Origin of the sequence: Acinetobacter sp. YH12094 (assembly GCF_013419295.1) — a bacterium.
In the GTDB taxonomy this organism is placed as follows: Bacteria; Pseudomonadota; Gammaproteobacteria; order Pseudomonadales; family Moraxellaceae; genus Acinetobacter; species Acinetobacter amyesii.
Map to the genome: position 1 here is coordinate 115,343 of NZ_VPAK01000003.1, position 230,686 is coordinate 346,028.

222 protein-coding genes, 5 tRNA genes and 2 pseudogenes (2 of these 229 cut by a window edge) are annotated in these 230,686 nt (G+C 40.0%); 141 read left to right on the forward strand and 88 right to left on the reverse strand.

The features are described from left to right. Positions 1-294, reverse strand: the 5' portion of a protein-coding gene (ruvC, locus tag FTU34_RS02890; RefSeq protein WP_078189034.1) for a crossover junction endodeoxyribonuclease RuvC. 252 nt of this gene lie to the left of the window's left edge; only the first 294 of its 546 coding nucleotides appear in the window; the start codon lies at positions 292-294; the stop codon falls past the left edge of the window. 132 nt (positions 295-426) lie between these two features. Between ruvC and FTU34_RS02895 the strand changes: the two genes are divergently transcribed. Both FTU34_RS02895 and FTU34_RS02900 read left to right on the forward strand, forming a co-directional pair. Further along, entirely contained in the window at positions 427-999 is a 573-nt protein-coding gene (locus FTU34_RS02895) for an FxsA family protein (RefSeq protein WP_078192890.1), read from the forward strand. Positions 1,000-1,144: 145 nt separating this feature from the next. Next, on the forward strand, positions 1,145-1,792 hold the full coding sequence (locus tag FTU34_RS02900; protein WP_180003124.1) for a LysE family transporter: 648 nt from the start codon (positions 1,145-1,147) through the stop codon (positions 1,790-1,792). A gap of 69 nt (positions 1,793-1,861) precedes the next feature. Here FTU34_RS02900 and FTU34_RS02905 read toward each other — a convergent pair whose 3' ends face one another. From FTU34_RS02905 to ahpF, 3 genes are all read right to left on the reverse strand, one after another. Beyond that, positions 1,862-2,056, reverse strand: a complete 195-nt coding sequence (locus FTU34_RS02905) for a hypothetical protein (protein ID WP_180003122.1) — start codon at positions 2,054-2,056, stop codon at positions 1,862-1,864. A gap of 235 nt (positions 2,057-2,291) precedes the next feature. Beyond that, complete coding sequence (locus FTU34_RS02910; RefSeq protein ID WP_078192893.1) at positions 2,292-2,534, reverse strand: hypothetical protein; 243 nt, start codon at positions 2,532-2,534, stop codon at positions 2,292-2,294. 267 nt (positions 2,535-2,801) lie between these two features. Beyond that, entirely contained in the window at positions 2,802-4,367 is a 1,566-nt protein-coding gene (gene ahpF, locus FTU34_RS02915; RefSeq protein ID WP_180034672.1) for an alkyl hydroperoxide reductase subunit F, read from the reverse strand. Positions 4,368-4,651: 284 nt separating this feature from the next. On the opposite strand from ahpF, the gene FTU34_RS02920 reads away from it, so the two are divergent. Both FTU34_RS02920 and FTU34_RS02925 read left to right on the forward strand, forming a co-directional pair. Continuing rightward, the gene (locus FTU34_RS02920; RefSeq protein ID WP_078189028.1) at positions 4,652-4,870 is read left to right on the forward strand and encodes a DUF1653 domain-containing protein; all 219 of its coding nucleotides are present in this window, start codon (positions 4,652-4,654) and stop codon (positions 4,868-4,870) included. A gap of 57 nt (positions 4,871-4,927) precedes the next feature. Then, the gene (locus FTU34_RS02925; protein WP_180034673.1) at positions 4,928-5,521 is read left to right on the forward strand and encodes an O-methyltransferase; all 594 of its coding nucleotides are present in this window, start codon (positions 4,928-4,930) and stop codon (positions 5,519-5,521) included. A gap of 84 nt (positions 5,522-5,605) precedes the next feature. Here FTU34_RS02925 and FTU34_RS02930 read toward each other — a convergent pair whose 3' ends face one another. From FTU34_RS02930 to ahpC, 3 genes are all read right to left on the reverse strand, one after another. Next, positions 5,606-5,812, reverse strand: coding sequence for a KTSC domain-containing protein (locus FTU34_RS02930; protein WP_078189026.1), 207 nt, complete (start codon positions 5,810-5,812; stop codon positions 5,606-5,608). Between the two features lie 218 nt (positions 5,813-6,030). Continuing rightward, the gene (locus FTU34_RS02935; protein WP_180034674.1) at positions 6,031-6,507 is read right to left on the reverse strand and encodes a hypothetical protein; all 477 of its coding nucleotides are present in this window, start codon (positions 6,505-6,507) and stop codon (positions 6,031-6,033) included. A 291-nt stretch (positions 6,508-6,798) separates the two neighbouring features. Further along, a complete protein-coding gene (gene ahpC, locus FTU34_RS02940) occupies positions 6,799-7,362 on the reverse strand; it encodes an alkyl hydroperoxide reductase subunit C (protein WP_078193727.1) in 564 nt (187 codons plus the stop codon). Positions 7,363-8,696: 1,334 nt separating this feature from the next. Between ahpC and hrpA the strand changes: the two genes are divergently transcribed. The 9 genes from hrpA to FTU34_RS02985 all read left to right on the forward strand — a co-directional run bounded on the left by hrpA (position 8,697) and on the right by FTU34_RS02985 (position 22,782). Beyond that, positions 8,697-12,584 (forward strand): ATP-dependent RNA helicase HrpA, encoded by a 3,888-nt coding sequence (hrpA, locus tag FTU34_RS02945; RefSeq protein ID WP_218950037.1) that lies wholly within the window; start codon positions 8,697-8,699, stop codon positions 12,582-12,584. 30 nt (positions 12,585-12,614) lie between these two features. After that, a complete protein-coding gene (locus FTU34_RS02950) occupies positions 12,615-13,730 on the forward strand; it encodes a beta-ketoacyl-ACP synthase III (RefSeq protein ID WP_111885081.1) in 1,116 nt (371 codons plus the stop codon). Positions 13,731-13,741: 11 nt separating this feature from the next. After that, the gene (locus FTU34_RS02955; RefSeq protein WP_180034676.1) at positions 13,742-14,509 is read left to right on the forward strand and encodes a 1-acyl-sn-glycerol-3-phosphate acyltransferase; all 768 of its coding nucleotides are present in this window, start codon (positions 13,742-13,744) and stop codon (positions 14,507-14,509) included. 213 nt (positions 14,510-14,722) lie between these two features. Continuing rightward, the gene (locus FTU34_RS02960) at positions 14,723-16,390 is read left to right on the forward strand and encodes a hypothetical protein (RefSeq protein WP_257226207.1); all 1,668 of its coding nucleotides are present in this window, start codon (positions 14,723-14,725) and stop codon (positions 16,388-16,390) included. A gap of 444 nt (positions 16,391-16,834) precedes the next feature. Next, positions 16,835-18,550, forward strand: a complete 1,716-nt coding sequence (locus FTU34_RS02965) for an AAA family ATPase (RefSeq protein ID WP_180003112.1) — start codon at positions 16,835-16,837, stop codon at positions 18,548-18,550. A 244-nt stretch (positions 18,551-18,794) separates the two neighbouring features. Further along, positions 18,795-19,715 carry a LysR family transcriptional regulator gene (locus tag FTU34_RS02970; RefSeq protein ID WP_078189020.1) on the forward strand — a complete coding sequence of 307 codons (921 nt, stop codon included), beginning with the start codon at positions 18,795-18,797 and terminating at the stop codon, positions 19,713-19,715. Between the two features lie 67 nt (positions 19,716-19,782). Further along, positions 19,783-20,049, forward strand: a complete 267-nt coding sequence (locus FTU34_RS02975) for a gamma-glutamylcyclotransferase family protein (protein WP_373686470.1) — start codon at positions 19,783-19,785, stop codon at positions 20,047-20,049. 253 nt (positions 20,050-20,302) lie between these two features. Next, positions 20,303-21,313, forward strand: a complete 1,011-nt coding sequence (locus tag FTU34_RS02980; protein WP_180034677.1) for a sensor domain-containing diguanylate cyclase — start codon at positions 20,303-20,305, stop codon at positions 21,311-21,313. Between the two features lie 293 nt (positions 21,314-21,606). After that, on the forward strand, positions 21,607-22,782 hold the full coding sequence (locus FTU34_RS02985; protein WP_180034678.1) for a CynX/NimT family MFS transporter: 1,176 nt from the start codon (positions 21,607-21,609) through the stop codon (positions 22,780-22,782). 32 nt (positions 22,783-22,814) lie between these two features. Here FTU34_RS02985 and FTU34_RS02990 read toward each other — a convergent pair whose 3' ends face one another. Next, a complete protein-coding gene (locus tag FTU34_RS02990) occupies positions 22,815-23,270 on the reverse strand; it encodes a DUF441 domain-containing protein (RefSeq protein ID WP_111885075.1) in 456 nt (151 codons plus the stop codon). A 151-nt stretch (positions 23,271-23,421) separates the two neighbouring features. On the opposite strand from FTU34_RS02990, the gene FTU34_RS02995 reads away from it, so the two are divergent. Continuing rightward, positions 23,422-24,141 carry a pseudouridine synthase gene (locus FTU34_RS02995; RefSeq protein WP_180034679.1) on the forward strand — a complete coding sequence of 240 codons (720 nt, stop codon included), beginning with the start codon at positions 23,422-23,424 and terminating at the stop codon, positions 24,139-24,141. Positions 24,142-24,280: 139 nt separating this feature from the next. On the opposite strand, the gene FTU34_RS03000 is transcribed toward FTU34_RS02995, so the two are convergent. The 3 genes from FTU34_RS03000 to FTU34_RS03010 all read right to left on the reverse strand — a co-directional run bounded on the left by FTU34_RS03000 (position 24,281) and on the right by FTU34_RS03010 (position 26,187). Further along, entirely contained in the window at positions 24,281-24,724 is a 444-nt protein-coding gene (locus tag FTU34_RS03000) for a GNAT family N-acetyltransferase (RefSeq protein WP_078193684.1), read from the reverse strand. A 97-nt stretch (positions 24,725-24,821) separates the two neighbouring features. Further along, positions 24,822-25,169, reverse strand: coding sequence for a type II toxin-antitoxin system RelB/DinJ family antitoxin (locus FTU34_RS03005; protein ID WP_078193683.1), 348 nt, complete (start codon positions 25,167-25,169; stop codon positions 24,822-24,824). 112 nt (positions 25,170-25,281) lie between these two features. Next, positions 25,282-26,187: a pseudouridine synthase gene (locus FTU34_RS03010; RefSeq protein ID WP_180034680.1), complete on the reverse strand. Its 906-nt coding sequence runs from the start codon at positions 26,185-26,187 to the stop codon at positions 25,282-25,284. A gap of 135 nt (positions 26,188-26,322) precedes the next feature. Between FTU34_RS03010 and tsaE the strand changes: the two genes are divergently transcribed. From tsaE to hfq, 4 genes are all read left to right on the forward strand, one after another. Next, on the forward strand, positions 26,323-26,802 hold the full coding sequence (gene tsaE / locus FTU34_RS03015; protein ID WP_111885072.1) for a tRNA (adenosine(37)-N6)-threonylcarbamoyltransferase complex ATPase subunit type 1 TsaE: 480 nt from the start codon (positions 26,323-26,325) through the stop codon (positions 26,800-26,802). Then, on the forward strand, positions 26,792-28,804 hold the full coding sequence (gene mutL, locus FTU34_RS03020) for a DNA mismatch repair endonuclease MutL (protein WP_180034681.1): 2,013 nt from the start codon (positions 26,792-26,794) through the stop codon (positions 28,802-28,804). The genes tsaE and mutL overlap by 11 nt, the downstream gene beginning before the upstream one ends. 6 nt (positions 28,805-28,810) lie before the next feature. Continuing rightward, a complete protein-coding gene (gene miaA, locus FTU34_RS03025; protein ID WP_180034682.1) occupies positions 28,811-29,755 on the forward strand; it encodes a tRNA (adenosine(37)-N6)-dimethylallyltransferase MiaA in 945 nt (314 codons plus the stop codon). A gap of 92 nt (positions 29,756-29,847) precedes the next feature. Beyond that, complete coding sequence (gene hfq / locus FTU34_RS03030) at positions 29,848-30,357, forward strand: RNA chaperone Hfq (protein WP_180034683.1); 510 nt, start codon at positions 29,848-29,850, stop codon at positions 30,355-30,357. Positions 30,358-30,511: 154 nt separating this feature from the next. Here hfq and FTU34_RS03035 read toward each other — a convergent pair whose 3' ends face one another. Together FTU34_RS03035 and FTU34_RS03040 are read right to left on the reverse strand one after the other, a co-directional pair. Beyond that, entirely contained in the window at positions 30,512-31,819 is a 1,308-nt protein-coding gene (locus FTU34_RS03035; RefSeq protein ID WP_180034684.1) for a peptidylprolyl isomerase, read from the reverse strand. After that, positions 31,819-34,299 carry an LPS-assembly protein LptD gene (locus FTU34_RS03040; RefSeq protein ID WP_180034685.1) on the reverse strand — a complete coding sequence of 827 codons (2,481 nt, stop codon included), beginning with the start codon at positions 34,297-34,299 and terminating at the stop codon, positions 31,819-31,821. The genes FTU34_RS03035 and FTU34_RS03040 overlap by 1 nt, the downstream gene beginning before the upstream one ends. A gap of 120 nt (positions 34,300-34,419) precedes the next feature. Here FTU34_RS03040 and FTU34_RS03045 point away from each other — a divergent pair, with 120 nt between their 5' ends. From FTU34_RS03045 to pyrF, 28 genes are all read left to right on the forward strand, one after another. Continuing rightward, on the forward strand, positions 34,420-35,433 hold the full coding sequence (locus tag FTU34_RS03045; RefSeq protein ID WP_180034686.1) for an aminoglycoside phosphotransferase family protein: 1,014 nt from the start codon (positions 34,420-34,422) through the stop codon (positions 35,431-35,433). Beyond that, positions 35,433-36,122, forward strand: a complete 690-nt coding sequence (murU, locus tag FTU34_RS03050; protein WP_180023918.1) for an N-acetylmuramate alpha-1-phosphate uridylyltransferase MurU — start codon at positions 35,433-35,435, stop codon at positions 36,120-36,122. Before FTU34_RS03045 ends, murU begins: the two co-directional genes overlap by 1 nt. Before the next feature lie 84 nt (positions 36,123-36,206). Further along, positions 36,207-36,839, forward strand: a complete 633-nt coding sequence (gene rsmG / locus FTU34_RS03055) for a 16S rRNA (guanine(527)-N(7))-methyltransferase RsmG (RefSeq protein ID WP_180034687.1) — start codon at positions 36,207-36,209, stop codon at positions 36,837-36,839. A 24-nt stretch (positions 36,840-36,863) separates the two neighbouring features. Then, the gene (locus tag FTU34_RS03060; protein ID WP_180034688.1) at positions 36,864-37,646 is read left to right on the forward strand and encodes a ParA family protein; all 783 of its coding nucleotides are present in this window, start codon (positions 36,864-36,866) and stop codon (positions 37,644-37,646) included. Further along, positions 37,643-38,530 carry a ParB/RepB/Spo0J family partition protein gene (locus FTU34_RS03065; protein ID WP_111885065.1) on the forward strand — a complete coding sequence of 296 codons (888 nt, stop codon included), beginning with the start codon at positions 37,643-37,645 and terminating at the stop codon, positions 38,528-38,530. The genes FTU34_RS03060 and FTU34_RS03065 overlap by 4 nt, the downstream gene beginning before the upstream one ends. A 31-nt stretch (positions 38,531-38,561) precedes the next feature. Further along, positions 38,562-39,203, forward strand: a complete 642-nt coding sequence (locus tag FTU34_RS03070; RefSeq protein WP_180034689.1) for a MotA/TolQ/ExbB proton channel family protein — start codon at positions 38,562-38,564, stop codon at positions 39,201-39,203. Between the two features lie 13 nt (positions 39,204-39,216). Further along, positions 39,217-39,639: a biopolymer transporter ExbD gene (locus FTU34_RS03075; protein WP_078193671.1), complete on the forward strand. Its 423-nt coding sequence runs from the start codon at positions 39,217-39,219 to the stop codon at positions 39,637-39,639. Beyond that, entirely contained in the window at positions 39,639-41,366 is a 1,728-nt protein-coding gene (gene msbA / locus FTU34_RS03080) for a lipid A export permease/ATP-binding protein MsbA (RefSeq protein WP_180007340.1), read from the forward strand. The genes FTU34_RS03075 and msbA overlap by 1 nt, the downstream gene beginning before the upstream one ends. Positions 41,367-41,369: 3 nt before the next feature. Then, the gene (gene lpxK, locus FTU34_RS03085) at positions 41,370-42,383 is read left to right on the forward strand and encodes a tetraacyldisaccharide 4'-kinase (protein ID WP_180034690.1); all 1,014 of its coding nucleotides are present in this window, start codon (positions 41,370-41,372) and stop codon (positions 42,381-42,383) included. Positions 42,384-42,386: 3 nt separating this feature from the next. Further along, positions 42,387-43,148: a 3-deoxy-manno-octulosonate cytidylyltransferase gene (kdsB, locus tag FTU34_RS03090; protein ID WP_180034691.1), complete on the forward strand. Its 762-nt coding sequence runs from the start codon at positions 42,387-42,389 to the stop codon at positions 43,146-43,148. A 13-nt stretch (positions 43,149-43,161) separates the two neighbouring features. After that, complete coding sequence (locus FTU34_RS03095) at positions 43,162-44,145, forward strand: DNA polymerase III subunit delta' (RefSeq protein WP_180034692.1); 984 nt, start codon at positions 43,162-43,164, stop codon at positions 44,143-44,145. Between the two features lie 15 nt (positions 44,146-44,160). Then, on the forward strand, positions 44,161-44,502 hold the full coding sequence (locus tag FTU34_RS03100) for a PilZ domain-containing protein (protein WP_180034693.1): 342 nt from the start codon (positions 44,161-44,163) through the stop codon (positions 44,500-44,502). A gap of 31 nt (positions 44,503-44,533) precedes the next feature. After that, positions 44,534-45,307 carry a TatD family hydrolase gene (locus FTU34_RS03105; RefSeq protein ID WP_168378895.1) on the forward strand — a complete coding sequence of 258 codons (774 nt, stop codon included), beginning with the start codon at positions 44,534-44,536 and terminating at the stop codon, positions 45,305-45,307. A 42-nt stretch (positions 45,308-45,349) separates the two neighbouring features. After that, positions 45,350-45,964 carry a TetR/AcrR family transcriptional regulator gene (locus FTU34_RS03110; protein WP_078193665.1) on the forward strand — a complete coding sequence of 205 codons (615 nt, stop codon included), beginning with the start codon at positions 45,350-45,352 and terminating at the stop codon, positions 45,962-45,964. A gap of 9 nt (positions 45,965-45,973) precedes the next feature. Then, positions 45,974-46,531: a type II secretion system protein gene (locus FTU34_RS03115; RefSeq protein WP_180034694.1), complete on the forward strand. Its 558-nt coding sequence runs from the start codon at positions 45,974-45,976 to the stop codon at positions 46,529-46,531. Continuing rightward, on the forward strand, positions 46,521-46,913 hold the full coding sequence (gene gspI, locus FTU34_RS03120) for a type II secretion system minor pseudopilin GspI (protein ID WP_078188947.1): 393 nt from the start codon (positions 46,521-46,523) through the stop codon (positions 46,911-46,913). The genes FTU34_RS03115 and gspI overlap by 11 nt, the downstream gene beginning before the upstream one ends. A gap of 46 nt (positions 46,914-46,959) precedes the next feature. Next, positions 46,960-47,589 carry a type II secretion system minor pseudopilin GspJ gene (gene gspJ, locus FTU34_RS03125; RefSeq protein WP_180034842.1) on the forward strand — a complete coding sequence of 210 codons (630 nt, stop codon included), beginning with the start codon at positions 46,960-46,962 and terminating at the stop codon, positions 47,587-47,589. 39 nt (positions 47,590-47,628) lie between these two features. Further along, positions 47,629-48,576: a type II secretion system minor pseudopilin GspK gene (gene gspK, locus FTU34_RS03130; protein ID WP_180034695.1), complete on the forward strand. Its 948-nt coding sequence runs from the start codon at positions 47,629-47,631 to the stop codon at positions 48,574-48,576. A 130-nt stretch (positions 48,577-48,706) separates the two neighbouring features. Beyond that, the gene (locus FTU34_RS03135) at positions 48,707-49,303 is read left to right on the forward strand and encodes a 6-carboxytetrahydropterin synthase (protein ID WP_180034696.1); all 597 of its coding nucleotides are present in this window, start codon (positions 48,707-48,709) and stop codon (positions 49,301-49,303) included. A 36-nt stretch (positions 49,304-49,339) separates the two neighbouring features. Continuing rightward, on the forward strand, positions 49,340-50,053 hold the full coding sequence (gene ung / locus FTU34_RS03140) for a uracil-DNA glycosylase (RefSeq protein ID WP_111885056.1): 714 nt from the start codon (positions 49,340-49,342) through the stop codon (positions 50,051-50,053). Beyond that, a complete protein-coding gene (locus FTU34_RS03145; RefSeq protein ID WP_180010307.1) occupies positions 50,050-51,171 on the forward strand; it encodes an enoyl-CoA hydratase/isomerase family protein in 1,122 nt (373 codons plus the stop codon). Before ung ends, FTU34_RS03145 begins: the two co-directional genes overlap by 4 nt. Before the next feature lie 7 nt (positions 51,172-51,178). Then, positions 51,179-51,730 carry a tRNA adenosine(34) deaminase TadA gene (tadA, locus tag FTU34_RS03150; protein WP_111885055.1) on the forward strand — a complete coding sequence of 184 codons (552 nt, stop codon included), beginning with the start codon at positions 51,179-51,181 and terminating at the stop codon, positions 51,728-51,730. A 26-nt stretch (positions 51,731-51,756) separates the two neighbouring features. After that, positions 51,757-52,188 (forward strand): SRPBCC family protein, encoded by a 432-nt coding sequence (locus FTU34_RS03155; protein WP_078188937.1) that lies wholly within the window; start codon positions 51,757-51,759, stop codon positions 52,186-52,188. 17 nt (positions 52,189-52,205) lie between these two features. Further along, positions 52,206-52,889 carry a (d)CMP kinase gene (cmk, locus tag FTU34_RS03160; RefSeq protein WP_078193656.1) on the forward strand — a complete coding sequence of 228 codons (684 nt, stop codon included), beginning with the start codon at positions 52,206-52,208 and terminating at the stop codon, positions 52,887-52,889. A gap of 107 nt (positions 52,890-52,996) precedes the next feature. Beyond that, positions 52,997-54,676: a 30S ribosomal protein S1 gene (gene rpsA, locus FTU34_RS03165; RefSeq protein ID WP_078193655.1), complete on the forward strand. Its 1,680-nt coding sequence runs from the start codon at positions 52,997-52,999 to the stop codon at positions 54,674-54,676. 162 nt (positions 54,677-54,838) lie between these two features. Then, positions 54,839-55,141 carry an integration host factor subunit beta gene (locus FTU34_RS03170; protein WP_067767464.1) on the forward strand — a complete coding sequence of 101 codons (303 nt, stop codon included), beginning with the start codon at positions 54,839-54,841 and terminating at the stop codon, positions 55,139-55,141. Between the two features lie 24 nt (positions 55,142-55,165). Continuing rightward, the gene (locus tag FTU34_RS03175) at positions 55,166-55,531 is read left to right on the forward strand and encodes a lipopolysaccharide assembly protein LapA domain-containing protein (RefSeq protein WP_078188931.1); all 366 of its coding nucleotides are present in this window, start codon (positions 55,166-55,168) and stop codon (positions 55,529-55,531) included. Positions 55,532-55,771: 240 nt separating this feature from the next. Continuing rightward, positions 55,772-56,452 carry an orotidine-5'-phosphate decarboxylase gene (pyrF, locus tag FTU34_RS03180; RefSeq protein WP_078193653.1) on the forward strand — a complete coding sequence of 227 codons (681 nt, stop codon included), beginning with the start codon at positions 55,772-55,774 and terminating at the stop codon, positions 56,450-56,452. Between the two features lie 77 nt (positions 56,453-56,529). Here the strand turns inward: pyrF and FTU34_RS03185 are convergent, their stop codons facing one another. Both FTU34_RS03185 and FTU34_RS03190 read right to left on the reverse strand, forming a co-directional pair. Beyond that, positions 56,530-57,438, reverse strand: a complete 909-nt coding sequence (locus FTU34_RS03185; RefSeq protein ID WP_180034697.1) for a lysine exporter LysO family protein — start codon at positions 57,436-57,438, stop codon at positions 56,530-56,532. A gap of 49 nt (positions 57,439-57,487) precedes the next feature. Continuing rightward, entirely contained in the window at positions 57,488-59,017 is a 1,530-nt protein-coding gene (locus tag FTU34_RS03190) for an NAD(P)/FAD-dependent oxidoreductase (RefSeq protein ID WP_180034843.1), read from the reverse strand. A 157-nt stretch (positions 59,018-59,174) separates the two neighbouring features. On the opposite strand from FTU34_RS03190, the gene FTU34_RS03195 reads away from it, so the two are divergent. The 5 genes from FTU34_RS03195 (at position 59,175) to FTU34_RS03215 (ending at position 66,225) form a co-directional block, all read left to right on the forward strand. Beyond that, positions 59,175-60,182, forward strand: a complete 1,008-nt coding sequence (locus FTU34_RS03195; RefSeq protein ID WP_111885051.1) for an AraC family transcriptional regulator — start codon at positions 59,175-59,177, stop codon at positions 60,180-60,182. Between the two features lie 84 nt (positions 60,183-60,266). Then, entirely contained in the window at positions 60,267-61,418 is a 1,152-nt protein-coding gene (zapE, locus tag FTU34_RS03200) for a cell division protein ZapE (protein WP_111885050.1), read from the forward strand. A 525-nt stretch (positions 61,419-61,943) separates the two neighbouring features. Continuing rightward, positions 61,944-64,106 carry a malate synthase G gene (locus FTU34_RS03205; protein ID WP_180034698.1) on the forward strand — a complete coding sequence of 721 codons (2,163 nt, stop codon included), beginning with the start codon at positions 61,944-61,946 and terminating at the stop codon, positions 64,104-64,106. Between the two features lie 88 nt (positions 64,107-64,194). After that, positions 64,195-64,671, forward strand: a complete 477-nt coding sequence (locus FTU34_RS03210) for a hypothetical protein (protein WP_180034699.1) — start codon at positions 64,195-64,197, stop codon at positions 64,669-64,671. A 111-nt stretch (positions 64,672-64,782) separates the two neighbouring features. Beyond that, positions 64,783-66,225 carry an aldehyde dehydrogenase family protein gene (locus FTU34_RS03215; protein ID WP_180034700.1) on the forward strand — a complete coding sequence of 481 codons (1,443 nt, stop codon included), beginning with the start codon at positions 64,783-64,785 and terminating at the stop codon, positions 66,223-66,225. A 76-nt stretch (positions 66,226-66,301) separates the two neighbouring features. Here FTU34_RS03215 and FTU34_RS03220 read toward each other — a convergent pair whose 3' ends face one another. Beyond that, positions 66,302-67,342 (reverse strand): hypothetical protein, encoded by a 1,041-nt coding sequence (locus FTU34_RS03220; RefSeq protein ID WP_180034701.1) that lies wholly within the window; start codon positions 67,340-67,342, stop codon positions 66,302-66,304. Here FTU34_RS03220 and FTU34_RS03225 point away from each other — a divergent pair. Beyond that, positions 67,326-67,985, forward strand: coding sequence for an SOS response-associated peptidase family protein (locus FTU34_RS03225; RefSeq protein WP_180003049.1), 660 nt, complete (start codon positions 67,326-67,328; stop codon positions 67,983-67,985). The two genes, FTU34_RS03220 and FTU34_RS03225, sit on opposite strands and share 17 nt — an antisense overlap. Positions 67,986-68,005: 20 nt before the next feature. Here the strand turns inward: FTU34_RS03225 and FTU34_RS03230 are convergent, their stop codons facing one another. After that, a complete protein-coding gene (locus tag FTU34_RS03230) occupies positions 68,006-68,470 on the reverse strand; it encodes a MarR family winged helix-turn-helix transcriptional regulator (protein WP_078193646.1) in 465 nt (154 codons plus the stop codon). A gap of 616 nt (positions 68,471-69,086) precedes the next feature. Here FTU34_RS03230 and FTU34_RS03235 point away from each other — a divergent pair. The 3 genes from FTU34_RS03235 to FTU34_RS03245 all read left to right on the forward strand — a co-directional run bounded on the left by FTU34_RS03235 (position 69,087) and on the right by FTU34_RS03245 (position 72,286). Further along, complete coding sequence (locus FTU34_RS03235) at positions 69,087-70,607, forward strand: transporter associated domain-containing protein (RefSeq protein ID WP_180034702.1); 1,521 nt, start codon at positions 69,087-69,089, stop codon at positions 70,605-70,607. A gap of 379 nt (positions 70,608-70,986) precedes the next feature. After that, positions 70,987-71,715, forward strand: a complete 729-nt coding sequence (locus FTU34_RS03240) for a hypothetical protein (protein ID WP_180034703.1) — start codon at positions 70,987-70,989, stop codon at positions 71,713-71,715. Positions 71,716-71,734: 19 nt separating this feature from the next. Further along, positions 71,735-72,286 carry a DUF3828 domain-containing protein gene (locus FTU34_RS03245; protein WP_180034704.1) on the forward strand — a complete coding sequence of 184 codons (552 nt, stop codon included), beginning with the start codon at positions 71,735-71,737 and terminating at the stop codon, positions 72,284-72,286. A gap of 97 nt (positions 72,287-72,383) precedes the next feature. Here FTU34_RS03245 and thiM read toward each other — a convergent pair whose 3' ends face one another. The 3 genes from thiM to FTU34_RS03260 form a co-directional block, all read right to left on the reverse strand. After that, positions 72,384-73,253 (reverse strand): hydroxyethylthiazole kinase, encoded by an 870-nt coding sequence (gene thiM, locus FTU34_RS03250; protein ID WP_180034705.1) that lies wholly within the window; start codon positions 73,251-73,253, stop codon positions 72,384-72,386. 11 nt (positions 73,254-73,264) lie between these two features. Continuing rightward, positions 73,265-74,422, reverse strand: a complete 1,158-nt coding sequence (locus FTU34_RS03255) for a hypothetical protein (protein WP_180034706.1) — start codon at positions 74,420-74,422, stop codon at positions 73,265-73,267. A 148-nt stretch (positions 74,423-74,570) separates the two neighbouring features. After that, positions 74,571-74,834, reverse strand: a complete 264-nt coding sequence (locus FTU34_RS03260) for a hypothetical protein (protein WP_180034707.1) — start codon at positions 74,832-74,834, stop codon at positions 74,571-74,573. A gap of 494 nt (positions 74,835-75,328) precedes the next feature. On the opposite strand from FTU34_RS03260, the gene FTU34_RS03265 reads away from it, so the two are divergent. From FTU34_RS03265 to FTU34_RS03295, 6 genes and pseudogenes are all read left to right on the forward strand, one after another. Continuing rightward, entirely contained in the window at positions 75,329-75,604 is a 276-nt protein-coding gene (locus FTU34_RS03265) for a hypothetical protein (RefSeq protein ID WP_078193640.1), read from the forward strand. A gap of 353 nt (positions 75,605-75,957) precedes the next feature. After that, entirely contained in the window at positions 75,958-78,567 is a 2,610-nt protein-coding gene (gene pepN, locus FTU34_RS03270; RefSeq protein WP_180034708.1) for an aminopeptidase N, read from the forward strand. Between the two features lie 332 nt (positions 78,568-78,899). Then, positions 78,900-79,112, forward strand: a complete 213-nt coding sequence (locus FTU34_RS03275) for a hypothetical protein (protein ID WP_180034709.1) — start codon at positions 78,900-78,902, stop codon at positions 79,110-79,112. A 225-nt stretch (positions 79,113-79,337) separates the two neighbouring features. Continuing rightward, the gene (locus FTU34_RS03280; protein WP_180034710.1) at positions 79,338-80,114 is read left to right on the forward strand and encodes a Rossmann-like and DUF2520 domain-containing protein; all 777 of its coding nucleotides are present in this window, start codon (positions 79,338-79,340) and stop codon (positions 80,112-80,114) included. A gap of 62 nt (positions 80,115-80,176) precedes the next feature. Further along, positions 80,177-80,860: a class I SAM-dependent methyltransferase gene (locus FTU34_RS03285; RefSeq protein ID WP_180034711.1), complete on the forward strand. Its 684-nt coding sequence runs from the start codon at positions 80,177-80,179 to the stop codon at positions 80,858-80,860. A gap of 225 nt (positions 80,861-81,085) precedes the next feature. Next, a pseudogene (locus FTU34_RS03295) lies at positions 81,086-82,691 on the forward strand (GMC family oxidoreductase). Between the two features lie 105 nt (positions 82,692-82,796). On the opposite strand, the gene trmB reads toward FTU34_RS03295, so the two are convergent. The 3 genes from trmB to FTU34_RS03310 form a co-directional block, all read right to left on the reverse strand. After that, positions 82,797-83,513: a tRNA (guanosine(46)-N7)-methyltransferase TrmB gene (gene trmB, locus FTU34_RS03300; RefSeq protein WP_078188891.1), complete on the reverse strand. Its 717-nt coding sequence runs from the start codon at positions 83,511-83,513 to the stop codon at positions 82,797-82,799. Between the two features lie 174 nt (positions 83,514-83,687). Continuing rightward, entirely contained in the window at positions 83,688-85,628 is a 1,941-nt protein-coding gene (locus FTU34_RS03305) for an ATP-binding protein (protein WP_180034713.1), read from the reverse strand. A 282-nt stretch (positions 85,629-85,910) separates the two neighbouring features. Continuing rightward, on the reverse strand, positions 85,911-87,353 hold the full coding sequence (locus tag FTU34_RS03310; RefSeq protein ID WP_180034714.1) for a SulP family inorganic anion transporter: 1,443 nt from the start codon (positions 87,351-87,353) through the stop codon (positions 85,911-85,913). A 215-nt stretch (positions 87,354-87,568) separates the two neighbouring features. Between FTU34_RS03310 and FTU34_RS03315 the strand changes: the two genes are divergently transcribed. Next, the gene (locus FTU34_RS03315; protein WP_078188886.1) at positions 87,569-88,180 is read left to right on the forward strand and encodes a glutathione binding-like protein; all 612 of its coding nucleotides are present in this window, start codon (positions 87,569-87,571) and stop codon (positions 88,178-88,180) included. A gap of 77 nt (positions 88,181-88,257) precedes the next feature. Here the strand turns inward: FTU34_RS03315 and FTU34_RS03320 are convergent, their stop codons facing one another. The 6 genes from FTU34_RS03320 to FTU34_RS03345 all read right to left on the reverse strand — a co-directional run bounded on the left by FTU34_RS03320 (position 88,258) and on the right by FTU34_RS03345 (position 91,806). Then, positions 88,258-88,830, reverse strand: coding sequence for a hypothetical protein (locus FTU34_RS03320; RefSeq protein ID WP_180034715.1), 573 nt, complete (start codon positions 88,828-88,830; stop codon positions 88,258-88,260). Positions 88,831-89,011: 181 nt separating this feature from the next. Continuing rightward, positions 89,012-89,797, reverse strand: coding sequence for a thiazole synthase (locus tag FTU34_RS03325; protein WP_180034716.1), 786 nt, complete (start codon positions 89,795-89,797; stop codon positions 89,012-89,014). Positions 89,798-89,809: 12 nt separating this feature from the next. Further along, positions 89,810-90,007, reverse strand: coding sequence for a sulfur carrier protein ThiS (thiS, locus tag FTU34_RS03330; RefSeq protein ID WP_111885686.1), 198 nt, complete (start codon positions 90,005-90,007; stop codon positions 89,810-89,812). Positions 90,008-90,064: 57 nt separating this feature from the next. Next, complete coding sequence (locus FTU34_RS03335) at positions 90,065-90,430, reverse strand: DUF423 domain-containing protein (RefSeq protein ID WP_111885687.1); 366 nt, start codon at positions 90,428-90,430, stop codon at positions 90,065-90,067. Between the two features lie 169 nt (positions 90,431-90,599). Next, the gene (rpoH, locus tag FTU34_RS03340) at positions 90,600-91,469 is read right to left on the reverse strand and encodes an RNA polymerase sigma factor RpoH (RefSeq protein WP_180034717.1); all 870 of its coding nucleotides are present in this window, start codon (positions 91,467-91,469) and stop codon (positions 90,600-90,602) included. Between the two features lie 142 nt (positions 91,470-91,611). Beyond that, positions 91,612-91,806 (reverse strand): sulfurtransferase TusA family protein, encoded by a 195-nt coding sequence (locus FTU34_RS03345; RefSeq protein ID WP_078189214.1) that lies wholly within the window; start codon positions 91,804-91,806, stop codon positions 91,612-91,614. A 415-nt stretch (positions 91,807-92,221) separates the two neighbouring features. On the opposite strand from FTU34_RS03345, the gene FTU34_RS03350 reads away from it, so the two are divergent. Both FTU34_RS03350 and rhlB read left to right on the forward strand, forming a co-directional pair. After that, entirely contained in the window at positions 92,222-92,434 is a 213-nt protein-coding gene (locus FTU34_RS03350) for a cold-shock protein (RefSeq protein WP_005014923.1), read from the forward strand. A 99-nt stretch (positions 92,435-92,533) separates the two neighbouring features. Continuing rightward, positions 92,534-93,685 carry an ATP-dependent RNA helicase RhlB gene (rhlB, locus tag FTU34_RS03355; RefSeq protein ID WP_180003018.1) on the forward strand — a complete coding sequence of 384 codons (1,152 nt, stop codon included), beginning with the start codon at positions 92,534-92,536 and terminating at the stop codon, positions 93,683-93,685. A gap of 98 nt (positions 93,686-93,783) precedes the next feature. Here rhlB and FTU34_RS03360 read toward each other — a convergent pair whose 3' ends face one another. Beyond that, entirely contained in the window at positions 93,784-94,173 is a 390-nt protein-coding gene (locus FTU34_RS03360; protein ID WP_180034719.1) for a hypothetical protein, read from the reverse strand. Between the two features lie 212 nt (positions 94,174-94,385). Between FTU34_RS03360 and FTU34_RS03365 the strand changes: the two genes are divergently transcribed. From FTU34_RS03365 to FTU34_RS03430, 14 genes are all read left to right on the forward strand, one after another. Then, positions 94,386-94,976: a nitroreductase family protein gene (locus tag FTU34_RS03365; protein WP_171525909.1), complete on the forward strand. Its 591-nt coding sequence runs from the start codon at positions 94,386-94,388 to the stop codon at positions 94,974-94,976. Positions 94,977-95,037: 61 nt separating this feature from the next. Next, positions 95,038-96,111, forward strand: coding sequence for an NAD(P)H-dependent glycerol-3-phosphate dehydrogenase (locus tag FTU34_RS03370; protein WP_180034720.1), 1,074 nt, complete (start codon positions 95,038-95,040; stop codon positions 96,109-96,111). Between the two features lie 79 nt (positions 96,112-96,190). After that, a complete protein-coding gene (locus FTU34_RS03375) occupies positions 96,191-96,646 on the forward strand; it encodes a histidine phosphatase family protein (RefSeq protein WP_078193626.1) in 456 nt (151 codons plus the stop codon). 27 nt (positions 96,647-96,673) lie between these two features. Next, positions 96,674-97,813 (forward strand): type II secretion system protein GspL, encoded by a 1,140-nt coding sequence (gene gspL / locus FTU34_RS03380; RefSeq protein ID WP_180034721.1) that lies wholly within the window; start codon positions 96,674-96,676, stop codon positions 97,811-97,813. Next, entirely contained in the window at positions 97,813-98,292 is a 480-nt protein-coding gene (gspM, locus tag FTU34_RS03385; RefSeq protein WP_168378926.1) for a type II secretion system protein GspM, read from the forward strand. Before gspL ends, gspM begins: the two co-directional genes overlap by 1 nt. Positions 98,293-98,382: 90 nt before the next feature. Next, a complete protein-coding gene (locus tag FTU34_RS03390) occupies positions 98,383-99,384 on the forward strand; it encodes a quinone-dependent dihydroorotate dehydrogenase (protein WP_078188867.1) in 1,002 nt (333 codons plus the stop codon). Positions 99,385-99,389: 5 nt separating this feature from the next. Continuing rightward, positions 99,390-99,977 (forward strand): CvpA family protein, encoded by a 588-nt coding sequence (locus FTU34_RS03395; RefSeq protein ID WP_078188866.1) that lies wholly within the window; start codon positions 99,390-99,392, stop codon positions 99,975-99,977. Between the two features lie 24 nt (positions 99,978-100,001). After that, the gene (purF, locus tag FTU34_RS03400) at positions 100,002-101,540 is read left to right on the forward strand and encodes an amidophosphoribosyltransferase (protein ID WP_078193623.1); all 1,539 of its coding nucleotides are present in this window, start codon (positions 100,002-100,004) and stop codon (positions 101,538-101,540) included. Positions 101,541-101,631: 91 nt separating this feature from the next. Beyond that, positions 101,632-103,521: a M48 family metalloprotease gene (locus FTU34_RS03405; protein WP_180007308.1), complete on the forward strand. Its 1,890-nt coding sequence runs from the start codon at positions 101,632-101,634 to the stop codon at positions 103,519-103,521. Between the two features lie 172 nt (positions 103,522-103,693). Then, a complete protein-coding gene (locus FTU34_RS03410) occupies positions 103,694-104,341 on the forward strand; it encodes a hypothetical protein (protein ID WP_180034722.1) in 648 nt (215 codons plus the stop codon). 20 nt (positions 104,342-104,361) lie between these two features. Next, positions 104,362-105,333 carry a D-glycerate dehydrogenase gene (locus FTU34_RS03415; protein ID WP_180034723.1) on the forward strand — a complete coding sequence of 324 codons (972 nt, stop codon included), beginning with the start codon at positions 104,362-104,364 and terminating at the stop codon, positions 105,331-105,333. An 85-nt stretch (positions 105,334-105,418) separates the two neighbouring features. Beyond that, positions 105,419-106,858, forward strand: coding sequence for a M48 family metalloprotease (locus tag FTU34_RS03420; RefSeq protein WP_078188859.1), 1,440 nt, complete (start codon positions 105,419-105,421; stop codon positions 106,856-106,858). 121 nt (positions 106,859-106,979) lie between these two features. Beyond that, entirely contained in the window at positions 106,980-107,339 is a 360-nt protein-coding gene (locus FTU34_RS03425; protein WP_111885700.1) for a hypothetical protein, read from the forward strand. A gap of 47 nt (positions 107,340-107,386) precedes the next feature. After that, positions 107,387-107,944: a GNAT family N-acetyltransferase gene (locus FTU34_RS03430; RefSeq protein WP_180034724.1), complete on the forward strand. Its 558-nt coding sequence runs from the start codon at positions 107,387-107,389 to the stop codon at positions 107,942-107,944. A 114-nt stretch (positions 107,945-108,058) separates the two neighbouring features. Here the strand turns inward: FTU34_RS03430 and FTU34_RS03435 are convergent, their stop codons facing one another. Continuing rightward, the gene (locus FTU34_RS03435) at positions 108,059-108,505 is read right to left on the reverse strand and encodes a GatB/YqeY domain-containing protein (RefSeq protein ID WP_078193617.1); all 447 of its coding nucleotides are present in this window, start codon (positions 108,503-108,505) and stop codon (positions 108,059-108,061) included. Between the two features lie 39 nt (positions 108,506-108,544). Next, complete coding sequence (gene rpsU, locus FTU34_RS03440) at positions 108,545-108,760, reverse strand: 30S ribosomal protein S21 (RefSeq protein ID WP_001136722.1); 216 nt, start codon at positions 108,758-108,760, stop codon at positions 108,545-108,547. 146 nt (positions 108,761-108,906) lie between these two features. Between rpsU and tsaD the strand changes: the two genes are divergently transcribed. Further along, positions 108,907-109,923 carry a tRNA (adenosine(37)-N6)-threonylcarbamoyltransferase complex transferase subunit TsaD gene (gene tsaD, locus FTU34_RS03445; RefSeq protein WP_078193616.1) on the forward strand — a complete coding sequence of 339 codons (1,017 nt, stop codon included), beginning with the start codon at positions 108,907-108,909 and terminating at the stop codon, positions 109,921-109,923. 38 nt (positions 109,924-109,961) lie between these two features. Here tsaD and FTU34_RS03450 read toward each other — a convergent pair whose 3' ends face one another. Then, positions 109,962-110,930 (reverse strand): Lrp/AsnC family transcriptional regulator, encoded by a 969-nt coding sequence (locus tag FTU34_RS03450; protein ID WP_180034725.1) that lies wholly within the window; start codon positions 110,928-110,930, stop codon positions 109,962-109,964. Between the two features lie 112 nt (positions 110,931-111,042). Here FTU34_RS03450 and FTU34_RS03455 point away from each other — a divergent pair, with 112 nt between their 5' ends. Both FTU34_RS03455 and FTU34_RS03460 read left to right on the forward strand, forming a co-directional pair. After that, positions 111,043-112,323: an MFS transporter gene (locus FTU34_RS03455; RefSeq protein WP_257226208.1), complete on the forward strand. Its 1,281-nt coding sequence runs from the start codon at positions 111,043-111,045 to the stop codon at positions 112,321-112,323. Continuing rightward, the gene (locus FTU34_RS03460) at positions 112,320-113,663 is read left to right on the forward strand and encodes an amidase (protein ID WP_180034727.1); all 1,344 of its coding nucleotides are present in this window, start codon (positions 112,320-112,322) and stop codon (positions 113,661-113,663) included. The genes FTU34_RS03455 and FTU34_RS03460 overlap by 4 nt, the downstream gene beginning before the upstream one ends. Positions 113,664-113,732: 69 nt before the next feature. Here the strand turns inward: FTU34_RS03460 and FTU34_RS03465 are convergent, their stop codons facing one another. Next, on the reverse strand, positions 113,733-114,605 hold the full coding sequence (locus FTU34_RS03465; protein ID WP_180034728.1) for an ATP-binding protein: 873 nt from the start codon (positions 114,603-114,605) through the stop codon (positions 113,733-113,735). 189 nt (positions 114,606-114,794) lie between these two features. Between FTU34_RS03465 and FTU34_RS03470 the strand changes: the two genes are divergently transcribed. The 6 genes from FTU34_RS03470 (at position 114,795) to FTU34_RS03495 (ending at position 117,692) form a co-directional block, all read left to right on the forward strand. After that, positions 114,795-116,306: a DUF3336 domain-containing protein gene (locus FTU34_RS03470; RefSeq protein WP_180034729.1), complete on the forward strand. Its 1,512-nt coding sequence runs from the start codon at positions 114,795-114,797 to the stop codon at positions 116,304-116,306. Next, positions 116,284-117,108: a protein kinase gene (locus FTU34_RS03475; protein WP_180034730.1), complete on the forward strand. Its 825-nt coding sequence runs from the start codon at positions 116,284-116,286 to the stop codon at positions 117,106-117,108. The genes FTU34_RS03470 and FTU34_RS03475 overlap by 23 nt, the downstream gene beginning before the upstream one ends. A 107-nt stretch (positions 117,109-117,215) precedes the next feature. After that, positions 117,216-117,300 (forward strand) — tRNA-Leu (locus FTU34_RS03480). Between the two features lie 37 nt (positions 117,301-117,337). Next, positions 117,338-117,411 (forward strand) — tRNA-Trp (locus FTU34_RS03485). Positions 117,412-117,449: 38 nt separating this feature from the next. Next, positions 117,450-117,534, forward strand: a tRNA-Leu gene (locus FTU34_RS03490). 73 nt (positions 117,535-117,607) lie between these two features. Continuing rightward, positions 117,608-117,692: transfer RNA gene (locus FTU34_RS03495), tRNA-Leu, on the forward strand. A 306-nt stretch (positions 117,693-117,998) separates the two neighbouring features. On the opposite strand, the gene FTU34_RS03500 is transcribed toward FTU34_RS03495, so the two are convergent. Continuing rightward, complete coding sequence (locus FTU34_RS03500; RefSeq protein WP_078188846.1) at positions 117,999-118,202, reverse strand: hypothetical protein; 204 nt, start codon at positions 118,200-118,202, stop codon at positions 117,999-118,001. 441 nt (positions 118,203-118,643) lie between these two features. On the opposite strand from FTU34_RS03500, the gene FTU34_RS03505 reads away from it, so the two are divergent. Further along, positions 118,644-118,910, forward strand: coding sequence for a hypothetical protein (locus FTU34_RS03505; RefSeq protein ID WP_249748755.1), 267 nt, complete (start codon positions 118,644-118,646; stop codon positions 118,908-118,910). A gap of 92 nt (positions 118,911-119,002) precedes the next feature. On the opposite strand, the gene gloB is transcribed toward FTU34_RS03505, so the two are convergent. Beyond that, a complete protein-coding gene (gene gloB, locus FTU34_RS03510) occupies positions 119,003-119,734 on the reverse strand; it encodes a hydroxyacylglutathione hydrolase (protein WP_180034731.1) in 732 nt (243 codons plus the stop codon). Between the two features lie 109 nt (positions 119,735-119,843). Continuing rightward, positions 119,844-120,452 (reverse strand): flavin reductase family protein, encoded by a 609-nt coding sequence (locus FTU34_RS03515; RefSeq protein ID WP_180034732.1) that lies wholly within the window; start codon positions 120,450-120,452, stop codon positions 119,844-119,846. A 104-nt stretch (positions 120,453-120,556) separates the two neighbouring features. Between FTU34_RS03515 and FTU34_RS03520 the strand changes: the two genes are divergently transcribed. After that, positions 120,557-121,378, forward strand: coding sequence for a PhzF family phenazine biosynthesis protein (locus FTU34_RS03520; RefSeq protein WP_180034733.1), 822 nt, complete (start codon positions 120,557-120,559; stop codon positions 121,376-121,378). Positions 121,379-121,527: 149 nt separating this feature from the next. Further along, the gene (locus tag FTU34_RS03525) at positions 121,528-124,296 is read left to right on the forward strand and encodes a pitrilysin family protein (protein WP_180034734.1); all 2,769 of its coding nucleotides are present in this window, start codon (positions 121,528-121,530) and stop codon (positions 124,294-124,296) included. An 81-nt stretch (positions 124,297-124,377) separates the two neighbouring features. On the opposite strand, the gene FTU34_RS03530 is transcribed toward FTU34_RS03525, so the two are convergent. Together FTU34_RS03530 and FTU34_RS03535 are read right to left on the reverse strand one after the other, a co-directional pair. Further along, positions 124,378-125,442: an amidohydrolase gene (locus FTU34_RS03530; RefSeq protein ID WP_180034735.1), complete on the reverse strand. Its 1,065-nt coding sequence runs from the start codon at positions 125,440-125,442 to the stop codon at positions 124,378-124,380. Between the two features lie 172 nt (positions 125,443-125,614). Beyond that, complete coding sequence (locus FTU34_RS03535) at positions 125,615-126,016, reverse strand: DUF3144 domain-containing protein (RefSeq protein WP_078188837.1); 402 nt, start codon at positions 126,014-126,016, stop codon at positions 125,615-125,617. 108 nt (positions 126,017-126,124) lie between these two features. On the opposite strand from FTU34_RS03535, the gene FTU34_RS03540 reads away from it, so the two are divergent. Next, positions 126,125-126,757: a hypothetical protein gene (locus tag FTU34_RS03540; RefSeq protein WP_180034736.1), complete on the forward strand. Its 633-nt coding sequence runs from the start codon at positions 126,125-126,127 to the stop codon at positions 126,755-126,757. Between the two features lie 35 nt (positions 126,758-126,792). Here the strand turns inward: FTU34_RS03540 and FTU34_RS03545 are convergent, their stop codons facing one another. Next, positions 126,793-128,043 carry an MFS transporter gene (locus FTU34_RS03545; protein WP_180034737.1) on the reverse strand — a complete coding sequence of 417 codons (1,251 nt, stop codon included), beginning with the start codon at positions 128,041-128,043 and terminating at the stop codon, positions 126,793-126,795. Between the two features lie 117 nt (positions 128,044-128,160). Between FTU34_RS03545 and FTU34_RS03550 the strand changes: the two genes are divergently transcribed. Further along, a complete protein-coding gene (locus tag FTU34_RS03550; protein WP_257226209.1) occupies positions 128,161-128,850 on the forward strand; it encodes a TetR/AcrR family transcriptional regulator in 690 nt (229 codons plus the stop codon). A 67-nt stretch (positions 128,851-128,917) separates the two neighbouring features. On the opposite strand, the gene FTU34_RS03555 is transcribed toward FTU34_RS03550, so the two are convergent. Both FTU34_RS03555 and FTU34_RS03560 read right to left on the reverse strand, forming a co-directional pair. Continuing rightward, positions 128,918-129,349, reverse strand: a complete 432-nt coding sequence (locus FTU34_RS03555; protein ID WP_180034738.1) for a hypothetical protein — start codon at positions 129,347-129,349, stop codon at positions 128,918-128,920. A gap of 222 nt (positions 129,350-129,571) precedes the next feature. After that, positions 129,572-131,032, reverse strand: coding sequence for an inorganic triphosphatase (locus FTU34_RS03560; protein ID WP_180034847.1), 1,461 nt, complete (start codon positions 131,030-131,032; stop codon positions 129,572-129,574). Positions 131,033-131,353: 321 nt separating this feature from the next. On the opposite strand from FTU34_RS03560, the gene FTU34_RS03565 reads away from it, so the two are divergent. The 4 genes from FTU34_RS03565 (at position 131,354) to FTU34_RS03580 (ending at position 134,797) form a co-directional block, all read left to right on the forward strand. Next, entirely contained in the window at positions 131,354-131,737 is a 384-nt protein-coding gene (locus tag FTU34_RS03565) for a DUF962 domain-containing protein (RefSeq protein WP_180034739.1), read from the forward strand. Between the two features lie 592 nt (positions 131,738-132,329). Then, on the forward strand, positions 132,330-132,950 hold the full coding sequence (gene thiE, locus FTU34_RS03570) for a thiamine phosphate synthase (RefSeq protein ID WP_078188828.1): 621 nt from the start codon (positions 132,330-132,332) through the stop codon (positions 132,948-132,950). 35 nt (positions 132,951-132,985) lie between these two features. Then, the gene (hemL, locus tag FTU34_RS03575) at positions 132,986-134,284 is read left to right on the forward strand and encodes a glutamate-1-semialdehyde 2,1-aminomutase (protein WP_180034740.1); all 1,299 of its coding nucleotides are present in this window, start codon (positions 132,986-132,988) and stop codon (positions 134,282-134,284) included. A 102-nt stretch (positions 134,285-134,386) separates the two neighbouring features. Then, positions 134,387-134,797 (forward strand): heme-binding protein, encoded by a 411-nt coding sequence (locus tag FTU34_RS03580; RefSeq protein WP_180034741.1) that lies wholly within the window; start codon positions 134,387-134,389, stop codon positions 134,795-134,797. Positions 134,798-134,912: 115 nt separating this feature from the next. Here the strand turns inward: FTU34_RS03580 and FTU34_RS03585 are convergent, their stop codons facing one another. After that, positions 134,913-135,827, reverse strand: coding sequence for a LysR family transcriptional regulator (locus tag FTU34_RS03585; protein ID WP_180034742.1), 915 nt, complete (start codon positions 135,825-135,827; stop codon positions 134,913-134,915). A gap of 156 nt (positions 135,828-135,983) precedes the next feature. On the opposite strand from FTU34_RS03585, the gene FTU34_RS03590 reads away from it, so the two are divergent. The 5 genes from FTU34_RS03590 to rapA all read left to right on the forward strand — a co-directional run bounded on the left by FTU34_RS03590 (position 135,984) and on the right by rapA (position 142,105). Next, positions 135,984-136,766 (forward strand): hypothetical protein, encoded by a 783-nt coding sequence (locus FTU34_RS03590; RefSeq protein WP_180034743.1) that lies wholly within the window; start codon positions 135,984-135,986, stop codon positions 136,764-136,766. 383 nt (positions 136,767-137,149) lie between these two features. After that, positions 137,150-137,482, forward strand: a complete 333-nt coding sequence (locus FTU34_RS03595; RefSeq protein WP_180012333.1) for a hypothetical protein — start codon at positions 137,150-137,152, stop codon at positions 137,480-137,482. A gap of 161 nt (positions 137,483-137,643) precedes the next feature. After that, positions 137,644-138,348 carry a phosphopantetheine-binding protein gene (locus FTU34_RS03600; RefSeq protein WP_180034744.1) on the forward strand — a complete coding sequence of 235 codons (705 nt, stop codon included), beginning with the start codon at positions 137,644-137,646 and terminating at the stop codon, positions 138,346-138,348. 133 nt (positions 138,349-138,481) lie between these two features. Further along, positions 138,482-139,126, forward strand: a complete 645-nt coding sequence (locus FTU34_RS03605) for an RluA family pseudouridine synthase (protein ID WP_180034745.1) — start codon at positions 138,482-138,484, stop codon at positions 139,124-139,126. Between the two features lie 141 nt (positions 139,127-139,267). Then, positions 139,268-142,105, forward strand: a complete 2,838-nt coding sequence (gene rapA / locus FTU34_RS03610; protein WP_180023849.1) for an RNA polymerase-associated protein RapA — start codon at positions 139,268-139,270, stop codon at positions 142,103-142,105. Positions 142,106-142,217: 112 nt separating this feature from the next. On the opposite strand, the gene FTU34_RS03615 is transcribed toward rapA, so the two are convergent. Next, positions 142,218-142,655 (reverse strand): hypothetical protein, encoded by a 438-nt coding sequence (locus FTU34_RS03615; protein ID WP_180034746.1) that lies wholly within the window; start codon positions 142,653-142,655, stop codon positions 142,218-142,220. A 512-nt stretch (positions 142,656-143,167) separates the two neighbouring features. Here FTU34_RS03615 and FTU34_RS03620 point away from each other — a divergent pair. Further along, entirely contained in the window at positions 143,168-143,431 is a 264-nt protein-coding gene (locus FTU34_RS03620) for a PAAR domain-containing protein (RefSeq protein ID WP_078193592.1), read from the forward strand. A gap of 106 nt (positions 143,432-143,537) precedes the next feature. Beyond that, on the forward strand, positions 143,538-144,335 hold the full coding sequence (locus FTU34_RS03625) for an alpha/beta fold hydrolase (protein WP_180034747.1): 798 nt from the start codon (positions 143,538-143,540) through the stop codon (positions 144,333-144,335). A gap of 62 nt (positions 144,336-144,397) precedes the next feature. On the opposite strand, the gene fabR is transcribed toward FTU34_RS03625, so the two are convergent. Beyond that, on the reverse strand, positions 144,398-145,072 hold the full coding sequence (gene fabR / locus FTU34_RS03630; RefSeq protein ID WP_372491111.1) for an HTH-type transcriptional repressor FabR: 675 nt from the start codon (positions 145,070-145,072) through the stop codon (positions 144,398-144,400). 168 nt (positions 145,073-145,240) lie between these two features. On the opposite strand from fabR, the gene FTU34_RS03635 reads away from it, so the two are divergent. Both FTU34_RS03635 and FTU34_RS03640 read left to right on the forward strand, forming a co-directional pair. Further along, on the forward strand, positions 145,241-146,308 hold the full coding sequence (locus tag FTU34_RS03635) for a ferredoxin reductase (RefSeq protein ID WP_180034748.1): 1,068 nt from the start codon (positions 145,241-145,243) through the stop codon (positions 146,306-146,308). An 11-nt stretch (positions 146,309-146,319) separates the two neighbouring features. After that, positions 146,320-147,414 (forward strand): acyl-CoA desaturase, encoded by a 1,095-nt coding sequence (locus FTU34_RS03640; protein ID WP_078193588.1) that lies wholly within the window; start codon positions 146,320-146,322, stop codon positions 147,412-147,414. An 83-nt stretch (positions 147,415-147,497) separates the two neighbouring features. Here the strand turns inward: FTU34_RS03640 and FTU34_RS03645 are convergent, their stop codons facing one another. From FTU34_RS03645 to FTU34_RS03655, 3 genes are all read right to left on the reverse strand, one after another. Beyond that, complete coding sequence (locus FTU34_RS03645; RefSeq protein ID WP_180003812.1) at positions 147,498-147,701, reverse strand: hypothetical protein; 204 nt, start codon at positions 147,699-147,701, stop codon at positions 147,498-147,500. 176 nt (positions 147,702-147,877) lie between these two features. Beyond that, complete coding sequence (locus tag FTU34_RS03650) at positions 147,878-148,507, reverse strand: HAD-IB family hydrolase (RefSeq protein WP_180034749.1); 630 nt, start codon at positions 148,505-148,507, stop codon at positions 147,878-147,880. Further along, the gene (locus FTU34_RS03655) at positions 148,474-149,679 is read right to left on the reverse strand and encodes a DUF1615 domain-containing protein (protein ID WP_078193585.1); all 1,206 of its coding nucleotides are present in this window, start codon (positions 149,677-149,679) and stop codon (positions 148,474-148,476) included. Before FTU34_RS03655 ends, FTU34_RS03650 begins: the two co-directional genes overlap by 34 nt. A gap of 276 nt (positions 149,680-149,955) precedes the next feature. Between FTU34_RS03655 and FTU34_RS03660 the strand changes: the two genes are divergently transcribed. Both FTU34_RS03660 and FTU34_RS03665 read left to right on the forward strand, forming a co-directional pair. Further along, positions 149,956-150,138 carry a hypothetical protein gene (locus tag FTU34_RS03660; protein ID WP_078193584.1) on the forward strand — a complete coding sequence of 61 codons (183 nt, stop codon included), beginning with the start codon at positions 149,956-149,958 and terminating at the stop codon, positions 150,136-150,138. Between the two features lie 115 nt (positions 150,139-150,253). Further along, positions 150,254-150,469, forward strand: a complete 216-nt coding sequence (locus FTU34_RS03665; RefSeq protein ID WP_249748744.1) for an acyl-CoA thioesterase — start codon at positions 150,254-150,256, stop codon at positions 150,467-150,469. A gap of 92 nt (positions 150,470-150,561) precedes the next feature. Here the strand turns inward: FTU34_RS03665 and FTU34_RS03670 are convergent, their stop codons facing one another. Together FTU34_RS03670 and FTU34_RS03675 are read right to left on the reverse strand one after the other, a co-directional pair. Next, positions 150,562-150,732 (reverse strand): hypothetical protein, encoded by a 171-nt coding sequence (locus FTU34_RS03670; protein ID WP_180034750.1) that lies wholly within the window; start codon positions 150,730-150,732, stop codon positions 150,562-150,564. Positions 150,733-151,049: 317 nt separating this feature from the next. Further along, positions 151,050-151,424 (reverse strand): hypothetical protein, encoded by a 375-nt coding sequence (locus FTU34_RS03675; RefSeq protein ID WP_180034751.1) that lies wholly within the window; start codon positions 151,422-151,424, stop codon positions 151,050-151,052. 474 nt (positions 151,425-151,898) lie between these two features. Between FTU34_RS03675 and dusB the strand changes: the two genes are divergently transcribed. Further along, complete coding sequence (gene dusB / locus FTU34_RS03680; RefSeq protein WP_373686472.1) at positions 151,899-152,903, forward strand: tRNA dihydrouridine synthase DusB; 1,005 nt, start codon at positions 151,899-151,901, stop codon at positions 152,901-152,903. A 155-nt stretch (positions 152,904-153,058) separates the two neighbouring features. Here the strand turns inward: dusB and FTU34_RS03685 are convergent, their stop codons facing one another. Continuing rightward, positions 153,059-154,102 carry a nitronate monooxygenase family protein gene (locus tag FTU34_RS03685; protein ID WP_180003826.1) on the reverse strand — a complete coding sequence of 348 codons (1,044 nt, stop codon included), beginning with the start codon at positions 154,100-154,102 and terminating at the stop codon, positions 153,059-153,061. A gap of 214 nt (positions 154,103-154,316) precedes the next feature. On the opposite strand from FTU34_RS03685, the gene FTU34_RS03690 reads away from it, so the two are divergent. From FTU34_RS03690 to FTU34_RS03700, 3 genes are all read left to right on the forward strand, one after another. Beyond that, on the forward strand, positions 154,317-155,576 hold the full coding sequence (locus tag FTU34_RS03690; RefSeq protein ID WP_180034753.1) for a putative DNA modification/repair radical SAM protein: 1,260 nt from the start codon (positions 154,317-154,319) through the stop codon (positions 155,574-155,576). A 9-nt stretch (positions 155,577-155,585) separates the two neighbouring features. Further along, complete coding sequence (locus FTU34_RS03695) at positions 155,586-156,365, forward strand: TIGR03915 family putative DNA repair protein (protein WP_180034754.1); 780 nt, start codon at positions 155,586-155,588, stop codon at positions 156,363-156,365. A gap of 65 nt (positions 156,366-156,430) precedes the next feature. Continuing rightward, positions 156,431-156,952, forward strand: coding sequence for a hypothetical protein (locus FTU34_RS03700; RefSeq protein ID WP_180034755.1), 522 nt, complete (start codon positions 156,431-156,433; stop codon positions 156,950-156,952). A 37-nt stretch (positions 156,953-156,989) separates the two neighbouring features. Here the strand turns inward: FTU34_RS03700 and FTU34_RS03705 are convergent, their stop codons facing one another. From FTU34_RS03705 to metK, 5 genes are all read right to left on the reverse strand, one after another. Further along, positions 156,990-158,201 (reverse strand): YeeE/YedE family protein, encoded by a 1,212-nt coding sequence (locus tag FTU34_RS03705; RefSeq protein ID WP_180034756.1) that lies wholly within the window; start codon positions 158,199-158,201, stop codon positions 156,990-156,992. A gap of 136 nt (positions 158,202-158,337) precedes the next feature. Then, positions 158,338-159,039: a VIT family protein gene (locus FTU34_RS03710; RefSeq protein WP_180034757.1), complete on the reverse strand. Its 702-nt coding sequence runs from the start codon at positions 159,037-159,039 to the stop codon at positions 158,338-158,340. A gap of 145 nt (positions 159,040-159,184) precedes the next feature. Beyond that, positions 159,185-159,529: a hypothetical protein gene (locus FTU34_RS03715; RefSeq protein WP_180034758.1), complete on the reverse strand. Its 345-nt coding sequence runs from the start codon at positions 159,527-159,529 to the stop codon at positions 159,185-159,187. A 151-nt stretch (positions 159,530-159,680) separates the two neighbouring features. Then, positions 159,681-160,121: an SMI1/KNR4 family protein gene (locus FTU34_RS03720; protein ID WP_180034759.1), complete on the reverse strand. Its 441-nt coding sequence runs from the start codon at positions 160,119-160,121 to the stop codon at positions 159,681-159,683. A 169-nt stretch (positions 160,122-160,290) separates the two neighbouring features. Then, positions 160,291-161,457, reverse strand: coding sequence for a methionine adenosyltransferase (metK, locus tag FTU34_RS03725; RefSeq protein WP_078188779.1), 1,167 nt, complete (start codon positions 161,455-161,457; stop codon positions 160,291-160,293). A 445-nt stretch (positions 161,458-161,902) separates the two neighbouring features. Here metK and FTU34_RS03730 point away from each other — a divergent pair, with 445 nt between their 5' ends. The 4 genes from FTU34_RS03730 (at position 161,903) to FTU34_RS03745 (ending at position 165,807) form a co-directional block, all read left to right on the forward strand. Beyond that, positions 161,903-162,328 carry a pilin gene (locus FTU34_RS03730; protein WP_180034760.1) on the forward strand — a complete coding sequence of 142 codons (426 nt, stop codon included), beginning with the start codon at positions 161,903-161,905 and terminating at the stop codon, positions 162,326-162,328. A gap of 461 nt (positions 162,329-162,789) precedes the next feature. Next, positions 162,790-164,778 (forward strand): transketolase, encoded by a 1,989-nt coding sequence (gene tkt / locus FTU34_RS03735; protein ID WP_180034761.1) that lies wholly within the window; start codon positions 162,790-162,792, stop codon positions 164,776-164,778. A gap of 182 nt (positions 164,779-164,960) precedes the next feature. Continuing rightward, positions 164,961-165,176 (forward strand): hypothetical protein, encoded by a 216-nt coding sequence (locus FTU34_RS03740; RefSeq protein ID WP_078188774.1) that lies wholly within the window; start codon positions 164,961-164,963, stop codon positions 165,174-165,176. Positions 165,177-165,363: 187 nt separating this feature from the next. Continuing rightward, positions 165,364-165,807, forward strand: coding sequence for a GNAT family N-acetyltransferase (locus FTU34_RS03745; RefSeq protein ID WP_373686466.1), 444 nt, complete (start codon positions 165,364-165,366; stop codon positions 165,805-165,807). 63 nt (positions 165,808-165,870) lie between these two features. Here the strand turns inward: FTU34_RS03745 and FTU34_RS17830 are convergent, their stop codons facing one another. Continuing rightward, the gene (locus FTU34_RS17830) at positions 165,871-166,386 is read right to left on the reverse strand and encodes a nuclear transport factor 2 family protein (protein ID WP_249679944.1); all 516 of its coding nucleotides are present in this window, start codon (positions 166,384-166,386) and stop codon (positions 165,871-165,873) included. Between the two features lie 293 nt (positions 166,387-166,679). On the opposite strand from FTU34_RS17830, the gene FTU34_RS03755 reads away from it, so the two are divergent. Then, a complete protein-coding gene (locus FTU34_RS03755) occupies positions 166,680-167,276 on the forward strand; it encodes a YceI family protein (RefSeq protein ID WP_078188771.1) in 597 nt (198 codons plus the stop codon). Between the two features lie 81 nt (positions 167,277-167,357). On the opposite strand, the gene FTU34_RS03760 is transcribed toward FTU34_RS03755, so the two are convergent. Both FTU34_RS03760 and FTU34_RS03765 read right to left on the reverse strand, forming a co-directional pair. Then, positions 167,358-167,987: a LysE family transporter gene (locus tag FTU34_RS03760; protein ID WP_180034763.1), complete on the reverse strand. Its 630-nt coding sequence runs from the start codon at positions 167,985-167,987 to the stop codon at positions 167,358-167,360. Positions 167,988-168,052: 65 nt separating this feature from the next. Continuing rightward, positions 168,053-168,760, reverse strand: a complete 708-nt coding sequence (locus FTU34_RS03765; protein WP_180034764.1) for a glutamine amidotransferase — start codon at positions 168,758-168,760, stop codon at positions 168,053-168,055. Between the two features lie 418 nt (positions 168,761-169,178). Here FTU34_RS03765 and FTU34_RS03770 point away from each other — a divergent pair, with 418 nt between their 5' ends. Beyond that, positions 169,179-169,454, forward strand: a complete 276-nt coding sequence (locus FTU34_RS03770) for a hypothetical protein (protein WP_078193570.1) — start codon at positions 169,179-169,181, stop codon at positions 169,452-169,454. Between the two features lie 87 nt (positions 169,455-169,541). Here the strand turns inward: FTU34_RS03770 and FTU34_RS03775 are convergent, their stop codons facing one another. From FTU34_RS03775 to cysS, 3 genes are all read right to left on the reverse strand, one after another. Next, positions 169,542-171,641 carry a TonB-dependent siderophore receptor gene (locus tag FTU34_RS03775; protein WP_180034765.1) on the reverse strand — a complete coding sequence of 700 codons (2,100 nt, stop codon included), beginning with the start codon at positions 171,639-171,641 and terminating at the stop codon, positions 169,542-169,544. Positions 171,642-172,267: 626 nt separating this feature from the next. After that, a tRNA-Gly gene (locus tag FTU34_RS03780) sits at positions 172,268-172,343 on the reverse strand. A 62-nt stretch (positions 172,344-172,405) separates the two neighbouring features. Then, positions 172,406-173,827 carry a cysteine--tRNA ligase gene (cysS, locus tag FTU34_RS03785; RefSeq protein WP_180034766.1) on the reverse strand — a complete coding sequence of 474 codons (1,422 nt, stop codon included), beginning with the start codon at positions 173,825-173,827 and terminating at the stop codon, positions 172,406-172,408. 357 nt (positions 173,828-174,184) lie between these two features. Between cysS and FTU34_RS03790 the strand changes: the two genes are divergently transcribed. From FTU34_RS03790 to FTU34_RS03840, 11 genes are all read left to right on the forward strand, one after another. Continuing rightward, positions 174,185-175,162, forward strand: coding sequence for an SIS domain-containing protein (locus FTU34_RS03790; RefSeq protein ID WP_078193567.1), 978 nt, complete (start codon positions 174,185-174,187; stop codon positions 175,160-175,162). Between the two features lie 4 nt (positions 175,163-175,166). Beyond that, positions 175,167-175,706 carry an HAD family hydrolase gene (locus FTU34_RS03795; protein WP_078188762.1) on the forward strand — a complete coding sequence of 180 codons (540 nt, stop codon included), beginning with the start codon at positions 175,167-175,169 and terminating at the stop codon, positions 175,704-175,706. 35 nt (positions 175,707-175,741) lie between these two features. Continuing rightward, positions 175,742-176,284, forward strand: a complete 543-nt coding sequence (lptC, locus tag FTU34_RS03800) for an LPS export ABC transporter periplasmic protein LptC (protein WP_180034767.1) — start codon at positions 175,742-175,744, stop codon at positions 176,282-176,284. Further along, positions 176,274-176,840: a lipopolysaccharide transport periplasmic protein LptA gene (lptA, locus tag FTU34_RS03805; protein WP_111883783.1), complete on the forward strand. Its 567-nt coding sequence runs from the start codon at positions 176,274-176,276 to the stop codon at positions 176,838-176,840. The genes lptC and lptA overlap by 11 nt, the downstream gene beginning before the upstream one ends. Continuing rightward, positions 176,840-177,583, forward strand: a complete 744-nt coding sequence (gene lptB, locus FTU34_RS03810; RefSeq protein ID WP_078188759.1) for an LPS export ABC transporter ATP-binding protein — start codon at positions 176,840-176,842, stop codon at positions 177,581-177,583. The genes lptA and lptB overlap by 1 nt, the downstream gene beginning before the upstream one ends. Before the next feature lie 166 nt (positions 177,584-177,749). Beyond that, positions 177,750-179,273: a TolC family protein gene (locus FTU34_RS03815; protein WP_180034848.1), complete on the forward strand. Its 1,524-nt coding sequence runs from the start codon at positions 177,750-177,752 to the stop codon at positions 179,271-179,273. Continuing rightward, positions 179,270-181,396, forward strand: a complete 2,127-nt coding sequence (locus tag FTU34_RS03820; RefSeq protein ID WP_180034768.1) for a type I secretion system permease/ATPase — start codon at positions 179,270-179,272, stop codon at positions 181,394-181,396. Before FTU34_RS03815 ends, FTU34_RS03820 begins: the two co-directional genes overlap by 4 nt. A 3-nt stretch (positions 181,397-181,399) precedes the next feature. After that, positions 181,400-182,590, forward strand: a complete 1,191-nt coding sequence (locus FTU34_RS03825; RefSeq protein WP_078193562.1) for an HlyD family type I secretion periplasmic adaptor subunit — start codon at positions 181,400-181,402, stop codon at positions 182,588-182,590. Between the two features lie 102 nt (positions 182,591-182,692). Then, positions 182,693-183,292, forward strand: a complete 600-nt coding sequence (locus FTU34_RS03830) for a YigZ family protein (protein WP_180034769.1) — start codon at positions 182,693-182,695, stop codon at positions 183,290-183,292. After that, positions 183,285-183,902, forward strand: a complete 618-nt coding sequence (locus FTU34_RS03835) for a DapH/DapD/GlmU-related protein (protein ID WP_180034770.1) — start codon at positions 183,285-183,287, stop codon at positions 183,900-183,902. The genes FTU34_RS03830 and FTU34_RS03835 overlap by 8 nt, the downstream gene beginning before the upstream one ends. A gap of 130 nt (positions 183,903-184,032) precedes the next feature. Continuing rightward, positions 184,033-184,875 carry a universal stress protein gene (locus FTU34_RS03840; RefSeq protein WP_078193559.1) on the forward strand — a complete coding sequence of 281 codons (843 nt, stop codon included), beginning with the start codon at positions 184,033-184,035 and terminating at the stop codon, positions 184,873-184,875. A 211-nt stretch (positions 184,876-185,086) separates the two neighbouring features. On the opposite strand, the gene FTU34_RS03845 is transcribed toward FTU34_RS03840, so the two are convergent. The 15 genes and pseudogenes from FTU34_RS03845 to FTU34_RS03910 form a co-directional block, all read right to left on the reverse strand. Beyond that, positions 185,087-185,752, reverse strand: coding sequence for an O-methyltransferase (locus FTU34_RS03845; protein ID WP_180034771.1), 666 nt, complete (start codon positions 185,750-185,752; stop codon positions 185,087-185,089). Positions 185,753-185,883: 131 nt separating this feature from the next. Continuing rightward, positions 185,884-186,606 (reverse strand): D-Ala-D-Ala carboxypeptidase family metallohydrolase, encoded by a 723-nt coding sequence (locus FTU34_RS03850; RefSeq protein ID WP_111883778.1) that lies wholly within the window; start codon positions 186,604-186,606, stop codon positions 185,884-185,886. A 138-nt stretch (positions 186,607-186,744) separates the two neighbouring features. Continuing rightward, positions 186,745-187,068, reverse strand: a complete 324-nt coding sequence (fdxA, locus tag FTU34_RS03855; protein ID WP_004651686.1) for a ferredoxin FdxA — start codon at positions 187,066-187,068, stop codon at positions 186,745-186,747. Between the two features lie 384 nt (positions 187,069-187,452). Then, positions 187,453-190,083, reverse strand: a complete 2,631-nt coding sequence (gene mutS, locus FTU34_RS03860; protein ID WP_180034772.1) for a DNA mismatch repair protein MutS — start codon at positions 190,081-190,083, stop codon at positions 187,453-187,455. A 518-nt stretch (positions 190,084-190,601) separates the two neighbouring features. After that, a pseudogene (locus FTU34_RS17835) lies at positions 190,602-190,745 on the reverse strand (diguanylate cyclase domain-containing protein); the annotation flags it as partial. 145 nt (positions 190,746-190,890) lie between these two features. Further along, positions 190,891-191,106 (reverse strand): hypothetical protein, encoded by a 216-nt coding sequence (locus FTU34_RS17840; RefSeq protein ID WP_257226210.1) that lies wholly within the window; start codon positions 191,104-191,106, stop codon positions 190,891-190,893. Positions 191,107-191,621: 515 nt separating this feature from the next. Then, the gene (locus tag FTU34_RS03870; protein ID WP_180034849.1) at positions 191,622-193,628 is read right to left on the reverse strand and encodes a triacylglycerol lipase; all 2,007 of its coding nucleotides are present in this window, start codon (positions 193,626-193,628) and stop codon (positions 191,622-191,624) included. A gap of 128 nt (positions 193,629-193,756) precedes the next feature. Further along, positions 193,757-194,671 (reverse strand): ABUW_2363 family tetratricopeptide repeat lipoprotein, encoded by a 915-nt coding sequence (locus tag FTU34_RS03875; RefSeq protein ID WP_078193555.1) that lies wholly within the window; start codon positions 194,669-194,671, stop codon positions 193,757-193,759. A 105-nt stretch (positions 194,672-194,776) separates the two neighbouring features. Further along, the gene (gene cysE, locus FTU34_RS03880) at positions 194,777-195,586 is read right to left on the reverse strand and encodes a serine O-acetyltransferase (protein WP_078193554.1); all 810 of its coding nucleotides are present in this window, start codon (positions 195,584-195,586) and stop codon (positions 194,777-194,779) included. Then, on the reverse strand, positions 195,579-196,421 hold the full coding sequence (locus FTU34_RS03885; protein ID WP_180023821.1) for an RNA methyltransferase: 843 nt from the start codon (positions 196,419-196,421) through the stop codon (positions 195,579-195,581). Before FTU34_RS03885 ends, cysE begins: the two co-directional genes overlap by 8 nt. 51 nt (positions 196,422-196,472) lie before the next feature. Beyond that, complete coding sequence (dnaE, locus tag FTU34_RS03890) at positions 196,473-200,045, reverse strand: DNA polymerase III subunit alpha (protein WP_180034773.1); 3,573 nt, start codon at positions 200,043-200,045, stop codon at positions 196,473-196,475. Positions 200,046-200,174: 129 nt separating this feature from the next. Then, complete coding sequence (locus FTU34_RS03895; RefSeq protein ID WP_218950034.1) at positions 200,175-200,768, reverse strand: hypothetical protein; 594 nt, start codon at positions 200,766-200,768, stop codon at positions 200,175-200,177. A 283-nt stretch (positions 200,769-201,051) separates the two neighbouring features. After that, entirely contained in the window at positions 201,052-201,747 is a 696-nt protein-coding gene (locus FTU34_RS03900) for a methionine ABC transporter permease (RefSeq protein WP_078188742.1), read from the reverse strand. Next, positions 201,744-202,769, reverse strand: a complete 1,026-nt coding sequence (locus FTU34_RS03905) for a methionine ABC transporter ATP-binding protein (RefSeq protein WP_180034774.1) — start codon at positions 202,767-202,769, stop codon at positions 201,744-201,746. Before FTU34_RS03905 ends, FTU34_RS03900 begins: the two co-directional genes overlap by 4 nt. Positions 202,770-202,843: 74 nt before the next feature. Then, positions 202,844-203,716: a MetQ/NlpA family ABC transporter substrate-binding protein gene (locus FTU34_RS03910; RefSeq protein WP_180023817.1), complete on the reverse strand. Its 873-nt coding sequence runs from the start codon at positions 203,714-203,716 to the stop codon at positions 202,844-202,846. 852 nt (positions 203,717-204,568) lie between these two features. On the opposite strand from FTU34_RS03910, the gene FTU34_RS18100 reads away from it, so the two are divergent. Then, a complete protein-coding gene (locus FTU34_RS18100; RefSeq protein ID WP_373686467.1) occupies positions 204,569-204,694 on the forward strand; it encodes a pyrimidine/purine nucleoside phosphorylase in 126 nt (41 codons plus the stop codon). Between the two features lie 240 nt (positions 204,695-204,934). Here FTU34_RS18100 and FTU34_RS03920 read toward each other — a convergent pair whose 3' ends face one another. Then, positions 204,935-205,492 (reverse strand): GNAT family N-acetyltransferase, encoded by a 558-nt coding sequence (locus FTU34_RS03920; protein WP_180034775.1) that lies wholly within the window; start codon positions 205,490-205,492, stop codon positions 204,935-204,937. A gap of 171 nt (positions 205,493-205,663) precedes the next feature. Here FTU34_RS03920 and FTU34_RS03925 point away from each other — a divergent pair, with 171 nt between their 5' ends. Next, positions 205,664-206,830 carry a hypothetical protein gene (locus FTU34_RS03925; RefSeq protein ID WP_180010138.1) on the forward strand — a complete coding sequence of 389 codons (1,167 nt, stop codon included), beginning with the start codon at positions 205,664-205,666 and terminating at the stop codon, positions 206,828-206,830. Positions 206,831-206,936: 106 nt separating this feature from the next. Here FTU34_RS03925 and purD read toward each other — a convergent pair whose 3' ends face one another. The 8 genes from purD to FTU34_RS03965 all read right to left on the reverse strand — a co-directional run bounded on the left by purD (position 206,937) and on the right by FTU34_RS03965 (position 214,956). Further along, positions 206,937-208,220, reverse strand: coding sequence for a phosphoribosylamine--glycine ligase (gene purD / locus FTU34_RS03930; RefSeq protein WP_180034776.1), 1,284 nt, complete (start codon positions 208,218-208,220; stop codon positions 206,937-206,939). Positions 208,221-208,352: 132 nt separating this feature from the next. After that, positions 208,353-209,927, reverse strand: a complete 1,575-nt coding sequence (gene purH / locus FTU34_RS03935; RefSeq protein WP_180034777.1) for a bifunctional phosphoribosylaminoimidazolecarboxamide formyltransferase/IMP cyclohydrolase — start codon at positions 209,925-209,927, stop codon at positions 208,353-208,355. A 95-nt stretch (positions 209,928-210,022) separates the two neighbouring features. After that, the gene (gene fis / locus FTU34_RS03940) at positions 210,023-210,292 is read right to left on the reverse strand and encodes a DNA-binding transcriptional regulator Fis (RefSeq protein WP_001086304.1); all 270 of its coding nucleotides are present in this window, start codon (positions 210,290-210,292) and stop codon (positions 210,023-210,025) included. 392 nt (positions 210,293-210,684) lie between these two features. Next, the gene (locus FTU34_RS03945) at positions 210,685-211,569 is read right to left on the reverse strand and encodes a DUF3426 domain-containing protein (protein ID WP_180007762.1); all 885 of its coding nucleotides are present in this window, start codon (positions 211,567-211,569) and stop codon (positions 210,685-210,687) included. Positions 211,570-211,587: 18 nt separating this feature from the next. Continuing rightward, complete coding sequence (gene prmA, locus FTU34_RS03950; RefSeq protein ID WP_180021694.1) at positions 211,588-212,490, reverse strand: 50S ribosomal protein L11 methyltransferase; 903 nt, start codon at positions 212,488-212,490, stop codon at positions 211,588-211,590. 126 nt (positions 212,491-212,616) lie between these two features. Beyond that, the gene (locus FTU34_RS03955; RefSeq protein ID WP_180034778.1) at positions 212,617-213,504 is read right to left on the reverse strand and encodes a bile acid:sodium symporter family protein; all 888 of its coding nucleotides are present in this window, start codon (positions 213,502-213,504) and stop codon (positions 212,617-212,619) included. A gap of 74 nt (positions 213,505-213,578) precedes the next feature. Further along, positions 213,579-214,457, reverse strand: a complete 879-nt coding sequence (locus FTU34_RS03960) for a bile acid:sodium symporter family protein (RefSeq protein WP_180034779.1) — start codon at positions 214,455-214,457, stop codon at positions 213,579-213,581. 148 nt (positions 214,458-214,605) lie between these two features. Beyond that, positions 214,606-214,956, reverse strand: a complete 351-nt coding sequence (locus FTU34_RS03965; RefSeq protein ID WP_078188731.1) for a hypothetical protein — start codon at positions 214,954-214,956, stop codon at positions 214,606-214,608. A gap of 253 nt (positions 214,957-215,209) precedes the next feature. Here FTU34_RS03965 and mnmG point away from each other — a divergent pair, with 253 nt between their 5' ends. The 3 genes from mnmG to FTU34_RS03980 all read left to right on the forward strand — a co-directional run bounded on the left by mnmG (position 215,210) and on the right by FTU34_RS03980 (position 219,075). Continuing rightward, entirely contained in the window at positions 215,210-217,090 is a 1,881-nt protein-coding gene (gene mnmG, locus FTU34_RS03970) for a tRNA uridine-5-carboxymethylaminomethyl(34) synthesis enzyme MnmG (RefSeq protein WP_180034780.1), read from the forward strand. Between the two features lie 338 nt (positions 217,091-217,428). Then, a complete protein-coding gene (mhpT, locus tag FTU34_RS03975; RefSeq protein WP_180034781.1) occupies positions 217,429-218,634 on the forward strand; it encodes a 3-(3-hydroxy-phenyl)propionate transporter MhpT in 1,206 nt (401 codons plus the stop codon). A gap of 114 nt (positions 218,635-218,748) precedes the next feature. Then, positions 218,749-219,075 (forward strand): hypothetical protein, encoded by a 327-nt coding sequence (locus FTU34_RS03980; RefSeq protein ID WP_078193710.1) that lies wholly within the window; start codon positions 218,749-218,751, stop codon positions 219,073-219,075. 70 nt (positions 219,076-219,145) lie between these two features. Here FTU34_RS03980 and glnG read toward each other — a convergent pair whose 3' ends face one another. Both glnG and glnL read right to left on the reverse strand, forming a co-directional pair. Next, entirely contained in the window at positions 219,146-220,621 is a 1,476-nt protein-coding gene (gene glnG / locus FTU34_RS03985) for a nitrogen regulation protein NR(I) (protein ID WP_168377613.1), read from the reverse strand. After that, on the reverse strand, positions 220,611-221,717 hold the full coding sequence (glnL, locus tag FTU34_RS03990) for a nitrogen regulation protein NR(II) (protein WP_078188727.1): 1,107 nt from the start codon (positions 221,715-221,717) through the stop codon (positions 220,611-220,613). The genes glnG and glnL overlap by 11 nt, the downstream gene beginning before the upstream one ends. A gap of 352 nt (positions 221,718-222,069) precedes the next feature. Between glnL and rimO the strand changes: the two genes are divergently transcribed. The 8 genes from rimO to bamA form a co-directional block, all read left to right on the forward strand. Then, the gene (gene rimO, locus FTU34_RS03995) at positions 222,070-223,413 is read left to right on the forward strand and encodes a 30S ribosomal protein S12 methylthiotransferase RimO (protein WP_111883759.1); all 1,344 of its coding nucleotides are present in this window, start codon (positions 222,070-222,072) and stop codon (positions 223,411-223,413) included. A 45-nt stretch (positions 223,414-223,458) separates the two neighbouring features. Continuing rightward, entirely contained in the window at positions 223,459-224,187 is a 729-nt protein-coding gene (gene pyrH / locus FTU34_RS04000) for a UMP kinase (protein ID WP_180034782.1), read from the forward strand. 79 nt (positions 224,188-224,266) lie between these two features. Next, on the forward strand, positions 224,267-224,821 hold the full coding sequence (frr, locus tag FTU34_RS04005) for a ribosome recycling factor (RefSeq protein WP_078188724.1): 555 nt from the start codon (positions 224,267-224,269) through the stop codon (positions 224,819-224,821). A 6-nt stretch (positions 224,822-224,827) separates the two neighbouring features. Continuing rightward, positions 224,828-225,583, forward strand: a complete 756-nt coding sequence (uppS, locus tag FTU34_RS04010; protein ID WP_111883757.1) for a polyprenyl diphosphate synthase — start codon at positions 224,828-224,830, stop codon at positions 225,581-225,583. Continuing rightward, a complete protein-coding gene (locus tag FTU34_RS04015; RefSeq protein WP_078188722.1) occupies positions 225,584-226,408 on the forward strand; it encodes a CDP-archaeol synthase in 825 nt (274 codons plus the stop codon). Then, positions 226,409-227,605: a 1-deoxy-D-xylulose-5-phosphate reductoisomerase gene (gene ispC / locus FTU34_RS04020; RefSeq protein ID WP_180034783.1), complete on the forward strand. Its 1,197-nt coding sequence runs from the start codon at positions 226,409-226,411 to the stop codon at positions 227,603-227,605. A 3-nt stretch (positions 227,606-227,608) separates the two neighbouring features. After that, on the forward strand, positions 227,609-228,964 hold the full coding sequence (gene rseP, locus FTU34_RS04025) for an RIP metalloprotease RseP (RefSeq protein WP_180034784.1): 1,356 nt from the start codon (positions 227,609-227,611) through the stop codon (positions 228,962-228,964). 85 nt (positions 228,965-229,049) lie between these two features. Then, on the forward strand, positions 229,050-230,686 hold the 5' portion of the coding sequence (bamA, locus tag FTU34_RS04030; RefSeq protein ID WP_373686473.1) for an outer membrane protein assembly factor BamA. The gene runs 904 nt beyond the window's last position; the window shows 1,637 of its 2,541 coding nt (coding positions 1-1,637); it begins with the start codon at positions 229,050-229,052; its stop codon lies beyond the right edge, outside the window.

Here is a 230,686-nt window from a genome sequence, read left to right on the forward strand (position 1 = left end):
TTGTAAATCTAAATTGGTTAAAGCAGCAATAGCAGCGCCACGTGCTTGACCTAGTTTTAGGGCTGAGTCAGGGTTTTGAGCCATAAAGACTTGTTCAACAGCAGCTTCAGTAGGCCCGTGAAACTTTACGATGCGATCAATACCAGCAAAGATACGTTTTAAGCGTTCAGGCATTTCTGTCGTTTCGGTACGAATGGTGCCAGCATCGACAAAACGTAGTTTAGAACCATCCTTTTCGATGATGCCGTAACCAGTTAAGCGCGACCCAGGGTCAATACCGATAATTAATGACATGTTTGCCCTATTTGCCCTTTAAAAATAAAAATATGCCCATATTGTTACATAAGCGTGTCAAAAAAGCTTGATAGTGATTGAGCAATTGAACGCAACACCTTAAATTAATTTACTGAGATTTGTTTAATTTTCATGAAATTATTTCTTCTGATTTTAGCAGGCTTGATCCTGGAAGTGTTTGTCTGGATCGGTGTGGGCGACCTCGTCGGCAGCATGTGGTATGTCTTTTTCTGGTTCGTGGCGGCCTTCTTTATAGGGATGAATATTATCCGTAAATATTCATCAGGTCTGATGCCTCAAATGCAGCAAATGCAAGCAGGTCAAATGAGTAATGATCCAGCTTTAACTGGAAATTTACCAAAAATTTTGGCTGGTTTCTTATTGCTGTTACCGGGTCTAATCTCAGATATTATGGCATTACTTATTTTGATTCCACCTGTACAAAATGCCATGAAAGCAGTCATGATGAAAACAATGATGAAGCGTCAGCAAGCCATGATGGAAAAAATGATGGGTGGCATGATGGGGGATATGGGAGGCATGGGCGGTGCTCAAGGTCAAAACCCATTTGCAGATATGATGCGTCAAATGCAAGATATGCAAAATCAGCAATCAGGTCGTGATTCATCCGTTATTGATGGTGAAGCTCGTGAAGTGACGCCAGATGCGAAACAAATTGAACTGAAAGATGTCAATAAAAAATAATTAACTCAGTATGAAAGGCCGAATGTGTATTCGGCTTTTTTTTGCGTAAATTTTGATACGGCCTAGAAATAAACCTTGTGTTGCCAACAAAAAAATTGAACAAGCGATATAATCTTCACGTTTTAATTCAAATGAATCAGCTTGCATGTCACTGTTATTCACCATCTGTGCGCTTCATTTTGTTGCGCAGTTGAGTCCCGGTCCAGATGTATTATTAATTGCTAAAAGTGCAGCATCAACAACGCGTGCAAATACCTTAAAAATTATTGCGGGGATCTCTGTCGGGATTGTGGTGTGGGTCGTTTTAACCTTATTGGGCTTTACGGTTCTGGTTGAGCAATTTCCATGGATACAACAAGTTTTAATGGCTGTTGGTGGATTTTTCTTGGCGAAAATGGGTTGGGCGATGTTTAGTGGTGGGCTTAAAAGTTTAAATCAAACAGCCAATTTAGAAGATGGGCAGGCCTTAAGTCAGCAGAATACTGAAAATTATTTTTTATTAGGTTTATTTACAAATTTAGCCAATCCGAAAACACTGATCTATTTTAGTAGTGTGTTCTCACTGGCGTTGAGTTCATCAGCCAGTAGTAACCTAAAAGCACAGCTTGCTGTCATCATTCCGATTCAAACTTTTATTGTGTTTAGTCTGTTTATGATGATTATGTCTTTGCCTAAAATTAAAGCACTCTACCAACGTTCGGGTAGTTATATTGATGTGGTTTCAGGGGCGTTATTTTTAATTTTTGCGATTTGGCTGTGGTTCGACGCAATTAGAATGTTCAATCTTCAATAGCTGCAAACATATTGCTGTCAGCAAAGCGAAAGCCAAGTATTAGAACTTGGCTTTTTTTATGTGCCAATTTTATTGCTCTGGATTGGTTTGATCTTGGTCTTTGGATGGTGCTGTATTTGATGGATCTTGTGCAACATCGGTAGTTTCAGCATGATCACGATAACGGTTCGGTTTGAGGGTGGTTTCGGTATTTTCAGAGCCTTTGTATGATCGGCTACGATTGGCGCGTTCACGCAAACCGCCTTTTTTAATTAACAGCACCATCGTCTAGAACCTCATTGCTATTGCCATAGTTTAAAGAATTTTCCTCGTGAAGATAAGTGAGCAGGGCGATGCTAGCGCATAAAAAAGCCTGAAATCATTCAGGCTTTCATCATTTTAATTTCTCGCTTTGAATGACTTTAACGCGACCCGATAACGGTGCTTAAATTCAGCTTAGCTAAAATTTTACACATTGCCAGCCTGTTCATACGGCTGTATTTGGCTGTTGTAAAAAAGCTTAATTTTTACCATCTTGCTTGAGTACTTCAAAGATGTTGAGTTGGGTTGTCGCTTCAGTATCGTGCTGTTGCAAATACACTTGAACACTCTTAAATAGAATGGCAACAGCCAAACAACTGAGTATGCAAAATATCCAAAAGCCATATGGGCTACGGATATTATGCGAGCCACATTCGGAACATTCTTTATCGCTTGAAGCCAATACTTTATTGCAACAAGCACAGTGATATTGATAGTGCATTGCTTTTCTCCATTTCGTCGAATTTGACCAACATTCTTGTTGTTATTGTCAACCATCAATCCGTGATGATTGTTTTATCTTAATGTGCAAATAAGCTGCTGTACAAGTTTTAAACGGTTTGTTTTGCTCATTATTGTGTAAGTGAAAAGCGTCAGAGAGTTAAATATTTGTTTTATTACTAATTTATAAATGAAACAAGAGATGAATTTTCAGACATAAAAAAAAGCCAGTTCGAAAACTGGCTTTTGCTGTTCTGTCTAAATTGAATTATTGACCCGAACGGATGATGTAATCAAAAGCAGATAATGATGCTTTCGCGCCTTCACCTGTCGCAATGATGATTTGTTTGTACGGTACTGTTGTACAGTCACCTGCGGCAAATACACCTTTCACATTGGTTTCGTTACGTTCGTTAATTACGATCTCACCACGGTTTGAAAGTTCAACTGCTGTTTCTTTTAAGAAATCAGTGTTTGGTAACAAACCGATTTGTACAAAGATACCAGCCAATTCAATCGTTTTGATTTCATCAGTTGCACGGTCTTTGTAGTTCAATGCAGTCACTTGTGAACCATCACCGACCACTTCTGTAGACAATGCATTCATGATTACAGTGGTATTCGGTAAGCTGTTTAACTTGTCTTGAAGGACTTGGTCAGCACGAAGTTTAGTATCAAACTCAACAAGCGTTACATGTTCCACAATACCTGCAAGGTCGATCGCTGCTTCTACACCTGAGTTACCACCACCGATGACTGCAACACGTTTACCTTTAAACAATGGACCGTCACAGTGTGGGCAGTATGCAACACCACGTGTACGGTATTCTTGTTCACCCGGAACGTTCATTTCTCTCCAACGTGCACCAGTCGATAGAATCACGGTCTTAGATTCAAGTTTTGCACCGTTTTCTAAAGTTACTTCAACTAAACCGTTGGTAGTCTCGTCCGCACCTTTAATGTTTGATACACGTTGTAGATTCATGATGTCCACACCGTATTCACGTACATGTGCTTCCATTTCAGCAGCAAACTTAGGACCTTGTGTCTTTTGAATCGACGTGAAGTTTTCGATGTCCATGGTATCCATGACCTGACCGCCCATGCGTTCAGCCACGATACCGGTTTTGATACCTTTACGTGCTGCATAGATTGCAGAAGTATTCCCTGCAGGGCCACCACCAATCACAAGGACATCAAAGGCTTCTTTGGCATTTAACTTTTCAGCATCTTTTGCTGCAGAGTTAGTATCCAATTTGGCAATGATTTCTTCCAAGGTCATACGACCTTGACCAATGTGGTTGCCGTCTTGGAATACCATTGGTACAGCCATGATTTTGCGTTCTTCCACTTCGTCTTGGAAGAATGCACCATCAATCATGGTTGCAGTTGTACCTGGGTTGTAAATTGCGATCAAGTTTAGTGCTTGAACTACGTCAGGACAGTTATGGCAGCTTAGTGATACAAATACATCAAAATCAGCTTTAAGACCTAGACCTTTGATGGTGTTCAGTACTTCGTCAGAAACTTTCGGTGCATAACCTGAAGTTTGTAGCAAAGCTAGAATCAAAGACGTGAACTCGTGGCCCATCGGTAAACCTGCGAAGAATACACGCGGAGTTTCACCTGCTTTTGCAATACCAAAGCTTGGCGCACGGCTGTTGTTACCGTCAAAACGTGCAGTCACTAAATCAGATAAAGCAGCAACTTCAGTTACCAATTCTTTAATTTTGTCTGATTTGTCAGTGCCGTTTAAAGTCGCGACGATTTCAATCGGGCCTTCAAGGCGTTCAAGTAAGGTTTTTAATTGAGCAGAAGTATTTTGATCTAACATTGCTAACGTCTCCAGAGGAGTAAATTTATTTGATGAGAGAATGATAGAACAAACCATTAAATAGGTGAAACGGTTTGTTTTTATAAAATTAATCGGTTTTTCAAATTAAATGATTAAATTTCTTTCTAAATCATAAGAATATGCCGATGTGAATGCAGTCAATATTGGGCCACTATCGAGAAATACAAGTTAAATAGTGGAAAAATAAACGAATTCATCGCGCTTTAAGCGAGAGAATGCTAGAGTCAACGCTATTGTATTGAGAACTTTTTTAGGGAAATGGCATGCAGGTTAAACAGGGAATTTATCAGCATTATAAAGGTCAGTTGTATCAAGTCTTTCATGTTGCAACACATAGTGAAACGCGTGAAAAAGTTGTGGTCTATCAGTGCTTGTATGACGACTATTCAATGTGGGTCAGACCATTAGAAATGTTTATGGAAACTGTGGAAATTGATGGTGAAGTAATTCCGCGTTTTAAACTGATCCAAGAAACCCACTGAGCAAATATTTAGTACTTTAATCTTTAAATATGAAAGAAATAACAAAAGGACAGAATCATGAGCATGGATGCAAATTTTAAAAACTATATGCAACAACTCTATGCAGACTTTAGTGCTCACGATGCTGCTCAAAATCACCGACTTGCGCGTTACCGAAATATTGAGCCTGAGTCTGCACTTTTTTTAGCTATGCAAATTCGCTTGAAACAAGCCAAACAGATATTGGAAATTGGAACATCTACAGGCTATTCCACGCTGTGGTTAGCAGATGCTGCACAGTCTACACAAGGGCGGGTCGAAACCATTGAAATTGATGCAGTGCGTATCGAACAAGCCAAACAGCATGCTGAAAATTTAGGCTTAGCCGAATACATTGAATTTCATCATGGCGATGCGCTGCATTTTTTACAGCAGTCAAATCAGCGTTATGATTTCATTTTATTGGATGCAGAACGTGATGCGTATATCGCGTATTGGCCATATTTAGCTGAATTGATACAAGTTCAAAATGGCGTGTTGATCGTGGACAATGTGCTGTCACATGCCGATGAGGTCGCTGAATTTATCCAACGCATTGAAGCGGATGATCGTTTTATCAGTATGACATTAAATGTGGGCGCAGGGCTCTTTATGGTGACTTGGCGCAACTAAAAATCAGGGCATTCAGCCCTGATTTGATCGATTTTTTTTTAATTAGTAAAAATACTGTTGCTATAGCGCTGAGCTTGTAGCGGTTTAACCCTGTAAGCTTACGCGTGAAAAATGTAGATCATATTCTAGATATTTGTGGACAAATGCCGTTTTATCACTACATCGAAGTAAATTATCATAAATAAAAGGTGAAACTGGATAAAAGAGATCCCCAGAACCATTCGCATAAAATATTTTTAAGTAACGTGAAGAAGAACTGTATTTCCAAGAAGTTACAACAGTTGTTGTCATAAGCCACCCCCTTATTGCGTTGTTATAGTCATACTGCAGTTAAAGGTTTATCTCATTTGAAATTAAGACAAATTCGGGGCGTGGAGTATTGCAGAATTGTTAAAAAATAATGTTTTATCTCTTATTTTTTTCATTTCGTTATCAACTAATTTGATAAAAATAATGCCAATTCAGAGAAATGCCATAAGCGTCATTATCGCTTGTTGGTGTCGAGAGAGTTAAAAACTACGGCATTGTTCTGATTTATTGCCTTTGACTTGGTTGTTGCTGCCATTAATTGAAAAAGCATTTTCAAGACAAATTAAATTACCTGCGATTTCATTATTATTTAGCACAATATTGCCGTTATTTTTCTTTAATTTGAGGTCGCCTGAAATTTGGTTATTGAGGAGTTGGATGTTTTTCCCAGTTGTAAAATCGACATTGCCACTGATATTGTTATGATTGGCAATGATCTTGGTAAAATTTTTATTCGATTCAATATTGCCTTTGATGTGGTTGTCATGCAGTTCAACACTGGCACCATTTTCTAAAATAACATTGCCATGAACAATTAAACCTTCAAGCTGACAATTTTTTTTGACTTTAATATCTTCACGAATACTTTGGTTTTTAATTTCACCTTCGCAGTTCACGGCAGCAAAAGTTGTAAACGAACATAAAATTAAACTGATCGAGACGAAATATTTTTTCATGGGCTTACATCTTCCTGAAATAAGCAATTGACCTAAAATTCATGTTAAAAATACTGAAATACTGGCAAAGATGTAAGCCTAGACAATCGGGTTTGCGGCGCATTTTTATTATATTTGTGTAAGCTCTAACTTGATGAATATCTACAGATATGTAGAAAGTGCTAGTACGTTAAAGTTGTATGAATAAAGTGTGAACTGCGTAGGGTGTATAGAGGTATATACTCGCAGATAATAGGCATAAAAAAACCACGCTAAAAGCGTGGTTTTTGAATCAGTTCAATCTAATACAGATTAGATTTTACCAACTAGGTCGATTGAAGGAGCAAGAGTTGCGTCGCCTTCTTTCCATTTAGCTGGGCAAACTTCGCCTGGGTGAGCGTGTACGTATTGAGCTGCTTTAACTTTACGAAGAAGTTCTTGAGCATCACGACCGATACCACCAGCGTTGATTTCAACGATTTGGATTTTACCTTCTGGATCGATAACGAAAGTACCACGATCAGCAAGACCGTCAGCTTCGATTAATACGTCAAAGTTTTTAGCAAGAGTCCAGTTCGCATCACCAACCATTACGTATTGGATTTTTTTGATTTCTTCTGAAGAATCGTGCCAAGCTTTGTGAGTGAAATGAGTGTCAGTAGAAACTGAGTAGATTTCAACACCTAGTTTTTGGAATTCTGCATAGTTGTCAGCAAGGTCACCAAGTTCAGTTGGGCAAACGAAAGTGAAGTCAGCTGGGTAGAAGAATACAACAGACCATTTACCTTTAAGATCAGCTTCAGTTACTTCGATGAATTGACCATTTTGGAATGCTTGTGCTTTAAACGGTTTAACTTCAGTATTAATTAAGCTCATCATTGTCTCCATGATTGAGGTTTGTTTTTGATTTCCAATAGGGTACAGAAATTTTACTTATTGCTGAAATAGTATTTTTACATAACTAATATCGGAAAATCCGAATTAGTACACTCCAGAACTATTTCAGCAATAACGATTATTTATCATTATTTCATTCGATATAAGCCATATCAATGCCATATAAAGTTGAAAGTAAAATGACAAAATCATCTTTTTAAAGTCTGTAACCAACATGATGCTTGTTGCATAAGATTTCAAGGGTGATCTCTAAAAAAGTTATAAAAAATATTTCAAATTATAGAATTTGTTCATATAAGATGGCATGAACATAAAATGATTCCAGATTTGATCAAGTGCTTAGTCAATTTTTTCGTATCATTGCCATTCTCAGTCTTGCACTTGCATCACTATGTATTCTTAAAGTTGAAGACACAGGTACAAATTTATGTATCTATGAATACTTGCAACCTCAAAAAGCGACCTATTTTAATGAACTATTTGGAACTTCATCAGATGATCCTACGCTATTGAGTACCATGGGAATCGTTGGAATCTTCTTTTTTTTCATACTGTTGTTATCATTTAGATGTGCTTGGTATGTGGTTATATTATGGCTATATGCGATTTTTCAATTCATCATCATTTTAATGATAGAAACTGCTTCAATTTCAAAAATTATCTATGACAGTATTGTTCATTGTCATAATGGTTGGTTGTTCGCATGGGTGATCGGGCAGAGTATATTTATTGTTTTTAGTATCATTTATATTTTCTATGGCACTGAAACTAATGGATAATGCATCCAAATGGATAAGCTTGAGTTGCCTATTCTAGTCAGCATGTGGGTTTATTTTTCTGTACTGGATGAATCAAGAATGTGCTTTCAATTCAAGGTGCTAGCCCGAATCAAATTATTTATTAAGCTGAAATGAATGGTTTTTCATCGGATGAACCTCTTTTATTTATTTTTATTGCGTTGATTTGCTTTTTATTCTCAATTCTTTTTGTGCTTAGCAAAATCTGTTCATCATTTTTTGATCATCTCTTTCATTTTATTGATGTTTTTAATTGTGCCATTGAGTATATTCTATACAGTGTCATTTTATCAGCCATTACATGGCAGTATTGAAGCATGTGGCAATTATTGGCTATTGGCCGCAATTTTAGTTTTTTATCATTTTATTCTGTTCGGCTTTACCTATTGGTTTCAGGCACGCAAAAAATAGATTCATCTTTCACTATTTTTACATACAGCGTAAAATATTCGGTTCTATTTTAATTATTAGGATAATGCATCTGTGCCAAGTCAGTTAAATGTCGATCAATTGGTCATGGTTCGTGATCGCCATCGCTTAAGTCGGCTGAAAAAAGGCAAAGAAGCCAATCCTGAAAAATTTCAAGATTTGTTTGAAAAGTCGAATGCGAAAGTGCGCGAACGGATTGCCCGCATTCCCAATATTAAATTAAATCAAGACTTACCTGTTACGCAGTATGCGGACAAACTAATTGAAGCGATTCAAAAGCATCAAGTGATTATTGTGGCAGGTGAAACGGGTTCGGGTAAAACCACACAGTTGCCTCAAATTGCCATGCTTGCAGGTCGTGGTTTAACAGGTTTGATTGGCCATACTCAACCCCGTCGACTAGCAGCGCGTAGTGTTTCGCAACGTATTGCAGAAGAAGTGGGCGAAAAGCTGGGGGAGTCGATCTCCTTTAAAGTTCGTTTCAATGAACAAGGTTCACAAGATTCCATCGTTCGATTAATGACCGATGGTATTTTATTGGCTGAACTGGCCAATGACCGATTCTTAAATAAATACGACACGATTATTATCGATGAAGCGCATGAGCGTTCGCTAAATATTGACTTCATCATGGGCTATCTCAAACAGCTCTTGCCACGTCGTAAAGATCTCAAAGTCATTATTACTTCCGCGACATTAGACGTAAATCGCTTCTCGAATTACTTTGATGGGGCACCTATTTTTGAAGTCGAAGGTCGAAGCTTCCCTGTAGAATTGCGTTATCGTCCGATTTCAGAGCTGAGTATTGTTGGCAGTGATGACGATGAGTTTGATGATTTTGAAGAAAATCTACCGCGTGCCGTTGTTTCGGCAGTAGAAGAATGTTTTCAAGATGCACAGGAAAAAGGTCATCCTGAACATGCGGACATTTTGATTTTTGCCAGCACTGAACAGGAAATTCGTGAGTTACAGGAAACACTGCAAAAGTTTGGGCCACGACATACCGAAGTTTTACCTTTATATGCTCGATTGGCTTTGGCAGAACAGCAAAAGATTTTCAATCCATCAGGCGGTGGGCGACGGATTATTATTGCCACCAACGTGGCAGAAACTGCCTTAACTGTGCCAAATATTCGCTATGTAATTGATAGTGGCTTTGCACGGATATCCCGTTATAACTATCGCTCACGTGTACAGCGTCTACCAATTGAGGCTGTATCACAGGCGGCAGCAAATCAGCGTAAAGGTCGTTGTGGTCGTATTGCACCGGGTGTGTGTATTCGACTGTATTCAGAAGAAGACTTTATGAGTCGTCCTGAATTTACCGAACCGGAGATTAAACGAACCAACTTGGCCTCGGTTATTTTGCAAATGCAAAGTTTGGGCTTTGGTGAATTAGAAGACTTCGATTTTATTGAGCCGCCAGATCATCGTTTGGTGAATGATGGTCGTAAGCTGTTAATTGAATTAGGTGCTTTAAAAGAAAAATCGGCGTATGTACCGCAAGTTGCTTCGGAAAACCAAGCAAAACAAGGCACAAAACATGCGAATAATAAAAATGGTGCTTTAACCAAAATTGGTCAGCAAATGGCGAAAATGCCGATCGACCCGCGTCTTGCACGGATGATTTTGGGTGGAGCGCATTTTGGCGTATTAAATGAAGTCTTGATTATTGTCGCTGCTTTAGCGGTACAAGATCCACGTGAACGTCCTGCGGATAAACAAATGCAGGCCGATCAGAAACATGCTTTGTTCCGTGAAGCTGACTCGGATTTCTTGTTCTATATCAAATTATGGGAAGCTTTGGTTGCTAACCGTGACATGAGTGAGAATAAGCGTCGAACCTTTGCACGCAACCATTTCCTTAGTTGGTTACGCCTCCGTGAGTGGAAAAAAACCCATGAGCAATTGGTGGATTTGGCTCAGGGCTTAAAACTGTCCTTTAATGAAAAGAAGGCCAATTATGAAAATCTGCACCGTGCGTTATTAACGGGTTTACTTTCATTTATTGCCAACAAAACCGATGAACGTAATGTGTTCATGGCAGTGCGTCAGCAAAAGGCACGCATTTTCCCTGCATCAACTTTGCATAAAACAAATACACCTTGGGTCATGGCTTTTGAGATGGTGGAAACCTCTCAGGTATATCTTCGTACATTGGCGAAAATTGAACCTGAATGGATTTTATTGGCTGCAGGCGATTTATTGAAGCATCATTATTTTGAGCCGCATTGGTCGAAAAAAGCTGGTGTGGTGAATGCTTATGATCAAATTTCTTTATTTGGTTTGATTATTGAGCCACGTCGTCAGATTAATTATGAAAAAGTGGATCATCCGGCGGCGCATGAAATTTTCCTACGCGATGCGTTGACGACGGGACATTTGGGTATTACGCCGCCGTTCTTAAAACACAATTTATTAAAACTCGAAGAAGTTGAGCGTGTTGAAGATAAACTGCGTCGTCGTGATTTGGTAGTGGATGAGGAAACCATTTACCAATTTTATGCTGCAAAAGTTCCTGAAGAGGTGGCAAGTCGTCGTAGTTTTGAAGACTGGCGTGCAACTGTAGAACCTAAAAATCCACGGTATTTATTTATCGATGATGATTCGCTTTGGATGAATGACCGTCCAACGACCCAGCAATTTCCAGACTACCTACGAAATGGTGAACTGCGTTTGGCTGCAAGTTATCGTTTTGACCCAAGTCATGATGAAGATGGCGCAACGGTCAAAATTCCAGTTCAAGCTTTGCCGCAAGTGGATGAAAATATTTGGTCATGGGGTATACCTGGTTGGCGACAAGACCTGATTGAAGCTTTACTTAAAGCATTGCCAAAAGATAAGCGCCGTCACTTGGTGCCAATACCTGATACAGCGCGTAAATTGATGGATCGTGTCGATGCCGTGCATTTGCGCGAGCATATTTTTAGTTTCTTGGCGTTCCAACTGCGTGGTGAGCAAATCACAGATAAGGACTTTTCTTGGGAACGTGTTGAGCAATATCTGCTGCCTTTAATCAAAGTCATTGATGAAAAAGGCCGTGTGATTGAGCAAGGTCGTGATCTAGATGAACTCAAAGCACGCTGTCGTACGGAAACTCATAGCCCAGTCAAACAGTTAAAAGGTGAGTTTAAAACCTTCCCTGATAATTTTGTGTTCGAAGCATCACAAAAAGTCACGGGTGTGGTGGTGAAACAATATCAAGCGCTTGTTCCAGTCAAAGGCTTTGCAGAGTTGGATGCCAAAGACGAATCTGGTGTGGTGATTCAGACTTTCAATGACCAATTTGAAGCAGTCAAACAACACCGCGAAGGGATCATTCGTTTGGTTCATATGCAGTTGGGTGACTTAGTTCGTCAGTTGAAAAAACAGATTTCTAAACCCTTGGCATTGGCTTATTCACCGCTAGGTGACAAAGCCAAACTAGAGCAAATGTTAGTTTATGCCACACTTCAGCTTGCAATAAATGAGCTACCTGTCAATGTGCAGGAGTACCAAAACCTGATTTTAAATGTAAAGAAATCTTTCTTAACCCATGGGCAACAAGCATTAGCCGTTTTAACTGAAACCTATATTCAATGGCAGGATATACGTCGGAAATTGTTGGTTTTAGATGATTCTGTGTTTGGAAAGAACATTGATGACATTGAAGATCAACTCGATTTGATGCAACTTTCAGATTTCGTTTATGGCAAAACTTCCGATGTGTGGCTCGAATTTCCAAGATATTTGAAGGCATTAGTCTTGCGTTTAGACCGCTTGCCAAATAACCTACAAAGGGACAATTCTGCCATTGATCAAGTTGACCCATGGATGGAAAAATTATTTAAGTTTAAAAATGACACTCGCCTTAAAGAATTGTATTTCATGGTTGAGGAGTTACGCATCTCTATTTTCTCTCAACCAATGAAGACCAAGATGCCAATTTCTCCATCCCGCTTGCAAAAAGTATGGGATAAGCTCGGAATCAGTTAAGATATAGGTAATTTCTAAAAGGAGTTTTACATGGGCATCCGCATTACGGGTACAGGTCTTTATCATCCAGAAGACGTAATTACTAACGAAGAGTTAGTTGAAGCTTTAAATGCTTATGTGGAACAGTACAACAGTGATAATGCTGAAAAAATTGAAGCCGGTGAGCTAGAAGCGCGCCGTGGTTCAAGTGCAGAATTTATCGAAAAAGCATCTGGCGTAAAAGCACGTTATGTTGCTGAAAAAAGCGGTATTTTAGATCCAAAACGTTTACGTCCAGTATTGCATGAACGTTCAAATGATGAATTGTCTATTCAAGCGGAATGGGGCGTAGCTGCGGCTAAACAAGCGATGGAAAATGCGGGTGTGACTGCAGAAGACATCGATGTTGTGATCTTGTCATGCTCTAACATTCAACGTGCATATCCAGCCGTTTCAATTGAAATTCAAACTGCGTTGGGTATTCAGGGCTATGCCTATGACATGAACGTTGCATGTTCAGCTGCAACTTTTGGTATCAAGCAAGCCTATGACGCGATCAAATCAGGCGCTCGTCGCGTGTTATTGGTAAACGTTGAGATCACATCTGGTCACACAGATTTCCGTATGCGTGACTGTCACTTCATTTTTGGTGACGTTGCAACGGCTTCGATCATTGAAGAAACTGAAACCAAAGCTGGTTTTGAAGTGTTGGATATTGACCTGTTTACTCAGTTCTCAAACAACATTCGTAACAACTTCGGTTACTTAAATATGAGTGAAGTCGATGCTGACATCGACAACAACCGTTTCCGTCAAGACGGTCGTAAAGTATTTAAAGAAGTGTGTCCATTAGTGGCGAAAATGATCACTAAGCAATTGGATGACAATAAAATTGCGGCAACAGATGTAAAACGCTTCTGGTTACACCAAGCAAATGCCAGCATGAATGAATTGATTCTGAAACTGGTTGTGGGTAAAGAACATGCTCAGCCAGACCTTGTGCCAATCATTCTTGATGAATTTGCCAATACTTCATCAGCAGGTGTCATTATTGCATTGCACCGTACTGCGAATGAAGTAAACCATGGCGAATATGGCGTACTTTGCTCATTTGGTGCAGGCTACTCAGTAGGTTCTGTACTTGTTCAAAAACATGATGCTGCCTAAGGTCAGCACATTTGCAGGTTGAACATGATGCAAAATGGATAAAGCGTTTAAGCGCTTTATCCCGCATGTATTTCACGCCGACCTTTTTTTGCGCTGAATATATTGATGCATCAAAACCTGCAATGTATGTAGGGAATCATACAATTTACGGTGTACTCGATTCACCGTTGATTATTGATTATCTCTACAATGAACATAAAGTGGCTGTGGTCAGTATCGCTGATCATAGCCATTTTTATTTGCCCGGTTGGCGTGGCATGGTCAAAAAGTTCGGTGCAGTCCAAGGCATTCAGGACTATGTCAGAACAGTGATGCAACAAGGTTATTCCATTTTAGTTTTTCCCGGTGGTGGTCGAGAGGTTTTGAAGCGAAAAGGCGAAGCCTATCAACTGATTTGGAAGCAACGTTATGGCTTTTTAAAACTGGCGCAAGAATTTAATTATGATATCGTGCCTTTTGCCGCTTTAGGTGGAGATGAAGTCTTTGAACTGGGTTTTGATGCCAGTGTGATTGTTGAACATCGTTGGTTTAAACAACTATTAAAAATACAAAAACTTGATAAATTATTACGTCATGGTGATGTGATTCCGTCTTTACCCAAACGTATTATCCCCAAGCGCATTCCATTCTATTTTCAATTTTTACCCCGTCAAAGTTTGAGTCATATTCAGAGTGTAGAGGATTTAAAGCTCTATCGAGAGGCACTACAACAAGATATTTACACTGCAATAGAAAAGCTTAAGAAAATCCGTTCAGAACAACATTCTACAGATCAATAATAGTGACTACTCTTCAACTTCATCCATTTTTTATTCGTCACAGCTCAAAATCATGGTGAATTTTGTCACAACAATAGCTTTTAGATTTTTTTATTGAACGCCTTTGTATTGACCTTTTGTACAGCTATTTGGCTGATTAATGGCAGTAGTCGGAGCATTAAACTTTGACTATAGTGAAGGTTGAAAAATAATCAACGATCGTTAGGGCGGAAGATGGAAAAGAAAAGCTTGACCCTGCAGCTTGAGCATATTGCTCGGCAACTTATTCGAATATCTCCAAGTTTAAAGCAGTTGTATCAAGAGCAAATGGAACTTGCTACAGCACTCAATTCACAAAATATCTTTAAAATTGAACAAGAGCAGCACCGCATTCAACTGTGTAATGGACTGTGTACCTTACAACTACAAAGTCGTGAATCGATTGGATATCAGTTTCCTAGAAGTCCGTTTAGACCCATCAAAATTGCTGAATTGCATTCGACAGTGCCATGTATTGAGGCAATAGAAGATTTCTTATTTCATGAATTGTATTTTTTTACTGGCGACCTAAAGCCGCAACATTCACTCTTGCTCAGAGAAAAAGCACAGCAATTTAGACAATTGATCTTACAGTCCGTTTTTCAACATCTAAATGGGCCAGCGCGTGTTCAGCAGTTTTTAGCACAGATGACAGCAGTTGAAGCGCAAATTTTTGATCAGCTGATGCAAGAGCAGCAGATTTATCAGACACCGCTATTACAAACGTATATCGAATGCCAAATCTGTCTACCCCATTGGTTGATGCAAAAGATTAAGCAGATGTTTGCGCTCAATTCACTTACAGAAGCTGAAATATTGCCGATACAGCTCTTGATGGATAGTTTGGACGAGATTTGTTTTGCTACAGCACAATTTTTAGATCCGACCATATACCGGATCATGAGTTTGAGCTATGAAGATCGGTTCAATTTACAAGAATTAAATGAACATATAGAAGATATTATTTTGTTGCTCGACCATGCATATGAGCGCCCCAATTTGCTGGGTTTTATTCGTTTGATGCATCGGGATGTTTGGGCAGAGCAGGACATATTAAGCCATAGCAATTTTGTGCAAGCCACAGCTATTTGGCAAAAAAAATGTGGAAAACTCCCTTTACTCGATAACAATCGTGCAGTGCGATGGATGTTCAAGCAGTCAGCCGAAGTATTGGATTGGCTGAGTCGTAATTTTCAACACAGTAATGTACGAGTGACTGTGACGGCATTAAGTTTTGTCGATACACAGCAAATGCATCCCACATTGATTCTTGCGACCTTACAACATTTTCAATTTGTTGCAGCGCGCTTATTTATTCAAAATTGCCATGCGATTGCGCATGAACAAGATTGGTTTAATCATGAAAAAAATCTACAGTTTGTTTTACAACGAAAATATCAGCAACATGATGATCACCGTGTTGTCATCAGCCCATCGATTTTGTATTTAGATGAATGGTTGATCTTAATGCGACAGGTTTTGGGTGCAGAGGATCAGGCCATAAAAAAAGTCTATCTACCTTTGAGCCGTATTATGCAAGCCTATCTACAACATTTAGTAAGTTGTACGCAGCATTTACCGCAGGCTTTGATGGATTATATCCGTCCAGAAACCCAAGAAAATCGCCAGTTTTTAAGTATGTTACGACAGCATAAAATTCAACTGCAGGATTTTCGAAATTTATTTTATTTAAAGCATGCTAATTTAAGAGTATCTGTATTTGATGCCTATGTGCGTGATTATGTCAGTGCGACTTATTCTACAGGTCATACAGTCCCAAAAAATATTACTTGGAATGGAGTCTTTCATCAGGCGGTACATTGGCATGCCAAGCAACAAAAGCAGGAAGTGTTAACTCAATAAAAGCGTCAATTTGCGACAACGGTTTGGCAGCCATTTACAACAGAAGACAAAATATATTTTCAAGATTGGGTCTTTGAAGAATTAAAAACCATCGATCGAATTATTGATGAATCTATTCAATTTAAACATTGTTTGGCATTAAGTTATAGCGCCAGTATCATTGCAAGAGTATATGTAGCTTTTCATATGTACCATCCCATTTTGCATGTATCGATGACTTTGGGCTGTCATGTGCAAAACCACATTTTGGTTTTTGATCAACTTGAGTATTCAAATAATACCCAAGCAGAAATAGAAAAAGTAAATATCGCCAAAGAATTTTTAAATAGGTTCAATAGCTTAAAGTAAGATTGGCGAAATACGGATTTAGTAAACTGTGTTGTGCGCTTAACTTTTGAGTCAAAAATCGTTAGGCTATAGCCGTTCTTTTACGGTATAGGTCTTATGAAACAAGAAACTGCACTCAAGCTGCTCAAAGCAGGCGAAAATGTGTTTTTAACAGGTTCGGCTGGTGCAGGTAAAACTTATACTTTAAATCAATACATCAATTATCTGAAAGCGCGCAAAGTGCCGGTGGCAATTACGGCTTCTACAGGGATTGCTGCAACCCATATGAATGGCATGACAATTCATACATGGGCAGGGATTGGGATTAAAGATGCGATTTCCGAAGATGAGTTAAAGCGCTTAAAAGAACGTAAATATTTAAAAGAGCATTTGGAAAATGCCCAAGTTTTAATCATCGATGAAATTTCGATGTTGCATGCCAAGCAATTAAACTTGGTGAATAAAGTTTTAAAATTTTTTAAAGACAGTGAAGATGCTTTTGGGGGGATTCAAGTCATTGTTGCAGGTGACTTCTTCCAGTTACCCCCTGTGGGACGCAAAGGTGAATTAAACCGTGACAAGTTTTGCTTTATGTCTGAGGCATGGGTAGAAGCGAAGTTTCGCGTGTGTTATTTGACCGAACAACATCGTCAGGGTAATGACTATCTCAATGATATTCTAAATGCGATTCGTGCTCAGCAAATTACGGGTGATCATTTGCATGCTTTAAGGCAGACAAGTTCACAAAATATAGGTGAAACCTTTACGCGCTTGTATACCCATAATATGGATGTAGATAGTATTAACTATAAACATCTAAATGAAATTGAGCAAGAATCTCGCCAGTTTGATGCCCAATGTGATGGTAATGATAAACTGATCGAAACCTTAAAATCTTCAGTGCGTGCGCCGGAAACTTTGACCTTAAAGAAAAATGCCAAAGTGATGTTTGTAAAAAACAACTTTGACGTGGGCTATATCAATGGCAGCCTCGGTGAAGTGATAGGTTTTGAAGAAGATGATGAATATGGCATCTTGCCTAAAGTAAAACTCACTGATGGCACGACCTTGGTGGTAGAACCTGAAACATGGTCTGTCGATAATGATGATGGTAAAACCATTGCCAGTTTCCAACAAATTCCCCTGCGTTTAGCCTGGGCGATCACCATTCATAAATCTCAAGGGATGACCCTTGCAGCGGCTGAAATTAACTTGACGCATACTTTTGAGAAAGGTCAGGGGTATGTGGCATTGTCTCGTTTAAAAACATTAGATGGTCTGCGTTTACTTGGCTTTAATGAACAAGCCTTAGAACTCGACAGTTTGGCGATTAAAGCCGATCGACGCTTTCAGGAACTTTCTGATGAAGCGGAAACCAATTTTGCAGAGGCTGATTTAACCGTACAACATAAAGCCTTTATTCGCCACTGTGGCGGAACACTGAATGAAGTGGAAATCGAGCGCAATGAAAAGAAAATTGCCAAAACTGGTGCGAAACAAAGCTTTGCCACAGCGACTTTAGATCAAACTCGTGAATTGTTTGAAGAAGGTTATGAAATTCAAGATATTGCAGTGGAGCGTGGTTTAACACCAGCTACGATTATTAACCATTTGGCTCGTCTGCAAAAAGAGCAAGGTTTAGATATCTCGGTGGCACATCCGGGAGAAGACGTGGTTGAGCAGGTGCGTAAAATCTATAAACGTTTGGCGAAACGACAAGACCCAGCACATTATAATGATGACGGCACGGTTAAGCTGCGTCCAATTGTGGAGTTGACCAGTCCACGCATGGGTTATGACCAAGTTCGTTTGGCTTTATTATTTGTGGAATAACACATTCTTTGGATTACATACATTTAAAGCCAGATTGATTAATCTGGCTTTTTTAATAAGGGGCATCGTGTTTATTTTCATCCTTTGCATCTGCTTAAAAACGATGAATTGGTGATTAAAGTTTCAAACAAAAATTAAAATGAATAAAACTTAATAAAATAATGATAAGATGAGTATGATTCATTAATGCTTTGCGAAAACTATTCGATTGCAAAGTTGCTTCCAAGTTTAGTTGAGAACAATCATGTTGGAATTACGCCATCTCAAAACCTTATTGGCACTCAGAGAACACGGTTCTTTGGTCGCTGCATCTAATGATCTGTGTTTAACGCCTTCTGCACTTTCACACCAGTTGAAAGAGCTAGATCATTGGTATGGGGTTGAGGTGGTAAACCGACGCACACGTCCTGTGACCTTTTCGAATGTTGGGCAACGTTTATTACGCCTTGCCGATGACATATTGCCGCAAGTTCAAATTGCGCAATCGGACATTACACGGATTGTGCATGGTCAAACCGGCCGAATTATTTTTTCCTCAGAATGTCATAGTTGCTTTGATTGGCTGATGCCATTATTGAATGTCTACCGTCAGCAATACCCCGATGTAGATTTAGACTTTGCATCTGGCTTTGAAGCCAATCCGCATGAACTATTACAAACGGGCGAGTTTGATCTTCTGATTACGGCAGACCCAATCAATTTAAAAGGTGTGGAATATTTCCCTATCTTTGAATATGAGTCTCGTTTGGTATTGTCCAATACACATCCATTGGTTCGTGCGACAAATGTGACTGTTCAAGAATTAGCAGAAGAAACGCTGATTACCTATCCAGTCGATAAACATCGTTTAGATATCATGGCAAAATTATTTTTACCGGCCAATATTCAGCCTAAACACGTTCGTACTACAGATTTGACCCAGATGCTGATTCAGTTGGTTGCAAGTGGTCGTGGTATTGCGGCATTACCAGATTGGGTGGTAAATGAATATGAACAAAAAGGTTGGGTGACCTCTCGACGTTTAGATTGTGTTTCACCTGAAGGTTTAAGACGGACCTTGTACGCAGGCTATCGTACCGAAGAGGCTGAAAAAAGCTATTTTGAAGGCTTCCTAAAACAGTTGGCGAAATTCTCACAAAAGCGCAATCAATATTATTCCAACTAAGGAGGATCTATGACACAGAGTCTTTTTGTATACGGGACATGACGTCTAGGTCAGCCCAATTCACGTGATGGAGCGTATTGGTGGCGAGTGGAAGAAAGGTGTGGTGTGGGGTGAATTAGAACATAAAGGCTGGGGTGCGGCGATGGGCAGTCCGGGCATTCGTTTATCGAAGGCAGGTCAAGCCATTGAAGGCTATGTTTTTTTCTCTGAAAACTTAGCAGCTCATTGGGAGGCTTTAGACGAATTTGAAGGTGCTGAATATCAACGTGAGGCTGTAGATGTGCAATTGGAAGGCGGAGAATGGATGCAGAGTGAAATTTACGCGTTGAAATAATATCTAGGGGGAGAGTCGTGAAATACGTGGGTCATCCATACATCATGACTTCCCCAACCTTCGAAATGTGTATCGATGATTCCACTTGCTCTGTTGTTTCCTTGAGTGCATTTTCTTTCGAAGAGCAGTATTTGAAAGAGTTGTATCTAAAGTGCTTGAATGCACAGAAATTACTTTAAGATTGCTATACAAGTGGATGAATAATTTTTAGAATTGAGCTTTATCTCACATTGAACCCTGTTTGAACTCAATCATGCCCAATTCTATAGAACCCTCACCAACTCAACTCATGTCTGTGATTCAAACGCAGACAGCTATTGCCAAACTGGGTTTAGATCTCAATGCAGTGATGACTGTGGTCGCAGAACAGGCGCAGCAGATTACACATGCCAAAGGTGCAGTTGTAGAGTTGGCTGAAGATGGTGATATGGTCTATCGTGCAGTGTCTGGCGGGGCGAGCCATTTACTGGGTTTAAGATTGCATATTGAAAATAGCTTGTCAGGTCTATGTATTGCGCAGAAACAAACACTGTATTGCCAAGATTCGGAAACAGATGCGCGGGTAGATCGCGTGGCATGTCAACGTGTTGGATTGCGTTCGATGGCAGTAGTGCCATTGATTCATTGTGATGAAGGTGTCGGTGTTTTAAAGATTTACTCTGACCAAGTCGATGCCTTTCAGGAAGCCGATTTACATATATTGAGTTTGATGTCTGAGTTGATCGCTGCGGCGATGTACCATGCGACACGTTTCGGTGCGACAGAGTTATATAAATTGGCGACTCAAGATAGCTTAACAGGCTTAGCCAATCGGGCTTTGTTTGTCGACTTTTTACGCCAAGGGATAGAAAAAGCACGTGCGCAGAAAAAAGTACTGGGTATCTTGATGATTGATATGGATGGTCTGAAACCGATTAATGATCAGTTTGGACATCGCATTGGGGATGCTGCACTGAAAGAAATTGCACAGCGCATTTTGCGTGAAACACGTCAAGATGACTTGGTTGCACGCTTGGGCGGTGATGAATTTGCTGTGATTTTAACCAATATTGCCAACTTAGAGCGTGCGCAAACGGCGATGAATCGAATCGCAGAAAGTTGCGGACTGCCGTTTGCATTTGAGCAAATGAGCTTGAAAATTGGTGCCAGTATTGGCATGGCTCTATTCCCAGAAGATGCTCAATCTATTGATCAATTAGTCGAAATGGCTGATTTAAAAATGTACGCCAATAAGCGAGAACGGAAACAAATCAATCCTGAATAACTCACTGCTTAAATAATTCACTCATAGTTATGCAGGTAAATTCGTTCACTACCTTCATATTATCTAAAGTATCGCAAAACGTTTTGATGAAAACTTGTCCTGTCTCAAACAAATGCAGATGCCATGACTAAGTATCGTTGTTTAATTTAAATCAAAGTGCGCTTAGCATGTGACGGTGCAAGATGATTAAATAATTGAAAAATCATCTAAGGTCATTTGTTTTTTGACTCAAAATAATATTTTGAATTGTTAAGCTGTGCACTATTGCATGGCGAAAAGAGCATGACAATTCAATGAAAGGGATGTCAAAAGATTTATTCATTATTGCGGCAGGTTTTATTGCTGCAATGCATATCGGGAAACTACCGCCCGCAATACCTGTATTACAACAGCAACTCGGCATTAGCTTTATTCAGTCTGGTTTATTGCTCTCACTAGTACAGGGTGCAGGAATGTGCTTTGCATTGTTGATTGGTAGTTATATCCAAAAAATTGGATTTAAGCTATGTATATTACTAGGCTTAAGTTTATTAACGATGGCAAGTGCATGGGGGAGCTTTGCACAAAGCTTTGATGTCTTGTTGCTACTGCGTGTCATAGAAGGATTTGGCTTCTTATTGGTGACACTCACAGGGCCTGCATTTATCCGTCAGCTTGTACCGCTACAGCACATCAGCGCAAAGATGGGACTGTGGAGTGCTTATATGGGCGGAGGTATGGGCATAGCCTTATTGGTTGCGCCATTTCTAATTGCTCAATATGGTTGGAGTGTGGTTTGGCTCAGTTTCGCTATGATTACTGCAGCATTACTACTCTGTATCGCTATGTTTATTCCTCAGCCTAATGTGGCGCTGAATACAACACCTATTATTGGTCTCATTAGAGATACCTTGAAACATCCTGCAGCATGGCTTTTGGCGCTCATTTTTGGGACATATGCAGGGCAGTGGTTTGCATTGGTGGGCTTCTTACCGATGATTTATGCTCAAAATCAAATTTCAGCAGAGCTGGCGGGTGCTTTAACAGCCAGTGTTGCCGTTGCCAATGCAGTGGGCACATGGGGGTGTGGACTGCTATTACAGCGTGGTTTTCAAGCTAAAACTTTAGTCCAACTGGGTTTTGCCGTCTTGATCATTTGCTCCTTAGGGTTTTATCTCTCTAAAGATGCGTTACCTTTTTTACTGCAATATTTAACGGTGTTTAGTTTTTCGCTTTTTGGAGGCTTGGTTGCTGCGACGGTCTTTGCGCAATCACTGCATTTTGCACCTTATCCTGCGGCAATTAGTACGACGATCGGCATGATTTTACAATGCTCTGCCATATCACAATTTGTTCTGCCACCTGTGATTGCCACTGTGGTTTCACAAACTGGAACGTGGTTTTGGGCGGGGATCTTGATGTCAGCGTTGTCATTCGTTGGAATCATGCTTAGTCGACGTTTATTTCAAATGCAGCATGGCTCAAATTAAAATTTTGTTAAACTGCTATGTCAGCAACGGCCTTATTGTTTAATCCCAATCAGTAGCGACAAGATGCCTGCTGCAATGAGTGGGCCAACAGGTACACCACGCAGCATGGCAACACCTGCGACTGTCCCAATCAATAGTCCGGCAACCACATCTGGCTGATTGGACATCAGTTTGACACCACGTCCGCCTAGCCATGCGACAAAGATGCCAATGGCGATTGCGACGAGGGATTTCCAACTTAAAAAGGATTTTAAAATCGAATCACCAGGAATTTTTCCGCTAGCGATCGGCGTGAGTACGCCAATGGTTAAAATAATAATGCCAATGTTTAAGCCATATTGTTGCAGATAGGGGAAAAATTCACTTAAAGGCGTGATGCGGAAAACAATCAAGACACCTGCAGCTATGGTGATCGCTGTATTGTGGCTAAAGATGCCACAAGCCAATAACACCAATAACACGATCAGATTTAAATCCAACTGAGACATAGGATATTCGTGAGAAACTTCAATAAATAATCAATAGTGTAGCGCAGAAACATTAAAAACTGGCGTTCAAGATTATTTCTACTATTTTTCCTGCAAGTTGGCTCGGTGTTCAGTATAAAATAGCAATATATGGTGTTTATTAGGTTGTTCTATGTTTTTGGAAAAAATGCTGCAATCACAAGGTTTTGGTTCGCGCAAATATTGCCAACAGTTGATTAAAAATGGTGCGGTCGAAATACGCGGTGAGATTGTAGATAATCCAAAGCAAAAACTGGACTTGAATGATTTAAGCTACAGTGTGAATGGTCAGGACTATGTCTATAGTGAGCATATATATATTGCGTTAAATAAACCTCAAGGTTATGAATGTTCGCATCAGGCAACTCATCATTTTAGTGTTTTTGAATTATTTGATGATGTGCTGTTAAATCGTGGTTTGCAATGCGTCGGTCGACTGGATCAAGACACCACTGGACTGTTGCTGCTCACGGATGATGGTCAATATCTACAAGCGCTGACACACCCTAAAAAGCATGTTGCCAAAGTATATTCGATGCATACCGCAGATCCTGTGACACCTGAGCAAATACAACAATTAGAACAAGGCGTGGAGCTGCGAAACGAAAAAGGCATTTTCGCTGCAACCGATGTGCAGCTATTGGCTTCACAGCAATTACAAATGACTGTTCATCAAGGGGTATATCATCAAGTGAAGCGGATGTTGGCGGCTGTCGGCAATAAAGTTGAAACTTTACATCGTGCTCAAATAGGACAATTAAAGCTTGATGATCTCGCTGAGGGTGAATGGATCTATTTGAATGCAGCGCAAATTGAACAATCGAAATTTCGTGAAAATTTTAATCCACAGTAATAGGTACAGGGCTTTGATACTTCATCATTTGAAGGATAAATATGCGATATTAAAGCCCCTTAATATGTCTGCTGTCTGCTGATCTAAAGATGCGTTTTTCAACATGCTTTGTTGATGTATTTTAAAGCTGAGCAATGCATTAGCGAATAAAGTAATGATAGGTTTGAAATTCATCATCTTTAATGAAGCCCATCGATTCATAGAGTTGATGTGAGTGATAGTTATTTTTTTGAGTTTCGAGGCTGATTCGAAGCGCACCTTCATGTTGAGCAAAGAGAACCGCAGTATCGATCAATTGTTTGGCTGAACCTTGACGACGATATACAGGGCTGACATAGACATCATCTAAAATATAGTAAGTTGAACAAGCCACAGATGAAAAGCCTAAATACAGTAAGATAAACCCAGTAATCACCTCATCTTTTAGACAAATAAAAATTACGCTTTCATTATTTTCAAAACGTTGTCTTAGAAATTTATATGAAATATCAAGATTAGAAGAGGTGCCATAAAATTGGCGATATTCATCAAATAAAACAGCAAGTGGATGAAGGTCTGCTTCTGTTGCGCGTCGAACGATCATTTTTTCTATACTCCATGCTATTTTTATCAGTCTTGCATGAAGCATATCGAAATTTCGAAATTGGTTGATTTATAAATTGTTTATAAATGCGACAGTGTTAAGTTTTGTCACCTTCACCCAAAATTGCATTGAGTTCTTCAAACAAGTCGAGATGATCATCATCTAATAATGGATCATTATTTAAAATTTCTAATTCAGCAGGGCTAATTTCAATGGTTGAAATAGCTTGGGCTTCTTGTTGTTTTAATTTGCGTAACTTAATCAATTGTTCAATATTGATATTTTGGTTTTCAATAGAGAAGGGGATCGATTTGGTTAAAACAACTTGTTTAAAGAATAGACGTACAGCCTGTGCAGGTGTAATGCCTAATTGTTTAAAAACGGCAAAAGCCTGTTTCTTTTCCTGTGAATCGAGACGGATTTGGTAGACTTCAGTTTTTCTCATATTCTTAGAAAGCTTTTAAATACTTAACTTTTCGCATTTATTCTAATCAAAACTGTTATAAATTCAAGAAAGTTTGGCAGTATTTTATCAATTTAATGTAATGACAATAGATTTACAGTGTCAATTCATAGGCAGAACTGAATTGAAAAGCCTGCTCTGTCACAGGATCGATAAACTCAAGCTGTTTCGCAAGTAGTTGTAAAGGTTGGCTGAAATCGTCATCTGCCTTATGTTGTACTACTGGATAAAAGGGGTCATTTTGAATTGGAATGCCCAAAGCATTTAAATGTACACGAAGTTGGTGTTGCTTGCCGGTATGGGGATTTAATTCATACTTTGCATGGTTTCCATGCTGCTGGAGGAGCTTAATGTGTGTTTCACTATTAGGCTCACCATCTACCAGTTGCATTGTATAAAATGGCTGACCTTTTTCCATACGATAGCGAGTTGTGATTGGGAAATTTAAGTCATCTCGATAAGCTGCAATGGCATGATAGGTTTTTTGAACTTGCCGCTTGGCAAACATCTGTTGATATAGCCCACGGCTTTCGACACATTTGGAGAAGAGAACCACACCGGCAGTTTCACGATCTAAACGATGAATCGGTGTCAGGTGTTCAAGCTGCGTTTGTTTTTTGAGTCGAACCAACAAGGTTTCTTGTACATACTGACCGGTCGGACTCATGGTGAGAAAATGCGGTTTATCGACCACGATGAAATGATCATTTTCAAATAAAATCTGATGCTCAAAGGGAACATGGATTTCATGCGCTAAGAATCGATAATAATAAACATGACGATTTGCTTCAAAAGGACTGTCTATCGTTAAAACGTCACCATCTGCAGCATAGACTAGACCATCCTTAAATCGTTGTTGCCACTCTGCTGCTTGGATATGAGGAAATTGCTCACACAAATATGCATAGACCGTTGTGGCTTGTGTGTGTTGACCGTCAAGGAAGACTTTACTGGCACTAACACCATTGATCATTGGGGGAGTAAATTCAAAACTGTGCATGAAGAAAGATCTAAAAACTGAGCAAATAAAGCAGAGAACACATCATGAAAAATGCTCAATCTATAGTGTGAACATATCCATTTTAGCCAGTGCGATGCTATCATATTTAATTCTTATGTACATGTTGTGAGTAATATGCAGTATTCATTCAGTCTGGAACTTAATAGTGAAGTCGATACCCAAAACTTAGCTACCGTACTGGCGACGCATTTTACGACGGGTGTAGCGTATTTAATTGGTGACTTGGGTGCAGGAAAGACCACGTTAACACGTTATTTTTTACAACACTTGGGTCATCAAGGTGCGGTAAAAAGTCCAACCTATACATTGGTTGAACCTTACAATATTCAAGGACAAGATATTTTTCATTTTGATTTATATCGTCTGAATGACCCTTATGAGCTTGAACTTATGGGTATCCGTGATTATTTAGAAACGCCGAACGCCCTATTTTTATTTGAATGGCCATCTAAAGGGGGCGACGAAATCCCTGAGGCTGATTTAATTATTAATATTGAAAAGTCTGCGGATGAAAGCACCCGTACAGCGACTTTAAGCTCTTCTTCAGAAACTTTGCAAAACGCTTTGGAGCAAAAATTTAACCATGCTGAATGAAATCAGTGCCCGCCGCATTCGAACGCTTGATCCTGCCTTAGCCAACCAAATTGCCGCAGGGGAAGTGATTGAACGTCCTGCTTCTGTGGTCAAAGAATTACTGGAAAATGCCATTGATGCAGGGGCGACTGAGCTGATTGTTCGTATTGAACAAGGCGGCAGTACACTGATTGAAATAATAGACAATGGTCGGGGTATTCACCCTGAAGATCTACCTTTGGCGGTCATGCGCCATGCCACAAGTAAAATCCAAACTGCTGAAGATTTGCATGCCATTGTAAGTCTAGGTTTTCGTGGGGAAGCCTTGGCTTCGATCGCTGCGGTGTCTCGTTTGACATTGACCAGTAGCCAAAATGATGACGGTGTAGGCTATCAGGTCGAAGTAAATGGCACCGCATTTGATTCGCAAGAAATTCAGCCTGTGGCAGCGACGCAAGGCACCACCATCCGTGTGCAAGATTTATTTTTTAATGTGCCTGCACGGCGTAAGTTCCTCAAAAAACCGGGGACTGAGTTTGGACATATCGAAGAAATTGTCCGTCGTTTGGCACTGACCCATTTTGATATACGTTTTGTCCTTGAGCATAACAATAGTATTAAGCTGAACTTGCCTATTGCAGACAGTGGCGCGCTCCGTTTTCAGCGGGTACAACAATTATTAGGCCGTCAATTTACTGAAAATGCGTACTGGATAGATGCTGATAGCGTCAATATGCGTCTCAGTGGTTGGTTAGGCCATCCTTCAGATGCACGTGCGCAGGCCGATATGCAATACGTCTATGTGAATGGACGTATCGTAAAAGACAAGACAGTTTCACATGCACTTCGCATGGCTTATGACGGTATTTTGCATGGACATCAACATGCGGCTTATTTGTTGTTTATGGAAGTCGATCCTGAAAATATCGATGTGAATGTGCATCCGACGAAGCATGAAATACGTTTTCTAAATCAACGTGAAGTACATGAGTTTGTCCGCCATTTTGCCAAATCGACATTAGCGCAATTTCAAACCGCGAGCGCCGAATTGTCCTCTGCAATGAAACTTGATGGGCAGGCACACGAAAATATTATTCCGCAGCCGCGTCATCAGGAACAATTTTCTTTACATCAACCTCAGCCAGTTGTAGAACAAGGCACAAATTTTGTCAGTCCAGAGACCGCAGGTGGACTTACTGACTTTAGTTCGCCAGCAACGGTGCAATATGGTTCAAATCATGCGCCAACAGGTCAGGAAGCTTATACACAGCAATATTCAAATGCGTCGAACAATAGCACTGGATATCAGTCAAATATAGCGGGTTCCAGACAGCTCAATAATGCATTGCAAAGTTATTTAGCGCCTTTACGTCAAACTGAGTCTACAAATGATCCTGATAGTTCTTTGGCTGAACATATTCAGCAGAAAGTCGATGAGCATCCTTTGGGGATTGCCATTGCGCAATTGCATGGTATTTATATTTTGGCCCAAAACACCGAAGGTTTAATCATTGTTGATATGCATGCTGCGCATGAGCGCATTGTTTTACAACAAATGAAAACGGCTTGGGATAAACCTGAGTTTTGGACATCACAGCAATTGCTGATTCCTAAAGTCGTCAGTATCAGTCGGATGCAAGCTATGCGCGTCGATGAGCTCAAAGAACAATTGGCACGATTAGGTTTAGAAATAGACCAATATGGCGATGAGCAAGTTATTGTCCGAGGTGTTCCTGCCATTTTGCATAAAGCAGACTTTGATGCGCTGATTCCAGATTTATTAAATGATTTAGACCCAAGTGATCAGGTTGCAGGGTTACTACAAAAGCGTGATCAAATATTGGCAGGCATGGCCTGTCATGGCGCTGTACGCGCACACCGTATTTTAAGTCTATCTGAAATGAATGCATTACTGCGTCAGATGGAACAAACTGAATTTGCCAGCCAATGTAACCATGGGCGTCCGACGTGGCGTGCGTTTCCATTGGCACAGCTAGATAAACTTTTTGCTCGGGGAGAGTAGTTTTACATGTCAAATCAATTGCCGGTCATCAACTTAATGGGACCAACTGCAAGCGGTAAAACCGCCTTGGCATGTGAGTTATACGAGCAAGGTGGATTCGAATTAATTTCAGTCGATTCTGCTTTGGTTTTTCAGGATATGGATATTGGTACGGCCAAGCCGAGTAAAGCTGAGTTGGAGAAATATCCACATCATTTGATTGATATTATCAGTCCGCTAGAAGTGTATTCGGCAGCGAACTTTGTGGAAGATGCGTGTGTACTGATTGATGATATGCATGTACGAGGTAAAACACCGATTTTAGTCGGTGGTACAATGTTGTATTACAAGGCTTTATTGGAAGGGTTGTCTTCAAACTTACCAAGTGCAGACTATGCTGTACGTGCTGAAATTGAAGCCAAAGCTGAGTCGCAAGGTTGGGATGCTGTATATGCAGAACTGTGCAATGTAGACCCATTGGCAGGTGAAAAATTTAAACCGAGTGATAAGCAACGAATTATCCGTGCGCTCGAAGTTTTTAAATTAACAGGTAAACCCATTACGCAGTTACAAGCTGAGCAACCTAAAAACGTACCATACCGTTACAATTTTCATAATTACGCATTATTGCCAGACCGATTAGAATTACATGAGCGTATAGCTCAACGTCTAAAAACAATGTGGGAAATTGGATTTTTAAATGAAGTGAAAGCTCTCATTGAAAAATACGATTTAGATGAAAATTTACCCTCTATGCGCTCAGTTGGATATCGTCAAGCTTTAGATTTTTTGAAAAATAGTGATCAAAGTAGCGAAAAACAGCGTGAAATGGAGGATAAGGCACTTTTTGCAACACGACAACTTGCAAAACGTCAATATACTTGGTTAAGATCTTTGCAAGAAACGCATAAATTTACTACATATTTAACTGCGCAGCAGGCTCAAGAAGACTTGCGAAAGTGCTACGGATAAAGCAAAATTTACAGACTACCTTTTTGATAATTTTTAATTGAAAAGTAAAGGTAGCTTTTGCGCTGATTTTTATTATTTTTTGGAGTTATAACATGTCTAAAGGTCAAACTTTACAAGATCCGTTCTTAAATTCTCTCCGTAAAGAACGTATTCCTGTGTCGATCTTCCTTGTCAACGGTATTAAATTACAAGGTCATATTGAATCTTTCGACCAATACGTTGTTTTATTAAAAAATACTGTAAGCCAAATGGTTTACAAACACGCTATTTCAACTGTTGTTCCAGCACGTAACCCACGTCCTGCTGGTGCTCCTGCTGGTGCTCAAGGCGCTGCCGGCTTCGGTGGTCAACAAGGCGGCTTCGGCGGTCAACAAGGTGGCTTTGGTGGCCAAGGCGGCTTTGGTGGTCAAGGTGGCTTCGGTGGTCAAGGTGGCTTCGGTGGTCAAGGTGGCTTCGGTGGTCAAGGTGGTTTTGGCTCTCAAGGTGGCTTCGGTGGTCAAGGTGGTTTTGGCTCTCAAGGTGGCTTCGGCGGTCAAAATCCTGGTTTTGATGGCGAAACTAAATTTGAAGATGCTCAAGACGACGAAAACAACAATCGTTAATTGAGTTAAAAAAACCTCCCAAATGGGAGGTTTTTTTTGCCTATAAAAGAGTAGATTATTTTCATAACGGGTATGTAATAATTACTAAAGTGCTGAATGATGATAAGAATCGACATAAAAAAAACCAGCCGAAGCTGGTTTTTTGTTTATTCACTTATTTCTTTTTACGATCTAGAGCAGGGTCTTTAATTTCAACATAGGCATTGTTGCGAATTTCACGTAACCAGCTGTCCAGTTCAGTGTCAAATTGACGCTCACCTAAAATCTGACGTGCCATACGTTCTTGTACTTCATGTGTCATATCTTGTTGACGTGTATCGGTCACTTGAAGGATGTGCCAACCAAACTGTGACTGAAAAGGCTTGCTGATTTCACCTTTCGCTGTTGATTTCATCATTGCTTCAAATTCTGGAACCATCACACCTGGGCTAACCCAACCTAAACTACCACCATTGGCAGCAGAACCAGTGTCATTCGAGAACGTTGAAGCCAAGACCGCAAAATCTTCACCCTTTTGCAGGCGATTATACAAGTTGTCGATCATTTGCTTGGCATTTTCAGGACTCACGACCTCAGATGGTTGAATCAGGATATGGCGAGTTTGGTATTGAGGAACAATGGCTTTTTGTTCGCCACTTTTACGGTCGACCAATTTTAAAACATGAACGCCATCACGTACTGAAATTAGTTCAGTGGTTTGACCAACTTGCAAAGGTGCTACACGTGCAGCAAGTTCATCTGGAATATCAGATAAGTTGCGGAAGCCCATATCGGCACCGTCAACTTTAATGTCTTTGGTACTGTATTTGCTAGTAATCGCTTTTACATCGTTGCTTGCTGCAAGTTCTTTACGAATGTCTTCGGCGATTTTAACGGCATTATCACTGCTAGCTACACGCACATGTAAGACATGAACTTGATTACCTAACGCAGCTTGACCTTGTGGTGAGCTTAAGAAGTTTTTCACATCTTGGTCACTGATTTGAATGCGAGAAGTGACCAACTGTTGGCGTAGGCGTTGTAACGCGATGTCTTCAGCGATACGTGCACGTAAACCTGCATAGGTATTTGGTGCAACAGCATCTAATTTTTGCTGAAAAGCTTCTAAGCTTGGGGAGCCTGCGTCTTTTGCAACTTTAAGTACAGCTTCATTGAGCGATTTTTCATCCGCTTTGACATTATATCGTTTAACCTGTTCAAGCTGTGCTTGGCGCGAAATCAGCTGTTCTAAAGCTTGTTGCTGCAAATATTCAGTCGGTGGGACGGTTTGTTTTTTTGCTTGAAATTGATGAGTGATCTCGGCAATGCTTTGATCAAGATCACTACGTAGAATCACGCTATTGTCAACGACAGCTACAATTTCATCTTTAGGTTGCGCAGCAGCAAATACAGATACAGAAGTCGATAGGCAAAGTGCCAAGGCTGACGCTTTAAAAATTTGTTTTAACTGTTTTGTCTTCATTAACGTTCTGTCCAAGATTGATTAATATTGTTAAAACCCAACACTCGGTTTTCAAGCAAAGAGGTTAATTTATTGTTGAAGCCACCTAAACCTTTTAGAGTGAACTCCGCCATAATGGCACGTTTTGGTTTAACATCTGAAGATGTTACATCATCTAAATCGTTATAGTACGAACGACCATAAACTGAAACACCCCAGCAGCATGACTCGTAGTTCACACCCAGTAAATATTCACGCGCAATACTGTTGTCGAGGTCATATTGTGCATGACCAATAATACGCCAGTTATTGTGTATAGGTTGAATAAACGATGCTACTGCTTGGTCATAGCTGTCTTGGCGATTAGGAATGTCTTTACGATAGAAATAACCGACATTGTATAAATTGCCTTTATTTCCTGTGTAATACATTTGAATATCGCGCTGAGCATTATCACCATTCGCCATCCATGCTGAATTGGCATTCACACTGATGCTGTCAGATAATTGGCTAGAAATGCTCACGACAGGGCCGGTATGGCGTTCGGTATCAAATTTATCAGAGATGTTGTTCAGTGTGACACGACGGTCTTCAAAATAGAAACTTTGACCAACGCTAGCTTTTAAACGCTCAAGACCAACATCATCAAATAAACTATAGCTCAAGCCTAGAGATGCGAAGTTGTTGTCTTCTAAACGGTCATTACCATAGAACCGACGCGGGCTAAACAATTGGTCATAATTAATTGACGCTGTGGTTGAGTCAAAGTTCGGGTTAGTGTCTTGGTTTTTGTATGGAGAATACGCATAAAAGAAACGTGGCGTTAAGGTTTGTAGATAACGACCTTCGCGCTCCATCACAAGACCCGCATCTAAAGTTAATTGCGGTACAATGACCGATTTACTTTCACTACTAGAGTGATTGTTATTTGTATTTGCACGATCAACGGTATCTTGGTCGTAAATCGTGTTGACGTTGCGAATAGACACTTCTGGTATTACAAAAGACCATGGGTTACGATAGTTATAACGCACACTAAAGTCGTTATAAATACGTGCACCACTTGGCTCATACATTGTCGCATCACTATTGTTTTGCGGAATATTATCGCCACGCAGATTCTTTTTAAAATACGCTGTATCGTTATTGAATTCGTACTGTAAGCCGAGCGGATTACCATTCTTGTAGTTCAGTAGGAATTGCGGCAAGCGCGCATATGGACGGTCTTCATCACTGACAGTTTTATCCAGTGTTTGGAAGTCTTCCACTTTAAGCTGTGCTTTTAGGCCAGGGATACCATTTTTATAATTGAGTTCCCATGCACGGCGTAAGTTCAGGTCAGTTTTTGAGTTTGGATTATTATTGAGATCTGAGAAATAGTCTTTATCAGATGCATAATTGTATTCTAAATTGGTTGTAAATTGATCGTTAATTTTCCAGTTATGTAGGAAATGTAAGTCTTTACGATCCTGATCATCATACTTTTGGTCGGATGGTAAATAACCACCCCACACCATCCCTGAACCAAAGTTTTTGGTCAAATAACGGAATTCACCTTCCATCATTGCGCCACGGTCTGCAATATAACGTGGTGTTACCGTAGCATCATAGTTTGGTGCAAGATTCAGATAAATCGGTACTGCAAGCTCAATACCACCGTCATTGGTAAAACCAAAGCTCGGGGTCAAAATACCAGTGGTACGACGGTCATCAATCGGGAAGTTGAAATAGGGCACAGCCATCACAGGTACGTTTTTTACATATAATGTTGTACCTTTGGTTTCACCACGACCAGTTTCTTGATTCAGCTTAATTTTGTCTGCTTGAATTTTCCACGTTGGTTTTTCATCGGGTGGACAGGTGGTATAAACCGCATTTTCTAATTCAAGGGTTTCGGTTGAAGTACGCGAAATTTTTTCAGCACGACCATGCGCATGCTGCTGTTCAGCAATAAAGAAGCTGTTATTTAAATCACCTTGTTGGGTTTTTAAATTGTAATCAATAGAGTCACTTTGAGAAATCAGCCCAGACTGTGCCATTTGCACGCGGCCTGAAGCATTGGCATAGGTTTGGGTTTTATCAATTTTGATTTGATCGGCACGAATTTGACGACCTTCTTGGTCGATCAGAACATTACCTTCAAGAATGGAATCGCCATTCGGGTCAAAATGACCATAGTCTGCGGTAATGGTAGAGGTTGCGTCTTCAGGTGCGACCGCTTTCGTTGTTGGAGCAACTGGGGTAATCCAGGTGCCTGTACAAAACGCAGAACTTAATTGATTGGTGTTGCGAATCTGTGCTTCAGGTGCAGATTTATCGACATAATATTGTTCGAAGAACTGCTGCCCCGGATAAGCTTCTGAAATGCTTTGTTTGAGTTGTTCTGTATCGTCATCCGTGGACGGGTTTGAAACAGGTGCTGCATAGCTTGGTAACGAGCTACCACATAGAAGGGTTAAGATCGCAGTCGCTAAAGGATTAAATTTAAACTGATGCTTCATTTGTCTCATTAACCAGGTATGCTTAATCGCAATTAATTATTGTCGCATCATAGAGAAAAAGTTGATAAGTAGCTACACTTAGCACTTTAAAAACTCAGCCTGTATTAGAATTTATCGCAAATGAATACACAACGTGAACAATTGATACAAACATGGATTTCATCTGTACTCGATTCAGATCAATTTGAAATTAACTTCTTAGCAGGCGATGCAAGCTTCCGTCGTTATGCACGAATCAAATTGAATAATAAAACATTTATGCTCATGGATGCACCACCAGAAAAAGAAGATTGTGGTCCTTTTGTGTCGATTGATGAATTTTTTGATGTACATGGCGTGCGTGTACCACATATCGTGGCCAAAGACCTTGATCAAGGCTTCTTATTGTTAGAGGATTTTGGTGATGTTTTATTGTCCACGTTGTTGAATGATCAAACAGTAGACGCACATTATGCTCAAAGTTTTAAACAGTTGATTCAATTACAGTCAATTGATGGTACTGCTCATTTTCCTGCATATACCTATGAAAAGCTGATTTCTGAAATGGAGCTGTTAACCGATTGGTTATTGCCATCTCTACAAGTGCAGCCTAGTGAAGAAGAATCGGCACTGATTAAACGTACCTTTGCTATCTTAGCCAATGCTGCATTGGCTCAGCCTCAAGTGATTGTGCATCGTGATTTTCATAGCCGTAATTTGATGGTACTTGATGGTGAGCAAGATCAGGGTGTGATTGACTTCCAAGATGCTGTGATTGGTGCAGATACTTATGATTTAATTTCTATTACACGTGATGCCTATGTGCAGTGGAATGCAGATCGCGTTTATGCATGGTTTAAAACGTTCTATGATTTGTTGCCTGCATCGGCTAAAGAAGGTCGTAACTTTGAGCAATTCAAACAAGACGCCGACCTGATGGCGATTCAACGTCATATCAAAATTTTAGGTATTTTTGTGCGCTTATTTGAGCGTGATGGTAAGTCAGGTTATCTCAAAGATTTGCCTCGTGTGATGTGGTATTTACTTGAAGAAAGTAAACCATATGCAGAATTACAACCTTTTATGCAATTTATTCAGGATAAAGTATTGCCGAAATTTGAAGCCAAATACGGCACTTATGAGGTTGTTGCATAATGAAAGCCATGATTTTAGCTGCGGGTCTCGGAAATCGGATGCGCCCTTTAACATTGTATAAGCCAAAGCCTTTGCTTGAAGTGGGTGGAAAACCACTGATTGTTTGGCATATAGAAAAGCTAAAAAAAATTGGCGTAACTGAAATTATCATCAATTCTGCATGGCTTGCAGATATCCTGATTGGTACTTTGGGTGATGGTTCGCAGTTTGGTGTGAATATTCGCTGGACACGTGAAGCGGAAGGTCTGGAAACAGCTGGTGGCATTATTAATGCTTTACCTTTGCTTGGGACAGAACCGTTTATTTTGGTGAATGGTGACGTTTGGACGACCTACGATTTTTCAGCTTTGCTCAATATTGAGCTAAATGATGACTTGGCACACTTGGTCTATGTGACTAACCCAGCGCAACATCCTAAGGGTGATTTTATCTTGGATGCTGGGCGTAGTTATACCTTTGAGCAAGAACATGCAGGCGAGGCACTCACCTATAGCGGAATCGCAGTTATACATCCAAATATGTTTGATGGATTGGAAGCTGGTAAGCGTCCGCTCGCACCATTATTGAAACAAGCCATGTTGGATGGAAAAATTTCTGCAGAGAAAATGCAAACTGCGTGGGTTGATGTTGGCACACCTGAGCGTTTAAGTGATCTAGATCTACAGATTCGCCAAGGCATGTACGATTAAGTGCATATTCGCTAAGCGTTAGCTACTGTTCCACGGCTTAGAAATCGGTATACTTCAGTTAATTTTTATTGAGATGTCTTCTTTATGCATCCTTTTTTTCAAGACTTAAAGCAAGGTAGTCAAAAGCTTGGCTTAGATTTGAGTGAAGAAGCATTAAATCTATTGCTGAAATACCAAGATGCCCTAGTGCTGTGGAACAAAGCGTATAACTTGACTGCTATTCGTGATCCTAAAGAAATGTTGGTTAAGCATTTATTGGATAGCTTAAGTATCCTAAATGATTTGCCTGCAGGTCGTTTATTGGATATCGGTACGGGTGGTGGCATGCCGGGCATGATCATTGCACTGTGTCAGCCTGAACGTGAATGTGTGCTTTTAGATGCCAACGGTAAAAAAATTCGATTCTTAAAACAATTTATTGCTGACTTAAAACTAAAAAATGTCATTGCGGTACAAACACGTGTCGAAAATAAAGACAGCATTAATGAACTGGGGCAGTTTGATGTGATTACCAGTCGTGCTTTTGCATCGTTAACGGATTTTGTGGATGCGTCTAAACCGTATATGCATGCGCAAAGTATTATCGCGTCGATGAAAGGCTTAATTCCTGAAGAAGAAGTTGAAACACTGAAAAGTGATTTCAAGATTGATATCGTTGCATTAAAAGTTCCACGACTTGATGAGCAGCGTCATTTAATTTTTCTTAAACGTATTTAAAATTTTCAAAGGACTGGGGTTACCATGGCTCAAATTATTGCGATTGCAAACCAAAAGGGTGGCGTAGGTAAAACCACAACTGCTGTGAACTTGGCTGCATCTTTAGCCATATTAAAAAAACGAGTTTTACTTGTGGACATGGATTCACAAGGCAATGCCACGATGGGTTCGGGCATTCAAAAAAATGATTTGTTGTATTCAGTCACGGATGTCTTACTTGGTGAAGTGCCAATTGAAACCGCTATTTATAAAGCGGAAGTGGGCTATAAAGTTTTAGGTGCAAACCGTGACTTAGCTGGCGTTGAGCTTGCAATTGCAGATCAAGACGGTCGTGAGTTTATTTTACGTGAAGCGTTGGCAAGCGTTGAAAAAGACTTTGACTATATTATTATCGATTGTGCACCAAGTTTAAGTTTGATCACTGTCAATGCCCTTGCAGCGGTACGTGCTGTGCTTATTCCAATGCAGTGTGAATATTATGCCCTAGAAGGTTTGGCTGACCTAACCCAAACCATTGATCGTATTCAGCAAGCTTTAAACCCAGATCTAGAGATCGTGGGTGTGCTTCGTACCATGTACGATGCGCGTAATGCCTTAACACGTGATGTGTCTGCTGAGCTTGAACAATACTTCGGTCAGAAACTTTATGACACGGTCATTCCGCGTAATATTCGTTTGGCTGAAGCGCCTGCGCACGGTTTGCCAGTGATTTATTTTGAAAAAAGCTCGAAGGGTGCAGTTGCTTATTTGAACTTGGCAGCTGAGATGTTAAAAAAAACCAAAGTAAAAAAAGGAACTAAAGCATGACCGTAAAAAAACGCGGACTGGCTAAAGGTCGTGGTCTGGATGCCTTACTCGGCTCAATCCAAAAAGAAAAACTACAGCTCGAAGCAAAAGCTTTAGATCATGGACAGTTAAAACAAATTGATGTGCATTTATTGAAACGCGGTGAGTATCAACCGCGTCGTTTCATTAAAGAACAAGATTTACAAGAACTTGCTGCATCGATTGAAAAGCATGGCGTCATGCAACCAATCGTCATTCGTCCTGTCGAAGATGAAAAGCATCCCTACGAAATTATTGCAGGTGAGCGTCGTTGGCGTGCGGCTCAGCTTGCAGGTTTAACCGAAGTTCCAGCCATTGTTCGTGACTTGAGTGACCAAGTGGCAATTGCCTTGGCATTGATTGAAAACATTCAACGTCAAGATTTGAACCCAATCGATCAAGCCATGGCTTTACAACGCTTCCATGACGAATTTGGTTTAAGTCATCAAGAGATTGCTGATACGGTCGGTAAAGCACGTACCACGATTAGTAACTTGCTACGCCTCTTGTCTTTAGCGGATCAAGTCAAAGACTTTATGCAGCAAGGTTTGCTCGATATGGGGCATGCACGTGCGATCTTGACGTTAAAAGCCAAAGATCAGCTTAAAGTTGCTGAAATGGTGATTGAAAAAAGTATGTCTGTACGTCAAACCGAACAATTTGTTCGTGATTTGAATGCACCAAAACAACAAAAAGCTAAACCAATTGTTTCATCAGACATTCAACAACTGACACAACGTCTCTCTGATCGTTTCAGTGCAGACGTGAAAATTGATCATAATAAACAAGGGAAAGGCAAGCTGGTGATTAGTTACCATACTCTTGAAGAGCTAGATGGCATTTTAAATATTTGTCTAGCTGAATAATTTTTAAATTCGATTTATTGGGGAAAATCAAATGTGGGAATTAGTCAAAGCGGGCGGGTGGTTAATGATCCCGCTTGTCATTTGTTCGATCTTTACGGTAGCCATTACCATTGAGCGCTTTATTCGTTTAAAGAAATCAATGGTGTTACCAAAAGACTTGATGATGAATGTAAACACATCGGTGAAAGATGTGGTGCAGCAGCTAAAGCAAAGTCCAACTTTACAACAAAGTACATTGGGTCGTATATTGGGCGCAGGTTACGCTAGTAAAGATCAAAACGAGCAATATGCACGTGCGCAAATGGAAGTCACAGCGTCACAAGAAATTGGTTATTTAGAAAAAAATATCAACTTTTTGGGCACTTTAAGTGCTGTTGCACCTTTACTAGGTTTGTTGGGTACGGTGATCGGTATTATTGAAGCATTCTTAATGATTGATATAGGCACCAATAGTGATCCAGTGTTGATGATGCCGGGTATTTCTAAAGCCTTGATTACCACTGCTGCCGGTATGTTAATTGCTGTACCTGCATTATTTGCACATCGCTATTTCCAACGTTTGGTTCAGGAATATGTGGCTGAGTTAGAACAGCAGTCGACGTTATTTCATGCCGCTTTGTTTTATAAAAAAACACCTGAAGTAGAAAGTCAGGACATTCAGAAAGCCAGCTGAGTGGAGACTGCGCATGAAATTTAAACGTCGTCAGGTTGAAGATATTCATATCAACCTCACACCGATGATTGACTGTTTGATGTTCATTTTGGTGTTCTTGTTGCTCTCGACCACCTTTAACCAGATGAGTCGAATGAACCTGACCTTGCCAGATGCACAAGGTGTTCCGCCTAAAAACTATGATCAAAAGATTGAAGTTGTGGTGGATTCAACAGGACACTATTCTGTCAATGGTCAGTCATTGGCGAGTAAAGAAGTCTCTGATTTGAATACTGCAATTAAACAGACAGCCAATGATCGTCGTGATTTAATGTTCGTGATTGCAGCAGATGCAAAAGCAACACATCAGGATGTGATTCGGGTGATGGATGTTGCAGGTCAACTTGGATTTGTGAATATCAACATCAGTACCAAAGTTCCAACTCGAGGTTATTAGTGAAGCACGATTTTAAGGTCTATTTACGCCTATTAAGTTATTTAAAACCTTTTTGGGGAATCGGCCTGCTGGTTTTGCTTGGTTTCGGTATTAATGCTGCGACAGAAGTTTCTGTCGCAAAATTATTGGAACGCATTATTGAAGCCATTCAAAACAAAGATCAAAGCTTTACAACCTTATTTCCACTCTTGGTGGTTTTATTGATGTTCTTCCGTGGACTCGGTTTGTTCATGGGGGGATATTTTACCGCAGTGATTTCTCGAAACTTAATTTTTAATATTCGTCAGCAAGTGTTCGCAAAACTCATGCGTTTGCCTTCGCAATATTATTTAGATAATTCGAGCGGTCATATCACTGCAAAAATTATGTATAACGTTGAACAGTTGACGGCGGCATCGTCTGAGTCACTAAAAACGATTGTACAACAGGGTCTGATTACCATCGCATTATTGGGTTATTTGCTCTATACCAATTGGCGTTTAACTCTGTGTATTTTGATTTTTGGCCCAATTATTGGTCTGATCATCCGTAAAGCGTCTAAGCGCATGCGTAAATTATCCATGCAAGTACAAAGTACCATGGGGGATGTTAACCATGTGGTGCAAGAGACAGTGCAAGGCAATTTGGTGGTGAAGGGCTTTGCAGGGCAAGATTATGAACAAAAACGTTTTTATGAAAGCTCGATGGAGAACTTGCGCCGCGGCTTAAAAATGGTTGTGGTGCAGCAACTCAATAGCCCAATTGTTCAGCTGATTATGTCGATTGCGCTCAGTATCGTGATGTATATCGCGCTACGCCCAGAGATTTTACAAGATACAACAGCAGGTGAGTTTGTTGCCTATATTACTGCCGCAGGTATGCTGAGTAAGCCGATTAAAACCTTGACGGATGTCAATGAAAAACTACAACGAGGCATGGCAGCAGCTTATTCAGTTTTTGAATTGCTAGATATGCCTGAAGAAGTGAATAACGGCACGCTGAAGCCTGCTTTGAAAGGTGATGTCGAATTTAAAAATGTCAATTTGATCTATGCTGATGGTCACCATGCGATTCATGACTTCAATTTAAAAGTTAATGCAGGGCAAACCGTTGCATTGGTTGGGCGTTCAGGTGCAGGTAAAACTTCATTGGTCAATCTGTTGGTGCGTTACCAAGAGGTGTCTTCTGGGCAATTGTTGCTTGATCAGCATGATATTCACGATATAGAACTCAATAGCTTGCGTACTCAGATTTCGATGGTCAATCAGCAAGTGGTTTTGTTTAACCGTACTGTGCGTGAAAATATTGCTTATGGACAGCTCGAGCATGCAACAGATGAGCAAGTCATTGCTGCTGCCAAAGCTGCATTTGCACATGATTTTATTATGGATTTACCGCAAGGTTATGACACACCATTGGGTGCCCAAGGTTTAAATCTATCTGGTGGTCAACGTCAACGGATTGCGATTGCACGTGCCATTTTGAAAAATGCACCGATCTTAATTTTAGATGAAGCGACCAGTGCGCTAGATAACGAATCTGAATTTTTCATTCAGCAAGCATTTGACGCTGCGATGCAAGATCGTACCACGATCGTGATTGCGCATCGTTTATCGACCATTGAAAATGCAGACTGTATTGTAGTGATGGATAAAGGGCGTATTATTGAACAAGGTTCGCATACAGAATTGATGGCACAACGTGGTGCATATTACCAACTTCATCAGCGTAATTTTGAGGAAAATTAAGTCATGTCTTTTGCACAATTGATTCAGGATGCTTGGAATGAACAGGCAAAGTGGCTCATTGTGTTTAGACCTTTGTCATGGCTTTATCGTGGCGGCTTTTTACTCAATAAAAAACTCTATCAATCAGGTATTAAGCAAAGTTATAAAGCGCCTATTCCAGTCATGGTCATTGGAAACATCACAGTGGGTGGAAGTGGTAAAACCCCATTGCTCATTCATTTGGTCAGTTATTTAAATAGCTTAAACCTGCGTGTTGGTGTGATCAGTCGTGGCTATGGTGGTCAAGGACCATTTCCGGCCTATGTGGATTTAGATTCGACGGCTGAAATGGTAGGTGATGAACCGAGCTTAATTGTTCAGTCTACAGGTGTACCGATGGCAGTCGGTCCAAACCGCCAGCAAAGTATTGAGCTGCTACTATCCAAGCATGAATTGGATTTAATTATCTGCGATGATGGTTTGCAGCATTGGGCGCTTCAACGTCAGTTGGAATGGATCGTACTGGATAATAATCGTGGTTTAGGCAATGAAAAATTATTACCCGAAGGTTATTTGCGTGAACCGAAAAAGCGCCTTGATACTGGGACGGTCATTGAACATTCAGCAGATCCAAATTCCCCACTGAATATGCACCTAGAAGCGGCGCAGCCTTATTTGCTCAATAAAGATCTTGTGACGACATTTGATGCAAACAAAGATTTCTATGCTGTGGTGGGTATCGGATTTCCGCAACGATTTTATAAAACCTTAGAAAATATGGGGATTCATCAATTTCAATGTCATGAATTCCCGGATCATTATGAATATGAACTGAGTGATTTGCAGTTTGAAGATGCCAATCCCATCATTACCACTGAAAAAGATGCAGTTAAAATTTTAGCGATCCTCAAAAATAATCCAGATTTTAAAAGAGAAATATGGGTTGTTCCTGTTGATGCAGTGTTATCACCTGCGTGTTATGAAACTTTGCATGCACAGTTGAAACAACTGGGTCTGAAACTTCCCGAAGGCATTTAATTTATGAAACATATTGTTATTCCTGCACGTTTTTCAAGTTCACGTTTACCAGGTAAGCCATTGCTTGAAATTCATGGCCGTCCGATGATTTTACGTGTGGTCGATCAAGCCAAAAAAGTTGCAGGATTCGATGATCTTTGTGTTGCTACAGATGATGAACGTATTGCCGCAGTGTGTCGTGCGGAAGGGGTTGATGTGGTATTGACCTCTACAGAGCATCCATCTGGGACAGATCGTTTAAGTGAAGTTGCGCGTATCAAAGGTTGGGCAAGTGATGACATTATTGTCAATGTGCAGGGCGATGAACCTTTGCTTCCCGCTCAATTGGTAAAACAAGTTGCACAATTACTCGTTGATCAGCCGAAATGTTCAATGTCGACACTCTGCGAGCCGATTCATAGTCTAGAAGAATTTCAACGTGACAGCATTGTCAAAGTGGTGATGTCAAAGCACAATCAAGCGCTGTATTTCAGTCGTGCGACTATTCCGTATGACCGAGACGGTGCAAAGCAAGCTGAAAAAACCTTGCATGATCAAGCTTTTCGTCATTTAGGACTTTATGCATACCGCGTAAAACTCCTTCAAGAATATGTCACTTGGGATATGGGTGTACTAGAAAAATTAGAAAGCCTTGAACAATTACGCGTTTTGGAAAATGGTCACCGTATTGCCATTGCTGTGGCAGAAGCGAACCTACCACCGGGCGTTGACACTCAAGCTGACCTTGATCGTTTGAACCACATGGATGTTTCAAACTTCGAATAAGGTTAAACGATTTATGCAAAATGACATTGTGGCGCAAGTGTACCCTTGGCAGCAAAATACATGGAATACATTAACCAGCCGTTTTCCACAACTGGGACATGGCGTGCTTTTGTATGGCAAAAAAGGCTGTGGTAAAGAGGCATTTGCAAAACAATTTCTTGCATGGGTGCTGTGTCAAAAACGTGATGAGCGGACTGAGCCATGTGGTGAGTGTGGGAGTTGCCAGTGGTTAAAGTCAGATACACATCCAAATTTTGTCCACATCAGCACAGATGAAGACAATAAAAAGCAAAACGCCAAAATTAAAATCGAAAAAATTCGTGATTTATTGCCCTTTGTGCAGCAAACCGTAGACGGTTGGCGAGTTGTGTTGATTGAGCCCGCTGAAGCATTAAACATTGCGTCATCGAATGCGTTGCTGAAAACGCTAGAAGAGCCGGGTGAGCGGATTGTGATTATGTTGTTGGCAGAGCATTATTTGAAATTGCCAGCAACAATTCGCAGTCGAATGCAGCACTATGCATTGGATCGTATCGAACCCGAACAATCACAGCAATATTTACAGCAGCATTTGCCCGATAGTGGTGAAACTCAGCGCAAAGTTCTCATGAACTTAGCCAGTCAAATGCCATTACAAGCGATTTCATTGGCAAGTAGCGAATGGTTAAATATGCGCCAAGAGTTTCTACAAGATTGGCTAAAACTTGTGACACAAAAAAACATGCCGATGGCAATTGCGACAAAGTGGAATAAAGCTCTGAGTTTTAGTGATTTTAGTCAAATGTTTGAATACTTGTTGTCCGATATAATTTGTGTCAAGCTAAATCAATCCATAAAAAATATAGATTTGGATTTTGGGGTGTTGGCAGAGCAATATTCACTCGAAACACTCTTTGGGATATATACAGAATTACAGCAGTCTAAGCGGTTCATCGAGCAGAACGTACAGGGGAATCTGGTCGTAGATGAGCTTTGCATCAAACTGATGAATGTTTAATTAAGGGGAAACATCATGCAACCACGTATGGGCGGGATTGTTCACGCTAATATTCCAGATGTGGAAACACTTTTTGCGAGCTACATGCCTTATGTCGTTGGTGGTGGTCTATTTGTACCATCAAAGCAAGTTGTGAAAATGGGTGATGAGGTTTTCTTATTGGCCACTTTGCCTGAACAAAGTATAAAAATTCCTTTGACAGGAAAAGTGATTTGGATTTCGCAAAAGCAAAATGGCATTAAACCACAAGGCTTTGGAATCCAATTAAGCGGCGAAAAAGGCGTTTATTTCAAAACAGAAGCAGAACGTTTACTTGCAGGGCTTAAATCTGAGGGGCGTAGAAGTTACACTATGTAGTTACAACAGTGAAGACTTGTAGGTACATATTGTGTTTGTAGATACCCATTGCCATTTAACCATGCTCGACCTAAGCCCTTATGAGGGTAATTTAGATCTTGCATTGGATCAGGCTCGTCAAGCCGGGGTCTCAAAATTTATGAGTATCTCGGTTGATCTAGATGACCATATCGAACTTTCAAAAATTGCTTCACGTCATGCCGATGTGGGTTATTCCGTTGGGGTACACCCATGTGAAGATCCTGCAACGATGGCTCGGGCAACAGAAGAATATCTCATTGAATTAGCACAACCTGAAAAGGTTTGGGCGATTGGTGAAACAGGGCTGGATTATTTTCATAGTACAGACTTTATTGCAGAGCAAAAAGAATGCTTTGCCCGCCATATTCACGCATCACAAGCTGTAAAAAAACCGGTGGTTGTACATACTCGTTCTGCAAAGCATGATACGGTGGATATTATCCGTGCAGAGAAATCCACTCACGGGATTTTGCATTGTTTTACTGAAGATTGGGAAACAGCAAAAGCGGTCTTAGATTGTGGTTATTACGTGTCATTTTCAGGCATTGTTTCTTTTAAAAATGCGCAAGATTTGCGTGATGTGGCCAAGCAAGTGCCACTGGATCGCGTGCTGATTGAAACAGATAGCCCATACCTTGCACCGATGCCCTATAGAGGAAAGTCTAATGAACCAAAATACGTTCCTTATGTAGCCAAAGCCTTAAGTGATGTATATGATAAGTCAATTGAAGAGATGGCTTTCATAACAATGCAAAACTTTGAAAATCTCCTCAATCTTAAGTAAATAATTTGAATTGATATAAGAGTAAGAGAGTATAGGGTGAAGATGGATCGTCAAGCTCAGTTTAGAGCAAGAGAGGCATTAATTTTCCAAGTGGCAGAGCAGCTTCTATTGGAAAATGGCGAAGCAGGGATGACACTAGATGCGCTAGCGGCAGAACTCGACTTGGCAAAAGGGACGTTATATAAACATTTTCAAAGTAAAGATGAACTATATATGTTGCTCATTATTCGTAATGAACGCATGTTATTAGAAATGATTAAAGACACCGATAAAGCTTTTCCTGAACACCTTGCTTTCTTTATGTTGCATCACTTACATCACCCAGAACGTACAGTGTTGTTTCATCAAATTGAAGAGCGTTTATCGACAACGGGTGTGGGTATTCAACACTTGTTTAGTGAACTTTATCAAGTGCGCAAACAGCGCCTACGATTGATCATTCGTATGACTGAGCATTATTTGGAGTCGATTCAAAGTAGTATGCCAGTACGTGATTATCTTGCTTCAATTTGGTCACTTACACATGGTGCTGCAGCAATTTTGAACTCTAGTTTTTATCAGCGTTATTTGGGTTCAAGAGACACCTTGCGGGTTGCTTATATTGATCAAGCCTTGGCCTTACCAAAACAAGTGCATGCGGTTGCTCAATTCGCTTAAAGGCTGCTTATGAAAAGTGCATCACCATCATCGGTTCGTGGCTTCACCCTCGTAGAATTGATGGTGGTGATTGTGATTATGGGCATCATGGCCTCATTGGTGCTTTTAAATATTGGTGGGACAGATCAACGCAAAGCCATGCAAGCACGCGAAGTGTTTGTGATGGATCTGAAGCGAATTTTACGCGATGCAAATGATCAAGCTTTGATATTGGCCCTACAGCAAAAAGCTGGAACGGATGTCAACACGCAAAGCTATGCGGTACAAGAATATTTACCAGAACAAAAACGTGTAGAAAATAGTATTTTAAATCAGAACAATAAATGGCAAAACTATAAAAACTTTGAAACCCGAGTATTACCTGAAAATGTCTCTTTTACGATTCAGCCTTTAGACCAGCAGTATGAAAATGCCAATAATGATGATTTGTTAAATACCAATGCACCCAAGTTGATTTGGTTAGGTAATGGTGAGGTAAAGCCTGTGCGAATACAGTTTTATTTTGAAGAACGTCCCATTGGTAATGAAATCGAAATTGATCATTTAGGGAAAGTCAATGCGGGCTAAAGGGTTTACGCTACTTGAAGTCATGGTGGCATTGGCGATTTTTGCGACGGCGGCAATGGCTTTGTCTAATGTTGCGATGCAATATACACAGTCGACAGCACACGCAATTTTAAGAAATAAAGCACAATTCGTCGCGTTGAATGAAATCGCTAAGATGGAAATCAATCGTGAATGGATGACAGGTACTGCATCTAAACAAGTCACTGAACAAGGCGAACAATGGCAAATTGACAAAAAAGCCCAAGCCACCATTAGTCCAAATGTACAACGTATTGATATCCAAGTGAGTTTGATGAATGCTGAAACAGGCGATGTTGAAGCAGGGATTAGCAGTTTGGTGTTCTTTAACTATAAGGCTCCGTTGGATGAAAATAATAACTAGAAAAAAACGTACATCTCAAGATATGCCTGTGCTTGTGCAGCAAGGAATGAGGAATCGAGCAGGATTTACCTTAGTTGAGCTTTTGGTTGCGATTGCTATTTTCGCAGTGCTGTCTGCTTTGGGTTGGAAGGTCTTTGATTATGTCTCGAAAGTGAAAGAGCGAAACGCAACCCATGAAGTAAGGCTCAGTCAGTTGCAAGATGCCCATCAGCAAATACTCAGAGACACTGTACAAGCTGTGCCGTTAACTGCCAATATTAATGGAGATATTCAACCAGCGTTAGTATTGCAAAATGGCCGATTTAATTTCAGTAAGACAGGTGTCACTGATCCATTAAATCAGGGCATTGCACCTGACGAGCGAGTGGAATATCAATACAAAGCTGATGAAAAAAAATTGTATCGGCTAAAATTTAAAAATCTCAACCAAACGGGGCATGATCAGCCAGATTCGAGTGTTTTACTGGATAATGTTGAACAATATAAAATCACGGTACTCAATCCAAATGAGTTAGAGAATTGGCCAGATGCTGCCGCTGATTTGAATAATGAAAAAACCATTCAACTGTTACCGCGGGGTATCAGGATGCAGCTCACAGTTGATGGGACAAACTACGAATGGTTATTCAGTTTGTTAAATACTGATTTTTTATTGGATAAAAATAAGAATGGTTAGCGGTCAGGTAGTAGAGTCATTTGAAGTTCGGAGTTGCGTATGAAACAGCAACGTGGCATCGCTTTGTTAACTATCCTGATGATGGTAGCTTTGGCAACCATAGTTGCAGCAGGCATCGCAAAACAACAAGCCCATACTTCTGAAAATACCGCTTATGTGATGCGCCAAAATCAGTCGTTGTTATATGCGAAAAGTGCTGAAGCATTTTTTGCTGAACTTTTGGTAAATGATGCCGAAAATGCAGGGCAGGTGGATTACCTCCAAGAAAATTGGGCTCAGCCTATGCCAGCCTTTCCTGTGGAAGGTGGAACTGTTGCAGGTGTGCTCCAAGACGAATCTGGAAAATTTAACCTTAATAGTTTGGTTTCAGAAGAGGGGGTGGTAAATGACAAAGCAAAATTATGGTTTGAAAAAATATTGCAGCGTGTTGGTTTACCCGCAGAATTAAGTCAAGCCGTGATTGACTGGCAAGATGAAGATGATGAGACTTCTGGCCCGATGGGCGCAGAGCTGGCGTACTATCGTGGTTTAAATAATGCGGCATTACCGCCAAATGCAAAATTTCATAGTGTGGAAGAACTGAAATCAGTCCGTGGTTTTGAAGGTGCTCAATATAAACTGATTGCGCCCTATGTGAGTAGCTTGCCCTCGCATGAAACAACGGTAAACATTAATACCGCTCCTGCATTTTTGTTAGCGACTATGGATGATCGTTTAGATGTCAATGCAGTTGAGCAAGCTTTGCAACAAAAAGCTGCCAAATTTGAACATTTCGAAAATATCAATGATTTATGGGCAATGGAGCCATTTGCACAGGTGAGCACAGAAAATAGGGAAGTTTTAAATTCACAATTGGGTGTGCAGTCGAACTATTTTAAAGCGCAAATTGAAATTATTTTAAATGAAAGAAAGCGTCAATTTACCAGTGAGTTAGTGCGAAAAGATAAAGATGTGTATGTGGCTTTTCGCAGTATGGCACCATTTTAGGTATTAAATATCGCTAAATTTTCATGATGCCTTTTCCCAATTGTGCTGAACAGCAAAATTAATGCCTCTTGCTAGACTTTTGCATTATAATCTCTGAGAACCCATAGATTATTTGATTGCATTACGACATATGTTAATTCGTAAGTTATTTAAGTTTGAAAACGCGCATATCGTGCGTAATTGCACGTCAGACCGTTGCAAGCGTTCCATTCATGGACACAGTTATAAAGTCGAACTATTACTTAAAGCGTCGAAACTTGACCATGGGCAAATGGTTTACGATTTCGGTTTGCTCAAAGGGGTAATTAAAGACTTATTTGACAGTTTTGATCACGCGATTTGTTTTTGGCAACATGATGATGCCGAGTACATTCGTGCCTGCAAGCAGTTCAGCGCACGTTGGGTTCAACTACCCGTATCGCCTTCAGCAGAACAGTTTTCACGGATCTTCTTTTACTTGGCACAACAAGTTCTAAAATCAACAGAAACTCAAAATGGTGAGGGTGATGTTGAGGTGTATTCTGTAATTGTGCATGAGACAGACACAGGCTATGCGCAAAGCTTCTTAGAAGATATCGACAACGCACAAATGGGGTTGTTGCATTTAGACCAAATTATCTTCTCCGAACAAGTTCAGTCGGAATGGAACGATACCCAGATGTATGAAAAATTAAAACAGGGTCAAAAATTTTTAAACCCTGCAGTTGATTTACAAGTTAGAGTTTAAGTAAATATTTGGTTTTATTAGGATTGGTTAACAGTGATGTCTTTAACAGAAGAGCAACAAGCAAAACTCGCTAAAGTGCAGCTTGAGCCTAGCTGGAAATATGCCCTAAGTGAGTTTTTGCTTAGCCCCCGCATGGATGAGTTAAAAGACTTTCTGTTACAACAAATCAAACAGGATAAAGTGATTTATCCACCGAATCCGCTGATCTTTAATGCCCTAAACACGACGCCTATGGCAAATGTAAAGGTGGTGATTTTAGGCCAAGACCCGTATCATGGGCCAAATCAGGCACATGGTTTAAGCTTTTCGGTACAAAAGGGGGTTGCATTACCACCTTCTTTACGTAATATTTTCCATGAGTTAAATGCTGACCTCGGGGTTCCTGTGTCAAAACATGGGGACTTAACACGCTGGGCAGAACAAGGTGTTTTGCTTTTAAATGCGGTACTGACTGTTGAGGCTGGGCAACCAACTTCACATCAAAAACGTGGCTGGGAAGATTTTACAGACCATGTGATTGATGTTTTAAATGAACAACGTGAGCATATTGTCTTTATTTTATGGGGGGCATATGCACAGCGTAAGGGACAACGCATTGACCAAAATAAGCACTTAGTGCTAAAAGCCGCGCATCCATCTCCTTTGGCTGCAAACCGCGGTGGATTTTTTGGTTGTAAGGTGTTTTCAAAAAGTAATAATTATCTTAAACAAAATGGCATTGAGCCAATAGACTGGCAGCTGGACGCATGACTTATTCTCCCGTTTCAAAAAATTATCACCCAGATCTGATTGTTGAAGAAGCGAAAAAGGGCTGGCGCATTGTTCGCTTGAATCGCCCAAAATCGCTTCATGCATTAGATGAATCAATCTGTACAGCGTTGCTTGAAGTCTTTCAGGACTTTCAACACGATGATGCTGTAAAGGCGATTTGGTTAGATTCCACTACGCCAAAAGCATTTTGTGCAGGTGGCGATGTACGCAAATTGCGACAATTGGTGGTCAATGATGAAGTTGAAACGGCGAATAAATTCTTTGAACAAGAATATGCCCTAGATTTGCTGCTGCATAACTATGCAAAGCCGATTTTGGTTTGGGGTGAAGGTTATGTCATGGGTGGTGGTTTAGGTCTGTTTATGGCCGCACCTTTCCGTTTGGTAACACCTTATTCACGTTTAGCAATGCCTGAAATTAATATCGGTTTGTATCCAGATGTGGGTGCGACGCGTTTCCTTGCTGATCGTGGTGCCATTGGGTTGTTTACTGGGTTAACTGGCTCTATTATGACCGCAGCAGGTGCTTATGGTATCGGTTGGGCAACGCATATTTGTGATGCACAGCGTGATAACGTACTTGAAACTGTCATCAATATTGATTGGGATCATTATCCAGCTGGCGATTTTCGTGCCATTGATGACACTTTAAATAGTATGCATCGTCCTGTGGGGCCTGGCCCATTACAAAATTCATTGGATGTAATTCAAAGTGTGTGCCGCGGACATAATTTTGAACATGACTATGAATCAATTATTGGTTTAAGCGATGCACGCAGTGATTGGCTACGTCAAGCCAGTGAAAATCTACAAAAAGGTTCACCTGCAACCGCCGCATTAACATGGTTGTTGTGGCAGTGGGGCAAGCAAGTGCATTCTTGGAATGAAGTGTTTGAACTGGAAACCCAAATTTCGGATTGGAAAATTCGTCATGCAGACTTTGTGGAAGGTGTGCGCGCACGTCTAGTCGATAAAGACCTGTCTCCAGAATGGAAAAAAGGTACAGATCTTTCCCTCAAAGGAATTCTGGCTGATGAGCCTCCTGTAACCAATATTGACAGTTGGAATGTACTGTTAAGACAGTATGGTGTAATTTAATTAATTGATGTCTGAACAAAATCTATATAGTGATGAACATTGGATGCAGCTTGCTTTCGAGCAGGCTGCACAAGCTGCCGAATTGCAAGAAATTCCTGTAGGCGCAGTCATTGTGAGTCAAAATCAAGTCATAGGTGCAGGGTTTAATGCGCCGATTTCTCTGAAAGATCCCACCGCACATGCGGAAGTACAAGCTTTGCGTCAAGCTTGTTTAAATATCGATAATTACCGTTTACCTGACGATGCAACTTTATATGTAACTTTAGAGCCATGCACAATGTGTGTGGGCGCTTTGGTACATTCAAGAATAAAACGAGTGGTATTTGCGACGACTGAGCCTAAAGCAGGTTCTTTGGTCAGTTCGCGTCAATTGTTAAATTCAGGCTACTATAACCATATCTTTGAGTTTGAGCATGGTTGCCTACAAGAGCAATGCTCCCAACAATTGAGTGATTTTTTTAAAATGCGTCGTGAACAAAAACGACTGATGAAGTTACAGGAAAAAGCCACTTTGACTGAACTTAATTTAAAAAATCAAGTAAACTCTACTGACAATTAATATTGTCAAATAAAATAAGGTACACCATGAAATCCATTCAAGTAAAAAAAGAATTTAATGCACCGGTCGAGCAAGTTTTTGACTTACTTTCAAAACATTCGACCTATAACGTGGCTTTTGCGCCGATTCAAGTGGTGCGTGTTAAAGATTCAGCAGATCCTGAGCGTCCTGATGGTGTGGGTTCTGTGCGCCGTATGGGCTTTGGGCCAGTGAAGCCGTTACAAGAGCAAATTACCTTGCTTGAGCCAAACCAACGTATTGAATATAAAATTATTAAAAACCCATTGGTGAAACATCATTTGGGCGTGATTCAATTCGAAGCGATTGATGCTGCGCGTACTTTAGTCACTTATACGATTGAATTACAGGCGCGTGCGCCATTCGTTAGTCAATTAATCCTTGCGCAACTGAAGTCAGCGATTAAAATTGGTTTTTCAAAACTTGCAAAAACCGTATAAACAAAAGTGGAAGAGCAATGACAGTTCAAATCATTACAATTGATGGCCCAAGTGGCTCAGGTAAAGGAACATTGGCAGCAAAAATTGCGGCACATTATCAGTTCCACTTACTCGACTCAGGTGCGTTATATCGTCTGTTGGGATTGTCATTGCATAAGCAAGACTTAATTGATGCATTAGACTCAAAGCTCGATGAATGCGTAAAAATTGCAACAAATTTAGACATACAATTTGTGACAAATGAAGCAGGTGTTTCGGTGCTTTTAGATGGTGAAGATGTCTCAAAAGTTATCCGTACTGAGAGAGTTGGAGAGTTTGCTTCAAAAGTTGCTGCAATTCCTGCACTTAGAACTGCGCTTTTAGAACGTCAGCATGCCTTTGCTCAAGCACCTGGTTTGGTTGCAGACGGCCGTGATATGGCGACAACGATTTTTCCAAATGCTCAAGCCAAGATTTATTTAACGGCTTCTGCTCAGTCCCGTGCGGAGCGCCGTGTAAATCAGTTGCAGGCTATGGGCGTGGATGTTAAAATAAACGACATTTTAGCTAATATCGAAGCGCGTGATAAGCGAGATATGGAACGTGCAGTCGCTCCGCTCAAGCCTGCGCCAGATGCTTACTTCATTGATAGTTCAACTTTAAGTATTGATGAAGTATTCACGCTGATGACGAATTACATCGATCAGCAATTAGCAAACTAAAGAATTTTCAGCAGAAGCATAGCTTGATCAGTCTTATACGGACTATGTAGACGCTTAATTAAACCGGCCTTGTCTGATCCAAGACCGCTGACTTTACTAGGTATATCATGACCGAATCTTTTGCAGCCCTCTTTGAAGAAAGCGAATTAAACCTCAACGTTGAAAAGGGTGCTGTCATCCAAGGCGTTGTAGTAAGCATCGACTCTGACTGGGTAACAGTTGACACTGGCCTTAAATCAGAAGGTATTGTTGACCGCGCTGAATTCTTAAATGAACAACGTGAACTTGAAGTTCAAGTTGGCGACACTGTTGATGTAGTTGTTGAAGCTCTTGACAACGGTATGGGTCAAACAGTTTTATCACGTGAAAAAGCTAAACGTGCTGAAACTTGGACTAAACTTGAAAAAATCTTTGAAGACGGCGAAATCGTTACTGGTGTTATCTCTGGTAAGGTTAAAGGCGGTTTCACTGTTGACATCGGTCCAGTTCGTGCGTTCCTTCCAGGTTCTTTAGTTGATACTCGTCCTATTCGTGATACTACTCACTTAGAAGGTAAAGAGTTAGAATTTAAAGTAATCAAACTAGATGCTAAACGTAACAACGTTGTTGTATCTCGTCGTGCTGTTATGGAAGCTGAATCTTCAGCTGACCGTGAAGCTCTTCTTGCTCAGCTTGAAGAAGGTCAAACAGTTACTGGTACTATCAAAAATCTTACTGACTACGGCGCGTTCGTTGACCTTGGTGGTATTGATGGTCTTCTTCACATCACTGACATGGCTTGGAAACGTATCAAGCATCCTTCAGAAGTTGTTGAAGTTGGTCAAGAAGTTACTGTTAAAGTACTTAAATTCGACCGCGAACGTAACCGCGTATCTTTAGGCCTTAAACAATTAGGCGAAGATCCATGGTTAGCGATCATGAACCGTTACCCTAAAGGTTCTATCGTTAAAGCTCGTGTAACTAACTTAACTGACTACGGTTGCTTCGCTGAAATCGCTGAAGGCGTTGAAGGCTTAGTACACGTTTCAGAAATGGACCATACTAACAAAAACATCCACCCATCTAAAGTTGTTCAGATCGGTGACGAAGTTGACGTTATGGTTCTTGAAGTTGATGAAGAGCGTCGTCGTATTTCTCTTGGTATCAAACAAACTCGTGCTAACCCATGGGAAGAGTTTGCTAAAGAACACGACAAAGGTGAAAAAGTTTCAGGTACTATCAAGTCAATCACTGACTTCGGTATCTTCATCGGTTTACCAGGCGGTATCGATGGTCTAGTTCACTTGTCTGACATTTCTTGGAACGAACAAGGCGAAGAAGCTATCCGTCGTTACAAGAAAGGTGACACAGTTGAAGCGGTTATCCTTTCAGTAGACGCTGAAGGCAACCGTATCAGCCTTGGCATCAAACAAATGAACAGCGATCCGTTCAACGATTTCTTAGCTGCTAACGAACGCGGTGCGCTTGTTAAAGGTACTGTAACTGCAGTTGACGCTAAAGGCGCTACTGTTAAGTTAGCTGACGAAGTTGAAGCGACTCTTAAAGCATCTGAAATCAACCGCGACCGCGTTGAAGATGCAACTAAGTTCCTTGAAGTTGGTCAAGAAGTTGAAGCTAAAATCATCAACGTAGACCGCAAATCACGTTCTATCAACTTGTCTATCAAAGCGAAAGACGAAGCTGAAGAAAAAGAAGCAGTAGCTAACTTGAACAAGACAGCTACAGCAACTTCAGACAATGGTCCTAAGACTATTGGTGATTTGATCAAAGCTCAAATGAACCACTAAGTAAGTGTTTGAATTGTATTGTTAATGTAAATTAATTAATATATTTTACACAATTACTGTAACGGTAGCGTAGTAAGTGATTATTACGCTACCGTTTTGTATTTAAACAGGTTATTATCGGGAAACTGATCCTAGGTAGCTTGATAATTAAAGAGGTCGCAGATGACTACTGAAGCACTTAATAAGTCTGACTTAATAGAGCGTATTTCTCTTAAAAACCCACACTTAGCTGAACCCTTAGTGGAAGAGGCCGTTAAGATAATGATCGATCAAATGATCGAAGCTTTGTCTACAGACAACCGAATTGAAATCCGTGGTTTTGGTAGTTTTGCATTACATCACCGTGAACCACGTGTGGGTCGTAACCCAAAAACAGGTAAATCAGTTGAAGTTGCAGCAAAAGCTGTACCGCACTTTAAACCTGGTAAAGCTTTACGTGATGCGGTAAACGAATCTGCAAACTAATTCAAAACATTGTTAGGGGTGTTTATGCGTTACGTATTGGTCGTAATTCTACTAGTCCTATTTGGATACTCATTGGCTTTGGTTCTGCAAAACGGCACTGAACTTTCAGTCGATTTGTTGTTTACACAAGTGCCTGCAATGCGTTTAGGGCTTTTATTGCTATTAACATTGTCATTAGGTTTGGTTTTAGGTCTTTTATTGGCAGTGCAAGTATTCCGAGTATTTCAAAATAACTGGGAAATTAAACGTCTACGTAAAGATATTGACCGCCTACGTAAAGAGCAAATTCAAACTGCTCAACTGGCTGCTGCTGAAGCGGCTGCACATACACGTCATGAAAAAACAGTTTTAGATATTGATGCAAATGAGCGTCCTTCTAACCCGTTATAATTGGGCTTATGAAGTAAATTAACTACTTTTATGAGTATAGTTAAATTTTATATTAAACACTCTGGTGGATCATCGGGGTGTTTTTTTATGGGCTGAAAAAATAAGCCATATATCTTAAATAAAATAATGAGATAGCTCAATTCAAATTAATCATTTCAATTAACATGAGTTTTATGACTTTCTGATCAAGTTGAATCCATCTATAATGCACTAATTTTGTCAAAATGAAGGGTAAGTCTCTTGAGTATCATCGTTGCACTAGATGCTAAAAGCCAATATGACGCACTTACAATTGCAGAGCAGTTAGATCCTGCATTATGTCGAGTTAAGGTTGGTAAAGAGTTATTTACCCATGAGGGTTCAAGTATCGTTAAAGCATTGCACGATAAAGGTTTTGAAGTATTTCTAGATCTTAAATTCCATGATATTCCAAACACCACAGCACAAGCAGTTTGTGCAGCTGCGGATATGGGTGTGTGGATGGTCAATGTCCATGCATCAGGTGGCCGTAAAATGATGGAAACCTGTGTAGAGCGCCTAAAGGCGGGCAATTACAATACTCAGTTAATTGCTGTTACGGTTTTGACATCAATGGGTCGTGAAGATCTTGCGGAATTAGGCTTAGATGTGGAACCTTTTGAACATGTGAAGCGTCTTGCGACTTTAACGAAAGAAAGTGGTTTGGATGGTGTAGTTTGTTCGGCACAAGAAGCGAAAATGTTACGTGAAACTTTGGGTGCTGACTTTGCATTAGTAACACCGGGTATCCGTCCTGAGGGTTCTGCAGCGGATGATCAAAAACGAATTGTGACACCTAAACAAGCCATGCTTGATGGTTCTACACATTTGGTGATTGGCCGTCCAATTACTAAATCGGATAATATGCGTCAGACTTTAAAAGATATTTTGGCGACACTTTAATATTTACCCTCTCTCTAACTCTCTCCCAAAGGGAGAGAGAAAGTCCTCTCCCTTTGGGAGAGGATTTAGGTGAGGGGTTAGATAGCCGCCAATATACTCACTAATATTGGTGCAAGTACAGAAAGGATAAAGCCGCTGACCATGGCATGTGGAATAAAATCATTACCACAGGCTTGTTTGACCATTGGTAGTGTGACATCCATAGCTGTTGCACCCGCAGATGAAATTGCAGAGCGTGGGTAACGCCAACCAATAATATACATAAACACAATCGCAAAGATTTCTCTGAATAAATCATTCATCAGCGCGATACTGCCTAGATGCGCATTTTTTAATTCAGTCACGACGATGCCTGTCATCGAATAGAAACCATAGCCTTGTGACAGCATAATCAAATCTTTCAGGCTGATTTGTGGCAATAGGTATGCAGCAGCAAAAGCACCCAAAAGTGAACCGACGATACAGCCCAGAGGAACAAGTAGAATTTTCCAATTTAACCAAGAACGATCGAGCGGTGAGTAGGCGAGATCTAGACCAATCAGAAACATAAAGACTAAAAGTAGATCCCAAGTACTCGTATGTGGCTGAAGACTAAAATGTGCTGCAATTTCGGCAAAAGCATAACCTAAACCTAATGCAATAAAAGCATAGCTAATATTGATGAGTGAGCTTGTTACTAACTGCATGGACACTTTGCCATGACTGGGTTTATAGCCTAAAAGCTTAAATAAAATATAGCAGCAAATAAAAGCACCCATTGAGGTTAATAGTGCAATAACTACTGATGAAGAGAGGATTTGCAGAGGTGCTGGAATAGTGTGTAATGTTTCAGAAAATTCGATCGCAATCGCAAATAACAAAATATAAGTAAAGTACGGCAGGAGTTTAAAGGCGATTTTTTCAAGCCAAGTGGGTAGGCGACGTGCAAGAATAAAACCAAGCCCTAAACAGGCTAAGAGCTGGAAAATCAACCAGAAAGATTGCATACAAAAATAGGCAGATAATGAATACCTGCCTATTATGACCTGTTATTGCTTAAGCTGCATGACTAGATTTTGTTTTACTGAGGAGTCGAAAATCGGCTGGATTTATTTTTCGAGTAGCCAGCCAATATTTCCATGTATAAGTCGGCCAAAGTGCAAAATTTTTACCGCCATTTTGCTGATACCAACTCACGCAGCCTGATTGCCATACCGTACCATCAAGCATGTCTTGTACATGAGTGTTAAATTGATCTTGCACCTGATCTTTGACAGCGATGGCTTGAACATTAGATTTTGAAACCAATTGCATCATTTGTAAGATGTAATCGACTTGTGCCTCAATCATAAATACCACTGAATTATGGGCAAGTACGGTATTGGGGCCTAATAATTGGAACAGATTTGGAAAGCCTTTGGTGCAAATGCCATAAAAGCTTTCTGCGCCAGCCTGCCACACTTGTTTGAGTTCTTGAGCATTTTCACCAATACATTCAAATGATTTTAAATAAATTCTTGGATCGGTAATAAAGCCAGTACCATAGATTAGACAATCAATTTCACGGGATTTTCCATCTTTGGTAATAATAGCATTTTCAGTGATTTCTTGTATTGCATCACTGACCAATTCCACATTAGGTCGATTAAAGGTTGGAAAGTATTTATTAGAAATTAAAATGCGTTTACAACCCATGATGTAGTTTGGCGTTAGTTTCTTGGCAAGTTCAGCATCTTTCACTTGATACTTAATATACAGTTCTGCAAGTTTTTGCGCATACTTCATGGTGGTCGGTTTAACAATTGGCACGACACGTGATTCGTTGGTCCAATACAGGCGAGCACGGTGAATTTTTCGAAACCAATCATATTTTTTAAATAGTAATTTTTCTAAACCATGATAACTACGCTCATCTCGTGGAATGACCCAAGCCGCGGTACGCTGAAAAACATACAGTTGCTTTGTTTGTGGTGCGATTTCAGGAATGTATTGGATGGCACTGCCGCCTGTACCAATCGATGCGACCTTTTTACCTGCTAATGGATATTGATGATCCCATTGAGAAGAATGGAACACTTTACCCTTAAATTTTTCAATACCTGGAATATGTGGAATTTGTGGGACATGTAACGGGCCAGATGCAAAAATCACATATTGAGCGGTAATTTTAACGCCATCTTTGAGTTCTAAATGCCAGTCGCAGGTTGATTCATTGTAGTGGCTTGAAAGCACTTCACTGTTAAAGCGGCAGAACTGTTTTAAATTATATTCACGGGTAACGTGTTGGATATAGTCAAATATTTCCGGCGCTTCGGCGTAACGTTTTGACCAATCTGTTTTGGGTGCAAAAGAAAGCGAATACATATGTGATTGCACATCACACGCAGCGCCAGGGTAGCGGTTTTCACGCCAGGTTCCACCAAAATCATTGGCTTTTTCGAGGATCAGAAAATCTTGATTGCCTTGTTGTAAAAGTCGTATCGCCATAGCAATACCACCAAAACCACCGCCGATGATGGCGATTTGTGTATGTATTTCAGAATTGGCGTTTGGGGTTTGCACTGTTTTTGTTTGCGCTTCCTGCATCATTTTTTTAATTCCAAGCGAGATTACAAGCTAAGCATACTTGAGTTCATGATCAGAACAATATGATTGAGGTGACAGAAAAATTGATCGAAACGGCAATGTTCATAATTGCAAATTTGTAGTAAAAAAGAAGAAATTTAATGTCATTTTACGATTTATGAAACGATCCATTCTAAGCCTGATGTATTTAGTACAAGGAATGCGTAAAGCAGGCGTAGATGTCGATCAACGTTTGCAAACCATTGGGCTACGTGTCGATGCACTCGATCCTACTTCAGTGATTCATCCGAGTTTAGAGTGGGATGTACTGAAAGTCATTGGTAAAGATGTAGAACCTGAGCAAGGGTTATTTATTGGTCAGCATTATACATTGGCGGGTTATGGCCCGTTGCTGATGTTATTGGTCACCAGTGATACTTTACGCCAAGCTTTAAATCAGGGAATTCGCTTTCAACAGTTGACGCATCTAACTGGGCGTTTAAGTTTGCAAATCAGTCAGCATAAAGTGGCTTTGTGCTATCAACCGCAAGATGTGTATGCGCCACTGGGTGCATTATTGGCGCAGTCAGAGATTTCAGGAACTTATAAATTCATCCGTGATCTGTACAAAATGATGGGTCTATCTACACCGCAAGTTCAAATTGATTTGCCGTTTGCTGAACCCAAAGATCCTGAAAAATTAAAAATGTTTACTGATTATTATGGCTCACAAGTTCGATTTGGTGCGCCATTTGCGGCATTTTGGTTCGATGAGGATGTTTTAGATATTCGTATTCCATCCGCAGATATTATTACTTTTCGATTATATGAGTCGAAATGTATTGCGGAGTTAGAACGTTTAAGCGCCGATGAAGATGCACCATCATTGGTTCAACGTGTGCAAGATTATTTGGAATTACAAAGTGGTGCGATGCCAAGTATGGCAGCAACTGCTCAAGCATTGAATTTGCCAGAAAGAACTTTGCGTCATCAATTGCAACAGTTAAATACCAGTTATAAGCAAATTCGTGAAGATATTATTAAAGATAAAGCACTCCGTATGATTGAATATAATGAATATTCAATTGAAATGATTGCAGAATTGCTGGGCTATTCAGAACCTGCGGCGTTTAATCATGCGTTTAAACGTTGGTTTGGGCATAGTCCGAGACAATATAATAAATAGCCAATGCGCTTTACTGCCAAAGTGTTATATCTTCGAGTTTATTCTTCGTTATAATTCATTTAGCCTAAAAAAGTATTTAATGATATGTCAGATTTTCAGTCACCACACAACACCGCATTTACTCCGATTTCACCGGCTGAGCGTTATGCTCAAGCCTTAGCATCTGGTCAGTTTTTACCAGATCAGGAACAGGCGCAAGCGGTGCATGAGTTGGATCGAGTTTGGCAAGAATTAATCCAACGTTTTAAGGCTTCTAAAAAAGCGTTTCGTCGTTTCCGTCGTCAAACTGCACCGAAAGGGGTGTATATGTGGGGCGGTGTAGGACGTGGTAAAACGTGGCTGATGGATCAGTTTTATGATTCTGTGCCATTTCGACGCAAAACACGTATGCATTTCCATCACTTTATGCAGTACGTACACCGTGAATTAAATAAACTTTCAGGTCAGCGTAATCCACTAGACCTTGTTGCCGACCAAATTTATAAAGAAGCAGTCGTGATCTGCTTTGATGAATTCTTTGTATCCAATGTCACGGATGCTATGATTTTGAGTGATCTATTCCAAAAATTATTTACGCGTGGGATCACCCTTGTTGCAACCTCTAACATCGCACCAGATGGTTTGTATAAAAACGGGATCCATCGTGACCGTTTTATCCCAACCATCGAAATGGTGAAAAAGAACTGTGTGATTTTAAATGTAGACTCAGGCGTAGACTATCGTTTACGTGTATTGAAACAAGCGCAGTTGTTTAAGTCGCCTTTAACACATGAACATAAGTTGTGGATGGCACAGCGTTTTACAGCATTAACGCAAACCCAAACGGTTTCACAAGAGCCAATTATTATTAATCAGCGTATTGTAGAAACCATTGGTCATACGGAAGATGTGCTGTGGTGTGAATATTCTGAACTTTGCCTAAAACCACGTAGTCCAGCGGACTTTATTGAAATTGCCAATATTTATAATACGGTCTTGGTGAGTAATGTGCCGCACATGACGGATTATTTGTCTGAAGGGACTCGTCGTTTTATCTATCTAGTTGATGAGTTTTATGACCGTGGTGTGAAGTTGTTGCTTACTTCAGAAGATACGATTATTGAATTATATCAAGGTGAAAAATTGGCATTTGAAATTGAGCGTACACGTTCGCGCTTATTGGAAATGCAATCTGATGATTATCTACATACCTCTCACCGTCAAATCAATGCACCAGAATCTACGGCAGAAAATTAAGCGTTTCTGTTGGAATGAAAAAAGAACGTCTTGATGGCGTTCTTTTTTTTGATTTTTAGTTTTAGAAAACATGTATAAATTAAGAAAAGCTGTGGAACGAACAATAGAAGTTAAAGCAAAGTCTCATGATAAAAGCATCATTAAATAAGAAGTATGGCTGTTTAATAATTCATCGATAAAAGCGTTAAATTTAAACTGATTGGTTGAAGTTGTAGCATCGACATTGGCAGCATTTCATGGCTTAATCGAGTGAGTTTGTTTGACGCTTGGGTCTATTTGTTCAGTTTTAGAACAAAATTCTGCACTTAAGTCTAATTTCGACATTTCAAAAACTTTATACACTGTAAAAAGGTATTCAGGCTGATGATGACGTCGTATTTCTGATCTTTATTATGTTGAATGATGAGGGTATTTCATTACATAGAAAATGATCATTATTTAGGAATGTGATAGTACTATTCAGCAAAGTATAAATGGGTATACTAGAATCTCTTGTTATAAAAAATAGCAATATCAGGAAAGACAATGACTGCACGTATTCAAAAAGGCAAGTTAGCGATTGCTAAAGAACTTTACGATTTCATCGAAAATGAAGCACTACCGGGTTCAGGTTTAGACAGTGAAACTTACTGGAAAAACTTTGAACAAGTCGTTGTCGATCTTAGCCCAAAGAACAAAGCACTATTGGCTAAGCGTGACGACATTCAAGCTAAAATTGATGAATGGCACCGCAACAACAAATTTGAACTCGAAGCTTACAAAGCTTTCCTTACTGAAATTGGCTACTTATTACCAGAAGTAGAAGATTTCCAAATCAGCACAGAAAATGTAGACGAAGAAATCGCATTATTGGCTGGTGCGCAATTAGTAGTGCCTGTACGTAATGCACGTTACTGCTTAAACGCTGCGAACGCACGTTGGGGTTCACTCTACGATGCTCTTTACGGTTTTGACGTGATCTCTGAAGAAGACGGCGCGGAAAAAGGTAAGGGCTATAACCCAGCTCGTGGCGCAAAAGTTATCGAATTTGCTAAAAACTTCTTAAATGAAACTTTCCCGCTAGCTAATGGTTCGCATGCAGATGCAACTAAATATGCGGTAGAAGGCAAAAAGTTAGTTGTAAGCCTAAAAGATGGCTCAACTGCAACTTTAGCGAAAGAAGCTCAGTTTGTTGGTTTTAATGGTGACGAAGCTGCGCCAACCGAAATCGTACTTTTAAACAATGGTTTGCATGTAATCATTGAAATTGATGCGACGAGCCCAATTGGTTCAACTGATGCTGCGGGCGTTAAAGACTTAGTTCTTGAAGCTGCGGTAACCACAATTCAAGACTTAGAAGACTCAATTGCAGCAGTTGATGCTGAAGAGAAAGTTGAAGGCTACCGTAACTGGTTAGGCTTAATGAAAGGTACGCTTTCTGAGTCAATCGAGAAAAATGGTAAGACCATCACGCGTACATTAAATAAAGATCGTACGCACAAAAATTTAATCGGTGGTGAAACTACGCTTCACGGTCGTTCATTGATGTTGCTTCGTAACGTAGGTCATTTGATGACAAACCCTGCGATCCTTGTAGATGGTGCTGAAATCTACGAAGGCATCATGGATGCATTGATCACACCGTTATTGACGTTTGCAGATATTAAAGGTGAAAACGAAAACAAGAACTCTCGTAAAGGTTCTATGTATATCGTTAAGCCAAAAATGCACGGTCCAGAAGAAGTTGCATTTGCAGTTGAATTATTTGAGCGTGCTGAACAAGCGCTTGGTCTACCTGCGAAGACTTTGAAAATCGGTATCATGGACGAAGAACGTCGTACTTCTGTGAACTTGAAAAACTGTATCGCGCAAGCGAAAGATCGTACGATCTTTATTAATACAGGTTTCATGGACCGTACGGGTGATGAAATCCATACTTTCATGGAAGCAGGTCCATTCGTTCGTAAAGGCGAAGTGAAGTCTCAAATCTGGTTCCCTGCATATGAAAACCGTAACGTGATGATCGGTCTTCAAGCCGGCTTACGTGGTAAAGCGCAAATCGGTAAAGGCATGTGGCCAAAACCAGATATGTTGCTTGATATGTATAAAACTAAGATTGAGCATCCAGAAGCTGGCGCAAGCTGTGCATGGGTTCCGTCTCCATCTGGTGCTGTTATTCACGCGATCCATTACCATCAGTGCAATGTTTCTGAGCGTCAAAAAGAGTTGTTGAATACTCAACCGCTATCTTTAGATGACTTGTTAACACCGCCTTTAGCGACAGATACAAACTGGTCTGAAGAAGAGAAAACCAAAGAACTCGAAAATAACCTTCAAGGTATCTTGGGTTATGTAGTTCGTTGGGTTGATTTAGGTGTAGGTTGTTCAAAAGTTCTAGACATCAACAACGTTGGTTTGATGGAAGACCGTGCAACTTTACGTATTTCTTCTCAACACGTTGCGAACTGGTTACGTCACGGTATCGTAACTGCTGAGCAAGTTGAAGAAGTATTTAAGCGCATGGCGAAAGTTGTGGATGAGCAAAATGCCAACGATCCACTTTACACACCAATGGCACCAAGCTTTGATGGTTATGCATATAAAGCTGCTTATGACCTAGTATTCAAAGGTGGCGAGCAGCCTTCTGGTTATACAGAGCCGCTTCTTCATGCTTACCGTTTAAAATTAAAAGGTTATACAGGTGACTAATCTGTAAATCAAAAAAAGCCTCTTCGGAGGCTTTTTTTATTGCTTGAGAAATTTAGAATGTCGACATAAAAAATGAAAAGGAAACGCCATGTATATATGGAATGTAAATCGGTTGGTGGATGATTTAAGACTGAATAAAGTCTCTGAAACCCATTATAAAAACTACTATATTGCCAGCTCAATATTGATTTTCTTTAGCTACTTAGCACTGACCTTAACCCCAGAATCTAAAGCAACCGAAGCTTGGGCTTCGTTTGTTTTACAAGTTGGTCTGCTGATTAGCTGGGTGAATGCCATATTTAAAGCCAATGGCGGCGAGCAAGGCCGAGATTTTTTAAAGCGCTTTATTGCATTGTATTTGCCCATAACGATTCAGAGTTTAGTCCTCTTTATCTTGATTGCTGTTGTTGTCGAAGGGCTGTTACCCATGTTGACCGTTAACATGGAGGAGGCTGCGCTTGAGCAACTCACCACAGTTAAAGATCTAAGTTTTGAAGTCATCATTAGCTGTTATATTTATTGGCGAATCTATAAAGCGATGCGGCAGATTCATCAGCCTGTTTAAAGTATAAGGTTGTAAAAGAAATTAATTATAAAGTTTTATCCTGTTTTTCTCATAGCTTTTCAATGCTGAAGCCTTTACATTGGGATGAATGATAAAAATAGGATGGAAGCGATGTCAGCATATACAGCATTAGATTTGCAATATATTGGTGGACAATGGCGAGCAGGGACTTCAACGCGATACATCAACAATATAAATCCCTTTAGTCAAGCAGAAATTTTTGAATTGCAGGCTGCCAGCAGTGTCGATGTAGACAGTGCTTATAGTGCGGCAGAAGCAGCATTTAAATCAGAAAAGACCAAGTCTATTAAAGTACGTCAGCAAGTTATCAACAAATTAGCTCAAACCATTCAGCAGCGCAGAGAAGAAATTATTCAATGGCTGATAGATGAATCTGGGAGTACACGTTTAAAAGCCAATATTGAAGTTGATGCGGCGCTCAGCATTATCCAAGAATCGCTGAGTTTTCCTGAAAAAATGCAAACTATGGAGCTAGAGAGTAAAGACCCTAGCCGCAAGAGTTTTGTACTGCGCAAACCCTTGGGAGTCATAGCAGTGATTAGCCCTTGGAATTTTCCATTTCATTTATCGATGCGTTCAGTGGTGACTGCGATTGCTTGCGGCAATAGTGTCGTGCTGAAGCCTGCAAGTGACACACCAGTCACAGGTGGAACGTTACTCGGGAAATTATTTGAAGAAGCGGGTTTGCCACATGGTGTGTTAAATGTTGTTGCAGGCAGTGGTAGTGAAATTGGCGACTATTTTGTAGAGCATCCTGTGCCTAAAATGATTTCATTTACAGGTTCAACTGAAGTGGGTCAACAGGTGGGGGTGAAAGGTTTGGCAAGTTCACGGATTAAGCGTTTAGCGCTGGAACTTGGCGGCAATGCGCCTTTAGTGATTTTAGATGATGCAGATTTAAATTTAGCCGTTGAACTGACCGTGATGGGGCGTTTTTTGCATCAAGGACAAATCTGCATGAGTACCAATCGAGTGATTGTGGATGAATCCTTGCACGATGCTTATGTTGAAAAATTAATTAAACGGGTAAAAAGCATTGTGGTCGGTGATCCGAATGATGTCGAAACTCTGATAGGCCCTATCATCAATAAGTCGCAAATCGATAAATTAAAAACCATTATTCAAAATGCCATTCAGCAAGATGCGATTTTAGCCTATGCAGGCGGTATAGAAGGTCAATTAGTTGCACCGCATATTTTCACCCATGTGGATGCGCACGCTGATATTGCATTAGAAGAAAGCTTTGGGCCAATTTTGCCGATTTTAAAAGCGCGAGATGAAGCGCATGCACTTGAATTGGCGAATTCAACCCGATTTGGTTTATCGAGTGCGGTATGTACCTCAAATTTAGCACGCGGCGGAGAGTTTGCGGCCAAACTCGATATAGGCATGACGCATATCAATGGCATCAGTGTGGCGGATCATTCTAATGCACCCTTTGGCGGTGAACGGAATTCAGGCCTTGGTCGCTTTAATGGTGAGTGGATATTTGAGGAATTTACCCGCACCCATTGGCAAACGTTCCCTGCTTAAAATACACAAATTGAAGTCTATTTTATCTTGTGCAATAGACTTCACTGCAGGTTCTGTTATGCAGGACATTTCTAGTTTATTTCCATGAAATATCAGGAAGTATATAGTCCCAAAAACGACTCCAACGTGTTTTGTAATACAGAAAAGAGCCAATATCTTGGCTTGAACAATTATCCTGATAGTACATTTTGTGATTCATCAACAGCATAGGTTTACGCTGCAAGGCCGTCATATACAGCTTGACCTGAACCTTGTAATTGTAGATTGAATAATTAGAAGAAATACTCTCGGTTTTCATTTTTTGGATATTGTGAATATACACATCAAACTTCAAGCCATTTTTGTAATCTGTTGCCTTATGAATTGTTCGATCTGCAATTGGAATAAGCGGATTGTTATCACTAAACGCTAAATATGCGTTATGTATTTTGTTTCCTTGTTGATAATTAAACTGAAGAGCTGAATTTGCAGTAGTGAAATAGGGGAGCGCATCTTGAGGGTTGATTTTAAACGTGCCTGTACAATTAGTCCTGACACGCCCTTCATCTTCGTTCACCGTAAACCAGCCAAATTGATCTTCTAATTCTGTCGTGTGGGCTTCATCTACGTCAGGAAGAATCACGCCAAACTGATCTCTTTGTCTTTGCTGATTTTGCATCAAGCGATAACTATTTTGAGCACGTTTTGCAAAACGGATTTCAGGAAACATCTCTGGAGATTTAATTTTAAAGTCAGAGACATTGATTACTTCACCATTAGGCAAGATGACCAATGAAAATTGTTGTTCTTGGGTGTTGGGAAGATTTTTGACCGTAACCCAGTGATTCGAATTGATGATTTGCTGATTGCGTAAATGCTTATATTGAATGCGGTACTTGCCTGCAGGAATCTCAGTCTCATTGATTAGGTCTTGTTTAAATGGATATTCGTTGAAATAGAGCGCGTCGAGACTAAAAGGTAGAAATGAAACGGTATGTACAGAGACTTTTACGGCATGTGCGGTTGAATATAGGCTTGAAATTAGAATTAAACGATAAAGCGACTTCGGTCTAGATTTTTCATTTATTATAAAGATTGAATTTTTGCGGATTATGGCAAATATGTGTGCTAATTTCAAACCGATTACCTTATCGCAATTAAAGTCTCAAAACTTGCCTGAAATCAGCTTTGAATATCCTGAGGAAGTCTATCCAAATTATGATTTGCCGCTACTCTTTAAGTCTGAACAAGGGCTAGAGTGGCGAAAAGTGAATTTTGGCATGGTGCCTAAATGGGCCGAAGACAAATCAATTGCACTTAAAACCTATAATGCCCGAAATGAAACTTTGTATCAAAAGCCTACGTTTATTAATGCGATTTCAAAATGTAAGTTTGGCGTAATACCCGTGTCTGAATTTTATGAGTCAATGTATATCGATAATAAGCCGCAGCGTTGGAGTGTTAAGCGCAAAGATGGAGAAGCGTTTTATATAGCTGCCTTATATGACATTTGTAGACAAGGTGACGAGATTGTACGTTCAAGTACCATGATTACGATGGATGCTATTCAGCATGAGATGATGAAACACTTTCATGAGCCGGGCAATGTAAAGCGCTCGGTCATTGTGATTCCGCATGCGCGATTAGAGGAATGGCTAAGTTGGAAATCACCCAACATCCAAAGTTTTGTACAGGGTTTTCCTGTTGATGAGTTTGAATGTGCGCACGCACCCAAAATAAAAATCGAAAAAATCAGTCCCCAACTGAACTTTTTCGATTGATATTTCGGTGATGCAAATGCTTAGCGAGCTAAGTTTTTAAAGATATGCTTTAAGCTTTCCATGGTTTTTTCAATTTGTAGGGGTGTTAAGCCTTCAAAAGATTGCTCTAGAACGACATTCGTTAGATCGTTAATCTTCTGCGTCATTGCAGTGCCTTTATCAGTTAATACAACCCGGGTAATACGTGCATCATCTTCACAAGAATAAGTATCTACCAAGCCTTCATCTTTTAAGCGATAAACGATCTTGGTTGTGGTCGACATTTTAGATACGACCATTTCAGATAAATCTGAAACGCTAGCATGTGGTTTAGACTTGAGTGCGAGCAGGATACGACGACGTGAATTATCAACGCCATACTTTTTCAATGCATGGTCGACGTTTAAAACATATTGTGAATGCACCTGAGTAACCCAGTAGAAAGGAAAATTTTCTAAACTAAAGTCATCGGTGGATGGTAAAAATTTTGAATACTTTTTTGTCATAAAGGAGTCCCCTGAATATTTGTTTTAATTTTATTTAATGTTTTAACATTCTATTGAAAAATAGAGGGTAATAGCAAGAGTTCACAATAAAAAAATAGAAAGTAGAAGATATCTCATTTTTAGATTATCTAAATAGATTATATTGATATTCTGTCTAAATGCTTAACAGAAATTAAAAATAAGGTTGGGTATAGAGATAGTGTAGTGAAAATAAATAAGTTTTTAATTTGAATTGAATATTAATATTTTTTACCAAAAGGTAGAAATAAATAATTCATTAGATTTGTCATACAATCTCATACAACGTATTTAATTACATTTAATTAAAAGTCAGGTGAATTCATACTTTTTTTAAAGTGGAAGAGGAGATCTCAAAAAGTAGGTTTTAACATCTAGATGTGTATTTTATATCGCCCATTCGATTTGTAATACATTCAGCGTTTTTAACATTTTGTCATATTGTTGCTGCGAAAAAATATGCTTGAATACATTACAAATGCGCAAGATTATGCATAATGGAATGGTCTCTAGTTACACAGGTTAAATTTATGGATCCGTCGCCGTGCGTTGGTCTGCTTGAAGATATTCTTACAATCCAGAATGAGGAAGAGAGCTAATGGAATTTTTGTTAGATCCCGGAATCTGGGTTGGTTTACTTACATTAATTATTTTAGAAATTGTACTAGGGATTGATAACCTAGTCTTTATTGCCATTTTGGCAGAAAAACTCCCTCCAGAACAACGTGATAAAGCCCGCGTACTTGGTCTTTCACTCGCATTATTTATGCGATTAGGATTGTTATTTGCAATCTCTTGGTTGGTCACATTAACAAAGCCCCTGATTACCGTTTTTGATTGGACATTCTCTGGTCGAGATCTCATATTATTGTTTGGTGGATTGTTCTTAGTCTATAAGGCGGTCACAGAGCTACATGAGAAATTAGAAGGAAAACCAGAAGTTCAAGTGACAACAAAAGTGGCATATGCCAGCTTTACAGCAGTTGTTGCGCAAATTGTTGTCTTAGATGCGGTTTTCTCTTTAGACTCTGTCATTACAGCGATCGGCATGGTCGACAACATTTATGTCATGATGGCTGCAATGATTGTGGCAATGGCAGTGATGTTACTTGCATCTAAACCGCTAACGGCTTTTGTAAACCGACATCCGACCGTCGTGATCCTATGTTTAAGCTTCTTATTGCTTATCGGTATTAGTTTGATAGCAGAAGGTTTTGGTTTCCATATTCCGAAAGGCTATATCTACTCAGGTATTGGTGTTGCGATTGTCATCGAAGCCTTTAACCAGTTTAGTCAACGCAATGCTCAAAAACATGAAGCGAAAATTCCATTACGCCATCGTACTGCAGACAGTATTTTAAAACTGATGGGTGGGCGCTTAGAATCCGATCAAGTTGGTAATCAGGCGCAAGAAACCTTTGCAGACGAAGAGCGTTACATGATTGGTGGTGTATTGACGCTTGCAGAGCGTTCAGTTGCGTCGATCATGACTCCCCGTAATCAAATTTCTTGGGTGGATTTAAATGACACAACTGAACAAATTCGTGAGCAAGTCCTTTCTGTGCCGCACAGTTTATTCCCTGTGTGTCGTGGTAGCTTGGATAAAGTGATTAGTATTGTCCGCGCGAAAGAACTTATTGATGTTCTAGACAGTGAAGATGATCTAAAAGCATTGATTAAACGTCATCGTCCGATCTTTATTTTCCAAAAAATGAAGGTGATTGATGCGATTAATACCTTGCGGACTTCTAAAGGCTCTTTGGTATTGGTTACGGATGAGTTTGGTGCGGTACAAGGTCTGATTTCACCACTCGATGTGTTTGAAGCGATTGCTGGTGAATTCCCTGATGCTGATGAACAACTAGATTTGATTAAAATCGATGATGAACATTGGAAAGCTTCAGGCATGCTCGATCTGTATCAGTTAGAACTTGAATTGGAAATGCTGGACTTGATCGAAGAAGATGATGGTTATATCAGTGTTTCAGGTCTCATTTTAGATCAGACCCACGGCAATGTAGAAGTCGGTACTGTGGTTGATTTTAAAGGCATTCAATTTAAAGTCACGGCAATGGATGAAAACCGCATTAAAACGGTTGATATCTATTACCAGGCCTAATGCTCAAATATTAAAAATGACCCTAAGACAGCTTTTCGAAGCTGTCTTTTTTATGACTAGAAAGTATAAGAAATCCTATATAACGAGGGCTGCAATTCACGATGTTAAAACGTATTATATTTACATGATGTAACAGTCAAAAAGCGCTGCAACTTTTGAGCTTTTAGAGGGTTAAAGCGGTTCAAAAGTAAAAAATATTGATAGGGTTGATTTTAAAAAAGCATGAGGGTAAATAGCGATTCATTTTTAACTTGGGGTTTTAATCATCATTGATGATCTATGAATAATTTTATTTCATTTAAATACCGCTTCGGAAAACTTTATAACTAGGTACTTTGAAGAAATTCAAAGTTAATCCATTAAGAAAATGGGTGTTGGTATGGCGATCACTGAGAATATCATTGATTTTAGTAAACTCACGACTGAAGAAAAACATGAGTTGTTTCAACGGCTCTGGGAGTTTGATCAATGTATTTTCCCAACTTCTAAGATTGAGCAACTCTATCAATACATGCATGACCCCGATATTGTTGCATTACCAATCATTCAGTATTTTGAGCACGATAAACTGATCGGGCAAAATATTGTGCGTATATTAAAAATTATGCATAACAATCGGCCGATTTTTATTTTTAATTCACGGGCAGGGGTATTGGTTGATTATCGTCGGAAAAACCTGACCTTAAACTCGGCGATTAAAGTGGCGATGCAGCATCAGATTCGATTTCCAGCGATTCCGATGTGGTTTGTGGCTACATTGGCACAACCAAAGGTATATACATTATTTGCCTCGTGCTCTGTTAAGTTTTATCCAAGGCATGGTGTCCCGATGCCCACTGAGTATGCGGATGTTTTAAATAGTTATAAAATCCGTCAGCATGATGTGCAGCATCGGGCTGAGGATATTTTTGTTCATCGTTGTGATTTACCGAAGGTGACGCCTGAGCAATTGGTTCGGCTACGGAAAAAATCTGATGAACATGTTCAATTTTTTATGCAGCACGTGCCAGATTATTTTGATGGCATGGGGTTAATGTGTATTTGTAAATTAAATGTTTCAACCATTTTTGAAGCAAGTATGAATCTGGCAGTTGGGCGAGCAGTTTAATGATGGACATGGATGTGTTATGCGACAAATGACGATATATCGATTATTAGGTTTTGGTGCGGCAGTCTTTTTAACGGCTTGTCAGCCTGCAGAGCAAAAAATACAAGAGCAATCGCAGAAATGTGTTGCACCGGAAAAATTGGTCAAACAAATTTATGATCAAGAGTTGAAATTGCACGCTTTGAGTAAAGATCAACTTACTGCCTATTTTGAGCCATCGTTAGCGGAACGTATGCAAGCAGAAATTAACTGTAAGCAGTCGGGACAAGAGTGTAATGTGGATTTTGATATTTTCACGGATAGCCAAGATCCGCAGCAAGATTCGAAAAAAGGCGTTCAGCCTAAACTGAGTTTTGATGAAAATAAAAACGTTGTTCGTGCTGAGTTTAAAATTGGTGATGAAGCCAAAGTCTTAAATTATGAAATGAGTGATGGCGACTGTTCAAAAATAAAAAATATTGTCTATGCGGGGGACTATGACCTCGACATGATTTTGAGTAATCCAACAGAAACGATCGAAGATTCAGAAATGTTTGATGCCAATGCTGCAAGTGACAGTACGGCACAGTAAATTTTTTCGCATATTAATTAGTACAAAACAGTATGAATCCCTGAACAGCTTGAGTCCTATACTCAAGCTGTTTTTGTTTTCTCAAGGTATCATAGCTTTATAGTGAATAAATTTGCATGTTGGCAAGTTGATTGAAATCATCTTCATTGAGATTATAAATTTCATCTAAAAAAGCAACATTAAAACTGCCGACACTTGAGCTAATTTCATAGGCTTTTTGACCCGCAATCGCAAAGTGCAAATGTGCTGCGATCGTGCCAGCAGTTAGTGTTTCACTTACGGCGCAATACGCCGCTGTTAACGCACCTAAAGCGCAGCCAGAAGCCGTCACTTTGGGTTGTAAGTAAGATCCACCATTAATCTGTATCACTGCATTCATTTCTTTCGATAAGATGAAATCTAATTCGCCTGAAATTGCCACACATTCACAGTGTTCTAACAAGGGCACAGCATTTAAATAAATCTCGGCACTATTGAGCGTGCTATCTACACCACGTGATTCTCCTTGGTTACCTGCAAGACCGCTAATTTCTGATGCATTGCCGCGAATAATACTTGGCTTGTATTGGAGTAATTGGTCAACCATTTCAGATCGCCATGGCAAAACGGGGCCATAACCGACAGGGTCAAGCACCCAAGGTTTATTTAAATTTTGTGCTGTTTGTGCAGCAATTTGCATGGCCTGCATTTGTTCAGATGTTGGCGTGCCTAAATTGATATTCAATGCACTGGCAATCGAGGCAAAGCTTTCAGCTTCAAAGGGATTGTCAATCATTGCAGGAGAAGCACCCGCAGCTAAAAGGACATTGGCCACATAATTGCTCGCGACTGCATTGGTGATGATATGCACCAAAGGTTGTTTGGATTGAAGTTCAATCCACGCATTGATGACGCTTTGTAAAAGCGGGCTATTTAATTCAGTCAATTCACTGTTCATGGTCGTTTCAAAATTTTCAGATTGATTCATCGTTTTCTCCCTTAGCGGGTGAAGTAATGGTCTTGATGTTTACAATTACGGCAGAACAGGGTCACATAATCTGCGGCATCATAATCGACAGAGAGTTCTTGTGAACCACAGTACATGCAACGCTTTGTGGAATAAAAATTTAAGCGAGGTTCGATTTTTTTCCAAGCATAGCGTATTGGTTGCACAAAGATACTTTCATCGAGTCCTAAAAAGTTAAAGAGCAAAATTTCACTCATTTTACTAAAGGGGAGTTGTGGCGGACGAGGGAGGGTAAAAGTTTCCCATTTTTCCTGTAAGCCACGTTCACGGTATTGCTGTAAGGTCTTTTTTAACAGATTGGTGTTAATGAAATTTTCATTACGAACTTGCAGGGCTTTTTGTTTATGTAGATATTCGAGTGCTGACTGAATCATATAATAAATCTGCCCAACCGCTAGATGGTCGAGTAGGCGATAACAGAACACTTGAAAGCTTTTATTCCCTGCAATTTGAATACCCCATGTCTTACAGTAAAACTGCATGAATTGCACAATTTCTTGAAAAAGTAGGAGATACAAGCATTCTTTCACTTCGTCAGCACTTTTAAACGGAACACCCAAGGCTAAATTTTCATAAAACCAATGACGGAGTTGCTGCGCTACGCTAAAAAGACTGGGCTCCGAATAGCCATCCAGACGGACATTGATATAATACTGTTCAGCTTGTAGCGCATCATCTTTCACAATCAAAATTTGCTCATGCACGAGATGCTTTTTGAGTGATTGTTGGAAGAAATAATTCGGGCTGATGTTATGATACTTAATAGCGTCCCAGTCGATAAATTCTTGATGCGCCGTATGTTCTTGGACGTGATTATCCAATAAAGCCAGCAAAAAGAGTTTCTGTAAAAAACTCAGTTCACTTAATTCACGTTCAACGATATCTTTATTTTTGAGTTTACGCTGTTCTTGTAAACGGGTTTCTTTTAGTAGTTTTTTTCGCGCAGCCTGACAGTTTTCACAATGACAGTTGTATTGCTGTTCTGGAAATATTTGATGATGACAGTGGCTACACTGATAAAAATTAAATTCTTGCTCATCTAATTTTTCAGCATCTACCCAATACATTGATGCACGACACAACGGGCATTGTGTACTTTCATCCATTTGTTTGCGTAGAATATTGAACATGTTGCCAGCGTTTCTTGAAAGGTTAAATTGATTATACACATCTCTGTTTAAAGACGGGTTTGCAATTTCAGTTGCGGCAGCTCAGGCGATATGTCGACAAATAAAAAAACTGCATAGTGATGATGCAGCTTTTAGTCAGAATGGATTATTAATAGGCGGCTGGGCATGGGATCGATTCGTCCTCCTCTCCAACTTGTTTGGCTTGTATTAAGGCTTGCACTTTTTTAGACGCGACTTTTTTAGTGCCTAATGCACTATATGAGTTAAGTAATGAACTGACCTCAAAGGCTTTGAGTGGAATCCCTTCGCAAGTCATAAACATTGCAATTACTTTATGGTCGATATTTGCAGCATCAAGCGCTTGCAGGGTCTTCATATTTTCAATACGGATGATGTGTTCTTTAATAAACATAATGCACCTCTTTTTGTTTTAGCCTGATGATTTTGCTTTTGGCAATTAAGTAGATGCAAAACGCATGCTCAAATGTTTTGAGTAGACATTTTAAAGCAGATATACGGCATATTGTTTTATTAAGATATTGAAAATAAATTATTAATTTAAAAGTAACAAAATAATATTGATGCGTATGGCTATGTCTAATGAATTCTCAAAATACTTAAACTGTTGAAAAAGAAACATCTTGGTGCATGGTTTAAACAGAAGTATGCAATCAAATCCAAATTAGAAGACTGAGATTATTTGAGAGCTCAGGTGCTTTTTGGAGGGAGTCGTCTAAGCGATTGGATTTGAAAAGTATATTTGTATATATTGAGCTTATAATTCTAATGATCTTAACTTGCAGGACTGAAACAAAGCGGAATCTACTGAAATTGATACATAGTATGATTCAGCTGGATTTCTAAAGGTTTTGATCTTTTTTTATCCTTTCTTTGTATGGAATACATATGTCAGACGCACTTAAAAACAGCAATATCACCCGTATGCAATTATATAAGCAGCCACAGGGTACGGTTGGTGCGCTGATTATTGGGCATGATCAAACACTGGAAAAGACGATCGAGTTACTTGGCCTGGCGCAGCAACATCAAGTATCTAAAATTTATGTGGCGGGTGCGACGGAAGAAATTCAGCAATTCCTCACCTCAAAAGTCACGGCATTTCAATTTTACTTTGCAGCAGACTACGACAGTGCACTCGATTTAATTTTCGCAAATCAATAATCCTCTAAGTCTTAATCAGGAAAGTTTGAGCGCAATAATTTGAACGTACAGATGGATTAAGCACCTGTACTTTCTCTTTCTAGTATATAGGCGCTTTATTTATTTTAGGTAGATAAAAAATTTGCACATTGTTATAGCTGTACTCAACTCAGGCATTTATTTTGCTTAAACATGGCGAAAATATGTGCCAGCCTTTAAATTATTCTATAAAGATGATTGAAAACAACATGCGCTGAGCCCATATATAAATCATTGTAAATGCGAAGACAGCTTATGCATCTTGTCGTATGATCAAGTCATTCACAATGTGTTCAAAAAGCTGATGAAGCAATAACTAAGGAATAGGACGAGATATGAATATTGCGGCAAATTCAGTGGTCGAAGCAGACCAAACTGTTTATTTAAAAGATTATCAAAAACCATCATTTGTCGTAGATAGTATCGATCTAGATATTCAAGTCTTTGATGAGCATACCAATGTAAATGCAAAATTAGTGATGCAGCGTCAAACGGCAGGGGATTTGGTGTTATTGGGTCGTGATTTGGAACTCAAATCAATTCGCTTAAATGGTCAAGTTTTGCCAGCAGATGCCTATGTTGTAGATGCAGAACAACTGGTGATTTCAAATGCACCTGACCAAGCTATCATTGAAACCGAAGTCGTGATTCATCCTGAAAGCAATACTCAACTCGAAGGCTTGTACCAAGCGGCAGGCGATTTATTCGTTACCCAAAACGAGCCTGAAGGCTTCCGTAAAATTACCTATTATCCTGACCGTCCTGATGTGCTATCGGTATTTACCACACGTGTTGAAGCGGATAAAAAATTTCCTGTATTACTTGCCAATGGTAATTTGATTGAAGCGGGTGAAACCGGTGAAGGTCGTCATTATACCGTTTGGCAAGATCCAACCAAAAAACCATCGTATCTATTTGCTTGTGTGATTGGTGATTTGGCAGTACTTAAAGACACTTATGTGACGTCTGAAGGTCGTAATGTTGCTTTAGAAATCTATGCAGAAGAAAAAGACATTCCAAAATGTCATATTGCCATGGAAGCTTTAAAACATTCGATGCGTTGGGACGAAGAACATTATGGTCGTCCTTATGATTTAGACAATTATATGATCGTGGCAACCAGTGCATTTAACATGGGTGCAATGGAAAACAAAGGTTTGAATATTTTCAACACCTCTTGTGTGCTTGCTGATGAAGAATACACCACTGATGCTGCGATCATGCGCGTTCAGTCTGTGATTGCACATGAATACTTCCATAACTGGACAGGTAACCGTATTACCTGTCGTGATTGGTTCCAACTATGCTTAAAAGAAGGTTTGACGGTATTCCGTGATCAGTCGTTCTCAGAAGATTTACAATCTGCTGCGGTACAACGAATCGATGATGTTGCTGTGTTAAAAGCACATCAGTTCCCAGAAGATTCAGGCCCGCTTTCACATCCACCGCGTCCAGATCATTTTGTTGAAATTAATAACTTCTATACCGCAACAGTGTACGAAAAAGGTGCGGAAATTAACCGCATGATGGCGACACTCTTGGGCAAAGAAAAATTCCGTGCAGGTACAGACGAATATTTCAAACGCCATGATGGTCAAGCCGTGACTGTTGAAGATTGGGTAGCAGCACTAACAGCGGGTTCTGGTGTAGATTTGTCGAGTTTCTTGATTTGGTATAACCAACCGGGTACACCAAAACTTGAAGCAAAAGGTGAGTACGATGCTGCAAATCAAACCTATACTTTAAGCTTGAAACAAAGCTTAAAAGCGCATCCGAAATATCCAAATTTAAAAGCTGTGCCTATTCCTGTGGCTTTGGCATTGTTTGATGCGACGAGTGGTGAACAGTTAGTTCTCAGCTCAGATGCATTGGTTGAAAATGGCATCAAAGATGGCGTGTATTTATTTGATACCGATACTGCAACCATTACATTTAGCGGTGTAAAAACCCAGCCTGTTGTGTCTTTACTGCGTAATTTCTCTTCACCTGTTAATCTTGAATTTAACTATTCAGATGAAGAGCTTGCTTTCCTAATGCAGTACGAGCCGAATGGTTTTAACCAATGGCAAGCCAGCCAAACCTTGTTAGAACGTATTTTGTTAAATGGCCATGATGCCGACATCTATGTTCAAGCTATTCAAAATACATTACCAGCATTGGTTGAGCGTGATCCACTACTTGCTTCACGTTTATTCGATGTACCGACAGAGGGTTATTTAGGTAGCCGTATTGATGCCGACTACAGTCCTGCCCAAGTGCAAGAACAGCGTGAAGCACTGTTAAGTCGTGTGGCACGTGAGCTAGGTTCATTCTTTAAAGAGACTTATGCAACTTTAGACCCAGATGCGCAGAAAGAGTTTTCACAAGCTATGGGTGTTCGTGCATTGAAAAACATCATGTTGAGTATGATGGCACGTCAAGGTGATGCTTCTGTATTTGAATTGGCTTATGAACAATTCAGCTCAACAGGCAATATGTCTGAACGTCTTGGTGCTTTAAAAGTATTGGTTTGGAATGATGCACCACAAGCACAGCAAGCTTTAGAAACCTTCTATACACGCTTTAAAAATGAAGCTTTGTCGATGGACCAATGGTTTATGTTGCAAGCGGCACATCCGAAAGCAACTGCGGAAACCATTAAGGCACTGACTGCTCATCCTGATTATGACTTGAAAGTGCCGAACCGTATTCGTGCGGTTACTGGTGGCTTAAATAGCAATCCTGTCAACACTTGGAGCTTTGGTGTGCAGCATATTGTTGAATTAGCAAAATTCCTCGATGAGAAAAATCCAATTGTCGGTTCACGGTTACTGCAAATTTTGTCCCGTTGGTACACGTTGGCAGAGCCGCAGCGTAGTGAAGTCAAAGCCGAACTTGAAGCGCTTAAACCTGTCGTGAAATCGAAGAATGTATCAGAAACCTTAAATAGCATGTTAAGTGTTTAATCATTCAACCTCTCTGTACGATTGATTTGATTTAAATCAGTCGTACTGAAATGAGCCTGTTGCCATGGCTATGGCAGCAGGCTTTTTTTATATCCAGTCTTTTTATCCAATCTTTAGTTAGAATTGAAAATCAATCATGTTTAGATGGCTGAAACTCAAAAATTTTCTCTGAGAATTTATTTAAATTACATAATAATTGCAATATAAATCACATAATGGCGTTACAATAAAATAGGTCTAACACATGAATGACTGTATGCGGTAATGCATCCAAGTTTATGAATGTTTAGATTTTTTATCTATTTTATTATGTGGGATTTTTGAGGCGGGTCATGTTAGTTAAGGTTGATGAAGGTTTTTATTTAAACTCACATCATATTATTGCAATTCGGATTAATAGAGATTTGCTTGATACCTTTGTTGTGTCGGTAGAATACACGCCCAATAGTGTGCAAAACACAGGTGTATTTGAAAAGAAATTCAATGCGCGCTGCGATGCAGAACAATACCTACAGACTCTGAATCAAATCATTGGTAAATCGTAAAAGCTAAAGTGTATATCGTGGATATTGTCTAGATTGAAATGGGCAAGATACGAATCAGACTCAGATTGACGTCTAGCAAAAGGGATGAAGCGCATCCCTTTTTTGTCTTATCTGAGCGAAACTGATGTAAAGAATTGAAAATAAATCATTCTATCGATACGACTCGATTTGCACGTCGGATATTTTCCTGACATGCTGTAGCCATCCAAAATGAGTTAAAACTATATGCGAATCAGTATTGTGGGTGCAGGTCGTGTTGCAAATCATTTGCTCAATGTGCTTCATCCACAACATCACATTGTGCAAGTTTATGCGCGAAATCTTGATAATGCAGAAAAACTTGCAGCCAGAGTAGGTGCAGAAGCCATTCATAACCCAGCTAAGTTGAATGCTGAGATTGATCTTTTGATCATTGCGGTGAGCGACCAGTCGATTGCAACCATTATTCAGCAAGTTACAGCCTATGTGCCACAGGTTTTGATTGTGCATACGTCTGGTAGCACCAATATCACGGTACTGACCCAACAGCATTCGCGAGCAGGTGTGTTTTATCCTTTACAAACCTTTAGTTTAGACCGAGATGTGGACTGGACGTCGACACCGATCTTTGTAGAAGCGGCGGATTCTACAGATTTGAGGACACTTACAGATTTAGCAAACAGCATAAGCCAAAGGGTTTATCAATATGATTCGGCACAGCGTTTGAGTCTGCATCTTGCTGCGGTGTTTGCCTGTAATTTTAGTAATTATTGTTATGACATGGCAAAGCAGATTGTCGATGCAAAAAATGTCGATTTTAGTTTGCTTTATCCTTTGATTTTAGAGACAGCCAATAAAGCTACTCAGGCTGAACCACGTAACATGCAAACAGGCCCTGCAATGCGTGGGGATCAAAATATCATGCAGATGCATGCCAATATGCTTGAGCAAGCTGATCAAGTCGATCTGAAAGCGGTCTATGAAATGTTGAGTCAGCAGATTCTTGGGCATCATCAGAAATAAATAATCCATATAGAACAATGAATATTTATTAGCTTAGACATACATGTCAAACAGGATGTTACATGGCAAAAGATTTTAATAGTCCGCAAGTGGTCGAAAGTTATGATGCACATATACGAAAATTAATTCCCGGCTATGAACTTGTCCATCAACAGATTCAGGCGGTGTTGAATTGCCATGTCGCTGAAGATGCCCATGTACTGATCATTGGATGTGGGACGGGCTATGAATTGGGTTATCTCATGGCCTTGAATCCAACATGGTCATTTACCGTTACAGAATTGTCTGAAAATATGCTGAATCAAACACGGCAACGCGTTGAAGCCGCTGGACAGTTGCATCGCGTCAATTTTGTTTTGGGCAGTCATACTGCTTTTGAGGAAGTAAGTTGTTTTGATGCGGTCCTGAGTATCTTGGTGACGCATTTCATTCCATTGTCCGAAAAAAATGAATTTTTAACTAAAGCTTTTGAATTACTTAAACCGCATGGCATTTTTTTAAGTTTTGACTTGATGCAAACTCATTCGAATTTTGAGCAGTGTGTCCTGCCTGAATTTTGCCAAATGCAAGGTTTATCTGCTGCGCAAGCGACAAAAATGATGCAGCGTTTAGAAGATGATTTTGAACTGATTAGCCAGCAGCACTATCAAAGCTTACTGACGGAAATAGGCTTTGATCAAATTTATTGTTTCAGTCAAATCTTTAGCTATGCAGCTTACAGTGCATTTAAAACGGCTATGGAGTAAAAGAATAAAGACCAAGTTTGAGTGTATTAAGTTTATCGATCATTTTCACCGATATTTTTGCTACCTTGCATGAGTGAAACTTGCATCAAAATTTTGATCAATAGTCTCATTTTTTCTTGCACAGTAGCACGCTTACTATTTTAAAAAAGAAACTTTTCAGTCAGGGTTAAATCCCTTATTGTGCATTTATAAAAAGAATCAATTGGATGAAAATAATGTCAAAAAATGGAATTTGATTACATTGTGATTGGTGGCGGAAGTTCGGGATGCGTACTGGCTGCACGGCTCAGTGAAGATCCGAATATCTGTGTGCTTGCTAGAAGCAGGTGGACAAGGTGATCAGTGGACGGTCAATATTCCAGCTGCGTGCGTGGTGAGCTTGCCGACCAAGATCAATAATTGGGCCTTTGAAACTGTGCCTCAAGCTGGCTTGAATGGTCGTAAAGGCTATCAACCACGTGGAAAATGCCTTGGTGGTTCATCGAGTATTAATGCCATGATTTATATTCGTGGACATAAAAATGACTATGATCAATGGGCGGCACAGGGCAATACTGGCTGGTCATACGACGAGGTCTTGCCATATTTTATTCGCTCAGAAAATAACAACCGAATACAGAATGAATTCCACGGTAATGACGGCCCTCTATCTGTTACAGATGTACAAAGTGACAATATTTTCCATCAACGCTATACCGAAGCGGCTCGTGCACAAGGCCATAAAGTTCTCGATGATTTTAATGGCGCAGAACAAGAAGGCTTAGGGGTTTATCAGGTAACGCATATCAATGGAGAGCGTTGTAGTGTAGCGCGTGCGTACTTATTTCCACATTTAGATCGGCCAAATTTAACGGTATTGACCAAAGCAACAACGCATAAAATTACCATAGAACATCAAGTTGCGACTGGCGTAGAAGTACAACATGCAGGGCAAATGAAACACCTAAAAGCCAGACGGGAGGTTTTACTCAGTGCCGGAGCGATGCAGTCACCGCAGATTTTAATGTTGTCTGGAGTAGGCGACCAGAGCGAACTCCAAGCGCATGGCATTGAAGTGAAACACCATTTACCGGGTGTAGGAAAGAACTTCCACGACCATCCCGATTTCATTTTTGGTTATAAAGTCAAAGAATACCAAGGCACATTTGGCATGTCTTTACCCGGCTCAATTGATATGTTCAAGCAGTTCAGTCGCTATCGTAAGGAACGAAGGGGTATGATTGCTTCAAATTTTGCAGAATGTGGCGGTTTTCTAAAGTCTTCACCCGATTTAGCCATTCCAAATTTACAATTACACTTTGTCGTCGCGTTAGTAGATGACCATGCACGGAAATTTCATGCAAGTCATGGTTTGTCGTGTCATGTGTGTCTGCTCAATCCAAGAAGCCGCGGCACGATCAAACTAAGTGGTTCTAGTGTAAATGATCCATTATTGATTGATCCAAACTTTTTAGGGGATGAACAGGATTTAGAAGATTTGGTACAAGGCTTTAAGTTGACGCAGCAATTGATGATGTCGCCGTCTTTATCGAGTCATTATCAACAAGATTTATTTACCTCACTGGTCAAAACGGATGATGACATGCGTGCAATCTTGCGTCAGCGTGTGGATACGGTTTATCACCTTGTCGGTAGTTGTAAAATGGGCATAGATGAGATGTCTGTAGTTGACCCTGAATTGAAAGTCTACGGCATTCAAAACCTCCGTGTCGTCGATGCCTCTATCATGCCTTCTGTGGTGAATGGCAATACCAACGCACCAACAGTGATGATTGCTGAAAAAGCCGTGGATATGATTCGACAAAGTCAGCTCCAAGCGCAAGTAGCCTAGTGGTTATTCGTTTTTATGTTATTTGATACAACACAGAGAAATCTCAGATCAAAAACAGCAATAAAAAAACCACCGCTAGAGGTGGTTTTTTGCTTCATTCAAAAATTAGTTTACTTTTTTGAAGATGAAGTCATTAATTTTATGGCCTGCTTCAATTCCGCGACGTTCAAACTTAGTTTGTGGACGCCAGTCTGGACGAGGGTAGCTATTGCCTTTACCTGCAAGGTTTTCAAGACGTGGACGTTCTTCAAGAACTTCAATCATCCATTCCGCATACGGTTCCCAGTCAGTCGCTGAGTGGAATGTGCCGCCGATTTCTAATTTTTCTTCAACCAATGGCATACGGTCATGAGATACAAAACGACGTTTGAAATGACGTTTCTTCTGCCATGGATCTGGGAAGTATAATTGCACAGTGTTAATACTGTTGTCTGGCATTTCACGTAGCACTTGGATGGCATCAGCATCCAATACTCGAAGGTTAGTTAAACCTGCAAGACCTGCTTCATACACACATTGAGCGATACCCGGAACATGTACTTCAATACCGACAAAGTTACGTTCAGGGTTTGCTTTTGCCATCAGTACCAAAGAACGCCCCATACCAAAACCGATCTCAACAGTTAATGGGCGTTCAGGGTGTTCAAAATGCTGACGCAAATCCCCAACAGGATATTCCAAAATTAGATGACCATATTGTTCCAGCGCAGTACGTTGCGAAGTATTAAGTGGCGCAGAGCGGCGCATAAACGTCACGATTTCACGGTGTTCGTTCAGGTTATCCAGATCTACTGCGTGCTGGTCTAATTGATCGTTCGACATAACTTTGGCAAATGTAAAAAATTCGAATGCCGTATTTTAAGTCCTGAGATACACAAGTCAAATTTTTACCGTGAATAAATCCGCTTTTTGCTCAATCTTACCGATTGGAGCCGTGCTGAGCATTTGCCATGTACAGTCAAATGCTCAGCTCAAAAGTCATGAATTAACATTAATCTAGGCTGTTTTTTCATCAAGATCTTCACTGTCAGCATCATCAAGCTTAAACGGTAAAATGGCCTCAAGAACGGTACAACCCGGCTGTGACTGTATTTTAAATTCACCACCGATACGATGGATTCGTGTTTGCATACTATGTAGGCCGACATGCAGCCCTTGTTCAACATCATTAGGGTCGAAGCCGATACCATTATCTTCAATACGTAATATCAGTTGAGTCTCTGTTTCGAACAAACTGACTTGAACTTTGCTAGCCCGACTATGCTTTAAAATGTTGGTCAGGGTTTCTTCTGCGACACGAGTCAAATTGAGACATTGGGTCGCAGAAGGTGAGTGAATCCATTCGGCAGCAATTTTCCAGCTCGAGCTCATGTCTAATTCTTCAAAGAGCTGTACAAAGCGATGGCGAATCGGTGCCGCCCATTCGATCGGGGTGTCTGGAACTTTCGTTCCTATACTCGAACCTGAATCGATGACTTGTCTTAAATCATTTCGGAACAGTTTAAGCATCGACATGATTTGTGGTTTTTCAATTTTGTCATTTTGTTCTAACAGTAAAATTGAACGAACAATTGATCCGCCTAAACCATCATGTAAGTCATGAGATAAATGAATTCGTTCTTGAAGTCGTGCATTTTCAAGCGCGAGTTGATGTTGTTGACCAAGTGACGTAGCCAGTTTCAGTTCAGCTCGTTGTACATTTTCAGTTAAGGTCTTATTAAAACGTTCAATTTGACGGGTGTGTCGAGCTAAACGCAAAGCCAGTACGCCGCCCAAGATGAGGGTGGTCACTGGCCCGGTATAGGGCGAGAGCGCATGACCTTCCATGGTCATCATAAAGTGCGCATCATGTACCGCAATCGGTAAATAAATCAGATAAAGCGTTGCAAGCAAATAGGTTTCAGCCATTTTGGCTTTATACGCCAAGTACGGGTAGCTAATACATTTGGCCACAAAGACCAAAACAAAGAAGCTGAAACAAATTTGGATGACGGTCATTAAATAAGCCTCTGGCGCAAAACCTATACTGAGAGCGGCGATGGTGGCAAGACTTAATAATAGTTTCTGAATTTTTGGAAATGGGTGGTTTGCAAAATACCATGCACCAATACAGCCAAAAACCGTATAAAAGCAGAAAATGATATTTTGCATACGGTCGATCTGTACGGTGGTTAGAAATGCAATTGGCCCATTAAAAATAATACACAGGCTATAAAACACCCAACACATACCAGTGATGGTTAACCATAAGTAAGCTCTTTCATTACGATTGGCGAGCCATGCTAAAAAAAAGAACACAGCCACGACGAAATTAATCATCGTATTGAGTTCGACTAATTGTCGTTGTTCGAGTAACCAAATTTTAAAGGTGTCATAGACCTGCGGGTATTCCCCAATTTGAACTGAACTGAGTCCTGATTTTTGGGTCACCGAACCATACACTTGTACCCAAATGGTATTTACACCTTGCTTTAAACTCGAGCTAGGCAAGTTCAATAGTCTAGGTTGGTGTTGGCTTCGTGAGAAATGCTCTGCTGAAATATAGTCTTGCCAAAGTAGGGCATCGTTGATGTAAACCCGTCCACTTTGGGTGATGCCTTGTATGGCGATAGCGATGGGTTGATTTAACTGATGGAAATTACAGTTCAACTTAAATTGGATTTTGTACCAAGCGATACCATGATAGTCCGGCCAACGTTTATTCCATGTGTCTGGAAGCTTTTGCAGATTTTGCCAACCTGTACGTGGGCGCTCTTGCTCGACAGCGCTTTTAGCTGTGGCAATATGGGTAATTTCAACAGGACAATGACTGCTTGAGATCTGAGGGGTGGAATTGGCAAAAGTGGGTATAGCAATACAACATAGCAGGCAAAATAGACTCGCTAAGATCAGCAGCCGATTTGCTTGAATGCAGTGTCGTGACCAAAACCATACCATCAAAATTCCCCCAATTTTGTGTATCCACAATTTAAAAAAATAAATAGAAAGTCACATCAAATCTTTATTTTATTTTTGATAGTTATAATTTTATGAGATGAATTATACAGTTAAATCGAATGAATGGTGAATTTTTCTCTTTTTTATAGGCTTAGTATTTTATGTAATGTCATTACACTTCATAGCTTCGAAACCCTTTGCTATATATATCCTGCATAGGGTCTCAATAGGTCACATTTTATTGAAAATTGATTGGATTTAAAGTCAACATTTCAAAAATCATTATTCACTGACACGGTCAAGTAAAGTGCTACCTGCTTCATTTAAGCCAAAAACCTCTACTTGAATCTGTCTTGATTCAAATTTTTGCACGACATTCTTCAAAATATTAACAGAAGTAATATCCCAAATATGGGCATGACTCAGATCAATTCGCACATGACTAACCCTCTCCTGAAAATCAAAAAATTGATAAAAAGTCTCAGAGCTACTAAAGAAAATTTGTCCATAGACTGTGTAGCTACGAATATTGTCTTTAAGTTCAGATGTGACTTTTACCGAGCTTTCCAGTTGATTGATAATAAACAACGCAGAGAGGAGCACGCCAACCATTACGCCAAGGGCTAAATTATGTGTTGCAAGCACCACGATCACCACAGCAATCATCACGACATTAAAAGACATTGGATGCTTTGAAAATTGCTTGACAGAATTCCATTGGAACGTAGTGAATGACACCATGACCATAATCGCGACTAAGGCCGCCATTGGGACATACGCCAACCAGTCTTTTAAGAACACCACCAAACACAACAAAAATACACCTGCAACCAAAGTGGAGAGGCGAGTTCGCGCACCAGAGCTGACATTAATAATCGACTGCCCAATCATAGCACATCCAGCCATGCCGCCCATAAAGCCACTGACTATATTGGCAATCCCTTGACCACGACATTCCTGATGACGATCACCTTCAGTTCCAGTGACTTCATTGATCACTGTCGTGGTCATCATGGTTTCTAATAGGCCAACTGTTGCTAGGGTAATGGAATAGGGAAAAATAATCGTGAGGGTTTCAAGATTAAAAGGAATTTCAGGAATCAAGAAAATAGGTAAAGTCTCTGGAAACTTACCCAAATCACTCACAGTACGCAGGTCAGGACCTAAAAATAATGCCAAGCCACTGAGGACAATAATGCAAATCAGCGGTGATGGAATGGCTTTGCCAATTTTAGGTAGATATGGAAACAGATAAATAATTGCAAGCCCTAAAAGCATAAAGACATAGCCTAAACTATCCATCTTTGACATTTCAGGTAGCTGTGCGACAAAAATCAAAATCGCGAGTGCATTTAAAAAACCATACACCACTGACTGCGAGACGAAGCGCATAAGTTTTGCGACTTTAAAATAGCCAGCAATGATCTGAATCACACCAGTTAAAACCGTGGCAGCCAAAAGGTATTGCAAACCATGATCTTTGACCAACGTGATCATAAGTAAGGCCATCGCACCCGTAGCAGCTGAAATCATTGCTGTACGACCACCAAAAAAGGCAATGGTGACGGCAATACAAAACGAAGCGTACAAACCAACCTGAGGGTCAACCCCAGCAATAGCTGAAAAGGCGATGGATTCTGGAATCAACGCAAGTCCAACCACCAAGCCAGCGAGTACATCAGTACGAATATTGGAAAACCATTGTTCTTTTTTAAGTTGTAACACGGTAACTTTTCATCAAATCTTAAACGCGGCTATGTTAAAACAACTGAGTATAAAAATGCATAACACAGTGACTTGAAATCTTCTTAAATATGGATAATAGTCAATGAGTATATATGTTTCAGCATTTACGCTTTTTTGCAATTTACAGGTTTGATCACTTGAAAGTTTGACAGAAGAGATTTAAAACATTGAATAGTACATAACAAGGATCAGATATGAAGCTTTATTATTCTCCAGGTGCATGTTCATTAGCATCACATATTATTTTAAATGAAATTAATGTCGATTTTGATTTGGTCCGTGTTGACCTAAAAAACCATAAAACAGAAAAAGGGGTAGATTATTACGAGATCAACCCAAAAGGTTATGTACCTGCATTAGAAATTAACCCAGGTTTGATCCTGACCGAGAATGTGGCCATTTTACCGTTCCTTGCACAGCATGATCCAAAACAAGACTTAATTCCGCCATCAGGTTTAGGTCGTGCCAAAGTTTTAGAATGGCTTGGCTATTTGAACTCAGAATTACATGATGCTTATGCCGTATTCTTTGGTGCACCACTAGATGCAGACGCTAAAGAAAAAGCTTATGCAGAAATTGATCGTTTATTGACATACATTGATAAAGCGATTGGTGAATCGGATAACGACTATTTGGTTGATGACAACTTTGGGCCAGCAGATGCTTATCTCTTTGTACTGACAAATTGGTCAAATGGCATCGGACATGATTTAACGCCATATAAAAATATCATTGCATTACGCAACAAAGTTGCAGAGCGTCAATCAGTTCAAATTGCGATGCGTGATGAAGGTTTAATTCCTTAAGTTGTGTTTTGAAATTGAATAAAAAAACCGCCGAAATTGGCGGTTTTTTTGCGAAATTTTTATTGCTCAGGTTTAACTTAGTACTCGAACTGCGTATAGAAATCATCAAAGTTAATATTTTTAAGCGTCAGCTGTTGTGGTGCTTTGAAGCTTGACCATTTGGTCTGAGTTTTGGCATCTTCAAACATATTGCCGCCTACAATTTCCTTACGTTTTAAGGTCGAAAAATTATAGCTTTTCGATGTTTTTTCACCAGAAGCCCTGTGAAAGCTATTGTAATCAAAACCAATCAGATCAAAGCGTTGATTTTGCCAACGGAAGGTATAACTATGTCGGGGCCATTCCCAACCACCACAAGCCATAAAATAACTAAAATGAACGAGTAAATTACCTTTACTGATTTGGATGTATTCTGCTTCAGTAAGTGGGTCAAGTAAGCATGAATTGGGTTGTTGAGCGACTGGGATACTGTTGTTTTCAACGATACGTTGATATCCCTTTGCGGTTTTAAAAAACACAATGAGTTTTCGTGGATGGTTATTAACGACTTTGCCATCGTCATCATAGGTCGCCACATCGACTTTTTGTTTTTCCACGATCATCGCAACATCTGGCATTTGATCTTTGTTTAGATCGCCAGTCGTAGCCATCAAAATGTTCCAACCTTGCGGTGCAAGTGATTTGGCTGTGCTGGGCACTTGGGCTGATAGCCAACTAGATGCGGCACAAAGACTCAAAGTACAAAATATATGGGATATTTTCATTATTATCAGGTTTTCAAAATCAAAAAAAGGACTCAATAGAGTCCTCTTTTATACCGTGAATGAGTTCTTATTTAAAGAAGTATCCAGTTTCAGGTGAACTGGCATTTGCCATGCGTTTACGCGGCATACGTCCTGCTAGGAATGCTTCACGGCCTGCTTCAATTGCTTTTTTCATCGCTGAAGCCATCAGAACAGGGTTTTGTGCAGCTGCAATTGCTGTATTCATTAATACGCCATCACAGCCCAATTCCATCGCTATCGCTGCATCACTTGCTGTACCTACACCCGCATCGACCAAGACAGGCACTTTGGCATTGTCTTTAATGATCGAAATAGTATGTGGGTTGAGAATGCCTAAACCTGAGCCAATGAGACTACCTAAAGGCATAATCGCTACACAGCCCATGCTTTCCAGTTCTTGTGCCACAATCGGGTCATCTGAGGTATAAACCATGATTTCAAAGCCATCGTCAATCAATGTACGTGCAGCTTTTAAAGTCTCGGTAATATTTGGATATAGGGTTTTCTCATCGCCTAAAACCTCAAGTTTAACCAGATTGTGACCATCTAATAGTTCACGCGCCAACATACAAGTACGAACCGCGCTGTTCGCATCGAAACAACCGGCTGTATTTGGCAAAATCGTATATTTCTCAGGTGGAACTACAGAAAGCAAGTTCGGCTGGTCTGGATGTTGACCAATATTCACACGGCGAATGGCAACGGTCACAATTTCAGCACCACTGGCTTGAATGGCCTGGTCAGTTTCCGTTAAGTCCTTGTACTTACCTGTACCAACTAAAAGTCGTGAATTAAATGTACGTGAACCAATGATAAGGGGTGTATCTTCCATGGGAGCTCCATTTTAGCCGCCACCTACGGCATGAATAATTTCAATATGATCTTGCTCTGCAATTGGGGTTTGTTCCAATTTACTTTTCGAGATGATCATTTCATTTTTTTCAACAGCGAAGCGTTTGCCTTCCAGTTGTAATTGTTGAACCAATTGCAAGAGGTTGACACATTCGGTTTGTGTAGCTTCGCCGTTTAAATAGATTTGCATTTGTGGATTCCGTTCTTGCTGCCTTACCTATTGAATAAGGCCAAAATCTGTGGTTAATTATTTTGCGTATTTAAATGCATTCCAGGCCAATATGAGCCATCCAGCAATCATCAACGCTCCACCAATTGGAGTAATGGCACCGAGACTGCGTGGTAAACCTAGAGCCATCACATATAAAGAACCACAGAAGAAGAAAATACCAATTTGTATAAGTAGGAAACTGGCTTTTATTGGAAGTTGGGGAATGACTTTGGATAAGATCGCGAGGGCAAGTAAGCCCAGTGCATGATAAAAGAAATAGTCCGTTGCAGTTTGCCACCAAGCCAATTGGGCTTCAGTCGCGCGAGCTTTTAATCCGTGTGCACCAAAGGCACCAAGCATTACAGCAAAAGCTAAGTTAAGTGCGGAAATGGCAATCCACATGTGCATTCACCTTAACAAAATTTGCGCATAACCATAGCATATTTAGCACGCAGGGTTAAAGCAAAAATGCCCAAAGTTTTTGTGTTGTAGCTTGTCATTCAATACTATTCAGACATAAAAAAGAGCATCGAAATGCTCTTTTTAAGAATGACTGGGAAAAGCCTTCAACTTAGTTTGAAGACATTGCGACTTTAATTTTTTCCATCGCATTTTTTTCCAACTGACGAATACGTTCAGCAGATACATTATATTCTGCCGCCAATTCATGCAGCGTCGACTTTTCGTCATCTAACCAGCGACGTTGTAAGATGTTACGCGAACGGTCATCCAACTGATCCATGGCTTCATGTAAAGCTGAAGTGCTTTGTTCTTCGTAATCTTCATCTTCCGCTAAACGCGCAGGGTCGTAACGGTTATCTTCGAGATAAAGGGCAGGGGCGACATGGGTCGAACCTTCATCGTCGTCATCACCTTGAGCTTCAAAGGCAGCATCATAAGCAGTTAAACGGCCTTCCATTTCCAAGACTTGTTCAGGTGTTACATTTAAGTCATTGGCAATCGACTGTGCTTCAGCCAAAGATAATTTTTTAGATGACTTTTTTAAGCTACGTAAATTAAAGAATAATTTACGCTGCGCTTTAGTGGTCGCAATTTTGACAATACGCCAGTTACGAATCACATATTCATGAATTTCTGCTTTAATCCAATGCACAGCAAAAGATACAAGACGTACGCCCATGTTTGGGTCAAAACGTTTTACCGCTTTCATTAAGCCCAAGTTACCTTCTTGAATCAGGTCACCTTGTGGCAAACCGTAGCCTGCATAGCTACGTGCGATATGCACAACAAAACGAAGATGCGACATCACTAGCATTTTAGCTGCGTCTAAATCTTGGTCATAATAATAACGTTCGGCCAGCTCTTTTTCTTGTTCGGCCGATAAAATTGGAATCTGATTAACAGTACTAATATAAGCACCAAGATTCACCCCAGGTGCCGATAATGACAGGGGCATCAATTGATTGCTGCTGTCACTCATGTTTTCTCCTTGAGAATTAAAATGGGTAAGCCCAATAACTAAGATTCATCTTAATCCAATATTTCCGTAAATTATGGAAAATTGGGTATAGAAATGTAAACTTTTATTCAATTATGAAGCAATTTAGTTTAACTGAATCTTTTTAAGATTCAATCAAGTAATGAAACTCAGAATCGGAAATTTTGCGCATTTCACAGTTTAACTGATGTATTTGACAGTATCGTGATACATCTTGTTGGCTGTGCGGATCGGATGACTTTAACAATAAAGATTGGTCTGGACTTTTCTTTAAAGCTTTTTTGAGCATCAATAGTGGCATCGGGCAGGGTTTACCCATTGCATCTACAGTTAAAAGCGAATTTTGGCTGTCATTCACGAAGCAGATCCAACATGTTTACATTTCAATGGAAATATTAGCAAATACAGTGCCAAATCCCAACCTAAAATAGGTAAAAATCCTTTGTGATTTATAACTCAAACGATGTGAAAAAATAAGAATATTCAAAAGGAAAATAGATCAAAAAAATCTATTAATTGCGGTAAACCCGTGTTAAGCTCGTTGCGTTGTTAAGATTTTTGTTGGCTGTGAAGCCTCTTAACTCTTGATATATTTGGATGTAACCGGGATTTTGTTGATAGTTTTACAGAATGATTACAAGCTTAGAAATAAAAATATTTTTTTTAACCTTGTTTGGTCTGCTGTTTGCAACACCGGGTGGTCCTTCTTTTTTAAATACGATAAGGATTAACTTATGACAGCTCGTGAACAAGGCGTTGTTAAATGGTTCAACGACACTAAAGGCTTCGGCTTTATTCAACGTAACGGCGGCGACGACGTATTCGTTCATTTCCGCGCAATTATGGGCGAAGGCCACCGTTCACTTCGTGACGGCCAACGCGTAGAATTCAGCGTTGTTAAAGGTCAAAAAGGCTTCCAAGCTGAAGAAGTACAACCTTTAGACTAATCGTCTGAATGTACTCAAAAACGCTCCAATGTAAATTGGGGCGTTTTTTGTTTATAATGCTTCAGCAATTTTGTGATTATTCAATTAGGGCACATCTATATGTCATCAGGTTTTGAAACCTTAAATTTACATCCGAACCTTAAAAAAGCCATTGATGCTTTAGGTTTTAAGGATATGACGCCTATTCAGCAAAAGGTTTTAAAATTTACATTGGCTGGACATGACGCTATTGGTCGTGCTCAAACTGGTACTGGTAAGACTGCGGCTTTCTTGGTCAGTGTGATCAATGACTTGTTGAATAATCCAATTAAGGAACAGCGTTATCGTGGTGAACCGCGTGCATTGATTCTTGCACCAACGCGCGAACTTGCTTTGCAAATTGAAAGTGATGCAAAAGAATTAGTGAAATACACTGATCTCAATGTCATGACTTTGCTCGGTGGGGTAGATTTTGATAAGCAAAAAAATCTATTAAATCGTAATTTTGTCGACATTATGGTTGCAACCCCAGGTCGCTTAATTGACTTTGTGGAACAAAAAGAAGTTTGGCTCGATCAAATTGAATTTTTAGTGATTGATGAAGCTGACCGTCTTTTAGATATGGGCTTTATTCCTTCAGTGAAACGTATCGTGCGCTTTTCACCACGTAAAGAACAACGACAAACTTTGATGTTCTCTGCAACATTTAGTTATGACGTTTTAAATTTGGCACAGCAATGGTTGTTTGAACCAGTAACTGTTGAAATTGAACCTGAGAAAAAAACCAATGCAGATGTAGAGCAACGTGTCTACATGGTGGCGAAGTCTGATAAATATAAATTATTGGAAGACATCTTACGTGATGAACCAATTGAAAAGGTCATGATCTTTGCCAACCGTCGTGATCAAGTGCGTAAACTTTATGATCACCTCAAAAAAGATGGTTATAAAGTGGTGATGTTGTCAGGTGAAATCGCTCAAGATAAACGTTTGAAAATGCTTGATCAGTTCAAAAATGGTCAACATAACATCATGATTGCAACAGACGTTGCGGGTCGTGGTATCCATGTCGATGGTGTTTCTCATGTAGTGAACTTCACACTTCCTGAACAGTCTGATGATTATGTACACCGTATCGGTCGTACAGGTCGTGCGGGTACTCGTGGTGTGAGTATTAGTTTCTTGTCTGAAGATGATGCTTTTTCATTACCTGAAATTGAAAAAGCCATTGGTCAAAAATTACCTTTAACCCGTTTAGACGGTTATTGCTAATTTTGCTTCTAAAAAGCCTGCAGATTTGCAGGCTTTTTTATTTCATGTCGACTATTTCATTTTGAGTTAATGACAAAACAAAATCACAGACTAGCGTTTTAGTTTGCACGGCAACTAAAGGTTAGTACGGTTTGGTAATCATCATCTTTGCTGATGCTACCGCTATTTCCAGTAATGGTGCCAAGTACGCCAGCCGCCGCCTGAATCATTTGACCTGTCTTTTCATCGACCACGCCTTTTAAAACTCCGTTGTATTCTTGCTTTTCATCCACCACGACAGGGGTCGCATTTTTACCACAGGTACTATTTGCAACTGCAATTGCATTATTTTTTGCCGCTAAACTGGTTTTACCTACGGCAGTCACTTCATATTGATTATTTGGTTTTTGAATCGCTAAAGATTTTGTTGGCGTTGATGTACATGCAGCTAAAAGCACAGTTGCGCTTAGCGTGCTAACAATGGCAACAGTTTTGTTGAATTTTTTCATACGGTGCCCCGAGTTAGAAACAATTTGATTTATTTGAACATAAAATTTCTTATAGAACAGGGAACTGCTGTACAAGTTATGCGGTTTTTTTATAGTAAATCTGTGAATAAAGCTGACTTAACAAATAAGCACCGAGTCTGATGTAAACATTCTAGAGTAAGTTATTGAGAATATGCTAATCTTGAGCAAACGTTTTAAAGTACAGTGTATAGATGTCAATTCTAAAATCAGCAGTTGATACAGTTCATCAAAATATTCATCAGCGTCAGTCGATTGGTCATTTAATTGAACCTGCGCCGAATGCTGAGCAATTGGAAAATGCGTTTCAAGCCGCTTTAACGGCGCCAGATCATCATCGTCTTAAGCCTACGCGTTTCGTGATTATTCCTGAAACTGAACGTGAAGCATTTGGTGAGTTGCTTTCACATGCTTTAGCCGATACTGGACAAACAGAAGAAGCGCAGTTGGAACGTGTGAAACACCATCCATTTCGTGCGCCACTCTTGGTTTTGGCTTTAACTCAATTACAAGATCATCCCAAAGTTCCGCATTTCGAACAAATTTTAAGTTCAGGCGCAGCAGTACAAAACTTTTTGCTCTCTTTACAAGCACAGGGCTTTTCAACCATGTGGCGTAGTGGGGCGGTGGTTGAATCTAAATTGTTTAAACAAGCCTTAGGCTTAACGGAAAACGATTTGATTTCAGGCATTATTTATATCGGTACAGCTGTGAAAGCAATTCCACCTCGTGCTGAAATACAGTCTGCTGACTTTGTAAGCCATTGGCATAAAGCAAACCAATAAAAGTGAGAAAATAGGTCGATTGAACAAGATCGGTCAGTAAAGAAATTAGGATAAAAGAACAATGTCAGAACTTGATTTTGCAAGTCTTGTTAGCCCTGTGTCAGTTGACCAAAAAACTGCACTACGTATTACGGTGTTGGGTGGTGGGAGTTTTGGTACTGCGATGGCCAATACCGCAGTACGTAATGGCTGTGACACCATGATATGGATTCGTGATGAGGCGGTAGCTGCGGACATTAATGCAACACATATCAATAAACGTTACTTGCCAGATTTTCAATTAGAAGCAGGTTTGCTTGCTGTTTCAGATTTAGAAAAAGCAGTATGTAATCGTGACATTATTTTAGTGGCTATTCCGAGCCATTCTTTCCGTAGTGTTTTACAGCAGATCAAACCTTTTATAACCTCACAAGCAGTGGTGTCTTTAACCAAAGGTATTGAAGCCAATACCTTTAGCTTTATGAGCGATATTATTCGTGAAGAATTACCAGAAGTTCCTTACGGTGTGCTTTCAGGGCCAAACTTGGCGAAGGAAATTGTTGCGGGACAGCCTGCAGGAACAGTGATCGCAAGCCAATCTGAACTGGTTCGTTATGCAGTTCAACAAGCGCTACACAGTGCGTTGTTCCGTGTATTTGCAAGTGATGATGTGCATGGCGTGGAATTGGGCGGTGCTCTGAAAAATATCTATGCAGTCGCGATGGGTCTAGCTGCAGCTTATGGTGTCGGTGAAAATACCAAGAGTATGATTTTGACACGTGCTTTGGCAGAAATGAGCCGCTTTGCAGTGAAATTAGGCGCAAACCCATTAACATTCCTAGGTTTATCTGGTGTCGGTGATTTATTTGCAACTTGTAGTAGTCCACTCAGCCGCAATTACCAAGTCGGCTTTGCACTCGGTAGTGGTAAAAGCTTAGAACAAGCCACCAAAGAACTCGGACAAACTGCGGAAGGGATTAATACGATTGTGCAAGTACGCGCACGCTCTGAAGAGCTCGGTGTGTATATGCCAATTACCAGTGCATTGTATGAAGTGATTTTTGAAGGTGCGCCGGCCCTGAACATTGCATTGTCATTGATGAAAAATGGACATCGCAGTGACGTTGAATTTGTCTTGCCACATCAGCAAGTTTAAGTTTGCTGATTAATATGCAATACACATAGCTTTGTCATACTGGCTGTATATAATGTGCGGAATAGAATAAGGAAATTTTATGCAACTGACATTGGTTAGGCATGGCGAAGCTGCTCCGCCAGTAATGGGGAATGATGAAAAGCGTCCTTTAACAGCGCGCGGACAAACTCAAGCGGCAGAAACAGCAGCATATTTGAAAGATATAATTCAACCAGACGTTTTTGTGGTGAGTCCGCTACTGCGGGCGCAGCAAACACTTTCATCTTTGCAAAAACATTTTCCACATGTGCCTGTGGTTATTTGTAATGCCATCAAACCGGAAGATGATGCCAAAGTTGCAGTGGAATGGTTGTCACATTTACCGTATGAGTCTATTGTGGTGGTGTGCCATATGAACGTTGTGGCACATATGGCCAGTGTTTTGGTCTCAGAATATTTTAATCCCTATGCTTTGGCAGAAGCGCGCATTTATGAACAAGCGGTCATTGCTCCAGGGTTATCAACACAAATTAAAACGTTTATACCATCAACATAAAAACCAATTAAAACGGCAGAAAAATTAATGTTGTATTTATGGATGCCCGAAGCCAATGGGGTTTGGCAATGGTCAGAAGGGGATTTCTGGAAGCAGTCATCGACACTTGAACAATTGATTCAGGAAATTCAGCCATATGCGGGAAAGGAAGCGGTTGTTTTCTTTCCAAGTCGTGATGTACAAATCATTCAGCAAAATTTTCCAAAAAACCAATATAAAAAACTTGGCCCAGACGGCGTAAAATATTTACTTGAGGAATATGTCATTTTGCCTTTGGATGCAATGAAAGTATTGCATCATTTTCAAAGTCCAGATGAATTAACGGTCATGGGGATTGCGCATAGTGCAGTCGAAACGATGCAGCATGCTTTGACACTAATCCCTGTGAAAGTCATTTCGTTATTACCTGACTTTTTGGTCTTGCCAAGTCCAGAAGCAGGGCAACATGTTTTGGCAAATGTCAGCGGTCATTTATTGGTCCGAAATAGTGAATATGTCGGTCAGTCTGTTGATGATTTGGCATTGTACTTAGATTATCAAATTGGTCAGCCGAACTATAAGATTTCAAATCTAAGTTCAGATCAGACGCATAGTCTTGAAGCCGCTGTAACGCATGATCACATTGAATCTTTTCATTATGAATTACCCAATATAAAAAAACCGAAACAACACCCACTGAATGTTTTGCCGAAAGCCAAAGCCAATACTAGTGTGAGTGGCTATTGGAAAGCATGTGCAGCAGTTTTGGTCGCGGCTTTAATTATACAGTTTAGCTATGATACAGTTCGTTGGTATCAATACAAAAAAGTGGCCAATATCACTGCGGCACAAGCGATTGATCAGTTTAAATATTGGTTTGGGCAAAGCTATCCTGTCACTGAACAAACGCTGAAAAGCCAGTTCGAATCACAATTGCGTCAGAGTCAAACGGGCAATGCACAGGCTTTGTCTTTACTGAGCCGTGTTGGTCCTGTTCTAATGCAAAACCAAATTTCTGCAAATCGTGTGAGCTATGAAGCCTCGATGTTGAATATGGAGCTAAAAGCCAATTCGGCAGAAGTACTACAAACCCTAACCAATCAATTAAAACAACAAGGTTTTAAAGTCGAATTAGGGAATATTCAACCAAGTGCCAACGGCGCGATTGGATTGGTGAAAATACAATAATGATAAAAATGGAAAACCTACAGCAACGTATAGATGGGCAAATTGAGCGCATCACTGATTATTTAGACCAACTGTCAACACGTGAACGAGTCATGGTAATTTTTACCACGATTTTTGTTGTAGTGGCAGCGATTGGTTCGGCACTGTTTTATATGAACAAAGCTGCAAATTTTCAACAAAAGCGCGTGAATGAACTTAAGGATACTGTTGTTTGGATGCAAAGTAATGCCGTCACGATGAAACCAGCAGGTGATACACAACTGAGCGCGTTGGAAAAAGTTCAGCGTGTATCGCAACAACAGGGCTTGTCAGTAGCATCTCAACAAGTCGGTGAGCAAATACAGATTGCAGTGATGCATGAAAATTATGCAATTCTGGCCAATTTTTTGACTCAATTGGTTCAAATGGGCTTAAGTATTGAAAAGATGGAATTAAGTTCTGAAGCGGGACAGGTCAAATTAACAGCGAGTGTACAATAATCGGTAAAAATAAAGATCTGCTAAGCATGGTGTTTTATTTGTGCTGTGCCTATAATATGCCGACTTAAAAAGCAGTAGACTTTTATAGATATGTTGTATTCTCTAGCCCGCCCTTTGTTGTTTACTTTAGCACCAGAGCGTGCACATGAGCTGACATTATCGCTGTTGAAATCTTCTCACAAGATGGGAATGATGCGTCAAAACGTGGCGTCTAAACCAGTGACATGTATGGGAATCGAATTTCCGAATCCAGTTGGTTTAGCAGCCGGTCTTGATAAAAACGGTGCTTATATCGATGCGCTGGCGAGCCAGGGCTTCGGCTTTATTGAAATTGGTACAATTACACCACTTCCACAATCAGGTAACCCTGAACCGCGTTTATTTCGTTTACCGAAAGCAAAAGCCATTATTAACCGTATGGGCTTTAATAATGATGGCGTGGATCAGCTGATCGAAAATGTCAAAGCTGCAAAATTTAAGGGTGTACTTGGGATCAATATCGGTAAAAATGCAGTCACACCTGTTGAAAAAGCAGTTGACGATTATCTGATTTGTCTAGAAAAAGTTTATAACTACGCTTCTTATATTACGGTTAATATTTCATCTCCTAACACAAAAAATCTTCGCAGCTTACAAAGCGGTGATGCTTTGACTGAACTGTTAGAGACACTCAAGAAACGTCAACTCGAGTTGGCGGATGAAAATCAACATTATGTACCCTTAGTACTTAAAGTTGCACCAGATCTAGAACCAGAAGACATTAATTTTATTGCCCAACAATTGTTAAAATTTAAAATTGATGGTCTGATTGTCACCAATACGACTTTGTCACGTGAAGGTGTTGAAGGCCTTCCATTTGGTGATGAAGCAGGTGGTCTATCCGGTGCGCCAGTCTTTGAAAAAAGTACGGCATGTTTGGCGGCTTTTGCTAAAGTATTAAACGGTCAAATTCCATTGATCGGTGTAGGTGGTATTTTGTCGGGCGCGGATGCTGTTGCGAAACAAAAAGCAGGAGCAAGCCTTGTACAAGTGTATAGTGGCCTCATATATACAGGTCCGACACTTGTAAAAGACTGCGTAGACGCATTGTAAATATCATGAATACCATTGATATCTTTATACTGATTATTTTGCTCATTGGAGGGCTTAACGGTTTGCGTCAAGGATTTGTAAAAGCCTTTGCGAACTTCATTGGATGGATTCTTGCACTTGTCATTGCGGCAAAGTATGCAACCGTCCTTGCACCTTCGATGACATCTTTAAGTACAGATCCAGTGGTACAGAAGATTGCCGCGTTCGCATTTATTGTATTGTTGATTGTAGTCATGACTTGGGTCGCGACATGGTTATTGAACAGTATTTTGAAAACATTAAAGCTCGGTCCGTTAAATCGACTGGCAGGTGGTGTTTTTGGAAGCTTAAAAGGATTGTTGGTGGTGCTGATCACTATGCAGGGGCTAGGTCCTTGGGTAGAAAGTTCACCACATTGGAAACAATCTAAAATGGTTCAGTCATTATTGCCATATGCGCCTTGGGCAACCGAATTGTCCAAAGATGCTGCAAATCAAGCACTTCATCATATTCAGTCTGAAGATGCTCAGAAATCTTCAGACCTCCCATCTGAGTCGCAGAACAAGCACGGACGTTCTGGATCGGGTGAGTCAACAAATAATCCTTTTTATTAACCCTAGCTTGTCTGCGAGGTTGCTATGTGTGGAGTAGTTGGTATAGCTGGTAAATCACCTGTTAACCAAATGTTGTTTGATGCGTTAACGATGTTACAACATCGTGGACAGGATGCAGCCGGGATCGTAACTTGTCAGGATGGTCGTTTATTCCTGCGTAAAGATACGGGTATGGTGCGTGATGTGTTCCACACACGTCATATGCGTGCATTACAGGGTAATTATGGTATTGGCCATGTTCGTTACCCAACTGCTGGTTCTTCAAGCAGTGCTGAAGCTCAGCCATTCTATGTAAACTCACCTTATGGCATCACGCTTGCACATAATGGTAACTTAACTAATGCTGCTGAAATTCATGATGACTTGTTCAAGACTGACTTACGTCATATGAACACCGATTCAGACTCAGAAGTATTATTAAACGTATTTGCTCACGAATTGCAAAAACGCGCAAAACTTACACCAAGCGCTGAAGATGTATTCCACGTGGTTTCACGTGTGCATGAACGTTGCAAAGGTGGTTATGCGGTTGTTGCTATGATCACCGGTCAGGGCCTTGTGGGTTTTCGTGATCCAAATGGTATTCGTCCATTGATCTACGGTTCGCGTGAAACTGAAAATGGTATGGAATATATCATTGCGTCTGAATCTGTCGCAATTACCGCGCTCGGCTTTAAGGTTGAACGTGATATTGCACCGGGTGAAGCAATTTATATTACTGCTGATGGCGTGATGTCGACCAAGCAGTGTGCAGTAGCCCCTGAATATCGTCCTTGTATCTTTGAATACGTATATTTTGCGCGTCCAGATGCGACTATTGATGGTATTTCAGTTTACAAAGCACGTTTGAAAATGGGCGAAAAACTTGCTCAGAAAATTCTACGTGAATGGGGTGATGAGCACGATATCGATGTCGTGATCCCAATTCCTGATACTTCACGTACTTCGGCGCTAGAACTTGCAAATACCTTAGGTGTGAAATTCCGTGAAGGCTTCATGAAGAACCGTTATATCGGTCGTACCTTCATTATGCCGGGTCAGCAACTTCGTAAGAAATCTGTGCGTCAAAAGCTCAACCCTGTAGAGCTAGAGTTCCAAGGCAAAAACGTACTCTTGGTCGATGACTCGATTGTTCGTGGTACGACTTGTAACGAAATCATTCAAATGGCGCGTGACGCGGGTGCGAAAAAAGTATTCTTTGCGTCTGCTGCACCGATGGTGAAATATCCAAACGTGTACGGTATCGATATGCCAGCCAAATCTGAACTGATTGCGTCTGAACGTAGTGTTGAAGAAATTCGTGAAATTATTGGTGCTGATCGCCTAATTTTCCAAGACTTGGAAGATCTGAAATCTGCAGTACGCACCAAGAAAGTCCCTGAGTTACAAGACTTTGATTGCTCGGTATTTGATGGTAAATATGTGGCAGGTGGTATTGATGCTGAATATTTGGCAGCATTAGAGCGTAAGCGTAATGACTCTGCAAAAAATGAAAAGCCAGCCTATATTGATGTTAACATTGATGCGGCTTCTGTGGATTTAACAGGTGTTCGCGAAGAATAATCTGCTGAAAACACACTGAAAAAGCGGGAATTTCCCGCTTTTTTCATTTATGATGAGCAAACAAAAGACAATGTAGCTTAAGGGTATTACATTGAGACGTGTGGGTTATGATTTTATAAAAAACAAAAATATGTTTTGGCCTGTCACCATGTGTATGGCGGCAGTGTTTTTGACCGTCGCAATTATTAATGTAATTGTCGGTTTAATTGTGGATTATTATGATTCCACTCAGTCTATCTATTGGCATGTCCTTAGCCCATTTTTAGTGGCTGCTGTACTGCTGATTATGTTGGTTTCAGTTCTCTATGATTTTTACACCTTTCGTTTAGGTGGTTATTCACTTGCAAAACAGTTAGGTGCGCGTCGTCTCAGTCTGATAGAAAGTATTCCTGAAGAAAGTGTTGCACTGCGTATGACTGAGCAGCTGGCAGATACCTTTCTAATCGATACTCCTGCACTTTATGTCCTACCCGATGAAGTGGGTGTGAATGCGCTCACCGCTGGTTTTAGCCCTCGAGATACATCGATCATTTTAACTTGGGGCGCCTTACAAACCCTAGATGAGATGGAAATGTATGGTTTGCTGAGCCATGAATTTAATAAAATCTTGTCGGGGGAAGCTGCGGAAAATACCCGTTTGAAAATCTTATATAGCGGGTTGACGACCTTTAGTCAGTGGGGCAGTAAAATTGCAAAACGTGGCTTCTATAAAAATGGACAAGCACGGGACAATAAGTTTGAAACCCTTTTTGTTGCGATTGGCGCGGTCATTTGGTTGATCGGAAGCTTAGGTGTATTGATTTCCCGCTTTATTAAATATATCTCTTTGGGTTCTCGAACCTATCGTAATGATCAGAAAACCAAACGTCTGATTCAAAATGATGCCAATATTCAAACCTTATTAAGGATTTATGTGCATCATTCAGGTTCGCAAATTCATAGTGAATATGCGGAATCGATTTCTCATATGTGTTTTGCAAACTCACTCAGTCCGCAAAACTGGATGAATATTCACCCAAGTATTGAACAGCGTATTTTTGAATTAAATCCGGCGCTCATTCATGACCTGCAACTAGAAAATTTAAAAAAACTGCGAAACCAGCCGCTATTTTATTTATTCCGTTCACTAGAAGAAGCTAGTCCAGATGTTGCAACACCATGGAACTCGCCACAACCATTACCTTTACTGCGCTTGTCACCGATTAGTTTTGCGATACGAGATGCAATTAAACCGTTGAACCCTGAGATTCGTGAAAATTGGCAGCGGCCTGAATTGATCCAACGTGCCTTGCAAACAGCAACGGGTTCGCGTGAAGTGATGGTTGCGATTTTAATGATTCGTCAGTATCGAGAGTTTATTCCGACTGAAGCTGAAGTGAGTCGTGCGATTGTAGATGCATTATTGAATCTTGATGGTCGTGTGCATATCTCAATTTTTCATGAGGCATGTAAAAATATTGGTACAATGCCAGCAACAATTTCACGGCAGTTCTTAACCAAGCTGGCCAAAATTATTCAGGAAGATGGTGAAATTGGTTTGCTCGATGCATTACTACTTGAAACAGTCAAATATGAGTTAAATCTGTTGCCTGCACATACACCTACATCTTTAGAAGATGTAAAACCGAGTATTGTGCGTTTGATTGATGCCTTGTTGCATGTGCAACAAATTAACAGTGATAACCAACTCGAAGTGCGTGAAAAAATCCTCAATCGAATCTTAACGAAAGAAGAACTAGAGTTCTATCGCGATATATCTGATGAGCCAATTGATTTGGCTGAAATCCTAAATGATATTTCTGGGCTGCTGCTGCGTGAGCGTCTAAGCATTCTTGGGGTTGCTGAAATATGTTTATGGAATGATCGAATTATCACGCAAGATGAGTTGGATGTTTTGCAGCTACTATATTGGCGTATTGGATTTGAATCAGCTGAGATAGTTGAACTAATGCAAAAGAAAAATAGTTTAATGATCGTATAATTATTTATAGCGGCTTGATTTATGAATAGATTAAAAGTGTCAATGAAAAGTAATCTGAGCAAGTCTACAGAATCTTTAAAGAAATAGTATGATCTAATTGATTTATAAAAGTTCAGCAAAACAGAGTGAATCCCGTTAGAATATCAAGCCTTGAATAGGTGAAAATGAAAGCATGATTGGGCATCAGCGAAGCATAATGGCGGCAATGGGAATTGATATATGGATTCCTCAGGCAGCACCGTGTCAGCAATTTAGCTCAAATATTTGGCGAGATCAGGCGGCTCCTGAAATTGTCTCTGAAATTCTACTCAAAAATGCGCCTCAGCCAACGCCTGTTTCATCACAGACTGAGCTTAAAAAGAACGTTGATGTTGTTGTAAATCAACCTGTAGAAGCACCTAAAGATGAACCAAAGGTTCTTGAGCCTGTTGAAGTTCGTCCAATTGTTCAAATACCTTCGTTTAACTTAGAAGCCATCTGTTTAATGCACTGTGTTATTGTCATTGATGCCACAGAATTAACGGCAGAGCAGCAAGTTTTGTGGAGCAATATTCAGCGCGCAGTCAGTGCCGATTTCTTTGCTTTACAGTGGCCTTTTGGCTGGGTGAATTTGCAAGATGGTCGTGGTGCAGCATCTTATGTACAGGGTTTTATCGATGCGATGAGCTTGGATAAAAATGTCATTTGCCTAGGCGATATTCCGCATTTAGAGCATGCGAAGGTGTATCCATTGGCATCTTTACAGCAAATGATTGAACAGCCTTTATTGAAAAAACGCCTATGGCAATTTATGCAAAATAAGGCAGGACAAAATACTTAAATTACGTAAATGGAAAATTTATGCAAAAAAAAGTAGTGGTTTTTAGTCAAATAGATCAAGAAATAATTCAACGTTTAGAACAACAATTTAAAGTTTTCCAAATTAGTCCTAAATTGGGCGATGTGAATCAGCAAATTCTTGAGCATTCAAAAGATGCTGATGCCATGATTGGTGCGGGACGTTTGTTGAATGCCTCAAATTTAGCCCATGCATCACAATTAAAAGTCATCTCAAGTGTAAGTGTCGGTTATGACAACTATGATCTAGCATTTTTAAATCAAAAAAATATTTGGTTGAGCCATACTCCGCATGTATTGACGGAAACTACAGCAGATTTAGCATTTACCTTGTTGATGAGTGCAGCACGTAAAGTGCCTGTATTGGATCAATGGACCAAACAAGGGCAGTGGAAGCGTACAGTGGGTCCTGAGCAATTTGGTATGGATGTCTTTGCTAAAACCATCGGAATTATTGGCTTAGGACATATTGGCGCAGCCATTGGGCGTCGTGCTCGCTACGGCTTTAATATGAATGTACTCTATCATAATCGCCGAGAAAAAATTGAATTGGCTGAATCGTTATCAGCGCAATATTGCGATTTGGATGATTTGTTGCAACGTGCTGACTTTGTGGTCGTTGCAGTGGATTTAAATGCAGAATCGAAAGCTTTAATTGGTGAACGTGAGTTGGCCTTGATGCAATCGCATGCGGTATTGGTCAATATTTCACGCGGTTCAGTGATTGATGAAGCCGCTTTAATCGATGCATTAAGTCGTGGTCAAATTTTTGCAGCAGGCTTAGATGTGTATGAGCAAGAGCCACTTCAAGAATCGCCATTATTTACATTAGCCAATGTCGTGACATTACCCCATGTGGGTTCAGCAACAGCGGCAACTCGTAAACGTATGGCGGAATTGGCTTATCAAAATTTAGTGGATGTTTTGGTACATGAACGCGCGCCACGCTATGTGGTCAATCCAAAATTTGAATAAACAATCACAACAGTTTTCTCCATAATTCACCAAAATTCAATGCTATATTCGATGAAGTACGAATATGAAATTTAGAGAATAGACTTTGAAAAAGATTTTACTGGCATGTGGTCTCGGGCTTTGTTCGACATTGGCGCAGACGCAGTCCGTAGATTTTAGTTCATCCCCACAATTTTCTGTGCCTGAAATTGGTAGTGGCGTCGGCTTGTTGGATCAACAAAAAGAACGTGCCATTGGTGAGAAAGTGTATCGTGAGGTGCATCGTCAACTCCCTGTGACTGAAAATCCGTGGATGGAAGATCGTCTTTTATCTGTCTTTACGCATATTTTGAGTCAAACTCAACTCAATCAACCGGTTGGTTTGTTATTAATTAATGATCCACAAATTAATGCTTTTGCTGTACCGGGTGGTTTATTTGCATTAAATGCAGGATTAATTAATTCAGCACGTAACATGGATGAAGTGGCAGGGGTGATGGCGCATGAAATTGCACATGTATCACAACGTCATTACAGTCGTTCACAAGAAGCCTTTAAAGGGCAAGGTTTATTGTCACTAGCTGGTATTTTGGTCGGCGCCTTGGTGGCCTCACAGGCAGATGGTGATGTCGGTGCGGCTGTAATGATGGGCTCACAAGCCGCTTTGATGGATAAACAGCTAACCTATAGCCGAAACCAAGAACGTGAAGCAGACCGTATTGGGATGCAGTATATGTACCGTGCTGGATACAATCCGCAGAGTATGGCTGACTTCTTTGAGGTGATGCATCGCTCTACGAGTCGAGTGAGCTTTCTGCCTGATTTTTGGTTGACGCATCCTTTAACCACGGAGCGTATGAGCGAAGCGCGCTTACGTGCCAATCAGTTGCCTCAAGTTAAAACTAGTTTGGTTGATCAAGATTTTGAAATTCTGCGCTGGTATAGTCGAGTATTGTCAGGTCAGGCGACTGAATTGCAATTAAATGCGATGGTGGCGCAAAAGAATTATGCAGCTGAGTTGGCTTTGGTGAGCTTGCATATTAAGCAAGGTGACTTTAGTGCTGCTCAAAAGTTATTAAATGAAGCAGCAAAACAAAATGCATCGCATGCACTTTTTACGATTTTACAGACCGATGTGCTGTTGGGACAAAACAAAACAGCCGATGCTGTGAACGCTGTGAAAAGTTCGGCAATCATCATGCCTGAAAATCGTGCATTAAATTATAAATATGCAGAGGCTTTGATTCGAAACAAAGAATATGCGCAAGCACAACTGATTCTACAGCGATTTTTACAAGCAAATCCACGTGACTTGAGTGGTTGGCGACTGATGTTACAAATGGCTGATGCAGACAAAGATGCAAGCTTCCGTTCGGTCAATGTGCTGCGATATCGAGCTGAAGTAGAGTATTGGGGCGGGGATGAAGAACGCGCGATTAAATCTTTGCTACAGGCGCAGCGCATCGCCAAAGACTCGAAAAGTCTTTCTGCGAAAATCAAGCAACGTGTAGACGAAATGCAAAATGAACGGAAATTAAAAATATAAAGATTTCAAATGTGATGCACTTATCTATGTCTATTATAAAATGCAAATTGTAGTTTTAGTGGCTTGGATTAATCAGTGTAAACTAGCTGGATGTAAAATGTTTATGATTAAGAACTTACAAATGAAAAATATGATTTTGGCGGCCTGTCTGTTGGGCTTAGCAACGAATATTGCAGCAGCTAGCGCAGAACAATATGTGATCGCTGTGAATGATATTAACGAAAAATATAAAACCGATGTACGCCAATTTTTTAGTCAGTTAGACCCACAGCAACAGGGATTTAAAGCAGACCAGCAAGTGAAATACTGCGGTATTGTTCAGACTTATGTAAATGATCTATATCGTGCTGCAGACGAAAATCGTGCATTTTTAGATCGTGAGTACCGTAATATGAATAAGCAGGATGTGATTCAGCAGGTGATCGCATCAAAAGAGATGCAATTATTAAAAAAATATAATGTGCAATGTGCCCTAAATTAATAATAAATTTATAAGCATTTTAAATCATCACGAGAAACTGAATAAAAATGAAACTCGATGATTTTGGTATGAGTCATGGCAGAATCACGCTTCAGTTGATTCAGCGCCACGATGCAAAAGCACTTTATGAGGCGATTTGTCAAAGTATAGAAACCTTACGAATGTTTCCTGCAAGTTTGGCTTGGTCCTTACAAGAACCTAATTTAGATGCTTCATTGGCATTTTGTGATTCGAGAGTGTTGGCTGCATTCAATCAGGAAAATTTTGTTTATGTGATTCGTGAGCAACAGTCGCATAACTTTTTAGGTGTCATGGATATACATCAAATCAATTGGATGGAAAACCAAGCTGCCGTTGGATTTTGGGGAAATGTTGAATTTAAAGGGCAGGGTTTGATGACAGAAGCTTCACAGTTATTTGTGGATCAATTATTGAATGATCTAGGATTTAAGCAATTAAACGCTTTTGTAGATGTAGAGAACAAGCAAGCACGACGTCTATGTGAACGAGCAAATTTTAAATTGATTGAAATCGATGAAGCGGCAATTCAAAATCCAGTAGATGGAAGTTGGCGAGATATTTGTAAGTATGAAATCGTTAAATAAGAAAGATAATTATAAATGATGAATGAATTTGAATTATTTTTGAATTTGGATAATTTGGCTATTTAAGTCATCAGCGAACTTAAATAGACCAAATCAAACAATATAGATGAAAGATTAAGAGAGTTTCGCTTTAATTTTAGCTGAAACTTGTGCAGGATCGGCACGTCCGGCTATGAGCGGACGTAGAGAGTTCATCACCTTACCCATATCTTTCATGCTAGTAGCTTCTTGCGCAGTAATTGTTTGCGCAATGATGGAATCAAGTTCTTCCTCAGTCATAGCTTCTGGTAGAAATTGAGATAACACCTCAATCTCGGCTTGTTCCTTACTAGCTAAATCATCTCGATTTGCACCTAAAAAGGCTTTAACCGATTCTTTGCGTTGTTTGATTTGCTTTTCAATGACCGCAAGAACTTGCTTATCGTCAAGCTCTATGCGCTCATCGACTTCGATTTGCTTGATTGCTGCCTGTAGACTACGTATTACCGTTAACTTGTCCATTTCTTTAGCACGCATAGCGGCTTTTAAAACTTCAGTTATTTGGTTTTTTAAAGTAGTCATTTATCTTGTCCAGGTTAGTCAATCAATCACAAATTAATCTTAGTAAAGGCGAGTAGTACGTACTGATTCGCGAGCCAATTTCTTTTGGTAGCGTTTAACAGCAGCAGCTTTTTTACGTTTACGTTCTTGAGTTGGTTTTTCGTAGAATTCACGTTTACGAACGTCAGCAAGAACACCCGCTTTTTCGCATGAACGTTTGAAACGACGGATAGCTACGTCTACTGGTTCGCCTTCTTTCAATTTAACTTGTGGCATGAAGAATCCTCATTAAGTTATGGATAAGATCTCGGGTCGAATTACCCTTGATCACAAGTGAAGGTCAGTATTTTACTCATTTACATCTCATATCACAAGTCTATAATAGGTTTCGCAATATTTTGAAATGGGCAAAAGGCAGTTTAATGATCGTTTTAGGCTTGGAAACTTCGTGTGATGAAACAGGACTCGCACTCTACGATAGTGAGCAAGGATTACGCGGACAAGTATTGTATAGCCAAATCAAACTGCATGCAGAATATGGTGGTGTGGTACCTGAATTAGCTTCACGTGACCATGTGCGTAAGTTAATTCCGTTATTAAAACAACTGCTTGAAGAAAGTAAAGTTGATAAATCAGAAATTGATGCCATTGCATATACTCGCGGGCCGGGCTTGATGGGTGCATTAATGACAGGCGCATTGTTTGGTCGTACGTTGGCATTTGCACTGAATAAACCTGCAATTGGTGTACATCATATGGAAGGTCATATGTTGGCGCCGCTGTTGTCTAAAACTCCACCAGAATTTCCATTTGTGGCACTTTTAGTCTCTGGCGGACATACTCAATTGATGGCTGCTTATGGAATTGGTCAATATGAATTATTGGGTGAGTCGATTGATGATGCAGCAGGTGAGGCATTCGATAAAGTCGCTAAAATGATGGGTCTACCATACCCAGGTGGTCCAAATATTTCGAAATTGGCGATCAATGGTGACATCAATGCCTTTGAATTTCCACGTCCAATGCTACACCAAGGTTTAGATTTTTCATTTAGTGGTTTAAAAACTGCCGTTTCAGTTCAATTGAAAAAAGTTGAAGGCGAAGGTCGTGAGGCGGATATCGCTGCATCATTCCAAGAAGCGTTGGTTGATACATTGGTGAAAAAATCAGTGAAGGCCTTAAAACAAACGGGTTTAAAACGTTTAGTTATTGCCGGTGGTGTAAGTGCAAACAAGCGTTTACGTGAGCGCTTAGAAGCTGACTTGGCAAAAATCCGTGCAAATGTGTTTTATGCAGAACCTGCGCTGTGTACAGATAATGGTGCAATGATTGCGTTTGCAGGTTATCAGCGTCTTAAAGCGGGTCAGCATGATGGTTTGTCTGTTACAACTACACCGCGTTGGCCGATGACGGAATTAAGTAATCCAAACGAAGCGTAAAAATCGTTAAAAAAAGAACCGCATTTGCGGTTCTTTTTTTAATCTAAATTTGAAAATAACTGCGCGCTGCTGATTTTTCGCATAAATCCTGCACGTTTTAATGCCAATGTCACCATGTTGGTATTGCAAGATTGAATGCCTTCAAAATTACCAAGATCTTCTGTAATGAGTTTCCATAAATCACTTAAATCATTACATAGGACATGCCAGAAAAATTGTGAATCTCCACTAATGCCAAATAGGCAGCGTGTGTTTTTAAGTTCAGTCAAGGTTTTGGCAATTTGATTTGCTGCATCTGGACGAGCTTTAATCAAGATAATCGCTTCGGACTTATAGCCCATCAAACTGGGTTCTACATCGACACGAATGTTGAAAATGCCTTCTTCCAATAAATCATTCAATAATTTCTGAGTTTTATGTTCACTGAGTTCGATTTGCTCTGCCAAACTTTTAATAGATGAACGCCCATCAATAGACAGAGCATGAATCAGTTTTAACTCTATTTCAGTCAAACTTCTAAAATTGATGTTTTTATCGCTTGTACCTTCTAAAGCTTTGGGTTTGCTGGCCCAAGTAAATGGTTTTAATACGGCTTGGGTTTCTACGGTTTTAATATCCGGAATTTGAGTAACAAAGTCGTGCATCCACACAGAAAGATCGGCGGCCTTTTCTAATCCAATTTCAAGGAAAATATCTGCAAGTCCTGTAGTTAGAAAAACAATGCGCACTTCTGGACGGTTTGCAAAAAATTGCGCAACTTCTTTTTCCTTCCCAAATTTCACACTGATCCAGACATGAACGGTGTAACCCTTATTAGCAACCACAGGATTCAATTCAATTGCAGTTCGTATAACTTGGTCATCTAGCAACTTACCTAGACGTCGAGACAACTTTTTTTCAGGGACATCACTAATCTGGCTCAGTTCTCGCCATGATCCTCTCGGATTGGAGATAAGAGCTTTGATGCATGCAGTATCGATTTCGTCGAAACTAAAAGATTCACTCATGATGATTGACTTGTCTAAAAACTAATTATAATCTAAATTTAAGTCTAGAAAATAAAATACAACCTGTATTTATGTCTAAATATTAAATGAGACGCTTATGGATGAGTCAAAAATGCAAAACTCAATTTCCACACAAGGAAATGTATCACAAAAGAAAGTTATTCTTGCAGGAACTGTAGGAAATGCTATTGAATGGTTCGATTGGACGATTTATGCAACTTTTGCAGTATTTTTCGCGAAACAATTTTTCCCATCAGATGATCCAACTGCATCCTTGCTTGCGACCTTCGCAATTTTTGCTGTAGGTTTTTTCATGCGTCCATTAGGTGGAATCGTATTGGGGATCTTTTCTGACCGCTATGGTCGAAAAGCAGCTTTGGCCGCAACCATCATAATGATGGCAGGTGGTTCTTTGATGATTGGTCTTTCACCAACCTATGAATCAATTGGTATTTTTGCGCCGATTATTTTGGTATTAGCGCGATTACTTCAGGGTTTATCCTTGGGTGGTGAGTTCGCTTCAGCGGCAACTTATCTTTCAGAGATGGCACCAAAAAATAAACGCGGATTCTATTCAAGCTTTATGTTTTTCAGTTCAGCGATTGGTATTTTGATGGCCTCAGGTCTTGCTTGGGCTTTAACAAGTACTTTAACTGAAACGCAAATGAGCGAATACGGATGGCGTATTCCGTTTATTTTGGGTGCGATTGGCGGCTTGGTGGGTATGTGGATTCGTAAATCAGTACCTGATAGCGAAATGACCCATAAAAAAGAATCAGTAAAAAATCCTTTGGTTGTACTGATTAAACGTCATCCGAAAGAAACGCTTCGTATTGTGGGTATTTCTATCTTAACAACATTTGCATTCTATATTTTTGTGGTCTATGTCCCGACCTATGCAATTAAAGTTTTAGGCGCAGAGCCACAAACAGCCTTTGCTGCAAATACTGTTGGCTTAATTATCTTTATGCTGTGTCAGCCTGTATTTGGCTGGCTATCAGACAAAATTGGGCGTAAACCGCAGTTGATCGTGTTTGCTGTGGGATATTTAGTGTTCTTTTATCCAATCATTAAATGGATGGATGGCACGTTTGCATCAATTTTATTGGTCGAGCTTTTCGGCTTGGTTTTATATGCTTTATATACCGCCATTGGCCCAGCTGTCATGTCTGAACAGTTTCCGACAGAAGTTCGTGCAGTTGGCATTGGCGCACCCTACAACTTGATGGTGGCTTTACTCGGCGGCACAACACCGTATGTGCTAACTTGGCTACAAAGTATTGGTAAACAAGATTACTTCTATTTTATGGTATTGGTTGGCTCATTATTAACATTAATCACATTTATGAAAATGCCTGAAACGGCAGGAAAAGGTTTGGAAGATATAAAATGAATATTGTGAATTTATCTGCACTTGAGCTTGGTCGCCAGATTGCCTGCAAAAAGATAACTTCAGTAGAGACAGTTCAATTTTATATTGATCGAAACCAAACATTTAAACATCTAGATTGTATTTCGGAATTATTCGAAATCGAGGCTTTGCAACAGGCACAACATTTAGATGAGTTGCTTCAGCAAGGCACACGATTGAGTCCATTTCATGGTGTGCCAATTTTACTAAAGGATAATCTGGATGTAGCGGGTCATATCACCTATGCAGGTACGGTTTATTTAGATCAAAAAGCGCAAGCGAACTGTAAACTGGTTGATCAATTGCAAGATTTAGGTTTTGTGATTTTAGGTAAAACTAAAATGACCGAGTTGGCTTTTGGTTTGTCTGGTCAAAATCCAATGCAAGGCACACCTAAAAACCCGTGGGCAGAGCAGCAATTTGCACCGGGTGGATCATCTTCAGGTTCAGCGGTTGCTGTGGCTAGTGGTCTTAGTCCTATGGCCTTTGGCGGTGATACAGGTGGTTCGATTCGTACACCAGCAGCATTAAATGGCATATTTGGTTTTAAACCTTCAGCCCATAAAATTGCCGACACGGGTGCAGTACCTTTATCCAAAACTTTAGATACTCTAGGGCCTTTTGCACGATTTGCAGATGATATTAGCGCTTTAGTTAATGTATTGATGGATGTAGATGTTGGAGCGGCATCAAGTCAAAATGTAATTTATGCTTTAGATGAATCTGCATTTCCATATCCGCTTGAGCCTGAGGTATTAACCCTTTGGCGCGAAGGGCTAAAACGCATTGAATCATTGGGAATTGAAATTAAAAACTGGCAACCACCTGCACATTTCGATTTTCATAATTTATCGGACCGGACGTCTGACATTATTGCTTATGAAAGTTATTTATATCATGGCGATACAGCTGAAAATGCTGAAACACAGATGTGGGAATTAGTTCGTCAGCGTGTGCTACGCGGTAAGAGTATTTCACAGGAAAAATACGAGTCATTGATTGCAGAGCGAACTGAGTTTCAGCAGACATTTAAAGCTTCTTTAAATGGTCAATGTTTGCTGTTTCCAGTGAGCCCATTCCTTGCAGCTGTGTCAAGCTCAACGGATACCGAGTTTAGTCATGTGGGTGAATACACGCGTCCATTTAACTATTTAGATGCACCAAGTTATGCTTTTCCAATGACTCAAAGTGAAAGTGGACTGCCGATGGGTATTCAGTTGGTTTCATATCAAGCTAATGATGTTAATGTGGTAAACACAGTGCAGAAAATTGCCAATGGTTTAGGTATTCGTTCTGTCCTTCCACCTATTTGTCAGAATTAGAGAATCATTTGTCATATTCAATAATAAAGAACCGCTATAGCGGTTCTTTTTTTATTTAGTTTTTTGGCTCTAGGCTTGTTTAAGTTGTTCTGACCCAATCCAATGCTTTGAAAATTGATAAGCAGCACGCCCTGAACGTTGCCCACGACCTTGACACCAACGTAGTGCCTCAGCACGCGCTTCATCTGTCCATGGCATCTCGGCTTTAGCCAAATAATGTTCAACGATTTCTAAATATAAATTTTGATCCATTGGGTAAAACGACAGCCACATCCCAAAGCGGTCAGAAAGAGATATTTTTTCTTCAATCGCTTCTTGTGGATGTAATTCTGTATATTGAGGAACATCTACCTTGGTTACAGGTGTATTTTCATGCATGAATTCAGGCAATAAATGACGACGGTTACTGGTAGCATAAATAATAAAATTACTCGAACCTGATTGTAATGAACCATCTAAAACACTTTTTAAACTGCGATAGTTTTCATCTTCAGCATTGAATGCCAAATCATCACAATACACGATAAATTTTTCAGGGCGATGTTCAATCAACTTTTGGATTTCTGGCAAATCAGATAAATCATCACGCTCAATTTCAATTAAACGTAAACCTTGGTCTGCATAATGGGTGAGCAGAGCACGGACGATGGATGATTTACCTGTACCACGAGAGCCAGTGAGTAAAACATCATTGGCAGGTAAGCCATTTAAAAACTGTAAAGTGTTTTGAATCACTTTTTCTTTTTGACGTTCAATTCCTTTTAAGTCTTCTAAATACATGACTTTGGGCTGTTTAATGGCCTTAAGCTGCTTATCTTGCCATTTGAAAGCGATACTCGAAAAATCGGGTGCTTGTTTAAGCTCAGGCAAACTGTGCTGTAGTTGTAAGAGTACAGTAGATAGCGATTGAAGGATGTTGTCAGGTAAATCAATTGTAGCCATGATAAGTCAGCTTGTCGTGTCTTGTTGTTGGTTGGTATATGACAGCAGTGTACATCAATAATGCAGTTATAATCGCTGAAATATGTCAAAGTTAAATGATTGTTCTAGGAGATCAGCGCTATTCGAATAACCAAAAAGTTGTTATAAATCTAGCTGAGTGAACAGTTTAAAGTGTGCTGAGGGATAGTCATGTTGTTTACAGGGTTTTCAAAAAGTATTAATCCACATCAGGCATATCGGATAAAAAAATTAAAGCGTCAGCTCGACCGTGCTGAATGTTATGAAGAATGGAAAGATATCGCACTTAAAATAGATGAAGAATCGGGTGCGCAAGAATGGAAATTCGATAATAGTTCACCGTATTTTGATGCAGAAATTATTACTCATCGTTTAGGGTTACTGAGACGATATCGTGCTCAGAAACGTACTCGAGATTTGATGTACATTTTAAGTGAAGGTTTAACTTATGATGTTGGCAATATTGCTCATCCTTTACTGTTTACAGAAGCCTACGTCGGCACCAAAAAAATTATTGAAGACTATGTTGATGAGGTGAGTAAAAGTTTGGCATTTATCGCATCTGAAGAATGCGTTTGTCTTGATGCTGCACAAAAAATTGAATTCTTTGAACAAAGCCAAAAAGCCTATGGTCAACCTGTTTTGATGTTTTCAGGCGGTTCAACTTTAGGTTTGTTTCATACCGGTGTGTGTAAAGCACTAATGGAACAAGATTTGATGCCAAAAGTTCTGTCTGGTTCCAGTGCTGGCGCAATTATGACCGGGATGTTGGGTGTATCTAAACCGTCAGAGTTTACCAATTTATTAAACGGACAAAATTTCTTTAGTGAGGCATTTCACTTTCGTAAATTGACTGAGTTAGTGCAGGGTAATGGCGGTTTGGCAGATGTAAAATATCTGAAAAAGTTTTTGGTTGAAAACTTAGGTGGCTTAACTTTTGCCGAAGCATATAAGCAATCAGGTCTGCATATCAATGTGGCAGTTGCGCCTTATGATGCATCACAAGATGCACGAATTATGAATGCGTATACATCACCCGATTTGTTGGTGTGGAGTGCGGTGCTGGCATCATGTGCAGTGCCTATTCTATTTCCACCGGTACGACTGACCAGTAAGCGTTATGACGGGCAATTTACGCCATATATGTCGGCAACGCGTTGGGTGGATGGCAGTGTGCGCAGTGATTTCCCACAGGAGAAAATGGCGCGTTTGTATAATATTAATTACAGTATCGCTAGTCAGGTCAATCCGCATATTGTGCCGTTTATGCAGGATGATGCTTCACGCTTTCGTAAAAGCATGTTGAGTTGGCCTGAGCGGATTGTTCGTCGTCAAGGTAAGGTGATTAGTAAAGGGGTGATGGATTTTGCCCGTGAGCGTGCAGGAAGTATCCCACCTGTAAGACGTTTGCTTGATCATGGTTATGGCGTGGTGGATCAGCGTTACTATGGTGATGTCAATATTGTGGGGAAATATGGCTTAAGACACTATAGTTATATGTTGCAAAATCCTCGACCTTATCTGTTTAAAGTATTGCAGCGTGAAGGTGAAAGAGCCACTTGGCCGAAGATTTCATTAATCGAAACGCAAGCCCGCATTGGTAAGACCATTCAGCATTGTTTGGAATTATTAAATTATCAAAATGAACCCAGTCAACGACATGCAGAATTTATTGCGGTTTAAATCTACAGATTTAGCGCAAACCATTTGCGAGCCAAAAACCAAAACCAAAAGTTTGGTTTTTGGCCGTCGTCTATATCAATTTCAATTCAATCAACAACGTTATTGGCTCAAGGCGCAAGTCAGTGACAGCAGCCCTGAACATGTAGCTAGTTTTGGTCGAGAAATTGAGCTGTACCAGCTATTCAATCAAGCGTCTACACAAAACAGTATCACGCTACCTTTTCAAGTGATAAAAGAGACGCATCTCAGTGTTCAGCAAGAGCCTATTGATCGCCTATTAATACTGCCCAATGCTGAGCCTTGGTTCTTACAGCCTGTATCGAATTTGAGCATTGAGCAGGTGAGGCAAGTGCTATGGCAAGCAATCGATGTGGTTGAGCGATTAAGCTTGCACGGTTGGATACATGCAGATTTAAAACAAGAGCATTTTGTGAATTGGCAAGGGCAGTGCAGACTCATCGACTTTGAGCAAGCGCTCCCGTTGGCTGTTGACCAGCAAAATGCCTTAACTGCGACACCACGTTATATGGCTCCAGAACTTTTCCATGGACAAGCAAAATCTTTGCACAGTGATATCTATGCGCTGGGGATTATTTTCTTGGAATGGCTGACATCACAGCGTTTAGAGGCGAAAAACTATGAAGATTGGGCCTACTTACATTGCCAACGCTTAAAGCTTGATCTGCCGATGCAATATCAAGGGTTTAATCAGCTATTGCAACACATGTTGATGAAGCAAAAAAATGACAGATTGGTGGATTTTTATCGCTTAAAAAGCGACTTAGTTGCTGAATTTGCTTAAGAAAAATACAAAAAAGGCACTATTGTTTTTTATTTAAACAAACAAGATGCTTTTTTATAAAAAAGGCTTGTCATGTAGGGGTGATCTCTATAATATACACAGCCATCGGGGACGTGGCGAAATTGGTAGACGCACTGGATTTAGGTTCCAGCGCCGCGAGGTGTGAGAGTTCGAGTCTCTCCGTCCCCACCACTGAATTACTAAACATGAGTTTGGTAATGAAGGTCACAGAGGATTGGTGTAATGGTAGCATGACGGTCTCCAAAACCGTTCGTCAAGGTTCGAATCCTTGATCCTCTGCCAAGTTTTAAAAAAAGTCTGACATTGTCAGCAACCCTGTTGGGGACGTGGCGAAATTGGTAGACGCACTGGATTTAGGTTCCAGCGCCGCGAGGTGTGAGAGTTCGAGTCTCTCCGTCCCCACCACTTAATTTATTAAGTTGCCAAATAAACAGGTTTTTAAAACAAATTAAAGTCTGACATTGTCAGCACCCGAGTTGGGGACGTGGCGAAATTGGTAGACGCACTGGATTTAGGTTCCAGCGCCGCGAGGTGTGAGAGTTCGAGTCTCTCCGTCCCCACCATTAGATTAAGCAAGGTTTTATACCTTGCTTTTTTGTTTTTGAAATTCGAAAAAATCAGTGTCTCAAACGTGGTTTTTTTGAAAACATAATCTAATGAAAAAAATCTAATGAAAGATGATGAACGAAGAGATACAGCAAGATGTCTAATCTTGCTTTTTTATTGTCTGAAATTTCTCTTGTTAAAAATGAGTCAGTAAAACAAAGATGAAAAAAAGCCCGAATATACGGGCAAATTTTGAAATGCGGATTCGAATCAATCGAATTAAATCATTTATTTCAAATCGTTCGAATAAATTATAGAGAAGATTATGCCTTTAAATGATCTTCAAACTCTTCACCGAGCTGCATGGCCAAAGCATTACCAGATAAGTCTACAGTCACTAGACCATATTCTTTTTTAAAACTGAATGTAAATCCACGATTATCTGCCAGTGTACGAACAGAATATCCTAACTTTTCTAACCAAAGACGGAAGGCAACTAAATTTTTTGCTTTAACCACTTTTTTCACGAGCGAACTCCTTATCAATCATTAAAATATTAAATAGGGGTCTCAAAATATTTTTTAAAGGGGAAATGGAAAACTTTTATTTAAAATATGAAATTTTGATGGATAAATAAACAGATTATCGGCTTGTAAACTGTATAAACTCATTTAACTTGCTGTTTTATAAAGAGCTAAACTTAATGTAAGTAAATATAACGTATTTTAAAAATTAGGTTTTTGGCAGTTGGATTAAAATATATCCTATGTGCATAGAGAAGCTGTGCGCAAAATAAACGATTGCTTGGCTTAGAATGCACAGCTATTTGGGCATGCAGTTGTGGATTGCAAATAACAGCTTGTTCAAAGCCTAATTCGCTGGATAGGTGAGCTTGCAATGCTATTTCTCATCAAGATTTATCGAAAAGCTTTTATACTATGATCTATTGGTATAAGTAGATTGAACGCATGCAGAACATTGAGCACGCTGTAAAAGCAAAAATTGAACAGATGCAACAAGTGGGACAGACGCCTGTTGCAGTGATGCTTGGACATGAAGATTGGTTGGTCTTTTCGGAGCAATCCAAAGTGGCATATACACCATTTGGTAGTGCACGACGTTATCAGCCGGCATTAGGTGGTTTATTGATGGTACGTATCGATGAAATGCAAGCCGTTCGAGTTGTAACACAAGCTGAATTGGATGAATTTGCTGCCACCAATCAAATTTTATAAATATAAAATGATGAATCGGCCCGAAATATTCATCACAAATAAAAACAGTATATTTGTGATGAAATCTTAAATTCATTAAACTCTCAATCCAATTAAAAATTGTCTTTAAGTTCTCTTAAGCGTTGAAATGCTTCAACACTTTCTGCGCGTAAAAATGGATTGGTTTCTAGTTCTAATTCAATGCTGCTTGGTAAAGTACATTGCCCGAGCATGCGTAGGGATTCAACCTCATCAAACCGCTGTTGTATGGCAAGGTTGTCAGGTTCAACATGCCGCGCAAACTGCGCATTCGATAGGGTGTATTCGTGAGTACAATACACTTGAGTTTCAGCAGGGAATGCGGCTATACGGTTCAATGAATCGTACATTTGTTGAAAGGTGCCTTCAAAAACACGTCCACAGCCCATAGCAAATAATACATCGCCACAGAAAAGCGTATGAATGTCATCGATAAAATATACGATATGACCGAGGGTGTGGCCGGGCGTTGCTGTTATTTCAACTTCAAGCCCATGAAATTCAAAACGGTCATTATGATCGAGAGGATAATTCACCCATGGAATACGGCTTAATTCTGTACGGGGACCGTAAACGGCAATGTTTTTATCCTGAATAAGTTCCGGTACGCCACCGACGTGATCTTTATGCCAATGCGTTAACCAAATTTGTGTAAGATTGAGTTGATGTTCCTGACAATAGCGCTCGACTAAGGCAGCTTCAGTAGGATCTACCACAATGACATCATGGCTTTCGGTGTGTTCAAGCAGCCAAATATAATTTTGCAGTGAATTTTTGACATCCAATGTATGTATTTTAAACGCCATATCCATTCATTCAATATTTAAAATTAAGTTAAAGTTAGCATGAAAATGCTCAAAACGGATGATTATCCATTTTTAGCCCTAGATAAACGACATATCTCACAGCGCTATTTTAGTCTGATGCCTCGTCTACAGATACAGGATTACCAATGGTATAAAAGTGCCCGCCAGCAACATGGTGTAGGCTTTTCCATTCATCTTCTACTTCATGATAATACCAATGTCCGTTACGGAAGACGCGGTCATCAGCATAGGCAGCAATGACTTCGCCAATAAACAGATCGTGCGCTTGTTGATTGTGCGGCTCAGGAATAAGTTTGCACAGTAGCCAAGCAGCACAACCTTCAACTACAGGAATATCTGAGGCATTAAATTGAAATAATTCCACGCCACATTGGCGTAATTTTTCTGGCGCATCACGTTGGCTCATCATGCCAAGTGCATAGACCAGTTTGAGTTGTTTTAGTGTCGGAACTTGTAAGGCGAAATAGCCTGAATTCTCAATAATCTCTCGTGTTTTAGTTGATTTATCCAGTACTACCGTCACTTTTGCAGGGTTGAACTCTAAGGCGCATGCCCATGCAGCAGTCATCACACCAGTATGGGTTTGATCCTGAGCAGAGACGAGCACAGTCGGCCCATGATTTAAAAGTCGGTATGATTTTTCTAAAGGAACGGGGTGAATATGCGTTTTCAAAATTGTGCCTATATTTAAGTTCATCTAAAACTTAGATGTTTTATTAAAAAGTGTTGCTACATAGCATATAACGCATGAAATATTTTCAAAAGCCTTTAATATAAATCACTAAATCAGGAGTTCTATCAATGAAAATGTATCAAGTGGACGCATTTACCCAAGTGTTATTTAAAGGCAACCCAGCGGCGGTTTTGGTGTTGGATGAATGGTTAGATGAACACTTGATGCAACAGATTGCTTTGGAAAATAATCTGTCTGAAACTGCATTTGTGAAAAAAATTGACAGCAGTAATTATGAAATTCGTTGGTTTACACCGACCACTGAAGTGGACTTTTGTGGACATGCGACATTGGCCAGTAGTTATGTGCTTTTTGAGTTTTATACTGCAGAAAAAAACATCCAATTTCATGTCAAAAATCTCGGTATTTTTAGTGTAAATAAAGCTGAAGATGGAAAAGTTCTGATGAATTTCCCTGTGCGTCGGGCACAGGTCGTGAGTGAATATCCTGAAGAGCTACGTCTAGGGTTGAGTCAACCTTTTAAGCAGGTTTATCAGAATGCGCAGGCGTATATCGTAGAATATGAAACGGCTCAACAGGTCTTGGATGAACAACCGAATTTTGAAATTTTAAAACGTCTTGGCAAAATCCGCACCGCCATCACAGCGCCGGGTACGATCACTGATGTTGCAATCACTGCGGCAGCCCAGCAATATGACTGTATTTCACGCTATTTTGCACCGGGTAATGGCATCAATGAAGATCCTGTTACGGGTTCTATTCATACTGGAATCGTGCCTATTTGGGCAGAACGTCTACAAAGACGTCAGATCTTGGCATATCAAGCATCAAGCCGTGGTGGTGAGTTACATTGTCAAATGCTCGAAAATGACCGGATAGAAATCTCAGGCTATGCGTGTTTATATATGCAGTCGGACATTTATATCTGAACATAAATCAAATACATGCTGTCTCATTCTGCAGCATGTATATAATAAAAAGTAACTATTAATCCAGAAAAGCTCAGCATAAAATCAAAACCAATCTGATCGACAGCACTACGCTGATCGATGCTAAATATAAAGGACACTTGAATTACATGCGTATTAAACATTTAACGCTTTCACTTTTTTTTGCAGGTTTAAGTACCAGCCTATTTGCTCAACCTGTATTGGTTAAAACTGAACAAACCATTGAAGAATATAAATTAGATAACGGTTTTCGTGTGGTTTTGGCGCAAAACGATAAAGAAAGCAAAGTGTTTATGAATACGGTGTATTTCACGGGTTCTTTAAATGACCCTGCGGGCAAAGGTGGTTTGGCACATTTGCTCGAACATTTGGCCTTTAAAGGCACTGAAAATGTCAAGGGTGATGAATTTCAGCGTCGCTTAGACCAATTCACGCTGATGACCAATGCCAGTACGGATTATTATTCAACGAAATACACCAATGTGATTCGTCCTGAACAAAGTTCAATCGATCAAGTTTTGCATTTGGAAGCAGAACGGATGGATAAATTGGTACTTCAGGAAAAATTTGTACCGACAGAAATTGATATCGTTAAGCGTGAACGTGAAATTCGTTTAGATCAGCCATTTTCAGTGTTAATCGACCAAGTTTTAAAAGAAGCCTATGGCAATCAATCTTTAGGCCGCTTACCGATAGGTGATTTGAAAGAACTTCAATCCATCAATATGAACGAATTAAACCAGTTCTATCGCCGTTGGTATGCGCCAAATAATGCAGTGATGGTGATTTCTGGTAAGTTTGATAAAGCGGCTGTATTAAAACAAATTGATCAACAATTTAGCCCAATTGCCGCACGCCAAATTCCTGAACAGGCCAAAGTCCCTAAATTAGATGGAACGAAATTAAAGCAACGCGAATTTACCGTTCATAAGGGCAGTGACTTTGGTAAATTTAATATTTATTTAAATGGTGCAGTCGAACCGATTAAAACCGCTTTGGCGGTATCTCCAACTTTGTATACCTTACAGCCAAGTGGGCATTTGTATCAAAGCATGGTGGAAACAGGGATAGCAACCGCAGTTCAATCCACCACATGGTTAGATAAAGATTTTAATTTGGTGTTTATGGGGGCGATATATGGCCCAAGTCATGATGCTAACAAAGTGGCAACCAGTCTGGCACAAGGTGTAGAGCAGAATAAAGCCTTTAATGACGTCGAGCTAAACCGTGTTAAAAGCCTGACTCGAAATATGGCTGACAATGTCAAAAATAGCGCAACAGCACTTGGCGAGCGTCTTAGTTCTTATACTGTGGCTTATAACGGGGACTGGTCTCAATATTTCCGAGACTTAGATAAAGTACAAAAGCTGAGTGTAAGCGACGTGAATCAAGTGTATAAGGATTTTCTAAAGCCTGAATACCGTGTCACAGGAAATATTCTACCAACACCTGAAGACCAGAAGAAAGCACAGCAACAGGCTGCGTCGAAACCTGCTGAAACTTTAGATCAGCAAGCGCCTGCAGAAGAGCCGTTGAAAGATGCGAGTGTTTATCGTGCTGAAGTGAAGCAATATGTTGCAGAGTCTAAGCAATATTTAAATCAGAAAGAAAAGCAGATTCAGCGCGCTAAATTTAAAAACGGCATTCAGTATGCGTTGTTTCCAACTAAAACACGTGACGACAAGACCTATGCTACGATTGCATTGGATTTTGGTACAGCGCAAAGCTTAATGAATAAAGGTGAGTTGCTAGATTTGACAGCTTATCTCATGTTCCGTGCATCTAAAGATCAAAATTTACAGCAAATTGCCGATAAAATTATTGATGTTGGTGGTGGTGCAACGGTCAGTGCAAATGATAATGGCCTCATAATTCAAGTGGTTGCACGTAAAGAAAAGTTTGCTGAATTTTTGCAATATGTCATTGATGTTATTAAAGCGCCAGCATTTGAACAATCCCAATTTGATTTAATCAAAGCGCAAAGTTTGTCGAGTTTGGATCGACCTTATACAGAGCCGGATACCGTTGCTGCAATGACTCTGTCGCGTATTGTCGAGATCTATCAGCCGGGGGATATTCGTTATCACTTCGAACCTGAACTTGCGAAAAAACAAATTGAGTCAGCTACACGTGATCAAGTGCAGCAGTTACATCAAAAATTCTTTAAAACACAGCATGCACAAATTGCGGTAACAGGTGATTTTGATACCAAGCAAATAGAAAAAATTCTGAAAAAAGAATTTGCAGATTGGAAAACCAGTGAGCCATATCAACGCTTAGAGTCTACATTTACAGCGTATCCTGCACAGAAAGTGCATGCATTGTCTGAACAGCGTGAGTTTGGTAGTTACCAAGCCATTATGACTCTACCTGTAGGTGTAGAGCATAGCGATTCTCCTGCACTACAAGTATTACGCCACATACTCGGTGATTCACAATTGTCTTCACGTCTAGCCCAAGAGTTACGTGAAAAGAATGCACTGGTTTATGGTTTTAGTGCTGACATTAATTTTGATGAATGGGTGAATTCAGGTGTACTGAGTATTGATGCAAACTACACTGCGGGTAAATCAGCACAAGTTTCTCAGTCTGTTCATAAAGTGTTGCAAAACTTATTGAAAAATGGCGTGACGGAACAGGAAGTAGAAGCAGCCAAAGCCAGTATTTTGAAAAAGCGTTTAACTGCACTTGAAGATGACCGTCGCATTCATAGTATGTTGATTCCACAGTTAGAAAAAGGTCGTGATTTAAACTATCGTGAAAAGCGTGATCAACACATTGCTAGTTTGACCAAAGCGGATGTTAATGCTGTCATCAAAAAATATATTCAACCTGAACATTTGGTTGAGGTGATGGCTGACCAATATGGTCAAGCTGTAAAATCTATTCAAAAATAAAATTAATAAAAAAAATCCTCCATCTGGAGGATTTTTTTGAGCTGCATTGTATGACTTGATTGTAAGATTATCTTAACGAACTTATAGGCGGTAGAACTGACGGGCATTTTGTTGGAATACTAAAGTCAGTGCATCATGATCATAACTCGCGACCGCATCTGAAAATGCGTCAATAATATTCACCAAGGATGCACTCACACTATCCATCGGGAAGTTAGAGCCAAACATCACACGGTATTTCCCAAAGCATTGTAGAGCATGAGAAATAAGCGGAAAGGCGCAATCGAAAATCTCTTGTTTGGATGCAAGGCGTTGTTCTTTATGAAACTGATGACCCAGCACCGGCATGAATAATCCAGACATTTTGGTATAAACATTTGGGCAACTTGCCAGTTCAGCTAAATCATCTTTCCAACGAAACAAGATATTGTCACGTGAAGTTTGGGTTAAGCCTGTATGTGAGCCGACAGGTCCAAAGGCACCGACAGGTGTCCCAAAATGGTCCAGCACGATAGATGTTTCAGGGAAAGCACGTGCTAAAGCGGTTAAATCACGAATTTGGTCTGAATAAACCCATGCATCAAAACTTAAATTCATTTGAGCAAGAGCTTCAAAACCTTTCATAAATTTTTTATTGGTATAGAGATGGGGCTCATTGGTCCATGCATGAACTTTTGGGTCTTCATGTACAGCTGCCATTTTTCGTATGCCACGAAAATGTGGGGAGGCTTGTTTATGCATTTTAAGAATTTTCTTAAAACTACTGTCACATGGGTCTGCAGTGCCGACTATGGCGCCAAGTTTAATTTTTTGAGCGTTAAAGTCTAAGGATTCAATGAACTTGGTTTCACCAACTACCCCTTTACCTTTATGGTCATGCCAGCTCGCTTCTACATGTACGATTTGATCGACCTGATAATGTCCTGCATCTTGCTTATAATTTTCAGGCAAATACGGTGTCGTCACATGTTTGGTCAATCCAACAGTGTCAATTAACTCTTGCGGCTTAACTAAGCGCATCATTTTGTCGAGCAAGTAGGGATGTTTACCCAATAATTTCACGGCAAGTGAAGCGGCATGTGGGGTATTGTATGGATCCCATTGATGTATATGTGAATCCACGATGGCAAAATCGAGCGTCTGCATTGCTATCCTTGTCCTTAAAACCATGTCCATTTCTTGCGTATTTCATTGTATTTTCGAATACGCGAGGCACTGAAAATAGCATGAATGATGAAAATACAACGTTATGACTAAATATTAAATCAAAGCTTTGTGAAAGAGAAGTTGTATAAAAAAAGCCCCGAAGGGCTTTTGATTAATGCTGATGATCGTGGTCGTGATCATGCTTGTTTGCATGGAATTCTTCGTTATGACGGAAGCGAAGATAGTTTTCAAACTGTTCGCAATATTCATCATAATTATCTTCAAGCATCATTTGAAATTGTTGAAGAATATAAGACATTACTTGATCTTTGGCATCACGCATTTCTTTGCCATCTTTGAAGCCATTTGCAGCAACCCAAGTATTAAAGCGAGCAGTACCAAATAACATGGCAGCACTCACTTGACCGCGCATTTCTGCAGGTTTAACTTGAGAACCTTTTTCAACACGACAAAATTCATTGGCTTGTTTAATAAATTCATCCGCACGTTCAAAGAAAGCTGCATTCAACGCTTCTTCTTCGGTTACATCAGTAGCTTCAATCTTTTGAACCATGAATGTGTCCTAGCATAAAAATCTAATGCAGTATTATAGGCAAAGCCTTGCAGAAACTAAACCTTTGACTTAATCTAAAAAAATAGCCTAAGTAAAGTGGAATACCCCATGCAAGATGCAATCGCAGTGCAAAGTCTGAAAAGTGATATTGCATTACTTCGACAAAATGTTTGGCCGCCCTCAACCTTAGCCAATGTAGAAGGGCTGCCCATTTATTATGGTACAGCGTCTGAAGTAGCCGAATATTATGCGCAGTGGACTGGCTTAATTGAACGTGCTCAGGACTTATTTCAGCCCTTTATGGAAGATGAAGTCCTCGATGCAGTCCATTTGCCGAGTCATTTGAATCTGCCGCTTTTTTATTTTCACGTGGATCGTATTCGAATCAACAAAACACGCGCGAAAGAATCTAAAACCTTTCGTGGTATTGCCAGCTTAGTTGAAAAATGTGGGCAATTTGAAGCAGATCAAATTCAAGCGATGCGGCTATGGCTAGACAGCGATGATACGGCAGCTTTGGTCGCACACCGTGAATTTATTGACCTCAGAACCTATGTATTTCAACATGGACAAAGTGAATACACCCGTACCCGTTTTTATGTGAATGGCATTGTACTCAGTGTCGAAAACGACTTTAAATTGGTGGATGCCCGTGACAAACCACGTAAAGCCCGTAGTGATAGCTATAGCGACCCTTTAGCCGATAACAATACGTGGAAAATCTTTGGGAAATATCGTTAATCAAATGTATTGACGATATCACTTAGAGCGTGGACTTAGTTCGCTGTACAAGGAAGCTTCGGGTTATTTAATCCACGCCCTAATGTGAAAATAGCCACTATGGCGAAGGCGACAAAGATCATCACCGAATACAATAAGGTATTGGCATTAAAATGATCGACAATATAGCCGCCAAACAGAGAGCCACACGCGATCATGAGTTGGAAAATACCAATAAACAGCGGCATGCCTTTTTCAACTGCTTCAGGGGCATGTACAAACATCCAGATATTGGCCGTTGTAGGAAATGCCCCAAAAGCGAAACCCCATAATGCGGTTAAAAGATATGCACCGAATAGGTGAACTGCAAAGTGTGGAAAGCTAAAAAATACCACGATAAAACTGAATGCAACAAAAGCAAGGGTATAGCGGACATTGATGTTGCTGCCATAACCTGCAAATAAATTACCAAAGAAACCTGCGATGCCGTAGATCAATAATAATGAACTGATGGTGGTCGCATCAAAGCCTGCATGATTCTTAAAAAATGGGGCGAGATAGCTATAAGACGAAAAATGAGCAAAACCAATTAATAAAATAATAATCAGTCCTTTACGTGCTTTATCATGTTGAATCAGTGCAGGTAAATCACTAAATCGAATAGCCGATGTCGGTGGAAGTTTTGGGAGAAATTTGATTTCTAAAACTAAAATGATGATGCCAATCGCTGCAATGATTTGAAACGCACTACGCCAACCTAACCAGTCACTCAGCCATGTACCTAATGGAACACCTAAAACCGTCGCTAAGGTAACTCCTGCCATGACGATCGCAGTGGCTTTGGCAATGGCGAGATGACTGGGTGCGACACGTCCACTCAAGGCTATGGCTGTTGCCCAAAATCCACCGATAGCAATACCCAATAGAAAACGGCTAAACAACAACAGCGCAAAGCTTTCTGCGAAGCCAGTTATAAAATTAGAAATGACCATAATCACGGTTAAGGCAATCAGTAAGATACGACGGTCAAGTTGCTTCACAGCAACAGAAAGCAGGGGCGCTGCGATCGCACCCATAATGCCAGGGAGGCTAATCACCCAACCTTCGGTACCGGTACCTACACTAATATTTAAATCTTGAGCAATGGCATTTAACACGCCAATGGGTAAAAACTCACTGGTGACAAGGGCGAAAGCTGTAATGGCAACCGTGAGGATTGCAAACCAATTCCCTTGATTGGGAGAAGATTCATCAGGCTGCTGCGTCAACTGTTTATCTGGTTTTAAAGCTGTAGCATGCGGATTCATAGCGTTACACCTTAATTATTTAATTTAATAGTGACTGTTATAAAAATAAATTATTTGATTAAATTGTGAGCGCCAATTATTTTATTAGTGAACGTTATAAAATATAAATGTTAGCTTATGATGAATGATTCAAAGCAAGAAAATCAGCACGCTAATCCAGCCGATTCGGTCAAGAAGCGTGGACGACCTAAATGTTTTAATGAACAGCAAGCCTTGGAAAAGGCGATGATGTTGTTTTGGCAATTTGGCTATGAAGGAACGTCCATCAGTGATTTAACTCAAGCTTTGAATATCACCGCACCTAGTCTATATGGCACATTTGGCGACAAAACGGCGCTTTTTGAAAAATGTATTGAATACTATAGTGAACACGAAGTTCAGCCTGCAGAAAAAATTCTACAAGCAGGTCAAACGGCTAAAATTGCGATGGAGCTCTACCTGTACGACAGTATTCAGCATTTGGTGCAAACTAATAAACCTAAAGGTTGTATGGTGGTAGTGGCCACGATGAATTGTTCACAGCAAAATCAAACCATACAAGAACAGCTCAAACAACGACGTGCCTATACCAAAACAAAAATTATGGATCGGCTCGCTATAGGTGTGCACAATGCGGAAATTGAAAGTTTGGCTCATGCAGAGCAATTGACTGATTTTTATATGACCTTATTACAAGGAATGACCATACAAGCGCGTGATGGCATGGGCTTGATACAATTACAGCGCATGGTGAGTAATGCAATGAGATCATGGGAGTTATTAGCACAAGGTCAAATCAGTATGGATTATGAATTAAACCCCCAATAGCAGCGTAGCCTTAAGGCAATTTTCTTAGTTTTTTTGAATGACTGTTATGCAAATACTATTTTGATGTTTATTTGCAGGGATGAATTTTAATGTCACCCAATTCCATCACACTTATATAACCATCAACCGCAATTAAATTGTCACTTTGACTCGATAGAGTTAGACATTCTCCAGACTTGACGCTTGACAGTAACTGACCTTGTTGCGGATTCAAGTTCATACTGTAAATACTTAGTATGCCAGCATTGGTTTTGATTTGGTAAGACTCATCACCATAGTCCTCATTATTATTGCGCAGGACTTTAAAGGTTCTTCGTGTCTGATCAAAGTTTTGAGTTGGAGAAAGCGGCTTTTCGACTTGTAAGGATGCCGTGCGCCTTAATTCGGTGCTTTGCACAGGCTTATGTTGTTCACTACAAGCACTTAGTAATGGGAAAAAGATAAAAATAAGTGAAAATGTAAATAGTGGATGAATTGCAGGTATGTGAATTTTCAACATAAAACCATCCTGAATCTAATTTTTCAGATAGCTTATTTTAAAAGTTTTTACTCAAAAAACAAAAATAATAGCTTCTCAAAATATTTCAATGTAACTGAGTCAAACTAAGGAAGTGATGAATTGAAAATAGCCGAATTCGAATCTGAATGTCCAATAAATGAATATCTATATAATAATGTGGGACGCAAATAAAAAGGGAGACTCATTGAATCTCCCTTAGTTTTATTTAATGAGTTTTCGACTGACAAGGAATTGTTCTGTCGCTTCTAAAAGTTTATCTGCATAAACTTCTTGCTTTGCAGTCAACCAACCGAGAACAAACCAATCGCTAGCTTCCAGCTCTGTTTGCTGAATATATTGTGCAGAAGAGGAAAGGACTTGGTATTCCTGTGCCGCAACTTGTGCATCATTGAGTGCTTTACTGTATTTCTGCAAATTTTTTACATCATAAATAGACGTCAAAATTGGGAAGCTAAATTTAAGCTCTTGTATGCGTTGAGAAAGCACGTCTAAGCTTTCAAAATTGTTAATGTCGGCATCATTTAAAGCCTCTTGGAGGGCTTTATATTGGTTTTGCAGGGTTGTTTGAGCATACCATTTAAAATCATGTTGCTGCGGCGCATCATCGAATTTCAAACTAAACATTAAAAGCTCAAGATAATGATGTACATTTTGAGTCGATTTAACCAAATTGCCTAACTTCTCTTTGGCATACAAAATATCTTTGGTTAAATTTTCTGAAGTCGTTGGGTTTTGTAAAAAGCCACCCAAGGTATTTTGCATGTGTTCAAAATGGTGTAATTGTTCAAATTGCTGCTTAAATGCGCCTAATTGCACAGCCCATTTTTCAACGATATCACTGTTCCAATCTTTAAACAGCGAAATGGTTAATTGTAAATGATGGAGTGCTTTCTGAGCTTGTATAATGTGCTCCGCCTGAGCAACGCCTGCAGAAATTGCGGCAATATTAGGCAGAAGGTGCTGCATTTCCTGTGCAATTAAAAGTCGTAAGTTTTTTGCGGCAGTATCTTTTTTACTGAGTTGAAATTCTTTAGCCTCAACTGCTGGACTCACAGTTTGATTAAACGCCAGCAAATTCCCGATTTCCGCTTTACTGCGGACATCTAACCATAAATGATACTTTTTAACCCATTCGAAACTAAAGGCAAGGAGTGATTGAATAGAGCCACTTTTAAGCTCAAATTCAACTTCATGAACTTCTGTTTCTGTGCTGTTGCTACGGATACAGCCGACATCTAAGCAAACTTCGATCTTGGCATCTTCAAACTCTATGACGCGATAAGTTCTGAGTATGTCTGTTTCAAACTGAAGTTGTAACGAATCCTGCTGATCGCCTAAAGTGGTTTTTAAAACTGACTGAACTTCAGCTTCATTGCTATAAACAGCTAAATCTAGGGCAGGGGCTTGTTCATGCTCGCCCAAATCTAAGTTATGTTCAAACCGTTCAATGTGACTTTTACCTGCAGCTTTCAGGGTTTGAATCCAGCGCGTTCCTTCTAAACGTTGACGCAAAGCTGCATGCTGCTGTGCCATTTTTCGATCTGGGGTATCAAAATATTTAGCTTTAAGTTGAATTTGTTCCGATTTTTTTGGATCGAGTGCCTTTAATAATGCAGTTCGACGTGCTTCTGGAATCTGGAACTTTAATTCAACTTCAACCATGGTTTTCTGTCCTGATGTTACAACTTCATGATCTGGCATGAAGCGATCTTTAAATTTTTATAAAAATGAAAAACTAAAATGTGCGTAAATTTTCTATCAGCTAAACGCGTTTCGATTGTAGCGAAAAACAGTTGAGAAGTAAGACTTGACGGATTTGAAAACTCTGCTTTTGGACTAAGAATAGTTTTAAAAGATGGATATTCCATCAATTGTATAATTCACAATAGTTCAATTTTCATTGGAACAAAATAAAATTTTACGCCTTTAAAGTGGGCGAGTTTTGAGCTATGTTGATTAAAATAAGTTCAGGATGAGCACAAAATGAATTCACAAGTACAACCCGAGTTTAATCGAGATTTAAAGCCCGAATTTCAGTTGCCTATTCGTGACTACTCGCAATTTTATCGATTTTATTTGACTGAACATCGAAATATCATGAGCCGACGTTTACATGCCACAGGCAGCAGTATAGGACTCTATTTCTTTGCAAAAGCAATTTTAAAAAGACAACCGAAGTATTTTGCTTATGGCCTGGTTTCAGGCTATGCCTGTGCATGGGTCGGACATTTTTTCTTTGAAAAAAATAAGCCAGCTAGTTTCAAGCAACCTTTGTACAGTTTTATTTCCGATTGGCGCATGCTGTCTGATATTGTGAAGGGGAACTTAAGCTTAAAACACCGTAATTTAGATAAGATTGATAGTTAATTGTTTATTAATCAAACGCTTAATTTTTATGGATATGGGTGTGATTTTTTTGAGTAAATGACTTGCAAAATTAGAGTGATTAGTCTAATAATGTTCATATTGTTTATTTAATTCTTATCTAAAACATGAATAGTCGATAAACCCCAGTTTTCCGAGCCTAGAGTGACCTTCTCTAGGCTTTTTTTATGGCCTTAGAAAAGTCTATTGTTTGAAATATATAACAATAAAAACTTTTATAAAATAGGCTAGACTTTTTGATGCTCTGAACGCTCCCCAAAACGTTTCTTACCAAGCACCAAAAAGTCTAATAGGTTACAAATTTTTATTTTTATAAAAGTGTTGTGTTTTTATGCGCTGCGTTTTGAGTTCTTCTGGTGCACTATTAAATAATTTGTATCAGTTTTGTTCTATACCTGAAAATAGGTATTTTTTGCCATTTTCTACAGAAAATTTAATTAAACATTTATATAAGTAGTCCTGTGAAAAGGAATATAACTTTCTCAGCAGCAAAGCATTAAAATTTTATGCCCCAAGCAACATTTCACAGACCTAATCGTTATAATATTCAAAAGTTTTAAGTTGTGATTGAACTATGCGTGGTTTATACCTCATTACCAATGATGATCCTATCGAATTGCTTTTAGCCAAGCTTGAAGGCGCGATGGCAACTTATGAAGTTGCTGTTTTGCAATATCGTCGTAAAAAAGTGGCAAAGGAAGATCAGGCTTATGAAATTGAATACATGAAAAATATGTGTAATCAGTACAAAGTGCCTTTTGTCATTAATGATGATCTCGAAACTGCAGTTCAGTATGGTGTGGGTGTCCATTTAGGGCAAGATGACGGTTCAATTGCTGAAGCTGTAGCACGCTTACCTAAAAATGTTTTGATCGGTCGAAGCTGCAATAACTCTTTAGAACTGGCTGAGCAGGCAATTGCAGACGGTGCAAACTATGTGGCTTTTGGTGCCATTTTTGCAACTGAAACTAAGCCTGAAGCAGGCAATATTGGCTTAGAAACGCTAAAACAAGCCAAAGCGAAACTAAATGTACCTATTTGTGCAATTGGTGGTTTAACTGTAGAAAATTCAGCAGAAGTCATTGAAGCAGGTGCTGATCTTTGTGCTGTGATTAGTGATGTATTAGGTCGTTCAATGTCTGCTGTCAGCAGTCGTGTTTATGAATGGTCTGAGCTTTTTGCTGAACAAGCTTAATTTTATTTTTTAGATTGAATAAGTAGAGAATTTTTATGAGCTTATCTGCTAAGCAAGAACAATTATTTAAACAAGCCAGCAAGCATATTCCTGGCGGCGTAAACTCTCCTGTACGTGCATTTAATGGTGTAGGTGGAACTCCGGTATTTATTGAAAAAGCGCAAGGCGCATATCTCTATGACGTAGACGGAAAACGCTATGTCGACTATGTCGGCTCTTGGGGCCCAATGATTTTAGGTCATGCTCAGCCCGACATTATCAAAGCAGTTCAAGACGCGGCTGTTGATGGTTTGAGTTTTGGTGCGCCAACTGTACATGAAACGACTTTGGCGGATATTATTTGCGAAATTATGCCGTCTATTGAATTGGTTCGTATGACCAACTCAGGGACTGAAGCAACGATGACTGCCATCCGTCTTGCTCGTGGCTACACCGGCCGTGACAAGATTGTAAAATTCGAAGGCTGCTACCATGGCCATTCAGATTCGCTTTTAGTGAAAGCGGGTTCTGGCCTACTTACTAAAGGTGAGGGTGAAGCGACTTCTGCAGGTGTTCCAGCTGATTTCGCCAAACACACTTTAACACTGCCGTATAACGATATTGCGATGCTTAAAGAATGCTTTTCAAAATTCGGTTCAGAAATTGCAGGTGTAATTGTCGAGCCAGTTGCAGGCAACATGAACTTGGTGAAACCGATTGACGGTTTCTTACAAGCGATCCGTAATGTATGTGATGAACATGGTTCTGTCTTCATCATTGACGAAGTAATGACAGGTTTCCGTGTCGGTCTTGGCGGTGCGCAAGCGCATTATGGCGTAACGCCTGACTTGACTACTTTAGGCAAGATCATTGGTGCTGGCCTGCCTGTGGGTGCATTTGGCGGCAAGCGTGAAGTGATGGAATGCATTGCACCTCTTGGCAAGGTTTATCAAGCAGGTACATTGTCTGGTAACCCATTGGCTATGCGTGCCGGTATTGAGATGTTTAGACATCTGCGTAAGCCGGGCTTCTATGAAACTTTGACTGAAAAATTGGCAGGTTTGCTTGCTGGTTTACAGGCAGCTGCAGACGAAGCGGGCATTCCGTTCTTTACCCAGCAAGTGGGCGGCATGTTCGGTATTTATTTCACTGATCAAACTGAAATTACTGGTTTTGATTCAATTTTGAAATGTGATGTAGATGCTTTCCGTACTTTCTTCCACGGCATGTTACAGCGCGGTGTAAACTTAGCGCCTTCAGCATTTGAAGCAGGTTTCTTCTCAAGCGCGCATAGCGATGAAGATATTGCATTTACCATTGAAATGGCGAAAGAAGTTTTTGCCGAAATGAAGTAATTTTCATTTAAAACAGTAAATTCTGCTTTAGAATAAAGCCCGCAGCCTGCTGTGGGCTTTTTTGTTGTTTTAAGTTCGGCTTTTTAAGAAAAGGATTTTTAAATGAAAACCAAGCATTATTTAACTTTGGCAGACGCAGAATTTTTACTAAACACAGCACATGCTTATGCAGTAGAAAATGGCTTTAATGTCAGCATTGCGGTAATGGATGAAACAGGCAATTTATTGGCAATGAAGCGTATGGATGGTGCATCGCCAATGACAGCAAATCTATGCTTAGAAAAAGCCAAATGTTCTGCGATTAGTCGCCGTCCTTCAAAATTATTTGAAGACATTATTAAAGGTGGCCAGATGGGGTTTTTGACTATGGATACCTTTTCGGGAATGTTGGAAGGTGGTGAGCCGATTTTGTACGAAGGGCAGTTGGTGGGTGCGATGGGCGTGTCTGGAGTAAAGTCTTTTCAGGATGCAGAAATTGCACAGCAGGCGATTGAGAAGTTTTTGGAACAGTAAAACTAAGCATGATCTTGAGTGAAATAGATAATTCAGCCCAATCGATATGTTGGGCTTTTTTTTATTTTGATTTAAATGTCTAGGAACTTCGCCCATAGCATTAAATCGAAATTTTCTAAGATTGAGCCGAAGCATTCAGCATGAAATTGATAAATGCTTTGAGTTTAGAAGACTGATAGTTAGACTTTGGATAGAGTAAATAAAAAGGCCGAGTTGTTTGGCTATAAGATTTGAGAACTTCCACCAACGCGCCGCTTTGTAATTCTTGCTCCACTGAAAAGCGGTAGACCTGCATCAGTCCTGCACCAGATTTAGCTAAGATTAAGGTCGAGAGATAATCATCTTTACAGGTAATTTTTCCTTGGACATCAACCATAATTTTTTTGCCTGCATCCATGAGTGACCACGGTCCAGACTTACCTGAACTCGGTAATTTAAACAAAATACATTCGTGATGCTGTAAGTCTTGGATGTTCATAGGTGCAGGGTGCCTTTTCAAATATTCAGGTGTAGCCACAATGCATAATGCAGCATCTTCAAGTTTACGTGCAATTAAGCCAGAGTCGGTTAACTCATTACCGCGAATCGCAATGTCATAATCATCAGTCACTAAATTTACATTATGGTTGCTGACATGAATCTCGAGCTTAATATGTGGAAACAGTTCGGTAAACTTAGCCATTTTAGGCAGCAGACGATAATGTGCATAAGCTGTGGGCACGCTAATTTTCAGTAAGCCGATGGGGTGTTCCTGTTCACCGCTGATTTGCATTTCACCTTCGAGTAGGCTGTTAAGGGCTTGTTTGCAAAAATAATAATAATGCTGCCCAGCATCGGTAATTTTAAGTTGGCGTGTAGTGCGGACAAATAGCTTTACCCCAAATTTTGCTTCTAAGCGTGATATCGCTCTGCTGACTGCGGCAGGAGAAATGCCTGCTGCAATTGCTGCAGCAGAGAAACTTTTCTTTTCCACGGTTAAACAAAACAATTCAAGACTGCCGATTTGTAGATCATCATAGTGACGCAGCATAATATTTCTATTTATTAATTACACGATGTAATAAGTAAATTAAATTTGAAGGTCTTTTTCAAGAATTTATTTTCGATAAAGTGGGTTTAACAGCTGATTCAGCACTGGCTGAGAGCAATTATTTATACAACTCCACAACGAATATAGGAGATACATATGGCGATTCTCAACTACGAAACAGGCCCGATTCAGGCAGAAGCAGCGTTTACTTCAGACTTCCCGGTTGCAAGTGAAATCAAGATGCATGATTTAGTGAATATGCAGGAAATTGAACGTCGCAGCATGGATGTGCGTCCGGGCATGCGCCATAAATATATGCCACTTGGTTTTGACCGTTTTAGTGGTGCGCTTTGGACTGGTGGACGCTACTTATTTGATACTTGGGAAAATGTAAAAGATTATGAGCGTTTCACCAGTGAAGAATTGGAATTTGAGCCGAATGTAAAGTTTTGGAGCCGTCCATTTTTCTTGAATGTACAGCGATATATTTGGCGTGTTGCTGGTGCTCATGATTTTAAACCCTTAGCAACATCACATCATGTTGTGCGTTTTGAACGGTTTTCTACACAGCATGATCAGTTAGATCAGCTACTAAAAGAGGTTTGGCCGACTTTGCGAGAGCAAGCGCAGGCGCTAGGTTTGTCCAGTGCTTGGCTGATGTTTAATCAAGATGAAAAGCAAGTCAGTATTGTGACTGTGGCTGCCAAAGTGGATACAGGTAATGCGGCTGAAGATAGCATCAAGGCTTTGGCTAAACTTGAAAGCATGAGCTCTTTGAGTGAATTGTTACCTTCTGAATTAAAGTTAACTCCACTATTTGATCGAACCAATCCAATACTTGCACAGTGGCTGCCTCTGTCTCGTGTTGCAGGCGGTGAACCTTCGGTACATCCGATGTCACCACCTTTGGCTGCACTGAATGTCGAACCTCAGAAATAAACACGATAAGCTGACAGGAGTACTGCTCTTGTCAGCATTAACATTTAAGAAACTTGTCCAGCAAATCTTGTCGTTTGAAGTATCAGGGTTTATTAGGGTACTATCAGTGCTAGTTTTATATGCTATGTAATATACTGATTTAGGAATTACATTAAATAATGTAATTCTTGATGCGTATATTAGGGATGAGCTGCAGCGATACATATATTTTACAATTATGAGTATTGATGTATCTCGAATATTGTTTGGGGATGAAAAGAATATTAAAGAAATTATCATAAAATAAAAAAATGATATTTGAAGAAAAATATCTATATTTGAAAATTTTTTATGCTCATTTAAAAAAGAATGGACGTTATACAAATTAAAATAAATGGAAAGCTATGGACTCAAAAGAATTAGCTCATCTGCTCAAAAAAGGAATTATTAACGAAAACCTAGAAATTTATAAAGGATTGTTCACAGACTACTCACCATCAGAAATAAAAGATCCTTATTTTATTGATGCAATAAGTTTTTTTAATAATTTGCCAGACGAACATAAGAGAATTTTTTTTTCAATCTTACGACAAGTAATGATTGATTCAATTAGTAATGTATTGGGTGTTATTGATGGCAGCTCAAGTTTAGAAGAGCACGATGGTGATTTTTCTTTGCTGTATGAGGGTAAGTCACTTGAATATTTACAAGATTATTTTTTATCCCAATTTGAATAAAACCAAAACTTAGGTTTATCTAATAAACTTAATAGAATTAAAAAAATATATAAGTTTAAAGTTGACCAAAAAGTAAATCATCAGTAGCCGAAAGTCACCTTCAGATATGATTCTGCGTTAGCATATCAATTGTTCCAACTTGAGTTATGTACCGAGTCTGTATGCTTTATCCCATGCCAAAAAAAATCCAATTTTCACCATCTCAAGCAAAATGGCAGCTGTCTTCAACACAGTCGGTATTGGTACTGGTTGGCTTACAAAATTTACGCTTGCAGCAGGGCATACAAGATACGCAGTTGATGGAAAATTTGATCCAACTGACCAATAAAGCCAAAGCCTTAGAGATTCCCATTGTCGACTTATATGGCGATGATTTACTTCAAGGCATGCAGCAGCTCGGTGAATATGCAACAACACACCCGCAGCTCATCTTTGCAGGGCAAATCACGCCTATGCTGAAACAGATCTTGCCGCACCTAAATAGCGTAACCGAGCAAATCTGTATCGTGGATGATGCGATTGTGATGAATAATCTGGAACAGCATATTCAGTGGGTGGACTACATGTCAGGCCAAGGGATTCATCATATGAGTAGTTATAATTTGATGCGGCTTTGGAATCTGTCAGCACCAACTGAATTCGTTTTGTCAGCCAAAGGCATATTATTGGCTATTGCAGAGCAGTTAGATATGGACGCATTGGAAATAGATCCCTTAACCGATTTACGCAGTTATGGACTCGATTCCGTTGCCATGGTCAGCTTAATTGGGTTGTGGCGTGCCAATGGTGCAAACATTCGTTATGAAGACTTTTTAGATGATGCAAGTCTAAAAGCATTGCTAGAAAAATTACTCAGTACAGACTAAACAAAGCCAATTGGAATTATTTTTGTTCTAAATCGGAAAATACGTCGGGAAATATGCCTTTGTGCATTGTAATTGTTGGCTAAGCTTTTTATTATTGCCGCCTTGTTTTTCGAGATCAGAACTGGATTGAACTTTGAGTAATTTTCTAACCGAACACCTGATACATCGTGACACTGACTTTATGGTGATCCATAAACCAGCAGGTTTACTCACAGTTCCGGGAAAAACAGCAGATTTACAAGACTGTGTTATCAATCGATTATTAAAAATTGAACCGAATACCTTGCTCATCCATCGTTTGGATCGTGATACTTCAGGTATTTTGGTTTTTGCATTAACCCGTCAAGGGCAAAATCGAATTTCACGCCAGTTCCAAGAACGTCAAACTTCAAAAACATATCAGGCATTGGTTGCGGGTACGCTCGAAGGTGAAGGTACTGTTGATGTACCCGTCGTGTATGACCCAGAACATCCGCCACTGCATATTGCCGATCCTGCACATAATAAGCCTGCACTTACGCATTGGAAAGCCACTGAACATTTTGAGATTCAGGGTCAAGCCGTAACACGTGTAGTGTTAACTCCTATTACCGGTCGATCCCATCAGCTTCGTGTTCATATGCAATATTTAGGTCATCCTATTGTTGGTGATACTTTGTATGCAACACCTGAGCAACAGAAGCTGATGCCGCGCTTATGTTTACATGCTGAGCGTTTAAGTTTTAACCATCCTGAAACAGAGCAAACAGTGGAATTTCACTGTCCTGTCCCATTTTAGGAAAATCATTTAAATCCCTAAGAATTCTGCTCACTATTTAGTGGGCTTTATGTCAAAATATATTGCTTTATGGTCTAGATTTTTGCTCAAATAACGTTCACAGTTTGAGCATAATATTTTCAGACCGAACTTGAGAAAAAGGTGGAAAAATTGCAGCAGTTTGCTATTGGTCAACGTTGGTTATCAGATACAGAAACGGAACTGGGTTTAGGTGTTCTTATTGATGTTGATGAGCGATCGGTCAGCATTTTATTCCCGAAAAGTGATGAAACTCGTGTCTATGCCCGTCACAATGCACCTTTATCTCGTATTGTTTTCAATGTAAATGACGAAGTCCAAGACCAAGAAGGTCAAATTTGGATTGTTGAATCGCTTGAAGACCGTGGTGGTGTGGTTCGTTATAACGCGGTACGTAAACTTGCCGATGGCACAGAAGAGCGTAAAGCGCTGAATGAAACACGTATTGGTGCAAGTATTCAGTTAGCAAAACCATTAGATCGTTTGCTTGCAAGCCAAGTGGACTATAAAGAATGGTATGACCTGCGTATCGAAGCACTGCTTCTTCAAGCCAATATGAAGTCTAGCCCTCTACGTGGCTTGGTAGGTTCACGTGTGGGTCTCATTCCACACCAACTGTATATTGCGCATGAAGTGGGTAAACGTTTTGCTCCACGTGTATTACTTGCTGATGAAGTGGGTCTAGGTAAAACCATCGAAGCAGGTCTGATTATTCATCAGCAGCTTAAAACGGGTCGTTCAGAACGTATCTTGGTCTTAGTGCCTGATTCATTGCAATATCAATGGATGATTGAAATGCGTCGTCGTTTCAATCTTGAGTTCTCATTATTTGATCTGACACGTACAGCATCGATTAAAGAACACGATCCAGATCTCAACCCATTCTTAACAGAACAATGCATCATTGCCAGTGTCGATTTGATGATCGACCATGATGACTTGCGTGAACAAGCCCTTGAAGCTGGGTTTGATTTGCTCGTAGTCGATGAAGCTCATCATTTAATGTGGTCAGAAGAAGAAGGCGGCAATGACCGTTATGACCTTGTTGAAGAACTTGCTGAAAAAACGCCGGGTGTCTTGTTATTAACCGCAACGCCTGAACAATTAGGTGTGGAAAGTCACTTTGCGCGTTTACGTCTGCTCGATCCACAACGTTTTAGTTCGCTAGATCGTTTCTTGGATGAAGAAGAGCAGTATCACCAAACAGCTAAAATTGCTGAAGTGCTGATGTCTGATTTGCCGCTCGAAGAAGGGCATTTGGCAGCGATTGAAAGTCTATTAGGTCATCGAATTACTGACGAGCCAGAACAACGTTTCCGTGCCATTCACGAATTATTAGACCGTCATGGTACAGGTCGTATTTTATTCCGTAATACCCGTGAAGCGATTCAAGGCTTCCCAGGTCGTGACTGTCAGCCTGCACCATTACCTGCGCCAGAAAACTGGTCTAAAGATGGCAAGCTACGTGAACAAATGTGGCCTGAGGAAGCGCAGCTTGATGGCTCGTGGATGGAAACCGACCCACGTGTGATGTGGTTGATGGAACGTCTGCGTACAGACCTGAAACACAAAAAAGTGTTATTGATTGCACGTAGTGGTCCAGTGGTTGAGTCTTTAGAAAATGTACTTCGTTTGCATGCGGGTATTCGCACTGCGATGTTCCATGAAGGCATGAGCTTATTAGAGCGTGACCAAGCAGCAGCTTACTTTGCTGAAGAGTCATACGGTGCGCAAATTTTACTATGTTCAGAAATTGGTTCTGAAGGTCGTAACTTCCAGTTTGCATCCGACCTTGTGTTATTTGACTTACCTGCTAACCCAGATGTACTTGAACAACGTATTGGTCGTTTAGACCGTATTGGTCAAGAAAATCGTATTCAAATTCATGTGCCTTATCTGGTTGGTACTGCTCAAGAGCGTATGTTCCGTTGGTATAACGAAGCATTAAATATTTTCTGTAATATTTCGCCGACTGCGCAAACCTTACAAGAAAACTTCATCGTCAATCTGAAAGATTGTTTGTTGGCAGATAAAGGCCAAGAGTTTGAAGATTTGCTCGAAGCCGTAAGTGTGCAACGTGAAGCGCTTGAAGCTGAACTTCAAGAAGGTCGTGACCGTTTACTTGAGTACAACTCTTGCCGTCCAATCGTGGCACAAGAAATTGTGACTGCACTTGAAGACTACGACGACAATACTACGTTACCAATGTTCATGAAGCGCTTTATGGCGTCTACAAACATTGATTTTGATGAGCAAAGTAATGGTACTGTGATCATCAAGCCAACGGATCAAATGCAAGTTCAAGGTCTGACTTTGGACGAAGAAGGTATGACGGCGACGTTCTATCGTGACCAAGCACAGATCCGTGAAGATGCTCAGTATCTAACACTTGAGCATCCATTCACTGAAAGTGTGATGGAAATGATTAATACGCAAGGCTTTGGTAGTACCAACGTTGCTGTATTGAAATCGGCCGCTTTACCGCAAGGTTCTGTGTTAATGGAAGTGTGGTTTAAAGTCGATGTCGTTGCACCGAAAGCATTGAATTTGCCGTCAAGTTTGCCACAACAGTTGGTTCGTGTATTACTGAGCGAAAAAGGTCAGGATTTATCGCAAAAAATTGCACCTGAAATTTTACGTCCTTATTTACATCATCTTGATGGCAACAGTTGCCGCCAAGTGGTTAAGGCGCGTCGTGATGTCATTGAACAGCGTTATACGCAAGCGCTTGAAATTGCTCGTGGTGCATTACCGGGCTTTAAACAACAAGCTAAAGAAATCTACGGTAGCAAATGGCAATATGAAATTGACCGTTTAACTTATTTGAAGCAGTTCAACCCAAGTATTCGTGAAGACGAAATTGCACGTTTACAAAAACTGCAAAAAGAAGGTTTAACACTGCTTGATGGTCTGGCGGTTACACCAGAAGCGATTCAAATTATGGTAGTGGTTAAGCCATAAGTTAAGAATCTTAAAAAAGCACCTTAGGGTGCTTTTTTTTATGGCTAAAATTATAACTGTAAAATTAATCACGACAGATTTACGCTAAATCTAAGTTTTGTATTGTTTATTTTTAATCTAAATTGTCGACATCGGCATAAAAAAAGTAACTATTCTTCAGCAATTCTACGGCTTGATCAAAATCTTCATGTTCATCCAACATATAAAATATGCCATCAAGCTTTGTATAGTCAGGATGATTTTTTGCTAACTGAATTTGGATCGTACATCGGTCTGCTTGGCTGCGTGTTGCATAATGAGCTGTAAGTAAATCAAAGTTAATGTCATTGCATAGCGGCTGTTTTAAAGCGATTGCACCACAATAAGCATGTATTTCAGGTAATAAGCGTAGAACTAAATCAGCCTCTTTGCTTTCCGCCACGATCAGCTCTGGGTCTGCGGTCTTACACAAGGCCAGAATTTCTGTTAACAGGGTTGAGTCATCTAGTGTATGGTCTAACACGATGACTTTTTGCGGTTGCGTTAAATCAAAGTCATTTATTAAAATCATAAAACCTCCTGAAAATAGAATGGTTATGCTTTATTTATCTGCGCTATAAAATGATATGGTGCTACGTTTGGAATCTAAAATTTTCTAAAAATGGTTTTGGATAATGTGTTCAGTCTATGAAGGTTCTAAAGTTAATCATGGTGTAGAAACACACCTTGTTCTGATTCGAAGTTCAGTTAAATACTGAAATTGTAAAATGGGGCGCTTTGCTTCATGCTCATTGCTAGACCCAATATACATGCTTTGATTAGTAAAATAATCGGCATCGCGACATAAACTGTCGTTATTGATATCGATTGAATCCTGAAAGTGAAATGATTAAATGTATTCGAACATATAGCGATAGCATCATATTCAAATGATTGATCACGAACTGTCTTAATGTCGTTTTTTGATGATTTAGTTAAGTAAAGTTTTGGCTTGGTTAAATTTATACGTCGATGCTAGCGAGTTGTGGGTAGTTCCGTTAAAATGCTTCAAATTTCAGTAGTTCGTTAGAAGAAAATAAAAATATGAAATCCTTAATTACCTTAGGTAGTAAAACGTCACACGGTGGTGTGGTTTCAGAATGTGAACCTTCATTTGTGATTAATGGTATTGCAGTACATTTAAATGGCATGAAACATTATTGCCCGAAATGCAATTCGACTGTGGCTGCGATCGCGGCAGATCAAAGTACAACGGTAAAGGGGCGTGGTGTTGTGGTTGCTGGAGATAAAACCACTTGTGGCGCAACCTTCTTACCAAATCAATCAATGGTTGGATCACAAAAATAATCTGCATACTGACTTTTAGGTCATCTAGATAAACTCATTGAGTCCTGTTTAAATCGTATTGATCTCTTTATGATGGGTCATCATCAGCTGATTAGATGAGTTCTAGATGAAAAGCGCGATCCATTTTACCCATGCCAATGGTATTCCTGCTGCCAGTTATCGAAAGTTTTTATCCTACTTTACACCGCAATTTGATGTGAAGGCGATTCCGCTTATTGGTATGGATGAGCGCTATCCGATCACCAAAGATTGGCGATATTTGGTCGATCAAGTCATAGCAGATATCGAGCACCAATTTCCAAAACAACAAGTGATTGGGCTTGGACATTCTTTTGGTTCTTTAGTCACTCTTATGGCGGCTTATAAACGTCCAGATTTGTTTTCACAACTGATTATTATGGATCCACCTTTCGTAATCGGTCCTAAGTCTGCCATTTTTGAAGGTATGCAAAAATTAAAGCTCAAAGCTGTCGATAAACTTACCCCAGCGGCAATTACATTGAAGCGTAATGACCATTGGCCAAATTTGGATGAAGCCTATACGGCACTACGGAATAATCGTTTATTTAAAAGTTTTGATCCGCAATGTTTTGAGGATTATTTTGCACAAGGTGTTCGCGCTGATGAAAAACGCGGTGGCGTGACCCTCAGCATTCCAAAAGCCGTGGAAGCGCAAATTTTCCGTACAGTACCTGCATGGTGGTGGCGTACTCCACGTAAAGCCCCTGAAATGCCTGTACACCTTATCACCGCAGATAACAGCCATTTTTATAAACAAGGTTTGCCTGACGGAATGAAGAAAACCTATGGTATAGATTATAGTGTAGTTGAAGGTGGGCACATGTTTCCACTTGAGCAGCCGAAACAGACAGCGCTACACGTCATGCAGTACTTACAGCATTAGAAAAATAAATTTTGCTCATAAAAAAGGAGACCTGAACGTCTCCTTTTTTTGACCGTTAATTTTTAGCGAATCTGTGCTTCGTCTAGATGGCGGGCACCTTCCAAGATCATACGAATCATAATCATGGTTTGTTCGGCAACTTCTTTGCGTTGTTCTGTCGGTAGATCAATGACTTTTGCACCCATGTTAAACACCAATTGGGTAATACCACGTGCCACGATGTCAGGATGAGCCAATTTACTTTGATTTAAGCGTTCTAGGACGATTAAATCTTCTCTTAATTCTTGTTGGAAATAGTTAAGTTGGCGCTCAACTGCATTTTTATAAGAATGTGAACCAGTATAGCCTTCACGAAGCAACAGGCTTAAGTTGCCTTCATCGGCATCTAGCTGCTGAATAAATACTTCAACTGAACTACGAATAATACTGCTCTGACGTGATGCCTGAAGGCGTGCTTCATGCAAAATTTGACGTAACACACCGCCAGCTCGATCAATCAACTCAATGGCTAATTCATCAATATCTTTGAAATGACGATAAAAACTATTTGGAGCAATGCCAGCTTCACGTGCAACTTCACGCAAACTCAGTGATGAAATACTTTTTTGTGGACCAATTAAATTAAGCGCTGCCTGAAACAGTTCTTCCTTGGTAATCGTTGCTTTACGACCTACAGTGCGAACTGCAAGTGGAGTTTCAGCTTCAGAATGTAATTCTTCCTGGTACATGTTAACCATATTCGTCTGTGCAGACTGAGTCATATTTTTTAATAGATTAAAAACATTAACATATTATAGCGTCTGCTAATAGCTTTTGTGAAAATGCCGATTAAATGCACAAGCGTATATACAAATATATATACATGTGTATAATAATTAAAAACCTCCCATGAGTTGTATTTGATTATGCATGTACTCGAAAAAGCGAAAAAGCCTTTAAACGCACTCAAAGACAGTGTTGTAGACGTCAATGCGGTAAATTTCTGGTTGCAGAAATTTAATCCGTTATGGTCTGGTAATCAGGCTCTCGGCAAAATTGTACAAAAAGAAAATGCAGCAAATGAGATGGTTAGCCTAACCATACAGGTGAACCGTTTGTTTAAAATGGGTGAAGCTGGTCAGCATCATCCTGTTTTTGCTTGCGTAAATGGTATCCGTTACGAACGTACTTATAGTTTGACTCAGTTGGATGATCAACACGTATTACTTAGCGTAAAAAAAGTGAATACGGGTATTGTGAGTACATGGCTCGTAGAACAAGCGCAAGTGGGTGATATCTTAGAATTTGGTCAGCCTTTTGGTGATATGACTTTGGTGTCAAATTCTGCGCCGTTGCTACTATTGGCTGCGGGTAGTGGTATTACGCCAATGTTGAGTTTGTTGAAAGCGATGAGCAAAACTAAGCAAATTGCGGAGCAACCAATTCAGTTAATGTACTGGGTTAAGTATCACGATGATGCTGCATTCAAATTACGCTTCGAAGCTTTGGCAAATCAATATCCAAACTTTAAATTTCAAATTTTCTTTACCCAAGAAGATGTTCCCGATCCACGATTAAATGCCGCTCACGCTGCTCAATTTGACAACATTGAGTACAGTACAGTGTTTGCATGTGGTCCATCGGGTTTCGTCACTCAGGCCGAAGCGTTATTTGATCATGCACAGTGCTTTATGAGTGAAGCATTTAGCATGAGTCCAATTGCAACGGATGACATTGGCTTTGTGAATGTCACGCTTACGCAATCCAATAAAACCGTCAGTATTCCAAAAGGCCAATCAATTTTAGCCAGTCTTGAACAGCAAAATATCAAACCAAATCACGGTTGCCGTATGGGCATTTGTAATAAATGTGCCTGCAACAAAGTTGAAGGTTCGACTAAAAATATGGTCAATGGTAGCCAAAATACAGAGCCGGGTAATTTACTCAAAATTTGTGTGAACTCAGCACAGTCAGATCTTGTTATTGATTTATAAGGTAGAAAAATATGAACATGCCTGTAAAAATTGAATATTTTAAAAATCCGAAAAACCGTGAGTTAACCCAATCGCAATTAGACGAACTTGCGCGTGAGCTTGATGCGATTAAGCAAGAAGTTTTAGATGACTTAGGTGAAAAGGATGCGAAATACATTCGCCGTGTGTATTCGACTATTCGATATTCATCTATGGCGGGTCGTGCATTATTGTTTGCAGGTTGGTTTCCACCAGCGTGGATTTTAGGCACAGGTCTTTTAGGTTTTGCCAAAATCATGGAAAACATGGAATTAGGTCATAATGTCATGCATGGTCAATATGACTGGATGAATGATCCTAAATTCAATGGTCAGACTTATGAATGGGATATCGTGGGTACTGCAGATAACTGGCGCCAAACTCACAATTTTAAACATCATACCTATACCAACATTAAAGGTATGGATGATGATATTGGTTATGGTCTCGTTCGTTTATTCCCAGAACAGCGTTGGAAGCCGGGCTATCTATTACAACCGATTTATAGCATTCCATTTTGCTTATTGTTCCAATGGGGTGTTGCCATTCAAAACCTTGAATTGGGTAAATACTTTAAAGGTCGCAAAACAAAACAGCAGACCAAAGAAGAATGGAAGCCAATGCAAGCCAAAATCGGCAAGCAATTATTTAAAGACTATGTGTTCTTCCCGCTTATTGCAGGGCCGGCAGCATTACCTGTGCTCACAGGGAACCTCGTTGCGAATGGTCTTCGTAATATTTGGACGTTTAGCATTATTTTCTGTGGTCACTTCACCAAAGATGTTGAAGTTTTTCCGAAAAAAGTACTTGAAAATGAAAGCCGTGGACATTGGTACATGCGTCAAATCCGTGGTTCTTCAAACCTTACTGGTTCAGAAGCATTTCACATTTTGACAGGGCATTTAAGCCATCAGATCGAACACCATTTATACCCTGACGTTCCTGCACGTCGTTATCGTAAAATGGCGCCAAAAGTGCAGGCGGTCTGTGAAAAATATGGTTTGAACTATAACAACGCAAGTTTAGTGAAACAGTACGGCAGTGTACTAAAACGTATTGTGAAATATGCGTTTCCATTTAAAAAGTAATAAACGCTACACTAAATTTACGGGAAAAAAAAGCCATGCAATTGCATGGCTTTTTTATATTAACTTTGGGGAAAATATTTATTTCAATTTTTGATATGTAATTTGAGGATCTTAATCAAATTCATATAATTTCCTTTTTTAGCCATACGAATGACCAATTCAATTTCTTCTTTCGTCCACATCTGGCGAGTGGCTGAGAAGGCAAATTGAGCAAGGAGTACAAATGGATTTTCGCCAAATTTAATATGGAGGCCTTTGACATATTTCGGTGGATTGAATTGATTCATATTCTTTTCCCGCTTTTAATATTTGACCGCATTATTTCTAATTAATGAGAAAAATAGCACACTATAAAGTCAAAATAAAAGGAGAATTTTCAAAATTTAATCATATATTAGAGCGACTTAAATTTAAGTTTGTGATTGTTAACTTTGATTAATAAAACAAACTAAATCACTCGACTTTAGTCGAGTTCCGGTAGGCGCTTATCCTGTCCATTCATGAAATGGTGGGTGGCCAATTCGAACATAGCGAGGTCTTCATCGCTATTTCCATAGGCATAAACATACTCGTAGTCTTGAAGGTTAAATTGCTCCAAAACGCGAATTTTCTTTTGCTCACCACTACAGTCTAAGGTTTCATATAAACCAGTCAGTTTTTGGTTATTGGTTGCAGTTTCAGTACAGATCAGTTTGACCCCGAGCTTTTCAGCCACAGGTTTAAGATATAAATCAACGGAGGCCGAAACTAAAACGACTTCATGACCTCGTTTTTGGTGTTGCTGTAATTGTTCATACAGTGAAGGATTGAGTTCTGCCATCAAATGTTCAGCATATTGCGCTGCTTGATTTAAAATATGCTCATGATTGGCTTGGCTAAACATTGCGGCATATAGGCGAGGACGCATTGCATGTGCAGGATATAGCTTGAGATAATAGCCTTGAATCCAAGGGAGAATTTTAATCCCTTGGCGCACGATATGCCTTTTAGGCAGGGAATAGAAGATGAACCCTGTAAAACTGTCTTTATTACACAGGGTTCCGTCAAAATCAAATAAGGCTAAAGTTTTAGGTTTTTGATGCGGCGCATGCATGTTTGATAACGTCCATCGACTCGTGTGGCAAACCAATTGGTATTGTAATCACGGCTTAATTTCGGCCCAGAAATTACGACTTCAGGCATCATGGCATAAAACGGTTCTTTACCAGTCTTTTCTTGGTACAACTTTTTGACCGCTTTATACGTCAAAGTATCTTCGAAGTCCTGATCTTTTTCTTTTTTAAGATCTGAACGAATTTGACGTGGAGTCGCAATCACATTGTTTTCTGCAAAAACGGCAATCAGCGCGGTTTCCGATTGGCTTTTAGCTGAACGTGGAGAACCATCTTTATTATAAAGTAAGAGGTCACCATCTAAACCGAGCTCAGCAGGGGTTAAGTCATTCAACATGCTTTGGAATGCCGCATTACGACTCGAATAACGACCCGAGTTATAATCTGCAAAACGATAAATCGGTTTGTCATATTCAGCCGGGTACATCATTAAACGGTGAATGCCGTAATACAAACCGCCATATTGGCTATACATATCTGTACGTAGTGCCGCAATATTTCCACCTTGGCGCTTATGGTCTTTGGCATAGCCTATATGGACCTGCATCGAACCCAAAGTGGTAATGGGGTTGAGCTTTTCACCAATATCTTGTCCAACCAATTTCGCCGCGCCTGTTAACGCACTCACGTGATAGTGTTTAGACATATAGTCAAAAATTTCACGATATAGCTCGTCAAGCTCACGTTCAGTTTGAACGCGGCGCATTTGGCTCAAATAGTTATCTTCAGGACTCGGCTGATTTTTTAACACATCTTGGAAATAGCCAGCGACTGTACCACCGATGCCATCACCCAATTTATCTTTAAACTTTTCTTCAAGACGATCTTGAACTTCTTTAACGGCTTTTTCACCGAGCCCCGGCACATGCGGATCAGCAACAAAATTGGACTCTTGATCGACTACAGCAACAATCGTACAGACATTTTCTTTCGTGGTCGGAATACCGAGCTGATCACTAATGTCGTAGATATCATTGGCCCATGACAGACGATCATTCACGCGAGGTGGAATGGCTTTTTTAATCTGTTCCGCTTCCATAGTGGGTTCATCTTTGCTCCACCATGAACCATTACCACAAGCAGCCAAGCCAATGGATAAAGCCAGTACAGAAAGGGATTTAAAGCATAATGTGGTCGAAAAAGTTTTGTTCATATTTTCCAATAAACTCAGCCATATGGGGGCGACAAAGCAGGAGCAGTATACTATGCAAAATACATAAGTAATGAATAAATATGTATATGCCTCATAGGGGACTGTCAATCTATTTATGGAGATCTACGCGTGTAAAAACAAGCAGTTCTGTCATGATGATTGGAAAAAGAATGCTTTTTGAGCTAAATAGATGAATATTCCAATATCATTTTCAACAGATTATAAAAAATGAAGGTATATACTAACTGAAATCCATAATTTTTTAAGGGGATTATTATGCCAGCTAAATTTTTCAGTCGTTTCTTGGGTTTGATTGCGTTAGTTATGGTATTGGGGGCAATCGTTATTAACTTTGTTGTGGCTAAACCAATGGTGGAATATTGGATCTTACTCTTACTACCTTGTTTTGCAGTTCCAATTTTAACCTCAGTGATGATCACAAAGGATGAAAATCTTTAAGATCATCGTTCAGTAAATTTATATTTCAATCCAATAGATGATGAATACTCAGTCTGTGCAAAAAAGCTCACATCGGGTGGGCTTTTTTGTGAATTAGCCAAAAGTCTTTTATACTATGCAAATGAGAAGGTCAAAACGTCAGCAAAAATTAACAGCTTCAAAAGTTATTTGGTCAACTGAACAAGATGCCGAGTTGATCGAACATGCAGACTTAGCAATGCCTGAGTTAATCCAGCGCTTGGGATTTTGTGAAGAAGATATTTTGCAAAGAAAAGAAATATTAGGTTTAAACCGGCGGGCACGACAAATTCAACGTTTATATTTTAAATAATAGATGTCAAAGTGATTTTATACTGTGACAAACATAAAATGTCTGTGAATTTAAAAACCACACAAACTGTGGGCTTTTAAATTTTTGCTCAATTATTTTGCAACAGCTTCAGAAGCAGGAGCCGCTTCAGTTGCGTCTTGAGCAACTTCAGTTGTTTGAACTTCAGATGCAGCAGCTTCAACTTTTTGTTCTTCCGCAGCAAATGTAGTTGCAGTAGCAGCAGAGATAAGTGCAGCAAAAAGTGCTTTATTTAAAGTTTTCATGATTCAATCTTCAGTCTATTTTTGGAAAAAACAACTTAATGTATTAATCATGATAAAAGTGTAATTAAAATGGGTTGTTATGTGGCTAGATTGTGAACTTTTACTAAAAATTTATCACAATAAATCAATAGCTTGAAATCCATCACAAAATAATATGTGTCATTCAAATATCGTTTAATATTTTAAAGACTTTAAAAAAAAAGAAAAACCCGAATAAATCGGGAAGTGTATTTTACGTTGTTATTACAGCGAAACTTACACACTTTTCGCTTAATAACAATTTATCGCACAATTATGACGCCATGATGAAAGGGAGGTTATTCAACAGGGCATTCAATTTTGAGTTTTTCTTTGTAATAGTCCTGTGCGATCTTCAAATCATTCAACATTTTATCTTGAGTATAGTCTTGGGCTGCGAGTTTGAGCATGGCAGGCATGTAGTTAGTTTTATATTCATGAGGGTAGTCATGACATAAGACTTGTGTTTTTTCCTTAATAGATGTGCTTGGGGCATCTAAAACATCAAGGTATTGACTGATTTGCGCATCTGACTGCTCAAATTGTTGAGTCGCTTGTTCCGTTGTTAAATCAGCGTTTTGGCTTTCAGCTGCAGCCACCTCGTCATTCGGTTGTTGGCAGGCAGTAAGAATGGTAGCGAAAAATATAAAAGAGATAATTTTCAATTTTTTCATAAAGTTCAACTCACTGATGTGAATTTATAGATTTAAGTTTTCAATGATTTTAGCAGTATCCCTGTATAGTAACACCTGTGCAGGCAGATACGCAGAAAGTCGGATGTTGAATCGATAGTGTGTTAACTACATGGCTGATGCATAAGTTTCAACGACTCTTAAGCAAAAGCGTAGAAATTTTTGTTTGGAATTACTAAACTATCGCATTGCAAATTTGCCGTCCAATTCCGAAGCTTCAAATTCCTCAATTTAAGCGTTGAACGATGTTGATGTTCATTGTCATCATTCAATTGCATAATCATTGCCATGAAACGTTTTTACGCTCAACTGATTTTGCGAACATAGATTTGAATTTAGCATTGTAAAAGTGGCTTGGAAGATTTCGAATGTGGTTCGCGCATCATTTGCTAAATATAGCTAGAGGTTAAAACATTGAGTCAACATCCTGTCATTCAAGAATTATTCGATCGTCCCATCGAGAGAAAACTGTGGGTGGCACCTATGGCAGGGGTTACAGATCGCCCATTTCGTACACTTTGCAAATACTTTGGCGCAGGTCATGCTGTCAGTGAAATGATGACGGCAGATAAGACCTTACGCATGAGTAAAAAGAGTCTTTATCGTGCGAATTTTGATGGTGAAATAGCACCTATCTCAGCTCAAATTGCAGGATCAGATCCAGCTGAACTGGCTGAAGCCGCTCGCTATCAAGTGGCAAATGGTGCACAAATTGTCGACATTAATATGGGATGTCCGGCGAAGAAAGTCTGTAATAAATTGGCAGGTTCCGCGCTGCTCAAAGATGAAGACTTGGTGGCTCGCATTTTAGATGCTGTGGTTGATGCAGTTGATGTGCCCGTGACCTTAAAAACCCGTTTGGGCTATCTCAATGGTCATGAAAACATTATGCGCGTTGCGAAACGCGCCGAAGAAGCTGGCATTGCTGCATTGGCACTTCATGGTCGTACACGTGAAGATATGTATTTGAATACGGCGCGTTATAGCTTAATTAAAGATGTGAAATCGTTGATCAATATTCCTGTGATTGCCAATGGTGATATTGATACACCTGAAAAAGCCAAATATGTACTGGATTATACCGGTGCCGATGCAGTCATGATTGGCCGTGCAGCTCAAGGTCGCCCATGGATATTCCGTGAAATTGGACATTACCTGACGACAGGTGAGCATATGGCGGCACCAAGTATTATGGAGGTTCGTGACGTATTGCTTGGACACTTGTCTGAATTATATGGTTTTTATGGTGAATATTCAGGTTGTCGAATTTCACGCAAGCATATTGCTTGGTACACCAAAGGTTTACGTTCTAGTAATGAGTTCCGCCAAAATATGTATAAAGTTGAATCTACAGCAGATCAATATAAAGTCGTCGAGGACTATTTCAATCACTTACTTGATCATGGTCAGATCATGAGTGATGTTCAGGTTGATCAGGTCAATTTGCTTGAAACCAAATAACTTAAAGCCAAACGAAATAGATCTGTGCAATTCGATGCAAAGTAAGTCGATTTAAGCTAGTTAGATTGATTTGAAATATGTAGATAATAAAAAGCCCTCAATGTTGAGGGCTTTAGTGTAGGCATTCATGATTGAATGACGCGTTGAGCTAAGTATTAGTTAAAGCGCATTTCTAAAACCAATTGATTGATCAAGTCGGGTGCTTCCAATTCACGTATTTGAGAGACATTGGTTCCTGCCCAAAATGCACCATATTCATGTACGCCATGTTTACTTGCTGCTGCATGTAATTGTTTGCCTAAATCATAGCTATATGGGTAAGCCGGGACGGTCGGGCGAGTCGGTGTGTCAATATCTGTGTGCCAGTTATTGATAATGCCACGAGCAGGGCGGCCTGAAATACTCGAAGTGATCTGCGTGATGGGTGCATCAAATAATGCTTTGCGATAAGCTTCATTGGCATTTGATGTTTTGCATTGCACAAAAGCAGTGCCCAATTGAACAGCATCTGCACCCAACTCCATAATTTGATAGGCCTGATGTCCATTCATAATGCCGCCAGCAGCAACAACGGGGCATTGAATATGGCGTTTCAAGAGCTGAACCAAATCACGAGTCTTAACGCTGCTATCAAAGTTTTCATTGAAAATGCCGCGGTGACCACCAGCTTCAATACCTTGAGCAATCACGATATCAATGCCTGCAGCTTCGATCAGTTTAGCTTCTGCTAAGTTGGTTGCAGAAACTAGAGTCAAAATACCCGCTTGTTTCAAGGCTTGGATTTGATGTGGATGTGGAATACCAAAATGGAAGCTTACCGCTTTAGGGCGCGTTTCCAGTAAGAGGTTTAGAAAATGGTCATTATCTTTAAAGCTTGGATAAATACAGTTCAGTGCTTCTGGAGCTTCTGCATTATATTGAGCAAAGCGTGATTTAAATTGCATGATCCATTTGGCAGCAACTTGTTCATCGAGTTCTACTGTGTCATGACAAAAAAAATTGACCTGAAAGGGTTGGTCAGTAAGTTCTTGAGTTTGTAATATTTGCTGACGTGCATTCTCAACACTGCTTGCACCTAAACCCAGTGAACCAAGTCCACCTTGATTTGACACTTCTGCAGCAAGTTCGGGTGTAGAAACACCTGCCATTGGGGCAAGAAATATAGGGTGTTTGATGCCAAGTTTTTCTAATAAAGTCATGTGCATACTCCAATCACTCTAAATACTTTGCCCAAGCGAGTGAAATTAAGCAAATAATATTCGTTATTTCTTATCAAAATGGTCTTGAGCCTACAAAATGCTGTACTTAAAAATTAAGCGACACCTCGTGTCGTAGTAATGATGTATGACCCGACTTTTAAGGTGGATCCTTTTAAAATAATGCTGTATTCACTTTAAATTTTATAATTCTCCCATGTCTGAACGTATCCGTGAAAAACTGCAAATTTTAGCCGATGCTGCCAAATATGATGTCTCATGTTCTTCGAGTGGTAGTAAGCGCCAAAATAAAGACAAAGGTCTGGGTAATACTGGAAACGGTATTTGCCATAGCTATACTGAAGATGGTCGCTGCGTTTCGTTATTAAAAATTCTATTTTCCAATGTCTGTATTTTTGACTGCGCATATTGTGTGTCCCGTCGAAGTAACGACGTAAAGCGCGCAGCATTTACGGTACAGGAAGTGGTCGATTTGACTATGAATTTTTATCGTCGGAACTATATTGAGGGGCTATTTTTAAGTTCGGGGATTTTTAAATCGGCGGATTACACCATGGAACGTATGTTGCAGGTGGTAAAAAAACTGCGTTTAGAAGAAAATTTTAATGGTTATATTCATCTGAAGACCATTCCGGGTGCATCTCAGGAAATCATTACCGAAGCAGGTTTATATGTCGACCGTATGAGCATTAATTTGGAAATGCCGACAGAAGATGGTTTAAAAAAATTTGCACCTGAAAAAAGTCATGTTGAAGTCCAAAAAGACTTAGGTATCGTCCGAGATCGTTTGATTCAATTCAACGATGAACGAAAAATAATACGTACAGTCCCTAAATTTGTACCCGCAGGACAAACGACGCAAATGGTGGTGGGCGCACATCAAGAGTCTGACCGTGATGTCATACTGATGGCAGACCGTCATTACAAAGAGTTTAAGCTCAAGCGTGTGTATTATTCGGGTTATATTCCAATTAACGAAGAGGAGCGTGCGCTGCCAGCTGTGGGGTCTGCGCCACCTTTATTACGAGAAAATCGGCTGTATCAAAGTGATTGGTTAATGCGTTTTTATGGATTTGAAGCGACAGAGTTGGTCGATGAAGAACATCCAAATTTAGAATTGGATATTGACCCTAAATTAGCGTGGGCACTGCGTCATCCCGAGCAATTTCCCGTGGATATCAATCGTGCTGAATATCAAATGATCTTACGTGTGCCGGGCATCGGTGTACGTTCTGCTAAAAAAATTGTTCAAGCACGACGTTTTGGTAAAATTCATATCGACCAATTAAAACGTATGGGTATTTCCTACAATAGGGCGCAGCACTTTATACGCTGTGAAGATTCACCTAAATTTATTCGTGAACAACAGCCTCATCAAATAAGACAGCAGATTTTGCAAAGTGGCCAGTCGAAATATACGCAGCAAATTTCTCCACAATTGAACTTAGGTTTTTAGGATACAGTCGTGAGTATTTATGTCTTTGATGGCACGATGACAGGATTGTTAAGTTGTGTTTTTCGGGCCTTTCAATTTAAGCAATTTGACATTCAGATTTGTACAGATGGGCAAGTGCAGGCAGGTCTTTTCGCCGAAGTCATTGATGTGGCTAGTCACGATGAAAAAGCACAGCGGGTATGGCAAGGATTAAAGCTAAAAGCATCTGAAAGTGCTTTGAAACAGTTTTATTATGCGTTTTTATCCGAGCAGCAGCAGGCTTTTCAACATTGTTTTAATTTTGCGATTTATGTGTTCCAGCAACAGCGTGATGTGTCTAAAAACTATGGTCATGCTGATGTATTAGGGATGAGTCAGTGGGCGAAGCAAGTGGGGCGTGAAAAGCACCGAATGGAAGCTTTTGTGCGCTTTAAAAAATGTCAGGATGGCTTGTTTATCAGTTTAGTCTCACCTGACTTTAATGTATTGCCTTTGATCGAACGGCATTTTAAATCACGCTATCAAGATCAACGTTGGCTGATTTACGATGAAAAGCGCAATTATGGCATTTATTATGATTTAAAACAGGTGCATCAAGTGGATATGGATGCCACAACCATAGATAGGCAAATACAATCAGGCCATAGTCAATCCTTTAATATCGAACTGGATGATGATGAGGTTTTGTATGATCAGCTTTGGAAAGATTATTTTAGAAGTGTCAATATTGAAGCCCGACGTAATATGAAATTACATGTGCAGTATGTGCCACGTCGTTATTGGCGTTATATGAATGAGAAAGCGATTTAAATGTGAATCATCTAGTTGTTTTCGGGCATAATGATCGAGCTTTTGATTGTTTAAGTGAGACTTTGATGAAATTATTTCTTGTTACAACCGTTCTGACGGCAATGACGCTCACGGCGTGTTCTGCAAATGAACAAGAAAAGAAAACATTCAATCCGCAAAGTTATCAAGTTACCGATACAGCGGGATTACAACAACGCTTTGAACAATTAAATCAAACTCTAGCTATAGATTTTAGCCAACTGAAAAAAGTTGAAAGCATGGCTTTTTCAGATCAATCCGCTTTAGATGTTCATAACTTAAAAACTTTAAATCAGCATTTTGTTGCCAACACCGCTTTAAAAAGCTCAAAAATTGCCTATTGCGAAGTAATGAATCATTATTTTTCTGAAATGTATCATCTCGGACATGTGAACTTGGCCTTGGTGAAAGACGTTAAACTGCCAAATGCCGCAAATGAAGATTTGAGTCAGATATTTGCGAATGCAGACCAATTTTATGATTTTATTATCAACCGCTATACCACATATAAACAGGCACAAGAAACCATGCAATATGGTTGTAATCTAAAAGCAGCTCTGACAGATTAAAAAAGCCCCTCATTTGAGGGGCTTTTATTTACAGAAATTAGCAGCCTGTTAGTTTTTCAGTTTGTGGACGTTCGCCGGGGAAGAAGATTGGACGTAGTTTGACGCCAATACCGTTCCCAATGAAGGCAAATACTAACCATAACCAACCGTGTAAACTACCTGAAGCAATACCGCTGAAATACGCACCAATATTACAGCCGTATGCTAAACGTGCGCCGTAACCCAACATCAAACCACCGATCACAGCCGCTAGCAGTGAACGTTTTGGGATATTAAAGTTTGGTGCAAATTTACCAGCTAGGCTTGCTGCGAGTAAGGCACCGAGCATGATGCCGAAATTCATCATCGACGTGATATCAAACCATAATGATTCGGTGAGTGCTTTGGCATTTGCAGGTTGCTGCCAATATGCCCAAGATGCAACATCAATCCCCATAACACTTGCTGATTTTGCGGCCCAAACGGCTAAGGCAGAGGTCACCCCCCAAGGACGGCCTGCAAGTGCGAGTGTGGCAAAGTTCAGTAAAGTTAGGATAATTCCGCCCCAAACCAATGGCCATGGTCCACGTAGAAAACGTTTCCAGCCGTGTTGCATTGCTTGCGGCTCAACCTCAAGCTGACCATGGCGTTTCTTTTCAAAGTAAACTGTTGCTGCAGCAATCAATATAAAGAGCACAAAGTTTAATGCCAGTGCAGGGACTACACCAAAGCTTTTGACTAAAGAAATCGGCTCAAAGTGGGGAAGGTCAAACCACCATTGAATATGCGAAGTTGCAATCAATGAACCTGTACAGAAGAAGATTAGCGTTACAATCATACGTGCGCTACCTGCGCCCACAGTGTACAGGGTCCCTGATGCACAGCCGCCGCCAAGTTGCATACCAATACCAAAAATAAAGGCACCGATCATCACGGACATTGAAACAGGATTAACGTTACCTTTGACTGGGTTGCCAAATAATTCACCCGCACCTAAGGCAGGGAAAAAAAGTAATACAGCCAATGCCAACATGATCATTTGTGCGCGTAAGCCACGACCACGACGCTCTTTAATAAAGACACGCCAACTCGAGGTAAAACCAAAAGACGCATGATAAAGCGTCATACCCAATGCGCCACCAATTAAAAATAGCAATGCTTGGTTAACGCCCACAACCAGATAAGTACCAATGGTGCCTAAAATTAATAAAACAAAAGCCACCCAAATCGATACATTGGATCGATTGGCTGGCGCAGCAATAACAGACATGGAGAAAAAAGCTTAAAAAATGTATCTCTATTTTACGGTTTTTATATATTGTAAAAACGAATATTGTTGAAAAATCACACAATCATTACTGTGTATAATTGATTTAACATATTTGCAAAACTGATTAATGTTTGTATTAAACTGGATTTACATTAAATAAAGAACCAATCCAACTAGAAAATAGCATGGCTGCAATGCCCCAAAGCGCAACACGTAGACTGCCTTTCAACATAGAAGTGCCAGCTGCATAACTGGCTAAAGCACCGAGGAGTGCTAGGGAAATCACGCCAACGGCCATAACAGTTTTTTCAATATGCATGTCAGCACTGATCAAGATCGCAACCATCGGAAATAGTGCACCAATTGAAAAGGCTAAAGCCGATGATAGCGCTGCTTGAACGGGTTTTGCTGCGGTATTGTCATGGATTCCAATTTCATCTCGGGCGTGGGCTTCAAGTGCATCATGTGCAGTTAATTGGACTGCGACTTCATGGGCCAGTGTAGGCTCTAAACCACGTTGAATATAAATTTGGGTAAGTTCTTTAAGTTCTAGCTCAGGGTTCTTTTGCAGTTCTTTATGCTCCATGTGAAGATCTGCTTTTTCGACGTCTTCTTGAGATTTCACAGAGATATATTCGCCCGCCGCCATAGAGGTTGCACCAGATATGAGTCCTGCAATGCAGGTAATGAGTAAGGTATGGCTAGAAGCACCACTTGCAGCCATGCCCATAATTAAACTAGTGACGGAGATAATGCCATCATTTGCACCGAGTACAGATGCACGTAGCCAACCCGTACGTTCCATAAAATGTTTTTCGGCATGATGTGAGTAAGACATTATTTTCTCTAAGTTTGTTATTTATATGACCTCATAAGATTGACCTGACATCGGTTAAATTTCAAGTTAAAAATAGATTGAAACAGTAAGTTGAATAAAATACAGATGTAAAAAAAGCACCCGAAGGTGCTTTTTTATAAAATGCTTATTGCTGCGCTTTTTCTTTCACGTCAGCTGCACCTTGTTCAACAGCACCTGCTGTTGCAGCAGTTGCGTCTTTAGCTGCTTCTTTGGCATTGTGTGCAGCAGCTTCAGCATTTTCTGCAGCATTTTCGGCTGCTGTCGCAGTTGCAGTTGCAGCATTATCAACAGCAGTAGCTGTCGCAGTTGCCGCATCTGAAGTTGCATCAGTGATGTCATGGCCTGCTTGATCAGCAGCGTTTTCTAGGTGTTCACCAGTTGTTGCACCTGTTTCTGGCGCTTTGTCTTTATTACAGCCAACAAGTGCAACAGTTGCAGCCAAACCTAAAGCAACAAGTAATTTATTCATTTTGATCTTTCCTTTTTTTGTTATGCCCGTAGCATGGGCTGAATTTATATTAGCTGAAAAAATATTCAAAAATCGATCAAAAATTGTTGATTTAGTGTAATTTTATCCAGCTTATTTTGTAGTTTGAAAGGCTTTATATCTGCTTATGGCGTTAAGGGTTTTGAGTAAATAATTCTTCAATTGAGTTAACAAGTAGATAGATAAATTCACTGTCTTCATGGCGCCATAAATATATTTCTTCCCCCAATTGTGTATCGTCTATCGTATGCAGCAATAAATAATCGCCATCGCCGTTATGCGCAATAGCAATGCTGTTTTCAGGGAAGTCTTCAATTTCACTTATAGTTTGATGTTCTGCAGCTAGATGATTCGTTGTACGTTTTAATCTTTTCACATCGCTGGTGTCTTGGAAGGGAAAAAGCCACCAAGCTTCGATGTCATCACCATCTTTAAATTCATCCGCACTAGAAAAGCTAATGCCGAATTCGCCACCATTTTCAATTTGCATTTTGGCTTTATATTTTTCTGGAAACTTAAATCCTAATTGTTCTTCAGTTGCAGTAATAAATTTTAAGTCTAATGGAAAGGGCATGATGTTGTTCTTAAATTATTTTGGTGTTTTATGAATAAGCTAGGCGTAAATTTTAGTCAATATTTTTTACACTCGTTATTTTTATCCTAGATGTTTTAGTTATGGACATACGGGCCATAAAAAAGCCTGCAATCAATGCAGGCTTTTTTGGGAAATTAATCTATTAAGATTAAAGACCAGCAGATGCTTTAAGCGCTTCCACTTTGTCAGTTTTTTCCCATGTAAATGCGGTATCAGAACCTTCACGACCGAAGTGACCATACGCAGCAGTTTGTTGGTACATCGGTTGGATTAAGTTCAACATACGAGTAATACCGTATGGACGTAAGTCAAAGTGTTCACGTACAAGTGCAATAATCAAATCTTCAGATACTTTTGCAGTATTGAATGTGTTGATCGAGATAGATGTTGGTTCTGCAACACCAATCGCATAAGACACTTGAATTTCACATTTGTCAGCTAGACCAGCAGCCACAATGTTTTTAGCAACATAACGGCCTGCATAAGCAGCAGAACGGTCCACTTTTGATGGATCTTTACCAGAGAACGCACCACCACCGTGACGAGCCATACCACCGTAAGTATCTACAATGATTTTACGGCCTGTTAAACCACAGTCACCTACAGGGCCGCCAATGACGAACATACCTGTTGGGTTGATGTGGAATTTAGTGTCTGCATGGAACATTTCAGCAGGAATCACTTTTTTCACGATTTCTTCAATTACCGCTTCTTTTAATTGAGCTTGGGTAATTTTTGGATCGTGCTGAGTTGAAAGTACAACTGCGTCTAAGCGAACTGGCATGCCATTTTCATAAGCAAATGTTACTTGGCTTTTTGCATCAGGACGTAACCAAGCAAGTTTGCCTTGTTTACGTAGTTCAGCTTGTTTTTCCATTAAGCGATGTGCATATGAAATAGGTGCCGGCATAAGCACATCAGTTTCACGGCTTGCATAACCAAACATTAAACCTTGGTCGCCCGCACCTTGATCTTCAGGTTTTTGACGGTCTACACCTTGAGCAATTTCAGGTGATTGTTTACCGATCATGTTGATCACGGCACAAGTTGAACCATCAAAGCCAAGATCTGAATGGTGGTATCCGATACCATTTACGGTATTACGAACAATCGCTTCAAAGTCAACATTTGCAGTTGTTGTGATTTCACCGGCAAGTACAACCGCACCCGTTTTTACAAGCGTTTCACAAGCAACCCGTGCATATGGGTCTTCTTTTAAGATTGCATCCAAAATAGCATCACTGATTTGGTCAGCCATTTTATCCGGATGGCCTTCGCTTACAGATTCCGAGGTAAATACAGCGTACTCGCGCATAAGTCCTATCACAGTTAAATTTAAAGACGCAATATGTTACATCGAGAAAGCGTTTAGGACTAGCTTAACATGACCAAATTGGATGAAATTAATTCATTTCAATGACTTTTTAATTGATATAGGCATCTAAAAAATTGATATGAGCTATGGATTTATCAATTTAATTTTTTATGATGAGATAAAATTGAGATATTTTTGTTTTGGCACAAGCAACAATGTGATTAGGCGTTAAAATGCCTAAAGTGGCATTTTAAGTGAATCAATTATAAGAAAAAATCAAATCAATATCCTGAGATTTATCAATAATGAATGTCATGAACTGCCAGAATATGACTGTAAACGACAATTATTCGTTTAATTTGAAAAATAAAACACAATAAGTACGCGCTTTTGAGACTTGGTACGCAAATTGCCTATTTGTCATTACGTTGAATGGGGAAACGTAATGAAACAGTCTGGTTTTACACTCATTGAAATCATGATGGTAGTGGCAATTATCGGCATTTTGGCTGCAATTGCTACTGTATCTTACAATGGCTATGTCGCTCGGGCGCAAGTAGCTGAAGTATTAACAATAATTTCACCCTATAAATTGAAACTGATTGAAAATTATTCAGAGGAACAAAGCTGTGTAGATTTGAATACAGCGCTGAATGAAAGTATCAGTACCAAGTTTATTGCAAGTAGTGAAATTACTGATGTGGCAGGAACGTGTTCAGTGGTTTTTACGTTTAAATCAACAGATGTCAATTTTGCTCTTCGCTCAAAGCAGATTTATTTTAATATTCCAGATGGTTTAAATGGTGCTTGGAATTGTCAATCGGATGATATTTCGCAGCGAAACTTACCTGCTACATGTCGTGGTATATAAATATTGAATGTGAAACCGTGAGTATATTGGATCAGTGCTGATTTCACAGGGATGAGTATGCTCTTAGAGTTTCACAAACATTCATAGGTTCTTTATTGAATATATTTCATATTTCTAATGGTCATTTATCTGGATCGTCTTTGGCTGCTATTTATATTCACAATTTCCATTCGATGTATTGGACTTTTATCAATTACGAAGCGTTTGCTTTCGCCACTAAACTCTAAATATGCATTGCGCTGTCATTGATTCGCCATATAAAAGCGTCACTGTATACAAAATAAACGACATGCATAGGCTTGAAATTGTGCAATAAGCGCCCAAAATACAGGTGGTGCAGGAATAATTAGCGAAAATTTGCCCCTGAGGCTTTACCCATTCCGCTTTTTTTAAGACAATATGCGCATCTTTGAATTCTTATTCATCTTACTCTTTTAAACCATTTGTTTGGACTCTGACCTATGACAACCCCGCTTAACGATCGTCGTATTGCAAACGCAATTCGTGTATTGGCAATGGATGCTGTGCAAAAAGCAAATTCAGGACATCCAGGTGCTCCAATGGGGATGGCAGATATTGCTGATGTGGTATGGCGTGAATTCCTCAACCACAACCCTGCAAACCCACAATGGGCAAACCGTGACCGTTTCGTATTGTCAAACGGCCATGGCTCTATGTTGCAATATGCGCTATTGCACTTAACAGGTTATGACCTGTCTATTGAAGATTTGAAATCATTCCGTCAATTGCATTCTAAAACGCCAGGTCACCCAGAATTGGGCTATGCACCGGGTATCGAAACAACGACTGGTCCATTGGGTCAAGGTATTGCGAACGCTGTAGGTTTTGCACTTGCTGAAAAAACTTTAGCGGCTCAATTCAACAAAGAAGACATTACGGTTGTAGATCACAACACTTACTGTTTCTTAGGTGATGGCTGTTTAATGGAAGGTGTTTCTCACGAAGCATGTTCATTGGCTGGTACTTTGGGTCTGGGTAAATTAGTTGTTTACTACGATGACAACGGCATTTCAATTGATGGTGAAGTAGAAGGTTGGTTCTCTGACGACACAGAACAGCGTTTCTTGGCATACGGCTGGCAAGTACTTAAAGTGGACGGCCATGATGCAGACGCAATCCGTGCGGCAACTGTTGAAGCAAAAGCTGAAACTGCGAAACCAACCTTAATTATCTGTAAAACTATTATTGGTTTAGGTTCACCAAACAAACAAGGTAAAGAAGATTGCCACGGTGCGCCGCTTGGTAATGATGAAATCGCTTTAACTCGTGAAGCTTTGGGCTGGACAGAAGGTCCATTTGAAATTCCTGCTGATGTTTATGCAGCTTGGGATGCAAAAGCCAAAGGTACTGCTTCTGAATCTGCTTGGAACGACACATTTGCTGCTTATGCTGCTAAATATCCAGCAGAAGCAGCTGAACTAAAACGTCGTCTTTCTGGTGACCTTCCTGCTGACTTCGCAGCAAAAGCGGATGCTTATATTGCTGAAGTAAATGCTAAAGCTGAAACAATCGCTACTCGTAAAGCGAGCCAAAATGCCATTCAAGCATTTGCACCACAGCTTCCAGAAATTCTAGGTGGTTCTGCTGACCTTGCAGGCTCTAACCTGACTTTATGGAAAGGCGCAGAAGGCGTTGAATCTAACCCAGCGGGTAACTACGTTCATTACGGCGTACGTGAATTCGGTATGACTGCGATTGCTAACGGTGTTGCACTTCATGGCGGTTTCGTTCCTTATGTAGCAACATTCCTGATGTTTATGGAATATGCGCGTAATGCAGTACGTATGTCTGCATTGATGAAACAGCGTGTGATTCATGTGTATACCCATGACTCAATTGGTCTAGGTGAAGATGGTCCTACACACCAACCTGTAGAGCAAATTGCATCTTTACGTGGTACACCAAATCTGAACACTTGGCGTCCATGTGACACTGTAGAAGCGTCTATTTCTTGGAAATCTGCGCTGCTTCGTTCAGAAGGCCCTACAGCATTAATCTTCTCTCGTCAAAACTTGCCATTCCAAACTCGTACAGCAGATCAAATTGCTGACGTTGCGAAAGGCGGTTATGTTCTTGCAAAAGAAAAAGGTGAATTGAAAGCAATCATCATTGCGACAGGTTCAGAAGTTTCATTGGCAATGGATGCTTACGCACAGCTTGAAGGCGTACGTGTTGTTTCTATGCCATGTGCTGAAGAATTTGTAAAACAAGATGCTGCTTACCGTGAAGCGGTTCTTCCAGCTGCGATCCGTGCGCGTGTTGCTGTTGAAGCTGCGCATGTGGACTACTGGTGGAAATTTGTAGGTCTTGATGGTCGTGTAATCGGTATGACGACTTACGGTGAATCTGCTCCAGCAAAAGACTTGTACCAACACTTTGGTATTACTGCTGATGCTGTTGTTGCTGCTGTGAAAGAAATTACCGCTTAATCTGTAAAGACTAACCGTAATAAAGACGCCCCAGAGAAGGGGCGTTTTTTATTGCAGAGATTAAATTTATTTTTAATTGTGAAATAACGATTTGTAACGAATGAATTAAAGCATTGGTTTAAAATTAATTCATTCATGCAGTATTCAGCCACGGGTGCAATGTTGCCCCAAGTGAGGAAACGATGAGCCTTTATGATCAGATAAATGATGAAATTGTACTGATGGATGCTGGTGAACAGAAATGGATTGGCACAGACTTAGAGCTTGAAGCCATGGTTGCAGTAGAGTTGATGTTGCAAGATTTGCAAGAAGACAAAGTGATTAAGATTCGTCGTAAGAACCATGAAAAGCATACAGGTTTAAAGCAGGTAGATCGGATCTTGGTTGAAAAGCTATAAGCTGAATGGTTAAAAAGTCCGAATCTTCGGGCTTTTTATTTGTCTATTGTATTTATAAAACAGATAAGAAAACGTCCTTTCAAGACTCATCATGTTTAAAAAGAGCGCATAAAATACAGTGTTTTCAACATAAAAAGCTTTATTTCAATTATAAAAATCCAGTGATCATTTAAAAAAGCCATTGAACGTGCAAATACAAATTAAAAATTTAACTGAAATTTCAAAAAGCCAATGGCAGCCGCTTTGGGAGCTGTATTTAGAATTTTATAAAAGTCAGGTGGCAGATGAGGTGAATGAGCGAACGTGGCACAGGTTACATGCTGCTGAGTGCGAACATATGTATGGCTTTGCAGCCGTAATTGAACATCAAGTGGTTGGGATCGTGCATGTCATTGAACATGAGAGCTGCTGGACATTGCAGCCTTATGCCTATTTGCAGGACTTATATACCATTGAGGATTATCGCGGGCAGGGCATTGGCAGAGCGCTGATCGCGAAAGTGAAAGAGTATTGTGATCAGCGGCAGTGTGACCGTGTGTATTGGCTTACGCATCAGGACAATGAAACTGCGCAAAAGCTGTATGATCAAATCGCGAGAAAAACCGGATTTATCCAATACAGCTGTCACTAATGCAGCCTAAAAGGCTATTCCAAATCAACAGCAGCTCTTGCGTGAAGAGCTGCTGGCTCTAATCTAAGCTGAAACTTTAAAGTTTTTAGTCGGGTCTGCATCTTGCTGAATGATCCATTCTCCACCTACGCGGAACGATGATGCTGAGGCATAGGTATCTTCCATAAATTGGAAAAAGCTGATCAAACCGTTTTGAACTTTGGCTTTAATTGAAAAAGGTGAGGTGAAAGTATTTTTTGCATAGACTGAGGTGTAGGTGAATTGACCAAATACAGCTACAGTTTCATCTTCAGCGATCATATCGGTGATTTGAAAATCGTCGATATTCCAGTAGGTGCCGACATTGGCAAAGGTATAAATATAAATGTCTCTGCCTGTTCCAGACCCCGCCCATGGCTCAATTTGTTTCAGTTCTGGATTGCTGAAGTTTAGGGAAACATACGCTGCGTCTTCAGCTACCAGTAGCTGAGTTGCATTTTCAACGAGTTCTTTTGAAGTATTCATAAGAAATGCCAAAACGACATCTTTGGGTGTTTTAGTGTTTAAGGCTTTTTCAATAGCCAGCGATTGTTCTGTCATTTTTGGGTACTCAGATTTTTATGATGTCTAAAAATCTTAAGTGGATTTGTTTAGAAAACCTACGACTCAGATAGGTTGATGTTTCCTAAATTTAGGATAAATAACTCATGGATCAATTAAATTATTAATTATTTGAAATATATGGGAAATTTAATAATTGAGAGTGGTTGTAGATGCTGCTACAGATTTTACAAAACTATCGTTCTAAACATGCAACAAAACGTTTTATCTTTAAAGCTGTAATACGGCTAAAAACCTATAGACTTAATAGTATTCGATAGTGAGATAAAAACATGAACTTTAAAGCATTAACAATCGGTTTGGCGGTAGCATCAGTTACAACAATTTCTATGGCAAAACCTGTTGCCTATCAAATTGATCCTACTCATACAGCAACAGTATTTACTTGGAATCATTTTGGTTTCTCAACGCCTTCTGCAAACTTTAGTGACATTCAAGGGACAATTAATGTCGATAATGCAAAACCTGCAAATTCGTCTGTGAATGTGACGATTCCATTATCGAGCTTAAATACCAATGTCAAAGCATTAGATGATCATTTAAAAACAGCTGATTTCTTTGATGCTGAAAAATATCCAAATATCACGTTTAAAAGTACAAAAGTTCAAGCGATCAGCAAAACTAAATACAAAATCACGGGTGATTTAACAGTTAAAAATGTGACTAAACCAGTGGTATTGGATGCTGTATTGAACAAGCAAGCCGTTCACCCAATGACTAAGGCGGAAACGATTGGTTTTAATGCAACGACTTCTTTTGATCGTTCAGCATTTGGTGTCGGTGCATATGTACCAAATGTAGGCGACAAAATTACGGTAAATATTACGACTGAAGCGGCTGTGTCTACAGCAAAGGCAGCAGCGAAATAAGATTTAGCTTCCTCAGCTAAGTTAGGAAAGCACCCATTTGGGTGCTTTTTTATGTCTCGTAGATGAGTATTTGATGAGTGGTCAATCGCGATTGAGCAGCAATAGGCAGCCAAAACTGATGAAAATTCCACCGGTAATGGCGTCAATTTTTTTACTAAATTTTTGATAGTAATGGGTCATTTTAGGTGCTGAGAATAAGACCGCAACCAATGCAAACCAAATCAAACTTTCAATAAAGACTAAAGCCAATAAAGAGCTTTGATCAAAAATGCTGACCTTTGCACTGATCCCAATGGAAAATACACTAGTGAAATAAACCAATGCTTTAGGATTGGCCATATTGGTCAAGAAACCTTGGAATAACAGCGTCCAAGGCGATTTTTTCTGTACAGCTTGCTCGGTTGGTTTTGTTATTGTGCCGAGGTCTTTACTCCACGCGGACTTTAATAACTGAGAGCCTAAATATAAAAGATATAGACCACCCAAAATCATGAGGCATTGTTGTAACCAAGCCATTTTTTGAAATAGAAAATGTAAGCCACTTATTGCACAAATTGACCAAACTAAAATACTGAGTGATATACCTAATGCGGCAAATAATGCATGTGATCTGGATTGTCGAATAGCACTTTGAGTGACAAAAAAGAAGTCTGGGCCTGGGCTGATGAGAGCAAAAAAGTGGATGAGCGCAATGCTGAGTAAGGGAGTCATTCTAATGGCTTATACGTTTAAAGTGTAACCGTTATAAGCCATTTAGCTTTAAATTAATAGCTGTTTTAAAGTTCAAGCTGTTGTAAAAATTGCTGCAAAATAAGGGGAGCAACACGTTCTAAATGAGGTGCATGTTGTTGGCTTTCCATGCGTAAATCTGGGATGTTAATTTGTGCTTTATGCAGTTCACATGTATGCCCAATTAGCCATTTTTCCATGGCCTGAGCTTCTGCTTCAATATGAAACTGTAGAGCTAGAATATTGGGCCCATAGCTAAACGCTTGATTTGGATAAATTGCTGAGCTGGCGAGTAACTGTGCATTTACAGGTAAATCAAAGGTATCACCATGCCAATGCAGTACAGGCACTTGATCTAATGGCGCTAAAATATTGTTAGTAATGGCATCAAGCTCTAAGGCACTCCAACCGATTTCTTTGCTATGACCTGCATAAACTTTCGCTCCCAATGCATGCGCAATTAGCTGAGCACCTAAGCAAATGCCTAAAGTCGGTAAATTACTCTCTAAACGTACTTTAAGTAAGTCTAGTTCTTCTTGTAGGAAAGGGTAGTCATTAGTTTCATAAACTCCGATCGGGCCGCCCAAAATGATGGTAAGCCCTGTATGTTGCATAGCTTTACTGAGGTCATCGACACCAGCTTCGAAGTATCTCACCCGATAACCCAGTTGATAAAATACATCTTCCAATGAACCCAAATCTTCAAATGCAAGGTGTTGAATGACGTAAATGGTTTCGTTTAATGCAGTACTCATAGGGATTTTTCAGGATTAAAATTTCAAAATAGAATGTAGCTTGAATTGTCGGAGATTAAAAAGGAAAACTGTAAATTTTTCACAATTGCGAAAAGAGATAAATATAGAAGTTGGCTGAAGCATATTTTTTTTTCTTTGAATGATTAGGTTCGATCGTTGAACTTAGCATTTAAAACCTTTGTATTGTGAATTAGGGGATTCCCGAAAGGCTTTATTGGTAAAATTTATGAGAAAAAGTGCATGAAATTTTGATAAAGCTTTGGTTTGCTATAAAAAAAAGATGAAAAACCAATGGAAAAGCGTTTAGAGATGCGTATGATGAAATCTTCGACAAACAACAGTTCATTTTTCTTTTAATATCATCACATAATTAGATAACTGATTTTAAAAGTAAAAAAATATAAGCCAGGGAACTTGTATGCAGTCAAAACATAATCGAGATGCCAGTCTCTTGCATGCGATACATAAAATTTTATTGAAGGAATGGGACCCGTTAGGGATTCGCCGTATTCCTGCTTTACGTGATGAATATGATGATTATTTGCCCAATATTTTTAAATTAATTCAAGAGGATTCAAGTGAATCAGAAATTTTTGAATATTTATGGTGGGTTGAGCAAAAGGTCTTAGAGAAAAAAGGGCAGAAGGAACATACCCTAAAAATTGCTAAAATGTTGAAGGCAATTGAGCGTTAGTTTGCGGTCGTGTACGCATAAAAAAACCGATTCGTTGTCCGTATCGGTTTTTTATTTTAAATCTCTTAAAAGTCTCTTAGAAACGGTTTAGAATTTCTTTTCTAAGGTAAACATAAAGCTTGGAATTGCTTCATTGATACGAGATTGGTATAGCGCGCCAGAACTTTGTTCTTTTAACACTTCTTTATAATCTGAGCTGAGAATATTACGTGCATTCACCGATGCAGACCAATTTTGATCAAAGCGTTTAGTAAAACTCACATCCATATTGACGCGTTCATTGCTGGTGCGATTGTACGGTTCGTTACTCAGCGCACGTGTATATTCAGGGGTATAATTGAGGTTCACACTTGTTGCAATACGCCACGGTTGATAGTTATAAGATAAACCAGCACTTGCGGTATAAGGTGCAACATCGCTTGCCAAACGATCAGAGTCGTCAGTTTCTTCAATTTTTGCACGTACAGTTGAAAGTTGAGCATTCAACATAAATGAATGGCCATTCTCCGTTTGCTTCAGTGCATAGCGTCCAGAAATTTCCACACCATAGGTGGTTGCACTGTCTTGGTTATAAGGACGTTCGACAAAACGGCAATCGGTATTTCCTGTTTCACAACGACCGCCTGTAGCATTTTCTGACAGGATCGATTTTTCGATATAGTCATTAATTTCTCGATAATAGGCAGTGATATTTACACCGCCAGCAGGGGTGTTATAGCCTAAGGTTGTTTCGTAAGCATTAATAGTTTCAGGTCTTAGGTCAGGATTACCACCACGATCAGGGTTGTTTAGTGTCCCAGCATCACTATCTGTAGAAACTGAAACCGTCGGCATCAATTGATTGCTACGTGGATTTTTAAAAGCCTGACTCAAATTGGTTTGAAGTGACCATTGGTCATTAAAGTCAAAACGGTGTGCTAATACAGGACTTAAATGCTGATCTTGATAATCCACTAAACCTGAACGATCAATCCACTCTTGGCGTACACCTAGAGTTAAGGTTTGGCGCGGCGTATATTTCCAACTTCCTTCAACATAAGCAGCATACAATTGTTCATCTAAGGTCTCTGCAATATTGCTTTCAAGTTCATTACTACGTAGATCGGTACCAAATTTTATTTGGCGTTTTGAGTCGAACTTTCGGACACCGTCGTAGCCCAAGCCATATTCATTAATTTGTTCATCAATATACGATTGAGAATTTCTATACTCTGTTAATTCGGTTTCATTTTGCTGCTCGATTGATAAGCGAATTTTGTCTGAATTTCCTTGGTCTTTACGCTCATATCGCGTGTTGAGTCGAATACTGTCATTTTTATCTTTTTGGATTTGAGTGCCACTTGTGCCTTCGCTTTCATTGTTGCGATAAAACATTTCAGCGACCAATTTTTGTTGATCATCAAGTTGATATTCAACACGTGGGGTGAGCATTTGCGACGTACGATTGGTGATGCGTTTTTGAGTTTTCGTTCCTGTTGCATCTTGTGTACGGGTGAGTGTATCTGAATCATTCCACATTTGGCTCCCAGATAAACTATAGATCCAAGGGTCTGATCGACCATCCATTTGAAAGTTTAAATTGGTGCGTTCTTCTTCACGTGTATTTGACTTTGTTAGACCATAACCAGCACGTACAGATCCACTCAAACGCGTGCCATTCAATGGTTCTTTTAAAATAATGTTGATGACTGCAGATGAAGCAACCGAGCCTTGAGCTACACTTGGTTGTTTGGTGATTTCAAGGCGTTCGATCATTTCCGGTGTAATGCTATCAACAACTGACATGCCACCACGAGGACCACCTTGTACAGGTTCACCATTGATTAAGAACACGGGTGCGCCACCACCACGAAAACGCATGCCGCCAGCACCTGCACCACCACGTGGACCACTGCCAGCACCGGGGAGTTGAAACCCTGCAGCACGACGCAGTGCATCATTGATGGACTGATCGCCAAATTTCAACATTTCATCACGGCTTATGATGGTTTTTGCGACAGCACTGATATCTGGGTCTTTGGGCTTAGTGCTTGCTGTTGGAACTTCAAATGTTAAAGCTTCCATTTGCTGAACTGCTGCAGATTCTTGGGGATTTTGAACAGTATCTGCGGCCCAAATTGATGTTGAGATCGTAAGTAATGCGTAACTTAAGCTGGTCAGTTTGAGTGTGGTGTGCGCGCCGTGCATTATTTGGTTGTCCAAATGTAATTTTGGCAAAGAATAACGGAAAATTATGGAGAAAAATTGAGGAAAATAACCAAGATGAGCATTTCATCAGATTATTTTTAACAGGTAGGCGAAAGGTCATTTTGCAATAAGGAAAGCCTTATTCGTTGGGGGAAAATTAAGGCCTATTAACGTCGCTACAATATAATAAATAACAGATGTTACGCAGTAATATCAGAAGCGTACTTTGCTTCAAATAATAAAGATACGCGGTAATGTCATCCGCAATTGTTTGAGATAGGACGACTTCTAATCAAAATGTTTTTTAATACTTTGAATAATTTGACGGTAGTGAACGAGTTTTGTCTGTGAGGTGCATTGCGCCGCAAGATGGTTTCCTTGCGAAGCTTCGCATCTCATTTTCCCGAGTGAGAAACAACGTTTCGTAAGAGTGCTTCCAGCCGAAAGCTAATCCCTGTATTTAATCCATAAATGTAAGACTTCGTCGAATAGATTTAAATATTATTTTAAAAATGCGAAATGGCTTTCATGTGCATAACATGAGTAAATAAATCTAAAAATAAGCCTTTGAAGAAAAATTTAGACATAAAAAAACCCTCATCTTTCGATGAGGGTTTTTCGTATTCTGGAGCGGGAAAGGAGACTCGAACTCCCGACCCCAACCTTGGCAAGGTTATGCTCTACCAACTGAGCTATTCCCGCAATGAGGTGAATTATAGAGAATTTCACACAACTGTCAACTCTCTATGCTTCTGTTTGCTTAATTAATCAGCACGGCGCCAAATAGTGCCTTGACGAGTATCTTCAAGAACAATCCCTTGATCTAACAAAGATTGACGAATGTCATCTGCTTTGGCAAATTCTTTGGCTTTTTTCGCATCTTTACGTTGTTGAATTAAATCTTCAATTTGCTCTTCAGAGAGACCTAGTGCTTCTTGACCAATATCTGATTTTAAAAATTCATCAACATTGTGCTGAACCAAACCTAAAATATTGGTCAAGTGACGCAATGTCGAATAATACACAGCCGCTTGTTCAGCATTTTCATCTTTTACGGCACGGTTCAATTCTTTGTTGACTTCAAACAATACCGCAATTGCTTCTGCGGTGTTGAAATCATCACGCATAGCGGTATTAAAGCGCTCAACTAAAGCATCATCCAAAGTTTCTACGGTTTTTTCACCATAGACTTGCTGATAAGCTTTAAATGAATGATAGAAACGGGAAAGGGTATTTTTCGCTTCTTTTAAAGCAGTGTCAGAGAAGTTTACTGGGCTACGGTAATGTGATGACACAATAAAGAAGCGAATCACTTCAGGGTGGAATTTATCCATCACATCACGAATAGTGAAGAAGTTACCTAAAGACTTCGACATTTTTTCGCCATCGACATTAATAAAGCCGACATGCATCCAGTAATTAACATATTGTTCGCCAGTAGATGCCTCAGATTGCGCAATTTCATTTTCATGATGCGGGAAAGTTAAGTCTGAACCGCCACCATGAATATCAAAATGGTTACCTAAGCAGCAGGTCGACATCGCTGAACATTCAATATGCCAGCCCGGACGGCCATTGCCCCAAGGCGAAGCCCAAGAAGGTTCATTTTCTTTGGCATGTTTCCAAAGCACGAAGTCAAAAGGATGTTTCTTTTCTACTTCTACATCAACGCGTTCAGAAGCACCAGCCTGCATATCGTCAAGTTTACGACCCGAAAGACGACCATATTTGGCAAACTTTTCAACTTCAAAATAAACATCGCCATTTGCAGATGGATATGCTGTACCTTTGTTAACCAAGCTACCAATCATATTCTGCATTTGATCGATATAGTCTGTTGCACGTGGTGCTTCATCAGGTGCTGCACAACCTAAATTGGCAGCATCTTCGTTCATGGCCTTTATAAAACGGTCGGTTAAAGCAGTAATGCTTTCGCCATTTTCATTGGCACGGGCAATGATCTTATCGTCAATATCGGTAATGTTTCGAACGTATTTAACGCTCCAGCCCTGACTGCGCAGGAAACGGATAATATAGTCAAATGCAACCATAACTCGAGCATGACCAATATGACAGTAGTCATACACAGTCATTCCACAGACATACATGTCGATATGTCCTTCTTTGCGAGGTACGAATTCTACTTTTTTACGTTGCTCTGAGTTATATAGAACAAAAGGTTGCATAGGTCTTCAAATTGTTTCTACCAAAAGATGGCTCATCTTAACCTAAGCATTTTTTTTCATAAAGTTAAAACCCAAAAAAGCAGATATTTTTTAATACTTGATGTAATTGTACTGCTGTAAAAAGAAGTTGAAGGCTCATTTGATTCGGGCTGAATTTCATTTGAGAGTTGAATTCAATTTATCTGTTCCTAAGATAAAAAAGAAGAAATGCATCTTTTCTGCATAATTCATGAATTCTTATACATTTGGAAACGTGCTATTTGCATAGTTATGATAAAATTGTGAAAATTTTTTTATTTTGAAAGTGAGAGCGCACCTCTCACGGCTTAAGGTATAACAACTTTGAATCCACCAAATATGCCGAATCAAGTCGATTTTCAGAAAGTCGCATTAGAAACTTTGCGTATTGAAGAGCATGCTTTACAAGTATTAGCGACGCAAATAGATGATCGTTTTAGCCAAGCCTGCGAAATCATTTTACAGTGTAAAGGGCGTTTAGTGATTACAGGTATGGGCAAATCGGGTCATATCGGTCGTAAAATGGCCGCTACATTTGCCTCGACTGGTACGCCATCTTTCTTCATGCATCCGGGTGAAGCTGGACATGGTGATTTGGGCATGTTGGTTAAAGGTGATGTGCTCATTGCAATTTCAAACTCAGGTAAGAGTGATGAAATTATGATGCTCATGCCATTGATCAAACATTTGGGCATTCCTCTCATTACCATGAGTGGCGACAATAAAGGCCCAATGCCACAAAATGCCGATGTCGCATTGACCTTGGGTAATATTCAAGAAGCATGCCCTTTGGGTCTAGCGCCGACCTCAAGTACCACTGCAACATTAGCCTTAGGTGATGCCCTTGCAGTTGCATTATTGGATGCACGTGGTTTTACCTCAGATGATTTTGCACGATCTCATCCTGCTGGAGCGTTGGGTAAGCGTTTGTTATTGCATGTAAAACATCTAATGCATACAGGTGAAGACTTACCCAAAGTGTCGCCAGAGACACCAATGAATAAAGTTCTCTACGAAATTTCAAATAAACGTTTGGGACTCACCACGATTGTCGATGAAAACGATACCTTATTGGGTATCTTTACCGACGGTGACTTACGTCGTTTGATTGATAAACAGCAAGGCTTTGATGTGAATATGAAAGTCTCAGAAGTGATGATTAAAAATCCTTTGACCATTTCACAAGAAGAACGCGCGGTACATGCTTTAGAACGTATGAACGAAAAGAAAATTACACAATTTGTAGTTGTTGATGATGTCAATAAAGTGATTGGGATTATCAGCATGCATGATTTGATTCAGGCTGGGGTAAATTAAGAAAATGGCATCGTATGTATTGCTAGAACAAGCGCGTCACATAGAAGCACTGGTACTGGATGTAGATGGAATTTTAAGTGATGGATTTGTAACGTTGACCAATAGCGGCGATGAAATCAAATCCTTTGATATTCGAGATGGCTTAGGCATGAAGTTGGTGCAAAAAGCGGGTATCAAAGTCATCATTATTACTGGCCGTAAAAGTAATATTGTTGAAAAACGCATGTCTGACTTAGGTGTAGATTTGGTCTTTCAAGGTCGTGAAGATAAAGGCGTTGCCTTGACTGAAGCCTGCGCACAGTTCGGTATTGATCCTTCAGATTGCCTATATATGGGCGATGACTGGCCCGATCTTTCAGCCTTCGCTATTGCGGGGATGAAAGTGACCGTACCAAATGGACATTTAGAAGTACGTCGCCGTGCAGATCTTGTTACGCAGGCGATGGGTGGACGTGGTGCTGTTCGTGAAATCTGCGATATGCTTTTAGTTTCTAAAGGTGTATACCAGGAACTACTTGAAAAATATGCAAGTGCACCTTATTAATAAATTGATGCAGTCACTGGATTGAATCTCCGCTTATGGATACTAAAGTTTTATACGTGACAGCTGTGGTCATTGCTACAGTAAGCGGTGGTTTTTACTATTTCGGTGGAAAGGGTAATAAGCTTCAGGCGGACTCTTCGAAAAGTATGACTTACTCAGCTGAAAACATTAATCTGACGCAGACTGATGAGCAGGGAAAATTGCATATTCGTGCGCAAGTCGATCGACTTGAGCAGGATTTGCAAAAGCAAACTTCTCATTTGGCGAATCTGAAAGCATCGACCTATCAAAATGGTGCTGTCGATGCCACGTTCTTTGCCAAACAAGCCAATGGTATGGATGATAACCAAAAAGTCGTACTGAGTGACAATGTGGTTGCAACAAAATTGATGCGTGAAGGGCAAATGGAGTTTCGTACTGAGGAACTAACTGCTTTTCCAAAAAAGCGTGAAATAGAAACGGACAAGACTGTAACGGTGATTTCACCACAAGCCGAATTTGTCAGCCAAGGTTTAAAAGCAAATTTAAACGACGGTCAATACGAATTTTTTAATATTCGAGGAAAGTATGAACCATAATTTTAATCGAAAAACAGCAAAAACTTTCCTAAAACGTACAGCGCTACTCGGTTCACTGGCGTTATGTTCAGTTGCAGCTTTTGCTTTGCCTTCAGATCGTAATCAACCGATTTCATTGGTTGCCGATCGTGCAACATTTAACGAAAAAACCGGGATTACGACGTATACCGGTAATGTCATCATTGAACAGGGTTCGATGAAGCTTCAGGCAAACTCAATCGTTGCGAACTTAAACAGCAAAAAAGAGATCAGTACGATTACAGCAACGGGTGGGCCAGCACATTTCCAACAAAAAACTGACCCTGCCAAAGGCTATGCAAAAGGCCAAGCTCAGAAAATCGTCTACAATGCTGAAACGGGTATTATCACCATGACAGGTGGTGCTTTGTTACAACAAGATGGTGCAAGTATTCGGGGTAATAGCCTGAAATACAGTATGAATAAAGGTGACATCGTTGCTGAGGGTACACCAAATAAATCTGGATCTTCTTCGGGTCGTGTACAGATCGTAATTCCACCGTCAAGCACTAAGTCCTTCCCAGGAGCACGTGATTAATGGAGCAAACCTCGCAAGTTCAAACTTTATGTATTAAACATTTAGCCAAAAACTACAGCAAGCGTTGGGTGGTAAAGGATGTGTCCTTTAGCATGCAAAGTGGTCAAATTGTGGGTTTACTTGGTCCAAATGGTGCAGGTAAAACCACAAGTTTCTATATGGTCGTTGGCCTAGTGCGTATGGATAAAGGTGAGATTCATTTAGATGATCTTGATTTGTCTGACTTGGCAATGCATGAGCGCGCACGTAAAGGTATTGGTTATCTACCCCAAGAAGCATCTATTTTTAGAAAATTAACCATTTCTGAAAATATCATGTCGATTTTAGAAACCCGTAAAGATCTAAATAAGCAACAACGTCAGCAACGTTTAACGGAATTGCTTGCCGACTTTAAAATCACACACATCAAAGATTCTCTTGGTATGAGTGTGTCGGGTGGTGAGCGTCGTCGTGCGGAAATCGCGCGTGCGTTAGCGGCAGACCCTAAATTTATGTTGCTCGATGAACCTTTTGCAGGGGTTGATCCTATTTCAGTGGGTGATATCAAAGACATTATCCGAACATTGAAAGATCGTGGTATTGGTGTATTAATTACAGATCATAATGTGCGTGAAACCCTTGCGATTTGTGAGCATGCTTATATCGTGAGCGAAGGTTCAGTGATTGCAGAAGGTACTCCAGAAGAAGTGCTTGCAGATGAAACGGTACGTAAAGTTTATCTTGGTGATGATTTTACCGTTTAATTGAATAATATAAGAAATTTCCCGTTGAATGGCGCTAGTTTCCTTCAGCGGGTTTATGTTATTGTCTGAAATGACAAAAACTGAGCGATTAATCTAAAAAATTAACAAGAATTCAGTATACTTTAAACTAAAAATACGACCTGCAAAAATCATGCGATTACGAAAGATGAATGGTCCAGAAGTTGGGCGTCCGCGTAAAAATAAGTGCAATTTCTTTTGTATATTATTATTACCCTTTTCCATTGGTTCAGTGTATGCAGCAGATACTAGCACTACACAATCGACCATTCAAAAGACATTAGATAAGATTTTTTTACCTAATAAGCCTAAACCTTCTGCTGAAAAAATTAACGTCACCGAACTGAGTAAATATAATCTTGATACCTCACGTGTCCAAGAAATGCCAGCCGTTGCTTATGGTCGAACGCAACAAGGCAGCTATAATCCAAACACAGTAGCGAAGAATCTAAGTTTTATTGATGCGATACATATCGCCGTCCAAAGACGTCCAGAAATCACACAAAGTATTGCTACAGTCGCATCGCAAAACGCCAATATTGACCTTGCGAATGCTGCATATTATCCCCAAATTTCAGGTGGATTAAGTACTGCAGATCTGACAAAAGGCGAGCGTGGACGTCAGTTGGTGTCTTTAAATGCGACGCAGATGCTATATGACTTTGGTAAAACCAAAAGTGCTGTCGGTATCGAAGAAGCAAAAATGTTACAAGAGCAGGCTAATGTACTTGTAAATTTAGATGAAGTTTCTTTTGATGTTGCAAATGCAATTATCAACATTAAACGATATCAAGAAGTGGCTAAAATTGCGCAGCAGCAAATTGCCGGTGTGAGTCGGATTGCTGAGATTGCTAATTTACGTGCAACCGCAGGGATCAGTAGTCAAGCAGACCCTATTCAAGCCAAGTCAAATTTAGAAGCTGCAGAATCAAATTTAATTGTGCAAGAAACTCAACTTCGACAGTACCAACAGCGACTTCGTACCTTGTTAGGTTTTGATGTAAGTCAGATCAATTGGGTGATACCCGATCGGATCTTAACTGCAGCGGCATTGTATGATGATCCTGACTTCAAGATGATTCCGAGCATGATGCAAGCTCAGGCTGGGGTTGAAATTGCCAAATTGCAAAAGCAACAGTCAAAATTAAGTGCTTATCCAACACTCAATGTCAAAGGCAGTCTGAGTCAGGCGGTGAATGGCCGTAATCCAAATAATGACAAAGATGATGGTTTATATAGTTCAATCATGTTGGAAGCGACCAGTAATTTTTACCAAGGTGGAGCAATCGCAGCGCAAACACGTGCCGCAAGCTATGCTGAAGAAGCAGCTAAAGCACAAGTAAATACAGTGTATTTGGATGTGATTGATCAAGTCCGAATGATTCGTGAACAAATCGAAAATAAAAAGCGTCAAATGTCGATATTGGTGCAGCGTCGTGAAACAACGGTAAGAACCAAAGAGCTGTATCAAGAACAATATAAATTAGGAACTCGAACGGTTGTCGATCTACTGAATGCAGAGCAAGCCATACATAGTGCCGCACAAGAAATTGTGACATCACAATATGATATCTACTCAGCACTTGCGCAGTACATCCAAGTGACAGGACGTTCACGAAATATTTATGAACTTAATAATATATCTATTCAGGGGTTTGAAGTTCAGCCATGAGTAATACAATAAATTATCAACCGTGGCTACAAGCGGTTATGAATATTGCAAAGCATTATCGAATTGAACCCTCTGAAGAACGTATACGGTTGCAGTTGGATTGGGATCAACACAAAAATGCCGATGAACTGGTCGCAGTTATGGCACGCCAAATTGGATTAAGTGTTCGTAAAAACAAATACGACATAAATCTGCTCAATCCATGGCGCTTACCTGTATTGGTTGAGTTTATCGGTGGTGAAGTGGGTGTGGTAGAACGCATCGACGTAGACGGTAATGCCAGTGTTCAACTAAGCGGTGATGAAGGCCTATCTCAAGTCTTCTCTATTGAACGATTGAGCCATGGCGTTCGCAATATATATATTCTACGTCCAGAGTCATCTGTACCCGATGCACGTGTCGATGAATACATCAAGCCGTTTGAAAAAAATTGGTTCTGGTCGATCGTTTTAAAAGACTGGAAACGTTATATAGACATTATGTTCGCTTCATTAATGGCGAATATTTTGGCTCTAGCCACTATTTTGTTCTCAATGAACGTGTACGACCGTGTCATTCCATCTCAATCTGTGCCGACCTTATGGGTACTCGCGGGTGGGGTGTTAATTGCAGCGATATTTGAGTTTGCATTACGTGTTTCACGAATTTATTTATCGGATATTATTGGTAAACGTGCCGATTTGAAAATTTCCGATCGTGTATTTGGTCACGCATTAAGAATTAAAAATAGCGAACGTTCAAAATCAACAGGTACTTTTATTTCACAGATTCGTGAATTAGAAGGTGTGCGCGAGATGGTCACCTCGACGACTGTTACCGCGATTGCCGATTTACCGTTTTTTTTCCTATTCTTGTTCATCTTCTGGTTAATTGGTGGCAATCTATTTTGGGTCATGCTGTTGGTTGTTCCTTTGATGATTATTCCAGGGATTTTGGCGCAAAAACCATTGGCTAAACTTGCACAAATGGGTATGCGCGAGTCTTCGATTCGTAATGCCTTATTGGTTGAATCTGTGCAAGGCATGGAAGATATCAAATTACTTCGTGCGGAATCACGCTTCCAAAACCAATGGAACCACATGAATGAAGTGTCTGCTGATGTCAGTATGCGTCAACGTAAAATCGTGGGCTTAATGTCGGCATGGACACAAAAAATTCAGGGTCTAACATTTGCAATCGTTGTACTCGTCGGCTGTTTTGCTGTGATGAAAGGTGAAATGACTACAGGTGCTTTGGTGGCTTGTTCGATTTTGTCCTCACGAATGTTAGCACCGATTTCTGCATTGGCAGGGGTATTAGGTCGTTTACAACAAGCCAAAGTGGCGAAAGCTGGTCTGGATGAGCTCATGAAGAAACCTGTCGATCAACCGGATTATTCTCACCTCATTCATCGACCATCGATCAACGGTCATTATGAACTCAATGGGGTCTCATTTAAGTATGGTGATGATGATCCACGTCCAAGTCTTTTAATTCCAAAACTGGAAATTAAGGCAGGAGAAAAGATCGCAATTTTGGGCCGTAACGGTGCTGGTAAGTCGACGCTACTCCAATTGTTATCGGGTATGCAAACGCCAGTACAAGGCAAAGTTAAATTAGATGGGATTGAACTGTCTTTAATCGACCCCGCAGATGTGCGTCGTGATATGGGGCTATTGAACCAAAATGCACAGTTATTCTACGGTACGATTCGTGAAAACTTGACCTTGGGTGCTCCGTTGGCTACGGATGAACAATTGATTGAAGTACTGAAAATTACGGGTGCAATTCACTTTGTTCAAGAGAAAAAAGAAGGGTTAGACCATATCATTTTAGAAGGTGGTGTAGGCTTCTCTGGCGGTCAACGCCAAGCCTTGCTGCTTGCACGCTTATTGATTCGTCAACCCAATATTCTATTGCTTGATGAACCTACAGCAGCGATTGATGACGTATCTGAGAAACAATTGATCGATCATTTAAAAGATTATTTACAAAACCGAACTATGGTGGTAGCAACACATCGCCGTGCGGTACTTGAGTTGGTTGACCGCATTATTGTGGTGAACGAAGGTAAAATTGTCATGGATGGGCCTCGTGATCAAATTCTGAATCAGAATGCTCAGAAAAAAGTAGCTGGGGCTTAAATCATGAGTGAAAATAAACAAGAAATACAACGCTCGACCAAAGTCAGCTTTAAAGAGCCACCATTACCGAAATCGAGTTTAATCATTTGGATTATTACGATTGGTCTGGCAATCCTTTTAGTTTGGGCTTGGTTGTTTAAATTAGAAGAAGTCTCTACAGGGACAGGTAAAGTGATTCCATCTTCGAAAGAACAAATTGTTCAGTCGCTTGAGGGAGGTATTTTAACCAAGTTGAATGTGAAGGAAGGTCAAATTGTTGAACAAGGTCAAGTCCTTGCGCAACTCGATCCAACGCGCTTCGCATCAAATGTTGGTGAAACCGAGTCTTTACTTGTGGCATCTCGTGCGACAGCAGCACGTTTACGTGCAGAAGTGAATGGTACACCATTAACCTTTCCTGAAGATGTTCAAAAGATTCCAGCTTTAGTGAAGGAAGAAACAGCTTTATATCATTCACGTCGTGCAAACTTGGAAGAATCTGTTGCCGGCTTAAAACAGGCATTGGTGTTAGTTCAACAAGAATTGGCCATGACTGAGCCGCTCGTTGCTAAAGGGGCAGCAAGTGAAGTTGAAGTACTTCGTTTAAAGCGTTCAGCGAATGACTTACAAAATCAGTTAAATGATGTCCGTAACCAATATTTGGTAAAATCACGGGAAGAATTGTCGAAAGCCAATACTGATATTGAATCACAGCAACAAGTGGTGAAAGGCAAATCAGATACACTCAGCCGTACCGTTTTTAAATCTCCAGTTCGTGGTGTGGTCAAAGAGATTGATGTGATGACATTGGGCGGTGTGATTCCGCAAAATGGTAAATTGATGACCATTGTACCTTTGGATGAACAGCTTTTGGTAGAAGCACGTATTTCACCGCGAGATATTGCTTTTATTCGTCCGGGTCAAGAAGCCTTAGTGAAAATTACGGCATATGACTATTCGATCTATGGTGGTCTAAAAGGTAAAGTGACCGTCATTTCACCAGATACTTTACGTGATGAAGTGAAACAAGATCAGTTCTATTATCGTGTTTATATCCGTACAGATAGTGATAAATTAAGCAATAAAGAAGGTAAAAGTTTTAGTATCACTCCGGGTATGGTGGCGACAGTTGATATCCGTACCGGCTCGAAAACTGTACTTGAGTACTTAATCAAGCCATTCAATAAAGCAAAAGAAGCACTTCGCGAACGTTAATAGCGCAGTGCCAATCAAGCCTCCAGTATTGGGGGCTTTTTTGTGGATGTAAGTCTTTCAAAAAACGCTATAATATCCTTTGATACAGGATCTAAAGACGTTATGCCATTTACACTCGCCGCACAGTTTGAATATGAAGAAGACATTAAAAAAAGTCGTTTTCAAGCCATCGCAGTTCCTGTGGAAAATGAACAAGCCGTTAAAGAATTTCTCGAAGCCCATAAAGATATCTCAACAACACATCAGTGTTGGGCATGGAAAATTGGACATACCGTACGTTTTAATGATGATGGTGAGCCTTCAGGCACAGCAGGTCGGCCCATTCTAGCAACCATAGAAGGGAATGACCTAACCAACGTGTTGGTCTTGGTTAATCGTTGGTATGGCGGAATTAAGCTCGGGACAGGAGGATTGGTACGTGCCTATGGTGGCTGTGCAGGTCAATGCCTTTTACAAGCTGAAAAAATTGAACTAATTGAGAAGAAAAAAGTGCAATTTAGTTGTCAGTTTAATGAATGGGCAATTTTCCAATATGAACTCAATCAGCAGCAAATTGAATTTCAGGAAGACTATACAGCTCAGGGCGTAAATGTACTTGCATCATTGCAAATTCATCAAATCCAACCGCTACAGTTAAAGATTCAAGATGTAACTCGCGGACGTGAACAACTGTATATCGTAGAGGCTGCTGAAGATGAATGAACAAGATCCATTATTGAAATATCGAGAGCAACATAAGCATCGTCTGAATTATATGCCTTGGTTGTATTGGTCACTCAAACCGAAAAATCGTGGTTGGGCCGAAGCTTGGCAACAGGAATATCAAGACTATCTCAAATCGATGGAAACTGTTGAAATTGGTGAAAACTGTTTTATATCGCCATTGGCTCATATTTTTGCCGAACCGGGACGTAAGATTGTCATTGGAGATAACAGCTTTATTGCGGCGGATTGCACCCTGCATGGCCCAATAGAAATTGGCAATGAAGTGGCGATCAATCATCACTGTATTTTAGATGGTGGGCGCGTGGGCATCAAAATTCACAATCAAGTCCGTATGGCGGCGTATTGCCATTTATATGCTTTTGATCATGGAATGGATGTCAATCAACCGATCTATCAGCAAGCTGTACGATCACAAGGGATTGAGATAGAACGTGATGTTTGGCTAGGTGCGCATGTTGGAATCAAGGATGGCATTCACATTGCTGAGCAGGCTGTAGTCGGTATGAACAGTATGGTGACGAAAAATGTCGAAGCGCGTGCAATCATTGCTGGAAATCCTGCAAAATTCATTCGATATCGTGAATAAATAATCGCCAAATACGTCATAAATATTTTTTATGCTTACACAATTGCATGCACAGTGAAACAGAGTTGTGATAAGTTAAAAATAACAAACAACATTTTATAGCCAAGCAATAATAAAACGAGGGCTAATCATGAAACGAGTTATCGCCTGTATCGACTCTTCTCCATGCATTAATGCACTAGCTGATGCTGCTGCTTGGGTTGCTAAACAAACTCACCGCGAGTTGGTTTTACTACAAATACTTGATTACTATCCGGCAAGTTATCACTTAGGTGAAATCAGTGGCGTGATTGGATTTGAAAGTAATGCCATGCTCTTAAAAGAACTCGCGGAGTTAGAACAAAAACAAAGTGATTTAGCGTTAGATTATAGTAATAACTTGCTCAAACACATTTCTGAAATGATCCAAGATAAGCATGGGATTCAAACCACCCATATTCAGGAAAAGGGTGACTTCTTAGAGCAAAGTTTTAATATTTTGCAAGATGACGATATTGTTTTAATTGGTCGGGTAGGTGAACGTTCAGCAGAGCGCAATAAGCCGCTCGGTAGTAATGTTGAAAACTTTATTCGTGGTGCAAGTTGTACAGTTATGACCGTAGGACCAACGTTTAAACCACCGACTCGCTTTATTTTTGCCTATGAATATTCGCCTAAATGCGTTGAGTTAATGAAACGTGTGGCACAAAGTGATCTACTCAAACTCTTACAATGTCATTTGGTTTATGTTGGAGATCACCCACAAATCTTGGATGATCCAAAAAATTATTTAACCAATGCCGGTCTCGATGTGGTGACAGAATACCGTTATGGCGATGTTTCGGAAAATATTCTGGACTATCAACAAGAGCATGGTATTCAGTTAATCGTACTTGGCGCTTTTAGCCACAGTAAAATCCATCAGTTCTTCTTGGGCAGTATCACCACCAGTATTTTCAGAAATTCGAGTGTTCCATTGTTGGTTGTAAAATAAGTTGAGCAAACGAACAGAGTTGATTTAATAGACGGACAATTACGAGTAAATAAATAATAAGTTGTTGATTTAAAAATAATCAGAGTTATCCTCAAAAAATGTGGATAACTCTGTGTGTAGTATTTGTAAGTAATTGTTTTTGAAATAAAATATTATATTGATTGTTTTTTATACCTTTATTCGAGGTGTTTAAAAAACACCTCGATTGAGATTATTTAACGATTGCAATTGCAAAACCGTCATGACCTTTGCAACCAACAGTTTGAAGTGCTGTGCAAGATAAAATTTTCGGATGATTTTGCATGGCTTTGAACATATCACGGATACCTTCAATGCTTGGTTTGTGGTTTTCAGCGTTCAGAATCTCGCCTGCACGAATTACATTGTCTAAAACAATCACTGTACCTGAATGAGATAAATTTAAGCTTAATTCTAAATATTCAGGGTAGCTCTGTTTGTCTGCATCGACAAAAATAAAGTCAAAAGGTTCGGTATCTTCAGGAAGGGCACGTAAAATATCTGCCGCACGACCACATTTCAGTTCAATCGTTTGTGTAAGCTTTGCATTATCAATATTTTCTTGACCGAGGGCCGCGTGTGTATCACGACCTTCAATGGTCAGAATGTAACCATCATCAGGTAATGCGCGTGCTAACCACATAGTGCTGTAGGCTGCAAAAGTTCCAAGTTCTAAAACGCGTTTACACTTGTTCATTTGGATTAACATTTGAAGCAGCATGCCTTGATTAGCCGCTACAGCAAGATGATCAGGAAAGCCACGTTCATCCGTATGTTGAAGTGTTTGGGTCAATATTGGATCTTCAGGAATTAAATGTGAATCGATGTAAGCATCAATGTCTGTCCACATTTGTTGCATGTTGTCGCACCTCGTGATTGATGCAAGCATTTTAAACCTTTCCACTAACATCGCAATTTATTGTTCTGTATTTGAATATTTTATGTACAAAAAAGACCTCCGAAGAGGTCTTGATATGACGATGTAATGTTTTAGTAATTACACATTGAAGAGCGACTTGAGTGATCAGGTCCCCAAGTACGGTAGCCTTGAGTATCAATATGAATTTGTCCGCTGGCATATAAACCTAATCCCATATTGAGACTCTGCCCGTGTTGTGACCAAAATTGGCATAAACGGAACTTGGTATTTTCAATATAACTGTAGTCTTCGGGCTGCGGGTACGCAGGTCCAATACGGAAATCAATCGCCGAGTTATATAGGTGACGAGATGAACTTGCACCACCGGCACATTGGTTCAAAGGCAAATCACGATAAACCGAAGTCACTTCAAAGTCCGTTAAGATATTTGCAGCTACTAAATATTTAAAGACACGTAAGGTTGCAATTTGGTTTTGCCATAATTCACGGTTAGGCACCATATATTCTGAGCGACCACATTTTTGCCAATCACGTGCAGTACGCATCAGCTCAAATGATGGAATGATATTGCCTACACCATTTTTCTCTAAAAAGACTTCATAGTCTCGAACGCGACGTAAATTATCAACAGACGCGACCCATGAGTTGTATGCATAAGGCACCACTTTAGGCGGGGCTTGTCTGAGGGTCGTCACTTTTTCTTGAGGTATGTAAATACGTTTACCGTCGGGAGTTGTAATAGTGTGACCTTGTTTTTGTGGTGTAGTTGTACAACCAATGAAAACAAGAGGGAATATTGCAACGGACAATAATCCCTTGAGTAAATGCTTCATTATAGAAATCAATTATTTATAAACTCGTTCTATTTTAATCCAATTTGATTGAGAAAATTTGAATAATTTGCAATGAAATGTGTGCTTTAAGTATAAAAAAAGATCAGCATATGCTGATCTTTTCATGAAAGCGTAAAATTACTTTTCAAGATATTGTAATTTATCAGCTTTACCGTTCCACTCTTCACGGTCGGCAGGTTGATCACCAATTTGAGTGATGTTCGGCCATTTTTGAGAAAGTTCAGTATTAAGTTCGATAAATACTTCTTGACCTTCAGGTAACTCATCTTCAGAGAAAATCGCGTTAGCTGGACACTCAGGTTCACATAGCGCACAGTCGATACATTCATCTGGATTAATAACAAGGAAGTTTGGACCTTCATAGAAACAGTCAACAGGGCAAACTTCTACGCAGTCTTGATATTTACATTTAATACAGTTTTCAGTGACAACAAAGGTCATGGCGACAGCTACCTAAAAAATATGGTTCTAATAAACTAATGGTGTATTTTAGGCAAAAAATAGGGTAACTAACAATTCCTTTTATTGATAATTATTATATGCAGTGCTGTTAAAATCACTAAAAACTGAACAATTTATGTAAATTTCACAATGAATGAGAATCATACTCAAAAACTAATTAAATTACATCTGTTTATCGAACAATATTTTTATGTGCATTTTAAGCATGAAACATTTTAGAACATTAATTTTTTATCAATTTATTGCTGAATAGCCGCAGTGGTAGATAGCAAACATTCACTAATTTACGCGTTTGAATGGTGTCAATGCAAAGAACACCTTTATAGGTGCTCTTTGCGTTTCTTATCTATCGTTTCTGCTTAATTAGATCTTAAGTAAATCTTTCAAGGCGTAAAGTTGTTGTAGTGCTTCACGTGGACTTAAGTTATCGACATCTAAATCTGCTAAGGCATCAAGTACGGGCGATGTTTTTTCAACTTCAACCACGCGTTCGATGACTTCTGGCTCTGCTAGTGCAGAGAATAAATCGGTTTGTACTGCCGTATTGAGTTGCTGCTTTTGCTGAGTTTCTAAAATGCGAAGGCGATTTTGTGCTTCTTTGATCACTGCCGCAGGAATACCTGCAAGCTTTGCCACCTGTAGACCATGACTTTGACTCGCCGGGCCTTGTTGAACTTTATGCAGTAAGATCAGGTTGCCATTTAGCTCACGAGCAGTCACATGATAGTTATCTATATTGGCGTCTTTGCCTAACTCGGTGAGCTCAAAATAATGCGTTGCAAATAGGCATAAACATTTAATACGACGCGTGAGATCGAGTACACATGCCCACGCCAAAGATAAGCCGTCATAGGTACTCGTACCACGCCCAACTTCATCCATCAGTACCAGTGATTGATTGGTTGCATGATGAAGAATCTGAGAGGTTTCAGTCATTTCCACCATGAAGGTTGATTTGCCTGTAGACAAGTCGTCGGCAGATCCTATACGGGTAAATATCCGATCGATCGGCCCTAATACGGCAGATTGGGCAGGGACAAAGCTACCACAGTAGGCTAATAAGCTGATTAAGGCAGTTTGGCGCATAAAGGTCGATTTACCGCCCATATTTGGCCCTGTGATAATCGCCATGCGGTGATTAAAGTCCAAACTAGTATCATTTGGAGTAAATGCTGATTTGCTCAGAGATTCCACAACTGGGTGACGTCCGGCTTTGATTTTGATCCCAACTTCAGGGCTATATTCAGGACGTGACCAATTTCGTAATCGAGCTTGATGGGCAAAATTAGCCAGTAAATCAATTTGCGCTATAGCGGCGCTCATCATTTGTAAGTTGCCAATATCTGCACGTAACTCATCAAGTAATAGCTCAAAGAGCATTTTTTCGCGCGCTAATGCACGTGACTCACTCGAAAGCACCTTATCTTCAAAAGATTTCAACTCAGGGGTAATGTAGCGTTCCGCATTTTTTAGGGTTTGGCGGCGAATATAATGATCAGGTGCTTGCTCAGCCTGCGCTCGAGTGAGTTCAATATAGTAGCCACTGACACGGTTATAGCCAATTTTTAAGGTTGAAATTCCGGTTTGTTCACGCTCTTTGATTTCGAGATCAATGAGGAATTGTCCTGCATGGTCACGAATTTTACGCAGTTCATCAAGTTCAGTGTCGAAACCCTCGGCAATCACATTTCCATCACGTAAAAGCACTGGCGGGTTTTCTACGATGGCAGACATGAGACGCTCATGTAAGCCGTGAAAATCACCCATTTCATCATTTAACTGAGCGATCAGCTTAGATTGGTGTGACTGAATAATCGGTTCAAGTGCATGTCGAAGATAGGGAATTTGTGCACAAGTTTGACGTAACTGAACTAGGTCTCGTGGACGTGCACTGCCGAGAGCTACACGAGATAGCACACGTTCAATATCACCAATTTCTTTGAGAACTAAGCGGATCGGAGACTCATGATAGCCTTGCAGCATCGCTTGTGATGCATCTAAACGTGCATCCAATAAAGCGGTATCTCGTAAAGGCTGCATTAAGGTACGACTTAATAGACGGCCACCCATCGCAGTTTGGCAATCATTGATCAGTTGGAACAGGGAAGTGCCATGTTCAAATAAAGGATCAATCAGTTCTAAGTTACGACGAGTGACGGGATCGAGCGCCACGAAATCACTACTTTGTTCGAGTTGAATGCTGCGAATATGGGGTAAAGCAGTTTTTTGAGTCACTTTTGCATAGTGAATCAAAGCCGCTGCGGCAGCTTTCGCCAAAGGTAAATGGTCAATACCAAAACCTGAAAGTGTGGCAACTGCAAATTGGTCACACAGCGTTTTTTGTGCGTTATTTAAATTGAAGTCGACGTTTGGACGTTTAGTGACAGGGCAGTCTAATTGACGTTTAATTTGTTCGACAATATTCGGATCAATAAGATCTTCATCAATCAAAATTTCGCTCGGCATTAAACGTGAAAGTTCGATTGCTAATTGTTCCAGCTGATAGTCCATTTGCTGAACTTTGAAAATACCTGCACTGAGGTCTAGTAAAGCAATCCCGATCTGATTTTGTTGTAAGCAGATCGCGACTAAATTTGAACTTTGATGAGAGGCAATTAGTGCATCATCCGTTAATGTCCCCGGGGTAATGATACGAACAATGCCGCGCTCAACTGGACCTTTACCTGATACCTCACCAATTTGCTCGCAGATCACCACCGTTTCCCCTTTTTTTACAAGGCGTGCTAAATAGCCTTCAGCTGCATGGTACGGGACACCCGCCATAGGAATAGGCTCACCATTGGCTTTACCACGATGTGTTAGTGTAATTCCTAAAAGTTTTGCTGCCTTATGCGCATCTTCAAAAAAGAGCTCGTAAAAATCACCCATCCGATAAAACATCAGTGAATGCGGATTTTGCATTTTGACTGACATGTACTGTTGCATCATCGGGGTCAGGGTTGAAAGGTCAACTTTGGAATTATCAGCTTGCATGAAACGAAATACCTTAAAATAAAAATTTGTGCGCTGCTAAACGAAAAACACTGTTTTGATGAAAATTGGATTTAGAAAAAGTCCTTATATTTATATTGTCTCTTCGTTCAAAACCACAGGTGTACGTTAACAAATCGTGTTGCTGATTCTAGCAAAAAAAGTGACAGGAAAATGCCAGAAAAGGTTTGTCTGCATGTAAAAAAAGCAGTCAAAATATTATTTATAAACGCTAAAAAGTCTGTGTGTAAATTCAACAATGGATACATTTACAAAGCGATAGACTGACTCAAACATCAAGCTGCGCTTCAGCCTCAGCTAATCGATATTGGTTTCGACCGCTGCCTTTTGCAAGGTAAAGTGCACGATCGGCAGCCTATATAAATTTCTGAATTTTATAAGATTTAGATGGAATGATCGTTTTCGTACCGATGTTAATCTTCACAAATTTAGACATATGGCTGGCTGGATGTGGAAGTTCGAGTAATTAAATTCTGCATAATAAATCGGCTGCCAAAGGTTCAATTTTCAGCTTCAGTTAACACCCTAAAGAGGAGTAAAAACTCTTCGCTGCCATAGTGTGCAGCTAACTCACCATTTCGATTGGTGATTTGAGACAAAACCTCAGTAATTTGTGTGAGGCAGATGTCACCCGCCTGATGACCTAAATGATCATTTTAATTTTCAAAAAATCGATATCGATCACCATGATGCTTAAAGGCTGTTGATGGCGTAGGGCATAATGCCATAGCTGTTCTAAAGCTCCTTATAACGGACGACGGTTTGCTAGCCCAGTCAGTGGGTCATGTTCTACCAACCCGCAACCATGGCAATATAAAAACGCATACCAACAAAGGCATAGATGATGACCAAGGCATACTTCATGGCTGCATGTAATAGCGCATCATTGTGATCATTACAAATCACAGTAAAGATGATAAATATGATCGCAACAGCGCACATCGAGCCTAGACAAGTATAAACATTAAAATATGGGTTTAATGCGGAACAAAAGATAAATCCCATGCAATCAGAATGATAAACACTACCCAAATATACAGAGGAATCGACAAAAAACTGCGTTATGGGATCACTTGATAAATCCCCCGTACATGACAGGGCATACAGGAGAAAAATAATGATTCCGCGAAAACGAAATTCTTTCGCCACTTCATCACGGTAGAGCGGTTGATAAATGGATTATAAACTTGACGTAAAATATACTTAATTTTATATAGTTATGATTTAACCCCCAATTTCATCCAGATGAAGTGACTTTAAGCCTTATAATTTCATAATTCGATATGCGCATTAAATAATTAGGAAAAGCGCACAATATTTTGTCTTTATTTTACAATAATTTATCTCCAATATAAGGTTTATGTAAAGTTCAACGAGTGCCTTTGAGTTTTAAAATGATTAAAAAAAAGCTTATATAGTAACTACCTGAATAATGGCATATTCAAGTCAATGCAGAAATAAAAAAACCGATCCTGAGATCGGTTTTAAAATATGTAGATCGATTTAAATGCTGTATTGCCTTATGGTTTATAGAGGCCAAGTTCAATCAAATGCAAACGTAATATACGGCGTAGTTCGAGTACAGCTTCAGGGGTTTCTTGAATCGAATGACCCCCTTTAATGATTTTTTCTGAAACAGCACCCTCTAGATGAGCACTAGTGTATGGTACGATATCATCCGTCATAATATTTTTATCTTGACTGTTGGTGTTATTTCCCATAATTGAATGAAACTTCAAACCCTTACGCGGCTGAATATTTTCAGTGAGCGCGATAAATTTTGATTGATGACTTAAGTCACTTGGTCCATTTTGGATCAAGCCATGGTCAATTTCACGAAATAAATCTTTCAGGTCTTCTTCTTGAGTTAACACATCACCCATGGCCGATAAAAAAGCTCCTGGGAGTTTAATAATTTTTCGAGCGGCTTTGGTAAACCAGCGATCTGCATATTCTGTACCGCGATGAGGTGCAGCTAAAAAAATTGCGCGGCTGAAATTTGGAATATCATCAATCACCATACGCTGCTTCACGACTGGAATATTTCGGTACTGATTTAATTGACGTGAATTCATCATTTTCAAAGCTGCTTGCGTGGTATCGGCTTGGCTGACCAGTAGTCGTGCAATAATGCCGCCCATACTATGACCGACTAGAACAGCATCTTTTTTAGCTGCGGCATTGGCGTCTACTTTGCTAAAGGTCTGAGTCAAAATGGAATAAATTTGGAAGCGGCTTTCAATAATCGGCATATTCGTTGAATAGAAGACTTGCCACACTTGATAATGTTCACGTAGCACTGAATCGCCCATAATATCGTTAGTCAGACGAATCCATGCTTCAGGGCTGCTAGCAAGACCATGTACCAAGACGATAACTTTCTTGTCAGGATTATATGGTTCAAGCATGTAGAGATGCGGCATCGTCAGTTTTTCATCTCGGTCAATCAGTGATAAATAAGCTGCCTTACCCAAGTTATTTTGTGCTAACCAAAGACCATATGGAGCAGAAAAATTGGCAGCAAGCGCATAGTTTTTATTGGCAATATTGACCTGTTCATACTTATACGGGTCGTAAGCTTTAATTTGAAACTCATGTTGATTCAAAATTTGATCAACTGTAGTTGCAGCGCTTAGAGGTTCAGCCGTTAAGGTTGCAGCTAAATAGCGCGCTTGATGGATATTAGGATTTGAACCAGACGGATATTTAAAATCAATCGGATTGATAATATATTTGGCTTTGCCTGTTTCAATCGTATGTTCTTCGGGTAAAACCACAAGAAATTCGGAGCCAAAACCATCTCGACGGGTAATTGAACGTAAACCTGAGAAGTTAAGATTATAGGTTGACATCAATTGTTCAATTTTACGATTTTTGAGTTCTGGGTAGTGGCTGAAGTCTATGTGATAGGTGGTTTGTCCGACTTTAATCTGTTGGGTGACTTCTTGCGGCTTATAACGTAGTGCATAGCTGCTAACCAATTTGGCAATCCCTTGATTATAGAAATCACGGATTTGAACTTGACGGTTATCAAAAATACGATCAGCAGGCGCACGTTTGGTTTTAAACATGTACGCATAGCTATAGCGAATACTTTTATCGAGAAGTATCAATTGTTGATCTAAGCACTTATTATAAGTGTCTTGTTCAATTTTTTGTTTTTCTTCAGATTTGTGACTACTGAGCACACCTAACTTGCAGGCTGAAGAAGATTCATATTCTATAGCTTTAGCTAAATATAATTCACTTGCTGTAGAAAGTAATTGTTCATCTTGAATCTGAGGAATTTGTTGTAACTCATCAACACAGGCTTTCGGGTCTTCTGTGCAGGCTTTGGCTTCCCGACCTGTCATCGACAAGACATTTAAACTGGCTTCGCTAAGTTTGTTTCGAGAAATAATACTTTCACGTTCATTGGCAATCGAAACATTGAGTTTTTGATTTTTGACACTGACGACCTGACATCCACTCAGTACGCTTGTACTTATGATTCCAAGGAGCAGTATTTTTTTAATATTTTGCTGCATAAAGAGGCCGCGCATAAGGTTAAGTATCTTCAAATCATACGATAATTGTCAGGATTTTCAATTCACCTTAAATGAAAAAAGACCGTTAAAACGGTCTTTTTTCAAAAGAATTTTCTAAATCGTCTGATTTAAGACGCAGCTTTAGGTGGATTTAAAACTTGCCAAACATTCCAGCGACCTTGCTTTTCAATTTCTTGAATTAAACGATCAGCAACTTCTGCTTCTTGTGGATATTTAACTTTATAGTTCTTTAAAACCTGAATGGCGTTCTTTTTTTGTTCCATGGCAATATAGTTATTTGCTGCAGAAAGATACGCTTCTTGAACACCGGCTTTCATTGCTTTGTCTAAGTATGGAATCGCTTCACGTTGACCACCACCTTCAGATAAACCAAAACCGAACCAGAAGTTTGCTTCTGCATCATCTTGGTTGATTTTTAAAATACGTTGTGCGTAAGTTAATGATTTAGTTGTGTACACAGAACCCAAATCAAGGTTACGTGCCATCACACTGGCTTTAAATGCACGAACTAAAATATCAAAAGAGGCGTTGTCTTTAGACGCAAGCGTATCTAATTTTTGCGTAACTTCCTTGAGTTTAAGCTCAAACCCTTTGCGTTCTTGGCGTTGAACAAAACGTGGTGGATAGTGACGTGCTTTACCTTCAACAAGCTGTAAGAAATCATCAATTTCAGTAATGTCGATTTCATTGTCACCTGCTAAAGCAGCAAATTTCATCGAACGTTCTTTGCTGTCAACAGTGGGGATAATCAGGCGGTTTTCTTCAAGGGTTAATTGCTTAGATGGGTCGGTTGGGCTAGTTACCACCATCTTAGTCACAGGCTGTGCTGCAGCTTTTTGTAAATTTAATTCAAAAGGAGGTGGTGCATCGTAGTTAAATGGGTTGAGTGCGTAGAAAGGTGGAGTCAGTTCAGGCTCTACAAAAATCATGGCATCTTTAGGAGCATTATTTTTAGTTGGGGCGCTTCCACAAGCGGCAAGGGTTAAAGCAATACAAGCAACTGCCAAGGGCTTAAGCGTCATATGATTCATCCATTAAATTTATTTTATAAAAAAAGCATGTTGGTCAGTCTAAAAAAACTCTGAACAACATGCAAGTTAAAGGCAATTTATTCTGATTGCTTTTGGTTAAGCTTTAGATTGAGTACTTTGAGCTTCGCATTCGCGGCGCACATCTTCAATGATTTTAAGTTCTTCCTGACTAAAAGGTTGTTCATTAAGCTGTTGCTTTTTGAACGTTGGGTCAAGGAGAGACAAACGCTGACACAAATTATTCATACGTTTTTCATTGTGCTGAATACGATCTAACAATACACGCATACCTTCTAACATCGGGTCAGTTTGGTCTTGGGTTGCAGCATAAGGCTGGAAACCAATACTTTCTGCATAGTCGCGACGACGTGTTTCCGCTTCATCTTTTGGTTTATCTTTGGTGATAAAGCGTGCTGGATTGCCCACAGCAGTAGTATTTGCAGGAACTTCTTTAGTCACGACGGCATTTGAACCGACTTTGGCATTTTTACCCACCGTAAATGGGCCCAAGATTTTTGCACCAGCGCCAACCACTACACCATCTTCCAAAGTTGGGTGACGTTTGCCTTTGTTCCAAGTCGTGCCACCTAAGGTCACACCATGGTAGAGGGTGACATCATCACCAATTTCAGCTGTTTCACCAATCACCACACCCATACCGTGGTCAATAAAGAAACGACGACCGATTTTCGCACCCGGATGAATCTCAATGCCTGTGGCAAAGCGGCTAAAAGAAGACAATAGACGAGCTGAGCCTTTACACTCTTTTTTCCAAAGTTCATGTGCCATACGATGCATGATTAAGGCATGAATTCCTGGATAAGTCGTTAAGACTTCGAGCGTATTTCGTGCAGCAGGATCGCGCGCGAATACAGCCTGTATATCTTCTTTGAGCTGCTTAAGCATTAGATTGATCCTCATTGTCTGTAGATTTTTTCCATGTTCCGTTATTTAAAGCCTGTACTCGGCTAAAGATGCCACGTAATAAGTGGTATTCCATACGATCTAATTGTATACGTCCAAATAGGCGACGCAAGCGTAAAGGTAATAATCTTGGATTTTTTGGATCCATAAATTCAATCTCTGCCAGCATTTTTTCAATATGCGGGTAGAACTGTTCCATCATTTCATGGGTCACCAAAGGTTCGTCCCATTCCATATCGATGTTATTGGTAACATGCATATTGGCATCAGGATTTGCAGTTAACTCAGTATGTGCAAGGGCGGCCATGCGCATTTCATAACAAATGACTTGAATCGCTTGGGCAACGTTTAAGACGCCATATTCAGTATTTACTGGAATAGTGACGTGATAATTGGCCATTGCCAATTCTTCATTGGTCAAACCACGGTCTTCACGGCCAAACACCACGGCAATTTCTTGCTGTTGTTCACAGACCGCTTTGAGAGACATTTCGGCAGCAGGGCGAGCGTCGAGTAATGGCCATGGGATGGTACGACTACGCGCACTAGTACCAAAGACAATATGACAATCTTTAATAGCTTCTTCTAATGATTCAACGATTTCAATTTGATCAATTAAATCGACAGCACCGGCAGCCAAAGCATTAATGTCCGGATGCGGGTAAGTCTTCGGTGCAACTAAGACCAACTTTGAAAGTCCCATGGTTTTCATGGCACGTAATGCACTACCAATATTTGCGGGTAATGTTGTATTCACCATGACAATACGCACATGGGAGAGATGTGCTGAAACCGCAGCATTGTCAGTTTGATTCATGATATTTCCAATATGTTTATTTAAAAAAGCAGTTCAAACAGCGTTTAAACTTTAAGAAAATTGATTGGCTTCTGCTTGATATAAATCCATGGCATCATCCATGCTCATCCCATCTGGCGGTGGCGGAACCTGCGCAGGAATAGAGGCTTGTTCATAACTTACCGCTTTGGCAGCTTTGGATTTGACATGATATTCGACATGCAAAGATTCTTTGCCAAAGTAGTCACGCAGCTTAGACAGTAATTCATCTAGTGGGGCAACTTTCCAGTTTAAGCCCAAATGAATGTCGGCCGTCGCATATGGATAGTCAATATATAACTGCACAGGTATATGCGTACACATATCGACATTGCAGAAAGGTAGTAAAATATTTTGGATGTCGCGTGATAGCGTTTTACTAAAATGTTCAGGTGTTAATTTAATTTGAATGGCATTGGCACGTTTTTGACGGATTTCATTCAAACTGAAGGCTTTAGTTAAGCGACCCATTGGCCGATCAAAACCTTCACGTTCGTAAATTTCACCTTCAATGACGACCACTTTTTCGTTTTGAATCACATCTTTGAAGCGGTTAAAACGTTCGTGATTCGCAGACACTTCAATACGTGCAGTACCATCATCGAGCGTCACCATCATGCGGTTCGGGAAGTTGGCAATATCGACGACTAGGCCTGCAAATACTGTAGTGACACCACGTCGTGTAGGCGTAAGCTCATTAATGCGCTGTGAAATAAAGGCTTTTAGCTCCGATCGATACACATCGATCGGATGACCTGTTAGATAAAGCCCAAGAGTATCTTTTTCACCTTTAAGACGAACTTCATCAGACCACGGTTTAACAGGTTTAGAAGGTTTACGCTGAACTTCTTCAACTTCACCAAATAAATCCATCATCCCTATTTCGCGGTTTGTACGGGCTTGGTCAGCTGCTTGTACAGCTTCTGGTAATTGCGCCATCAAGTCAGCGCGTTCTAATCCTAAACAATCCAATGCGCCACCACGAATCAATGCTTCAAGCGTGCGCTTATTGATTTTTTTTAGGTCAATACGATGACAGAAGTCAAACAGATCTTTATATGGGCCATCTTGGATACGTGAGTCAATCACAGACTGCATGGCAGCTTCACCGACACCCTTGATCGCACCTAAACCATAGACGATGGTTTGTGGATCGCAGGCATGGAAATTATATAAAGACATATTGACCGAAGGTGGTAAGACTTCAAGACCATTAATACGACAGTCATCGATCAAGAACACCACGTTGTCCGTGTTCTGCATTTCCGAGGTCATCACTGCTGACATAAATTCAGCTGGGAAATGTGCTTTTAACCAAGCGGTTTGATATGCAACAAGAGCATAGGCTGCGGCATGGGATTTGTTAAAACCATAGCCTGCGAATTTCTCCATATAATCGAAGATATGGTTGGCCGTATCTGCATCAATACCTTTGGTTGCAGCACCTTCAGTAAAGATCTGACGGTGCTTAATCATTTCTTCGACTTTCTTTTTACCCATGGCACGACGAAGTAAATCCGCGCCACCCAAGCTATAGCCAGCACAGAACTGCGCTGCCTGCATTACCTGTTCCTGATACACCATAATGCCGTATGTCGGCTCAAGGACACTTTCTAGTAATGGATGTAAGTATTCAAACTCGCCACCATGCATACGGTAAATAAAGTCAGGAATCAGATCCATCGGGCCTGGACGGTATAAAGACACGAAAGCAATAATTTCTTCGAACTTACTTGGACGTGCCTCTTTCAGCATTTTTTTCATGCCGACGGATTCAAACTGGAAGACCGCTGTGGTATTTGCTTCTGCGAACACAGCATAGGCAGGTTTGTCATCCAAAGGAATCAAGGAGATATCGACAGGTGTAGTGATATCTGGACGGGCATTAATGTGCTTAATGGCATCTTCAATTACCGTTAAGTTACGTAAGCCCAAGAAGTCGAATTTAACTAGACCTGCAGCTTCCACATCGTCTTTATCGAATTGGGCTACACGGTTAGTTCCATCTGCATCACATAGGACAGCCGAATAGTCAGTTAACTTCGTTGGTGCAATAACCACACCACCGGCATGTTTACCTGTATTACGGGTAATGCCTTCAAGTTTGAGTGCCATTTCCCAAATTTCGGCTGCATCTTCGTTATCTGGGTTAGATGGATTGGTGACAATGTCTTTGAGTTGTGGTTCGGCCTCAATGGATTCTTCCAAACTTAAACCTAAAGGCTTGGTCGGAATCATTTTAGAAATACGGTCAGCCAAACCATAAGATTTACCCAAGACACGGGCTACGTCACGAATTGCACCTTTTGCCGCCATGGTACCGAAAGTTGCAATCTGAGAGACCGCATCTCGACCATAGGTGCGTGCAACATAGTCAATAACACGGTCACGACCTGCAATACAGAAATCGACGTCAAAGTCGGGCATTGATACACGTTCAGGGTTTAAGAAACGTTCGAACAGTAGGTCATAACGTAGTGGGTCTAGGTCGGTAATTTTTAAACTATAGGCAACCAAGGAACCTGCACCCGAACCACGGCCTGGACCAACAGGGACGCCATTACCTTTAGACCATTGAATAAAGTCCATGACAATCAGGAAGTAACCTGGGAATTGCATGGTCAGGATGATCCCGACTTCATAAGCCAAACGTTCATCATAAGGCTTACGAATTTCTGGCCAGTCGTCACCACGTTGTTCGACAGGGTACAAATGCGCTAAACGTTCTTCTAAACCTTCTTTTGATAAATGTTCAAAATAGGTGTCAATTGTATGACCTTCAGGAATTGGATAATCGGGAAGGTCATGGAAGCCTAAACGTAATGACACATTACAGCGTCGCGCAATGTGATAGGTATTTTCTATAGCCGTTGGAATGTCTGCAAACAGCTCCGTCATTTCCTCGGCAGTTTTAAAATACTGTTCAGGACTGTAATTTTTAGGGCGACGATTGTCACCGAGGACAAAGCCATCGGCAATACAAACGCGTGCTTCATGTGCCTCGAAATCTTCTTTACGTATAAAATGCACATCGTTATGAGCAACCACACCAATGTTAAATTTCTTCGCAAGTTTTACTGCTTCGTGAATAAAGTCTTCTTCACCCGAGCGCTCAGTTCGTGTAATCGCTAGATAAACACGATTGCCAAATTTTTCGACCCATTCAGCTAACAGGGGTTCAGCTTTTTGCGGGTTAGAAGAGCAAAGCATTTTGCCGACATCACTTTGCATACCCAGTAAAACAATCAAGTCTTGGTGTTGATTTAAAATCCAATCTTTTTTTACGCAAGGAATATCAAGCTGTTGACCTGAAATATAACCTTCAGAAACCAACTCTGTTAGACTGCGCCAACCTTTATTGGTCATCGCTAGAAGAGTAGCTTTGTGTTCAGCATCATTCAGACGAATGGTTGAACCAAATATGGGTTTAATGCCTTTATCTAAGCACTTTTTATAGAATTTTACAGCAGCATGTAGATTTGAAAGGTCAGTAATGGCCAGAGCGGGCATTTCATCTGCAGCTGCAGCTTTTACAAGATCAGGTATACGTACAATAGATTCAGTAATGGAAAATTCTGTAAAAATACCAAGATGTACAAAGTGCATAGATGAGTCCCTGCGAAAACAGCTGCTGATTTTAGCATGCTCTGAGATCAAACTTGCGTTTATTGCATGGCTTTATGCAGATTTATAAATTCACTGTTTAATCAATAAACGCTGTATGACAAGCACCATTTAGCAAGCAATACCTTGATTAACTGAAAAGGCAGTTAATTTGCCATTTTTAAAGTGGAAGGCTAGATTGCCAATATAGGGTAAATCATAATTTTGCGGCTCTTTCAGCACGGATTTGGCATGAGTAGGTGAGAGTAAAATCACGTAAGTAACTTCATTTGGATTGGCTAATTTTGCACTTTTGGGGAAGTCTTTTACAAATTGTTGAAAGTTATATTGGCTTGTTAAGTTTTTTGACCCAATTTGAATTTTATCGCGTATTTGCATGGAGTTATGCCATTCCATCCAAACAGCCCCTTTTGTTTGTCCAAGTTGGGCGAAGCTGCTTTTATTTTTATAGAATGAATCATTTTTAACTTGAGGATTGTCCTCTGCATAAATTTCAAATTTTAGAAATTTACCTTTTGATGTGACATGAAATTCAGTATTGCCGGTACATTCTGAATATTCATATTTAAGCTTTACTGGATTTTTGCTGATTAATGCATTTGCTTTTGATGCAGGCAAGGGTAAGACTAAGTCAATATCATTTACTTTAATACTAGTCACATAGTTATAATCAGCAATGGATGCAGATGTTGCTGAAGTGATCAATATTGCTGTTGTGAAAAAAATTTAAGCGGAAAATTTTTGCTGTCAGTGTTGTTTGCATGGGGAATATAAAATCCTGTTCTTTTGATATTTTGTACTCATTCAAGTTTTTGTAAACGTAATATTGAAGGTTATATTTTAAATTTTATGGTGTTGCTAATTTGCCGTCAAAATAATTTAAAACTAAAAAAATTTTGGTTTAATTGCGGCATTAAAAACTAAATTTTAGAATCTAAGAAACTAAAAAGCCCTCCGAGGAGAGCTTAAATATATGAATTATGCAGGCTTAGCGCAGTTTCGATAACCAGTCCCCCAGACTTTGAACAATTTGTACCAAAATCAACAATACAATGACGGTCATGATGACCACGCTACTATCAAAACGTTGATAACCATAAGAAATGGCAAGATCACCGATACCGCCTGCACCTACTGCACCCGCCATGGCTGTTGCGCCAATTAAGCTAATGGTTGCAGTCGTTAAGTTTAAAATCAAAGAGCTACGAGACTCTGGTAGCACAAATTTAGTAATGATTTGCAGCGGAGATGCACCCATCGCTTGAGCAGACTCAATAATGCCGTCATTCACTTCAAGCAACGATGTTTCAATCAGACGACCAATGTAAGGACCAACATAGATTGTGAGAGGAACAATTGCAGCCCAAGTCCCGATGGAAGTCCCTACAATGACTTTGGTTAAAGGAATGACCGCAATCAAGAGGATAATAAATGGCAATGAACGCAGCGCATTCACAATCGGGTTCAAACCATGGTAGATGACACGGTTAGGCAAAATGCCTTGTGGACGTGAGACATATAAAATCACAGCCTGGATAAAACCCCATATACAGCCGAAGAGCATGGCAAAGAACACCATGTGAAAAGTTTCTTGTAGGGCAGTGACGAACTGATCCATAGACAAAGAACTTTTCCAAAAGGGTGCTGTAATTTGAGTCAGCCATTGAACAATTAAATCTCTCATTGCTGAACTCCTGCTTGAGTGACTTCAACGCCATGTTGTTCTAAGAACGCCACCGCTTGTTGAATCAATGCTGCATCACCTAATAGCTGAACGAACATTTGTCCAATCACCGCACCATTAATTTCAGTCATATTGGCAAACAAAATATTCAAGCTAATATCAAACTGTTTAATTACCGCTTGAATGACGGTTTCCTGTGCCGAACTGCCCAGAAATTTTAAACAATAAATACTGTTATGGTTTTGATTTTCTAGATTATTTAAAATAGTAACAGGAAGCTGTTGCTGCAATACAGTTTGAATAAAGTTTTTGGTTGTATTGTGTTTTGGCTGACTAAAAATCTCTAAGGTTGAGCCATGTTCGATGATTTTCCCTTGTTCCATCACCGCAACATAATCACAAACAGATTCAATCACATCCATTTCATGGGTGACCATCACAATAGTAATGCCTTGTTCTTGATTGATTTTCTTTAATAACGCCAATACCGACTTGGTGGTTTGCGGATCGAGAGCAGATGTTGCTTCATCACACAGTAAAATTTTAGGATGATTGGCAAGCGCACGGGCAATCCCGACACGTTGTTTTTGGCCACCAGAGAGCTCATCTGGATAGGCATTTTTCTTATGTTTTAGGTCAATAAATTCGAGCAACTCTTTTAAACGTTTTTGGCGTTCAGCTTTAGACACACCTAAAAGTTTAAGCGGCATTTCAATATTTTCTGCAACTGTTTTGGTTTGCAGTAAATTGAAGTGCTGGAAGATCATGCCAATATTGGTTCTTTCTTGACGTAGCTCTGCCGAATTTAAAGCAGTAAAGTCTTTATCATGAATAATAATTTGCCCTTCACTAGGACGTTCTAGCAAATTAATTAAACGGATTAAGGTACTTTTGCCTGCACCACTGTAGCCAATTAGACCGAAAATACAGCCATCTGGAATGTCCAGATTAATCTGATCCAGTGCTGTAACGGTTTGGCCTTTTAGCTCAAAATGCTTGGAGATATTTTTAAATTGGATCATAGCGTCAAAAAAGGTTCAGAAATGAAAAAACAGGCAAAGTAAACTTTGCCTGTTTATTTGAAGAAATTATATTACTATTTTGCTTCAGTGAGGTAGCTAGTTGGTTTATTTACATCAATTTTAGTACCACCAAAATGTTCATCGATGTAAGCTTTAACTGCTGGAGTGTGATAAAGCGCGCCTACTTTTTGTAGAACTGGGTCATTTTGACGGTCAGCAGCAACAGCAAGAATGTTCACGTTCATTTTTGTACTTTGGTCGATTGGCTCATAGTAAACCGCATCTTTCAGTACGTTTAAACCACCTTCCATCGCAAGGGTATTACCCAAAACAATCGCATCAACTTCGTCTTTAACACGGACAGCAGTCGCCATTTGAATTGGTTTGATTACGATTTTTTTCGCATTTTCAGTTATGTCAGCAGGTGTGCCTTTTACATCGTCAAAATCAGCTTTAAGTTTGATTAAGCCAGCAGATTGAAGTAGCAACAATGCACGTGATTCGTTTGCGCCATCATTTGGAATCGCGATTGTTGCACCTGTTTTGAACTCTTCAAGTTTTTTGACTTTGCTTGAATAGATACCCATTGGCTCTAAATAAGTAGTCGAAAGCGGTGCGATTTTATCTTTATTGTTGTCATTAAACGCAACCATATAGGCATATGACTGGAATGCATTAACATCAATTTCTTTGTTCGCTACAGCAGTGTTCATAGACACATAGTCAGTAAAGTTTTTCACTTCAAGTTTAATGCCAGCTTCTTTGGTTTCAGGAAGCGTAGCAATATAGCGCCAAATATCAGCATCTGAACCAGTCGAAGCCATGGTAACAGTTTGCACTTCTGCAGTGTCTTTTTGTTGTGCGGCGTCAGTTGCAGGAGCTTCTTGTTTACCACAGCCTGAAAGGCCCACAGATAAACCGAGAACTAATCCTAGGAGCTTTTTCATATATTCACCCGAGTAAATTTATAAAATTAATAAATTCACAAATCATATTATGGAGAGATTTACTTAAGTCTTTTATCAGACAGGCTGATAGATGCTTAATAATTTAAAATGCTACACAGACTTATACAATTAGATCTGAGTCTATTTCCAAATGGGAAAAGATAGCCATTGCAAGCTGCTGTAAACAAAAGATTTAATAAAGCAAATCTCTATATTTCGCTAGGCATCATATCAATTTTTTATTATTCAATATAGTGATTTAAAAAGTTATGCTTAGCACCAAAATTGTATATGGAATATGTTTAATTAAATAATTTAATAAGTAAAAACAATATATTATTTATAATTAAACTATTTCAGTACATCATATATATAAGTTTAGGTCTATATAACAAATTTTAAAATGTATTGCTGAAAAAATGATAAAAATGAAATAAGTCCTGTCATACACAAAATTTGTAACATTCATATGTGAAAATAACGAAGTGCTTCAATCTAATCTGCATTGAAATCTTTATTGATATATTTGAAGTTCAACTCTGATTCATGGCTTTTCAAAATCTTAGATCTAAATCTGAGGAAGATTGAATCAGCTATATTGTTTAATATAAATTGCTTAATAATTGATCATAATAAATTGCTATGTGAGGCACGCTATGTTAAATCAGTTTGATTTCGTCTCAATTGCAAAAAAAGCCTACGGTTCATTGTGGCGGTAGATGGGTGAGCCATGTTTTAAAAATTGAAGATGTTAGCCAAAAAACCATCGGTGTATTTTTGTCATCAGAATAACATATAACGTTTGAGCTGCATGTGAAAGAACGTGTTGAAATCACATAGGGGTAGTGTGTTGTGCAAATTGGGGAGCAGGGCGAGTTTTTTCAATATACTTTTGGCGAAAGGTTTATTGTTCCTCAAGATTCAATTTTTAAAGTGCAATATACCGATGTTGTCGATTATGTATGCCATTTTGATTAAGCATGCTTAGAGAGGTTTGAAGTTGCTTCAGCATACACATCAAGATGTTTTAATTGCTAGTGATCGATATTGATATTTTTTCTTAACCCCGCACTTAGCGGGGTTTTTTATATGATTTAATGGATAATTTAGTTTTTGTATACGAATTCCTGTGGTAACAAAAATTAAAGTTTTTAACATCTTCCATAGCCAATATTTGCCAGAGTTAGAGTTTTGAATTTGCTGTGAATAATTATTGAATTAGCAAAAGGGGATGTGCAAATAATCACTACGTTGTATTTCATACAGCACGTGTTTATTTAAGGGATGCTCTAGGGGTAAAAGTGGATGATTAAACTCACGGACTTTTTGCATACCAATTTTTTGCATAACATGTTCGGATGGTTTATTTAGACACGCTGTAAATGAAATGACTTTCTCAAGTCTTAGATTTCGAAAAGCATGTTTGAGAACTGCTTTCGCACCTTCGGTGGCATAGCCTTGATGCCAATATTGCGGCAGTAAGCGCCAGCCAATTTCAGGTGCATCGGCTATTTCAAACTCGGGGGGATGTACATGTAAGCCGATAAAGCCAATAAATTCGCCAGTGGCTTTAAGCTCGACGGCATATAAACCCCAACCACGTGTTTCTATTGCATCGCGTAGGCGTTGCATAAATGCAGTGGCTTCGGACGCATCAAGTTTGTTAGGGAAATAGCGCATGACGTCGTCGTCTGCACACATTTGGATGAATGGAGCAGTATCGGAGTCTTGCCATTGGCGGAGGATAAGGCGAGGGGTTTGGATAAAAATATGCATATTAAATATTAATTTGTATGGGTGTTTTCTTACTGAGACTAATGTAAATAATTTATAGTGTACATGATGATGGAATTGATATAAGTGAATAGTATTTGGGGGAGATGTAATTTGATTTGATGAACTAATCTTAATAGGCTTTTACATATATTTAGTTGATAAGGAGTAAATATGGAGTTGCAATACAAATTTTCAGAGGATGAATTTCTCGTATTATGCCAAGAAAATCTTGGGCGAGAAAAAACAACAGTTTTTGAAGATTTATATGAAGCTCTTATTCACTTTTTTAGTACTCCGGATTCAATCTCAATAACTGAAATAAAGCAGAATTACACATTTGGGTACTATGATGATCACTTATCACTGAAAGAGTATATAGACAAAGGGAAAATGATAATCCCTTATCTTCAATTTGAGCTAATCAGTGATAAGGACATAGATCTGGATGTTACGGAAGTTAAACTACCTTCATTTATTATATTGTGTGATTTCCTTTATGGAGGAGGAATAACTAGGAAGTACAATATTAAAAATACAAAAATGAAAACCAAAAACAAAACATCAATACAGCTTCTTTCCGTTGAATTTCCACAAGCATTATTAACTAAGCTTTATTCACGAATGACACCACCAAAAAGTTTATTACCATCAAAATTAGGCTTTTATGAGTGGCGGCAGACTTTCTATAACAAAATGACGGGAGAAAGTTTCTTTTGCTCATGTTTTAAGGATGCTCTTGCCCAAAATCAGATTGGGTTGGCTGTACGCCACACTCACCTTAAAAATGCGTTAGAACATAAATCTGTTAAAGTTTCGATTTGCCATATCTGCACCAATACCAATTCAGATTTAATCTATTGCCACAAAATGTATGGCTCGGCTTTTAAAGCTAAATATGGCGCTTACATTGCTAAATACGCATTTCAGGAAGGTATCAGTGAAAGGGATGCGGAAAACCATATTAGAGAGTTAAAAGGTGTTGCACGTATAGGTGAAAGGTGGGTTAATGAAACCTTATTATTTAACTATATCAATCTGCTATTTCCTCAATACACGGTTCAAAGAGAAGCATCACCAAGTTGGTTGAATAGACAAAGGTTTGATGTCTATATCCCTGAGCTAAATTTAGCGATTGAGTACCAAGGGCAACAACACTATCTTGCTGTCAACTTATTTGGTGGAGAAGAAGGTTTAAAAAGAACAAAGCAAAGGGATAAGGAAAAGCTTCAACTCAGTAAAGCAAATGGAGTGGATATTATCTATTTTAGCTACAAAGATAATTTAACTGAAAAATTAGTACAAAATAGACTTAAAAACTATCTTAAAGAACCTCTATAAACGTGTATTTTTAATCATGGATATAGATGATAAAAGCCGTTATTTGAGCTATTTATTTATAAAAAACCCCGCACTTAGCGGGGTTTTTATTTAATCAAATGAATGATTAAGCATTTTCACGCGCAATTGCACGGTAACCAATATCTTTACGGTATTGAACACCATCAAAAGTCACTTTTTGGCAAAGCTTGAGCGCTTTTGCTTGCGCTTCACCAATTGTGTTGCCTAGCGCAGTCACACAAAGAACACGACCACCAGCAGTCACAATATCACCATTTTCAAGTGCTTTAGTACCAGCATGGAACACTTTCGCATCAGCCATTTCAGTGTCTAAACCAGAAATCACATCACCATTGCTAGAAGTTTCAGGGTAGCCCTTAGATGCAAGTACGATACCTACAGTCTTACGCTCATCCCATTCAGCTTCTGCAGGTAAGTTACCCGCAATACCTGCTTCAACTAGGTCAACTAAAGATGATTTTAAACGCATCATAATTGGCTGAGTTTCAGGGTCGCCAAAACGACAGTTGAACTCGATCACTTTAGGCTGACCTTGTTCATCAATCATCAAACCTGCGTATAAGAAACCTGTATAAACATGACCGTCTTTTTTCATACCTTCAACGGTAGGACGCATCACTTCATTCATGGTTTTTTCAAATACGTCAGCAGTCACAACAGGCGCAGGAGAGTAAGCACCCATACCGCCCGTATTTGGACCTTCGTCGCCTTCAAAGATACGCTTGTGATCTTGAGACGTTGCCATTGGCAAAATGTTGTCGCCATCAATCATACAAATGAAAGAAGCTTCTTCACCTGCAAGAAATTCTTCGATCACCACACGTGAGCCGGCATCGCCAAATTTGTTGCCAGCCAGCATGTCATCAATCGCATCAAATGCTTCTTGATTGGTCATGGCAACGATTACGCCTTTACCTGCAGCAAGACCATCAGCCTTGATTACAATTGGTGCACCATTTTTTTCAACAAATGCTTTCGCTGCATCTACTTCTGTAAATACATCATAGAAAGCAGTTGGAATGTTGTGGCGTTTTAAGAAATGCTTCGCGAATGCTTTAGAACCTTCAAGCTGTGCAGCAAATTGAGTTGGGCCCCAAATTTTTACACCCGCTTCACGGCAAGCATCCACCACACCATTTACAAGTGGTGCTTCAGGGCCAACCACGATTAAATCAACGGCATTGTTTTTTGCAAAGTCGATAATCGCAGCATTGTCTAAAATATTTAGTGCAACATTTTCGCATTTATTTTCAGTTGCAGAACCCGCATTACCCGGTGCTACAAATACTTTTGCGACTTTGTCATCTTGTGCGATTTTCCATGCTAATGCATGTTCACGACCGCCATTACCCAAAACTAAAATATTCATCGGTTCATACTCCATGAATCGAAAATGACATAAAGTCCTCAACCTGAAAGCAGGAGAGGACTTTATGCAAGATTATAAATCTAGTGTATTAAGCAAAAAACTGTGCTTAATTGTCATGATCACGTTGCCAACTTAGTGACGGAAATGACGCATGCCAGTGAAGACCATTGCAATACCAGCTTCATCAGCTGCAGCAATTGTTTCTTCATCACGCATAGAACCACCCGGTTGGATAATGCATTTGATGCCCGCTTTTGCAGCGTTATCAATGCCATCACGGAATGGGAAGAATGCGTCAGATGCCATTACCGCACCTTCAACCACTAAACCAGCATGTTCAGCTTTAATTGCAGCAATACGAGCAGAGTTAACGCGGCTCATTTGACCTGCGCCAACACCAATGGTTTGACGACCTTTTGCATAAACAATCGCGTTAGACTTAACGTATTTCGCAACTTTCCAAGCAAAGATCAAGTCATCAATTTCTGCTTCAGTTGGAGCGCGTTTAGTCACAACTTTAAGGTCATCTTTTGTGATCATGCCTAAGTCTTGATCTTGAACCAGTAAGCCGCCGTTTACACGTTTGTAGTCAAGTTGCGCTTTACGTTCTGTAATTGCAGGAAGCTCACCACATACTAATACACGTACGTTTTTCTTCGCACCAGTCACTTCAAGCACGCCTTCAGCAACGCTAGGAGCAATGATCACTTCAACGAATTGACGATCAACAATCGCTTGTGCAGTTGCAACGTCTAATTCACGGTTGAATGCAATGATGCCGCCGAATGCAGATTCAGGGTCAGTTGCATAAGCAAGGTCATAAGCAGCTTGGATGCCGTCTAGAGAAACTGCCACACCACATGGGTTCGCGTGTTTTACGATGACACATGCAGGCTTAGCAAATGATTTTACACATTCAAGTGCTGCGTCAGTGTCTGCGATGTTGTTATAAGAGAGTTCTTTACCTTGAAGTTGTTTCGCAGTAGAAACAGATGCTTCAGTTGCTGTGTCTTCTACATAGAAAGCAGCAGACTGATGTGGGTTTTCGCCGTAACGTAAATCTTGAACTTTATTTAATTGTGTATTGAAAGTACGCGCAAATTTATCTGCTTGACCTTCTTCCTTACCTACGCGTGCGCCTAAGTAAGAAGCAATCATACCGTCGTATTGTGCAGTATGTTCAAATGCTTTAACCGCTAAGTCAAAACGAGTTGCATGTGAAAGTGAACCTTCAGCTTTTAACTCTTCAACAACAGTTCCATAGTCAGATGCATTTACTACGATACCAACCGATGCATGGTTTTTCGCAGCAGCACGAACCATTGTTGGACCACCGATGTCGATATTTTCGATTGCATCAGCAAGTGAGCAGTTCGGTTTTGCCACAGTCGCAGCGAAAGGATAAAGGTTAACAACTACCAGATCGATTGCATCGATGTTGTGTTCAGCCATCACAGCTTCGTCTAGACCGCGACGAGCTAAGATACCACCATGAATTTTCGGATGTAGCGTTTTTACACGGCCGTCCATCATCTCTGGGAAACCTGTGTGCTCTGAAACTTCAACTACGGCAACATTATTGTCTTTCAACAATTTGTATGTTCCGCCAGTAGATAAAATTTCTACCCCTAGAGCAGCAAGTTCTTGTGCAAATTCAACAATTCCAGTCTTGTCAGACACAGAGATTAAAGCGCGTTTAATAGTCATGATCTTCGTCACAGTTTTCAAGGAACAGATTAAAACAAAATTAGCAAAATGCAGGTTAAAAAAAATGCCTGCGGAAGCCGCAAGCATTTTATCATTTATTCACTCATTAAACCGTGAGCTTTCAACTTTTTACGTAAAGTACCACGGTTTAAGCCGAGAATCTCAGCAGCGCGGGTTTGATTACCACGTGTATATTCAAGAACTACAGATAGAAGAGGCTTCTCCATTTCCGCCAGCACCATATCGTATACCTGAGATGGTTGCTCGCCTTGCAATTGTGCAAAGTAATGGCGAACTGCGCGATCTACGTGAATACGAAGAGCGACATCAGATTGTGCAGTAAAAATAGGAGATTTGCTATTCATGCGAATTAATCCGAAAAATCAAATATCACTTGGGTAAAGTGATTTGTTAAAAGTGGTCTATAAACTTGAATGAACTCCGTTTTAGTTCCTAATGCGGAGTTCTAAAACTTGTACATTACTTGTAGCTTGACACAACTCGCAAAATTGTTCGAAAAATAAGCGTAACAATAGATTAATAATTGTTACAGCCTAAAAAACAAACAAAAAATCTACTCAATACGCAATAAATATTAAAGCGCACGGTTGGGATTGTATTTGTTGTGAAAAATTAGCGAGGAGTTTGCAGCACAAAGCTTTCGTGGCGCGTATCATACCATTGTCTAGGAAAAAGTGAGCAAGAAAACTGCATTTTTTTTATGTTTTTTTTACTTTTTTAATAGTTTTTTCCAATATTAGGGGCGAATCAACTCAATTGAATAATTATCGAAGCTTTTGCGTGCAATTGGTAAGCTAAATTGGAATTTAAAAGGACTACTTTTTGGGATCCGTTGGATGCCATGCAGACTTTTGTCCAAATACTCTTCAGGTAAAAGCGTATAGTTTGCTATTTCAGTACCATTTTCTTTTAGTGAAATTTTCATATTGGGTAAGGCAAGGCTACGGTCATGAAAATTGATCATTTCACCTGTAAAACGTGTTTCATTATTTCCAATGCTACGAATTTTGACTTTTTTGGTACTAATTAAACTGTAATGTTCCTCTAGACGTGAACAATTGAATACATCACAGACCGCAGTAAATGCAGCACCCATCACTGGACTATTTTTTAAATATTGAGGATTGAACCAGAAAAACTGGAATATAAGTGCACCAAATAAGAAAGCATTAATACAGAACCACATAAAATAGTTCAGTGGGGTACGTTTTTTATCTTTTTCAGCCTGTTCTGCCCAATTTACAGCAGGAAGGTTGCCGATCGGTTCGGTGCTGAAATAATTTAAGTTATTTAAATAAGTTTTTAGATCGATATTAGAGTTTTCGACTTTTTGATCAAATAGTTTTAATAAATGGTGGGTTGGTGTTTCTTCAACAGTCACTGGTGTAAGCGTATTATTAAATTCGCTGACATTAATAATAGTATTGGAGTTTTTTTGCGGTGCATTTTCTTGCTCAGGGGTAGAAAAAGACAACGCTTTATCTACCACCAAATGAGACAGTGCATTAAAAGATGTAGAGCACTTTGGGCAACAAACCATGCCCTGAGCGACAGTAAGCTGCGGAACAGTTACTTTATATGTTGTAAAACAAGTTGGGCAGTTAGTTAATTTGTCGCTCATAAGTACACATTTTAAATTTTAATACTGTTGGCGTTTACCCGAAATTCGGCACCATGTTTCGTCACGTTTTTCTACGTCTAATATATCAAAAAATTCAGAATAAACACTAGAAACATCAGAAACTTGCTCTTCAATTACACCTGCAAGTGCGAACTCGCCCTCAGATTTAATTAAAGTTGAGAATTCTGCAGCCAAGGCCATTAGAGGGCCTGCAAGAATATTAGCAACAAACACATCGGCTTTTTGTCCAGCGAGCTCTTGGTTGAACTCTTCAGGTAGGCCTACATACAGATTTTCCAGTACACCATTCAATTCTGCATTTTGTTGTGTTGCTAAAACGGCTTGTGGGTCAATATCAGTGGCATAAACTTTTTTTGCACCCAAAAGTAAAGCGGCAACACCTAAAATACCAGAACCACAACCGTAGTCGATTACGATTTTATCCTTAAGATCAACTTTACCTAACCATTGTAGGCATAAGAATGTAGATGCATGGTTGCCAGTACCAAATGCAAGACCTGGGTCTAGTTTGATGTTAACGGCGTCTGCTTCAGGTGCTTCCATCCATTCTGGGACGATCCAGTATTTTTCACCAATTTGAATAGGCTCGTAAGCATCCATCCATGTGCGTTCCCATTCTTGGTCTTCAATGAATTCGCTACGCATTGGCGCATCAGGAAGTTGAGCTTTAATAAATGTTTCTAATGCTGCAACATCAATTTCTTCATCATCTTCTTGTGCATATATACCAGTTACGATCACTTTATTCCAAAGTGGTGTTTCACCTGGAAGTGGTTCAAGTAAATCCTGATTTTCTGCATCATCTAGCGTGACACTGACTGCACCTAAAGAACTGAGCAGCGTTTCAGTGTAATCAACTTGAGCTTTTTCAACAGTAATATGAATTTGTAACCACTTCACGGACATAACCTAAATGAGTTTTATAAAAAGCTATTGTAACGGAACTCGGCAACTTGCAGCTAGCGATTATCAAAATTGACAAAAAATAAAAGGATGCACGTGGCATCCTTTTAACTTTTAAGCGCCTTAGCTTTTAATTGTTTCTGTTGTAGTTGTCGAGAGCGGTGCAAAACGTGTAATTAGGAAGCCAAATACAGCGGCAAAGATGTACATAAAGATTGAATATACTGCCGCAGGCATTGCAACTGCAGAACTGGCCATCACTGTTAAGGCGATGGTCATGGCTAACGTACTGTTATGAATGCCGATTTCAAATGCACATGCACGTGCCTGAGCACTATTGATGCCGAAAAGTCTTGGAACAAAATAACCGATACATAAGCTGAAAATACAGAATAGAACCGTAGCTAAGCCAACTTGGGTTAGATAAGCCGCAATATTATGTCGTTCAGAGTAAATAGCACCGATAATAATTAAGATGAGAAAGACCACAGCAAAGATGCGGAGTGGTTTATGCAGTTTCTCAGTCAGTTTAGGTGCATAGTGACGAAGCAGCATACCTATACAGACTGGGATGATAATGATGCCGAAAACTTGGAGGATTTTTCCAAACTGTAGACTGATTTGTTGCCCTTCTTGCATGAAGTGCATGATCGAAAAATTCACGATCAATGGAAGGGTTAATGCTGCAATGACAGAGTTGATGGCGGTCAGGGTAATATTTAAAGCCAAGTCACCTTTAAATAGATAGCTAAATAAGTTAGCTGTGCTACCACCAGGTGAGGCTGCGAGTAGCATCAAGCCGACAGCAAGCAGTGGTGGTAATGCTAACAGTTTACATAGTAGAAAGGCGATACCGACAAGCAACACGAGTTGGCAAAATAATGCGATCAACACGGCTTTAGGGTGCTTGGTGACACGTGCGAAATCTTTGGGGGTAAGTTCTAGCCCAAGCCCGATCATAATAAAGGCCAGTGCTAATGGCAAAAGAACCGTAATAATTCCAGAATCCATCGTATTTATTCTCCTTGAGCATATTTAATGGTTTTTTACCAAAGTCCTTATGGTGATTGCGTTTGAAAAATAGTTTAGGTTTTCACTTGTTGAATTAGGTGGCTGCCACGGCGCGTCAAAATAAAACCAAATAAGGTCGCCAATAAATACATAAAAATAGAATAGACACCGGCAGGTATCGCCACTGTGGTGTTTTCAAGCACACTTAGTGCGATGGTTAGGGCGATACTGGTGTTATGGATGCCAATTTCAAAGGTACACGCACGTGCCTGCTTTTCCGGGACACCCGCGAGAAATGGAATTAGGTAACCCAAAAATAAGCCACTGAAACAGAGTAAACAGGTCGCAATGCCGACGCTGGAAAAATACGTAATAATGTTGGATTGTTCACGCAAAACTGCGAGTGTAAAGATAAGAATTAATAAGAAAATAGACAACATTCGCATCGGCTTGTTGATGTGATATGCAATGGTCGGAAAGGAGTTGCGAATAAACATACCGAAACATACTGGTATTAAAATAATCAGAAATACATGGGTGATCTTATCAATAGGCATACCAATGCTGGTACTTTCACCAACAAAATGCAAAATGGATAGATTGACGATAAAAGGCAATGTAAAGCACGAAACAACTGAGTTGATGACTGTTAAGCTAATGTTTAATGCAACGTCACCTTTATATAGGTAGCTAAAAAGGTTAGCAGTGGGGCCGCCGGGTGAAGCCGCAAGCAACATGAGCCCGACCGCGAGTAAAGGGGGTAACTCAAGCAACTTACACAGGAAAAACGCAATGCTGGTCAGTAGAATAAGCTGAGTAAATAAAGCGATGAAAATAACTTTTGGATAGCGTCCAACGCGTAAAAAGTCTTTGACTGAAAGTTCAAGTCCCAAACCCATCATCATAATGGCTAAAGCAATGGGCAGAAAAAATGCAAATAATCCCGAATCCATGGAATTTCCTGATATTTTTATCCTTATAGTATTTTTTGAGTTTATCTCAGTTTAATAAATAAGCAATAAATAAAAGCGAGTAAAAACTGATGTTTTACCCGCTTTATTTTTGATCTGTTAATTGGTCGATATTTTCATTGACAACTGTTTATTTAGGACGAGGGGGAGTGAACCCTAAAGCACATTTTCCTTTAATTTCTTGTCCATTAATCGTTGCAGTAGTGGCTTTTGCATCTGCACTACATGTGCTTAATAATTCTGCTTCTTCGCCATGCAGATTTGCATTTTTGGAAGAGCTAAAAAATTGTGGTTCGCAGGTACCATTCCAGATAATACCGCGATAGGCAAATGATACTTGAGCGCCTTGGCTTTTACCTTTACAGACTTGTTGATATCGCTGTGCATCATACACTTTCTCAACTTTATCATTGGCTGAGGCAGCAAGTGGTGATAAACATAAACCGCATAAAACCGTGGATAGCAAAATATTCTTATTCATGCTTATAGTCCTTATGATTCTCATGGGATCTATAACAGAATAAAAAATCATCAGAATAAAACAACAATCTTCGAGTAACATTTGCTTGAGAAATGTATATTTTTATATGGAATATGCAAAGTATGTATGTTCATAAAGAAATATATAGGCATAAAACAGTAGTCAATAACAATAAAATCGAGTTAATCAGTCAACTTATCGGTGAAGTTTTGCTATAATCTTCCGTCATCCTTTTTTAATCTCCTTTACCACTATGCATTATCCTAAAGTTTACGATGTCATTGTTATCGGCGGCGGTCACGCGGGTACTGAGGCAGCTCTTGCTGCGGCACGTATGGGTCGACAGACTTTACTCTTAACTCATAATATTGAGACTTTAGGCCAGATGAGCTGTAATCCAGCCATTGGTGGTATTGGTAAATCACATTTAGTACGCGAAATTGATGCTTTAGGCGGTGCAATGGCATTGGCTGCCGATAAAGGTGGTATTCAATTCCGTATTTTAAACTCACGTAAAGGTGCGGCTGTTCGTGCGACTCGCGCACAGGCTGACCGTATTCGTTATAAAGCTGCGATTCGTGAAACCTTAGAAAATCAAGCGAACTTGGATATTTTCCAACAAGCAGCTGATGACCTTATTGTTGAAGGCGATACCGTTAAAGGTGTAGTCACCCAAATGGGTATTCGCTTTGATGCGAAAACTGTTGTATTGACTACAGGTACATTCCTAGGTGGTGTGATCCACGTAGGTCTAAATAATGCTTCAGGCGGTCGTGCGGGCGATCCTCCTTCAATTTCATTGGCTGCGCGCCTTCGTGAATTGAACTTACCTGTAGGTCGTTTAAAAACAGGTACACCGCCACGTATCGATGCACGATCAGTTGATTTCTCTGTAATGACGCCGCAGCCAGGTGATTTCCCATCTCCGACTATGTCGTTCATGGGTGATGCGTCCATGCATCCTGAGCAAATCAATTGCTATATCACACATACCAACGAGAAAACTCACGATATCATTCGTGGCGGCTTAGACCGTTCACCAATGTATACCGGTGTGATTGAAGGTGTAGGTCCACGTTACTGCCCATCGATTGAAGATAAAATTCATAAATTTGCCGATAAAGATTCGCATCAAGTGTTCTTGGAACCTGAAGGTCTAGATACACATGAGCTTTATCCAAATGGTATTTCAACTTCATTACCATTCGATGTTCAGTTTGAATTGGTTCGCTCGATTCGTGGTATGGAAAATGCGCACATTTTGCGTCCGGGTTATGCGATTGAGTACGATTATTTCAACCCACAATCATTGAAATTCTCTTTAGAAACCAAATCGATTAATAACCTGTATTTTGCAGGTCAAATTAACGGTACAACAGGTTATGAAGAAGCGGGTGCGCAAGGTTTGCTTGCAGGCTTAAACGCAGCACGTCGTGCATGGGATCAAGAGCAATGGACACCAAAACGTGATGAAGCGTACATGGGCGTGTTGGTTGATGACTTGATTACTCTCGGTACTAAAGAACCATACCGTATGTTCACGTCACGTGCGGAATACCGTTTGATGTTGCGTGAAGACAATGCGGATCAGCGTTTAACTGCCATTGGTCGTGAAATGGGTCTGGTAGATGATGCGCGTTGGGAATCGTTCTGCCAAAAAATGGAAGCTGTTGAAACTGAAAAAGGTCGTTTACAACACCTTTGGGCAGCGCCAAACAATCCACTAGGCAAAAAATTCGTTGAAATGACTGGCGATGACCTGTCAAAAGAAACCAATGCAATTGATTTGCTCAAACGTCCAAATATCAACTTTGCGCAAATTGCTGAATTGACGGGTTCTGAAGTTTCGGCATTTGTGGGTGAGCAAATTGAAATTGCTGTGAAATATGCAGGTTATATTAACCGTCAGCAAGAAGACGTTGCGCAAATGAAGCGTTTGGAAGATACGCGTATTCCAGCTGATTTTGATTATGATGTCGTTTCTGGTCTTTCACGTGAAATCACCATGAAGCTGAAAAATGTATTGCCTGAAACATTGGCACAAGCAAGTCGTATTCCGGGTGTTACACCTGCGGCTGTTCAATTGGTGATGATTACCATCCGTAAGAATAATGCAGCAAAAAAATCTGCATAAGATTTAGAGTTAAAAACCCGCTCAGTTGCGGGTTTTTTATTGCCAATAAATTATTGGCTGTTGGTATTTGATCGGATTAAATGAATATTTTGATCATCATTAGTTTTAGCTATGGTTTGATTATTAAAATCTTTCATAAACCTAAGTGATTGATAATGAATTATAAATACAAAAAATAAGATCTAAAAACTATTGATATACAAAGTTTTAAGTCTTAATGGTGGGCTTTTGGTCGTGTGAATTCCGACCTTTGTAGTGGTATTTATTCTACCCAATAAAGCCGAAACTTCAGGGCATGGCGTACAAGTGGGTTTACGCTACATGAATGGAGTTCGATTATGGCAAATCAACAATCGGGAAAAATGCAAAAATTTCTAACAGTATTTTTGTGTTTCTGGGTAGCATTTTTTGAAGGTTTTGACCTGCAAGCGCCCGGTATTGCAGCAAAAGGAATCGCAGCGACATTTTCCTTAGATCAAGTGCAAATGGGCTATGTGTTTAGCTTAGGTGTGTTTGGTATGTTATTTGGCGCGTTCTTTGGGGGGCGTGTCGCTGACTATTTGGGACAGAAGAAAGTCCTGATGTTATCGATTTTTATCTTCGGTGTATTTATGTCTATCACGGCAGTTGCACCAAGTATTGAAATTTTATATATCGCACGATTCTTTACAGGTTTAGGTTTGGGTGCTGCGATGCCAACGATGATCTCGGTGGTGGGTGATGAAGCGACGGATGCTAACCGTGGGCGCTTAAATAGTTTGATGTACTGTGGCTTACCCGTAGGTGCAATCTTTGTTGCTGGCTTGGGTATTGTCTTTAAAGATATCTCATGGCATACACTATTTTTAATTGGTGGTTTAACGCCTTTAATCTTGATTCCATTCATGGCGATTATCTTAAAAGATAAGCGTACAGAAAAAGTTGAGGCAGAAACCAAGGAAACGGTTCCACCGATGGGGCAAATCCTGTTTGCTGAGCAGCGTTATAAATATACATTGCCGCTTTGGTTGAGTTTCTTCTTTACCTTAATGGTGAACTATATTCTGATCAGTTGGTTACCTAACTTGCTCATGGAGCAAGGGCTGGAAAAGCAACAGGCTTTCATGATCATGTTGATGTTCCAAGTGGGCGCAGTGATTGGTACGCTGGGTTTAGGCTACTTGCTTGATCGCCTAAAATTATGGCAAATGGCTGTGATTATCTATTCAGGTTTGTTTGTGGCATTATTTGTGCTGTTTACAACAAATTCCATTCCTGTACTCATCGCAGCAGGCATCATGGGCGGGATTTTCTCTACAGGTGGTCAATCAATTTTGTATGGGATCTCTCCAATTTTCTATACACCAGCTGGGAAAGTAACAGGTGTGGGAAGTGCAATTTCATGGGGACGTTTGGGTGCAATGACAGGTCCATTACTTACAGGCAAGATTTTGGCGCTCGGACTAGGAACGACAGGTATTTTAATTGCAAGTGCGCCGGGTATTGCTTTGTCGGCTATCGCGGTGGCTGCATTATCTGCCTATAAGTCATCCCTTAAGAAATAGTCAAAATCAGTCAAATTTAAAGGAGCTACGGCTCCTTTTTTATTGAATAAATATCTTTAGCTGAAACTAAGTTTTGTTAGAATAAATCTAATATTTATGAATAAATTTACTTTTATGTCTTATCAATTGATCGAACTTGATATTTCTCCGTCAGATAACATTCAGTGTCCACATTGCCAGCAGCAAGTGATTGATTGGTCAGAAGAACAGTATGTGCAGCCATGTGAGCATGTGCTGTTTATTGCAATGGATATTGGTTTTGAGTTTATTACCGATGAATTTGAGCAAACCATGCAGCATACAGTCGATGACTTGCATGCCAATGATGATCAGTATCATATGTTTACTGAAATTACCGCCTCAAGTTTTCCTGAGTTTCTGATTTACAAGTCTGACTTGGGTGTGGAAGGTTATTCACGTTATGTCGGCTTTACGGCATAAAATATTGCTAAAAATCTCTAAATAAAAAAAGCCAGTCAAGTGACTGGCTTTTTTAATGAAAATCAGAAAATTAACTTTCTAATTCTTCTTCGACATCATCTTCGGCACTGTCCATACCGAGTTCTTTAAGTTTACGGGTTAAGGTATTACGACCCCAACCTAAAAGTTCTGCTGCATGGCGCTTACGCCCACGTGTTTGCTGTAGTGCTGCATTGATGAGGGTGCGTTCAAACATTGGTGTGGCTATGTCGAGAATTTTCATCTCACCATTTTTAAGTTTTTGTACTGCCCATTGACCAAGTAGCTCATCCCAATGATGCACACCGATGCGATCAATCCCTTGAGCAGCAGGGTTACCATCTGTGCCTTGAATTGGAATCTGTTTTAATTCAGAAGGTAAATCTTCTGGATAAACTTCACGGCCTGTGATCATGACTGTTAGCCAGCGACAGGTATTTTCGAGCTGACGGACATTACCTTGCCACGGCAGTTTTTGCATGTATTCTTGCGTTTCAGGACGCAGAATCTTCGGACTTACCCCAAGTTCTTTACCTGCACTTGCAAGGAAGTGCTGTGCAAGCATCGGAATATCTTCACTACGATGTGCAAGTTTTGGAATATGAATACGAATGACGTTTAGACGGTGGTACAAGTCTTCACGGAAACGACCTTCATGGACTAACTTTTCTAAGTCTTGGTGTGTCGCAGCAACGATACGGACATCCACCTTGACCGGGATGTGACCACCAACGCGGTAGAATTCGCCATCCGCTAAAACACGCAATAAGCGGGTTTGGGTTTCAAATGGCATGTCGCCAATTTCATCAAGGAAAAGAGTCCCACCATTGGCTTGTTCAAAACGCCCTTGACGCTGTGTGTTGGCACCGGTGAACGCGCCTTTTTCATGACCAAATAATTCAGTTTCGATCAAATCCTTTGGAATTGCGGCCATGTTGAGCGCAATAAAAGGCTTGTTGCCACGTGGTGAATGCTTATGCAGCGCATGCGCAACCAATTCTTTCCCCGTGCCTGATTCACCATTAATTAATACAGTAATGTGTGATTGAGAAAGACGACCAATGGCACGGAAGACTTCCTGCATAGCAGGTGATTCACCAATAATCTCTGTAGATTGAATCGGTTGAACGGTTTTTGCAGATTCTTGTTGTTGTAATTTGGCAATATGTAAAATTGCACGGTTTACAAGTGCTAAGGCTTCATCAATATCAAAAGGTTTTGGTAGATATTCAAAAGCACCCGTTTGATAGCTCGACACAGCAGATTCTAAATCTGAATGCGCGGTCATGATAATTACAGGTAAGTCAGGGTAGTTGCCTTTGACTTTACCTAAAAAGGTCAGTCCATCAATACCCGGCATACGGATGTCTGTCAAAATAACATCTGGCGCATCGACACTTAACTGATCTAAAGCGGATTGTGCTTCTTCAAAACTGGTAACATCAAAACCTTCTTCTTTGAATGTTTTTTCCAGCACCCAACGCATGGCGCGATCATCATCGATGACCCAAATCTTATTACGCGACATGATCTGACTCCCAAGGTAAATATAGGCTAAATACTGTTTTTCCAGGAACTGATTGGCATTCAATCATTCCGTTATGTTGATGCATAATATTTTGTGCAATGCTAAGGCCGAGACCTGTGCCTTTCGCTCGTCCTGTCACTAAAGGGTAAAATACGGATTCTAATATTTCTTGTGGTACACCCGGTCCATTGTCCTCGATGTCAATGCGTACCGCAGAACGTTTTAATACACCGTTGATGGTGACTAAACGTTGAATACGTGTGCGCAAAGTGAGTTCTGGTTGATGCTCAACAAAGAACTCTTTATTTTCCGTCATCGCCTGAACGGCATTTACACTGATATTCAGCATGACCTGAATCAATTGATCACGATCTGCTAAAACATCCGGTAACGAAAGGTCGTAATCACGGGTGATCTTAATTTTCTTTTTGGTTTGGTTGACGATCAGTGAACGGACACGTTCAAGGGGTTCGTGCACATTGACTGGTTCGTAACTTGGCAATTGTCTAGAGCCAAGCATGGTGTCAGCTAGATTTCGTAATCGATCCACCTCACTGATAATAATGTCGGTGAATTCGCTGTACTTCGGATCATTTAAGCTACGCGCTAAAAGTTGTGTCGCCCCACGGATACCACCGAGTGGATTTTTAATTTCATGGGCAACACCACGAATCAGTTGTCGTGCGACTTGATGCTGTTGAATCAGGTTTTCTTCTTTAGAGATTTTCAACATCCGGTCGATTTGATTGAGTTCAATCAATAGCAACGGGTGGTAGGGTTTGCCAGAGTTGAGCTGTGACACGGTGTAATCAACATGAATGTCTTTAAAGTTGACATTAATCGTTGCTTCTCGGCGCGTATAGTGCTGGCCAGAAGTTAATGTATTCATTAATGCATCATGCGTATTGAATTCATCATCGGGCATATGGAGTAAATTTAATACAGGCTGACCTGATGCACGAAGTAAGCTGATGTCAAAAAGCGCTTCACAAGATGAATTTAAATAAAAAATATTCAGGTTGCTATCGACCAATAAAATGGCAGTGGTTAAATTATCCACTAAAAGCCGGTAATCAATCGTCATAGTCTGATCCATTAGCGAGAGGTTCCTGTCTTAAAATGGCGCAATGGCATCTTCATAAAGCAAATCGTTCAATCTAATAAGGTTCGAATTGATGCAAGTTATGCAAGATATAAGCCAACTATTTCAGAAATACGCTAAGTTTTGATGCTTATTTGAATAAATGCGCTTATTTAAGACTTTAAATAAAGTGTATAGCTGATTAAAAACAGGCTGTAAATCTAAAATGCATTAAAATGGTGCAAATGAAATTATATGGATGAATTTATAGCATTATTTTGGTGCGTGATATAAAGAGTGGCCTTTTCACCTGTTTTTATGTTTTGAAAAGACATACAATACGCGGATTATAGTGGAGCGCAGATTCATGAAATCCCCCAAAGTCGGTTTTGTTTCTTTAGGTTGTCCTAAGGCATTGGTAGATTCCGAACGAATTTTAACTCAGTTAAAGACTGAAGGTTATGATGTAGCATCAGATTATGATGGTGCCGATTTAGTAGTTGTAAATACCTGTGGTTTTATTGAATCTGCAGTACAAGAGTCGCTAGATGCCATTGGCGAAGCGATGAGTTCAAACGGTCGCGTAATTGTGACTGGTTGTTTAGGTAAAGACGAAGACAAAATTCGCCAAATGCACCCAAATGTCTTAAAAGTGACAGGTGCTGCGGCATATCAAGAAGTGATGGAAGCTGTGCACGAATACGTGCCTGAGCCACCGAAACACAATCCGTTTATTGATCTAGTACCTGAACAAGGTATTCGATTAACACCAAAACATTATGCTTATTTGAAGATTTCAGAAGGTTGTAACCATCGTTGCACATTCTGCATTATTCCGAGCATGCGTGGTGATTTGGTTTCTCGTCCAGTAGGTTCAGTATTGACTGAAGCTCAAGCGCTGAAAAAAGCAGGCGTAAAAGAAGTCCTTGTGATTTCTCAAGATACATCGGCTTATGGCGTAGACACCAAATACAAATTGGACTTCTGGAACGGTCAGCCCGTTAAAACCAAATTCTATGACATGTGTGAAGCATTGGGTCAATTGGGTATCTGGGTGCGTCTGCACTATGTATATCCATATCCACATGTGGATGCTGTGATTGACTTAATGGCACAAGGCAAAATCCTGCCGTATTTGGATATTCCATTCCAACATGCAAGTCCTAAGATTTTAAAACTCATGAAACGTCCTGCGCACAGTGAAAATACACTAGAGCGTTTAAAAGTTTGGCGTGAGAAATGTCCTGATCTTGTGATTCGTTCTACATTTGTTGTGGGCTTCCCGGGTGAAACTGAAGAAGACTTCCAAATGTTGCTTGATTGGTTAAAAGAAGCGCAGCTTGATCGTGTGGGTTGTTTTACTTACTCACCAGTTGAAGGCGCGACTGCAAATGATTTGCCAGATCATGTGCCTGAAGAAATCAAACAAGAGCGTTATGAACGTTTCATGCAAGTTCAGCAAGAAATCTCTGCTGCGAAATTGCAAAGCCGTATCGGTCAGAAAATGACAGTACTGGTGGATGATCTTGAAGAAGAGTTCCCAGTTGCTGTTGCGCGTTCTTATGCAGATGCACCTGAAATTGATGGTAATGTTTTTGTTGAAGATATCGATAAGTCAGTGATTAAAGCAGGTGATTTACTTGAAGTAGAAATCACAGATGCAGATGAATATGACTTATTTGCAAAACTAATCTCGGTTAAGTCTGCTTAAACGATTCATTAAAAATAATTGAAATTAAATAATTCGGAGTTGATGATGCTTGATTCTAAAAAACCACGTTTTGGTCGCATCCTGCTTAAGCTTTCAGGTGAAGCTTTAGCGGGCAATAAAGATATGGGTATCGATGCACAAGTGCTCGATCAAATGTCACTCGCAATTGCGCACCTTGTTGGTTTGGGTGTTCAAGTGGGTATCGTTGTCGGTGGTGGTAACCTTTACCGTGGTAGCCAATTACAAAAAGATGGTTTGGTTGGCCGTGTAACAGGTGACCAAATGGGTATGTTGGCCACTGTGATGAACGGTTTGGCACTGCGTGATGCTTTGGTACGTCGTAATATCAAAACTCGTCTAATGTCAGCTTTACCCATTGGTGCTGTAGTTGAATCATATTCTAGCCGTGATGCAATTCGTCATTTAACACGTGGCGAAGTTTGTGTATTTGTCGCAGGTACGGGTAACCCATTCTTTACGACGGATACAGCAGCATGCTTACGCGGTATCGAGATTGAAGCCAATCTTATTCTTAAAGCGACGAAAGTTGATGGCGTATACAACAAAGATCCAAGCAAATATGAAGATGCAGTGAAATACGATGCATTAACATTTGACCAAGTTTTAGATGAAAAACTGGGTGTGATGGATTTAACAGCGATCTGCTTGTGCCGTGACCACAACGTCCCACTTCAAGTATTTGATATGAACAAATCAGGTTCATTACTTTCAGTGGTAATGGGTGAAAAAGAGGGTACTCACGTTACTAACTAATGTACGTGGGCCCTAAAGCTCTTTATACTACAAGCTATTTTAGAATTTACATCTTTTCGAATTAAGTAAGGAAGATCACATGATTAACGATCTTAAAAAAGACGCAGAAGACCGTATGAACAAATCTCTAGATTCTCTAGAGCATGGTTTTGCTAAAGTTCGTACAGGGCGCGCGCACCCATCAATTTTAAATGGTGTTATGGTTCCTTACTATGGCTCTGATGTGCCATTAAACCAAGTAGCGAACGTGGGTGTAGAAGATTCTCGTACTTTACTTGTTCAGCCTTTTGAACGTTCAATGGTTGCTGCAATTGATAAAGCAATCCGTGAATCTGACTTGGGCTTAAACCCGATTACTGCTGATGCCATCCGTGTTCCTATGGCCGCATTGACAGAAGAAACACGTAAAGACATGCAGAAAGTTGCACGTAACGAAGCTGAAAATGCAAAAGTTGCGATCCGTAACATCCGTCGTGATGTTTTGGGTGATATCAAAGCATTGTTGAAAGAAAAAGAAATTTCTGAAGATGATGAGCGTCGTGCGGGTGATGACATTCAAAAAATCACAGACAAATTCGTTGCTGAAGTTGAAAAACGTCTGGCTGCAAAAGAAGCTGAATTGATGAAGGTCTAAGTTTTAATGACCTCATCTGAAGAAACTTCCCGTCTTCCAAAACATGTTGCCATCATTATGGATGGCAACAATCGTTTTGCCAAAAAGAATCAAATGCAAAAAGGTGAAGGGCATCGTTCTGGAAAGGACATCCTAGATCCCATCGTTGAACATTGTCGTAAAAGAAATATCCAAGCACTGACGGTTTTTGCTTTTTCGAGTGAAAATTGGAATCGTCCTCAGTTTGAGGTTGATTTGTTGATGGCTCTTCTTGAAGAAACCATTCATGAACAGTTGCCACGCATGGAAAAATTTAACATTTCCCTACGTTTTATTGGTGATCGTTCTCGTTTATCTCCTAACTTACGTGACTTAATGTTGCAAGCTGAACAAAGGACTGCTAATTTCGACAGCATGACTTTAACTATTGCAATTAGTTACGGTGGTATGTGGGATATGGCACAGGCTGCAAAACAAATCGCAGCAGATGTTTTAACTAACAAAATAAATCTTGAAGCAGTGGATGCTGAAGTCTTTGGTCAATATGTCAGTTTAAGTGATCTACCTCCGGTAGATTTGTTAATTCGTACAGGTGGTGATTTCCGTCTTTCGAACTTCTTGCTTTGGCAAGCTGCGTATGCAGAACTTTATTTTACCCAGACATTATGGCCTGAATTTACCATTGAAGAATTTGATGACGCACTAGCAGTATTTGGTGGTCGTGAACGTCGTTTTGGTAAGACCTCAGAGCAGATTCAACAAGAGCAGTTTGAGAATAAATAAATGTTAGAGCGGATAATAACCGCATTGGTACTGGTTTCAGTTGTATTGAGTTGCATGTTTGCAACCGAGTCTAAATACCCAATGCTTGTGCTGATGATTATTGCATCAGCTGTCGCGGGTTATGAGTGGTTTAAACTCATGCCGCGTAATACACAAAACGTGATTAAACCTTTCGCTTGGGGCTATGGTCTAGTCACTGCTATTCTTTCAGCACTAGCATTGCATTTTACTGATGTTGCATTACTGCTTTGGGCAGCTTCAATCTTTACTTGGATCTTAAGTGTATATTGGGTGAAGTCTTATCCTGAATACGACAACTGGTATAACCCAAGTCTGAGTGGTATTGGTTTAGTCTTAGTTCCTGCTGCGGTAACTGCTATTTTTTCTGTGTGGATGAACTCACCGTGGTGGCTCATGTATCTGTTCCTTTTGGTATGGGGTGCAGACAGTGGTGCATACTTCGTGGGACGTAAATTTGGTAAGAAAAAACTTGCACCAGATGTGAGCCCAAATAAATCGATCGAAGGTTTATATGGCGGTCTATTCACTGCAATGCTAATTGTCATTGTTGTTGAAATTATTTATCTGGATTTAAGCATTGCTGAACATATTTTATTTTTAATACTTTCAGTAATAACGGTATTTAGTTCAGTACTTGGTGATTTATTTGAATCGATGATCAAGCGTCGTGCAGGGATCAAAGATTCTGGTCGTATTCTTCCGGGACATGGCGGTGTGCTGGACCGTATCGACTCGTTGCTTGCTGCAGCACCTATCTTTGCAGCAGGTATGTATGTTTTAAAATTAATTGGCGTAGATTTATAGATGTCACAATCTGTTTGTATATTGGGTGTAACAGGATCCATTGGTCAAAGTACTTTAAAGATTCTGCAACAGCATCCCGAAGAGTATTCAGTTTTTGCAGTCACTGCACATAGCCGAATTGTAGAACTTGTCGAAATATGCAAACAATATCGACCGAAAATCGCAGTTGTTCCATTCAATAAAGTGGATGAACTGCGCCAATTACTCGTAGCTGAAAAATTAACTGATATTGAAATCCTGCATGATGAAGCAGGATTAATCGCAGTAGCAGAACATCCACAAGTTGATGTGGTTATGGCGGCTATTGTGGGAGCAGCAGGATTGCTGCCGACATTGGCTGCTGCGAAAGCGGGTAAACGAGTCTTATTAGCAAATAAAGAAGCGCTGGTGATGTCGGGTGACATCATGATTCAGACCGCACGTGAAAATAATGCTTTGTTGCTACCGGTCGATTCTGAACACAATGCAATCTTCCAATGCTTACCTGAAACTTATCTACAAGGTGAGCGTCATGGTCAGCCAAAGCTAGGTGTCAAACAAATTTTACTTACCGCTTCTGGTGGTCCATTTTTACATCATAGTTTAGAACAATTGCAAAGTGTAACGCCGGCCCAAGCCTGTAAGCATCCAAATTGGTCGATGGGGCAAAAAATTTCAGTTGATTCTGCAACGCTAATGAATAAAGGCTTGGAATTAATCGAAGCCTGTCATCTTTTTGCAGTTGAAGAACAATTTGTAACAGTTGTTGTCCATCCACAGAGTATCATTCATTCAATGGTTCAATATGTAGATGGTTCGACTTTGGCACAAATGGGAAATCCTGATATGTGTACGCCTATCGCTCATGCATTAGCGTGGCCAAAGCGTATTCAAACACATGTGCCTCCATTAGATTTATTTGTTCATTCACAGTTAAACTTTGAACAGCCTGATATACAACGATTCCCAGCACTAAAATTAGCACGTCAAGCCATGAAGGCTGGGGGCTTAGCTCCTACGATTTTAAATGCAGCCAATGAAATCGCCGTGGCAGCATTTTTGCATGAGAAAATTGGCTTTACTCAAATCCCTCAAATTGTGGAACATGTGTTGGTGAAAGTTGAAAACTCAGCTGCAAATAATATTGATGTTATTTTGCATGCAGATAAATCGGCACGTATGGTTGCTGAAAAAGCAGTATTGAATTCAGGAAGTTAAGACATGAATGCCTTGTTTATGATTATTGCAGCAATATTGCTACTTGGACCGTTGATAGCGATTCATGAATTTGGGCACTATTTCGTTGCACGTAAACTGGGCGTAAAGGTTTTGGTTTATTCGATTGGTTTTGGCCCAACACTGCTCAAGTGGACGTCAAAGAAGTCGGGTATTCAATATCAACTGTCTGCATTACCACTGGGTGGTTATGTCAAAATGTTGGATGAACGCGAAGGTGATGTCGCAGCAGAAGACTTACCAAAAGCATTTAACCAACAACACCCTTGGAAACGTATTGCAATTGTTGCGGCAGGGCCACTCATTAACTTGGCTTTTGCAGTAGTGTTGTTTTGGATTTTATTTTTACCAGCTCAGGAACAGCTCAATACGCGCGTAGGTAAAATTTTACCGAATACGCCTGCAGCAGCTGCGCAAATGCAGTCTGGTGATAAAATTACTGCCGTAGATGGTACTCAAGTATCTACTTGGGAGCGCTTGAATTATGCCTTGGTTGATCGTGTGGGTGAGACCGGCAATATTCAAATTCAAGCTGAACGTGCAGGGCAAATTCAAAACTTCAGTTTACCGATACAGAGTTTCTTACGCGATCAAACTCAGTCACCACTCGATGTTCTTGGTTTTACGCCATATCGTCCTGAAATTCCTGCAGTGGTTTCAAAACTCAGTGAAGATGGTGCAGCGATTCGCCAAGGGATGCAAGTGGGTGATCGAATTGTTTCGATCGATGGCGTAAAAATGAAAGACTGGTTTGATGTTGTACAAGTTGTACAAGCTTCTCCAGAAAAGTTACTTAAAATTGATGTTTTACGACAAAATAAAATTGTGCATTTAAACGTGATGCCGCAAGGTAAGCGTGACCAAATGGGTAAAGTCACAGGGCTTTTAGGTGTACAAAGTGATCCGGGTAAAGTCAATATTCCAGCCGAATACAAACAAACCATTCAATACACGCCTGTAGAGGCGATGGGCAAAGCCGTAGAAAAAACAGGTCAGATATCTAGTATGATCCTGAATTCTATTGTAAAAATGGTGCGTGGTTTGGTTGGTTTAGATAATTTATCTGGTCCGATTACTATTGCGAAAGTGGCTGGACAAAGTGCTGAGATGGGGTGGCAAACCTTCATTTCATTTATGGCACTGATGAGTGTAAGTTTGGGTATTTTAAATTTACTACCGATTCCTATGCTCGATGGCGGTCATTTAATTTACTATTTTATTGAATTAATTCGTGGTAAACCTGTTTCTGAACAAATACAATTGGTTGGATTAAAAATTGGTATGGTATTGCTGGGTAGCATGATGCTACTGGCTCTATTCAATGACATTATGCGTTTATAAGAACGTTATACGAAATAAATTAACAGCGGAAAAGACTGGCATGCAGCACAAACATTTATTTATGCCATTGGCACTGGTTAGTGCTATGGCCGTAGCACAACAAGTATATGCAGCAGATGATTTTGTAGTACAAGATATTCGTGTTGATGGCTTAGTGCGTTTAACTCCTGACAATGTAGCCGGAATGATCCCATTCTCCGCTGGTGATCGTGTCAATGATCAAATCATTTCAAACTCAATTCGTAGCATGTTTGCGTCGGGTTTGTTTGATGATGTGAAGTCTTCACAAGTCGGTAATACCCTTGTATATACAGTGGTTGAACGCCCAGTAATTTCTAAAGTTGAGCTAAAAGGCAATAAACTTATTCCTAAAGAAGCCTTGGAAGAAGGCTTAAAGAAAATGGGTCTGTCCGAAGGTGAAGTTTTAAAGAAATCATCTTTGCAAACGGTTGAAACTGAATTAGAACAACAGTACATGCAGCAAGGTCGCTACGATGCTGATGTCAAAGTGATTACAACCGCTCAACCGAATAACCGTGTAAATGTCTTAATCGAGTTTGAAGAAGGTCAATCTGCCAAAGTATTTGATATTAATATCATTGGTAATACGGTCTTTAAAGAAAGCGAAATTAAACAAATTTTTGCATTAAAAGAAAGTGGTTGGAACTCGATCATTTCTCGTAATGACCGCTATGCACGTGAAAAAATGGCTGCGAGTTTAGAAGCTTTACGTGCGATGTATCTCAACAAAGGTTACATCAACTTCAACATTACCAATTCAAGTCTAAATTTGAGTGAAGATAAAAAACATGTCTTTATTGAAGTTTCGGTGGATGAAGGTGAACAATTTAAGTTTGGTGAAACCCATTTCTTAGGTGATACGCTTTATACGCAAACTGATTTAAACGCTTTAAAACTTTATAAAGATGGCGATTTATATTCACAAGAAAAAGTGAATGGCGTGAAACAACTTTTACTTCGTAAATACGGTAACGCAGGTTACTACTTTGCAGAAGTGAACATTGTTCCTGAAATTAATAAAGACACCAAATTGGTTGATTTAAATTACTATGTGAATCCGGGTCAGCAAGTCACTGTTCGCCGTATTAATTTTACAGGTAACTCGAAAACAGCTGATGAAGTGTTACGTCGTGAAATGCGTCAAATGGAAGGCGCATTAGCAAGTAACGAAAAAATTGATTTGTCTAAAGTGCGTTTAGAACGTACTGGTTTCTTTAAAACCGTTGATGTTAAGCCTGCACGTATTCCGGGCACGCCAGATCAAATTGATTTAAATGTAAATGTTGAAGAGCAGCATTCGGGGACAAGTACTTTAGCTGTTGGTTTCTCACAAAGTGGCGGTGTAACTTTCCAAGCAGGTTTGAGTCAAACCAACTTCTTGGGTACAGGTAATGCAGTTTCTATCGATTTGTCTCGTTCAGAGACTCAAGATTATTACAACCTCAGTGTAACTGACCCATACTTCACTATTGATGGTGTACGCCGTGGTTATAACTTGTACTACCGTAAAACCAAGTTAGATAACGACTATAACGTTAACAACTACGTCACTGACAGTTTTGGTGGTGGTATCAACTTTGGTTATCCGATCGATGAAAACCAAAGTATCAGTATGGGTTTGAATATTGATAATACCGAAGTGACAACAGGTCCATATGTTTCTACATATGTTCGTGACTACTTGTTAGCACATGGTGGTAA

Bases quoted from the DNA above. Each gene is read 5' to 3' on its own strand.
- gspM (WP_168378926.1), top strand. From the start codon at position 97,813: ATGATAAAAATGGAAAACCTACAGCAACGTATAGATGGGCAAATTGAG.
- mutS (WP_180034772.1), bottom strand. From the start codon at position 190,083: ATGCAAGCTGATAATTCCAAAGTTGACCTTTCAACCCTGACCCCGATG.
- FTU34_RS03320 (WP_180034715.1), bottom strand. From the start codon at position 88,830: ATGGCTACGACTGGCGATCTAAACAAAGATCAAATGCCAGATGTTGCG.
- FTU34_RS03900 (WP_078188742.1), bottom strand. From the start codon at position 201,747: ATGAGAGATTTAATTGTTCAATGGCTGACTCAAATTACAGCACCCTTT.
- FTU34_RS02985 (WP_180034678.1), top strand. From the start codon at position 21,607: ATGAAAGGGATGTCAAAAGATTTATTCATTATTGCGGCAGGTTTTATT.
- FTU34_RS03155 (WP_078188937.1), top strand. From the start codon at position 51,757: ATGAAATCCATTCAAGTAAAAAAAGAATTTAATGCACCGGTCGAGCAA.
- FTU34_RS03580 (WP_180034741.1), top strand. From the start codon at position 134,387: ATGAAAACCAAGCATTATTTAACTTTGGCAGACGCAGAATTTTTACTA.
- FTU34_RS02910 (WP_078192893.1), bottom strand. From the start codon at position 2,534: ATGCACTATCAATATCACTGTGCTTGTTGCAATAAAGTATTGGCTTCA.
- FTU34_RS02965 (WP_180003112.1), top strand. From the start codon at position 16,835: ATGAAACAAGAAACTGCACTCAAGCTGCTCAAAGCAGGCGAAAATGTG.
- hrpA (WP_218950037.1), top strand. From the start codon at position 8,697: ATGGTTCGTGATCGCCATCGCTTAAGTCGGCTGAAAAAAGGCAAAGAA.
- FTU34_RS02960 (WP_257226207.1), top strand. From the start codon at position 14,723: ATGGAAAAGAAAAGCTTGACCCTGCAGCTTGAGCATATTGCTCGGCAA.
- FTU34_RS02930 (WP_078189026.1), bottom strand. From the start codon at position 5,812: ATGACAACAACTGTTGTAACTTCTTGGAAATACAGTTCTTCTTCACGT.
- FTU34_RS03450 (WP_180034725.1), bottom strand. From the start codon at position 110,930: ATGAGTGAATCTTTTAGTTTCGACGAAATCGATACTGCATGCATCAAA.
- FTU34_RS03000 (WP_078193684.1), bottom strand. From the start codon at position 24,724: ATGATCGTTCGACGCGCAACAGAAGCAGACCTTCATCCACTTGCTGTT.
- FTU34_RS03720 (WP_180034759.1), bottom strand. From the start codon at position 160,121: ATGCCCTTTCCATTAGACTTAAAATTTATTACTGCAACTGAAGAACAA.
- FTU34_RS03335 (WP_111885687.1), bottom strand. From the start codon at position 90,430: ATGTGGATTGCCATTTCCGCACTTAACTTAGCTTTTGCTGTAATGCTT.
- FTU34_RS03545 (WP_180034737.1), bottom strand. From the start codon at position 128,043: ATGAATCCGCATGCTACAGCTTTAAAACCAGATAAACAGTTGACGCAG.
- mutL (WP_180034681.1), top strand. From the start codon at position 26,792: ATGCTGAATGAAATCAGTGCCCGCCGCATTCGAACGCTTGATCCTGCC.
- FTU34_RS02995 (WP_180034679.1), top strand. From the start codon at position 23,422: ATGTTTTTGGAAAAAATGCTGCAATCACAAGGTTTTGGTTCGCGCAAA.
- FTU34_RS03665 (WP_249748744.1), top strand. From the start codon at position 150,254: ATGCAAATGAGAAGGTCAAAACGTCAGCAAAAATTAACAGCTTCAAAA.
- metK (WP_078188779.1), bottom strand. From the start codon at position 161,457: ATGCGCGAGTACGCTGTATTTACCTCGGAATCTGTAAGCGAAGGCCAT.
- FTU34_RS03430 (WP_180034724.1), top strand. From the start codon at position 107,387: ATGAAACTCGATGATTTTGGTATGAGTCATGGCAGAATCACGCTTCAG.
- cysE (WP_078193554.1), bottom strand. From the start codon at position 195,586: ATGCTTAAGCAGCTCAAAGAAGATATACAGGCTGTATTCGCGCGCGAT.
- lptB (WP_078188759.1), top strand. From the start codon at position 176,840: ATGGAGCAAACCTCGCAAGTTCAAACTTTATGTATTAAACATTTAGCC.
- FTU34_RS02980 (WP_180034677.1), top strand. From the start codon at position 20,303: ATGCCCAATTCTATAGAACCCTCACCAACTCAACTCATGTCTGTGATT.
- FTU34_RS03210 (WP_180034699.1), top strand. From the start codon at position 64,195: ATGTATATATGGAATGTAAATCGGTTGGTGGATGATTTAAGACTGAAT.
- rsmG (WP_180034687.1), top strand. From the start codon at position 36,207: ATGCATCCTTTTTTTCAAGACTTAAAGCAAGGTAGTCAAAAGCTTGGC.
- FTU34_RS03225 (WP_180003049.1), top strand. From the start codon at position 67,326: ATGTGTGCTAATTTCAAACCGATTACCTTATCGCAATTAAAGTCTCAA.
- gloB (WP_180034731.1), bottom strand. From the start codon at position 119,734: ATGGCGTTTAAAATACATACATTGGATGTCAAAAATTCACTGCAAAAT.
- FTU34_RS03790 (WP_078193567.1), top strand. From the start codon at position 174,185: ATGCCGAATCAAGTCGATTTTCAGAAAGTCGCATTAGAAACTTTGCGT.
- hfq (WP_180034683.1), top strand. From the start codon at position 29,848: ATGTCTAAAGGTCAAACTTTACAAGATCCGTTCTTAAATTCTCTCCGT.
- hemL (WP_180034740.1), top strand. From the start codon at position 132,986: ATGAGCTTATCTGCTAAGCAAGAACAATTATTTAAACAAGCCAGCAAG.
- tkt (WP_180034761.1), top strand. From the start codon at position 162,790: ATGACAACCCCGCTTAACGATCGTCGTATTGCAAACGCAATTCGTGTA.
- FTU34_RS03390 (WP_078188867.1), top strand. From the start codon at position 98,383: ATGTTGTATTCTCTAGCCCGCCCTTTGTTGTTTACTTTAGCACCAGAG.
- FTU34_RS03315 (WP_078188886.1), top strand. From the start codon at position 87,569: ATGAAGCTTTATTATTCTCCAGGTGCATGTTCATTAGCATCACATATT.
- FTU34_RS03395 (WP_078188866.1), top strand. From the start codon at position 99,390: ATGAATACCATTGATATCTTTATACTGATTATTTTGCTCATTGGAGGG.
- zapE (WP_111885050.1), top strand. From the start codon at position 60,267: ATGTCAGATTTTCAGTCACCACACAACACCGCATTTACTCCGATTTCA.
- cysS (WP_180034766.1), bottom strand. From the start codon at position 173,827: ATGCAACCTTTTGTTCTATATAACTCAGAGCAACGTAAAAAAGTAGAA.
- FTU34_RS03235 (WP_180034702.1), top strand. From the start codon at position 69,087: ATGGAATTTTTGTTAGATCCCGGAATCTGGGTTGGTTTACTTACATTA.
- FTU34_RS03465 (WP_180034728.1), bottom strand. From the start codon at position 114,605: ATGGCTACAATTGATTTACCTGACAACATCCTTCAATCGCTATCTACT.
- FTU34_RS03740 (WP_078188774.1), top strand. From the start codon at position 164,961: ATGAGCCTTTATGATCAGATAAATGATGAAATTGTACTGATGGATGCT.
- fdxA (WP_004651686.1), bottom strand. From the start codon at position 187,068: ATGACCTTTGTTGTCACTGAAAACTGTATTAAATGTAAATATCAAGAC.
- murU (WP_180023918.1), top strand. From the start codon at position 35,433: ATGAAAGCCATGATTTTAGCTGCGGGTCTCGGAAATCGGATGCGCCCT.
- FTU34_RS03100 (WP_180034693.1), top strand. From the start codon at position 44,161: ATGCAACCACGTATGGGCGGGATTGTTCACGCTAATATTCCAGATGTG.
- FTU34_RS03690 (WP_180034753.1), top strand. From the start codon at position 154,317: ATGTCTGAACGTATCCGTGAAAAACTGCAAATTTTAGCCGATGCTGCC.
- thiM (WP_180034705.1), bottom strand. From the start codon at position 73,253: ATGAATCAATCTGAAAATTTTGAAACGACCATGAACAGTGAATTGACT.
- FTU34_RS03585 (WP_180034742.1), bottom strand. From the start codon at position 135,827: ATGCTGCGTCACTATGATGATCTACAAATCGGCAGTCTTGAATTGTTT.
- FTU34_RS17840 (WP_257226210.1), bottom strand. From the start codon at position 191,106: ATGGGATTTATCTTTTGTTCCGCATTAAACCCATATTTTAATGTTTAT.
- FTU34_RS03775 (WP_180034765.1), bottom strand. From the start codon at position 171,641: ATGCACGGCGCGCACACCACACTCAAACTGACCAGCTTAAGTTACGCA.
- FTU34_RS03965 (WP_078188731.1), bottom strand. From the start codon at position 214,956: ATGAATAAGAATATTTTGCTATCCACGGTTTTATGCGGTTTATGTTTA.
- FTU34_RS03845 (WP_180034771.1), bottom strand. From the start codon at position 185,752: ATGCAACAAATGTGGACAGACATTGATGCTTACATCGATTCACATTTA.
- FTU34_RS02970 (WP_078189020.1), top strand. From the start codon at position 18,795: ATGTTGGAATTACGCCATCTCAAAACCTTATTGGCACTCAGAGAACAC.
- rimO (WP_111883759.1), top strand. From the start codon at position 222,070: ATGAAATCCCCCAAAGTCGGTTTTGTTTCTTTAGGTTGTCCTAAGGCA.
- FTU34_RS03345 (WP_078189214.1), bottom strand. From the start codon at position 91,806: ATGGGTAAACCCTGCCCGATGCCACTATTGATGCTCAAAAAAGCTTTA.
- FTU34_RS03875 (WP_078193555.1), bottom strand. From the start codon at position 194,671: ATGACGCTTAAGCCCTTGGCAGTTGCTTGTATTGCTTTAACCCTTGCC.
- FTU34_RS03040 (WP_180034685.1), bottom strand. From the start codon at position 34,299: ATGAAGCATCAGTTTAAATTTAATCCTTTAGCGACTGCGATCTTAACC.
- FTU34_RS03505 (WP_249748755.1), top strand. From the start codon at position 118,644: ATGCAGAACATTGAGCACGCTGTAAAAGCAAAAATTGAACAGATGCAA.
- FTU34_RS03825 (WP_078193562.1), top strand. From the start codon at position 181,400: ATGAGTGAAAATAAACAAGAAATACAACGCTCGACCAAAGTCAGCTTT.
- rpsU (WP_001136722.1), bottom strand. From the start codon at position 108,760: ATGCCACAAGTTAAATTGAAAGAAGGCGAACCAGTAGACGTAGCTATC.
- ispC (WP_180034783.1), top strand. From the start codon at position 226,409: ATGTCACAATCTGTTTGTATATTGGGTGTAACAGGATCCATTGGTCAA.
- FTU34_RS03960 (WP_180034779.1), bottom strand. From the start codon at position 214,457: ATGGATTCGGGATTATTTGCATTTTTTCTGCCCATTGCTTTAGCCATT.
- FTU34_RS03705 (WP_180034756.1), bottom strand. From the start codon at position 158,201: ATGTCTGTTATTGCTGCGCCAGCCAATCGATCCAATGTATCGATTTGG.
- FTU34_RS03010 (WP_180034680.1), bottom strand. From the start codon at position 26,187: ATGCACAGTTTTGAATTTACTCCCCCAATGATCAATGGTGTTAGTGCC.
- miaA (WP_180034682.1), top strand. From the start codon at position 28,811: ATGTCAAATCAATTGCCGGTCATCAACTTAATGGGACCAACTGCAAGC.
- FTU34_RS03560 (WP_180034847.1), bottom strand. From the start codon at position 131,032: ATGGTTGAAGTTGAATTAAAGTTCCAGATTCCAGAAGCACGTCGAACT.
- FTU34_RS03285 (WP_180034711.1), top strand. From the start codon at position 80,177: ATGGCAAAAGATTTTAATAGTCCGCAAGTGGTCGAAAGTTATGATGCA.
- FTU34_RS03640 (WP_078193588.1), top strand. From the start codon at position 146,320: ATGAACATGCCTGTAAAAATTGAATATTTTAAAAATCCGAAAAACCGT.
- FTU34_RS03565 (WP_180034739.1), top strand. From the start codon at position 131,354: ATGAATTCACAAGTACAACCCGAGTTTAATCGAGATTTAAAGCCCGAA.
- FTU34_RS02925 (WP_180034673.1), top strand. From the start codon at position 4,928: ATGAGCATGGATGCAAATTTTAAAAACTATATGCAACAACTCTATGCA.
- FTU34_RS03145 (WP_180010307.1), top strand. From the start codon at position 50,050: ATGACTTATTCTCCCGTTTCAAAAAATTATCACCCAGATCTGATTGTT.
- FTU34_RS03350 (WP_005014923.1), top strand. From the start codon at position 92,222: ATGACAGCTCGTGAACAAGGCGTTGTTAAATGGTTCAACGACACTAAA.
- FTU34_RS03945 (WP_180007762.1), bottom strand. From the start codon at position 211,569: ATGAGCGACAAATTAACTAACTGCCCAACTTGTTTTACAACATATAAA.
- FTU34_RS03520 (WP_180034733.1), top strand. From the start codon at position 120,557: ATGAAAATGTATCAAGTGGACGCATTTACCCAAGTGTTATTTAAAGGC.
- gspJ (WP_180034842.1), top strand. From the start codon at position 46,960: ATGAGGAATCGAGCAGGATTTACCTTAGTTGAGCTTTTGGTTGCGATT.
- tsaD (WP_078193616.1), top strand. From the start codon at position 108,907: ATGATCGTTTTAGGCTTGGAAACTTCGTGTGATGAAACAGGACTCGCA.
- tsaE (WP_111885072.1), top strand. From the start codon at position 26,323: ATGCAGTATTCATTCAGTCTGGAACTTAATAGTGAAGTCGATACCCAA.
- FTU34_RS03325 (WP_180034716.1), bottom strand. From the start codon at position 89,797: ATGGAAGATACACCCCTTATCATTGGTTCACGTACATTTAATTCACGA.
- FTU34_RS03475 (WP_180034730.1), top strand. From the start codon at position 116,284: ATGCAGAATTTATTGCGGTTTAAATCTACAGATTTAGCGCAAACCATT.
- FTU34_RS03830 (WP_180034769.1), top strand. From the start codon at position 182,693: ATGCCATTTACACTCGCCGCACAGTTTGAATATGAAGAAGACATTAAA.
- pepN (WP_180034708.1), top strand. From the start codon at position 75,958: ATGAATATTGCGGCAAATTCAGTGGTCGAAGCAGACCAAACTGTTTAT.
- FTU34_RS03835 (WP_180034770.1), top strand. From the start codon at position 183,285: ATGAATGAACAAGATCCATTATTGAAATATCGAGAGCAACATAAGCAT.
- FTU34_RS03185 (WP_180034697.1), bottom strand. From the start codon at position 57,438: ATGCAATCTTTCTGGTTGATTTTCCAGCTCTTAGCCTGTTTAGGGCTT.
- FTU34_RS03205 (WP_180034698.1), top strand. From the start codon at position 61,944: ATGACTGCACGTATTCAAAAAGGCAAGTTAGCGATTGCTAAAGAACTT.
- FTU34_RS03590 (WP_180034743.1), top strand. From the start codon at position 135,984: ATGGCGATTCTCAACTACGAAACAGGCCCGATTCAGGCAGAAGCAGCG.
- FTU34_RS03755 (WP_078188771.1), top strand. From the start codon at position 166,680: ATGAACTTTAAAGCATTAACAATCGGTTTGGCGGTAGCATCAGTTACA.
- FTU34_RS03600 (WP_180034744.1), top strand. From the start codon at position 137,644: ATGCTTTATCCCATGCCAAAAAAAATCCAATTTTCACCATCTCAAGCA.
- purH (WP_180034777.1), bottom strand. From the start codon at position 209,927: ATGACTATTAAACGCGCTTTAATCTCTGTGTCTGACAAGACTGGAATT.
- FTU34_RS03655 (WP_078193585.1), bottom strand. From the start codon at position 149,679: ATGAACAAAACTTTTTCGACCACATTATGCTTTAAATCCCTTTCTGTA.
- gspK (WP_180034695.1), top strand. From the start codon at position 47,629: ATGAAACAGCAACGTGGCATCGCTTTGTTAACTATCCTGATGATGGTA.
- FTU34_RS03980 (WP_078193710.1), top strand. From the start codon at position 218,749: ATGTCTTATCAATTGATCGAACTTGATATTTCTCCGTCAGATAACATT.
- FTU34_RS03715 (WP_180034758.1), bottom strand. From the start codon at position 159,529: ATGAATAAATTACTTGTTGCTTTAGGTTTGGCTGCAACTGTTGCACTT.
- FTU34_RS03260 (WP_180034707.1), bottom strand. From the start codon at position 74,834: ATGTTTATTAAAGAACACATCATCCGTATTGAAAATATGAAGACCCTG.
- FTU34_RS03535 (WP_078188837.1), bottom strand. From the start codon at position 126,016: ATGGTTCAAAAGATTGAAGCTACTGATGTAACCGAAGAAGAAGCGTTG.
- rhlB (WP_180003018.1), top strand. From the start codon at position 92,534: ATGTCATCAGGTTTTGAAACCTTAAATTTACATCCGAACCTTAAAAAA.
- FTU34_RS03795 (WP_078188762.1), top strand. From the start codon at position 175,167: ATGGCATCGTATGTATTGCTAGAACAAGCGCGTCACATAGAAGCACTG.
- FTU34_RS03410 (WP_180034722.1), top strand. From the start codon at position 103,694: ATGATTGGGCATCAGCGAAGCATAATGGCGGCAATGGGAATTGATATA.
- FTU34_RS02975 (WP_373686470.1), top strand. From the start codon at position 19,783: ATGGAGCGTATTGGTGGCGAGTGGAAGAAAGGTGTGGTGTGGGGTGAA.
- FTU34_RS03815 (WP_180034848.1), top strand. From the start codon at position 177,750: ATGAATGGTCCAGAAGTTGGGCGTCCGCGTAAAAATAAGTGCAATTTC.
- FTU34_RS03280 (WP_180034710.1), top strand. From the start codon at position 79,338: ATGCGAATCAGTATTGTGGGTGCAGGTCGTGTTGCAAATCATTTGCTC.
- lpxK (WP_180034690.1), top strand. From the start codon at position 41,370: ATGTCTTTTGCACAATTGATTCAGGATGCTTGGAATGAACAGGCAAAG.
- FTU34_RS03195 (WP_111885051.1), top strand. From the start codon at position 59,175: ATGAAACGATCCATTCTAAGCCTGATGTATTTAGTACAAGGAATGCGT.
- gspL (WP_180034721.1), top strand. From the start codon at position 96,674: ATGTTGTATTTATGGATGCCCGAAGCCAATGGGGTTTGGCAATGGTCA.
- dnaE (WP_180034773.1), bottom strand. From the start codon at position 200,045: ATGCACTTTGTACATCTTGGTATTTTTACAGAATTTTCCATTACTGAA.
- FTU34_RS03675 (WP_180034751.1), bottom strand. From the start codon at position 151,424: ATGAAAAAATTGAAAATTATCTCTTTTATATTTTTCGCTACCATTCTT.
- pyrH (WP_180034782.1), top strand. From the start codon at position 223,459: ATGCTTGATTCTAAAAAACCACGTTTTGGTCGCATCCTGCTTAAGCTT.
- FTU34_RS03525 (WP_180034734.1), top strand. From the start codon at position 121,528: ATGCGTATTAAACATTTAACGCTTTCACTTTTTTTTGCAGGTTTAAGT.
- FTU34_RS03065 (WP_111885065.1), top strand. From the start codon at position 37,643: ATGACCGTAAAAAAACGCGGACTGGCTAAAGGTCGTGGTCTGGATGCC.
- FTU34_RS03820 (WP_180034768.1), top strand. From the start codon at position 179,270: ATGAGTAATACAATAAATTATCAACCGTGGCTACAAGCGGTTATGAAT.
- FTU34_RS03925 (WP_180010138.1), top strand. From the start codon at position 205,664: ATGGAGTTGCAATACAAATTTTCAGAGGATGAATTTCTCGTATTATGC.
- FTU34_RS02950 (WP_111885081.1), top strand. From the start codon at position 12,615: ATGGGCATCCGCATTACGGGTACAGGTCTTTATCATCCAGAAGACGTA.
- FTU34_RS03850 (WP_111883778.1), bottom strand. From the start codon at position 186,606: ATGAAGCATTTACTCAAGGGATTATTGTCCGTTGCAATATTCCCTCTT.
- rpoH (WP_180034717.1), bottom strand. From the start codon at position 91,469: ATGAGTGACAGCAGCAATCAATTGATGCCCCTGTCATTATCGGCACCT.
- FTU34_RS03700 (WP_180034755.1), top strand. From the start codon at position 156,431: ATGAAATTATTTCTTGTTACAACCGTTCTGACGGCAATGACGCTCACG.
- ahpC (WP_078193727.1), bottom strand. From the start codon at position 7,362: ATGAGCTTAATTAATACTGAAGTTAAACCGTTTAAAGCACAAGCATTC.
- FTU34_RS03275 (WP_180034709.1), top strand. From the start codon at position 78,900: ATGTTAGTTAAGGTTGATGAAGGTTTTTATTTAAACTCACATCATATT.
- FTU34_RS02935 (WP_180034674.1), bottom strand. From the start codon at position 6,507: ATGAAAAAATATTTCGTCTCGATCAGTTTAATTTTATGTTCGTTTACA.
- FTU34_RS03045 (WP_180034686.1), top strand. From the start codon at position 34,420: ATGAATACACAACGTGAACAATTGATACAAACATGGATTTCATCTGTA.
- FTU34_RS03540 (WP_180034736.1), top strand. From the start codon at position 126,125: ATGCAAGATGCAATCGCAGTGCAAAGTCTGAAAAGTGATATTGCATTA.
- FTU34_RS03305 (WP_180034713.1), bottom strand. From the start codon at position 85,628: ATGGTATGGTTTTGGTCACGACACTGCATTCAAGCAAATCGGCTGCTG.
- FTU34_RS03365 (WP_171525909.1), top strand. From the start codon at position 94,386: ATGTCAATTCTAAAATCAGCAGTTGATACAGTTCATCAAAATATTCAT.
- kdsB (WP_180034691.1), top strand. From the start codon at position 42,387: ATGAAACATATTGTTATTCCTGCACGTTTTTCAAGTTCACGTTTACCA.
- FTU34_RS03265 (WP_078193640.1), top strand. From the start codon at position 75,329: ATGTCAGACGCACTTAAAAACAGCAATATCACCCGTATGCAATTATAT.
- FTU34_RS03730 (WP_180034760.1), top strand. From the start codon at position 161,903: ATGAAACAGTCTGGTTTTACACTCATTGAAATCATGATGGTAGTGGCA.
- lptA (WP_111883783.1), top strand. From the start codon at position 176,274: ATGAACCATAATTTTAATCGAAAAACAGCAAAAACTTTCCTAAAACGT.
- FTU34_RS03870 (WP_180034849.1), bottom strand. From the start codon at position 193,628: ATGCAGCAAAATATTAAAAAAATACTGCTCCTTGGAATCATAAGTACA.
- FTU34_RS17830 (WP_249679944.1), bottom strand. From the start codon at position 166,386: ATGACAGAACAATCGCTGGCTATTGAAAAAGCCTTAAACACTAAAACA.
- mhpT (WP_180034781.1), top strand. From the start codon at position 217,429: ATGGCAAATCAACAATCGGGAAAAATGCAAAAATTTCTAACAGTATTT.
- uppS (WP_111883757.1), top strand. From the start codon at position 224,828: ATGACCTCATCTGAAGAAACTTCCCGTCTTCCAAAACATGTTGCCATC.
- FTU34_RS03515 (WP_180034732.1), bottom strand. From the start codon at position 120,452: ATGAACTTAAATATAGGCACAATTTTGAAAACGCATATTCACCCCGTT.
- thiS (WP_111885686.1), bottom strand. From the start codon at position 90,007: ATGCAAATCTATTTAAACGGCGAAGCTACACAAACCGAATGTGTCAAC.
- FTU34_RS03910 (WP_180023817.1), bottom strand. From the start codon at position 203,716: ATGAAAAAGCTCCTAGGATTAGTTCTCGGTTTATCTGTGGGCCTTTCA.
- FTU34_RS03135 (WP_180034696.1), top strand. From the start codon at position 48,707: ATGTTAATTCGTAAGTTATTTAAGTTTGAAAACGCGCATATCGTGCGT.
- FTU34_RS02895 (WP_078192890.1), top strand. From the start codon at position 427: ATGAAATTATTTCTTCTGATTTTAGCAGGCTTGATCCTGGAAGTGTTT.
- FTU34_RS03710 (WP_180034757.1), bottom strand. From the start codon at position 159,039: ATGTCTTACTCACATCATGCCGAAAAACATTTTATGGAACGTACGGGT.
- FTU34_RS03110 (WP_078193665.1), top strand. From the start codon at position 45,350: ATGGATCGTCAAGCTCAGTTTAGAGCAAGAGAGGCATTAATTTTCCAA.
- FTU34_RS03070 (WP_180034689.1), top strand. From the start codon at position 38,562: ATGTGGGAATTAGTCAAAGCGGGCGGGTGGTTAATGATCCCGCTTGTC.
- FTU34_RS03885 (WP_180023821.1), bottom strand. From the start codon at position 196,421: ATGAATCAAACTGACAATGCTGCGGTTTCAGCACATCTCTCCCATGTG.
- FTU34_RS03920 (WP_180034775.1), bottom strand. From the start codon at position 205,492: ATGCATATTTTTATCCAAACCCCTCGCCTTATCCTCCGCCAATGGCAA.
- rseP (WP_180034784.1), top strand. From the start codon at position 227,609: ATGAATGCCTTGTTTATGATTATTGCAGCAATATTGCTACTTGGACCG.
- FTU34_RS02905 (WP_180003122.1), bottom strand. From the start codon at position 2,056: ATGGTGCTGTTAATTAAAAAAGGCGGTTTGCGTGAACGCGCCAATCGT.
- FTU34_RS03230 (WP_078193646.1), bottom strand. From the start codon at position 68,470: ATGACAAAAAAGTATTCAAAATTTTTACCATCCACCGATGACTTTAGT.
- FTU34_RS03370 (WP_180034720.1), top strand. From the start codon at position 95,038: ATGTCAGAACTTGATTTTGCAAGTCTTGTTAGCCCTGTGTCAGTTGAC.
- fis (WP_001086304.1), bottom strand. From the start codon at position 210,292: ATGAATAGCAAATCTCCTATTTTTACTGCACAATCTGATGTCGCTCTT.
- FTU34_RS03645 (WP_180003812.1), bottom strand. From the start codon at position 147,701: ATGAATCAATTCAATCCACCGAAATATGTCAAAGGCCTCCATATTAAA.
- FTU34_RS03530 (WP_180034735.1), bottom strand. From the start codon at position 125,442: ATGCAGACGCTCGATTTTGCCATCGTGGATTCACATATACATCAATGG.
- FTU34_RS03455 (WP_257226208.1), top strand. From the start codon at position 111,043: ATGCAAAACTCAATTTCCACACAAGGAAATGTATCACAAAAGAAAGTT.
- FTU34_RS03035 (WP_180034684.1), bottom strand. From the start codon at position 31,819: ATGAAGACAAAACAGTTAAAACAAATTTTTAAAGCGTCAGCCTTGGCA.
- ahpF (WP_180034672.1), bottom strand. From the start codon at position 4,367: ATGTTAGATCAAAATACTTCTGCTCAATTAAAAACCTTACTTGAACGC.
- FTU34_RS03555 (WP_180034738.1), bottom strand. From the start codon at position 129,349: ATGTTGAAAATTCACATACCTGCAATTCATCCACTATTTACATTTTCA.
- mnmG (WP_180034780.1), top strand. From the start codon at position 215,210: ATGCATTATCCTAAAGTTTACGATGTCATTGTTATCGGCGGCGGTCAC.
- FTU34_RS03760 (WP_180034763.1), bottom strand. From the start codon at position 167,987: ATGACTCCCTTACTCAGCATTGCGCTCATCCACTTTTTTGCTCTCATC.
- FTU34_RS03765 (WP_180034764.1), bottom strand. From the start codon at position 168,760: ATGAGTACTGCATTAAACGAAACCATTTACGTCATTCAACACCTTGCA.
- FTU34_RS04015 (WP_078188722.1), top strand. From the start codon at position 225,584: ATGTTAGAGCGGATAATAACCGCATTGGTACTGGTTTCAGTTGTATTG.
- FTU34_RS03095 (WP_180034692.1), top strand. From the start codon at position 43,162: ATGCAAAATGACATTGTGGCGCAAGTGTACCCTTGGCAGCAAAATACA.
- FTU34_RS03635 (WP_180034748.1), top strand. From the start codon at position 145,241: ATGCATGTACTCGAAAAAGCGAAAAAGCCTTTAAACGCACTCAAAGAC.
- FTU34_RS02990 (WP_111885075.1), bottom strand. From the start codon at position 23,270: ATGTCTCAGTTGGATTTAAATCTGATCGTGTTATTGGTGTTATTGGCT.
- FTU34_RS03660 (WP_078193584.1), top strand. From the start codon at position 149,956: ATGCCAGCTAAATTTTTCAGTCGTTTCTTGGGTTTGATTGCGTTAGTT.
- FTU34_RS03435 (WP_078193617.1), bottom strand. From the start codon at position 108,505: ATGACTACTTTAAAAAACCAAATAACTGAAGTTTTAAAAGCCGCTATG.
- glnG (WP_168377613.1), bottom strand. From the start codon at position 220,621: ATGTCGCGTAATAAGATTTGGGTCATCGATGATGATCGCGCCATGCGT.
- FTU34_RS03115 (WP_180034694.1), top strand. From the start codon at position 45,974: ATGAAAAGTGCATCACCATCATCGGTTCGTGGCTTCACCCTCGTAGAA.
- FTU34_RS03470 (WP_180034729.1), top strand. From the start codon at position 114,795: ATGTTGTTTACAGGGTTTTCAAAAAGTATTAATCCACATCAGGCATAT.
- FTU34_RS03770 (WP_078193570.1), top strand. From the start codon at position 169,179: ATGCAGTCAAAACATAATCGAGATGCCAGTCTCTTGCATGCGATACAT.
- FTU34_RS03905 (WP_180034774.1), bottom strand. From the start codon at position 202,769: ATGATCCAATTTAAAAATATCTCCAAGCATTTTGAGCTAAAAGGCCAA.
- FTU34_RS02900 (WP_180003124.1), top strand. From the start codon at position 1,145: ATGTCACTGTTATTCACCATCTGTGCGCTTCATTTTGTTGCGCAGTTG.
- FTU34_RS03620 (WP_078193592.1), top strand. From the start codon at position 143,168: ATGAAATCCTTAATTACCTTAGGTAGTAAAACGTCACACGGTGGTGTG.
- FTU34_RS03190 (WP_180034843.1), bottom strand. From the start codon at position 59,017: ATGCAGGAAGCGCAAACAAAAACAGTGCAAACCCCAAACGCCAATTCT.
- FTU34_RS02920 (WP_078189028.1), top strand. From the start codon at position 4,652: ATGCAGGTTAAACAGGGAATTTATCAGCATTATAAAGGTCAGTTGTAT.
- FTU34_RS03215 (WP_180034700.1), top strand. From the start codon at position 64,783: ATGTCAGCATATACAGCATTAGATTTGCAATATATTGGTGGACAATGG.
- FTU34_RS03955 (WP_180034778.1), bottom strand. From the start codon at position 213,504: ATGGATTCTGGAATTATTACGGTTCTTTTGCCATTAGCACTGGCCTTT.
- rpsA (WP_078193655.1), top strand. From the start codon at position 52,997: ATGACCGAATCTTTTGCAGCCCTCTTTGAAGAAAGCGAATTAAACCTC.
- cmk (WP_078193656.1), top strand. From the start codon at position 52,206: ATGACAGTTCAAATCATTACAATTGATGGCCCAAGTGGCTCAGGTAAA.
- FTU34_RS03375 (WP_078193626.1), top strand. From the start codon at position 96,191: ATGCAACTGACATTGGTTAGGCATGGCGAAGCTGCTCCGCCAGTAATG.
- FTU34_RS03625 (WP_180034747.1), top strand. From the start codon at position 143,538: ATGAAAAGCGCGATCCATTTTACCCATGCCAATGGTATTCCTGCTGCC.
- purF (WP_078193623.1), top strand. From the start codon at position 100,002: ATGTGTGGAGTAGTTGGTATAGCTGGTAAATCACCTGTTAACCAAATG.
- FTU34_RS03005 (WP_078193683.1), bottom strand. From the start codon at position 25,169: ATGAGAAAAACTGAAGTCTACCAAATCCGTCTCGATTCACAGGAAAAG.
- ung (WP_111885056.1), top strand. From the start codon at position 49,340: ATGTCTTTAACAGAAGAGCAACAAGCAAAACTCGCTAAAGTGCAGCTT.
- trmB (WP_078188891.1), bottom strand. From the start codon at position 83,513: ATGTCGAACGATCAATTAGACCAGCACGCAGTAGATCTGGATAACCTG.
- FTU34_RS03245 (WP_180034704.1), top strand. From the start codon at position 71,735: ATGCGACAAATGACGATATATCGATTATTAGGTTTTGGTGCGGCAGTC.
- FTU34_RS03670 (WP_180034750.1), bottom strand. From the start codon at position 150,732: ATGAAAACTTTAAATAAAGCACTTTTTGCTGCACTTATCTCTGCTGCT.
- FTU34_RS03650 (WP_180034749.1), bottom strand. From the start codon at position 148,507: ATGCATGCGCCGCATCAAAAACCTAAAACTTTAGCCTTATTTGATTTT.
- glnL (WP_078188727.1), bottom strand. From the start codon at position 221,717: ATGGATCAGACTATGACGATTGATTACCGGCTTTTAGTGGATAATTTA.
- FTU34_RS03685 (WP_180003826.1), bottom strand. From the start codon at position 154,102: ATGACTTTATTAGAAAAACTTGGCATCAAACACCCTATATTTCTTGCC.
- purD (WP_180034776.1), bottom strand. From the start codon at position 208,220: ATGAATATTTTAGTTTTGGGTAATGGCGGTCGTGAACATGCATTAGCA.
- thiE (WP_078188828.1), top strand. From the start codon at position 132,330: ATGCGTGGTTTATACCTCATTACCAATGATGATCCTATCGAATTGCTT.
- fabR (WP_372491111.1), bottom strand. From the start codon at position 145,072: ATGGTTAACATGTACCAGGAAGAATTACATTCTGAAGCTGAAACTCCA.
- FTU34_RS03175 (WP_078188931.1), top strand. From the start codon at position 55,166: ATGCGTTACGTATTGGTCGTAATTCTACTAGTCCTATTTGGATACTCA.
- FTU34_RS03255 (WP_180034706.1), bottom strand. From the start codon at position 74,422: ATGTTCAATATTCTACGCAAACAAATGGATGAAAGTACACAATGCCCG.
- FTU34_RS03240 (WP_180034703.1), top strand. From the start codon at position 70,987: ATGGCGATCACTGAGAATATCATTGATTTTAGTAAACTCACGACTGAA.
- frr (WP_078188724.1), top strand. From the start codon at position 224,267: ATGATTAACGATCTTAAAAAAGACGCAGAAGACCGTATGAACAAATCT.
- FTU34_RS03425 (WP_111885700.1), top strand. From the start codon at position 106,980: ATGAAAAATATGATTTTGGCGGCCTGTCTGTTGGGCTTAGCAACGAAT.
- lptC (WP_180034767.1), top strand. From the start codon at position 175,742: ATGGATACTAAAGTTTTATACGTGACAGCTGTGGTCATTGCTACAGTA.
- gspI (WP_078188947.1), top strand. From the start codon at position 46,521: ATGCGGGCTAAAGGGTTTACGCTACTTGAAGTCATGGTGGCATTGGCG.
- FTU34_RS03415 (WP_180034723.1), top strand. From the start codon at position 104,362: ATGCAAAAAAAAGTAGTGGTTTTTAGTCAAATAGATCAAGAAATAATT.
- FTU34_RS03550 (WP_257226209.1), top strand. From the start codon at position 128,161: ATGATGAATGATTCAAAGCAAGAAAATCAGCACGCTAATCCAGCCGAT.
- FTU34_RS03060 (WP_180034688.1), top strand. From the start codon at position 36,864: ATGGCTCAAATTATTGCGATTGCAAACCAAAAGGGTGGCGTAGGTAAA.
- FTU34_RS03595 (WP_180012333.1), top strand. From the start codon at position 137,150: ATGGACTCAAAAGAATTAGCTCATCTGCTCAAAAAAGGAATTATTAAC.
- FTU34_RS03170 (WP_067767464.1), top strand. From the start codon at position 54,839: ATGACTACTGAAGCACTTAATAAGTCTGACTTAATAGAGCGTATTTCT.
- tadA (WP_111885055.1), top strand. From the start codon at position 51,179: ATGTCTGAACAAAATCTATATAGTGATGAACATTGGATGCAGCTTGCT.
- FTU34_RS03460 (WP_180034727.1), top strand. From the start codon at position 112,320: ATGAATATTGTGAATTTATCTGCACTTGAGCTTGGTCGCCAGATTGCC.
- FTU34_RS03840 (WP_078193559.1), top strand. From the start codon at position 184,033: ATGAAACGAGTTATCGCCTGTATCGACTCTTCTCCATGCATTAATGCA.
- FTU34_RS03360 (WP_180034719.1), bottom strand. From the start codon at position 94,173: ATGAAAAAATTCAACAAAACTGTTGCCATTGTTAGCACGCTAAGCGCA.
- FTU34_RS03075 (WP_078193671.1), top strand. From the start codon at position 39,217: ATGAAATTTAAACGTCGTCAGGTTGAAGATATTCATATCAACCTCACA.
- FTU34_RS03615 (WP_180034746.1), bottom strand. From the start codon at position 142,655: ATGATTTTAATAAATGACTTTGATTTAACGCAACCGCAAAAAGTCATC.